Raw genomic sequence first — 230686 nt, forward strand, 5'->3', positions numbered from 1 at the left:
TTGGAGCGCCGTTGGCCTGCCCGGCGCGGGTAGCTGGAAGATGCGCACTTCTGCTGGCGGGTCATTTAGTGGAGCGGCGAAAAAGTATTCCCACCGCCGCCCCACTGAGCTGTAACAAATTTTATTCAGGCTCGCATTGATAAACTGCAATATGTAGATTTTCCCATAAAACTTCGTGCGAAACGGTGTTTCGCACTACGCCCTTACACGAAATCTAAGTCATTCTGCGCCTATCGGCTTGACTGACTAAAATTTCATAGTAAAAGAAGCCCACTTTCGAGTCAGCGGACTTCTTTTGTTATTAGGGATGGTTATTTTGTTAGCTTTCCATGACTGCTTCCAGTTCCTCAAGGGTTTTCTGCTTGCTTTCCTTACCCAAGAGGATGACTACGGCAGAGATGATCACGAATACCGAGGCGAACATCAGAAAGATGGTGTTCATGCCGAGGGCACTGCCCAGCATCACGCCCACCAGCATGGGGGCGAGCATGCCGCCGATGCGGCCGAAGCCAGCGGCCCAACCGCTGCCCAGGGCACGGATGGTTGTGGGATATTGTTCCGGCGTGTAGGTATAGATGACACCCCAGGCGCCGAGATTGAAGAAGCTCATGGCAGAACCCCAGGCCAGCAGAGTGTTGGCCGTGGCGGCATTGCCGAAGAAGAAGGCGCAGACACCGGACATGAGCAGGAACAGGGACAGGGTGTATTTGCGGCCGATGACGTCAACCAGCCAGGCGGCGGCATAGTAGCCAGGCAGCTGGGCGAGCGTCATGATCAGTACGTATTCGAAGGTCTTGACCACGGCAAAGCCCTGCGCGTAGACGATGGAGGGCAGCCACATGAAGATGCCGTAGTAGCTGAAGACGATGCCGAACCAGGCCAGCCAGAGCATGGCGGTGCGGGTGCGGAAGGGCTTTGCCCAGAGAGCCGTGAATCTTGGCTGGGCGGCCTGTTCCTGACGTTGCATATCGGACAGATCGATCTTGTCCGGGAAAGCTTCGCTCTTGACACCCAGCTTGGCTTCCAATTGCAGGATGACGTCCTTGGCATCCTCAATGCGGTTTTTCGCCAGCAGATAGCGGATGGATTCCGGCATATGCAAGCGAATCAGGAAGACGTAGAGGGCGGGCAGGGTACCGATGACGAAGGCAATCTGCCAGCCGAAGGCGGGAATCAGCAGGTAAGAGATGCAGGCAGCTACCAGCCAGCCCACGCCCCAGAAGCTTTCCAGCAGCACGATGAAGCGGCCGCGCAGGTGGGCAGGTGCATATTCACTCATGAGCGTGGCGGCAACTGGCAGCTCACCGCCGAGGCCGAAGCCAACGAGAAAGCGGAAGAACAGCAGGGATTCGTAGCTCCAGGACAGGGCACACATGCCAGTGGACAGGCTGTAGAGCAGCACTGTCAGCGAAAATACCTGCTTGCGGCCGATGCGGTCAGCCAGAGTACCGGCAAGTACCGCTCCTAGGGCCATGCCAATCAGTCCGATGGAACCAATCCAGCCGACCTGAGCCGGAGTAAGGGCCCATTCTTTGGCCAATACCGGCAGGACGAAGGCGATAAGGCCCGTGTCCATGGAGTCAAAGAGCCAGCCCAGACCAGTCAGCAGCAGCAGTTTGTAATGGAAGCTGCCTACAGGCAGGGCTTCCAGACGCTGTAAAATCATGATAAAACCTCTTTTCAGTATAAGACATTTGTCATGTCAATAAAATTACATAGTGATTATACAATGTCTTGACACCTGTCGCAAGAGGGTGCTGGGAAACAATTTTAGAAAACGTTTACAAAAAGATGTTGACATTTGGGCGATACAAGAGTAAACTAAGAGACAACAAGAGAAAATGTGGCAGAGAACGAGAGGGCATCAGCCGCTGGTTGGCCTACATTTTTTACACAATATGGAAAACGTTTACAAAATAATTCAGCGGGATATTATCAGGAGGTAACAGTATGGAACAGGAAATCTTAACGAAGATGCAGGGTGAGTTTGCCGCCAAGTTTGGGGAACAGGAAACGAGAGCTTATTTCTCCCCAGGGCGTGTGAACCTGATCGGTGAGCATACGGATTACAATGGTGGTCATGTGTTCCCCTGTGCGATTTCGCTGGGAACTTATGCACTGGTTGCTGACCGTCAGGACAGCAAGACGCGGATCTATTCCATGAATCTGGCCGATAAGGGTGTCATCGAATTTGATATGGCAGGCCTTGCCTATGATAAGGCCAAGGATTGGGCAAATTACCCCATGGGTGTGGTCAAGGTATTCGAGGATGCGGGGCACAAAGCCAGCCATGGTTTTGACATCCTGGTCTATGGAACGCTGCCCAATGGTTCCGGCCTTTCGTCTTCGGCTTCCATTGAAGTGCTGACGGCCCTGATTCTCAATGATGCCTTTGGTTACGGCCTGGATATGGTAGAAATGGTGAAGCTTTCTCAGAAAGCTGAAAATACTTTCGTGGGTGTCAACTGTGGCATCATGGATCAGTTTGCCGTAGGTATGGGCAAAAAGGATTGCGCTATCCTGCTGGACTGCAACACACTGGAATATCGTTACAGCAAGATTGCGCTGGAAGGGGCCAGCATCGTGATCACCAATACCAACAAGCCGCACAGCCTGGCTTCCAGCGCTTACAATGTGCGCCGTGCCCAGTGTGAACATGCCCTGAATGAATTGAAGGAAGTGAAACCGGAGCTGGAGGCTCTTGGTGAGCTTTCCAATGAGGCTTTCAATCAGCTGGCAGGTGCTATCTCTGAACCGCTGGAACGTCAGCGTGCCCGCCATGCCGTCTTGGAAAACAATCGTACGCTGGAAGCTGTTGAGGCTCTGGAACAGAATGATGTAGAAAAATTCGGCAAGCTGATGAATGAATCCCATTATTCCCTGCGGGATGATTATGATGTGACTGGCAGGGAACTGGACACTCTGGCTGAACTGGCCTGGCAGGTGGAAGGCGTCATCGGTTCCCGCATGACGGGGGCTGGCTTCGGCGGCTGTACGGTAAGCCTGGTCAAGGATGAAGCCATTGAGAGCTTCAAGGAAAAGGTGGGCAAGGCCTATACGGAAAAGATCGGTTATGCACCGAGCTTCTATGTGGCCAACATTGCCGATGGTACGCATCGTATCAAATGAGTTTTCCCAGAGGGAACGATGGCGATAGAAAATGGCAATAGAAAACGTGTAGTAAACCGATAGAAAACGTGTTACAATAGAAAGCGATTTCTGTTTGATATTATGAAAAGGAGCACATGACTATGTCGATTCTTGTTTGCGGTGGTGCCGGTTATATCGGTTCCCATGCGGTGCATCAGCTGGTGGAAAAAGGCGAAGATGTCGTTATTGTGGATAACCTCCAGACGGGGCATCGTGATGCCCTGAACCCAAAGGCTAAATTCTATGAAGGGGATATCCGTGAAGCGGCGGTCCTCGATAAGATCTTCACGGAAAACGATATTGATGCGGTGATCCACTTCGCAGCTAACTCCCTAGTGGGAGAGAGCATGGAAAAGCCTCTGAAATATTTCAATAACAATGTCTATGGCATGCAGGTACTGCTCGAAGCTATGGTGCGCCATAACGTGGACAAGATTGTCTTTTCCTCCACGGCGGCTGTATACGGCGAGCCCAAGAAGATTCCAATCATGGAAGATGATGAGACCTGCCCCACGAATACTTATGGGGAAAGCAAGCTCACTATGGAAAAGATGATGAAGTGGGTGAGCAGAGCTAATGGTATCCGCTATGTATCCCTGCGTTATTTCAATGCAGCTGGTGCTTTGGACGATGGTTCCATCGGTGAAGACCATCATCCGGAGACCCATCTGATTCCGTTGATCCTGCAGGTTCCTCTGGGCAAGCGGGACCATATCACGGTGTTTGGTGATGATTATGCTACACCGGATGGCACCTGCCTCCGGGATTACATCCATGTCATCGATCTGGCTGATGCTCATGTACTGGCACTGGAATACCTGCGCAAGGGCGGTGACAGCAACATCTTCAATCTGGGCAATGGTCAGGGCTTCTCGGTAAAAGAAATGATTGAAGCAGCCAAAGAAGCTACGGGCAGGGATATCAAGGTAGAGATGGGAGCCCGCCGTGCCGGTGATCCGGCCCAGCTGATTGCTTCCAGCGAAAAGGCCCGCAAGATCCTGGGCTGGAATCCCCGTTATACCGATGTAAAGCAGGTTATCGGGACGGCCTGGAACTGGCATCAGAAACATCCGGACGGATACGAGAAGTAACTATGATATGACAGCCCCTTCCACCATTGCATGCTAAGTCTTCCCAAGAAGGTGAGGCTTAGCATGGGGCCTGTCCCTTTGGGGAAGGTGGCAGCCCGCGGGCTGCCGGAAGGGGCTTAAAGGCAGGATATTATACTATGATCAATACAGAAATCAACCGCCTGCTCAACTTCGCGAAGCAGCGCGGCCTTATCAGCGAAGATGATTATTACTACAGTGCAAATCTGCTTATTGATGTATTGCATGTAAGCGAATTTGCACCGGAAGAAATAGATGAAACCTTGGAAACAGCTGCACCGGTTCTCAGCAGGATGCTGGACTATGCAGTAGCAGAAGGACTTATCGAAGATACGGCAAATGAGCGGGATCTCTTCGATACCCGCATCATGAACTGTGTGATGCCCCGGCCATCGGAAGTAGTACGGAAGTTCCAGAGCGATTATGCCCGTGCTCCGAAAGCAGCCACGGACAATTTTTACAAGCTGAGCATTGCTTCCAACTATATCCGTAAAGATCGTATTGCCAGGAATCTGGTCTGGAAGACGCCGACGGAATACGGTGATCTGGACGTGACCATCAATCTGTCCAAGCCGGAGAAAGATCCCCGGGACATCGCCAAGGCAAAGCTTATAAAATCCAGTTCTTATCCGCAGTGCCTTCTTTGCCGGGAAAATGAAGGTTTTGCCGGTCATGCAGGACACCCGGCGCGGCAGACTCACCGCTTGATTCCCTTGCGGTTGGCCTCCCATCGCTGGTTTATGCAATATTCCCCTTACACCTACTACAATGAACACTGCATAGTCCTGAATCGCAAACATATTCCCATGAAGGTAAACCGCAAGAGTTTTGAGAACCTGCTGGATTTTGTGACCATCTTCCCGCATTATTTTCTGGGCTCCAATGCGGATTTACCTATCGTGGGCGGTTCAATCCTTTCCCATGATCATTATCAGGGAGGGCGTTACGATTTTGCCATGACCAAAGCGCCGGTGGAAAAAGCCTATAGCGTGGCTGGTTTCCCACATGTGCAGGTGGGACGGGTGAAATGGCCTATGTCCACGATCCGCCTGACGGGCGAAGACCGGGAGGAATTGGCGGATCTGGCAGAAAAGATCCTCAATAAATGGCGTGGCTATAGTGATGAAAGTGTCGGGGTACTGGCAGAAAGCGATGGCGAACCCCATAATACGATTACGCCCATTGCCCGCCGCCGGGGCAGCTTATATGAGCTGGATCTGGTGCTGCGCAATAACCGCCGCAGTGAGGAACATCCTCTGGGCATCTTCCATCCCCATGCGGAAGTCCATCATATCAAGAAGGAAAATATCGGCCTGATTGAAGTGATGGGGCTGGCGGTATTGCCCGCCCGCCTGAAGAAGGAAATGCACCTTTTGGGGCAGGAACTGGTCAAGGGGACGGCAGATATTTCCACAATGAAAGAAATTGCCTGCCATGCTGACTGGTACAAGATGCTGCGGGAAAAATATCCGGCGGTGACGGCTGAACAGGTGGACGGTATCCTGCAGGCTGAGATTGGTGAAGTCTTCAAGACGGTGCTGGTCCATGCTGGTGTCTATAAGCGCGATGCAGCAGGTATGGCTGCTTTCGATAAGTTTATGCAAGCTGTTTCTCAGGCTGACTGAGAAAGCAGGTTTTTATGGAAGAAAAGAGACAGGCGACCATAGTGGACGTGGCCAGGGCTGCCGGCGTTTCGGTGGCCACTGTATCCCGGGTGGTGAATGGCAACTATCCGGTGAAAACGGAAACAAAGGAAAAGGTCAAGGCGGCCATTAGCAGCCTCAATTATGTACCCAATGTGCAGGCACGGGAACTCAACACCCGCAAGTCTTCCACCATCGGCGTGGTGGTACCGGGGCTTTACAATATGTTCTTTGCCGAGGTTATCGATGGCATTGAGGAAAGCGTGCGCAAGGAAAATTTTTCCTTTCTGCTGAATTGTGCACAGAATGATCCTGTGCAGGAGATGAACTGCATCAATGCCCTGGTGGCCCGCAATGTATCGGGGATTATTGTCATCAGTCCCAATACGAAGAACATCAGCGAGCGCTTCTATGAAGAGTTGGTGGAACGGGTGCCGATGGTGTTCATCAATGGTTATCATCCAATCAAGGGCGTATCTTATGTTGGTAATGATGAGAGCCAGGGGTCCCGGCAGGCTTTGGAGTACCTGGAGGGATTGGGGCATAAGAAGATCCTTTTTGTCCGGGGGGCAAGTTCAGACTCCTATGACATCAAGGAAGAAACCTATCGCTGCTTTATGGAAGAACGTGGTTTGCTCAATGAGGACTATGTGTTGAATATCGGCGAGGGCAACAGTGTGGAGACCGTGGATCTGACGCTCTCTGCTCTGCGGCTGAAATTGCCCTATCTGAAACCGACGGCGGTATTCTGCTGTAATGACCTGATGGCTGTGGGAGCACTCAATGCCTGTAAGCGGCTGGGACTTTCTGTTCCCCAGAATGTCTCGATCGTTGGCTACGATAATATCTCCTTGTCCCGCCTAGTGGAGCCAAAGATTACGACCATGGATCAGAACATGTTCCAATTGGGAAAGAGCGCTGCTCAATTGTTGCTGGAACAGATTCGCGGCGGCAGGAATAAACGCATCCTTTTGGATAATACGCTGGTGGTGCGGGAAACCACAGGGATCAATCAAGAAGTACATCATGATTGAATAGACTTCGGGTCATCTCTTTTGGAGAAGGGCCCGAAGTTTTATTTTTCGGTAGATGATTTTTTCCTTTGATAATGATATAATAGGGGCGTTGTTTAAAATTAGCGTAAGAAATGGAGTTTTACGGTTGTTGAAAAGGAAAAAAAATCTCCTGCAGGTGGGGGCAATGCTTCTGGTGGCAGGTTTTATGATAAGTATGGGCAGTGTGCAGGCAGCACCCAAGGATAATAGCGATAATGTGCGGATCGATTTCAGCAAGACGGCCGCACCTGTGGAGCAAAAGGCAGTGACGCGGCCGGAACCGCAGAAGGAACAGGTTATGACCAAGATTGAGAATGTGCAGCTGATGTGGCAGGAAGTTCCCAGCGCCGTACGCTATCAGGTGGTTATTCTGAAATCGGAAGAAGATACCCAGAGCAATATCGCCCTGACCTATGATCAGGTATATACAAATGGACTGACGGTGGATTTAAGCGGCTTTGGCAGTGAAGCGGCGAATTTTTACTGGAAGATCTGCCCCTTGGACTATAATGGGCGGCCTGTGGGGAAACTTCATTTCACGAAACCCCGTCCCATTACGGATGGCGGCAGGATCAATGCGAAGGCTCCGCGTCCGACCACGCAGTTTGAACGCATGGATTATATGCCTATGTATCCGGTATTTTCCTGGATTCCTTATGGCGGAGCAAAACAGCATGAGGTACAGGTGTATCAGGTTACGGATGCAGGAGACAGGCTCATCCGTACATTGCAGGCCGGGGAATATGATGTTTATGAAGATGGCGGTTATTCCCAGCCGGGTAAATATTATTGGCGGGTTCGTTCTCTGAGCGGGGATGGGACGCCTATCAGTGACTGGTCCGAGAAAAGTTATTTTCAAGTGGAAAGTGAGAATCCTCCCTTCGCGGCATTAGGTGACAGCATCACGCATGGGGGAGGCGCTATGTCCGTATCACCGGGGTATCTGCTTTATGATTGGGAGTCTTATAGCCAGGTGCCCGTGAAGAATCTGGGGTTCAGCGGCAATACAACAGAGGCAATGCTGGAGCGTTTTGAGCGTGATGTGCTGCCGGTTTCTCCCCGTGTACTGGTGGTTATGGGGGGCGTCAATGATTACCGCCTGGGAACCTTTGGTTCAAGGACGGTAGCTAATTTGCAGGCAATCAAGGAGAAATGCGATGCCTATGGCATCATTGTGGTGTTCCTGACGGTCACGCCGATAAATCCTCCTTATATGGTGAGCCGCGCACATATCGATCATCCTCCCTATGATTGGCAGGTCCATCAGCAGTATATCAATGCCTGGGTGATGAAACAGAAGTACCATGTGGACGTAGCCACTGGCCTTACGGATAGCATGGGGAACCTGCGCACGACCTACACCACGGATGGTCTGCATCCTGATTATTATGGAAAAAAATATATCGGGGAACAGGTGGGACGTTATCTGCAGATGAATTTTTCATGGCTGACCAACAAGCTGACAAAAAAGCCTATTCCTACCTATAACGATTGATGATTCAGGCTCCTGTAGAGGAGCCTGAATTTTTTAGCACCTGCCTATGATATTTATCTGTAAATGCTTGATTTTTTCAGAGAAATAAGGCAAAATATTTTTATGTGAATTAGTTTTAGAAGGACTAGTGTGTATGCAAATTTCCCAATTGAGACAAACCACTGTGCTGGTGGTTGACGGCAGTGAAGCGGATTGTCAAAAATTGCACCAAATCCTAGATCCCCGGGTGCAATTGGAAGAGGCTAAGTCCGGTAGTGAAGCTCTGTCAATCGTTAATCGCAGCTTTGTGGATTTGATCCTGCTGTCGTCCAAGCTTCCTGATATGAACGGTTTTGAACTGTTGCGCAAATTGCGTCATGACACCCGTTTTCGGGATCTGCCAGTCATAGTCATGACACATGAGCAAACGCAGAAGGCTGAGGCCGCAGTAGTGATGGCGGGTGGTTTTGATATCATTCGCAAACCTTTTGTCCCCATTATCGTGGTGAAAAAGGTGGAGCAGGTATTGGAACTTGAATACCTGCATCGTAATTTGAAGAAAGAAGTACATAGGCAGACAAGGCTGGCTGAAGATCGCCTGGCTTCCAGTGAACGGTTGTTCGAGGAGACAGTCATGGCATTAGCCAAGACCATCGATGCCAAGGACGCCTATACTCGTGGCCATTCACAGCGCGTGGCACGTTATGCCCGTCATATCGCTTTTAAACTTGGTTGGCTTGAGGAGGAGCAACGCAAGATTTACTTTATGGGGATCCTGCATGATATCGGGAAGATTGGCGTCCCGGAATCCATTATCAATAAAACTGCCCGTCTTACGGACGAGGAGTATAACAAGATCAAGCAGCATACGGTAATTGGTTCAGAGATTTTAGAACTGGTGGCAGAATTTCCGGAACTGTCCATTGGTGCCCGTTCTCATCATGAACGCTATGATGGAAAGGGGTATCCGGATGGTTTTGCCGGCAGCCAGATTCCAGTCTATGCCCGAGTCATTGCCGTGGCCGATGCCTATGATGCCATGACATCCAAGCGCAGCTATCGTGGGGTGCTGCCGCAGGATGTAGTGCGTGGCGAAATAGCCAAGGGCCGGGGAACGCAGTTCGATCCCCAGTTTGCTGATGTGATGCTGCAGATCATCGACGAGGATGAGGAATACATCCTGCATGAGCGCTGAGCCTGTCAGATCAAGGCCTCTGGCCGTACCTGTCTATCCTACAGGTTACGGTCAGGGGCCTTTTTGTGCTTCAAAAACACAGAATTTTCCTTGAACCTGTATGAACTACAGTAGACGAATTATTCAGAAGATATTAACATATGTAGCAAGTGAAAGGAAATTTATGAGGAAAGGATTGTGATAACCCATGAAGTCTCAAGGAAAGAAAGGGGCTTTGACCATGAAGATAGGCATAGCACTGATGGCAGGTTTTTTCAGTACCTCATCACTGGTGCTGGCTGCGGATTTGCCAGTGCTGGCAGATGGCGGCGCTGCGGCTAACGTGGCCATTCAGGAAGCCGAAAAGCGCATGGACATTGCCAGCACGGCGGCACATAATGTGTTGAGATGGCAGGATTTTTCCATTGGCGAGAAGCATACGGTGGCCTTTGACAACAAGGATTATCTGAATCTGGTCACTGGCGGTGTGCAGTCCGAGATATTAGGGACGCTAACTGGTGGCGGTAATATCTACCTGATCAATCCCAATGGCATTCTCTTTGGCACGGATGCGCAGGTCAATGCCGGAGCTTTTTATGCCTCGACCCGGGCACTGCCCACGGAGGATGTGCTGAACAGTTTTGTGCAAAGCGGTGCCAATCCGTTGGCCAGCACCGTAAGTGAAGTGGGCGGCGATATCATCAACCGGGGTACGATTGCAGCAGACACCATCGTACTCGAAGCCGGCCGCATCTCCATCCGCAACTATGCCGATATCAAGAATAAGGCAGGGGAAGTGCTGAGCGATGAGAATGTTCAGCTAAAGGTTAAAGAAGCCGGAGATATCCATGTAGGTTATAACTTTATCGAGAATGACCTGCAGAGGGGAGAAAATCCGAATTATAGCTATGCACAGGACGACAACGGAGAATATGTGGCTACGGAAGCAAAGGAACAGACGCAGTATTACTGGGGGACGAGTAATGCTCCTGCCTTTGGTTATCGTGCGACCCTGCTGGATGGTACGGAAACGGCGGTCACGCCCTATATGCTGATCCATAACCAGTATGAGCTGCAAAATATCAACAATGTGGCATGGGGAGGCAGGAATTTCATGCTGTACCAGGATGTAGATCTCGGCGGTATGGCATTCTCCTCTCTAGAGGGACTCAATAATGGCGGGCGGTTTGAAGGCATGAGCTATACCATCCGAAATTTGACTGCTGGCAATGGAGGCTTGTTTGGCAGCATCAGCGGCACCACGATTGAAAATCTGAACATTGACAAGGCAGCAATTACCGCAAGCCTTACCGACAACCATTGGGCAGGGACACTGGCTGCTGGTGTCAATGGCTCTCAGGGAGGTGCCGTGATCCGCAACGTTCATGTGACAGATTCCACGGTGACTGGCGGCTATGTGACCGGCGGCCTGGTGGGTGTTGCCGGTGATTCTGTCATCACGGATTCTTCTTTCAGCGGTACGGTCAGCGGCATCGGCGAAATCGGCGGCCTGGTAGGCAGCGGTACTGGCATTACCATCAAAAACTCCCATAACGACGGCAATGTGCAGTATATAAGCGGCGGTAATGATAATAGCGTTGAGATTGGCGGCCTGATGGGCAACAGCACAGGGGCATTCCATATCGAGAATTCCTATAACCAGGGCACAATCATGGTGTCGACGCAGGAAGGTGACGCGGTCAATGGGAGTATCTCTGCTGGTGGTCTCATCGGTGCCATTGACCATAATGGCAATGTGGATGGTGAAAAGATCCTCGTCAATTCCTATAACACCAATACGGGAACGGTCAGCATAATGGCAGATCAGGGATTGGAATCCATTGCTGCCGGCGGCTTGATTGGTAAGCTGGATAGCGTGGCCAATCATGAGCATTCCTTTACGTTCAATACGGTTTATAACGAAGGCATGGTGACAGCTGCAGGCAAGGCAAGCCGTAATGTAGTCGCTGGCGGCTTGATTGGCTATGAAAAGAATAATGAAGCACTCGAATTATCGGTTGCCTATAATGGCGGTTACTATGGTACCGAACAACGAGGTCAGGTGGAGGCATCGAATCTCAGCACAGGGGCAAACAGCTATGCCGGTGGTTTGGTAGGATATGTTGAGCTGACGTCAAGTGGCAGTATCAATTTCATCGATACCTATAATACCGGTATCGTCTCCACTCCTGAAGGCAGCAGCGGAGGCTTTATAGGTGCTTATGCAGGGGCTGATGATGGTTCTTTTGCGATGAATAACGGCTACTATCTTGGCAGCGGGCTGATTGGGAAGACCATTGACAACTATGGCGTCACCCCGGCCACTATCACGGCTTACGAGATTTATAAGCGGCGTTTGGATGTACCAACGGAGGCAGAATTCCCAGATGCAGATGAACTCAGAACAGCTAAGGAGAACTATGAAGCGCAGTTCCAAAGCAGCAGCTACAACTGGGGCGGAAAACTTAATTCCAGTCTGGTCAACGATACGCAGAATACCTGGCTGATCTACGATGGCCATACGCTGCCGATGCTGACCGCCTTTATGACCAGAGGAAAACTGGTGGTGGACAAGGTTTATAACGGCTCGGCGCAGCATTTAACCTTTGACGATATCAGTGCCAAGTATGACAAATACTATGTGGATAGCAATCCCAGCAAGCCAGAGACCTTGGCAACTGCTACCGATGCAGGTCAGTATGAAGTGGGGGTCAATTTTGGCAATGATGCCTGGAGCTGGTCTTATCAGGATGGCTACGATATTACAGGCTATACCTTTGCGATTACGCCTGCACCTGTGACGGCTTCTTTCAGCAAGACCTATGATGGGCAGACCACGATAAATCCTGCCAGTGTCAAATTTGCTGGTCTAGTGGGTGATGACACGGTGACGGTCAGTGGCACGGCGCACAATTGGACACAGGGTGATCCCTATCTGACGGCTACGAAGAACGCCGGTTCCAGCTATGCGGTGGATGTAGCGGGGCTTACGCTCTCAAGTGGTAATTATCGTCTGATTTCGGCTACAGGAGAGATTACAAAGAAGGAACTGACACCTGGATTTACGGCCATCAGCAAGACTTATGATGGCACTACGGATGCTACGGCAGGCGAGGTGACATTAGATGGTGTAGTTGCCGGTGATGAAGTCACGGCAACGGCGGCCTCTGCTGCTTATGAGGATAAGAATGCGGGCAGGAAGAACGTTACCTACAGCGGTTTGAGCCTGTCCGGTGCAGATGCAGGTAATTACAGCGTGGCAGAAAGTGCCTCGGGCATTGGCACCATTAAAAAAGCAACCGCAACCCTGACCGCAGAGGCGGTGGAAATCACGGAAGGCGATGAAATCCCTGCTTTGAAGGGAACGGTGACTGGGCTGGTGGCAGGTGACAGCGATAAGTCCACATGGAGTACAAAGGCTACTTCGGAAAGCAAGGCTGGCAGTTATGCCATCAATGGCACGTTTGCGGATGATAACTATGAAGTGAAGCAGGCTGAGACTAATGCTACGGCACTGACTATTAAAGTTGCAGAGAAAAAGGCTGAAGAACCGGGTACCACCACAGATCCTGTGAATCCGCCAACTGAAGAACCGGGTACTACCACAGATCCTGTGAACCCGCCAACTGAAGAACCGGGTACTACTACAGATCCTGTGAACCCGCCAACTGAGGAACCGGGTACTACTACAGATCCTGTGAACCCGCCAACTGAGGAACCGGGTACTACCACAGATCCTGTGAACCCGCCAACTGAAGAACCGGGTACTACTACAGATCCTGTGAACCCATCGACTGAGGAACCGGTAAGTTCTGGTAGTGAATCTGTTATCAATCCAACAACACCGCAGGAAGTAGCGGAGGCTCTGGTTCAGCAGGATAGTCGCAGTACGGTGGTGCAAGCGCAGAATGCTGCTACAGCCGCTACGCAGGAAAACGTAGCCAAAAGTGGTAGTGAGGCCGTTAGTCCAGAAGCCGCTGTTACGGGAGTCAGTGTTGAGGCAGAGCAGACTTCACCAGTATCTGTAGAGTCGGAGAATAATAGTGATAATGGTAGTGCTGACAGCAGCGATAACAACCAGCAGGAGAAAGACCAGAAAGAGTAACAATCATTTTAGTAAATTTACAAAGGAGATTTGGATCATGAAGCAAAATAAGAAGCTTGTCCTCGCAGTATTTTCCGCCTTTTTAGCAAGCGTTCCCTGGGGCGTTGAAGCCGTCCCGGCGGTTCCTAATCCGCAGATACGAATTCCTCAGGCAAAGGGGGCACCTGAGCTTTCAACTCCCTCTGCCAGTGTCGAGAAAAAGTCATCGGCCAGTTTTTACCTGCATAAGGTGGTCGTTGAAACTGGTAATCTTAAATTGGACAAGGCGGCTATGGAAGAGATTGCCAAGCCCTATGGCAAGCAGGTTACCGATATGGGCAAACTCAGCGCTCTGACGGAAGAACTGACGCGCTATGTGCGCAGTCATGGTTATCCGTCAGCATTGGTTTATCTGCCAGCACAGGAGGTGGAGAGAGCCACACTGAAGGTAGCTGTTTTGCCGGGGCAGATTGGCAAGGTCAATATCAACAATCAGTCCTCGCTGAGTGATAAGACAGTACAGCGCCTACTTAAAGGCATCCGGAGCGGTGATATTATCACCAGCAGAAGCATCGAAAAAGCCCTGTTCAATGTCAATGACCTGGCAGGCGTGAAAGCCGCTGGCGTGTTATCTCCAGGGCAGCAGTCAGGCACCAGCGACCTGACCGTCACGGTAACGAATACGAAGAAAAGTCAGACACTGCTTTATGCGGAAAACTATGGCAATAAAAATACAGGTCGCTATCGCTACGGCCTGCAGGAAACGCTGAATAATCTGAGCGGTCAGGGGGATATGCTGCGTATAGGCGCGCTTATTTCCAATAAGGATTTGCGCAATTACTATGTTACTTATGAAGTGCCCACGGGGCGCAGTGGCACCATAGCGGGGCTGGGGTTCAGCCATATGAACTATGAGACAAATATCTTAGGGATGGAAGGCAAGGCCGATACGCTGAGTGTTTATGGCAGAACGCCTCTGATCCACACATCCAAACATTATCTGGCAGCTACCTATGGTTATGATTATCGGAAACTCAAGGATGAAATTGCCAATTTTAATCTGAACCCGGATCGTCATACCCATGGCGTGCATGTGGGGCTTATGGGTTCAGAAAGACGGCCGGGAAGTTTCCTCGGTTATGACGTCACGCTGACCAGAGGTACGGCCAGCCTTGATTCGGCAGATGCCCGGGCAATCTATGGCAACGCCCGCACGGAAGGCAGTTTCACGAAAACTAATTTGCGGCTGAGTGCTGTCCATGATCTGCGCCATAATTTCGATATTTTGGTGAAGGCGCAGGGGCAGTGGACAAACAGGAATCTGGACAGTTCCGAAAAGATTTATCTGGGTGGTGCGCAAGGCGTCAGAGCCTATCCGCAGGGCGAAGGTTCCGGGGACGAAGGGATACTGGCCACAGCAGAACTGCGCTACCATACGAAAGTTCCTGGGCTCATGCTCAGCTGCTATCTTGATGGTGGCAATGTGCATCACATCAAGAATATGGTTGGCTCCACCCATTTGCTTGGCTGGGGATTGGGGGTTACTTACAGCCGTCCACAGAATTTCTTTGCCCGCTTCGACTATGCCCGGAGAATAGGGACTCCGGATAATGTGGGCAATGAATCGCTGGCTAAACAGAGAATGTGGTTTATTTTAGGGAAGATATTCTAATAAAAAAAGAGGTTCGCAGGTAAATCATACCTTTGAACCTCTTTTTTATTCTCTTACGTCTATGGGCAGGCTGAGCAGAAGTTTCAATTCTGCCCGATGAGTGGTGCCAGTTTTTTTGAGCAGGTTAGCGATATGATAGCGTACGGTGCGCTCCTTGATGCCTAATTCCGCTGCAATTTCCGCAGCGGTTTTTTCTGTCAGCACTTCTTTGAGCACCTCCATTTCCCGGGGCGTGAAGGCAAATTTTTCCTGCCATTCGGTTAATGGTGGTGCTGTGTTGGCTGCTTTGGCGACCGCTGGGACATCAGTCGTGCTGGTGGAGGTTACTGGCATGGCCTGACAATTGGGAACAGGCGGCGAGCTTATCGGGATTTCCAGCCATTCGCGGAAATTGCCATGATAGAAGAAGAGATTCAGTGCGGCCAGAATCAATATATAAGCAGTCACAAACCCACCGGAAAAATTATCCACATAGTAGAAGAAATTGGCGGATAAGGCCGATATCGGCAGGGCCAGGGTGCGTCCCATGCCTGCCCAGAGTGCCGGATGGGCAGTTTTGCCGGCCAGATCCAGAAAATACAGGGTGTAGCACATGATGCAGAAAGATGAGATGAAATATTCCATACTCTGGGAGAAGATGAAGCCGGCGGAGCTACTCAGGGCAAACAGACTGACAATGCGTAATAGCAGGCCGATGGCTGTTACGCTCAAAAGATAATGCCGCTCCCGGTAATCGGCTACGTAGCCTGCGGCCAGCATACCCAGTGGCAGGAACAGGCGGATGCTGTCATGGAAGATGGATTCATCCACATTGGCATAGAAGGCCAGGGCCAAAGAATCCCCGCAGCCATGCAGGGCTGCCAAGAGGGAAATCAGCAGAAAGAGCATCGCCACATATTGGGGCGAGGGCGGAGGAACGCGCTCATCATCGTTTTTCAATGACTGCAGGGCTATGCGGTCACGCAAGGTGTAGCAGGACAAGGCTCCGGTAACAGCAAACACCGCCGCCATCAGGGGCGGTGCCACCCCTTTGCCATCGGTGAACAGGCCATACTGTATCAGAACCGTGATTGTGATAGCCAGGCCAAGAAAGCGTCCACGCCATTTGGCAGGCACTTGCATGGTCAGCACATAATGAGCGCCGGAGGTGAGATAACCAACCGGCAATAGCAGAGCCATCAGCGCCAGAGCCCAGGCCATGCCTGTGGCATCCGTGATGACAAAGGAGGCTGCTGCGCCCAAAGCCATGCCCGCTAGCGGCAGGATTTTTTTCAAGGCTGGCGGACAGAATTTTTCCCCTGCCGCAAAGGTCAGAAAGCCTGCGGCCACTAAGGTGTTGGTGCACAACCAGAGTCGCAGGGATTTTTCCACTGGCTCAGCGCCAAAGAAGGCTGACAGGTTAGGAGCCATGCTTTGCGTCATGGCGTAGGTCATATAGATCGAGAGCATCGCTGCACTGTAATACAACAATGGCCCGCAAAGTTGTTTCATAAATAATCACCACTTATCATGAGATTGCTGAATTTATGTTACGAACAAATTATAACAGAAAGCGCAGAAATAATAAAGGAATCTGTCTGTGCAGGGAATGAGGTAAAATTGGGGCGTTGTTTCATGATTCTGTGCTTTACATTGAAACAGAGTTGTGCTACAATTGCATATAGTTTAGTAGTGTTCGATATTATTTTTGGATGGTGACATTGAGTTGGCCAAACCTTCAAGACAGACAGAGAATGTTTTGGAGGGGATTCGTATGTTAGATTTGAGGAAGACAAGACAACCTTGACGATTGCGCATTGTCAGGGTGTTTTGTCTTTTTATTTTGCCCGTGGGGGAATCAGGGTGTGTATGGGGGAATGACTGGTGCAGATAAAAAAGATTTTGAACAATAACGTAATCGTGACTGAGGATGAGGCGGGGCTCGAAGTCGTGGCCATGGGCCGTGGTATTGCCTTTGGCAAGAAGTGCGGCGAGGATGTGCCTGACGAGAAGATCGACAAGGTCTATAAGCTCAGCGACCATGATATGCTGGAAAAGTTCAAGGAACTGCTATCCAGCCTGCGGGTGGACTATCTCGATGCCAGTACGGCCATCATCGAGATGGCAGAAAAGGAACTGGGCGTCAAGCTCAATGAGACCGTGTATATTTCCCTGACCGACCATATCCATATGGCTATCCATCGCCTGCGGGAGGGCATCAATATCCGCAATATGATGCTCTGGGAGACGCGGCGTTTCTATCCCAAAGAGTTTGCCATTGCGGAAAAGGCCGTGCTGATGCTCGAAGCCCAGTTTGATATCGATATTCCCGAGGATGAGGCCGGCTTCATTGCCATGCACATCATCGATGGTCAGTTGGATATGAAGCAGCCCATGGCCGATAAGATTTTGCAGCTGATTGAGGAAATCACTAATATCGTGCGCCGATTCTGCGGCATTGAATTCGACCAGGAATCCCTGGCTTACTATAGATTCGTAACTCATCTGAAATTCTTCGCCCAGCGCATGTTCAGCGGCGCCAAGCAGAACGGCGATGAAATCGATGAAGAGATGGAAGCCATGGTACAGAAGAAGTACAAGCAGGCTCACGAATGTGTGGATCGCATTGTGGCTTATCTCGCGAAAAAATATCATTATGCCGTCAGTGGTGAGGAACAATTTTATTTGATGATCCATGTGGCAAAGGTGATCCGCAAGTGTCAGGAACAGGCATAAGCCTTTCCCTATAGATTAGGATGGTGACATTAAGTTGGCCAAACCTTCAAGAATTTACATTTATAAGTTTTTGGAGGTATGAACATGAGAAGTTGGATGAATGCAGGCAAGATTGGCGCAGCGACAGTGATGACGGCCGCTGTGATGAGCTATGGAGCCAGCGCGGAAGCAGCCAATGGCTTTCTGGCCGAAGTGCCAGCAGGGGACTGGTCTTACGGCGCGGTAAATGAACTGATTGCCGCCAAGGCCGTGCCGGATTATACGGTAAGGATTCCCGAAGGCCGCGTGCTGAGCCGTCTGGAAATGGCGATGATCGTGGATTCTGCTATGAAGAATCAGGCCAATATGACAGCTGCCCAGCAGGAAAGCTTGAACAAGCTGAATCGTGAGTATTATTACGATATCAAGAAACTCACTCTGTTGAACCGGCTGGACAATCTGGACAATACCCAGATGGACAAGCTGAACAATTCGCAGGAAGGCGAAACATTCACCCAGGAAGAAAAGGCAGGGCTCAAGAAAGCCGCTGCTTTGGCCGACAAACTTTCCATTGGTGGCTATGCCCGTATCCGTAATGACCACTATCTGAAGGATAACAAGAATGGACAGGCAAAGACACGCACGACTCGTGCCAATATGGTGCATATTGCCGTCAACAGCGCTTATAAAATCAACGATAATTGGCAGGCACATGCAGACATCGGCTACCGCAATTCGTTCAGTGGTTTTGATGAGCTGCGTAAATCCGACGGCAGGATAGGAAATAGCGGATCTCCCAGTGAAAACCAGTCTGGTCTTACTTATGATGGTTATGTAACAGGTAAATTCCCCAAACTGGGGCTGGATGCAAAAGTCGGTAAATGGAATGAGTGGAACATCTACGGCTGGGGTATGGACATCGACTGCGATTTCAGTGGTATCCAGCTGGTGCAGGGCAAGAAGAAATTCAAGACCTTCTTTACCGCTGGCCAGATGGATCTCTGGGATGATGCTATGGGCGGAACACGTAACAAGGAAAAGGTCACTAGCCTGCGTTTCTTCTATCCCTTTGACAGCAAGAACGATATCAACTTCGGTACGTCCTGGAGCTCGGCGATGGCCAGTCGTTATCAGGACCCGGATCAGGGCCGTGTCTTCTACTACTATGCGCATGCCCATCATAAGTTTGATCATAACTGGGGGGTACGTGCCGGTATCATCAACAGCAATGCCAAACGCGATCCCAATAACGCTGTGGCAAGCACAAAGACCAAACATCCGGGCCGCTGGCTGCAGATTGACTACAAGGGGGCTAAACTCGACAAGCCCAATACCTATGGCGTTACCCTTACCTATCGTTATGAGCCGGCGCTCTCCTGGCCTACGGTTACGGACTGGTGCGGCCTGAATGAGAAATTCCTGCGCTTAGGCGTAAGCTATGTTCCCTACAAGAACATCCTGCTGGATACCTTCTACACCTGGGGCCGTGAAATCGACACCGGCGCCCGCAGCGACCTCTATCGTTTCCAGGCACAATTCTTCTTCTAAGGGGGCATGAATCATGAAAAAACAAGCATTAGCTTTAGCAATCGGACTGACTTTGATGGGCACTCAGGTACAGGCGGCTGATTTTACGGAAAAAGCAACGGCAGATGGTTATACGCTGGTGGAGCAGCAGGGCGCGGAATTGGCTTATTCGCCCGAATCCGGTGTGAAACTCCTGCAAGTCGACGGCAAGGTCTTCAAGGACATGAACCGCAATGGCAAGCTGGACGCTTATGAGGATTGGCGTCTCAGCCCCCAGAAGCGGGCGGAGGATTTGGCCCGTCAGCTCAGTACAGAGGACATTGCCGGTCTGATGCTCTACAGCATGCACCAGCGCAATCTACAGCCGCAGCTCAATGATGAGCAGAAGAAGATGCTTTCAGCTGACCATGTGCGCACGGTGCTCAACGCTGACAGCACGGCCAGCAACGAAGTGACAGCGAAGTGGAACAATGCCCTGCAGGCCTATGCCGAAAGCTTGCCCTTTGCGATTCCGGCCAACACCAGCTCTGATCCACGCAGTGATGCCCGGGGCAATGGCGTATACCTCAAGGATGTGACGGGTGGTGTGTCCCGCTGGCCCAGCAATTTAGGCATTGCCGCCACCTTCAATCCGGCTATTGCCAAAGCGTTTGGCGAGATTTCTTCCAAGGAATACCGGCTGCTGGGGATTGGCACGGGCCTTTCCCCGCAGATTGACCTGGCCACAGACCCGCGCTGGACAAGGTACTATGGCACTTTCGGTGAAGATCCGGCCCTGGCCCGTGATATGGCCAAAGCCATGATGGATGGCGTGCAGTCTAACATCGAGAAGGGCAAGGATATGGGCTGGGGCAAGTACAGCGTCAATGCCATGATGAAACATTGGCCCGGTGACGGTGTGGGCGAAGGTGGTCGTGAAGCTCATTCTAAATACGGCAAATACGCCGTCTATCCCGGCGGGCAGTTCAATACTCAGCTGATTCCCTTTGTGGATGGCGGTTTGAAACTGGACGGCAAAACGAAGATGCCCAGCGCGGTCATGTCCTCCTATTCCATCGCCTGGAGTGATGATGGCTCTTTGGGGGAAAAGGTGGGCTCGGCTTTCAGCCGCTATAAGATTGGCCTGCTTCGTGACAAATACCATTATGATGGCGTCATCTGCACGGACTGGTGTGTTACGCATGATGTGCCCAAGGAAGTGGGCAAGGGAATTTCTACCGCCTGGGGCGTGGAGAAGGATACAGAGGTCATCCGCCACTATAAAGCCTTGATGGCCGGCGTGGATCAGTTCGGCGGCAACAATGACATCAAGCCGGTGCTGGCGGCCTATGAAATGGGCGTCAAGGAACATGGCAAGGAATATATGGACAAGCGTTTCCAGCAGTCTGCCGTGCGCCTGCTGCGCAATATCTTCCAGATTGGCCTGTTTGAAAATCCTTATCTGGATGTAGCAAAGACCGTGCAGGAAGTGGGCAATCCCCATGATAAGGCAGAGGGTTACAAAGCCCAGGTGGCATCGATTGTCATGCTGAAGAACAAGGGAAATGTGATTCATCAGGCCGAAGCGCAGAGCACGAAGCCGGTGGTTTATATCCCGATGATTTTCCGTCCTGCGCAGGAAAACAAGACTTTCCATACTTATAGCCCCGCCCATTGGTCCCTGCCTGTTGACCTCAAGACGGCCAGCGAATACTTCACGGTGGTTACCGATAAGGTCAGGGAACTGACGGCTAAAGACCGCGACGGCAAGCCCATGGCAGCCGTGACGGATATCGAACGTCTGGCTCCGTCTGAAGTGGCCAAGGCTGATATGTTGCTGGCCGTCATCGACAATCCCACCAATGCCGGCAATCAGTTTGATGGCTTAGGCTGTGATGAACAGGGCAACTTTATCCCCCTGTCCTTGCAGTATAAGCCCTATACAGCTGACTCTGCTGCTGTGCGTAAGGCATCCATTGCCCATGATGAAGGGGAGAATCGCAGCTACTTTGGCCGCAGTGCCCGTATCATCAATGCTACGGACTTGGATGGCGTGGCCTATGGCCGTGAATGCGCAGCCAAATCCGGCAAGGATATGCCCGTGGTCACCATGGTACATGCCCTGAAGCCCATGATTTTCAGTGAGGTTGAGCCGCTGTCGGATGCCATCCTTGTAGGCTACGGTGTCAGCGATGCTGCTTATTTCGATATCCTCACGGGCAAGTTCGAGCCGCAAGGTCTCCTGCCCATGCAGCAGCCCAAGGATATGGAAACGGTGGAGCGTCAGTTCGAGGATACCCCGCGTGATATGGAATGCTATACCGACAGCGAAGGCCATACCTATGACTTTGCTTATGGCCTGGACTGGAAAGGACAGATAAAGGACGCTCGCACGGCTAAATACGCTGTACCTGCGCTGAAAAAATAAGGAGTGATTACTTTGATCAGTAAAAAGTTGAAAAAAGCAGTTCAGTTAGGTCTTTGCGGTGTGATGCTGGCAGGTGTACTGACGGCAGGCGATATTGCTTCCGCTGCCGTTCCTGCGCAGCAGCCGTCCTATAAGACCGTGACGGAAACCTTTGACTGGGGGCCGTCCGTGTCCAAGGTCATCGTGAATCTGGGCAGTATGGTAAAGGCCGGTGAGGTGAATACCGGAACCTTCAAGGTGCATGTGCGCCGGGAACTGGCGGAAGGGGCTATTACGCCCGCTGAAGCCATGCGGGAAAAGCAGGGTGCTACGATTTCTCTGGGAGCAGAATCCACATCTGACAAAGATCTGGAAGGTGACCGCCAGGTGACCAAGGCATATGTCTCCGATGCCAACGGCAATCCCGTGGACAGTGGTGAATATGTGACGTTGGAAATGGCTGTGAGCCCTACGGACACCTTGGGAGCCGCTTTGAACTTCGACCTGCATACCATGCTGAATAACTGGGTGACGCCGCACTACACGATCACGGACGGTCAAAAACTCGTGGTGGATAACAATCAGGGAAATATCCGCCCGCAGGGGGATAAGTTCAAATTCAACCATAAGATCCTGGGCCGGGAATCCTTCCCTTACGCCAGCTATGAACCGGAACTCAAGAACAAGGATGAGAAGAAACCGCTGATTATCTGGCTCCATGGTATGGGGGAGGGCGGCAACAGCCCCTCGTTGCCGATTATGGGCAACAAGGCCACCCAATTTGCCGATGAATCCGTGCAGAAATACTTTGGTGGTGCCTATGTGCTGGCACCGCAGGCCAGAACCTATTGGATGCATGGCTATAAAGGCTTTGCTGATGGCACGTCCATCTACTCCGATGGCTTGATGGAATTCATCAAGGCCTATGTGGCGGAGCATCCCAATGTGGATGAGAACCGCATCTATGTGGGCGGCGACTCCAACGGCGGCTATATGACCATGCTGCTCGTGCGGGACAATCCCGGCTACTTTGCGGCCGCTTTCCCAACCTGTGAGGGCCTCAAGGACAGCATGATTACGAAAAAGGATTTGGCTAATATCGCCAAGACGCCTATCTGGTTCACGGCGGCCAAGACCGATACGGTACTGCCTCCCAAGGATTATGCTGTTCCCACGGTGGAACGCCTCAAAAAAGCTGGTGCGAATGTGCATTTCAGCTTCTTTGACAAGGTGGTGGATACCACGGGCAAGTACAAGAAGGCCGATGGCACGCCTTATGAATACATGGGGCATTGGTCCTGGATCTATGTCTACAATGACGAATGCGAAGATACCATTGATGGCAAGACCGTAAAACTTTTCCAGTGGATGGCAGAGCAGAAGCGGAAATAAAGACAACAACGGGCTGACCGGTCAAAAATCTGACCGGTCAGCCCGTTGCGTTAAAGGGATTTTGCATCAGGCAGCCAAACGGTTGTCTGATGCGGGGATTTTACTTTGTTTGCTGTGATGCCAGTGATTGCCTGCCTGCATATCGGCCAGCAGCATCTTATATTTCTTCAGGCGCATGTCCTGTGTGAAGGTGTAGGTAGCGAGGCAGACTACCAAAACAATCAGGGCGATGTTCAGGATGACTTCATAGTGAATGATAGCGTTCATGATATTACCTCCATAAATCAGATGCGTATATTTTTGAAGAATTGACTGTCGCTGGCCTCGCTGGGGCGGATATCGTAGCCGAGTTTGGCCATTTCCTGTATCTTGACCAAAGCCAGATTGATATTGCAGTTCATTTTTTGGGCCAGCGTGAATTCATCGCAGCCCTCTTTGATCTCGGCGTAAACGGCATCCGTGTCCATCAAAAGGTGGGCGGCGAAGGCATTGGCTTCGTACTCGGTGCGGCTGTTCAGGCGGAAAAGCTCGAATTCCTGCAATTGCGTCTGTTTGGCCAGTTCCCTGTGCAGCTGGTCGTGGCCAATCTCGTGGGCCAGCACCATGTTCTGCCAGATATCATCAAGATTGGCATTGAGGAAGATAAAGCGGTTGCGCCATTGGTAGAAGTACATGCCCAATAGTTTCGTAAAGTTTTCATTGTAGAGAACCTTGATATTCAGTTCCTGGGCCACCCGTTTCATATCCCGGCGGCCTACCTGCCGGATGATTTCCCGGGCGCGCTTATGGCACTGTTCTGAATCCATGGACGTCACTCCTTAGGTTTTTTGCGGTATTTCCGGTTTTCCTTTTTGGCGAGCCAGTATGCTTCCTGCAGGGACTGCATTACAGCATCACGGTCTTCCTCGCTGAGCTCGCCGCCGGCAAAGAGCCCGGATAGTTCGCTGACCAACGCATTGGCCTGCTGCATGCCACGGCTGCCGTATTTGGCGCCGGCCTGACTGACGAAGGCTTCATTTTCGGTGAAGAGATAGTTGGTATCCACGTCAAAGATTTCAGCCAGCTTGGCATAGCGTTCGCGGGTTTTGGGATAGCGTCCGTCCAGCTCGTAGGAAATGTAAGTACGGCGGGTGACGCCGATGGCTTTGGCGACGGCTTCCTGACTCAATCCTTTCTGATGGCGCAGCTGCCGCAATTTTTCTGCGAAGTTCATAGTGCTCAAACCCCTTCGTAAATCTGTGTAACTGAATTACTCAAAGTGTAACACAGTACCGTTGATAACGCAAGGGGAAATTTGCGGGATTTCTGCTTGACAATTTCGTATTGATTTGTTATCATTTATCTTGTACGAAGCGGGATGGTTACGCGTAAGCGGCCAAACCTTGAGGGCTTTTTCTGTTCTCACGGTTGATCCACGCTTTTTTTGTATGTTTAGGATGGTTACATTAGGTTGGCCAAACCTTCAAAGTTATTTAATTTTGGAGGGATTTATGATGAAGAAGTATGAAGAGCTGGCAAAGGACATTGTCCGGCATGTGGGCGGCGAGGCAAACGTCAGCTGCCTGTCCCATTGCATCACGCGGCTGCGGTTCAAGCTCAAGGATGAGAGCAAGGCAGATACGGAGTATCTGAAAGCCCGCGAAGGTGTTGTGACCGTTATCCAGAGCGGCGGTCAGTATCAGGTGGTCATCGGCAATGAAGTGGCCGATGTCTACGATACGGTGCTCGAAGTCAGCAATATTGCGGGCAGTGCCGCAAAGGTTGGGGACGAGGAAGACAATAAGGATCTCAGCCCTTTGGACCGGTTCATTGATTTGATTTCCGGCGTGTTCCAGCCTGTACTGAGCGTGCTGGTGGCAACCGGCATGATCAAGGGCTTCACGGCGCTCTTTATGGCGACAGGACTGGTGGAGCAGGGCAGTGGCATGGCCCAGATGCTCAACATCTTAGGGGATATGTTCTTCTATTTCCTGCCGATTTTCCTGGGCCTTACGGCAGCCCGGAAGTTCCGGATGAACGAATTCACGGGGATGGCTATCGGCGCAGCTTTGGTTTATCCCACGGTTTCTGCCATCATGAAGGGCGAGACTTTGTACACGCTCTTTGATGGCACGATTTTCCAGTCTGCCATTCATATGGAACTGCTGGGCCTGCCCGTTATCCTGATGAATTACGCTTCCAGCGTTATTCCCATCATCGTGGCCGTATGGTTTGGTGCCAAGGTGGAGCGGGCGGTGGCCAAGGCCATGCCCACCATGCTCAAGAGCTTTTTGACGCCGTTCTTCACGATCCTGATTGTGGTGCCGCTGACGTTCATGGCTATCGGTCCGGTGGCAACCTGGGCTGGCCAGATTGTGGGGGCAGCTGCCATGGCCATCTATAATGTGAGCCCCGTGGTGGCCGGCCTGTTTATCGGCGCTTTCTGGCAGGTATTCGTAATGTTCGGCCTGCACTGGGGTCTGGTGCCTATCATGATCAACAACATTTCCGTATATGGCTTCGACCCGCTGGTTGTTACCTACTTCGGCTGCTCCTTTGCCCAGATCGGTGTTGTGCTCGGCATTTTCCTGCGCACGAAGGATGCAAAGCTCAAGAGCATTTCCCTGCCGGCGTTCATCTCCGGTATCTTCGGTGTTACGGAACCCTGCATTTACGGTATTACCCTGCCCCGCAAGAAATATTTCATCATTTCCTGCATCGGCGGTGCTATTGGCGGTGCGCTGATGGCTCTGCTGTCCGTCAATCTCTACATGTTCGGCGGCCTGGGCATCTTCGGTTATCCTACCTTCATTGACCCGAAAACCGGCGACCTGGCTGGTATGTATGGCGGCATGATTGCTTCTGCCGTATCCTTTGTCTTTGGTTTGGTCGTAACGGCTGTGATGTATCGCGATGCAGCGCCGGCGGAAAAATTGACGGTAGTCAAGGAATCGGTTGATGGCAAGGCGGAAAGAGAAATCATCAAGGCTCCGCTGGCTGGCAAGATCGTTCCGCTGGAAGACGTTCCCGATGAAGCATTCGCCATGGGCCTGCTGGGCAAAGGCATTGCCATTGAACCCAGTGATGGCAAGGTGGTGGCTCCGGCTGACTGCACGGTGATGACCATGTTCCCCACGGGCCATGCCATTGGTCTGGTGACGGACAAAGGCGCCGAAATCCTCATCCATATCGGCATGGATACGGTGAAGCTGGAAGGCAAATATTTCACGACCATGGTGAAACAGGGCGACCATGTCAAAGCCGGTGATACTCTGATTGAATTTGACAAGGAAAAAATCGTGGCGGAAGGTTTCAATACCATTACCCCGGTGATTGTCACAAACCATGATCAGTATATGGATGTGGTGTTGACGGATGAAAAAGATGTAGAAGAAGAAGCAAACTTATTGACTGTAATCGCGTAAGGAGTCTTAGAAATGGCATTTCCCAAGGAATTTTTATGGGGCGGCGCTGTTGCCGCCAATCAGTGTGAAGGCGCATACAATGAAGATGGCAAGGGGCTGGATATCCAGGATATCATGCCCCGGGGCATAAAAGGTGCACCGACAGCTGAACCAACTGAAGACAATATGAAACTGGTGGGCATCGATTTCTATCACCGCTATAAGGAAGACGTCAAGCTCTTTGCCGAAATGGGCTTCAAGGTGTTCCGCACCTCCATCGCCTGGAGCCGGATCTTCCCCAACGGGGATGATGCAGAACCCAATGAAAAAGGCTTGCAGTTCTATGATGACCTGTTCGCTGAGTGCCATAAGTATGGCATTGAACCGCTGGTGACCATTTCCCACTATGAAACGCCGTTGAATCTGGCCAAGAAGTACAATGGCTGGGTCAACCATGACCTGATTGGCTTCTATGAAAAGTATGTGCGGGTGATCTTTAACCGCTATAAGGGCAAGGTCAAATACTGGCTGACCTTCAACGAGATCAACTCCGTGCTCCATGCACCCCTGATGAGCGGCGGTATCATGACACCGCTGACTGAGCTCAGCAAGTCTGACCTCTATCAGGCTTGCCATCATGAACTGGTGGCGTCTGCCCTGGCAACGAAAATCGGCCATGAGATCGATCCGGAAGCCAAGATTGGCTGCATGGTATTGTCCATGCCCACTTATCCCTTGACGCCGAATCCTGATGATGTGATTGCCACCATGCAGGCCAACAATCTCAATGATTTCTTTGGCGATATGCATGTGCGGGGCGAGTATCCCGGCTATATGAAGCGCTATTTCCGGGAAAACGGCATTGAGATCAAGACCACGCCGGAGGAACTGGCGCTCTTGAAAGCGCATACTGTGGACTTTGTTTCCTTCAGCTATTATGTCAGCATCTGCGAAACGGCAGATAAGAGCAAGACGCAGGGGGCTGGCAACATCATCGGCGGGGCCAAGAATCCCTACCTCAAAGAATCGGAGTGGGGCTGGCAGATTGATCCGCAGGGCCTGCGCTATGTGCTCAACCGTTTCTACAACCGCTGGCAGAAGCCGCTGTTTATTGTAGAAAACGGCCTGGGGGCCAAGGATGAGCTGGTGGATGATGGTCAGGGCGGCAAGACGGTCAATGACGATTACCGCATTGCCTATCTCAATGACCACCTCGTGCAGGTGGAAGAGGCCATCGAGGATGGCGTGCCGGTCATGGGCTATACCACCTGGGGATGCATCGATCTTGTGAGTGCTTCCACGGCAGAACTGGCCAAGCGTTATGGCTTCATCTATGTAGACCGTCATGATGATGGTACAGGGACACTCAATCGTTATAAAAAGAAGTCTTTCTATTGGTACAAAGACATCATTGAAAGCAACGGTGAAAAACTGAAAAAATAATTTTCAGGGGGCGCGGGAAAATTGCATTTTCCTACTTGCGCCCCTTTTTTACTTATGATATAATTTTTCGCGGTGTAAGAAAAAAGCATGGGTTTTCGATATCTGCCCTGTGCCTCTTGGTATGGAGGTGGTGCAGAAGATGAGGAGCCCAGAAGAAAAAAACAGGAGGTGCACCAACATGGCAGTTATTTCCATGAAACAGTTACTTGAAGCAGGTGTTCATTTCGGACACCAGACCCGCCGTTGGAACCCGAAGATGGCTAAATACATCTTTACGGAGCGTAACGGTATCTACATCATCGACCTGCAGAAGACCGTTAAGAAGGTTGATGAAGCATACGCATTCCTGCGTGACGTTGCCGCTGAAGGCAAGAGCATCCTCTTCGTTGGTACGAAGAAGCAGGCTCAGGAAGCTATCAAAGAAGAAGCTCTCCGCGCTAACATGTTCTATGTGAATGAACGTTGGCTGGGCGGCATGATGACCAACTTCCAGACGATCCAGAAGCGCGTTAACCGCCTGAAGGAACTCGAAGCTATGGAAGCTGATGGCACGTTCGAAGTCCTGACGAAGAAAGAAGTCCAGGGCCTCCGTCATGAAATGGAAAAGCTCGAGAAGTATCTCGGCGGTATCAAAGAAATGAACAAGCTCCCTGGTGCTCTGTTCGTTGTTGACCCGCGCAAAGAGCGTATTGCTGTTGCTGAAGCTCGCAAGCTCAACATTCCTATCGTTGCCATCGTTGACACGAACTGCGATCCGGATGAAGTTGACTACGTAATCCCGGGTAACGATGACGCTATCCGCGCTGTGAAACTGCTGACGGGCCGCATGGCTGACGCTGTGATGGAAGGTCGTCAGGGTGAAGGCGGCGACGCTGCAGAGGCTGCCGCTGAGTAATTCATACTCGCTAAAGGTAAAACTTGTGGGGTAAGGGAGATTATCCCTTACCCTTTATTATTATCTGACACTTAGGAGGAAATATAAATGGCAATTACGGCTGCAATGGTTAAAGAACTGCGCGAAAAGACAGGCGCAGGCATGATGGACTGCAAGAAGGCTCTGACGGCTACCGACGGTGACGCTGCCAAGGCTGTTGACTGGCTCCGTGAAAAAGGCATTGCCAAAGCTGAAAAGAAGGCTGGCCGCGTAGCTGCTGAAGGTGCTGTAGGCGCTTTCGTTGCTGCTGATGGCAAGACGGGCTGCGTAGTTGAAATCAACTGCGAAACCGACTTCGCTGCTGGCAACGAACAGTTCAAAGAGCTGCTCGCAAAGGTTGCTGAGCACATCGTGGCTACGAAACCGGCTGACCTCGACGCTCTGAACAACAGCGAAATCGAAGGCAAGACGGTTTCCACGCTGATCACGGAAGCTACGGCTACCATCGGCGAAAAGATTTCCCTGCGCCGCTTTGCTTGCTACGAAACCGAAGGTCGTCTCGCCAGCTACATCCACATGGGCGGCAAGATCGGCGTTCTCGTAAACCTGACCGGTGGCGACGAGCAGCTGGGCAAGGACGTAGCTATGCAGATCGCTGCAGCTGCTCCGATGGCTGTTGACCGCGATGGCGTTGACGCTTCTGCTCTGGAACACGAGAAGGAAGTTCTCCGCAAGCAGGCTGAAGAAGAAGGCAAACCGGCTAACATCATCGAACGCATGGTGGAAGGCCGCATCAACAAGTTCTACAAGGAAGTCTGCCTCAACGAGCAGATCTTCGTCAAGGATTCCGAAAAGACCATCAAAGATGTACTCGGCGATGTCAAGGTTACGGAATTCACCCGCTTCCAGCTGGGCGAAGGCATTGAGAAGAAGCAGGACGACTTCGCTGCAGAAGTTGCTGCACAGCTCAAGTAATTTCATACGGATAAAGATGAGCACAAGCTATCAGGCGGTTCAAAGATTGCCTGATAGCTTGTGCTCTTATTTTTTCTTCTGCCAGGCAGGTCATGCCGATGGCGCATCTTCCCCAATGAGAAGGTAAAAGTCAGCAGGATTTAATAGGGAATGTATAGAATATACACTAAATTACAAGGGAAGGAGTGTTATGCACTATGGATAGGGGAAAAAACAAATACCAACTGATTGTTGCTGTCACTTTGGCTTGCCTGGGGGTGCCATCTTTGGCAGGAGCTTACACTTTGGACTATGTTTACCATGATGGGAAGAAATTTGCGGAATTTATTATTCTGAATCAAGGGGAAACGTTTATTAAGATAGAAAATGATAGCGTTGCAGGCCCTGCGAAATATACATTAAGCCCGCTGATGAAAGGGGCGGTGAAATCCGGCACGGCTTACTGGGCAGACCTCTTGGGCCCTTATGTGAAAACTGACCAGCCTGTTCAGATTGTGCTTACCACGGATGCTGAACCAAATGCAGCGGCAATACCGATTTCGCTGTCGCATAAAAAGGGAACGGAATCCGATGTTGCTGTGGAAAATTATGTGGTGCAGGGGCTTCAGGGGAAGATAATCAGGGCAGATGTCAAAGAGTTCGACAAAAAGCTCTATAATGCTGACGATGGCCTGTATGTATTCAGCAGGGTGACAGTTGGCCAGCATGCGGGAGCCAATCGCGATGGTGCCAATGCCGGGTGGTGGGTGGATACGGATACGGTGCTGCCGACCAATGAGCAGGCCGCGGATTTGGTGGGGACTATCCGCCATGAATTAGGACATGCCTTGGGAATCATGGGCAAGTTTCAGAAATTCGATAGTAAGACAAAGACATGGGGCGTCAATGTTAATAACCCCATGTATTTAACCGATTTTGAATTCATATCCCGCTTTGATGACCGTGTAAAAGACCGCAACGAATGGAATATGCACCTGATTGACCAGAATGGCAAAACGGCTAAGCCAGGGATGGTGATTTCCACAACTGTCAGCATCAATGAGACACTGGCGGCCATTCCGGGATTGACGAAAAACGATTTATTTATCGTTGACAATGGTGCCAGCAACCCCAATCTCAGCGGCAAAAAAGGTTATGCTTTTTTTGTGGGCGATCATGTCACGGAAGTGCTGGATGGGGCCACATTCAATGGTGTGTCTGGTCTGCCGGTGAATGCCTGGGAATCTTTTTTGTTTTATGGCTTTGAGGGCTCCCACTTGCAGACCACGGGCATGATGAGTCATCGCGCCTATAGCAACTACACTTCTTTTATGGAAGCTGAGCTGGCAGTTATGCAGGATTTGGGTTATGATTTGGACCGCAAGGCTTACTTCGGCTATTCCGTTTATGGCAATGGCGGTGTTATCAACAACACCAATGGCTATTCGGCGCGCAATGCAGCGGGGACGGCCTATATGGGCGGTTACAGCAACGTGCCTTTGGGGATTGGCTTGCATATTTATGGCTCGAAGAATACCGTCACGCAAAGTGCCAATATTTTGACTCGTGGTACTGGAGCCACAGGCATCCGTGTGGACGGTATCGAAAATACTTTGATTATTCCCAATAGCACGGAGGTTCATGCCGATGGCCTGCGGGGTAATGGTGTGCTCATTGCCTATGGCCGGGGGCAGAAGGTGAAGCAGAGTGGCACGGTTACTGCCAAGGGACAGGGCGGTACTGGCATCCGCTTTGACTTTGGTTCCAGCACTAATGGTGCCGGGGACGAGTATCGCGGCTCTTATATCCGCTATAAGCGTGGGGTAGATGCTCCTACAGGCAAGATTTCCAGTGCAGAAAATCTGCCCCTCACGGAGATGAATAAATTCCAATATAATTCCACGGCAGATGAACTGCAGGGGGCCATGGTGGATAGTTATGACCTGTCCAGCACCTTGCAGGGCGGGGAGAATGCCATCTATATCGGCAAAAATGCCCTGGTGAAAAATATCAATCTGCAGGATGGAGCCAAAATCAAGGGCAATATCACTTCGGACTGGAAGCACTTTGATACGAACGGCAGTTATGATGCGGTTGCTGTCGTTGAAGAAGAAGCAAAAGGAGAAGCGTTGCAATTGCAATATAAGGGGAAGAAATATGACTATAATAAATATATCCCCGACCTGGTAACGAATCTGAACTTTAATCTGCAGGATGGAGCCATGCTCTATCAGGGCAATATCAGCGGCAACGACAATATGAAGCTGAAGGTGAATAGCGGCGATTTGGTTTATACGGGAACGGCAGATGTGGTCAATGTCCATGTTTCAAAGGAAGCCGGACTTTACGGCGGGACGTACACCGTAAACGATATGACCGCCCGTATGGCCGAGGGATTCGCCGATAATACCACAGGCAAATTCATCAATCACGGCACCATTGGTGCGGCCAGCCCGGATTCTGTGCTGACGGTCAACGGAAATCTGGATTCAGATGGTGTCCTGCAGGCTTATGGTGGCGGCGCTCAAGGCAATATTTCCGTCAGCGGGACAGCAAATGTAGAAGGTTCGACCGTGACTGCTGTGAATGCATTGCCTGATGAGACATTGGTCGTACTGAATGCCGGCGCTATAAACGGCAATGTGGCAAATCTGGACGGAAAGTCCCACGCTATCACGGGGCTGCTTTCGACAACGGGCTCAAATGATGGCAAAACCTTGAAGGTTACGACACATACGGCCAACAATTTCGGCGAAATGACGGCTGAGCAGGCAGAGGCTTATGATGCTATGGAAGGCATGCAGAAAAATCTTGTGGGGGATACGCGTAGAGAAGAAATGCGCACCCTCTATAACTTGAATTCCTCCGGAGTCCAAAATGCGCTTACGGAAATCGGTGCGTCCTCCGGTCCGCAGGCGGTTGCACTTACGCAGCAGAGCACCTTTGCCAGCCGTGTTATTTCCGACCGGTTGAGCACGGCATTTTCCTTGCAGCCGGTGAACGTGAATGTTCCGGTAAGCCGTTTGGCCGATGGGGAAGAAGGGGAAGGGCTCAAACTGAGCACGAAACTTCCCGTGGCTCAGGATAACAATGCCTGGGTGAAGTTTACCAAGAACTGGGGTGACCTCAAAGGCGGAGCGAACTATCATGGCAGCGCTGTATCGGGCGGCTATGACCGCAAGCTGAGTGAAAACTGGCGGGGCGGCCTGTTCCTGAGCTATCAGACCACAGGCTTTGGTGCCCCATCCGGCAATGGCAATATTTATGATACGCGCTTTGGCGTTTATGCAGGTTATCATAAAAATGCGACAGACGCCTATCTCTATGCGGATTATGGGTGGATAAAGAACAAGCTGCGCCGCAGTATCGGGACATTGGGGCTTGGCGCAGAAGCGAAATATAATTCTCATTTGATGGAAATTGGCGGCGAGTACAAGTACGACCTCCATGCTGCTGATGGCAAGACCTGGCATGTCAGCCCATATGCTGGCTTCCAGCTTTCCTGGCTGAATCAGGGGGCTTACAAGGAAAATGGCGCGGGCATCTTCAATCAGCAGGTAGATGGGAAACACAATACCTACTTTGCGGGACAGATTGGCATGGAAATCAAACGTTATCTGGGGCAGGGCAGCTATGGCATGCGCTGGGGCGTAAAGCACGCTTTTGCCGGAGCCGCCCCGGAACTTTCTTTCCGCTATGAGGGATATGGCGGCAAGTCTTATACACTGCGGAACAATCAGGACAAGACGCATTTCATCTTCTCGCTGTCGGGCGAAACTGAATTTGCCAAGGGTTGGTTCCTGAGTGGTGAAACCCTGTTGCAGAAGGGCGCCCATGATAAGGATATTTCCGCCTCCGTGCAGTTCAAGCGGGTGTGGTAAATTATGTCATCGTAGGTGGTATTGGGATTCTGATTACAATCCAGTGCCAGCAAGATTCTACAACGTTGTTTAATGGTGTTTGAACTTTTGGTTGAACGTAAAGCCTCCTTGATACGGTTGCGCTCCGCAGTAGTTAAAGCAATAGGATATTTTCTCTTACGTCCAGCCATTGTAATGCACCTCCATAATCAAAGTTATATCTACGTACATCATATCATATAATTATGAAAACTATATATATGGATGAGGTTCTACACTAGCTAATGAATATTTATGTATTAGTCAAAGAACCAACTAAGAAAGCTTTTGACACCATTTACGATGCTGCGTCCTACGTTCTTGACCGTGTTCCATACCTTTTGGACGTCAGGTTTGGCGATTTCGGCTACCTTGCGGGCAGCTTTACCGATGGCCTGACCGATTTTGCTACCTGCAAGCCGTCCAATCATACCGCCGACAAAGCCACCAACCGTTACAGCCACAGGAGCCAGGAAGGGGACGAAAGTGCCAACGGCCAGACCGATTTTTGTGCCAATAGAACGGCCTAATTTCTCACCGGCAATAGATAAGCCTTGGGAAACTTGTACGGTGACAATCTGTTCTGTGCGGTCTAAGACCTGCTGGCCACTGAGTTCGCCATCGGCATAGGCTAGCATGAGTTTGGCAGATTCCACGCCGCCACAAGCCAGCGCTGTAATCGCGCCCACTGGCGTAGACTTGGGCAGGGGGACAATGCCCTTCTGTACACCGGTCACCAACGCTGCGGAAGCGGCTTTCTTGACCTCACCATCGTCGCCGGAGCGCAGGGCTGCGGCGATATTTTTCAGTTCACTGATTTTCTCCCCCAAAGGTGTTTTCTCTGCCATAGCAAAGCCCGCATTGACCACCTGTCCTGCTAATGCACCTATTTTGATTTCTTGGTTTAATTGACGGGTCAAGGCCTTGTTTTCCTCTGCTGACCAGTCATATTCTTCCATGGGGCCTTCTTCAAAAGTGGCTGGTACAGGTGTGCCGTCAATCGTGGCCATAGTCTGTTCGTTTTCGAGATGCAAGGCTTTGGCTGTCTGGAAGAGGGTATTGCCATATTCCAGTTCTGTGAGTTCCGGTAGATTCTGACGCAGAGTTTCCGCCAGCCATTCTTCCTTGGTATCTCCAGCGGCTATGGCACCCTGCAAAGAAGTTAGGTTGGCATCGAATGTATTGATGCCAGCTTCGATTTCATGGATAATCTGTTGGCGATTTTCCGTACTTTCTTCCGGCAGGGATTTTTCCAGCCTGTCTGCTAGCCAGTTTTCCTCACCCTTATCACAGCTGGCCATAAAGTCTTCCATGATTGGTTGGAGTTTTTTGGCATTTTCGGCTGTGAAAACTTCTTTTTCCATTTCGTGCATAGCATATCTCCTAAGCTTTGCTGGCTTTTATCTTGTTCTGTCCATAGTCAATGCGGTAGCGTTTTCCACAATGGGGGCAGGTGCCGCGGGTCGTGTGCATGGAACTGCTGGACACTTCATAAGGCCCTAGTTTCCGGGCATGGCAGTTGGGACAGTTCGCATATTTCGCAGCCATAGCAAAAACCTCCTTGCATAACATGAAAGAATAAGCCTTCCCTTGAGGGGAATGTGTCAGCCTATGACTGACAGATGAGGTATTTTCACACGGAAGCATTCTTGAAATGTCTATCCTTATACTCTTTGGACATCTTCTCAATCTGCTCCTTCATGATCACAGACAACGAAGCCGTATTGTGGATCGCGTGCAAGATCGTGTCCGTGGTGACAGATGGCAAATCCTGTGTGAATGCTGATTCGATGGCATCCTTCACCACGCCTTCGATATCGGCACCGCTGTAACCTTCCGTAGCCTTGGCGAGTTTTGCGATGTCAATGGCAGGCAGATCCTTGGGACGGCGGCGGCCTATATGGATTTGGAAAATTTTGGCTCGTTCCGCGGGGCTGGGCAGCCCTACATAGAAAATCTCGTCAAAACGCCCCTTGCGCAGAAGTTCTGGTGGCAGGTGCGTGATGTTGTTGGCGGTGGCGACCACAAATGCCAGCCCGTCCTTTTCCTGCATCCAGGTCAGAAAGGTGCCAAAGAGGCGTGTAGTGACTTCATTGCCACCACCTCCGCCGCCGATTCCGGCAAAGGCCTTTTCCAGTTCATCAATCCAGAGAACGCAGGGGGAGATGGCCTCAGCCAGCGCAATGGCATGGCGCATATTAGCTTCGGATTCGCCGACATACTTACCCATGAGGCGTCCCATATCCATGCGCAGCAGGGGCACATCAAAGAGAGCGGCTGCCGCTTTGGCGTTCAGGGATTTACCACAGCCGGGGAGTCCTGCAATCAGCACGCCTTTTGGCAAGTCCACGCCGTATTCCTGAGCTTTGTCGATGTTCTTCAAAACCTTTGCCTTGGCTTGGAGCCAGTTCTTGAGGTTCTCCAACCCGCCGATGTCGGAGAGTTTTTCCTTGACCGTCACCATTTCCATGATGCCGGACTTCTGGACCAGCTGTTTCTTCTGGTCATGGATAAGTTTCAGATCCGCACGACCGATTTCGCCGTTATCCGCCAGAGCCAGAGCGAGGATATTGACGATTTCAAACTCCGGCAGTCCTTTGAACGCTAACGACAGTTCCCTTAGGAAATCATCCAGCGGTTGGGAAATGTCCTGTTTCTCACAAAAATCCAGAATGATTTGCCGAATCTCTGCCGTACTCAGATAATCCACCGTCAGCATGGTGACATAATGCTCCAAGGCTTTCGGAACATTCGCTCGGGGAGCAACGATGACGATGTTGGCGTCGGGAAGTTCCCCGGAAATAATCTGTTCTGAGAGAAATTTCAACTGGGCCGTGATTTCCGGAACATCTAATAGTTCCTGCGCGTCTTTTATCAGCAGTACCCGACGTTGCAAAGAAAAGCGCCGGGCAAACTTCTCATTGTCCATAGCCGCAGGATTGGCGAAATTGTTGAGTGCTTCCAGCAGTGAGATGCCTTCCCGCTTCTCATCTGACTTGCTGTAAAACAGCCCCCGCACATTCCATTCCAGAATCTCTCGATTGCTCGAAGCCCTGACGATAGCCCGCTCCGCCTTGTCTTCCTCAAACGTTTCAATATAGATAATAGGAAATCCCGCGTCCATATAAAGCGTCATGCGCTCAGAAAGTGATTTCATATGGATTCCTCCTCAGGTTATCTGCGGAATATATTTCACGTACTTTATATTTTTTCCTAACAAAACATTTTAATTGTCGCTGGTTATAGATGCGGCTCCTTTTAAGAATTCACAGATTTCATTGCCTAAAGATCGGACAATAGGATACCCACACCAATCTAAATTATATTTGTCGTTATAAGTGGTAATATCCATTTTCCCGGAATAATTTTCAAAATCTGTTTCTTCAATATCTGCATATTTGATCATTATTTTTTCCAGATTTCCTCCGCCGACGCAAAAACTATCCTTTGTAAGCATCCATCCATAGGAGCCTGTGCTATTCATGTGAGCATGTATGATTTCACTGTCAGTATACTTATTGTTGCAAATAATCTTTAGGCACAATTTTTTCTGCAATTCAGTGATATCACTCTTTGTGTTTATGTATAAGTCTCTGCTGCTGCAAGCCGTGTTCGTATCATTTACAAACATCCATCTATCAAGTGGATATTCGTTTCCACCGTATTTGATTGTGCCTAAAACATTGTGATATAACTCTGTTAGCATTTCGAACTTTTCATCGATGATTTGATTTTCCTGAAGAACAGATTCTTGGTGGATTGATGGGGAAGTTTTCTTTGATGGTACTGCATGACTCGGTGTTGGAGATATGTTTTTGGTTAAATTTAGATAATTGGCGAATATATCAGCAAGATACCAAATATATATTGTGTTAGAATCCTTAGTAGGGGTAATGACTTCTATATTGTTTTTTAGAACGATTTTTAAGTTATTAATCTCAATATCCCCTGCTAAAGCTAACTTAATGGAGTCTTTTTTTATATCATCAGGAGTAATTGGAGTTGCACTAGTCATGGTTATCTCATTATAGGGGATTATATATGAAGTATCGTTATGAGCGTTATGTATAGTTAATGATTTTTTGTCATATAAACATACCGAATCGGCTGTGAATATACATCCGGAGGAAAAATCTTCTGCAAGAAAAGCTTTTACGATATCGTCTTCCTTATATTTGTTTCTGCACATAGACATAAGAGCTAGGCTCTTTTGTTGATTAGAGATGCTTTTGACTTTGCGACTGAAATTTCCCCATCTATCTATAAATTCCCAAACAGGTATAGAATTATTATTGTATCGGCTTATGGCAACAGATTTATATAACGCAAAGAGCTGGTCTACCGAGCAAGTCGCGACCTCATTAGAACATGTGCTATCAGGAGTCTCTGTGGTTAGTGGCTTAGTTTTCGTATCAGTCTGAGTCTTTTTCCAAGGCAATAAGACATTCTCAAAAATGATATCTTTGGCTTTTAGATCCGCATCGGATGTGGCTCTGATTTCAATTTTAGGAGTTCCGAGAAGGCCAATATATTTCTTATGCTCCACACGGATGGGAATATTGAACTTCTCTCCACAGAGATAAATCACAGGTGATTCCAAATCCAGCAGGTCAGCTAGGTCTTCCTGATTCAAGGCCGTAATCATAGCATTGTCGATAATGGTGCTGTCACTGGTCTTCTGACGCAGGAAGGTCTTTTTCTCGTTGAGCCGTTCCACGGCTTCAAGGTCAAGCGCGTCATATTTTGACGCGTCAACGCCGATAATGGCACAGAGCTGGGCGTTGAGATTGGGGGCATCCTTGTCCAGTTCCTCAATCTTAGCTGCTTCATCATCGTAATAGCGGTCTTCCAGCCACTCCAGCAGCTTGCCGGAGTGATAGTAGCGGGCAATGCTTTCCATGTCAAAATGCTCTCGCAGTTCCTCCAGATTGCTGCGCACCTTCGTGCCGTCAGCCATTTCTAAAGCGAATTTTACCTTTCTAGCCATATTTGATTCCTCCTGAAAATGAATAAATATTTGGACATCATGTATGACACCATGTTATAATTGATATACCGATTCCTACGCATGAACCTATTACGCGTATCTATATCATATTGATCAAGGAAGCGATTGAAAGGATTGATGAAGATGAAGCCGGAAAAGACGCTTGAATATTATCTTTCGCTGCCCTATAGGCTGGAAATCATTCCTGATACAGAAGAGGGCGGATATGGTGCCCGTTATCCGGAGCTTCCCGGTTGTATTACCTGCGGGGAAACGATGGAAGATATTATCCGCAATGCTGAGGATGCCAAGCGGGAATGGCTGTTGTCGGCGCTGGAAGATGGTATTGAAATCTTCGAGCCAGTGGACGAAGCTGTGAATCCGTATTCTGGGCAGTTCAAACTGCGGATTCCCAAGATACTTCATAAAATTCTTGCTGAACATGCTAAAAAGGAAGGCATCAGTATGAATCAGTATTGCTTGTATCTTCTTTCGCGTAACGATGCATTTCATACCGCATGATATTGACGAAAGAAAAACAAAACAATCTTAGGGCATTCTTATCCAAATTCATAATGATGAGAAAATTTTTATAGGACTGAATGCTGGCCAAGTTGACCCATCGTTTTTGATAAGTCAACTTGGCAATTTTTATATGGCGGATAGTTTTGCAATAGTTTTTAGATAGTTGTTCAATTCATGCATGTCATCATGTAAGACATCTAATCCTTCGTGTTCTACAGAGCTAGCTAATGTGAATGTGCCATTTTTAGTGTTTATAACATAGGTAAAAATTTCATCAAAGGAGAAAGTTCCCTTAAACTCTTTACGAACTTCAATGGGTTCGGAACTTCCATTTTGACATAATTCGTTATATCGGATAAGAATATTGCCAAAGTTTCCGCCAAAGCATACACTGTCCTTAGTAAGAGCGTATCCAGCAGATAAATCATCAATAACTTTTATGTGGACTAACTCTTTTTCTGTATAGGCATTTTTACATATTAGCCGTAAGGCAATTTTTTTCTTTCCAGGTGTCAATTTTTCATTACTAGCAGTACCGAAGAGATTGGTAACTTCCCAAATAGTATCATTTTTAGGTTTCCAGCTTGTGAATGTTGAATTGAAAACTTCTATGAATTCATCAATTAAATCATCAGTATCATCTGTGACTGCTTCATCAACTGCAGAAGAACTCAATGAAGGTTGAGATTGTGATTCTAGAGTGTTTGTTGGAATTACAGGTGAAACTTCTATTTGTTTTGGCGTCCAGGGGAGTATAACGTTTTCAAATGATATATCTTTATCTTCTAGCTCTTCGGGATTTTTGGCTTGAATTTTGATGACGGGGGTTCCAAGGATACCAATATATTTTTTATTTGTCATTCTAATGGGAATGTTGAATTTTTCTCCGACAAGATAGATGATAGATTCATTGGCATCAAGCAAATCTGCAAGATCTTCTTGTGATAATGCTGTGATAGCGGCATTATCAATAATTTGTTTATCACTAGTTTTTTGCCTTAGAATAGATTTCTTCTCATTCAAGCGTTCTAATGATTCTATATCTGTGTTGTCAGAGTTAACATGTTCAACCCCGAGAATGGCACAGAGCCGATTATGAAGTTCGGGAGAATCTTTGCTGAGTTCAGACACCTGGCTGGCTTCGTCCTCGTAATAGCGGTCGTCAAGCCATTCTTGCAGTTTTCCAGATAAGAAATGACTGACGATAGTATCTATATCAAAATGCTCACGCAATTCTTCCAGACTGTTGCGTACTTTATAGCCGTCAGCCATTTCTAAAGCAAATTTTATTTTTCTGGCCATTTTGTCACCTGCTTTATCGAAGTTTAATTATTTTTGTGAAAGAAGTGTTTTCAAATTGGAAACCATAGATTCTAAGTAACTATCTAGCGCTTTACCGCCGCTGCTTTTATCAAGTTTGACATAGACCTTGTGGCAGTAATCGCTGACTACTTTAGCTAAATCTGTTGGGTTCTGTAAAAAATAGTCAGAAACGCCGAATATACCGGAGAATCCGTCGCTTTCCATTTCCATATAACGAGCCTTTTTTACCAGTTCATTGCCTAGATCCATTGGCTTGTCGTATTTGATTTTTTCAGCAGATAATGGGAGTTGATAATTGACTTCGCTAAGTGGGGGGATGATATTCATATAGGTAATACCACCCGTGAATAGTGAATCGTATGTTTCCTGAACTTCGCGCAGTTTATCCAGCATACGGTCTACGTTATCGGCGATTTCTGTTGGCAAGTCTTGCTCGGATTCTTTGGCTCCAGATTTCAGACTGCTTTCAATTTCGCGCTTGCTAGAGGCGGTTTGTATATCACATATGAACCAGACGAGATTTCCTTCACCCCATTGACGGAAATTCTTGTCTGATATTTTGACTAGGAGTTTTTTTGCTTTATCCAGTGTGACTGGGCTGATAGGGGATTTGACCATAGGCTGGTTTGTAGCAGGTGATGACATTTCTGACCAAGGGAGAATTGTATTTTGCAGGATGATATTTTTTTCTTGCAGTTCATTTTCAGAAGTTGCCTTTATTTTTATCCTGGGGGTTCCTAAGAGACCGATGTATGTTTTGTCAGTCATGCGAATGGGGATAGTGAATACTTCACCGCAAAGATATATCGTGCTTTCTCCCATATCCAGCAAGTCAGCTAAATCTTCCTGAGTAAAGGCGGTTTGTGGGGCCTTGCTGATAATAGACTCGTCAGTGGTTCGCTGGAGCAAAAGTGCTTTCTTTTCATTTAAACGTTTTAATTGTGCATCATCCAAGATACCGTGTTGAATAGCAGAAACACCTAGAATGGCACAGAGCTTTTGGGGCAGGTTAGGGTCATCTTTGGAAAGTTCGCTGATTTGTTCGGCTTCTTCGTCATAGTAACGGTCTTCTAGCCATGTTTGCAGTTCGCCGGAATGGAAGTATTTTATAATGAGTTGGGGCTCGTAGTGACTACGTAATTCATCAATATCATTTCGTACATATGTTTTGTTTGAAAGCAATAAAGAAAATTTTTCTCTTTTCATTTCATATCAACTTCCTTTGATAAGTATTAATATTAGTTTTTAGCTTTTTATCGGAACCAACTTAATATATACATAACGAACCATATTCCAACTATAATTGCCATGGGATAGACAAGAATTGGAACTAAAATAGGGAGCAAACAACATAGTATAAGTAGAAAAAAAAATATACAACCTAATTTATCCATTGCAATCACCTCGTTAATATTATCATAATTTTTTTATATGATTATGGACTAAATTATCTATTAATTGATTACCTTTTGTTAGGAATATTGTATAATCTACATGTTGCTTTAGAAATTTTCTGAATGAATGATTTTCTTCTTTTATAGAGTAGGTTTTTTAAAATTGTTCTGTAAACTCAGCGTGAGATTTTATACACTGTATATCTATTTTATTATTCAATTGTTCTAGCATTTTATTTATGAAGTTTAATTGTTTTTGATTGTTATATGAAAACCCTTTTGGTAATTTCTTATTTTTAAATAAATTCATTGCCCAATCAGAATCTGTAACAATTATATACTTATATGGCTTATAAAGATAATAATATTCTAAAAAATGTTTTTTGTGTGCTTCTTAATGTTTTTGATGGCGATTTTTATAGCTTGCAGTTCAGCTGGTTATTGTTATTGAAACGCTTGTCTTTGATTTTTGGTTTCTTGGATTTTATATCTAATGTATCATCATGGTATATAAATCGATAAAAGCCATAGGAAGATTTTTTTTAGGTGATATAAATGATGCATCTGTAAAATATACAATGTTTTTCATGTACGTAATCCTCCTGTTTCTTTTTACAAAATATCAGCCATCATACCCTTCTGGATATTCTACGAACAATCCATATCGCTTCCTGCCAATCTTTCGCCCCATAATATACGCCCGGATTTCCATGGCGTAGTCGTGCAGGGATTGGAGTTCTTCAATTGTCTGTCGGTCATTATCTGTCTTGTTGTTCTTTTCTGACTTTTTGAGTTGTGCTTCGATGGCCTGTATATATTTGTGGAGTTGTTCCATCAGGTAGTATTTGTCATCGGTGCTTTCAATGGCTTCGGCTTCTATGCGGATCAGGTCGAGGTCTTTTTGGGTGATGGTTTTATTTCCCATATGATTTCCTCCTAACTGTTGGGCAATAGTTCTTCCACGGAACAGTCGAGAATTTTTGCCAGTTGGCGCAGTTTATCCGTTCTGGGGCAGTTGGTTTCAGTTTCCCACTTAGCAATAGTTGACCGGTCAACGCCAATTTTGACGGCTAGTTCCTGCTGGCTGAGGTTTTGGGCTTTGCGCAGTTCGCGGATGCGGTTCATGGCGCGTCCTCCTGTGAAATTTAAATCACATTGTATATTATGAATTATACGACAATTAAACGGGTGGGTCAATGAAAATGTGCGTGAAACTCACATCTTGTGCCAAACTTCATTTCCTGTACAATTATATGGTAGGGAGTGATTTTATGAGTGTCACGGGTCAGCGGCTGCGCTTGCTGCGTGAGGAAAGAAAGTGGTCGCAGGAAGCGGTGGCTCAGAAGCTGGGCATTTCGCGGACAGCGTACAATAAATATGAGAGCGGTGTGATTCAGCCGGTCAGGAAAATCAAGGAGCTGGCGGCTATCTTTGGCGTGAGTGCAGATTATATTCTGGGCAGTGCCTCAGATAATGTAGAAGCCGATGCCGTGCCTAAGGTTCACCGGCAGGTGCGCAAGTATATGGATCTCAGCGATAATGGCCGGGAGATTGTGGACATCACGCTGGATGCCGTCTATGAACGGGAAGAACGGCGTAATAATTCGTCCCATAATGAAAATTGAAGTGAATATATTTCATTATACAGAAGTCCCTGCAGCTTTTTGTTAGCTGTGGGGACAATTTTTATTAAGGCTGGTATAAAAGATTGAAATAGTAGCGGCTGTTGTGGATCTCCTGAGGGGAATCGCTGGTGAGTTCGATGTGCAGTTCGCCTTCAGCCTGCGTGCTTATATCCGGGATGATGAGCGGATACTGGCTTAGAGGGATGGGGATATCCGTGGTTTCGCCGGGAGCCAGGGGGCCTATGGGAATGGTCTGGCTGTCTTGTTTGTCCTGGCAGCTGTAATGGAGGGTCAGATAGGCATTGCTCCAAGTTTGACTGCTGTGATTGATGATGCGGAGCGTAGCATTGTCATCTGCACTCAATTGGGCTTTACCGGAGTCCTTGATCTGTTTCGCATAGAATTTTGGGTTGATGGCTATGGTCGTGCCGGCGTTGTTGATGGGGATCGAGGAATTTTCTGTCCAGCCGTCCAGACGGCGGCCGTTTCGGAAATATTGGGTGCGGATATAGTTTTTGTCAGTCTCCGGCTGCGGTTTCGTGTCAGCTGTTGGCGGGGGAATGGTGTTTGCGGCCTGGACTGGCGGCACTGGCTGTGGTGGTTGAGGGGATGGCGCTGTTGGAGGTGTGGGGGCTTGGCCCGGAGCTGCTTCCTGTGCGGCAGGGGATTGAGTGGGGGCAGAGGATTTTTTTTCTGGCAGAGAGGGGCTTTCCGCAGGGGACTGTTCATTGGTTGTGGTGGCTGTGGGGGCGTAGGAAAATTTTTCCTGAGTCAGGCAGAAGAACATGAGCAGGGCGCAGAGCAATAGCACAGGTATAATGAAAAGCAGGCGGCGGGGAGTTCTTTGCAGAGCGGCGGATAGTTCGTGCGTGTTTTGATAGCGGTCAGCCGGGTCAAGGCGCTGGCAGCGTTGGAGGATGGGGAGAAGTCTGCCGTTGTAATCGGGGGGAAGCAATTCCTGGATGGTCTTGCCGAGTGCGTAGATGTCACTGCGCGGGTCAGTCTGTTGGAAGCCGAATTGTTCCGGGGGCGCGTAGGTTTTTGTGCCTAAGAGCGCAGTGTCTTCGGTTTGTCCATCTTTGAAGCTGCGGCAGGCATCGAAGTCAATGAGCCGGGGCGTGTTGTCTTTTTCTACTATAATATGTTCGGGTTTGATATCTCGGTGGATAATGCCGAGTGCATGAAGCTGGGCAAGGCCGTGGCAGATTGACAGCAGGAGCTGGCTGGCTTCTTGTTCGGTGAGATAGTTCTTGGTTTGCAGACGGTCGGCCAGGCTTTGGCCGTGGATGTATTCTTCGATGGTGATGGTTTCTTCGTCGTGGCTGATGAGGTAGTAGATTTTGGGGAGCAGGGGAATTGCTGCAGTTTTCAGTTCTTGCAGGGGAAGGCGGTGGGGCTGGCTGTGTTTGAGGATGGCCAGAGTTCCTTGCTTATCGGTCACGAGCCAGACTTCGCTGCGGGCAGATTTTTTCAGCAGACGGATTTTTTCATAGGTGCTGGCGAGGAAATGGTCGGCTTGCATGGAATCACCTTGCTTTCTGAAGCGGCTTCAGCTATGATGAAGGGCATGGAGGGATATGTATGGAAAAGAAGGATACGGAAACTTTGGAGCATGGTCTGTCGGAAGCGCGGGACGTGCAGGACTTTTGGCGGGACAATGAGCTGAATCTGCGGGAGATGACCTTGGCAGAGTTCCTGACCGGGCTGCTCGCGGAGAAAGGTCTGAAGAAGGCCGATGTGGTACGGGACAGCGGTTTGGATACCGGTTATGCTTATCATTTATTCGGCGGCCAGAAGCAGAATCCTGCCCGGGACAAGGTGCTGATCCTGGCGTTGACCATGAAGCTGACAACAAAGGAAACGCAGCATTTGCTGCATTATGCCGGAGCGGGAGCGCTTTATGTCCGCGATCATTTCGACAGCGTGATTTGGTATGCGTTGGAACATAAGCTCGGTGTGGTCAAAACGAATCTGCTGCTGACGGATTTAGGATTGCGGGAATTAGCGTATTGATTTTTGCGGGAAAAAATTCAGCCGATAGCACAAAACTTTTGTGTTCTCGGCTGTTTTCATGTATAATGTAAGTTAGTGTGAGTAAGAAACAAGTACAGAGATGCTTGATATGGAGGGTATTGTTTTGGAAACAGCGAAATATAAACGTGTTGTCCTGAAATTGTCCGGTGAATCCTTGGCGGGTGAACAGGGATTTGGCATCAATCCGCCAATCGTGGAAGATATCGCCAAACAGATCAAGGCTATCCGGGAACGTGGTGTAGATGTGGCTGTAGTCGTTGGCGGCGGTAATATCTGGCGTGGTCTGGCTGGTTCTGCCAAGGGCATGGATCGTGCTCAGGCTGACTACATGGGCATGATGGCCACCGTGATGAACGCTTTGGCGCTGCAGGATGCATTGGAAAAGATGGATGTGGATACCCGGGTACAGACGGCTATCGAAATGCGTCAGGTCGCTGAACTCTATATTCGCCGCAAGGCAATCCGCCATATGGAAAAAGGCCGTGTGGTCATCTTCGGTGCCGGTACGGGTAATCCGTATTTCTCCACGGATACGACGGCAGCTCTGCGCGCCGCAGAAATCGAAGCGGATGTAATCCTGATGGCCAAGAAGGGCACGGACGGCATCTACGATTCCGATCCCAACAAGAACCCCAATGCCAAGAAGTTTGATGAACTGACTTATCTGGAAATCATCAGCAAGGGCTTGCAGGTCATGGATACCACCGCTACGAGCCTTTGCATGGACAACAAGATTCCTCTCGTTGTCTTCAATATCGACGATCATGAGAACATCGTGCGGGCAGCTCTCGGTGAAGAGATTGGCACCACGGTAGGAGGTAATAAATAATGGTAAAAGATATTCTTAGCTCCCATGAAGAGCGTATGCAGAAATCCATTGACGCCCTGAAACGTGAATTCGGCTCTCTGCGGGCTGGCCGTGCTACGCCGTCCCTGCTGGACAAGGTGATGGTTGACTACTATGGCACGCCGACGCCGGTGAACCAGATTGCGAAGGTTGCTGTTCCGGAACCGCGCATGATCATGATCCAGCCCTATGAGAAATCCATGCTCCATGAGGTGGAAGTGGCTATCATGAAGTCGGATCTGGGCCTGTCTCCGAACTCCGATGGTACGGCTATCCGTCTGGCTATTCCGGCTCTGACGCAGGAACGCCGCCAGGAACTGGTGAAGACCGTCAACAAGAAGGCTGAGGAAGCCAAGGTTGCTATCCGCAATATCCGCCGTGACGGCAATGATGCTATCAAGAAGCTGGAAAAAGGCAAGGAAATCACGGAGGATGAGTCCAAGAAGGCTCAGGAATCCATGCAGAAGCTGGCTGACAAATATGTCAAAGTGGTAGACACTGCCCGTGCCGGCAAGGAAAAGGAAGTAATGGAAGTCTGATGGATTTAGATGTTATGGCCCTTCCCTGGGAAGCTGCAGAGAAGCAGCTCAGGGAGGCAAATATCTCCTATCGAACAGAGATATCCCGTCCAACCCGGGATTTTTTCCCGGTGGATGAGCATAGACTTTATGTTGTGCGCCAGTGTCAGGAGTCAGACGGCAAGCTGCTTTTGACATTGGCGGCGAAACAACTGCCTGTAAAGGAGGTGTAATACATGGCTTACAAAATTGGTGAGGATTGCATTTCTTGCGGTTCCTGCGCTGCTACTTGCCCGGTAGAGGCAATCAGCGAGGGGGCAGAACGTTATGAAATCGACCCGGATAAGTGCGTAGAGTGCGGCGCTTGCGCTGCTGGCTGCCCGGTATCTGCTATCGAGGCTCCCTGACGCGACTTTGCAAGCCCCTCTGGTGCTTTTGGCGGAGGGGCTTGTTTTATATTTTGAGATTATTTCCTAGTGAGGGATTATCATGATAAAGAAAATAATTGGCAAAGCGGTTACGACTTTTGCCGGCCGTGAGGATTTTGAGATTCCGCAGCATGACTCGCCGTTGTTTGCGGGAATCGATTGGGAAAGACTGCCCCGTCATGTGGCAGTTATCATGGATGGCAACGGCCGCTGGGGCAAGGAGCAGGGCGTGATGCGCACTGCTGGACACAGTGCCGGGGTCAAGACCCTGAAAAACATCCTGAAGACGGCCATCGGCTTGAATCTGGATGCCTTGACGGTCTACGCTTTTTCCACGGAAAACTGGAAGCGTCCGGAGACGGAAGTCAACTTTCTGATGAATCTCTTTTATGATAGTTTGAAGAGAGAATTGCAGGAGTTGCATGAAGATAATGTGCAGATCCGCTTTGTGGGCCGTCTGGATAAATTGCCCGCATCCCTGCAAGCACAGATGCGGGATGCTGAAGAACTCATGAAGAATAACACCGGTGTCAAGTTCAATGTTGCCATCAATTATGGCGGGCAGGATGAACTGGTGCGGGTTATGCAGAAGATTGCTGCTGATGTGCAGGCGGGGAAAGTTGCACCGGAAGCCATCGATGAAGCGATGATAGAACAGCAGCTGGATACCGTGGGCAATCTGCCAGTGGATCTGGTTATCCGCACAAGCGGCGATATGCGTCTGTCCAACTTCCTGCTGTGGCAGTCCGCTTATGCGGAACTCTACTTCACGGATGTGAACTGGCCGGAATTTTCGCCGGAATGTTTTGTGGAAGCTATGAAGGACTTTGCCAGCCGTGACCGCCGCTTCGGGGGCCTGAACGACAATAAGAAATAAATAGGAGCGTTGCTTTTTGTTACTGAGAATTATAACTGGAATAGTGGGCATTGCTGCTGCCGCTTTTGTGATACAGACCGGCGGCGCGGTCTTTGCCGGTTTTACTTTGCTGCTGATGTTTTTGGCCTGGTTTGAATATGCCCGGGCTTTTTCCGAGCGCGGCATGGGGCTGTCTCTCGTTACGGGCTTTGTTGCTTTGGGGCTGATGTGGTATGCGGCCTGGCAGAAGCCGGAGTTTTTGGCGCTGGCCTGTCCGCTGATCATCATGGTGACCTTGCTGGAAAGCGTGCTGCTGCGCGCATCCACGAGCATCATGGATGCGCTGGCTTCCGGGGCGGGGCTTATCTATATCGGCTTCCCGTTTGCCTGCCTGCTGCTTTTGCGCAACTTCCTGCCGGATACGGTTTTCACGACGGAAATCGGCACATTCACTTTTGGCAATGCCTTTGTCTGGATCATGTTCATCGGTACCTGGGCCAGCGATACGTTTGCTTATTTTACGGGTACGGCTATCGGTAGACATAAGCTCTGTCCGTCCATCAGCCCCAACAAGACCATTGAGGGCTTTATGGGCTCGTTGATCGGTACCACGGCAGTGGTGGCGGGGCTGGGATATTTCCTGAACCTGCCCTTGCAGGCTATGGCGGTGTTAGGTTTGCTGATTGCCATTCTGGCTACGCTGGGAGATCTGGTGGAATCTGTGGCCAAACGTTATGTGGGCATCAAGGATTCCGGCAACATCATCCCGGGCCATGGCGGTGTTTGGGACCGATTCGACAGCGTGCTCTTTACGGCACCGCTGGTTTACTATTTTGTCCAGTTTGTGAATCTTTTGGGCAAATAAGGAGATGGGAAGATGAAGAATATTGCAGTATTGGGCTCCACGGGTTCCATTGGTACGCAGACCTTGGAAGTCGTACGCCGCAATCCGGAGCTTTTCCATATCAGTGTGCTGGCGGCAAATTCCCGTGATGAACTCTTCGAACAGCAGATTCGCGAGTTCGAGCCGGAACTGGCGGTATTGGCTGATGAAGATGCCTATAACCGTCTGAAGAGCCGTTACAGCGGCAAAACGAAGCTGGCCGGTGGCCGTCAGGCTTTCATCGATGCAGCCGCCTTTGACGGTGTCGATACCGTGGTCACATCCATGATGGGCTTTGCTGGCCTCGAACCCACGATGAAGGCTTTGGATGCGAAGAAGAATATCGCACTGGCCAACAAGGAAACCCTCGTGGTGGCAGGTGAGATCGTCACCCGCCGCGCCAAGGAGCAGGGCGTAAAGATCCTGCCCGTGGACAGCGAGCATTGTGCGTTCTTCCAGTGCCTGCAGGGCGAGAAGATGGAAGCCATCGAAAAGCTGCTGCTGACCTGTTCCGGCGGCCCTTTCCGCGGCAAGAAGCGGGAAGATCTCTTAGATGCCACGAAGGCACAGGTATTGGCGCATCCAACCTGGAATATGGGCCAGAAGATCACCGTAGATTCTGCCAGTCTTGTGAATAAGGGCCTTGAGGTCATTGAAGCGAAATGGCTCTATGGCGTGAGCTATGACCAGATCCAGGTCGTGGTACATCCGCAGAGCATCGTGCATTCCATGGTACAGTTCCGCGATGGTGCTGTGATTGCCCAGCTGGGGTCCACGGATATGAAGCTGCCGATTCAGTATGCTTTGACTTATCCTGACCGTGTGAAATCAGAGTTTGACCGTCTGGACTTCTGGCAGATGCAGGATCTGACCTTTGCTAAGCCCGATACGGATACCTTCAAGGGGCTGAGATTTGCCTATGAGGCCGGGGCTATGGGCGGTTCCATGCCTTGCATCTTCAACGCCGCCAATGAAGTGGCGGTAGGGGCATTCCTCAGGGATGAGATCAAGTTCCTCGATATCTATGATATCATCGAAGAGACGATGCTCAAGCGTGCGTGCATCATGGAACCGACGCTGGAGGAACTCTTTGAGGAAGACCGCTGGGCAAGGGAATTTGCCACGGAAGTTTTACGCAAGAAATAAAAGGATGGTGACACTATGGTATTAACCATTGCAGCGGCTATCTTTGTTTTTGGTTTATTGGTACTGGTGCATGAGCTGGGCCATTTCATCACCGCCAAGCTTACGGGCATGCGGGTGGATGAATTTGCCATCGGCTTTGGGCCGAAGCTTTTGAGCTTCACCAGAGGAGAGACGGTTTACAGCCTGCGGGCTATCCCGTTGGGCGGTTTCAACGATATTGCGGGCATGGACCCGGCCAATAATGAAGCGGGCAGCCGGGGATACTGTGAAAAGCCGGTACTGTCCCGCATGATTGTCATTTTGGCCGGCTCCATCATGAATTTCATCCTGCCGTTGGTGATCTTCTTTGGCATCTTTTTCTTTGTGGGTGTCAGCACGCCCAATCCGGAACCGGTGTTTGGTACGGTGATTGCAGGCAAGGCGGCAGACCAGGCAGGCCTGCAGGATGGTGACCGGATCATCAGCCTCGATGGCAAGGCAATTGCCAACTGGACTGAGTTTGTCGATAACGTCAAGGACAACGAGGGCACGCCCATAAAGGTGGTAGCGCAGCGTGGAGATGAAACCATCGAGACTACCATGACGCCGGTCTATGATGCTCAGGCAAAGAAAGCCATGGTGGGTGTCATGAGTTCTGTGGATACCCATCATCCGGGTCTGGTGGAAGCGGCAGGGCTTGCTGTCCAGAAGACCTACATGATTGTCGCTATGATGCTGGATGCCCTGCTGCAGATCGTACTGAAACTATCCGGTTCGGAACTGGCCGGCCCCATTGGTGTAGCTCAGATGGCAGGGGAAGTGGCGCAGATGGGCTTTGTGCCGCTGTTGAATTTTGCGGCATTCCTGAGTCTCAACCTCGGTATCGTGAACTTGTTCCCGATTCCGGCGCTGGATGGCGGTCATTTCGTGACGCTCTGCGTGGAGGCTGTACGGGGCAAGCCCATGAGTCCGAAGGCTTTGGAGTACACGCAGAAGGTGGGCATCGTGCTGCTCATCCTGCTGATGGTGCTCGCCACGAAGAATGACATTGTACGCGTCTTTACGGGAGGCTAAGATAGATGTTTGAACGCAAGAAGACCCGACAGATCCATATCGGCAAGGTCGCTATCGGCGGTGGTGCGCCGATTTCTGTACAGTCCATGTGCAATACGAAGACCACGGATACGAAGGCCACGGTTTCGCAGATCAAGGCCCTGCAGAATGCGGGCTGTGATATCGTGCGGGTGGCTGTGCCGGACATGGAAGCTGCGCAGAATCTCGGCAATATCATCCGGGAAATCGATATTCCTCTGGTGGCTGATATCCATTTTGACTATAAGCTGGCTCTCGAGGCCATCCGGCAGGGAATTTCTGCCCTGCGGCTGAACCCCGGCAATATCGGCGGGGAGGAAAAGGTGCGGGCAGTGGTCAAGGCGGCCAAGGAAGCCCATATCCCCATCCGCATCGGCGTGAATGCCGGTTCGCTGGATAAGAAGATCCTTGCCAAGTATGGGGCAGTCACGCCGGAGGCTTTGGTGGAATCGGCCATGCAGCATGTGAAGATCCTGGAGGACCTGGATTTCCATGACCTCAAGATTTCCCTGAAGGCCCATGATGTGCCTTTGACTTTGGCGGCTTACCGCTTGATGAGCAAGACCGTGGATTATCCCCTGCATCTGGGCATTACCGAAGCAGGTACGGTGAACACGGGCATCATCAAGTCTGCTGTGGGCATCGGGGCACTGCTATCCGAGGGCATTGGCGATACCTTCCGCATTTCCCTGACCGGTGACCCGGTGGTGGAGGTCAAGGTGGCCAATGAAATCCTGAAATCCCTGGGACTCAAGGAGTACGGGCCGACGCTCGTTGCCTGCCCGACCTGTGGCCGCACCAGCATCGACCTGCCTGCAATCGCTGCGCAGGTGGAAAAGAAGTTGGAAGGCATCAAAGACCCCATCGACGTAGCCGTGATGGGCTGCGTGGTCAATGGCCCCGGCGAAGCCCGCGGCGCTGATGTAGGCATTGCCGGCGGTAATGGCGAAGGCCTGATTTTCCGCAAGGGCGAAATCATCCGCAAAGTGCCGGAAGAAAATCTAGTAGAAGAACTGTTCAAAGAAATCGATGCGATATTGGAGGAACGTAAGAACAATGCGAGCAAGTAACTTATATGCACCTACGCTGCGCAATACGCCGGCAGAAGCCGAGATTGCCAGCCATCAGCTCATGTACCGTGCCGGCATGATCCGCAAGGTGGCCGGCGGTATGTACACCTATCTGCCTCTGGGCTGGCGTGTCATCCGCAAGATTGAGGAAATCATCCGCGAGGAAATGGACGCTGCGGGCGGCCAGGAAATCGGCATGCCGATTCTCCAGCCCTCTGAGCTTTGGGAAGAGAGCGGCCGCTGGGCCGCTTATGGCGATGAGATGATGCGCATCAAGGACCGCCATGGCCGTAACTTCTGCCTTGGCCCGACGCATGAGGAAATGATTACGGATCTGGTGCGGGATGAAGTCAGCTCCTATAAGCAGCTGCCGCTGATGCTCTATCAGATCCAGGACAAGTTCCGCGATGAGCGTCGCCCGCGCTTCGGCCTGATGCGCAGCCGCGAGTTCATCATGAAAGACCTCTACTCCTTCGATAAGGACATTGAGGGCATGAATGAATCCTATCAGAAGATGTACGATGCCTACACCAATATCTACACCCGCATGGGCTTGGAATTCCGTCCGGTAGAAGCCGACAACGGTGCCATCGGCGGCGGCCATTCCCATGAATTCACGGTGCTGGCAGAAGCTGGCGAATCCAATATCGCTTACTGCACGAAATGCGATTATGCGGCCAGCGATGAAAAGGCTGCGCTGGCGCCTATCGAAGCTCCGGCAGAAGAAGAACTGCCGCTTGAAAAGGTGGCTACGCCGGGCGCTAATACGATTGAAGCTTTGGCGCAGTTCCTGAACATTCCCGTGGAAAAGACCATCAAGGCTGTGGCTTATCAGTCCGATAATGGCAAGCTCGTGCTGGCTTTTGTCCGTGGTGACCATGATGTCAACGAAGTCAAGGTCATCAATCAGGTGGAAGGTGCGCTGGAACTCACGATGGCGGAAGATGAAGCCATCCAGAATGCTGGCGGCTGCCCGGGCTTTATGAGCGCCATCGGCATCAAGCCTAGCGAAGATGTTATCGTGCTGGTTGACCCTACGGTCATGAACATGCACAATGCCGTAGCTGGCGCGAATGAAGTGGATGCTCACTACAAGAACGTGAACCCGAAGCGGGACTTCACGGCGGAAGGCATCGTTGTTACTGACCTGCGCATGGTCAAAGAAGGGGATGCCTGCCCGCACTGCGGCGCAGAGATGAAGATGACGCGCGGCATCGAAGCCGGCCAGGTCTTCACGCTGGGCACGAAGTACAGCCAGGCTATGGGGGCGATGTTCCTCGATGAACAGGGTAAGCAGCAGCCCCTCTACATGGGCTGCTACGGTATCGGCGTAGGCCGTACCATGGCTGCTGCCATCGAGCAGAACAACGATGAGAACGGCATCATCTGGCCGCGTGCTATCGCACCGTTTGAAGTGGTGGTTGTGGCCGTCAATGCCAAGAAGGAAGACCAGCTGGCTTATTCCGAGGAAATCTACAGGGAATGCAAGGCCGCAGGTTTTGATACCCTGCTCGATGACCGTAAAGAACGTGCTGGTGTCAAGTTCAAGGACTGCGACCTCATCGGCTACCCCCTGCGTGTAGTCGTGGGCCCCAAGGCCGTGGAAGAGAACCAGATTGAAATCAAAGTGCGTAAGACCGGTGAGATGTTCACGGTCAGCCGTGAGGAATATCTGGAAAAAGTCAAAGAAATATTGGCCACCTTATAACCAGACAATACATAAGCCTTCCCTGTGGGGAAGGCTTTTTGATTAAGTATACATGTACACATAAGCTTAAACCGTAGACACTCTTTACATAAATCCATATAATGAACTTAGATGGATTCGTATTTATTATTTATTGTAAAGGGAGTGATATCATGAATCTTTCCATCAAAATCTTTATCGCTTTGGTTCTCTCGGTTGTTGTGGGACTTATTGCCGGGGAACCTGCCCTGCCTTTTATCAACTGGTGGATTGCACCGATTGGTACCATCTTCATCAATCTCATCAAGATGATGATCGTGCCCGTGGTGTTCTTCTCCCTGGTGGTGGGCATGACCAGCCTGGGGGATACCAAAAAGCTGGGGCGTATTGGTGCCAAGACAGTGGTGCTTTATTTGCTGACCACGGCTGTGGCGATTTTGATTGGTTTTGGCATAGCAGGGATTGTCAGCCCGGGGACGGGGCTTTCTCTGGCCAGTGATGCTACCTACAAGGTAAAGGAAGCACCGGGAATCATGCAGGTGCTGGTGGCCATGGTACCGGCTAATCCCATCGACGCGATGGCAAAGGCACAGATCCTGCCCGTTATCGTGTTCTCACTGTTCGTGGGGATCGGTATCGTCCATGTGGGCGGCGAACGGGCACAGTTGCTGATGAAGTTCTTTGATGCCGCTGCCGAAGTTTCCTACAAGATCATCGGCATCGTGATGCAGTTTGCACCGATTGGTGTATTTGCTCTCTTGCTGCCGGTGGTGGCTAAGAATGGTCCGGCTGTCCTGCTGCCGCTGATGTCTGTCATCGCTTGTGTGGCAATCGGCTGTGTGATCCATGCCGTGGTGGTTTATTCTTCTCTGGCCCGTGTCTGGGGCGGTCATACGCCTATGGAATTCTTTCGGGGCATGAGCGAAGCCATGATGATTGCCTTCACGACTTGTTCCAGTGCGGCAGCACTGCCTGTCAACATGAAGAACTGCCAGGAAAAACTAGGGGTTTCCCGTGAGGTTTCTTCCTTCGTCCTGCCGTTGGGAGCTACGATCAACATGGATGGCACGGCACTCTATATGGGTGTCTGCTCGCTGTTCATTGCCAATGTATTCGGCGTTGACCTGACCATGGGCCAGATCTTGATGATCGTACTGACGGGGACGCTGGCTTCTATTGGTACAGCAGGTGTTCCGGGGGCTGGGCTTATCATGTTGGCCATGGTGCTGCAGACAGCTGGCCTGCCTTTGGAAGGTCTGGCACTCGTAGCTGGTATTGACCGTGTGCTGGATATGTTCCGTACCTGCCTCAATATCACGGGGGATGCAGCTGTGACCATCGTGATGGATCAGGAAGAAAAGAAATATGACAGCAATGTAGCTGGTGCCCAGGCATGATTCTGGCACAATAAATAATGGAATAAAGAGGACTGAGGGCGAGTATGGACCATACTCGCTCTCAGTCCTCTTTTGCGTCAATCAGTGCTTGTGCTTCAGATTTTCTACGGGAAATTCAAAATAGGTATCGGGATAAGGCTCATCTTTCAAGGTGAAGTGCCACCATTCTTCATCCAACGGTTTGAAGCCGTGACGCAGCATAGCTTCCCGCAGGATCTGTCGGTTTTTCAACTGCGTTTCGGTCAGATCTCCTTTGTAGTCCGGATGGGACAGTTCACCGAAATAGTCAAAGGTACCCCCCATATCCAATTCCTTGCCGGTGGACATATCAAAGAGGGTCAGGTCGACCGTGCTGCCCCGACTGTGGCCGGATTTAGCAGCGATATAGCCCTCGGCGAAGAGGCGGTTCTTTTCTACCTGAGGATAGAAATAAGCTTTCATACGCTTGTCATTCAGGTCTTCCGCCCATCTTACAAAGTGGCTTACGGCCATCTGGGGACGGTAGGCATCGTAAATCTTCAACCGGTATCCCTGGGCTTTCACATCATCTGATACTGCCTTTAGTGCCTGGGCTGCCTCTTTGGTCATCAGCGCGCAGGGCTCTTTATATCCGTCAATCCGGTCACCGACAAAATTATAGGTGGAGTAATAACGGATTTCCTGAATGACATCAGGGACAACATCTGAGAGTACCACAAAGCCGGAAGAATCCTGGGGATCTGCCTTGGCGGCAGAACCCGTTCCCTGCAGACAGCCCAATAGCAGGCTTAATGCTAGTAACGGGATAAAAAACAGTGGGATCAGTTTTCGTTTTTGGGGAATCATGTCAAAACCTCCTCAATATAAGTAAACGGCATATTAGAAAATCTTATCCTAAGAAAAATTCGACAAAATAGAAATCAATCCTGCAAGAAAGTTATTTTTTAGAAGGAGCCTGTTGTAGCTGCCATAGAGGAAATGGGATGAATGGCGGCGAAGTAAAAAAATATGGGGGGTGGCGATGTGGAACTGGCTGGTTTTTTTACGCTGTATGAAGAGGCTTTTGCTCGATATCGGAGCGGGCAGTATGCTGAGGCTTGGGATCTGCTGCTGGCTTTTCAGAGAAAAAAGGGCATAAGGATTCTCTTGTGCGAGTTATTGAAAGCTTATATCCTGCGGGCACAAAAAAAGTATGTGTCAGAAATAGCTTGTCTGAAGGCTTTGGTGCATGATTTTGCAGATTGTGATGATAAGAAGCATCTGGCAGATGCTTATAGTTTGCTGGGGGAAGCTCAGCGGATGCTCGGAGAAAGCAGGGAAGCAGTAGCATCTTTTACCGCATCAGCCCGGATAGAACCTGATGCGGTAAAGAAATTGACAGAAGTCAGCAATGCTATTTTTTCGGCGAATGCCATAGCCGATTGGGAAGCCGGGCAGATGCAGGAGCTGTACAGCCTTTATCGTCATTACTTAGGGGCGTTGTCCATCGTTCCCTATCCACGGGTTGATTGGCAGCATAAGAAAATACGGCTGGGATATTTGTCAGCCGATTTACGGAATCATGCTGTGGGGCAGTTTGTGAAGCCATTCTTCTTTGCCTTTGCTCAGGAATCATTTGAGGTTTACGTGTATCAGCTCAATAAGGATGAGGACTTGGTGACAAGGGAACTGCAGCGTGCGCCCGTTGTCTGGAGGAATTTGACAGGAAAAAACTGGGCCGGTATTGCAGCTGCTGTTCACGCGGATGAAATCGATATCCTGCTGGAGCTGGGGGGACATACCGCTTGCAACGCTTTGCCGGTTCTGGCATATCATCCGGCATATATACAAATATCCGGCATTGGCTATTTCAATAGCATTGGTTTAGAGGATTGCGATGGTTTTTTGTCCGATGTGTATTGTTCGCCAGAACCGGCTTCACCGTATTTCACGGAGGAACTGTTGATCCTGCCGCATACGCACTTTTGTTATCAGCCGTATAAGGTTTTCCCCGAAGTTTCTCCGCCACCTGTTGCCAAAAATGATTATATAACTTTTGGCTCTTTCAATAATTTTGCCAAAGTCAATGATGAGATGTTGCTTATATGGCGGGAAATCCTGTTGCGGGTACCCGGGTCTCGTCTGTTGTTGAAACATCAGTTGCTGGGGACAGCAGAGGGCAGGGAGTATACGTTGCGCAGGTTGTCAAAACTCGGTCTGCCGGCTGGGCATATCGACTTACGAAGTTATTCAGCGAATTATCTGCAGGAGTATGGGGCGGTGGATATTGCCCTCGATACGGAACCTTATACTGGTGGACTGACCACTTGTGAGGCACTCTACATGGGAGTGCCGGTGGTGACGCTTGCCGGCAACCGGCATGGTGCGCGCTTTGGTTTAAGCTTCCTGTCTAATGTGGGCTTGGGAGAGCTGGCAGCTAAAAGCCGGGAAGAATACGTAGATATCGCGGTTGCATTGGCAGAGGACAGGGAGCTGCTGGCAGCTTTGCGGCAAAATCTCCGGCAGATGCTGCAGTCTTCGCCGTTGATGAACCCTGAAACCTACATGGAAGATTTGGAGAATTTATATTGCCATCTGTTGAACAAATATTGCAGGAATAGAAATGTCAGTGTCGAATAAGCAAAAGAAAGAAGAGTCTCAATAATCGGATAGAGATATTGAAGATGGTTTGGAGGGATATGTCATGTCACTGAAGGGTCGATTTGTGTTGATGGCTGTAGGCATAGCAGTGCTGACAACCATCTGCGTCAGCGCGGCGTTTATCGTAAGCCTGCAAGCGGAGTCCGAGCGGCAGGTTATGGCGGTACGGCAGACCTTGACACAGGATGTGGAACGTGAACTGAAGGTGGAGACCGAGACGGCGATTTCTTTGATCAAGACGGTATATGATCGCCAGCAAAAGGGTGAACTCACCGAGGAGCAGGCACGAAAAGAAGCGGCTGATATGGTGAGGAATTTGCGTTATGATGATGGCAAGGGGTACTTCTGGGTCGATACATATGATGGTGTCAATGTGGTGCTCCTGGGACGCGATACCGAAGGAAAATCCCGCATTGACCTCACGGACCCGTCGGGTAAGCATTTCATCAAGGAAATGATTGAGAATGGCCGTAAGGATGGTGGCGGCTATACGGATCTGATGTTTGCAAAACCCAATGAAACGACTCCCTTACCCAAGAGGAATTATACGGCTTCCTTTGCACCTTATCAGTGGGTACTGGGTACTGGTGTCTGGATCGACTATATTGATAACCGCGTGGCTGAGGAGCAGGCCGCAGCTGATGAGGCTTTCAAATCTACTTTGATCAATACGCTGCTCATCAATATTGTTCTGCTGGCCATATTTTCCGGCGTGGGCTTGCTGGCGGCAAAATCCATTGTGGGGCCGCTGCACATCGTTACCACTCGTTTGGGAATCATGGCAGAAGGAGATTTACGGGAGGATCATTCGCTGGAAGAAGTGTTCCATCGCAGTGATGAAATCGGTGAGATGAGCCGGGCCCTGCATACCTTGCAGACGCATGTCAGCGAAATGATGCGCCAGATCATCGAATCAAGCCAGCAGGTAGCAGCTTCCAGCCAGCAGCTGACCAATAGTTCGGAGCAGTCGGCAGAGGTCAGCGGGACAGTTGCAGACAGTATCGTCAATGTGGCTGGTTCCTGCAGTGAGCAGTTTACGGAAGTCGAGAATGCCAGCACCAATATTGAAAGCCTGTCTGACAGCATGGAGCGGTTCAAGAAGACCATCGAGCATGCCGGCAAAGTGGTAGCGGAGGCCAAAGGCCAGGCTGACAGTGGCGAGCAGGCTGTTACGGGCGCTGTACGGCAGATGGAACTCATCGAGCAATCCGTGAGCCAGTCGGCACAGGTTATTGAAGAATTGGGCAAGGAATCGGATAAGATTGGCACGATTGTCGATGCGATTTCTGAGATCGCCGAGCAGACGAACCTGTTGGCACTCAATGCGGCGATTGAAGCGGCCCGGGCTGGTGAGCATGGCCGCGGCTTCGCTGTCGTAGCTGATGAAGTCCGGAAGCTGGCTGAGCAATCCAGTTCGTCGGCAGGTGAGATCTCCAACCTGATCGGTTCTATCCAGGATAAGGCACGTAATGCTGTGTCGGTGATGCAGGATGGTGTGTCGCAGGTGCAGAATGGCGTAGGGGCTGTAAACGGTGCAGGCAACAGTTTCAAGGATATTGCCAGCATGGTGGAGCAGGTCGTGGATGAAACGGCGGAAATGGAGCGCACGGTGATCAGTCTGGCCAATAATACCAGCACCATCTATGCTGCTGTCAATAAGATCAGTGAGATGAGCCGGAACGTGGCGGGAGAAGCTGAATCTGTATCAGCAGCTACCGAGGAACAGACGGCAACCATGAATGAGATTGCCAGTGCCAGCCGCCGGCTTACGGAAATGGCCAACGGCATGGAGAGTGCCGTGGAGAAATTCAAGATTTGAGTGTCAATTGCTTGCATTTTTCGTTTCAGGGCGTATAATGAAGTTGTAACTTCATAGCAAGGGGAGCTTGCGGCGTGAGCACAGCAGGCTGAGAGGAGGCTCAAGGTCTCGACCCATAACCTGATTTGGATAATGCCAACGTAGGGAGGTGCAAGTGAACTGTATTTTAGGGACTGTCCAAGAAGGGCAGTCCCTTTTTGGTGCGGAAAAGGAGGCGAAGATATGATACGGATAAATGGCAGGCAGGAGAAGGCCGCAGGCAAAAGCCTTGCGGACTGGCTCTGTCAGGCGGGATACAGCGGGCGGATGATTGCCGTGGAATATAATGGGGAGATCATTTCCGCGGAGCAGTATCCGCAGGTCAGCCTGCATGATGGCGATGTGGTGGAAATCGTCTGCTTTATGGGCGGCGGTTGATGTTGATGGGAGGTTGATAGGATGGAAAAAATGATGGATGATTGTCTGGAACTGGGCGGTCAGAGGTTTCATTCCCGGTTCATCTTAGGTTCTGGCAAGTATTCCTTGCAGCTGATTGAAGCGGCTGTGCAGGATGCCGGGGCGGAGATCGTGACCTTGGCGGTGCGCCGTGCCAATACACAGGACAAGGAAAATATCCTGGATTATATCCCCAAGGGAGTGACGCTCCTGCCGAATACTTCCGGGGCACGCAATGCGGAGGAAGCAGTGCGCATTGCCAGACTGGCCCGGGCGATGGGCTGCGGGGATTTTGTCAAGATTGAGATCATGCGGGACAGCAAATACCTGCTGCCGGATAATGGGGAAACCGTTAAAGCCACGGAAATGCTGGCCAAGGAAGGTTTTATCGTGCTTCCCTATATGTATCCGGACCTGAATGTGGCGCGGGAGCTGGTCAGTGCCGGAGCAGCTGCGGTAATGCCGCTGGCAGCCCCTATCGGTTCCAACAAGGGGCTGGCCACGAAGGAATTCATCCAGATCCTCATTGATGAGATTGACCTGCCCGTTATCGTGGATGCAGGGATTGGTGCGCCCTCGCAGGCCTGTGAGGCCATGGAGATGGGGGCGGCAGCAATCATGGCGAATACAGCCCTGGCGACGGCAGGGAATCTGCCGCTGATGGCGGCAGCCTTCAAGGAAGCTATTGTCGCCGGACGCAAGGCGTATCTGGCAGGCTTGGGCCGTGTGCTCACCCGCGGGGCAGAAGCTTCCGATCCCTTGACTGGTTTTCTGCATGATTGAGGGGGGCTGAACATGGCAGAAAATAATTTTTTGGTGGATTCGGCGCGTTTGGGGGAAAGGGCTTTGCAGCGCAAGCATGAATTGGAGAACAATCCCGCCAGCCGCAGAAGCCCGCTGGCGTATTTTCCGGGGATGGAACAGCTGGATTCTCCTGTGGAAGAGGCCGTGCTTCAGGAGATGGAGGACTACGATTGCAGCCGCTATACTGCCGTGGATGTGCGGCGGGCTTTGGCGCATCAAAATTGTTCCCGGGAGGATTTCAAGGCTTTGCTGTCGCCAGCGGCAGCGCCTTTCCTTGAAGAGATGGCACAGCGTGCCCAACGGGAGACCAGTCGCCATTTCGGCAATACGGTGTATCTGTTCACACCGCTCTATATTGCCAATTACTGCGAGAATTACTGCGTCTACTGCGGTTTCAACTGTTACAACGATATCCGGCGCCTGCAGCTGGATGAAGCGCAGATTGAGCATGAGATGCAGGTCATTGCCGCAAGCGGCATGGAAGAGATCCTGCTGTTGACGGGAGAGAGCCAGCAGAAGAGCAATCTGGAATACATCGGCAAGGCCTGCAAGCTGGCCCGGAAGTATTTCCGCAATGTGGGGCTGGAAATCTATCCGGTCAATACGGAGGACTATCGTTACCTGCATGCGTGTGGTGCCGATTATGTGACGGTCTTTCAGGAGACTTACAATCTGGAGCAGTACGAGAAACTGCATCTCTTAGGCCATAAGCGGGTGTTCCCCTATCGCTTTGCGGCGCAGGAGCGGGCCTTGCGTGGCGGTATGCGGGGGGTGGGTTTTTCGGCGCTTTTGGGATTGTCCGACTTCCGCAAGGACGCGTTAGCCACGGCGCTCCATGTCTGGTATCTGCAGCGCCGCTATCCCTGGGCAGAATTTTCCCTGTCCTGCCCGAGGCTGCGACCTATCGTCAACAACGATAAGATCACGCCGCAGGGCATAGGGGAGCGGGAACTCTGTCAGGTGCTTTGCGCCTACCGGATCTTCCTGCCCTTTGCCGGGATTACGGTTTCTTCCCGGGAGACGGCCTCTTTCCGCAATGGCATTGCCAGGATCTGTGCCACGAAGATTTCTGCGGGGGTGTCCACAGGCATTGGCGATCATGAGGAAAAATATGATGGTCATCAGGAAGGCAAGGCTGGTGATGAACAGTTTGCCATCGCTGACAGCCGCAGCATTACGGCCATGTATGCGGACATGAGCGGCGAGGGACTGCAGCCGGTGCTCAATGATTATGTCTATGTGTGAAAGAATGGATTGGAAAGATATTTTGGCGGTGACGAACCGAACGCTTTGTGCAGGGGATTTTTTGCCGCAGCTGGACAGGGTGGCCCGTGGCCAGCCCAAGGCTGTTATCCTGCGGGAGAAGGATCTGCCTGCGGAGGCTTATCGGGATTTGGCAGGTGAAGCGCAAGAGATCTGTCGCCAGTATGCGGTGCCTTTGTATCTGCACAGTTTTTCGCAGGTGGCTGACGCGGTGTCTGCTGATGGCCTGCATATGCCGCTGCCGAAGTTGCGGCAGCTAGCGGCAGACAGGCGGCAGGATTGGAAAGTCCTGGGGACTTCCTGTCATAGCGTGGAAGATGTGCAGGAAGCCGTGGCGTCAGGCTGCACCTATATTGTCGCCGGGCATATCTATGAAACGGACTGCAAGCAAGGTCTGCCGGGCAGGGGACTGGCTTTTTTGCAGGCGGCTTGTCAGGCAGCAGGTGATGTGCCGGTCTATGCCATTGGCGGCATCACGCCGGAGCGCCTGCCCGAGGTACTGGCAGCCGGGGCCGCAGGAGCTTGTGTGATGAGTGGCATGATGAAGGTTTCATCATGGTGGAGGTAAACTTATGGTTTTGGATCAGGAAGAACAGGAACGCTATGCGCGGCAGATCATGCTGCCGGATTTTGGCGAGGCAGGGCAGAAAAAGCTGCAAGATGCCCGGGTGCTGGTAATCGGCGCAGGGGGGCTGGGGTCTCCCGCTGCTTTTTATCTGGCTGCTGCCGGAATCGGCACGGTGGGGCTGGCGGATTTTGATCGGGTGGATCTGTCGAATCTGCAGCGGCAGCTGCTGCATACTACGGCGGATTTGGGGCGGCGCAAGATTGACAGCGGCAGGGAGAGCCTGCAGGCGTTGAATCCATCCCTGCAGGTGCCGTTGTATGATGAGCCTGTCACGCGGGCATCGCTGCTGTCTGTCCTGCAGAGCGAGTCTTATGATATGGTGGTGGATGCAGTAGATGATCCGCTGACGAAATTTGCCATCAATGATGCCTGTGTGGAAATGCAGGTGCCATATGTTCATGGAGGAATCCTGAAATATCAAGGGCAACTTATGACCTATGTACCCGGAAGCCCCTGCCTGCGCTGCCTGTTTCCGGAAGCTCCGGCGGGCCGTGGCGGGAAGAATGGCGTATTGGGGGCTGTGCCGGGGGTAATCGGCAGCCTGCAGGCCACGGAGGTCATAAAGTATCTGCTGGGGATAGGAGAACTTTTGACCGGACGATTGCTGACCTATGACTCCCTGAGCATGGCATTCCGCATGGTCAATATTCCCCAGCGCCCTCATTGTGCCTGCGGTAATCTGTCTTGACAGGAAAAATCTTCAATGCTAACATAAGCATAGGTATAGCCTTCCCAAAAGGAGAAGGCTTTTCGTGTATGTTACATGGGTGAGGGGAACTTTATGCAAGATATTATCGGTCAGGATATCAAAGACATTACGCAGGACATATTAGCAGATTATGACAAGAATCGCCATATTGATAAGCTGGATGTATTCAATCAGCCGGATACCAAGGTAATCTACGAGCTGATTCAGGAATTGACGCGGGTGGCTTATCCTGGCTATGTTAAGGACAAACATTATCGCATTTACGATATCCGCAACAACCTGTCCATGGTCATTGAGGATATTGCCTTCCGTCTGAACAAGCAGATTGCCATTGCCCTGCGTTATGGGAAGAAGCCGGATGATGAAACGCTGATGGCTACGCGGGAAGAAGCACAGCGGATAACCTTGGAGTTCTTGCGGCAGATTCCCAGAATCCGTGAATATCTGGCCACGGATGTGGAAGCGCTCTTTGACGGCGATCCGGCAGCAGAAAGTGCCGATGAGATCATCTTTGCCTATCCCGGCCTTTATGCGGTGACGGTATTCCGCTTTGCCCATGCACTCTACAAGCTCAATGTACCGGTGATTCCTCGCATCATGACAGAACTGGCCCATAGCAAGACGGGGATCGATATCAACCCGGGGGCGACGATTGGCAAATATTTCATGATTGACCATGGTACAGGCATCGTCATTGGTGAAACCACGGAAATCGGCGAGCATGTGAAGGTCTATCAGGGCGTGACCCTGGGGGCGCTTTCGACTTCGGGCGGCCGCAAGCTTTTCAACAAGAAACGCCATCCGACCATCGAAGATAATGTGACCATCTATTCCGGGGCGTCTATCCTGGGGGGCGATACGGTGATTGGCAAGGGCTCAGTCATTGGCGGCAATGTGTTCCTGACGCATTCGGTGCCGCCGGAAACCCGTGTGAGTGTCAAAAATCAGGAACTGCGCTATAATATGGGCAGCTGCGATATATGAACTTTGGTTGATATATAAGGTTATATGGATGCTTATTCCCGTTGAACGGTTATTTGACCTGTCAATGGGAATTTTTTATTGCGCACAATTAAATTCATCACTTTTAGGAAAAACTCATCACTTTTTGGGAATCTATTGATTTTGGGGGAGGGGAATGGTAGATTGAGCACAGAGAGGTTCATATGTGGAAGGAGATCTTAGTGATGGGCATATCTGGGTCTGGAACGTGGATAATGGCGGCTTTTTGCGCGTCTATAACGGTACTTCCTCCCACATACGATAGTCAATCTGAATGGATAAACCGCAGCCGACTGTGCTATTAGGGCATGGCCTGATGGCTGCGGTTTTTTTGCGTGCAGAATTAGAGAGGAGGAGTACCATGAAAGGACTTGGTGGAAAAAGGCGTCTGCGGCAGCTTACAGTGGCAATCGGTGTGGGGCTGATGGCCGGGGAGTTCAGTATACTGCCAACGGCGGAGGCGCGGGCTGGTATAGAATTACCCGTGCTGGCCCGTAACGCCAGACCCGGTCGAGCCGGACAATCCGACGCCGGACCAGCCGCAAGCAGAGGATTCGTCACGGAAGCAATGGTGGGGAATCGACGCGGGGCATGTGCGGGAGGAGAAATCCGCGGTGAACAGCATCACGCTGAAAGGCTGGGGCATAGGTGTGAATTATGCACATTCCGGGGATTATTTCCTGCGGCTTGACTATGCACGGAGAATCGGCTGGGATGATAATCTGTTGCGGGAGGGCGAAAGCCGTCAGCGCATTTGGTTCCTGGCGGGCAAGGTGTTCTAAGCTTCGCATCAGTTCTATCGATTAAGAGGCCCGGTAGCAGAGACTTTCCTGCGCTGAGACTGTTCAGAGCGCAGAGGAACGCATGATCTGCTATCGGGGTTATTGTGGGCAGGTTTCGTACATTTTCTTCCCATATTTCTGTCAATTCACACTTGCGCTTTGTACTCAGCGTGTTATAATGGTTAGGTGTGTATTATGAACTCATTGTTTCCCCATCAATGAGTTTTTTAATTTTTATTCTAATTACTTATGCAAGGAGTATGTGTGTTATGTCGAGAATTAAAGACGCCTTTGATGCCGTAGCTGAAGCGATTATCGCGCAGAAAGATTATTTATCGGATATTGACGCCAAGGCCGGCGATGGCGACCATGGCCTGAATATGGCCCGCGGTTTCCGGGCTGCCAAGGAAGCACTGGACGAGATGGATGATACGACGCAGATTGCCCCTGTGCTCAAGAAGATCGGCAAGAGCCTGATCCAGAATGTGGGCGGCGCTGCTGGCCCGCTCTATGGTGCGGCATTTGTCAAGGCCAGCGAGGCTTGCGACGGGGAAACCCGTATGAATATCCAGAGTTTCGAAAAGCTGTTGGCTGCTGCTATTACGGCTATTCAGGAACGGGGCCGTGCTGAGCAGGGGGATAAGACCATCCTGGATGCCCTGATTCCCATCCACGACTGCTTCCTGCCGGAAAATGTCGAGGACAAGAATCTCTTTGAAGTGCTGCAGGAAGCTTCCAAGGCTGCTGGTGATGGTGTGAACTACACCAAGGAAATCCCGGCAAAGAAAGGCCGTGCCAGCCTCGTAGGCGAGCGTAGCATTGGCGTGGAAGATCCGGGCGCTGTCAGCACCATGCTGATGTACCGTGCTCTGTATCAGTTCCTGAAGCGTTAAGCTTTGTTATATGGTTATTTTTAGGAGGAAGTTTCATTGAGTCAGAAGGTTCGTACCCGTTTCGCACCCAGCCCGACGGGATATATGCATATTGGCAATCTGCGCACGGCGCTCTATGGTTATCTCTACGCCAAAGCGCAGAAGGGTGATTTCATCCTGCGTATCGAGGATACCGACCGCACCCGTTATGTGGCGGACGCCGTGGATTTCATCAACCGCACTTTGGAAATGGCCCATATCGTGCCGGACGAAGGCCCGGATATCGGTGGTGACTGCGGCCCCTATGTGCAGAGTGAGCGCATGGATATCTACAAGAAGTATGCCGAAGAACTCGTGAAGACCGGCCATGCTTACTATTGCTTCTGTGATCCGGACGAAGATCATTCTGCTGGCGAATTCGGCGGCTATGACCGTACCTGCCGCGATCTCGATGCCGCTGTGATTGAAGAACATCTGAAGAATGGCGATCCCTATGTCATCCGTCAGAAGATGCCGCTGGATGGTTCCACGACGTTCTTTGATGTGCTCCATGGCAATATCACGATTCCGAATTCCGAATTGGAAGACCAGGTGCTGCTGAAGCGCGATGGCATGCCGACCTACAACTTCGCCAATGTCATCGATGACCATCTCATGAGCATCAGCCACATCATGCGTGGTGCAGAGTTCATCACCTCCACGCCGAAGTACATCCTGCTCTATGAAGCATATGGCTGGGAAGTGCCGACGTTTATCCATCTGGCACCGGTTATGGGCAAGAACGAAGACGGTTCCGTGTCCAAGCTGTCCAAGCGTCATGGTGCCACGAGCTTCGATGACCTCGTAAAACTCGGTTACCTGCCGGAAGCCATCACCAACTATGTGGCACTTCTGGGCTGGAACCCCAAGACTACCAATCAGGAAATCTTCTCCATGGAAGAACTGATTGCTCACTTCGGCCTCGATGGACTGTCCAAGTCCCCGGCTGTGTTCGACTATGACAAACTGGGCTGGATCAACGGCGAATACTTCAAGGCAATGACGGATGAAGAATTTGCTAAGCGCGCCCATGAGTTCGTGGCAGATCTGCCGGATTATCTCGAAACGAACTGGCAGACGGTGGCTGCCCTGCTGAAAACCCGCGTACAGCGTTTCAGCGATGTCAAGGATGAGATTGACTTCCTCGTGGAGATGCCGGAATTCGATGCGAACCTCTACAATAACAAGCGCAACAAGGTCAACCCGGAGAAGGCTGCAGAGTTGATGCCGAAGCTCGTAGAGTTGCTGGAAAATGTCAGCGAAGCGGATTGGCATAATGACAGCCTCTATGCGAAACTCGAAGAATATATTGCTGCCCAGGAACTCAAGAAGGGCCTTGTGATGTGGGTACTGCGCATTGGTGTAGCCGGCAAGTCCGTAACGCCGGGCGGCGCTACGGAAATCCTTTCCGTACTGGGAAAAGAAAATTCTTTGGCCCGCCTCAAAAAAAGCCTTGCCAACCTGACGGCATAGTGCTATAATAATTTGAGTCAGCAACAGTGAGTTGCAAATGGCGCCTTCGTCAAGCGGTTAAGACACTGGCCTCTCACGCCAGGTTCACGGGTTCGAATCCCGTAGGCGTCACCATTGGCACCTTCGTCAAGCGGTTAAGACACCGGCCTCTCACGCCGGGTTCACGGGTTCGAATCCCGTAGGTGTCACCAATAGGAAATTACAGGGACTGTGTAGGTCATACGTACTTACACAGTCCTTTTTTGCGACTGTGTAAAGATTATTCATATATATTGCAGTTTATCAATGCGAGTCTGAATAAAATTTGTTACAGCTCAGTGGGGCGGCGGTGGGAATACTTTTTCGCCGCTCCACTAAATGACCCGCCAGCAGAAGTACGAATCTTCCAGCTACCCGCGCCGGGCAGGCCAACGGCGCTCCAATCAACGAAGCTTCCAGCAAATGCTGTTTGCGGGCCAGCCTTCACTTCGTTCAGGCAGTCGTTCCGTCGGCGAAAAAGCATCCCCACCGCCACCCAAAGGTACGCATGTAAAGACAACTACGCCTTTGCTGTAAGGTGCAAACACATCGATGTTCTTGTCACAGGAGAACCGAGTTCGTGCCAATTGCCGGAATCGTGCCTTAGGGCGAACGGGGGAGTGCTTTTTCTGTGGGAGCGATCGTCTGAGCGCAGCGAAGACCGGCCCGACGCAGACAGCAGCTAAAGAGCACGCTGAAAAACGCGCCGCTGGCCTGCCCGGCGCAATCCAGCTAAACAGCTCTAACCTTACAGGGAGGGTCGTTTAGCGGAAACAGAAAAAGCACTCCCCCGTGAACCCCGACAGCGTATGAACGAGATACCTTCAGCACGAACTCGTCAACAAACTGCAATTTGTAAAACGGGGACAGTCTTTGAATTCTTTGCCTTAGGCAGGAAATCTCCCTTTGTTGATGGAATTGTATTTAGGAAGGGGAGGTGGCAGTGTGCCGGAGAAAATCAAACCGGAGTTATTGCAGTTTTTACAGCCTGGAGACTTGCCTTTGCAGATTCTCGTGGTGGAAAGTCTGGGCTATCTGCCGCAGCTTAGGGAAATGTTTCCTTATGCCCGGCTCTTTGCGGTGACGGCGGACCGGGATGCTATGCTGGATTATCAGGATCTGGGCGTGGTGTTTGCAGAGCTCAATTATCTGGATGTGCCGTTACCGTATGAGCGGGAGTCTTTTGATTACATCATTTCGGATCTGACGCTGGAGCAGGCCGGCCATCCGCAGGATATTGCCGCAGGTTTTTCGCGCTTCCTCAAGGAAACGGGCAGTTTCCTGACCAGTTTCCGCAATATCCGCCATTGGAGCCAGCTGGAAGATTTGCTGGCAGGCCATTATTACAATGTGGTGGCGCGTCTTTTTGCGCGGCAGGAATTTGAACGGCTGCTCTATGCCTCCTATTATAAGATGGTATTTATGGAGCCGCAGAAGCGGCCCGCTGAGGAAAAAGTCCTGCAGAAACTGCTGCAGGCGGGCTTTGACAATGAGGGGGATGACCTCAATACGGAGTTCTATCTGGTGCGGGCTGATCGTTCCATGCCGGAGATGGCCCTGCTGAAATCCATGTACAGCAAGGCAGAGAGGCGGCAGCTATCCATCTATCTCCATCGGATCGAGTATAGTGTTCAGACGGCAGAATCATGTCAGCTTTTTTGGGCTCTTTATGAGCAGACAGGTTTCTTTGCCGATTACATGGCGGCGTTCATCAAACAGGCGGTATTCCATCCACAAAGATTCTATCGGCAGCTGCTGGCGTATTCGCCGGATAGAGGGGATGAGATCGGCCGGATGCTGCAAGCAGCTTGGAATAATGTCACTTCGGCGGAGGAAGAGAAGATGTTGCAGGATCTGTGGCAGGAATGGCAGAAAGGAAATGGGCATGGATGAGTCTAAGATCGCTTTTATCACCTGTACCAACAGTGACGATTGGTACAATGAATGCCGCCTGTATCTGGAAAGCCTGACGATTCCGGCAGGCATGACCGCTGAATTCATTCCTGTAAGGGGGGCGGCTTCCATGTGTGCCGGCTACAATCAGGGGATGGCGGCAACGGATGCGAAATACAAGGTCTATCTCCATCAGGACACCCTGGTGGTCAACAAGGATTTAGTACAAGATCTATTGCATATATTTGCAGACCCGTCAATTGGTGCTGTCGGCGTAATCGGCTGCCGCAGCCTGCCTTATAGCGGGGTATGGTGGGATGGCCTGCGTACTTATGGGCGGGTGCTTCATGCCTGTGAGCCGGAAAGCGTGGTGGATTCCCACTGCCGGGAGCCGGAAGGCGCCTATCAGGAAGTGGAAGCGGTGGACGGGCTCTTTATCGCCACGCAATATGATATACGCTGGCGGGAGGATATCTTCACGGGCTGGCATCTTTACGATACCTCGATGTGCAAGGAAATGCAGCGGGCGGGTTATAAGGTTGTGGTGCCTAATCAGGAACAGGATTTCTGGTGCATCCACTGTCCCAAGGAAAAGCCGCTGGCCTATGAGTATAAAGGCTATCAGAAGGCCTTTATCCGGGAGTATGGGCGGGAACTGAATCCGGAGGTGTGATATGAGCAGGCAGGCAGAATTCACCTGTATAGAGCCTTCGTATCTGGAAAAGTTCACCTGCGATGGCAGCAAGTGCGGTTCTCTTTGCTGCTATGGCTGGCAGCAGATATTGGATGAGAAGGCGCTTTCCCGTTATCGTTCCCTGCCGGGGGACGAGGGGGAAAGGCTGCGGGCGGGGCTCGTTTATCTTGAGGAAGCTCAGGGATTTGGCTTCCGTCATGAGGATGACCACTGCGTTTTTTTGCGGACAGACGGACTCTGCGGTTTGCAGAAGAAATATGGGGCGGGAATGCTCACCGATGTCTGCGCTGAATATCCCCGCAAGACGCGGCTTTTTCCGCAGCAGGTGGTGGAGCGGGCTCTGTGCGTGACCTGTCCTGTGGCGGCGGAATTGATACTGTCATCTCCGGAACCGCTGGCTTTGGTACAGCGGCAGTTGATCTCTGACCGGCAGGATTATTTCCTGCCTGCAGGGGATGCAGAGGCCTTGAGGCAGCTGGCTTTTTTCGACTGGCAGCTGAAGGGCATGGAGATATTGCAGAAGCGGCAGCTTTCTCTGCCGGAGCGGCTGCAGGAGCTATTGCGGCTGCTGGCTCAGGCTGATACAGACCTGCCCTGGGGGCGGGATACAGAGGAAGCGGTTTGGCAGCCGTGGCCGCTGGCGCAGACGTGTCGGTTCTTTCAGGACTTTGTGGCCGGGATCGAGGATGATACCAGGCAGACAGCAGTTTATCTGCTGCAGGCAGAAAAGTTGTCCGCACAGCATCTGGCACAGGGGGCGGTGGACGAATTGCTGCAGCAGAAGATTTTACAACCTTATGGCTATATGCTGGAGAATTATCTGGTCAATGAGTGGTTCAAGGAACTGTATCCTTGTGCGGTTTTGGGCACTTTTGCTTATAATGGCTTGTATTTTGTGGTACAATGGGAAATATGGCAGTTCCTGCTGTTGTTGGAACTGGAACATGACGGGGAGCAGGAAACGGTGCCGCGCCTGATTCAGAAAACGGCGCAATGGCTGGCTTCCCGGTTGAATCATTATACGGCTGCCCGGGAGGTACTGATGGAACTCCTGCGGCCGTAACAAAAAAGGCGGGGACAACTGCCTTATCTGCCCCAGCAGGGGAACAGTAGAATTTTGGGGAATATAGATCTTTTGGGAGTTAGTCTGTTTATGGAGCATGATACGTTAAATTGGCTGAATTTAGCCGACAAGTTTGCCAGTGATGGCGACCTGAAGGGGATGCGGGCTTGTGCACGGGAACTTTGGGAAATCGATGCCGATAGCATGGATGGAGCGGCGGTGATGGCAGAAGCCGCACTTTATACGGGGGACAATGAAGAAGCCCGTGCTCTGCTGGATGAAATCCTGCGCAAGAAACCGCATCATCTGCGGGGGCGGCTGGTGGCGGCAGGACTGGCGGCGGCGGAATTCCGTCTGGATGAGCAGATTCCGGAACTGGCCCGCTTGATTCAGGAGCTCGAACGCAAGCTTTGGGCGCTGACTCCCGATGAGCCGTATTATAAGATCGTGGCGTATCTGCTGCAAAAGGCGCGGGCCTGGCTGGCCGATGGCTATTATCTGGGAGCGCAGCCGGACAAGGCGGCGGAAATGATGCTGGCGTATAGCAAGCATGCGGAAAGCGATGAAGAAAAAGCATCTGCTTACAGCAAGTTCCTCTTCATGCGCAACTATCGGGAACTGGGTTCTTTGGAAGGCCGGGATCTAGCGGCTAAATATGAACCACTGCTGAATGTCACGCCCTATCTGCATGAACATGTCAGGAAGCTGCCGGACAAGAAGCTGCGTATCGGTTATATCTCACCGGATTTCCGGCAGCATGCCGTGGCGAATTTCGTCGCACCGCTCCTGAAGAATTTTGATAGCAGCCACTTTTCTGTTTATGTCTATTCGCTGGGGCAGAGAGACGAAGTGACCAAGCGGCTCATGGCATCACCGGTGGTTTGGCGGGATTTGCGGGGACGCAGCCCGCGGACGGCGGCGCGGCTTATCGCTGAAGATCAGATTGATATCCTCGTGGACCTTTCCGGACACAGCCAGAACAATGCCATGCCCATCATGGCCCTGCGGCCGGCACCCGTACAGGTAGCGGGGATTGGCTATATGAATACCACGGGGCTTTCGACGGTAGATTATTTCCTGTCGGATGAGGTCTGCCTGCCTGTGGGAGATACAGCAGAACAGGGATTTACGGAAAAAATCCTGCGCCTGCCGCATTCCCATCTCTGCTATGTGCCGGGAGCTGTGCGGGAGATTCCCGCTGCCGGAACGGAAGCGCCCTGTCTCAAGAATGGCTATGTGACCTTTGGCTCCTTCAATAATCTGGCGAAAGTCACCGATGAGACTTTGCTCCTATGGCGGGGGATTCTCGACCAGGTACGCAGCTCCAAGCTGGTGCTCAAGGGAAAATTGTGCAGCATTGATTCAGGCCGTGCCATTTTGCGCGATCGTCTCAAGCGCTTGAGCTTTGATTTGTCCAAGGTTGAGATGCGCCCTTATAGCCCCGATTATATGGAGCAGTACCGGGATATCGACATCGCCCTCGACACCATGCCCTACAATGGCGGGTTGACCACCTGTGAGGCACTCTTCATGGGGGTTCCTGTGGTGAGTATCCGCGGGCGGCGGCACGGTTCCCGCTTCGGCGCATCCATTCTCGTGAATGCTGGTGTCAGGGAACTGGTGGTGGAGAACGACATCAACTATGTGCGCCGGGCGGTGCAGCTAGGCAACAGTCCGGAACTTATCGGTGCCTATCATTCGGGGCTGCGCGCCAATATGCTCAAATCGCCGATTATGGATGTGAAAGGGTATATGGCTGAATTGGAACGTGGATATTGTGGGATATGGCAAAATTTTTGCACAATATAAAAAACACTTGCTTTTTCGTCTAAAACAATATATAATAATATGCATGGACGTTCTTTTTCTTGGCGTAATCTACAAAACTAGGGGACTCAGGGATACAGGGACATCTAAATATTATTTTTCTTTTTTTAGGTAAGGGGATTATCGTATGGCTTTTGAAGACAAGACTTTGGTATGCAAAGAGTGTGGGAAGGAATTCACGTTCACTGCTGGCGAACAGGAATTCTACGCTGAGAAGGGCTTTGAGAACGAGCCGGCACGTTGCCGCGACTGCCGTGACAAGCGCCGTCGCAGCCGTGATGGTGGCGAAGCACGCCAGATGTTCAAGGTGACTTGCGCTGAATGCGGCAAGGAAACGGAAGTTCCGTTTGAACCGAAGAACGACCGTCCGGTTTACTGCCGTGACTGCTTTAACAAAAAAAGAGGCGAAGCAATGTAATTTTTATACCTTGCGTAAATTTAGCAACGTGGTATAATTACATTGTGCGTGACGAGTGGAGTTTGAGCGAAACGCTCAAACTCCATTTTTGTATCGTTGTAAATTTTATTTGAGAGTGGGGTTATTCTTATGAAGATGAAAAAAGTTTTATCCCTCCTGGCAGCAGGTGCTTTTGCCGTGTTTGCCATGGCTGGCTGTGGCAGCGACAATGGTGCAGCTCCTGCCGGAGATAAGCAGGCGAAAGTCTTGAAGGTCGGTTCTTCTATCGACTTCCCGCCCTTTGAATTCCAGGATGAAGGTCAGAAGGAATATCAGGGCTTTGATATGGACCTGATCCGCGCTATCGGCAAGGAAATGGGCCGCGAGGTGGAAATCCAGAATCTTGGCTTTGATGGCTTGATTCCGGCTCTGCAGGGCAAGAGTGTGGATGTAGTCATTTCCGGTATGACCATCAATGACGATCGCAAGCAGAACGTGCTGTTCTCTGAGCCGTATTATCAGTCTGGCCTGACCATGGTCGTGCGTGAAGATGAACAGGCCATCAAGACGTTCGCTGACCTCAAGGGCAAGAAAGTGGCTGTGCAGATTGGCACCACCAGTGCTGCAGAGGTCAAGAAGCTCGACGGTGTAGAGGTCAAGGAACTCAACACGCCGGCTGACTGCTTCATGGAACTCAAGGCCAAAGGCGTTGATGCAGTAGTAAACGACCGTCCGGTCAATGACTACTTCATCACGAAGAATGCTGCTCAGGGCGTGAAGACGCTGGAAGAGAAACTGACGGCTGAGGATTACGGCATTGCCATCAACAAGGATAATGCTGAGCTGCAGAAGGAAGTCAATGCCGCACTCAAGAAACTCAAGGAAAATGGCGAATACGACAAGATCTTCGCAAAATGGTTCGGCGAAAAGAAATAAATAAAAATGATCAGGGACTGTGAGATAACCCTGAAAGCCAAAAGTCCGCTGATGGAAGTTTCAGCGGGCTTTTATTATAGATTGTAGTTTGTTGGTGCGAGCTGGAACGCAATTTGTTACAGAGCAGTGGGGCGGCGGTGGGAATACTTTTTCGCCGCTCCACTAAATGACCCGCCAGCAGAAGTACGAATCTTCCAGCTACCTGCGCCGGGCAGGCCAACGGCGCTCCAATCAACGAAGCTTCCAGCAAATGCTGTTTGCGGGCCAGCCTTCACTTCGTTCAGGCAGTCGTTCCGTCGGTGAAAAAGCACTCCCCCGTGAACCCCTGTTGCGTATGAACGGGATAGTTTCAGCACGAACTAAACGACAAACTGCAATTTATTTTACAGGTTGACACTTTTAATGGATTATTCTATAATTATACATGTTTGATGAATAAATATAAGCAGGGTGAGAGATATGGATTTTAATTTTGACTTGGTTGTGCAGTCGTTCCCCTTGCTCCTGTTGGGGGCAGGGATTACCATCAAGATCACGGCATTGTCCGTGGCTGTGGGTATCATCATTGGTCTGTTCATGGGCATTGCTCGGATTGGCCGCATCCGGATTTTCCGCTGGATTGCCGCAGTGTATGTGGATTTCTTCCGCGGGACACCGCTTTTGATTCAGATTTTCCTCGTCTACTTTGCCCTGCCGCTTCTGACCGGCCAGCGCAGCGATCCCTATGTGGCGGCTATCAGTGCCTGCGGTTTGAACTCTGGTGCCTATGTGGCGGAAATCTTCCGTTCCGGCATCCAGTCCATCGACAAGGGGCAGATGGAGGCGGGACGTTCGCTGGGCATGACCTGGGTACAGACCATGCGCTATATCGTGGTACCGCAGGCCTTCAAGCGGGTCATTCCTCAGCTGGGCAATGAGTTCATCGCTTTGCTCAAGGATTCTTCGCTGGTATCCGTTATCGGCTTTGAGGAACTCACCCGCCGGGGGCAGCTGATTATCGCCAAGACCTATGCGTCGGTGGAAATCTGGACCTGCGTGGCCATTATCTATCTCATTATGACTTTGACCATTTCCCGCTTTGTGGCATTCTTGGAGTGGAGGTTTGCAAAAGATGATCGTCATTGAAAATTTACATAAATCCTTTGGGAAGGTGGAAGTCCTCAAAGGTGTCAATCTCCATATCAAACCGCAGGAAGTCGTGGCATTGATTGGCCCGTCCGGTTCCGGCAAGAGCACGCTGCTGCGGTGCATGAACTATCTGGAGGAACCCACCAGCGGCAAGGTCACGGTGGCGGGTACGCCACTGGATGGCGAGGCCAATATCAACAAGGTGCGTGAAGAAGTAGGCATGGTGTTCCAGCGCTTCAACCTGTTCCCGCACATGACGGTTCTCGAAAACATCATGTTGGCCCCGCTGAAGGTCAAGAAAGCTGACAAGGAAGCGGCCAAGAAGAAAGCGGAGGAGCTTTTGGCAAGGGTTGGCCTGGCGGATAAGGCCGGCAGCTATCCCAGCCAGTTGTCCGGCGGCCAGCAGCAGCGTGTGGCTATCGCCCGGGCCCTGGCTATGGAACCGAAGGTCATGCTGTTTGACGAACCGACTTCAGCACTGGACCCGGAGATGGTCGGCGAAGTCCTCGATGTCATGCGTTCGCTGGCGAAAGAGGGCATGACCATGGCGATTGTCACCCACGAGATGGGCTTTGCCCGCGAAGTCGCTGACCGGGTGCTCTTCATTGATGGTGGCGGCATCCTGGAACAGGGAACGCCGGAGGAACTCTTCGAGCATCCCCAGCAGGAGCGCACCAGGAATTTCCTCTCGAAGGTCCTGTAAAGCCTCCCCTTCGGGGGAGGTGATGCGCAGCTTCGGAAGGGGCAGATGCAGCAGGAGCGATTGTGTACATTTGTATACATGTATAAGAAAACATTGACAATTCAATAAGTAACAATTATAATTGTTAATAGGCCGCGAGGAAATTTTACGCGGCATGTTTTTAGCAACAGGAGGAATCTCAATGGTCGGTAAAGTTAAATGGTTCAGCGCTGAAAAAGGTTATGGCTTCATTGCCCGCGAGGATGGGGACGATGTATTCGTACATTTTTCCGCAATCAATGACGAAGGTTTCAAGACCCTGAACGAAGGTCAGGAAGTTGAATTCGAAATCGTGGAAGGTGCCCGCGGCCCGCAGGCTTCCAACGTAGTGAAAACGGCATAATTTTTATTATCGTGCATATAGCCTCCCTTATAGGGAGGCTTTTTTTATAAAAAAAAGAAGGGTTTTTGTGTTGGGCGGCGAATACTAAAAATATAAACAACCTAAGTTGCTATTTTTTACCACAGCAAAATAAGTCTGTGGCAGCATAAGAAAGGGGATGTGTCATATGGCAACATTCACTGTAAGAGGCAAGAACATCGAGATCACTCCTTCCCTGCGTGAGTACGTGGAGAAGCGCGTGGGCAAGGTCACCAAGTATTTTGAAAAGGTTGGTGAGATTACTGTCCTTCTTACCGTGTCCAAAGGACGTCACATCGTGGAGGTTACGGTTCCCGTGCAGAATGGCATTCTGCTGCGCGGTGAAGAGGCCACGATGGATATGTACACGTCGATTGACTTAGTGGTAGAGAAACTGGAACGCCAGATCCATAAACAGAAAACGAAACTGGCCCGTCGTTTCCGCGGTGGCGGTTTCAAGGCTGAGGCACTGAAGACTCCTGCGGTGGAAGGCCCTGCCGATGATGAGGAATATCAGGTAGTCAAGACCAAGAAATTCGTGGTCAAGCCCATGGATGTGCAGGAAGCTATCATGCAGATGAACCTCCTGAATCACAACTTCTTCGTCTTCCGCAATTCGGAGACTGAGGATGTGCAGGTTGTATATAAACGTACCGATGGGAATTACGGGTTGATTGAGTCCGGTAATTGAATAAGCAAAGGGGCTGTTGCATGAGTGCGTTAGCACTTATGCACAGTCCACTTTTTCGTTTACAGTTCTTCAAATACATTAAAACCAAAAATTGGGTCAAAAAAAGAGCACAAGATACCAGACGGTCTAAAAATCGTCATTTCTTGTGCTCTTTAATTTTGCTCAGGCAACGTTATCCACAGGGAAAAGATGCTGGTCAAATCTGCCTGACTGAATTTTGCAGTGCAGCTTTTGCATATTGTAAGCTATTGCCAGAAGCATTGTCTCAACCAGTACATTTCCTGTGCCACGGCTAAGAAACCTGCGGAAGGTCATGTCGGCCTTCATCATTGCAAAGGCTCCTTCTGCCTGGATGCTCCGGTTTACCCGCAGCTGGATTCCCTCTTTTGAGCTTATGCGTTCAAGATCTTCTTGACGTTGGCGCAGGAACCTTTTGGAAACCTCGAAGTGTTTGGTTCTCTCTTCCAGCGGCGTTTTGCAATGGTTTTCATGGATTTTCAATGGGCAGCTGCTGCAATCCTCGCAGCTGTACCGGGTCACCCTGCTTTGGAAGCCTGTCCTGCTTTTGCGGATGAATTCATTTGTAGCAGTCAGTTTCCTTCCCTGGGCACAGAGGTACACATCCTCGTCTGCCAGATAGGCCATGTTCTCTTTGCGGCCGATGTCTTTCTGCCATTTTCTGGTCTTGCACTTCTCATAGTTGTTGGGCTTGATGAAGGAACGCTGCCCATTCGTTTCAAGGTAAAGGTAATTCTCTTCGCTCTCATATCCGGCATCGGCAACCACGTTGAGGTAAAGGCGGTGGATATGCTCTTCCATGTCCTGCAGGAAAGGAATGAGCGTGGTGGTGTCTGTCGGCTGTGGTCCGACTGTTGCCCATGTTATGAATTCAGAATCTGTGCCGCACTGGATGTTGTAGGCCGGCTTGAGCTGACCGTTTTTCATGGCATCTTCCTTCATGCGCATGAAAGTGGCATCAGTATCTGTCTTGGCGTCGCCAGATTACGATCTATTCGTTGATAGGTCTTCTCCAGTGATGTTATATCCATACCTCCAATACAGTAGCGAAGCAGGCGGACGGGGTCATCTTTGCCAATCTGAAATTCAAGATTAAAAGGAAGGGATACTTGATAACTCCCTCCGAAAGACGTATAATCTTTCTGTGAATTTAGTTTGTGCATACCTAAATTCTACACTTAATCCCGAGGCATTCAAGCCCCGGGATTGTTTTTTTGCATGCGAAAAGGAGCTGCTGCACGTTGATTACGTGCAACAGCCCCTTTTTTAGTTATGAAATTAGGGCGTGTTGATGGTAAGTTCGTTGCCAGAGGGGGGATTTTTTCGGGGATGTCAGGCAGGAGGGAAAGGCTGTCCTGTAGGCAGGAAAAAGCCCCCCCTTTGGTGAATTATTCGAAGTAAGAAGGTACGCATATAGACGGAGGATAATTCTTTATGGCAAAAAGCACCTTGGAAAAGATGGGGCCTGCCGCTTCTGCGGCTTTGGCGGCCCAGGAAAGATTCAACGATACAGCCAGCAGCTTTCCCTTTGTGCCCGTGTCTCTGCAGATCCACCGCCAGGCGGAAGCGCATCCTGACCAGGTGGCGGTTATTGCGGCGGGGCGCAGGCTGACCTATGGGGAGCTGGACCGCAGGTCAAATATTCTGGCCAATTTCCTGCTGGAAAGGCTGGGCCGGGGCGGGGCTAAGGCCTGCCGGGACATGATCGTGGGGGTGGCTTTGGAGCGCACGGAGCTGGCCTATGTGGCAGAGCAGGGCATCCTGAAGGCGGGGGCGGCTTTCCTGCCTTTCGTGACCTCCTATCCTGATGAGCGCATCAAATATTGCCTGCAGGATGCAGGGGCCTCCCTGCTGCTTACTTCCCGGGCCCTCAAGGATGCCCGGCCGGGACTGGCGGGGGATTATGAAATCCTGGCGGTGGAGGAGCTGCTGGCAGCTGGCGACGACAGCTATCCCGGGCAGGTGGAGATAGGCCGGGAGGACCTGGCCTATGTCATCTATACCTCCGGCTCCACCGGCAAGCCCAAGGGTGTCATGATTGAGCAGGGGAACCTGGCCAATTATGTGCAGCGGGATGAAAAATCCATCGAAATCATGCACTATGCCCGGCCCGGGCGCATTGCCCTGGCCATGGCGGCTTTTTCCTTTGACGTTTCCGTGGTGGAGGAATTCGTGCCCCTGAGCAATGGCTGTACCGTCTGCCTGGCCACTGAGGCGGAGATACAGGACCCCTTCCTGCTGTCTGCCGCCATGCAGGAGCATCAGGTCAATGGCCTCACCTGCACTCCCACTTTCCTGCTCAGCGTGCTGAATATTCCCGAATGCAGGGAAGCCTTGCAAGGGGTGGATTTCTATGATATCGGGGCCGAGGCTTTTCCTGCCGGGCTCTTTGGCAAGCTGCGGGAGCTGCGGCCCGACAGCGTGATCCTGAACGTCTACGGCCCCACGGAATGCACCATGGGCTGCGCCGCGTCCCTGATGGAGTCGGAAGGGGAAATCGTGGTAGGCGGCCCCATCGTGAATACGAAGTTCTATGTCATGAGCCCCCAGGGAGACTTCCTGCCCATCGGTGAAAAGGGAGAGCTGATTATCTGCGGGGACTGCGTGGGGCGGGGCTATATCAACCTGCCGGACAAGACAGCCAAGGCCTTTTTCACTTTGGAGGGGCTCCGGGCCTATCACAGCGGGGACCTGGCTTCCTGGACGGAGGCGGGCACCATCCGCATTCATGGCCGCATTGACAATCAGGTGAAACTGCGTGGCTTCCGCATCGAGCTGGACGAGATCGAGAAGGTGATGGCGGAATATCCCCAGGTGGATACCTGCGCCGTGAAGGTACTGCAGAGGGCGGGCATGTCCGATTACCTGGCGGGGTACTATACTTCAACGGAAGAAATCAGCCAGGAGGCTCTGCTGGCCTTCATGAAGGAACGGCTGCCGGAGTACATGCTGCCTGCCGCCCTGCTGCGGCTGGAGCAGATGCCCCAGACCGTCAATGGCAAGATTGACAGGAAAGAGCTGCCTTCCGTGGAGCCGGTGCAGGCCAGGACGGCCTATGTGGCTCCCCGCAATGACAACGAAAGATATATCAGTGCCGCCTTTGCCCAGGTGCTGCGCCTGGAGGAGGGCTCTGTGGGCTGTGAGGATGATTTCTTCCAACTGGGGGGAGATTCCCTTTCGGCCATGCTGCTGGTTTCCCGGCTCAGCCAGAAGGGCATCTCCAGCGCAGACGTGTTTTCCCTGCGTACTGTGGAGCGGCTGGCGGCCCTGCTGGAGGAGCGGGGGGAGGCAGAGTCTCTGGAGGAAATCGATGACCGGGAGAGACTCAGGCCTCACCGGCTGTCCCCCATGCAGGTGGAAATGCTGGACAACCAGTTTGCCAAGGTCAAGTCCACCATGTTCAACAATATGTCCTACCTCTTCCGCTTTCCCAAGGAAACTGACCCCGAAAGACTGCGCCAGGCGGTGAATGAGGCCATAGGCAATCATCCGGCCCTAGCCATGACCATCGGCTTCAACGATGACAATGAGCTGGTGCAGACCTATACTCCTGACATCCTTTCCGAAGTGCAGTACGAATACATGAGCGATTTGGAAATCATCAGGCTGGCCCGGGGGCTGGTGCAACCCTTTGAGCTCTTCAATGCGCCCCTGCTGCGGTTGCGCCTCTTCCGCTCCCCCAAGTACACCTATATGTTCTTTGACGTGCACCATCTGGCCATGGACGGCTCTTCCCTGGGGCTGGTGCTGGCGGATATCACCAGGGCCTATCGGGGAGAGAGCCTGCCCCGTGACTACTACTGTGCCTATCTGGCCGCCGAGGAAAAGCTCTGCAACTCCCCCCAGTATGAGGAGGACAAGGAATATTTCCTCAAGGCCTACGGAGGCTTTGACTGGTGCAGCATTCCGGAGCCTGACCAGAGGGAGTCCCTGAAGCTGGAGGCACGGCAGCGCCGGGTGCAGCTGCCCTTTGATGAGGAGGATCTGGTGGAGGCCGAGGAGCGCTGGCATGCCTCCCGCAGCGTCATGGCCATCGGCGCCGCCCTGCAGGCCCTACATGAGTTCACCGGCCGCAGGTACATTATGTCCAACTGGATTTTCAACAACCGTCTGGGCAGCTATGCCGCCAATTCCGTGGGTATGCTGATTAAGAACCTGCCCGTGGGGGTGGATATGGAGAAGGCAAAGGATACCGGGGAACTGCTGGCGGAGGTGAAGCGCCAGGTCACCGAGGGCATTGCCCATTCCAGCTACGACTACTTCGTAGCCAAGGACAGGCCCTTTTTGGATGACCCCATGGAGGTGAACTACCAGTTGAATATCAATGCCGATGATCTGGCAGAGCTAAAACCCTTCTACCTGCCTCTGGACAATCAGTACTGTGCCCCCGGGGCCAGGCTGGAGCTGGAGTTTTTGGAGAACGACAACAACTCCGGCTGCTTTGAGTCAGAGTTTGAGTGGGCGGGCAATATCTTCACTACGGAAAAAATCGTGGCCTTCCACAACCTGTATATGGAAAAGTTCATCGAGATTGTGCATGGCTGAGGAGTATTTATGGAAATCAAGCTATCTGACCATTTCACCTGCAAGAGGCTTCTGCTGTTCGCCGCCCCTACCATCGGCACAGTGGTTATCGCCATCACCTATGATGTGATTGACGGTTATTTCGTGTCCAATTTTATAGGCAAGACGGCTTTTGCCGCCGTCAATGTCATCTATCCCTTTCAGCTGATGCTGTCGGTGGTGGGCTATATGTTTGGCACCGGGGGCAGCGCCCTCATCGCCGCCCAGCAGGGCAAGGGGGATGAGGAGGGGGCCAACCGCTTCTTCACCATGATAGTCAAGTTCGCCCTGATGACAGGGGCGGTCATGGCCCTGCTGGGCTGTCTCTTCCTGCCGGAAATAGGCGCTCTGATAGGAGCCACGCCGGAAATCATGGAGTACGGCCTGCCCTATGGCCGCACCCTCTTCCTCTTCCTGCCGGTGATGATTGTGGGCTATGCCTTCCAGAGCCTGCTGATTACCGCCGAAAGACCCCAGTTTGGCCTCTACCTTTCCGTGGCCAATATGCTCAGCAACATCATCTTTGACTACCTCTTCATCGTGGTGCTGGAGGGAGGCATGGTGGGGGCGGCCATCGCCACCGGCATCGGCGCCTGCCTGAACGGCCTGGTGCCCATGTGCTACTTTGCCCGGCCCAACAGCAGCTCCCTGCGCTTCGTTAGCTGCGGCATGGAAATCAAGCCCCTGCTGGGAGCCTGTTACAATGGCCTGTCGGAAATGGTGGAAGATATGTCCACCTCCCTGATTTTCGTCTTCTACAATTACCAGCTCCTGAGGCTGGCGGGGGAAAACGGGGTGGCGGCCTTCGGGGTGGTCATCTTTGTGGAGGGCTTCTTCACCGCGGTCTTCTGCGGCCTGGCCTTGCAGGCCAATTCCATCGTGGGCTACCATTTCGGCGCGGCCAACTTCACGGAGCTGAAAAGCCTGCTGAAAAAGGGCATTATGCTGAATTTGGGTTTCGGCTTGCTGATGTTTGTCCTGGCACGGTTTTCCGCGTCTGTCATTGCCGGCCTCTATGTGGGCTATGATGCGGAGGTTTGCGCCATGGCAGAGGAGGCCCTGCAGATTTATGCCCTGGCCTTTATCCTGCAGGGGTTCAATATCTACGCTTCCGCCTATTTCACCGGCCTGAACAACGGCAAGATTTCGGCCCTCATCGCCTTTGCCCGCACCTTCCTGGTGCAGACCGCCGCCATTTTCCTGCTGCCCATGCTCCTGGGCACCGCCGGCCTATGGCTGGCCCAGGCCACCGCCGAACTGGTGTCAGCCCTGCTGGCCGCTGCGCTGCTCTACGCCTGCCGCAGGGAGTATTGCGGGGAGGGGTGAGAAAAAGGAGCTGCTGCACGTTGATTACGTGCAACAGCCCCTTTTTTATGTCCGGGCAGGATCATATCCGTTGCAAATGGATTGATGGGGAAAGGTTTTGTCTGCTTCAATAGTATTGCGAAGGAATCAATCGCGTCTATTGTATGAATAAATCGTTTTTAGAAAATTTTCATCTTTTAAAGGATTTGCTGTTTTGATGTAGAAGTAACAACACACGGAGATTTATGGATTTAAGGAAATGTAAAATACTAAAGAGAGGATGGTAGGTATGGGGATCAGGCAGAAGTTTTCCGTCCTGGCCGGTATGGTTGGTTTGCTGATGGCAGTGGTATCCATTATCGGTTTTTACACGGCGGATAAGAATCTGGAACAGGCCGTGGAGCAGGAGCTTACTGCAACTATGGGTGATGCAGCATCCCAGATGGACGGCTGGCTGCAGGCTAAGGGGGCGTCCGCGCAGCATGCAGCTGATCTGATGACGGAGTTCAATGGTGATGAAACCCGGCTCAAAAGCATTGCCTCTCTGGCTATTGGTGCTTCGGATGGGGAAATCCTGGATCTGAATGTCGGCATGGAAGATGGTTATTTCGCTTCTTATCGTACGCAGAACAAGAGCACAGGAACTTTAGACCCCCGTACGCGCCCCTGGTATAATGATGCCAAGAAGGCTGGCAAGATGAGCTTCACGGATCCTTATGTGGACAAGAATACGGGCAAGATGGTCGTGTCAGCAGTGGCACCGTTCAAGAAGGATGGTCAATTCTATGGTGCCATCTGTACGGATATTGACATGGCCGTTGTGGATGCACAGGTGGATAAGCTGAAATACCATGGTGAAGCAGGTATGGCTGCTGTAGCCGATAAGAATGGCGTGGTCCTGGGGATTGGAACAGATGAACAGATTGGTTCCAAATTTCAGGATCTGCCTGGTGTAGGCAGTCATTTCGATGAAATGCAGCAAAAGGGCAAGGGCGTATTCGTCTTTGATAGTCCACGTGATGGCAAGATGATCTGCGGTTATACGATCGTTCCCAGCACTGGCTGGATTTTCGCTATGAGTGTGCCTTATGATTATGTATTCTCGTCTGTGACGACTTTGAAGATCGGATATGGTATCCTGACGGTAGTCGGTCTGATCCTGGTGTTGGGCGTATGTTTCAAAGTGGCTGCGGACATTACCAATCCGATTGTGGCATTGGAAGGTAATGCCCGGGAGATGGCCAAGGGGAATCTGCGTCAGGAGAAACTGCCCGTTACGTCCCGGGATGAGATCGGCTCTCTTACGCAGGCTTTCAATACCATGAGTGAGAACCTGAGCAACCTGATCCGCCAGATGGCTACGACCTCGGAACAGGTGGCAGCATCTTCGGAAGAACTTACTGCCAATACCCAGCAGTCGGCAGAGGCAGCTGTGCATGTGGCGGAAACTGTGGGCGAAGTCAGCGGCAATGTGGCTCAGCAGTTGGGCGATATCGAACATGCCAAGAGCAGCGTGGGCGGTGTCTATAATGATATTGCCAATGTGGCAACCAAAGCCCGGCATATCACCACGGCTTCCCAACAGACGGCGGAAGCGGCAAAGAAGGGCGCCGGGCTGATGGAAGAGGCCATCAGCAAGATGGGAGCCATCGAGCAGAGCGTGCTTTCGTCTTCGGAAGTCGTGAAGACCTTAGGGGAGAGTTCCCAGCAGATTGGGCAGATCGTGGAGGCGATTTCCTCCATTGCCCAGCAGACCAACCTGCTGTCCCTCAATGCCGCCATCGAGGCAGCCCGTGCCGGTGAACAGGGCCGGGGGTTTGCGGTAGTAGCAGAGGAAGTCCGTAAATTGGCGGCTGAATCCCAGGAATCGGCAGAGCAGATCAAGGAGCGCATTGCCTCCATCCAGAATGAGACTGCCCGGGCGGTGGATTCCATGCAGAGCGGCACGCAGGAAGTTACCCTGGGAACCAAGGCTATCCGGGATGTAGGGGAACAATTTGAAGATATCATGAGCAAGGTGGACGATATCAATACCCAGATTGGGGAAATCAGCAATGCTGTTTCTCAGGTTTCTACAGGTGCTGAACAGATTGTGACGGCAGTGGAGGCTATCGACAGCATAACGCAGAAAACTGCGGACAGCATGCAGACCATTTCTTCGGCAACGGAAGAACAGTCCGCTTCCAATGAAGAAATCGCCGCCGCTTCACAGGCCTTGGCCAATATGGCTGGGAAGATGCAGGAAGCCGTGTCCAGATTCAGCGTATAAACAAGTCCTGTTCCGCGAATCGAATCATATCGGCAGGGATGCATAATAAAGTTGGAAGGAGAGAAGATCATGGGATTCATCAGAAACATCAGTGTTGCCCAAAAACTGGCATGTATCGGCGTGCTGGCTTTCATTGCCACGCTGATTGTGGGCTGGGTTGGTTATACTTCAATCAGGGCAGCCCGAGCGGATATGGAAGAGCTTTACAATGAAGATACCATGAGCATCTACTATTGTTCTCAGGTACGCTACAACACCCGTTATTCGCAGATTCAGGCCAGTCTCCAGCCGTATACCAATAAGCCGGAATACCGTCAGGAGCGGGTGACGAAATTCAATGCGGCCATTGCCGAAGCGGAAGATTTCATGCAGAAGTATGAAGCGCTGCATGCCAAACATCCGAAAAGGGCAGAGATGGCGGCCAAGGTGCGCAAGGACTTTGATGCTTACAAGGCTAATGCCGCTCAGCTTTTGCAGATGAATGCCTATGAAAGCGAAGATGATTTAGCCCCAATGATGTTCTATCAGGAAAAGGTCATGCCGCTGGCCGTGGCCATGTCTGGTGACCTGGAAGCTGTCCAGGGCAGAAGTCTCGAAGATGCCAAAAAAGGACTGGATAAGGGCGAAGAAGATATGAACAGTGCGGTTTTCCGCATGGTGGTTACCTGTGCCGTCATCATCGTGGTGCTGACACTGGCTATTGCCTTTGTGACCAAGCAGATCACAGGACCGCTGCAGCTGGTTATCCGGGTCTGCGAGAAACTTTCCAAGGGCGATTTCCGTACTGGCGGAATGATTGGCACTGTGGAACGTGGGGATGAATTCGGCCGCATGGAAGCTGCGGTCCGCGATATGCGCATCACGGTCAACAATCTGATCAAGAAGGTCATCACCTCCACCGAACAGCTGGCGGCGTCTTCGCAGGAGCTTACGGCCACGGCACATCAGTCGGCACTGGCTTCTGAGCAGGTGGCCCAGCGTGTGACGAGCTCTGCCGGTGCTGTCATCGAACAGCAGAAGGATGTGGAGGAGGCCATGGAGTCCATCGATAACACCATGAACTCCATCAGCAACCTTAATCAGACCGCTGGTGAAGTCACGGCCAATGTCACGGAATCCCATAAACAGGCACAGGATGGCAGCAGTGCCATTGGCAGTGCTGTGGATAAGATTGTCAGTGTCGAGTCGATCGTCAACAGTTCTACTGCTACGGTGGATAAGCTGGGGCAGCGTTCGCAGGAAATCGGCCAGATTGTGGAGACCATTTCCGGTATCGCTGACCAGACGAATCTGCTGGCTCTCAACGCCGCTATCGAAGCAGCCCGTGCCGGCGAGCATGGCCGCGGCTTTGCTGTTGTAGCTGATGAAGTGCGGAAGCTGGCCGAAGAGTCCCAGAATGCGGCTAAGCGCATTACAGACTTGATTGGAGCAATTCAGAATGATACCACGGATGCGGTCAACTCCATGCAGAGGGGCAATGCCGCCGTCAAGGAAGGTACCGAATCCGTCAGCCAGCTCAAGGCGGCCTTTGATAAGATCCTGGAGGCTTCTGATGCTGTGGCGGATAAGGCTCATGGTATGAGCGGCGATTTGAAAGTGGTATCGGACGATACAGAAAATGTCCGCAATCGTTCCAGCAAGATTTCCGAGAACAGCCGCCGGGTGGCTGCCGATATGGAAAGCGTATCCGCCGCCGCCGAAGAACAGTCCGCTGCGGCCGAAGAAATCGCCTCGGCAAGTGAGGCGTTGGCCCAGCTGGCGCATGGCCTGCAAACGGCTGTGGGCGAGTTCAAGGTGTGATTTTCAGGGACTTTGATAAGTCAATAGGTGGATAAGGTGAATGCAGGGCGGGCGGTTGAAAAGTCAGCCGCCTGCTTTATTTTGAAAAGCAGATTGATATGTGGGAGAAGGCAGCGGAAAAAGGGATAATGCTGCTGAAATCAGGAAGGGAAGTGCTGTCTTATGCAATGGATGGATAATCTGAAGGTGCCAGTAAAATTGGGATTGATGGTGGCCGTAGGAATCATCGGCATGCTGTTGATTGGCTGGTCGGCCTATAGTGCGCTGAGCAAGGCACAGCGTGATATGACTTTTATGTATGCCACATCATTGACTGGTATGGAGCGTGCCCAGGAGGCCCGTTTCCAGATTCGCCGTGCCCATGCGCTGGCGGTAGAAATGATGACCTCGGATGAGATGGATTTCCTGAAGAAAACCAAGGGAACCTATGACGAAGCGGTCAAGAATGCTGATAAGGCTGTAGCCGATTATGCGGCCATCAAGGAGGACAACCCCAAGATCATTGAAATGACCAAGGCCATTCAGACGGATTGGGAAAGTTTGAAGAAAGAGAATGCCGTGGTTGTTCAGTATACGTTAGAGCTCAAGAATGCCGAAGCTTTCCAGCATACGCAGACTAAGTCCGTGCCGGTTATGCTGCGCCTGACCAAGACGCTGGATGAGCTCAATGAAGTAGAACATCAGCGGGCAGAAACACTGGACAAGCAGAATGATGCTGATACAGCCGCCGCTATCCGCGATATGCTGCTGGAATGTGTGATTGTGCTGGTGGTTTTGGTGGTGGTCAGCTATATTGTGATGAAGGGGGTTATGGCGCCGATTGAGATGATGATTGCGGGCTGCCGGAAAATGAAGGACGGCGACTTCCGCATTACGGCCAATCCGGTACAGCGCGGGGATGAGTTCGGCATTGTGGCAGATGCCTTCTTCCAGATGCGCAAGACTATCGGTGAACTCATGCAGACCACCAATGAAAGCGCCCAGCAACTGGCGGCTTCGTCAGAAGAACTCACGGCCAGCGCCCATCAGGCAGCGCAGGCGGCAGGTTCGGTGGCGCAATCGGTGGGGCAGGCTTCCCATGCCGTGACGGAACAGGGCAATTTTGTCAGTGAGGCCGGCGAGGCCATCAAAGAGCAGAACAGTTCGCTGGAAACCCTGAACAAGACGGCGGATGATGTGGTCAGCTATGCGGGCCATGCCAACAGCAGGGCTACGGAGGGCGGACGCAATGTCAATGCCGCTGTGGAGCAGATCATCAGCGTGGAAAAGATTGTCAATGGTTCTGCTGTGACGGTGGACAAGCTGGGCCAGAGTTCCCAGGAAATCGGTCAGATTGTGGAAACCATCTCCGGTATTGCCAATCAGACAAATCTGTTGGCCCTCAATGCCGCCATCGAGGCTGCACGGGCTGGCGAACATGGCCGCGGTTTTGCCGTGGTGGCTGACGAGGTGCGCAAGCTGGCGGAGGAATCCCAGAATGCCGCCCAGCGAATCACGACTCTGATTAGCGGCATCCAGAAGGATACAGCCGAAGCGGTGTCCTCGATGAAATCCGGCAGTGAGGCCGTGCAGGCCGGTTCTCGGGCGGTTTCCGAATTGCGGGATACCTTTGCCCAGATCGAAGAAGCAACCAACGGTGTAGCGGAGCGGGCGCGGCTTATGCTGGAAGAACTGCGGGTAGTGGCGGCGGAAGCCAATAGCATCGATGCGAAGACGAAGAGCATTGCCGACAATGGCAAGCTGATTTCCAGCGAGATGGCCAGTGTGTCAGCAGCTTCGGAGGAGCAGTCCGCTTCGGCAGAAGAGATTGCTTCGGCCAGCGAATCCCTGGCACAGTTGGCACAGGAACTGCAAAACTCCCTGGAGCGTTTCGAATATTAAGGTGTGAATGAATAAAAAAAGCTGGAGGCTGATTGTATACAGCCTCCAGCTTTTCTCTGTTCATATCATATTGGCGGTTTCCTGTTCCATATGGATGGGGACGATGGATTGCTTGGCCAGTGGCAGGGTCAGTGCAATCATGATTTCTGTCCCCTCTTTCGGTTCCGAGACGATGTTGAGGGAACCCTGGAAGAGTTCAATCAGATGTTTGGTGATGGCCAGACCGCGTTCCGGACTCTGGCTCTGGAACAATTGCTCCCAATCGCTGTCGTGCAGGAGCTTTTCACGGATCTCCGGAGGCATGGCGGCATCGGAATTGTGGATTCGCAGTTCATAGTCGGCATAGAGCTGGAAGTGTTGGTAGCTGTCCTCTGCCGTTTCCTTATGGTAGGCGAAGCCCTTCTGGGCCAGCGTGACAGCGATGCTGCCGCCCACAGGCGTGAATATGTACGCAAGGCTGATGAGGTTCAGCAGGATGCGCTGCAAGCGGTTCTTATCGCAGTATACATAAGGATTTTCCAGTTCTTCGGTATAGACCATGAAGCTGATATTCTTGTCCTGCATCTGTTCGGTGAAGATATCCTTGACCTGTTTCAGGTTGTAGCGGATATCTGTAGGTACGGGATAAAGCTTCAGCTTATTGCTCTGGATGCGGTCTACGTTTTCCATTTCCCGGACCAGATGAAGGAAGTAGTGACTGATGGAATCCGTATGCAAGATTCCCTGATAGAGACCGTTCAGGGCATCATGGGGACAGCGGCCGGCTTTGTCCTTGTAGTCTTCGCCGTTTTCCCGGGCAAGTTTCACATAGCTCATGATAGCATCCATGGTCAAGCCGATGTCGTGTGTCATATTCGAAAGATATGCACCACGGGTGCGGCTGGCCAGCTGCTGGGCGGCAACGACTTTATTCATCGCGTGTTCCCGTTTGCGCATGGTGGTGAATATATCAGCCATGAAGAGCAGGATCAGCATGATGAGTACGATCTGGATGGTGCTGTTATGGTTGAGGATCTCATGGATGGGGGCATAGCCGCCCATATGGGCAAGGGGAATCTTGGTGATGATGACCTGCCGCAGCCAGAGAGCCGTGGAGAAGAAGTTCAGGAACAGAAGGATGGTGCATAGCGAGAAGGACTTGCCGAAGCGTTCCTGCTTGTCGTGTTTGAAGACATACCAGTAATAGATCAGCCCCAGGATGCTCCAGACGGCCAGCAGCAGATAGGATTCGGTTTCCAGTGTGCTGCCTAAGAGCAGGTCGGGGACGATAGGGCAGAAGAAAAAGAACAGGGAGAGCAAAAGGCCTGCAATACCCATGAACATGCCGGCGGAATCGTTCTCTGACCGGGCAGTCCGATAGCGGCAAAGTGATACATAAGCATAGGCAATGGAACCGCTGATGGTGATGGCATCCACCAGCCAGACAATGGCGGTGCGACCTAAGAAAGGAATGGGCAGGGATACCAGAAGTATCAGGAATACTGCCTTGCGGGGAGTGCCGTCCTCTGCCTGGGTGGCAAAGACAGCGGGCAGGAGGTCATCTTTGGCCATGGACTGAAGCAGAAAGGAGCAGCCACGGTAGAGTCCATTGATACCGGTGAAGATGCCTGCTAAAACGGTTGCGGCTAATAGTGCCATGCCGCCGGGGCCTAAAAGGGCATCGACACCGTGGAAGACTGGCAGGGCATCGAAGCCCTGCAGATGGCTCAGGGAGGTGATGTATTCATGCCAGGTAGCAAATTCTGCGGGGCTGCCCATGACCGCAATGGCAATGGGCAGACTGTAAGCCAGGAAGGTGGCGATGACAGCAATGATGATGATGGGGAAGGTGTGCTGGATGGGGAACCGGAATTCCTCACCGCCGTGAGTGACGGATTCAAAGCCAAAGAACATCCAGGGGGCCACCATCAGCATGCTGAAAATCTGTAAAAAAGGCGTGCCGCCGATATCCGGGTCAAAAGCCGGATAGAAGCTGGCATGACGGGGGCTCATGGCCAGTACGCCGCTGAAGAGCAGCAGGATGCCGAAGAAGAGCAGCAGGGCCAGCATGGTGTTGACAGGCCGTTTGGCCTTGCCTGCAAAGGCAGAGAACAGGCCAAAGGCAATGAGCAACAGCCAGGTGGTGAGGATTTCTCCGGCGTAGACATCGAAGCCGGCTAGTTTATAGTGGAACCCCCATTGAAGTACCCCGCCAAAGTAGAAGCGTACGAGCACAACCACGGCGGTGGCGTTGGCCCAGATGATGGAAAGGTAAGTGACGATGAGCGCCCAGGCTGCTAAGAATGCATGGTCATGACCCATTACTTCCCGCACATAGGCGAAGAACCCGCCGTTGTCCCGATATTTCTGCGCCAGCTTGCAGAAGTTGGCACCGATGACCAGCATGGCAATGCTGCCCAAAGCGATGGCAAGGATGCTGCCCACGGGACCTGCATGGGGCAGAAAGAGATTGCCTGGCATCATGAATGCCCCCCAGCCCACGGCACAGCCGAAGGACAGGCCCCAGACATTCAGGGGGGAGAGCAGGCGGACATTGGCCTTTTCGGCAGTTTCTGTATCTTTGCTCGTATTCATATGGATTCTCCTTTATCCCTCGGTCAAAGGTTCGGCACTGGCCGTTTCCAGACCTGTGTCTGCCAGCGGCAGTGACAAGGTCACCACGATGTCCTTGCCGATGTCCTGTCCGGTGCTGCTGACCTTGATGGTTCCTTTGAGCAGGCTGACCAGTCCCTTGGCGATGCATAACCCGCCCAGACCGGTGCTGTCAATCTCGAAGGGTTCTTGTATATGAGTGATGATATCCGGCGGGATATTGGCGCCTGAGTCATTGATGTGGAGCTCATACACGGCACCGGGAACTTCTTGTCCCTGATAGGTGACGGTGGCAGGGCTGGTTTCCAGCAGTGTCACCATGACGCCGCCGCCATAGGGGGTGAATTCGCAGGCGTTGCTGACCAGATTGATGAGGATGCGCTCCAGGCGCTGTTCGTCACAAATGACAGTGGGGTGGGGCAGTTCGATGGGATAGACTTCGAAAAAGATATTCTTGGCCTGCATTTCCAGTGCGAAGATATCCTTGATATGCTGCAGGGTGTGCCGCCAGTCCATCGGGGCAAAGTCCAGGGGAATCCTGTCTTTGCTCGTGCCTATGCTCATATTGCGCTGATCCAGCATGCTGCCAATCAGGTGCATGAGATACTGGCTGTGGCTGTCCAGCTGCCCAAGACAGTTGGATAAGCGGTCGGGAATGCGATGGGGGCAGCTGTCCACATCACAGGCAGAGCAGATGGTGCAGTTTTCCAGCGAATGATGGACAGAGAGCTGCGCTGCTTCCATGGGAATGCGGATGTCATGTGCCAGATTGCGCAGGTAGGTGTTCTGTGCATGGTTGATTTCATGCTGCCTTTGCAAGGTCTGTGTCATTTTCCGTTCCCGCCGTTTCAGTGTGATGAAGATATTGGTCATCAGCAGCAGGATGATCATGAGCATCACCATCTGCACCACGCTGTCTGCAGCCAGCACATTGTAACTGGACGCAGAATTGCTGGACACGGATTCACGCAGGCGCTGTTCCATGACTTGCCGTAACCAGAGACTGGTGGAGAAGAAGTTCAGGAAGAGGATCATGATGCACATGGATGTGCTGTGACCAAAGCGGTCATGGTTGTCGTATTTGAAAACATACCAATAATAGATGAAGCCCAGGATGCTCCAGACTGACAGCATCAGATAGGATTCTGTGTCCAGTGACCCGCCTAAGAGCAGGTCAGGGATCAGGGGGCAGAAAAAGAACAGGCAGGAGATGAAGATGCCGATGATGCCTAAGTACCTGTCCAGTGGGCGGCCTTCTTTTTGCGCCAGCTTATAGGCACAATAGGAGGCGTAGCCATAGGCGACAGAACCTACGACCGTGATGATGTCGCAGAGCCAGACGATGGAAACCCGCCCCAGGAAGGGAATCAGCAGGGAAATGAACATCACAAAGATGATGGCATGACGGGGCGTTTCGTCAGCGGCACGCTGCTTGAACCAGACAGGCAGGACCTCGCATCTGGCCATGAAATGCAGCAGACGTCCGCAGGTGCGGTAAAGTCCCATGAGGCTGGTGATGATGGCGCAGTCGATGGATACGCAGAGAAAGAGCAGTCCTTCTCTGCCGAAAACGGCATGCACGCTATGGAATACCGGCAGTCCGGCAAGTCCCTCAAGATGGGGGCGCTGGGCGATATAGGTAGTCCAGGAGGCGTATTCCGGCGGGATGGACATGATGGCCATGGCCGCCAGCAGGATATAGATAAGTCCACCGCTGAGCACGGCTGCGATGACAATGGGAAAGAGTCTTTTGCTGGAAAAATCAAAATCATCGCAGGCATGGGTGACGGCCTCAAAGCCGAAGAACATCCAGGGAGCCAGCATCACCATGCTGAAGACCTGCATGGCAGGATTGGTATAGGATTGGAAGGCTGGCGTGAATACACTGGTACCTACTTGACGGAACATGGCTATGAACAGGATGAGGACGGACAGGAAAAAAACGACAGCACAAAGCGTATTCAGGTATCTGGCGACCTTGCCGCTATAGCAGGCGAACAGGCCGAAGATGATGATGACCAGCCAGGTGGCCAGCACCTCGCCAAAGTAAATGTCAAAACCGGCAATGGTGTAGAGGTAGCCCCAGGAGAGCCAATCTCCGTGCAGGAAACGGAATAGGAGCACATTGGCGGTAGCATTGGCCCAGAGGATGGAAAGATAGGCAATCAGCAGGATCCAGGCAGCCAGGAAGGCGTGATCATGGCCGATGATATTGCGGACATAGGCGACGATACCGCCATCGTCAGGGTATTTTTCTGCCAGCCGGCAGAAATTGGCGCCGATGATAAGCAGCAGTGCCGTACTGATCCCCATGGCGAGTATGGTGCCCAAAGGGCCTGCCGTAGGAATGAAGAGATTGGCTGGCACCATGAAAGCACCCCAGCCCACAGCGCAACCCAGGGAAAGGGCCCAGATGTGGAGTGGGGAGAACAGGTTCATCCGTGTGTTGTTATCCATATATAACGCTCCTTCCAGTTGTTTGAGCTGACAGGCAAATAGTATTTGTTGGATAATTTCGCCTTTTGCGATAAGAATTCCTTCTATAGGGGAAATAAAAAAGCCTCCCCTGAGGGGGAGGAATAATGGTTTATCGTACTATCTTATATATGGCATGGGGAATGCTCAAGAGCGGCAGCTGCTGCTGTACGGCACCCAGTTCGAAGGCGGCTTTGGGCATGCCATAGACGGTGCTGCTGGCGGCATCCTGTCCGATGGTGGGGGAACCGAGATTGCGCATCTTCAGGAGGCCTGCGGCGCCGTCCTTGCCGATGCCTGTAAGGATGATGCCCATCGCGTGATTGCCGGCCACATCGGCTACGCTGTCAAAGAGCACATCAACAGACGGGCACACGCTGTGGACAGGCGGCCCGGGCTTGCATTCGAGCATATAGCGGGTGCCCATACGGCTGAGCGTCATATGCTTGGCACCCGGCGCGATATAGACATGGTTGGGCAGCACGATATCACCGCTGACGGCTTCCTTGACCGTCAGGCTGCTCTCGGTATTCAGGCGTTCAGAGAAGAGACGGCTGAACATCGGCGGGATGTGTTGGACAATGACGATGCCCGGCAGCGGCGGTTCCAGACGGGTGATGATGGCGGACAATGCCTCGGTGCCACCCGTGGAAGCTCCTATGGCAATGAGGTCGATATGGGCCGCGTTAGGCGGAACATTGATCATCGGTTCGATGGGAGACAGGGCCGGTTTGGGCGGCGGTGGTGGCTGCACTGGTTTGGAAGCCCGCCAGATTTCCTTGGTCACCACGGCGCCGCCGCCGATGTCACCATGAGACCAGGCCGTAGTGGGAGCAGAGTCCTTGGTCTGGGAAACCAGCAGAGTGCGCATGAGATTGTCCAGGAATGGCTCCATAGGCTGCCCGACAGATGGTTTTTTCAAATAGTGGGACGCACCGAGAATCTTGGCTGCCTTTTCCCCGCTTTCCAGAATGCCATAGGTGATGATTGGCACTTCTGAGTATTTCTTGGCAAGCAGGGGCAGGAACTTTTCCTGATTGACCAGCAGAGAGCCCAAAGCGAAGTTCAGCACGATGATGTTGGGCTTGAATACCGCCATCTTGTTCAAGGCCTCAACGGGTTGGGCGGCGTGTTCCACAAGACTGCCCGCTGGGAGCCTTGTGTTAAGTTCCTGCACCAGGGTGTTTTGAAACGTTATGGAGTTGTCAATCGCAAACACCCGTAAGTTCCGCATATCTTCCTCCGCCCATAAAGATGGTAATTACTCTTATCTGTCCCTTATTCCACCATTGTATCATAAAATCCTGCTTGCAGGTAGCCAATTTTGCGTATCATTGACTTATGCAGGCTTCTTTGTTAATATTGATAAGTGAGTTTAAATTTAATGTTAGGAGTGATTTTGTTTGCTGGGATTTCTCAAAAGATTCTTAGGCGACAATAACGATAAAGAGATTGCCCGTTATCGCGAGGTTGTCGAAAAAATCAATGCCTTAGAGCCGCAGATGGCAAATTTGACCGACGACAAACTGGTGGGGTATACGGGAAAATTCAAAGAGCGTCTGGCTGCTGGTGAAACGCTGGATGACCTGCTGCCGGAGGCTTTTGCCGTTGTGCGCGAGGCTTCCCGCCGCACGTTGGGCATGCGTCACTTCGATGTGCAGATGATTGGTGGCATGTGCCTGCACGAAGGCCGCATTGCCGAGATGCGCACTGGTGAAGGTAAGACCCTTGTCGCCACGCTGCCGGTATATCTGAATGCCTTGACCGGTAAGGGTGTCCATGTCATCACGGTCAATGACTATCTGGCCCGCCGTGACAGTGAGGAAATGGGGCGTCTGTACCGCTTCCTGGGGCTGACTGTCGGTCTGGTCATCCATGATATGGATTTCCCGGAACGCAAATACGCTTATAGCTGTGACGTGACTTTTGGTACCAACAACGAGTTTGGTTTTGACTACCTGCGTGACAACATGGTCATCTATCCTGACCAGATGGTACAGCGGGAACTGAACTTTGCCATCGTCGATGAGGTGGACTCCATCCTGATTGATGAAGCCCGTACACCGCTCATCATCTCCGGTCCGGGAGCCAAGTCCACGGATATGTATGCAACCATGGCCCGTGCAGTAGCCACCCTCAAAGAGGGCGTGGACTACACGGTGGACGAAAAGCAGAAGACTGTGGCTCCGGCGGATGAGGTGGTTCCCAAGATTGAAAAGATGCTGGGTATCACGAATCTCTATGCTCCGGAAAACATCGAACTGTCCCACTGCTTCACGGCTGCGTTGCGTGCCAAGGCACTCATGAAGCGTGACCGAGATTATGTTGTACGTGATGATGAAGTCATCATCGTCGATGAATTCACAGGCCGCCTCATGGAAGGCCGCCGTTATTCCGATGGCCTGCATCAGGCTATTGAGGCCAAGGAAGGCGTGAAGATCCAGCGCGAATCACAGACGCTGGCTACGATCACGTTCCAGAACTACTTCCGCATGTACAATAAGCTGGCTGGTATGACCGGTACGGCCAAGACGGAAGAAGACGAGTTCCTGAAGATCTACAACCTGCCGGTCATCGTGGTGCCGACCAACAAGCCGGTGCAGCGCGTGGACTATCCGGACCTCATCTACAAGAACAAGGCGGCCAAGTATCGTGCCGTAGGCAAGTTCGTCAAAGAACTGCATGAGAAGGGGCAGCCGGTGCTGATTGGTACCACGTCCATCACGCAGTCGGAAGAACTCAGCAATGTGCTGAAGAAGAACGGTATTCCTCATAGCGTGCTGAATGCCAAGTTCCATGAGAAAGAAGCTGAGATCATCGCCGATGCCGGCCAGAAGGGCGCTGTGACCATCGCCACCAATATGGCAGGCCGTGGTACGGATATCAAGCTGGGTGAGGGTGTGCCGGAATTGGGCGGCCTGTTCATCGTGGGCACGGAGCGCCATGAATCCCGCCGCATCGACAACCAGCTGCGCGGCCGTTCCGGCCGTCAGGGTGACCCGGGGGCATCCCGCTTCTTCCTGTCCCTCGAAGATGACCTGCTGCGTCTCTTCGCTTCTGACCGCATTGCGGGCATGATGGACAAGCTGGGCATGGAAGAGGATGAGCCGATTGAGCATCGCATCATCACCAATTCCATCGAGCACGCGCAGAAGAAGGTCGAGGCCCGTAACTTCGATATCCGCAAGCACGTGCTGGAATATGATGATGTCATGAATCAGCAGCGCGAAGTCATGTACGGCGAGCGCCGCAAGATCCTCCTGGGTGAGAACCTGCGCGAGAACATCATGGGCATGGTGAACCATATCATCAAGGATGAGATGAACCAGTATGCCAATGAACAGCTTTATCCGGAAGAATGGCAGCTTGATGGCCTGATTGAAGATGCTGAGAAAATCTATGCCCCGGCAGGCCTCCTGAAGAAGGAAGAACTCGTGGAACTCAGCCGTGACGAGCTCAAGGAGAAACTGGAAAAGACAGCCGAAGATGGCTATCATCAGCGCGAACTGCTCTTCGGGGAAGAGAATATGCGTGAACTCGAAAAGGTCGTTATGCTCCGCGTGGTGGACAGCAAGTGGATGGAACATCTCGACCACATGGATATGCTCCGCGACGGCATCAACCTGCGTGCTTATGGCCAGCGCAATCCGCTGGTGGAATATAAGATTGAAGCCCTCGACATGTTCGAGGAGATGGAAGGCGCCATCATGGACCAGATTGCTTCCCTGATGTATCACGTGAGCATCGTGACGCCGGAACAGCAGGCGGCAGAAGAAGCCGGCGAACCGGTAGAAGCCAGCGTGACCCAGAAGCAGAAGCTGGAAGAGACCATCAAGCAGCAGCGCTCCCAGCTCTCTGACCATCTGAATACGGCCCAGGCCAGCCACGGTGATGAAGTCAGCACGGCTACGGCCAAGAAAGCTCCTGCGGCAGACAAGGTTGGCCGCAACGATCCCTGCCCTTGCGGCAGCGGCAAGAAGTACAAGAACTGCTGCGGACGGAACAAATAAGAAAGGTGTAAAGAATGCTTGAAGATTTAAAACCCCGGTTGGGCGAACTGAAGGAAAAGCTTGACCATATGGGCGAAGCTTTGGAAATTCCCCGCAAGGAAGAAAAGATCGCCGAGCTGGAATACAAGATGGGCGAACCCACGTTCTGGGATGATGCAGAGGCTGCTCAGAAACTCAATCAGGAACTGGCAGACCTGAAATCTGGTGTGGATAAGTACAAAGCCCTTGTGACAAAGCATGAAGATGCAGAAACCCTGCTGGAAATGGGGCTTGAAGAAGATGATCCCAGCATGGAGGATGATGTCAAGGCTGAGCTGGACGAGGTTGCTGAAGGCCTTGAAGCCCTGCAGCTTGAAGTGCTGCTCTCCGGGCCTTATGATGCCAACAACGCCATCCTGACGCTGCATGCCGGTGCGGGCGGAACGGAAGCCCAGGACTGGACGCAGATGCTCCTGCGCATGTATGGCCGCTGGGCTGAGCGCCACGGCTTCACCGTGGAGACAGCAGACCTGCTGCCCGGTGATGAAGCAGGCGTCAAATCCGCTACCCTCTTCATCAAGGGTCATAATGCCTATGGCTTCCTGAAATCGGAAAAGGGCGTGCATCGTCTGGTGCGCATCTCGCCCTTCGATGCCAATGCCCGCCGTCATACGTCTTTCTCGGCCTGCGATATCATGCCGGAAATCGATGACGCAGTGGAAGTGGATATCAACATGGCCGATGTGCGTGTGGATACCTATCGTGCTTCCGGTGCTGGTGGTCAGCACATCAACAAGACTTCTTCGGCAGTGCGCATGACACATGAACCGACCGGTATCGTGGTACAGTGCCAGAACGAGCGCTCTCAGCTTCAGAACCGTGAGCAGTGCATGAAGATGCTCCGCGCCAAGCTCTTTGAGCTGGAAATGGAGAAAAAGGAAGCCGAATTGGCCAAGCTCGAAGGTGATCAGCAGAATATCGAATGGGGCAGCCAGATCCGCTCCTATGTATTCCAGCCCTATACCATGGTCAAGGATCATCGTACGAGCCAGGAAACCGGCAACGTGCAGGCTGTGATGGATGGCGATATCGATCCCTTCATCCGGGCATTTTTGGCGGCTAAGGCAAATCATGAAATCTAAGCAGTGAAGATATGTCATTGAGAGAGCCTTCCCCAATGGGGAAGGCTTTTTTCACAGTATGGGGAGGCACTGATTTTGCGAAAAGGCTTGACTATTGCAGGTGCTTTATTCATAATAATAATCGTGTTTAGTGAGACGGTGCTGCCGTGGCTGGCGCGGGAGACTTTGCAGACTCGTCTGAGCGAACGCCTGGCCACCCATGATGCGCAGGTATCCGTGGACAGCCATCCGGGAATCCTGCTGGGGCTGGGTGTGGTGCAGCATGTTCATGGCGTGGCCCATCAGGCCAAGGTGGGACAGGTCTATTTTCGGGAAATCAGCCTGGCCGGGGAAAATGTACGCCTCAATGTGACTGATTTGCTGACTGCTGGCAAGGTAGCGATGAAATCTGCCGACAAACTTACCCTGACCGGTTATCTCGATGAGGAGAATCTGCGGGAAGTCATTGCCCGTAAGCTGGACAAGGTGGAAAATGTGCAAGTGGCCATTGCGGCAGCAGGTATCACAGTGACGGCGAATACTAAGCTTTTTGGCCGGACTGTGGACATCGAAATGGAAGGAAATGTGGTGGAAGAAGGTGGTTCCCTGTATTTCCAGATGACGCATCTAGCCATGAAGAACAGCCGTTTTGGCACAGCAAAGCTTAATGAGATGTTCGGCAATATTCAGCTGGCAGCACCGGGTCGGCTCCCGATGGGGATGCAGTTTCAGGAAGTCCGGCAGACACAAGGTGCGATTATCATTACAGCTGGCTTAGATAATGTGGAATAAGGTGGAAGAAGAATAATGAAGGTTTTTAGCTACAACCGGGGATTGGTGCTGGTAATCATTATTGGCTTAGTGGCCGCGCTGACCATCGGTTTTGCCCGTCATGGGGTGGAACAAAACAATCGTCAGGTGGATATGGCGATTGACTATGAAGGTCTGCTGGAACTGGCAGAACGAGAAGGCCTGCCTGCTGATGAGGTGCTGGCCAAGGCTAAGGAAACTGGCATCACTTCGCTGGCGGTATACGATACCACCTTCAAGAAACTCAATGCCAATGGCAAGGCTACGGCCATTGCCGGTAGTGAGATACTGGCCAATTACCATAGCGGTGCACTGTCTGATCCCATGTGGCGGCAGCTGGTGGCTGAGGGCAAAATCCTTGGCAACGAGGTCTATATTGTCGGACATGATGCCCGCACCTGGAAAGAACTCAAGGAAGATGTACCTCGCCGCTTGGGCAGTGAGCGGGTGCAGCTCCTGCAGGTAGGCACGGAAGAAGTGATGGCAGTAAAAGCCCATTACGAATCCTTCCTCAAGATGAATATCGGCATGCCCACGGATGAGATGGAAGCTGTCAACAAAGCTGGCTTCTATGTACTGGCACGTCCCAGCAATTATGAGAACTGCCAGAATGATGATGTAGAGGCTGTTTTCCAGCGGTTGAAAGATTATAAGGTTTCGGAAATCGTCTTCTCCGGTTCGCAGACGCTGGGGGCTAACAAGGCTTTGCAGGCTACGATTGATGAGATGAAGAAGCGGGACATGACCCTGGGCCTGATTGAAGGTGTAACGCAGCTGCAGTTCTACAAGCAGGATGGCATGGAAGAGATTGCCAAAGGACTGGGGTATGATAAGATTGCCCGTGTATATTCCATTCCCAAGGACGAACAGCCGAAACTGAAGATTGCTACGGCAGTGGAACGCTGGTCCAATACGGACGAGGAACGCAATATCCGCGTGAACCTGTTGCGGATTTATGATAAATCTTCACCGAATATGAGTCTTTTGGAAACGAATCTGAAATATTTCCAGGATACCCATGATATCCTGGTGTCTCATGGCTATACCATCGGCCCTGCTGGCACATTTGCTTCCTTCTATCCCAGCAAAGTCCTGCGGGCATTGGTCATGGCAGGCGTAGCCGCTGCTGCTGTTCTCTATCTGAGCCTTGTGATTCCGGCGCTGAATGTTTCCGTGAAGAAACAGTGGCTGTTGTTTGCCGTTCTGGCATTGTGTGCGGCGGTGCCGGTGCTGATGGGGAATGGCGGTAAGATCCGGGTGCTGGCAGCGCTGGCCAGTGCCAACCTGTTCCCCGCGATTGCGGTCATCTTCCAGCTGGACAGGATCCGCTATCTGCGGGATAAGATGACATTGGGCTTTGGCAAGATGCTGGTTACAGGCGTGCTGGCCCTCTTTGTCACGGGTGCCCTTTCCTATATCGGTGCCGCTTATCTGTCCGCGTCTTTGGCCGATACGGAATATCTGTTGGAATTCCAGATCTTCCGGGGCATCAAGCTGACCTTCGTGCTGCCGTTGATTCTGGTAGGCATTGCCTTCCTGCAGCGCTTTGATGTATTCGATGGCCGCATGGATGACACGGAAGGCGTCATGAACCAGATGAAGAAGATTCTGGACATGCCGGTGAAGATCAAGACTTTGTTTGTGATGTTTTTGGTGCTTGTTGCCGGCGTAGTCTTTGTGGCCCGCAGCGGTCATACTTCCGGCATGCCGGTATCGGCAACGGAACTCAAGTTCCGCGCTTTCCTGGAGCAGGCTTTCTATGCCCGTCCCCGCACCAAGGAACTCATGATTGGCCATCCGGCCTTCATGCTGGCGGTTATGGCTTTCTGGCGGAAATGGCCGACGATGATTTTCTTTGGACTGGTGCTGATAGCTACCATTGGTCAGGGTTCTATGGTTGAGACTTTCGCCCATATGCGCACGCCGGTCTATATGTCCTTCATGCGTGGCATTGGCGGAATCGTTTTGGGTGCAGGCATTGGTGCTATTGCCATGATGCTGGTACAGCTGTGGCAGACTGTTATTTCACGAGCAAAGGAGCGTAAGGCAGCGTAATGAGCAGAATCGTCGTATCGGGATACTATGGCTCGAAAAATGCCGGGGATGAGGCTATGCTGGCCGCTATGTTGGAAGTCCTCGGTGATCTCGACCCCAAATTACATATTACGGTGATTTCTGCCGACCCGGAGGATACGAAAAAACGTCATGGGGTGGATGCTATTTCCTGGCTGGGATTTCCAGCCATCATCAAGGAGCTTCGTCAGGCTGACCTCCTGATCAGTGGCGGTGGTAGCCTTCTGCAAAATGTCACCAGCCGCCGCAGTCTCTATTATTATATGGTCATCATCATGTTGGCTCACTTTTTGGGTACGAAAGTCATGCTTTATGCGCAGGGAATAGGGCCTATTATTGGGCGCCTGGCTCGATGGGCCATGGGGTACCTGGGCAATCATGTCGATCTGATCACAGTCCGTGATGAAGGGTCGCTGAGAGAACTGGCCCGTCTGGGCATCCATAAAACCATCATTGAATGCACAGCAGATCCGGTGCTGGCAATTCATCCTGTAGGCCGGGAGGCCGGCCGCGCTATCTTCAAGGCCTATCATGCAGATGGGGCAAAGCCGGTGCTGGGCATATCTGTACGAGAATGGCAGGGCTGGCGTCATTATAAAGAAGTGCTGGCTCAGGTTTCAGATATGGTAGTGCGGGAGCTGGGGGCAAGGGTTGTCTTCATCCCCATGCAGTTCCCGGATGATGTCAAGGCGGCACAGGCTATTGCTGCTTTGACCAAAGAAGAATGTACGGTCCTCAAAGATGAGTACACCACTAGTGAGTTCCTGTCATTGGTCGGAAATATGGACCTCATGCTGGGGATTCGCCTGCATGCGTTGATTTTTGCCGGTGTTATGGGAGTCCCCATGTTGGGAATATCTTACGATCCCAAGATCGATCGGTTCCTGGCATCCATCGGTGAGGAGCCGGTGGGGAATCTTAGAGATGTATCTGCTGAAGAACTTATGGCGGAAATCCGCCGCAAGTGGAATGACAAGCAGACCTTCCGCCAGAAGAATGGTGAATTGTTGGCGGAACTTCGGGATTTAGCCGCCCATAATGCGGAATTGGCCGTGAATCTGGCCCATAAATAATTTCTTCATATTAATGAAATATTGCGGTAAAGTCCGCCTGAGCAAGCCTTAGGCGCAGCAAAGACCGCCTTCCTGAGAAAAGGAAGGCGGTTTCTTTTATGTTGTAAAAAAATACAAATAAATGTCGTTTTCGGGTAGGTTTTTATAGTGCAAAAGTCCTAAATATGTGATATGGTAAGGAAGCGTTTGGGAAAACGAAAGATGTAAGTAAGAATCGAGCGGCCGTCGGGAAACGGCCAACGTAGAAAGGCAAGTGAGGAAATGAGATTGAAGGACATTCGGATTGGGGCTAAGATTTTGTTGTTGGTGATAATTGGCCTGTTGGGCATGGCTATCATCAGCTTTTCGGGATATGATGCAATGAGTGATGCTGGTGACGATATGGACAATATGTTCAATCGCAAGCTCAAAGCTATGCGTATGTTGGGAAATGAAATCAATTACATGCGCATGATTCAGGTGCGTATTGTCAAACATATCCTTGATCCTAAAGATGCTCAGATCAAGGCTTCTATCCAGGAAGCCATAAACAGTTATGAAGAAACCTGGCCTAAGTACAAGGAGTTGGGAATGCGGGCGGATAACGCTGCGGCAGAAATCCCCAATACAGAAAAGCTTTGGGCCGATTACAAGCTGGGCATTTTGGAAGCGCAGAGCCTGGCAGATGCCGGTAAAACGCAGGAAGCCTGGGCCTATTATAAAGGCGTGGAAGCTGGTGTCACCCAGGACCTGCTCAGGAGTCTGATTGCGTTGGAAAAGGTTGCCAACGACAATGCGGAGCAGTTGAATGAAGATGTGATGAATGAGAATGCGCATGAGATGTATATGATGATCGTGACGACTCTGGTGTGTTTCTTGTTGTTGGGAGGAATTGCCTACTTCATCATCCGGGATATCATGACGACTCTGGAGGGGATGGTGCAGGAATGCAATCGCATGAAAGATGGGGACTTCAGACTTAATTATAACTATGAACCCCGTGGTGATGAACTGGGGCAGATGGAAGCAGCATTGCAGGGGATGCGTAAGGAACTCAATGATCTGATGCGCAAGGTCAGTGAATCCTCTGAACAGCTGGCGGCTTCTTCGGAAGAACTTACTGCCAGTGCTGGTCAGGCTGCTCAGGCCGCTACTCAGGTAGCACAGTCCGCATCTGAAGTGGTGGAATCTGTGGAACATCAGCAGCAGGCTGTGATGAACAGCAATGAGGCTGTGCAGAGCGCAGAAGCCTCTATTGAGGAAATCCGCCAGAAATCGGCTCAGGTTGAAGAAAATTCCTCTATGGTCGCTAAGCGTGCAGAGGACGGGAATCAGTCCATTGATGCATCTGTCCGCCAGATCAAGGATGTAGAGGAAACCGTTACGGCTTCGGCCAAGATGGTAGACCGCTTAGGCGAACGTTCCAAACAAATTGGTGAGATTGTTGATACCATGACGGGAATTGCTGAACAGACCAACCTGTTGGCCCTTAACGCGGCAATTGAAGCTGCCCGTGCCGGTGAGCATGGCCGCGGCTTTACGGTAGTGGCTGAGGAAGTAGGGAAACTGGCGCAGGAGTCTAAGGAATCTGCTGAAAAGATTGCTGGCCTGATAAAGGAAATTCAGGCAGACACGGAAAATGCGGTATCTGCTATGCGCTCCGGCAAAGCTGCTGTGGTGGAAGGTGCTCATAGCGTAGAGTCCCTGCGTACTATGTTTGAAGAGATCAATCAGCTGGTGATCGGGGTATCCGGTGAAATCAGCCATGTGACGGATGCTATCCATGCAACGGCTGATGCCACCAATGATATCGCTGCTGATATGAATGAAATCAACAGCTACAGTGGTAAGGTAGCCAGTGAAATGCAAGCCGTATCTGCTGCCACTGAAGAACAGTCTGCTTCTGCAGAAGAGATCGCTTCTGCCAGTGATGCGCTGGCTTCGTTGGCACAGAGCCAGCAGGCAGCCCTGTCGCATTTCAGATTCTAAATAAGATAACAAACGGGTCACTTTCCGTGAAGGGAAGGTGACCCGTTCTTTTTATGGTGTGCCCACTGGATAGATATGGATTCCCTGGGCATGCAGCTGGGTTATGATATCGTTGCTGGCCAGATCATCTGTGTAGAGCGCACTGACCTTGTCGAAGGGCAGTAATTTCACAGTACCGTGGGTTTTGAATTTGCTGGATTCCGTCAGCACGATGGTCTGCTCAGCACGTTCTGCCATCGAGCGTGCTGCTTCAGCACGCATCAAATCATTAGACATGAAGCCTAATTCGTTCAAGCCATCTGTGCCGACGAAGAACTTGCTTACGTAAAAATCCCGTACACAGCTGCGGATCATAGGGCCTACCATAACCTGGGACTCTTTTTGATATTCGCCTCCAAGCAGGATTACCCGAACCTGATTGTATTTGCGGATATAATCTGCAATGAAAGCTGAGTTGGTAATGATGGTCACATCCCGGCGGTTAGCGGCTATTTCTTCAGCCAGCAGGGCACAGCAGCTGCCGGACTCAATCATGATGGTCTCCCCATTGTGCACACTCTCCGCAGCCCGGCGGGCAATGCGCAGCTTTGCCTCATAATTGAAGGACAGATGATTGCCCACATCATCACTGGTGGTCAGTCGGGCATAGCCATGCTCACGGCGCAGCAGGCCCTTTTTCTCCAATATATTCAGATCCTTGCGGATGGTCACCTCGGAAACATCCAAAGCCCTGGCCAGCTCCGTCACCGCAATGCGGTTATGCTGATTGACCAGGCTCAGAAGCTTGCTATGGCGAATATGCATAAAATCATCCCCTGTCGTGTTCTTTAAGGTAAGTATATCATAATCGGCAGGTATTTCAAATGAAAGAAGAAAGGCAACAAAAAAACCGCCCTTGCGGACGGCTTTTTTCTATCTCATCTGAGAAAATTACTTAGCGAGTGCGTTCACTTTGCGAGCCAGACGGGACTTTTTGCGAGCTGCACAGTTCTTGTGGAACACGTGGTTAGCTGCAGCCATGTCGATAGTCTTGCAAGCAGCCGTGAGGAGGGATTTAGCTTCTTCAGCATTTCCAGCCTCAACAGCGTCGAGAACACGACGGGAAGCAGTGCGTACACGGGACTTCTCAGCAGCGTTCTTCGCACGGCGCTTAGCGTCAGATTTTACACTAAGAATAGATGCTTTAATATTCGGCAAGTAGTTCACCCCCCTCAAATGATTCGTTACCTAGCTATTTTAGCACGCCCTTATCTAAAAAGCAATAGTTTTTTGCTCTGTGCCGACTATATTTCTTGCAGGGGAGGGGGAAAATGCGTTATAATGGCTAGTATATGGAAAGAAGTGCGAAAGGAAAATGACCATGCAGAACAAGAATATCCGCAATTTCTCGATCATTGCCCATATCGACCATGGCAAATCCACCATTGCGGACCGCTTGATAGAATATACCGGTACGCTGACGCAGCGCGAAATGGAAGCGCAGGTTCTCGATAATATGGACCTGGAGCGGGAACGCGGCATCACCATCAAGGCTCAGACCGTGCGCCTTGATTACAAGGGCAAGGATGGGGAGATGTATCAGCTCAACCTCATCGACACCCCGGGCCATGTGGACTTCACCTATGAGGTTTCCCGCAGTCTGGCGGCCTGTGAAGGGGCGCTCCTTGTCGTGGATGCGGCGCAGGGCGTAGAGGCCCAGACTTTGGCCAATGTCTATATGGCCCTTGAAAATGATCTGGAAATCGTGCCGGTCATCAATAAGATCGATCTGCCCAGCGCAGATCCCGACCGCGTGAAGGAAGAGATCGAGAACTCCATCGGCCTTGATGCCACGGATGCGGTTTTGGCTTCAGCTAAGACAGGCATTGGTATCGAAGAGATTCTCGATGCCATCGTCGAACGGATTCCGGCACCGGAAGGAGACGAGAATGCCCCCCTGCAGGCATTGATCTTTGACTCCTTCTTTGATTCCTACAAAGGCGTTATCGCCCATGTGCGCGTCAAGCAGGGGAAAATCAAGAAGGGCATGCGCCTCAAGATGATGGCAACAGGCAAGACCTTTGAAGTCACGGATGTGGGCTGCTTCAAGCCCCAGCCCGTGGATGTGGGTGAGCTCAATATGGGCGAAGTTGGCTTTGTGGCAGGCTCCCTGAAAGATGTCCGCGATGTGCGGGTGGGTGATACCATCACGTTTGCTGATAAGCCGGCGGCAGAGCCGCTGCCCGGTTACCGTGGCGTGACGCCGATGGTTTACTGTGGTCTTTACCCGGTGGAAAGTTCTGATTATGACAACCTCAAGGACGCGCTGGAAAAGATGCAGATCAATGATGCAGCGCTGGTCTTCGAGCCGGAAACCTCTGTGGCTTTGGGCTTTGGTTTCCGTTGCGGCTTCCTGGGGCTCCTGCATATGGATGTCATCCAGGAGCGTCTGGAACGCGAATACCATCTGAAGCTCATCACCACGGCACCTTCGGTTATCTACCATGTGTTCAAGACGGATGGTTCGGTGCTCAATGTCAGCAATCCGGCGGAACTGCCGCCGCAGACGGAAATCGAGCATATCGAAGAACCTTTCGTGAAAGCGACGGTAATCGTGCCCAATGATTTCGTGGGTGCCGTCATGGAGATTTCGCAGGACAAGCGCGGTGTGTTCAAGAACATGGATTATCTCGACACCAACCGTGTCATGATCACGTATCATATCCCGCTCAATGAGATCATCTTTGACTATTTTGACCGTTTGAAATCTGCGACCAAGGGTTATGCTTCGCTGGATTATGAGCTGGCCGATTATCAGGAGTCCAAGCTCGTGAAGGTGGATATCCTGCTGAACGGCGATCCCGTGGATGCGCTCTCGACCATCGTGCATAAGGACAGAGCCCAGAGCCGTGGCCGTCAGCTGGCGTCCAAGCTCAAGGAAATCATCCCGCAGCAGATGTTTGAGATTCCCATCCAGGCAGCCATCGGCTCCAAGGTCATCGCCCGTGAGAACGTCCGGGCACGGCGCAAGGACGTTCTCGCCAAGTGCTACGGTGGCGATATCTCCCGTAAGCGCAAGCTGCTGGAGAAGCAGAAGGAAGGCAAGAAGCGCATGAAGGCAGTTGGCTCGGTGGAAGTGCCGCAGGAAGCCTTTATGGCCATCTTGAAGATTGACTGATTATATAAGGAAGTAATAAGATGCAATGGGGAGTTTATATCCATATTCCCTTTTGCCGGCAAAAATGTTTCTATTGTGACTTTCCCTCCTATGCTGGGAAGGAAAGCCTGATGGAAGCTTATGTGGAAGCCCTGTGTCAACAGATTGAGATACAGGGCTTTTCTTATCGGCAAAAGTGGGGCACGCCTGCGACAATCTATATTGGCGGAGGCACGCCAACCGCACTGCCACAGGAAGGTATGGCAAAGGTTTTGCAGGCTGTGGCGGAATATATTGGCAAAGATATAGATGAATTCACGGTGGAATGCAATCCCGGCACGGTGGACGAAGGATATCTGCAGCTGCTGAAGAAACAGGGGGTGAATCGGCTGAGCTTTGGTGTGCAGAGTTTCAGCGATAAGCTGCTGAAAAAAATCGGTCGGATTCATACCGGAGAAGAAGCCTGCACGGTGGTGCGCATGGCACAGAAGGCGGGGTTTGCCAATATCAGCGTGGATCTGATGTATGGCCTGCCTGGGCAAAGCTTGTCTGATTTGCAGGAAAGTGTAGGGCAGGCTGATGAATTGGCCGTACGGCATCTTTCCATATATGGCTTGCAACTGGAGGAAGGCACGGCTTTTGCCCGTATGGCAGAGATGGGCAAACTGAATTTGCCGTCAGAGGATGAGGCTGAGGCCATGTATGATTATATGACCCATAGATTGCCGGAACTGGGGTATCAACGTTATGAGGTATCCAATTTTGCGCCCAAGGGGTTCGAGAGCCGCCATAATCTGAGCTATTGGCATGATGTTCCCTATCTGGGGCTGGGAGCAGCAGCGCACTCTTATCTGGATGGGAAGCGCTATGCTGCGGTGACGGATTTGGCGGCCTATATTGCCGGCATAAGGCAGAACCATGAAATCTGGCAGATGGAGGAAGAAGCTACCAGAGAACATGCCATGGAAGAGTTTGCTTTTTTGGCCTTGCGGACAGCAGAGGGGCTTTCCGGCAGGGCATTTGCAGATAAATTCAAGACTTCCCTGCATGCTGTATATGGGAAAAGCATGGCGAAAATGTCAGAGCAGGGGTTGCTGTCTGTTGATGAAAATGGATGCCGTCTGACGGAAAAAGGTTTTAAATACGGCAATGTGGTTTTTGAAGCATTTATTTTCGATTGATTAACGGTGGCAAAATTGGAATTTTGGGGTTATAATGGTTAGGTATTAGGGAAGAAAGAATTTTTATTGGGGGCGCTGAAGGGTGAATAAAGAAGGCTTGACTAAAATCGTGGGGGTCTTGTTGGGGGCAGTGGTATTAGGTTCGGCGGCAGGTATTGCCTGGCAGTCGAAGGTGAAGGCGTTAGATCAGCCGGCGGCAGTAACGGAAACCGCTGGCAGCACGGCAGGGGAAGAGCCGGGCGTAGAATCGGATGCCTATACGCTGGCAAAAGGGGATTACAGCAATCTTACTTATGATAATATTAGCCTGGACAAGCCTGTTTATGACCGTTATACGTTAAAGCAACGTCAGGAAAAGGGCTTGCCGACCATGCTGCCGGCTTTACCGCGTTATACGGCAGAGAAGGTGGCTTATCTGACTTTTGATGACGGGCCTGATGCCAAAAATACGCCGGCTATCCTGGATGTGTTGAAGGCATATGGGATTCATGGCACCTTCTATGTATTGGGAAGCATGGCAGAGGAAAATCCGGATGTGCTCAAACGGATTTTTGCGGAAGGACATGCGATTGGCAATCATAGTTATGACCATGATTATCGCCGGCTCTATGCCAATAAGGAAAATTTCATTGCGGAAATGGAACAGACGGATGATGTGATCATGAATATCCTGGGGGTACGTCCTTTTATCATCCGTGCTCCCGGCGGTACGGTGGGAATGTTTTCCGGGGATTATTATGATGCATTGAACCTTTTGGGGTATGTGGAGCATGACTGGAATGTGCTCACCGAAGATGCGACTCCCAAGCATCCTAATGCTGCCCAGCAGATTGGCTATGTGGATAGGCGGACGCAGGGACATCTCAAGGATAATATGGCATTGGTACTCATGCACTGCAACGGTGGCAAGGAGGAAACGGTGCGGGCTCTGCCGGGGATCATCGAGAATCTTAAGGCAAAGGGATACCGCTTTGGCGTGGTAACGCCCATAACTCCCCAGCCCTGGTGATGTTTTAGGTAACTGATAATGAAAAGGAAGGTTCGGGACTCCGTGACGTTCAAGCGGATATTTACATTTTTCTGTGTGGTAGTTGTTCTCGAGGTTGGTGGCATTGTATCTGCGGCTTTGTGGATGCAGCATGACGAGGGGGGCCTGGCTGCACAGGCAGCTGCTACCCCGCAGAAGAAAAATTTCATACGTGTTGATCGGGCGGCTGATGAAGCAGACTTGCAGGCGAATACTGCCCGTATCATTGGTGACAGTGTGAATCAGATGTCTGTTTATTTCTTGCGTCCGGATCGGGAAATGGAACCTTTTCTTTACAACCAGCGGCAATTGTCACCGGCCAGTATCATCAAGCTTTTTGTCATGGCGAAAACCATGCAGGATGTTCATGATGGCAAACTGAACCTGACGGATAAGATCACAATCCGGAAAAAGGATGTGGTAGGTGGTGCCGGTGTCCTTACCTGGTATGATGCCGGCCAGCAGCGCACGGTATTGCAGCTGCTGACGGTGATGATAACCGATAGTGACAATACGGCGACGAACCTCCTGATTGACCGGCTGGGGGGCATGAAGAGCATCAATCAATATCTGGCGCAGTACGGCTATACGGATACCGTGCTCGCCCATAAGATGATGATCGGCAATGGCGGGCGGAAGAATCTTTCTTCCGTGCGGGATCTGGGCCATTTGCTGACGAGGCTTTATTATCATCAGCTGGTGGGGCCTGAGGAAGACGAAATCATGCTGGATATCCTGAAACAGCAGCATGATAAGGAGTGCTTGGGGTCTGCTCTGCCAGAGTATGTGATTGCGCATAAGACTGGTGAAGTTACCGGCGTTTATGCCGATGGCGGCGTTTTCTTCGGTCAGAATGAGGATTTCATTCTGGTTATCCTGAACAATGGGACAGAAGGCCGGGTGGATACTATCGACAAAATGCAGAAACTGGCGAAGTATTATGCAAGTACGATCGAGAACTGAAATTTGACATAACAAATCTTCTGTGATAAAATGTTTCTTGTTTTTGCGGATGTGGCGGAACTGGCAGACGCGCTGGATTTAGGATCCAGTGCCGCAAGGCGTATGGGTTCGACCCCCTTCATCCGCACCACTTGATATTTTGGCGGCAGCTGGTTGGCTGCCGCTTTTTAGTGCGTGGCTGGCGAAGCGTGGAGTACTCCTGCCGCTGCGCTGAGACATTAAGCTAAAATAGTTTTTGCCCTTTGATTAAGCGGAAAATGCCTAAACTCACTGCGTTCAAACAGTAGGCCTTTTCCGCTTAGTTTATAGGTGGAGCAAAAACTATTTCTTAACGCTTAATGTCAAACGCTCCACTTGCAGAAGTACTCCGCCATTCGTCAGAAGCTAAACTTTCATAACCAAGTAAGTATCATTGACATGCCCCCCCTGAGTGATAGAATGTACGTGTGTACGGGAATGTGAGGTCGGAGAGGAGAATCGAAATGCAAAAGAAATGGCTATGGAGCGTTATGGTATGCGTTCTTTGTGTGGCATGTCTGTTTGGGAACTGCGGGGCGGCAGAAAAAAATGAGAATTGGGTAAAAATGACTTGGACTCCGAAGCTTGAATTTTTTTTAGATGCATCTGCAATTAAAGCCACGGAATATAATGGGCGTAAATATTTGGATATAAAAACAAAGGCAGTAGTTTTTAAGAATAATAAAACGATAGCTGAATGGCACGTGCTAATAGATATAGCACAGGGAAAAGTTGCAACATTGAAATTTAAGAAACGTCACGAGGAGGCAAATTCTTGTGATGTTTCAACAGCAATGAGTAATCTTAGAGACATTGATTATATAGATGAACGTATATTGGAGAGGATAACAAGTGTATGTCCTGCAGTGGTTGATGACATTATGGCTTATAATCACGATAGCAGTTTGCGTTCGCCTATCGGTAATGCTGTATTCTTCATTACTAGAAATACAAGCGGTGTAGGTGGGGCTTATCAGATGTTGTCGGAAGATGGGCTTATGGGGATAACTTTTGATTATAAGCCAGAGTCAAATTTGCTCGTATTGTATGATTTGAATGAGGCAACTCCTTATTCTAGCCAGCGCTATTATGATACTCCTAAGTTCTTTGTACCATGGGACCATATGAAACGTAATAGTGCAGATATGCATGATGCCTGGAATGGCGAATATGAAAGAAATTGGGGTACAGATGTATTTGAAAAGGTGGATAATCAAGGTACTTCTATTTTCAAATGGGAAACTGATGCCTTGTTGACTTTTCTGCGTACCAGAGCGTGGAAGCATCTGTAATAAGTTGGAATGGTTGTAAACGTCTCAGATGAACAGAGCACCGAGAAGCTGTGTGCTTCTCGGTGCTCCTTATGTATAACGGGGGAGAAAATATTGACTTATTGTCTCCTATCGGTTACAATAAACAGGTGCTTTGTTAAGAAAAGCACATAGTAAGAAGAAATCCAGAAAAGAATAGTCCTGTTGTTCTGGTGTATGAAAAGGACGTAAGTTCTAGCGCAAGTTCCTCAAGGCGGAGCGTATGCTTTGAGGAAGACGAGGAGAAGGTTGTCGAAACGTCAGCGGATGCCTTCCGGTTAGCTCAGCCGATAGAACCTGATGAAAGACCCATTGTGAGGTGGGGGACAAGTCAGGGGAGAGCGCAGCAGGATAGTACAACAATTTCATAGGAGGTACTATTATGTGTGGTATCGTAGGTTATGTCGGTGACAAAGAGGCAGCAGGCTTCCTGCTCGAAGGTCTGGCCAAATTGGAGTATCGTGGTTATGACTCCGCTGGTATTGCTGTCTTTGACGGAGCGAAGATCGGCGTGGAGAAGAGCGTAGGCAGACTCGCAGCTCTGCGCGACAAGCTCAAAGGTCATGAGCTCAAGGGCACGATGGGTATCGGTCATACCCGTTGGGCAACCCATGGCCGTCCGTCTGACAAGAACTCCCATCCCCATACGGATTGCTCCGGGGATTTCGTGGTAGTTCACAACGGCATCATCGAAAACTACCTGTCTCTGAAGGAAGACCTGATCGAGAAAGGTCATAACTTCAAGTCCGAGACGGATACGGAAGTAGTGGCTCATCTGCTCGAAGAAGTCTACAACGGTGATTTCGTGGCTTCTGTCCGCGAAGTGCTGCGCCGGATTGAAGGCTCTTACTCGCTGGTGTTTATGAGCAGCAAGCATCCGGGCACGTTGATTGCGACCAAGCAGGACAACCCGTTGGTCATCGGTGTGGGCGAAGGTGAGAACTTCATCGCTTCCGATATCCCCGCGATCATCCAGCGCACCCGCCGCACTTACATCCTGAACGATGGCGAACTGGCTGTACTCACGAAGGACAGCATCAAGATTTCCAACCGTCAGGGCGAGCCTGTGACCAAGAAGATCTTCGAGGTCAACTGGAATGCGGAAGCTGCCGAAAAGGGTGGCTATGAGCACTTCATGCTCAAGGAAATCCATGAACAGCCGAAGGCTGTGCGTGACACCATGAGCCAGCGCATCTCCAAGGATGGCAAGTCCATCGTGATGGACGAGCTCAAATGGGATGCGGACTATCTGAACTCCTTCAACAAGATTTATATCGTGGCCTGCGGCACGGCTTATCATGCTGGCATGGTGGGCAAGTACTATATCGAGAAACTGGCTCGCACGGTGGTGGAAGTGGACGTTGCTTCCGAATTCCGTTATCGTGAACCCATCGTGGATGAGAACACGCTGTTCATCGCAGTTTCCCAGTCCGGCGAAACCAGTGATACGCTGGCAGCCATGAAAGAATCCAAGCGTCTCGGTGCCAAGACTCTGGCCATCACTAATGTGGTTGGTTCTTCCATCGCCCGCGAAGCGGATCAGGTGCTCTACACCTGGGCTGGCCCGGAAATCGCTGTGGCTTCCACGAAGGCTTACACGACGCAGATCGTGCTGTTCTTCATGTTGGCCCTCTACATGGCTGAAATCAAGAAGACGGTTGCGGCTGAACGCGTGGCAGAGCTTATCGCACAGCTCCAGAAGATTCCGGCGCAGATCAGCGAAACGCTGTCTGATGTGGAACCGCTGAAGACCTTTGCGAAACGTTATGGCTTCAATGATGATGTGTTCTACATTGGCCGTGGCCTTGACTATCATGTGGCACTGGAAGGTTCTTTGAAACTCAAGGAAATCTCCTATATCCATGCCGAGGCTTATGCTGCCGGTGAACTCAAGCATGGTACGCTGGCTCTGATCGTGGAAGGCGTGCCGGTCATCGCTCTGGCTACCCAGAAGAGTGTCTATGAAAAGACTCTTTCCAACATCAAGGAAGTCAAGGCGCGTGATGCCGTGGTTATCGGTATCGCTACCGAAGGTGACGAGGAACTGGAAAAATATGTTGACCATGTGATGAAGGTTCCCGAGACGGATGAGCTGGTTATCCCCATCCTCACCGTTGTTCCGTTGCAGCTGCTGGCATATTATGCCGCCATTACCCGTGGCTGCGATGTGGATAAACCCCGTAACCTTGCAAAATCTGTTACAGTTGAATAATTTGTTTGTCAGAATTGGCCAATCAGGTGAAAGCCTGATTGGCCAATTCTTTATTTTTGTCCATTTTTGTCCGGGACAGGATTGAATGTCTTTGACTTGTGTAAAATTGGAATAAACCTTATAATAAAACCATCGAAACAAGAGGAAAGGTAAATCGGTTTCGATGCGCTTCTGAGTGATCATAGGAGGCAAAGTGAAGATGAATCTGCGTGAGCGAACGACAGCAATACTTAAAATGCTGACCGAAGGGAAATCCGGTGGGCAGAGTGCGGCAGAACTGGCAGAGAAGCTGGGGGTCAGCACGAAGACGGTTTCCCGGGAACTGCCAGCCGTGGCAGAAGCACTGAAATCATACGGCCTGAACCTGAACAAAAAGAAGGGGACAGGTTATCATATTGACGGCGGTGCCGAGGCCAAGGCTTCGCTCAAGGAATTTTTGGGGCAGGTGAATGACAGGACTTTTTCTCCGGAGGAGCGGCGCTCGATTATCGTGAGCCAGCTGCTTCCCAATCAAGAGCCGGTAAAGCTCTTTGCTCTCGCCTCACTCTTAGGCGTGACCGATGGCACCATCAGCAACGACTTGGACAAATTGGAAGGCTGGTTTAAGGGACATGGGCTGAAACTTGTCCGCAAGCCGGGGCTGGGTGTCTATATCGAGGGCCGGGAACAGGATATCCGGCAGGCAATCGTAACGTATATTTATGAACATGTAGGTGAGGCACAGCTCTTGCAGCTGGTGCAGGCGAATCTCACAGAAGATGAGCAGGCAGCAGACAAGGCTTCCTCATACCTACTGGAACTGGTAGATAAAGAAATCATCCAGCGTTTGGAACGCTTGATCCGCCAGACCGAAAAGGGTCTGAAGGAAAAACTTTCCGACCAGGCATTTGTGGGGCTGTTGGTGCATCTGGCACTGGCAGTACAGCGTATCCGCCGTCATGAGCCCATCAACCTGGCGCTGGAAGTGCTGCAGGAATTGCAGCAAAAACGGGAATTTGCATTGGCAAGGGAGCTGGGGAAGCGAATAGCGCAGGAATTTGCCATTGAAATCAATACGGCAGAAACAGGCTATATCGCCATGCATATCCTGGGAGCCCGCAGCCGTTACCAGCCGCAGGGCATGCCCGCATCACTGGACAATTTCCATTTGGTGCGCATGGCCAAGGCGATCATGGGCGCGGCAGAGCGGCTCAGTGGTCAGAAATTATATCGCAATTCTGCTTTGCTGACGGGGCTGGTCAATCATTTGGGCCCGTCCATCAGCAGGCTGAAAATGGGGATGCCGATTCGCAATCCCCTGCTGGGAGAGATGAATCAGGAGTATCCGGAACTGATGCAGCTGGCGGCTGGTTCGGTGAAGGAAATTGAGCAGGAATTGGAAGTCGTTTTCCCGGAAGAGGAAATCGCTTACATCGCCATGCATCTCGGGGCGGCGCTCAATGATACCCAGACGCTCAAAAAGCTGGAGCGGCGGGTCATCGTGGCCTGTCCTACGGGCATGGGGACGAGCCGCCTGCTGGCCAGCCGTCTGCGGCAGATGTATGATAACCTTATCGTCCATGATATGGTATCGACATTGCAGCTCACGCCAGAATACTTCGCCAGCCACGAGGCTGATTTCATCATTGCCACCGTGCCGGTCCGGCATATGCCGCTGCCGGTGGTGGTGGTAAGCGCGCTGCTGAGTCCTGACGATCAGGAAAAGATTGATGCCCTGCTGGATGCGAGTGGGGAAAAAGTGGTGGAGAGTCAGCCGCAGGCGGTCCGGAAGCTTCCCTTTGTGGAGGCCCTGCGCATCATGACTGCTTATGAGCAGAGCATCCTTACCCTGCTGGATGGTTTCTTCTTCGTGGAAGATGCAGAGTCCATGACGGTGCAGGGGGTTGCCCGGTTGGCGGGCAGGCAGATCAGCGGCGACAAGGCCGTGGCGGCGTCTATCACCCGGGACTTGCTGGCCCGGGAAGACAAGGGGAGCACGGCAGTCAGCGGCAATCATATGATACTCCTGCACTGCCGCAGCCAGCAGGTAAAGAGCATTCACTTTGGCATTGTGCATATGGGAGAATTCTTCTTCTATCCCGCTGAACCGACGGAGCGGATCCGCACGGCGGCGGTGATGGTGGCACCGAAGGAATGCAGTGCGTATGAATTAGAGACAATTGGTTATATATCCGCCATCCTTTTGGAGCGGTGGGGCTTTATCGAAGTGTTGCATGAAGGGAACAAGCGGCTGATTCACGAGGAATTGGTCCGCATATTCCAGGAATTTCATGCCAAGAAATACAAGGAATTGATGGAGGGGTAATCCATGAGTACAGCGACAGCTTCTGCCAAGGGCTTCAACTTTCAGGAAGCCATGCAGAAATTTGGCCGGTTCTTGTCCGGCATGGTTCTGCCGAATATCGGGGCGTTCATCGCCTGGGGCCTGTTAACGGCACTCTTTATACCCACGGGCTGGCTGCCCAATGAATACCTGGCACAGGTCGGCGGCCCCATGAGCAAATGGCTGATTCCCTTGCTCCTGGGCTATAGCGGCGGTGCAGCCATCTACAGCCATCGCGGCGGCGTATTGGGGGCTATCGCGACTTCCGGCGTTATCGCCGGTGCCGATATTCCCATGTTCCTGGGCGCCATGATTATGGGCCCGCTGGCCGGCTACCTGATCAAGAAGTTTGACAAGGCCATTGAAAATGCCATTCCGACGGGCTTTGAGATGCTGATCAACAACTTCTCGGCAGGCATCATGGGCGGTATCCTCGCCGTGCTGGCCTATGTGGGCGTAGGCCCCGTGGTACTCGCCGCCAACGGCGTGCTGCGGGCTGGTGTGGAAGGCATTGTGGCCGTAGGGCTGTTGCCACTGGCTTCCATCATCATCGAACCGGCGAAGATCTTGTTCCTGAACAATGCCATCAATCATGGTGTGCTCTCGCCGCTGGGAATCCAGCAGGCAGAGGAATTTGGCAAATCCATGTTCTTCCTGCTTGAAGCAAATCCGGGCCCCGGTCTTGGCGTGCTGCTGGCTTACTGGTTCTTCGGCAAGGGGATGGCAAAAGATTCCACACCTGGTGCCATGATTATCCATCTCTTAGGCGGTATCCATGAAATCTATTTCCCCTATGTACTCATGAAGCCGGTACTCCTGATTGCCGTGATTGCTGGCGGCATGGCAGGTGTAGCCACGCTGCAGCTGTTTGACGGCGGCCTGATTGCCCCGTCTTCTCCGGGGTCCATCCTCGCTGTGCTGGCCATGACGCCGAAAGGTGCCTTTATCGCCAATATGGCTGACTTCCTCGTAGCCACGGTGGTTTCCTGTGCGGTAGCTTCTGTATTCGTGAAGGTTTCCGCCAGTGAAGAGAGCGGTGAATCCCTGGCTGAGGCCAAGGAAGCTATGCAGCAGCGCAAGCAGCGCGGTCAGCTGGCCGTAAGTGCCGTACATATCAGCGGCAGTGAACTCAGGAATATCGTTTATGCCTGCGATGCGGGCATGGGCTCCAGTGCTTTGGGCGCCGCCAGCCTGCGCAAGAAACTGCGGGCGGCAGGTTACACGGAAATCTCCGTCACCAATGCAGCCATCGGCAATATCCCAAAAGAGGCACAGATTGTGGTCACTCATGAGAAGCTGGCACAGAGAGCCATTGAAGACTCTCCGCAAGCTGAACATATCCTCGTGCGCAACTTCACCCAGAATGATGTCTATGAACAGATCATCGAGCGCCTGTCCGCCAATAAAATGGATGGCGTGATGGCCGCTGGGCAGACCGGTTCCCGGGAAAAGCATGTGCTCGACCTTAGCAATATCCAGCTGGGGCTCAAGAGCGTCAGCAAGGAAGATGCCATCACCGCCGCTGGCAGGGCGCTGGTTCAGGCAGGTTTCGTGGAGGAAAGCTATATCGACGGTATGCTCAAGCGCGAAGCCGATATCAGCACCTATGTGGGCAAGGGCATTGCCATTCCCCATGGTGAAGCCGCCGTCAAGGATTCCATCCGCCAGTCCGGTATCGTGGTGCTCCAGTATCCGGAAGGCATCAAGTTTGGCAAGGAAACGGCCCATATCCTCGTGGGTATTGCGGGCAAGGATAACGACCATCTCTCCATTCTGGCCAATATTGCAGCCACCATGGATGAATGCAGTGATGAGGAGCTGGAACAGCTCTACAAGACAAAAGACGCAAATGTTCTCTACGAGCGCTTTGCGTTGGCAAACTGACAGATAAATAAACATGTCCCTTTTCCTGGCAGGAGTCTATCCTGCGGAAAAGGGACAATTTTTTTGACGGATTTTGGAGGTAAATATCATGAAAAAGGCAATTCATTTTGGTGCAGGTAATATCGGCAGAGGTTTTATCGGGGAACTTTTAGTCCGTTCTGGTTATGAGGTAACCTTCGTTGACGTGAATAAGGAACTGGTGGATCTCATCAATGAGCGCCGCGCTTACGATATCAAGATTGTGGGCGACCAACCGGAAATCATCCATGTGGAACATGTGCGGGCCATCAATAGCGCCGAGCATCCGGAAGAACTCATCAAGGCCATTGGCGAAGCCGATATCATCACCACGGCCATCGGCCCTAATATCCTGAAATTCATTGCCCCGAACCTGGCCGCAGGCCTGGCAGAAAGGGTTAAGCATAACCGGCAGCCCCTCAATGTCATCGCCTGCGAGAACATGGTGGGCGGCTCCACGGTGCTCAAAGGTTTTGTGGAGGAAAATCTGCCCGAGGAAGCCAAAGAGGCTGTGGCCCATTATATCGGCTTCCCCGATGCGGCTGTAGACCGGATCGTGCCCCTGCAGAAAAACGATGATCCCCTGCTCGTACAGGTGGAACCCTACGCTGAATGGGATGCCAATGTGACGCAGGCCAAGGGCGAACCGCCGCAGATTGAAGGCCTCACCTGGGTGGAGAACCTCGAAGCTTATATCGAGCGCAAACTCTTCACCGTCAATACGGGCCATGCGTCCATTGCCTATCTGGCCTATCGCAAGGGCATCAAGGATATCTACAGCGCTATGCAGGACAAGAGCATCGTGGATATGGCAAGAAAGGTTTGGCAGGAAACCGGTGACCTGCTCGTGCGCAAATTTGGTTTTGATCCGCAGAAGCATGAGGAATACATCAAGACCACCGAGAATCGCTTCCGCAATCCGCATCTGAGCGACGAAGTAACGCGCGTGGCCCGTGGCCCCAAGCGCAAATTAGGCGCGAAGGACAGACTCGTAAGCCCGGCATCCCAGCTGCTGGCCCAGGGACAGAAACCTGCGGCCCTCGCCACCGTCATCGGTGCCGCTTTCCATTTCGACTACGCCGGTGACAAAGAAGCGCAGGAAGTGCAGGATACCATCCAGGAAAAAGGCCTGCATAAGACCATCCTGAACTACACTCAGATTCCCGAAGAATCCGAACTCTTCCGCATGGTGGAGAATAAGACAGCGGGATTCTGAACGCATACAACAGGCCGGGACGGGCTTAGTGAAATCTGGAAGAAATCCCCCTCTATGCTGAACTGATGGCAGAGGGGGATTTCTATGCAAATTGCATGGATAAAGTTCTCCGCTTTCGTGCATCTTGTGCTGGGCGGGGACTTTTTGTATAATTAGGTCTGTCAATGTGAGCTTTTTATGGAGGTAGATGGGTTATGTACGATTATCTGATCGTAGGCAGTGGCTTGTTTGGTGCAGTATTCGCTCATGAGGCCAGGAAGGCAGGCAAGTCTGTGCTGGTGATTGAACGCCGGAACCATGTTGGTGGCAATATCTATTGCGAAGAGAAGGATGGGATCAATATCCATAAGTATGGTGCCCATATTTTTCATACATCCTATAAAGATGTGTGGGAGTATGTGAACCAGTTTGTGGAGTTCAATAATTATGTGAATTCTCCTGTTGCGAATTATAAGGGAGAGCTTTACAATCTGCCGTTCAATATGAATACTTTTGCCAAGCTCTGGGGGATTGTAACGCCGGCAGAGGCTGCGGCGAAGATTGCAGAACAGCGCACGGCCATCAAGGGTGAGCCGCAGAATCTGGAGGAGCAGGCAATCTCTTTGGTTGGTACGGATATTTATACGAAGTTGATCAAGGGCTATACAGAAAAGCAGTGGGGGCGCAGCTGCACGGAACTGCCTGCCTTCATCATCAAGCGTCTGCCGGTACGCTATACCTTTGATAACAACTATTTCAATGATCGTTATCAGGGCATTCCTGTTGGTGGCTACAATAAGCTCATTGATGCCCTCTTGGATGGTATCGAGGTGCGGACAGGTGTGGATTATAATGAAGTTCGTGCAGAGTATGAAGGTATCGCTCATAAAGTAGTCTACACCGGCCCTGTGGATGCTTACTTTGATTACAAGCTGGGACAGTTGGAGTACCGCGGCCTGCGCTTTGAGACGGAGCGTCTGGAAGAAGTGAACCATCAGGGCGTGGCGGTTATGAATTATACGGAACGGGAAGTTCCTTATACCCGCGTGATCGAACATAAGCATTTTGAATTCGGCACCCAGCCGGTTACCTATGTGACGAAGGAATATCCTGCTGACTGGCAGCCGGGAGAAGAAGCTTACTATCCGGTCAATAATGAACGCAATCAGGCGCTCTATCAGCAGTATGCAGCGTTGGCCGCAAAGGAAGAGAATATCATCTTTGGCGGGCGGCTGGCTGAATATAAATATTATGATATGGATGATGTCATCAAGAGTGCTTTGACCTGTGCGGCACAGGAGCTGCAATAAGGCGGAGGACGGCGTATCTGAGGATTAGCACCTGATTTGACAGGAACCTCCTAAATGTGTTATAATCACTTCCGTTGAAGTAAGTTGTCAAGACAATCGCGGCTGGCGCTTGACGCCAGATGAGGAAAGTCCGGGCTCCATAGGGCAGTGTGCTGGATAACGTCCAGCGAGGGTGACCTTAGGGATAGTGCCATAGAGATTTAGACCGCCAGATTTTCTGGTAAGGGTGGAAAGGTGCGGTAAGAGCGCACCAGCGGTCAGGTGACTGGCCGGCTTGGGTAAACCCCACACGGAGCAAGACCAAATAGGGAAGGGATGATGCGGCCCGCGGAACCTTCCGGGTTGAGTCGCTTGAGCCGGCAGGCAACTGCCGTGCCTAGATAAATGATTGTCGCCATCACATCTGTGATTGGAACAAAACTCGGCTTATTGATTGCTTATTCAACTTAAATGGAAATAGGTTGGCTGTCGTAATGACAGCCACTTTTCATGTCAGCATGAATTCTGAAAAGAAACTGAAAATTATTTAGAGTTATACAGAATTTCGTGTTGTTAAAAAATATTTGCAGGATTGCGGCATTTTATGTCGTATATCTATAAATGGGTGTAAAAAAGAACATAGGATTAAGCTGAATCCAGCCCAGGAGCGGGGGAACCAGGTTTTTGGGGCGAACGTCAGATTGTGCTGATCTTGCAGTACAAGTAATGAAGCGGGTGGTCTTCTCTACCCGAGCCCGGCAGCTAACCTCGTAAGCGAACAGAGAGAGGAGTTGGCTTTTTGTTTAAAAAAGCAACAAAGCGTGTATTTGCGCTGTCCATGATCCTTATGTCCATGTTTTCTGTGTGTAATGCATCTGCATTCCGCGTAGGAGATCAGGGCACAGAGGTGGCTGAGATCCAGGGACAATTGGTCCGTCTTGGCTACGATGTATCGGCAGATGGGGACTTCGGTCCGGCCACGGCTGAGGCAGTCAAGGTATTCCAGTCTTCCCATGGGATGGCTGCAGATGGACAGGTAGGGCCGTCCACTTATACGGCACTTCTCGGCAAATCCATGCCGGTGGTTTCCCATGGCGGCAACTACATTAACCGTACGATCATTTCCGAATCCATGCAGTATCTTGGTGTGCCGTATGTATTCGGTGGTACCAGTCCCAGCGGTTTTGACTGCTCTGGCTACGTACAGTACGTGTTTGCTCATGCTGGTGTTCATCTGCCGCGCACGGCCGATGTGCAGTATGAGGTAGGTTCGCCGGTTGGTGAAATGATGCCAGGGGATTTAGTATTCTTTTCGACGTATTGCCCGGGTGTGTCTCATGTAGGCATCTATCTTGGCGATCGTCAGTTTATTCATGCGTCCTCCAGTCAGGGAGTCAGCGTAGCATCTTTGGACAGCTCTTATTGGAGCAATTGCTATGTTGGTGCCCGCCGGGTGATGTGATGACGTTTTGTGGAGAGGCGGAGCCTCTCCTATTTTTCTTGCTATGATTTCATAGCAGCTCAAGGGGGATCAATTATGGGGGACTTATTTTTGGCTGTGCTTGTTTTCCTGGTTTGTGCCTATGCTGGCTGGGAAGAAATGTTTAGCGATTGACGATTAAAATTTATTATAATAGCAGGAAATTGTCGTGGTTTAGCGAAATACACAAGAAAGACCCTGTAATCAGTCTACAGGCAAAGCTGGATTATATGTGATAGGAGTTGACCACAATGGCAAAAGTGAGAATTCTCAACATGATGTTCTACGGTTTCCATGGCGTTTATGAATATGAACGCGAGCAGGGGCAGAAATTCTACATTGATGTGGAAATCGAAACCAAAGACGATAAGCTCGTAGAGACGGATGAGCTGAAAGATGGTGTTGATACGGCGGCTGTCTATGATATCGTCCGGGATATCACAGAGAATAAACGCTATACTATGCTGGGTACTTTGTCTGCTGCTATCGGCGATAAGCTGCTGGCGAAATATCCGCATTTCAAGACGGCGATGGCTCGCATCCGCAAACCATCGGTGCCGATTTCCGGCCCGATGGATTATGTCGAGGTAGAAGTGGTTCGTCATCAGAAATAATCACATACGCGAAGACAGGGCTGTTGCATATTATTATGCAACAGCCCTTTTCAAATTATTGTCGGATTTAGAGGTTTTTTTATTTTTTTGACGAATATTTTTCATAATCGGGTAGTCATATGAAGCCTTATGGAATACAGATCCTCTGAGAAGTGTGCATAGTGAGGGGGAATCTTGTTGAGAAAGATACTCATATTGGTGGGACTGGTCTTTGCCGCAGCAATCACAGGCATCTTTCTGAGCAAAGACAGTTGGACGGAGACGGACGTTACTGCTAAAACCACAAAGGTGGGCCTGCTCCTGAGCGGGAATCATGATGACAGGAGCTATTGTCAGTCTCATTATGAAGCCATAAAATCCTTGCAGGATGACCTGAACCTGAACATCATCTGCCGGGAGAATGTCCCTAACGCATGTTATGCAACGATTGTCGAATTGGTTCAACGGGAAGGCTGCGAAATCATCGTGGGGGCTTCTTTTGATTATGGCAGTGATATGAAGAAAGCGGCAAACGCCTTTCAGAATGTCTATTTCCTGCATGCGGGCGGCTTGGACAGGAAGGGAAATCTATCCACTTATTTTGGCCGGATGTATCAGGCACGGTATCTGTCCGGCATTGTCGCAGGGATGGAGTCCAAAACAGGCAGGATCGGTTATGTGGCAGCCTTTCCCATTGTCCAGGTCATTCGGGGAATCAATGCTTTCACCTTAGGGGCGCGCAGTGTTCGCCCTGATGCGCAGGTGTATGTGCGTTATTGCGGTTCCTGGACGGAAGATCTGCCGGCTGAGCGTGAAAGTCAGGCTCTGCTGGATAATCATCCCATTGATGTGCTGGCCATGCACACCAATTCTCTGGCACCGAATTGGGTGGCGGAGAGAAGAGGCATATATTCCATTGGCTATAACTGGGACAATCGGGATATGTTTTCGGATAAATACCTGACGGCCAGCGCATGGGATTGGAGCGGATATTACCGCCAGCAGATATTGGCGTGTCTGACGGGAAAATTCTATGGAAGCAACCAATGGATTGCCATGGAAGATGGTGTCATAAAATTGGCCGATTATTCCCCGCAGGTCAGTGAGCAGACAAAAGAAGTGGTCAGAGCCGCACAGGAACGGCTTCGGAGCCGGGAGTTTGACGTGTTTTATGGACCAATCCGGGATAACCAGGGCAGGCTCCGCGTGGAAGCGGGGGAAGCGATGTCAGATGGAGCGATGCTGAATGCATTGGACTGGTATGTGGAGGGCGTTTCTGTTGAACAGTAGAGCATGGAAACAGAGTAGGATTCCCCTGCTGCTGGTGGCGTTCATGGTCATGGCTATCATTGGCGTGATCCAGAGCTTCCGGCTGCCCAGTGAGGAGCGTCAGGTTACTGTCGGCGTGATCCTGGCCAGTTCGCTGGCCGATAGAGGCTGGAATGAAGGCCATTACAGCAGTCTGCTGCATGCCTGTCAGGGGCACGGCTGCAGGCTTATCCTGCGTGAATTTGTGCCGGAAAAGCAAAGTGAGCTGCATACGGCGGTGGAAGAGTTGATCCAAGACGGAGCACAGGCCATCTTCCTGACCAGTTTTGGTTATGGCAATTATGTGAGCGGGCTGGCCGATCGATACCCCGGCGTTGCGTTCTTCAGCATTTCTGGCAAGGGGAATGCCAAAAACAGCACGTATTATTTTTCTCGTTTGTATCAGGCGCGCTACCTGGCGGGAATCGTGGCCGGGGCTGCCAGCCGGACGGGCGTATTAGGTTTTGTGGCAGGGATGCCGAATCCTCAGACCAATCGTAACATCAATGCCTATGCCAAAGGGATACGCCGGGCAAATCCGGAGGCGAAGCTGATCGTTCATTTTATCGGCAGCTGGGATGATGAGCAGAAAGAACGGAAAAGTGTGGCCAGCATGGCCGCCGAAGGGGCAGATGTCATCACCTATCATACGGATAAGCCTTATGCCATAAGGGAGGCAGAGGCGCGGAACCTTTTTTCCACAGGTTATGATGCCCAATATGAGCAGTATTCCGAACGCTTCCTGACAGCTGCCCTGTATGATTGGGATGTGGTTTATGAAAAAGTGCTGGGGGATTATTTGAGCGGCAGGGTGAATATGTCGCAGGGGTACTGGCTGGATATGGAAGAGAAGGGGGTACGGCTCAGTGAGCTGTCACCATTGGTGTCGGAGCAGACGAAGGCTTTGGTCGATGCAGAATATCAGCGCATCCGCAGGGAAGGTGTTTTCACCGGCGTCATTTATGATAATAAAGGCCGGCTTCGCTGCGATGAGGGAGAACGCATCAGTGACCGTCAGCTGTTCAATGGAATGGAATGGTTTGTCGAGGGGGTAGCGGTTCATGATTAGTCTTGCTGCCCTGAAGGGGAAACGGATTGCTGCCCTGATGATGGCTATTTTCGGTCTGGTGTTGCTGCTGGTTGGTTTCATGTTCAGGGATCGGATGAGTGACCTCCTTATCATGTATACCGAAAAGCAGACCAGGCGCCAGGCGGAGGCTTTGGCTGGCCAGGCGGCGGAGAATCTGGAGTCGGAATTGAAGAACCTGGGCTACATCGCCTCGAAGATTGAGGCTGCTCCCGAGGAAATGGACAGGCTGGTGCCATTTATTTTCAATGAGAAGGGCGTCCGGCATGGTCTGCTTGCTCTCGATGGGCAGGCCATATATGGGGAAAAGCTTCCTTTTGGCCAATATGATGGCATACAGACTTCCTTTCGCGGGTTTAAGGCCATCACTTTTGTACAGGGCTCAGGACTGTTGTTTACCTGTCCAATCTTTCATGGAGAGAATATCAAATACGTCTTATATCGTTTCTTCCCTCAGGAAACCCTGATGGATAATTTCTCGTTGCACTGCTATGAGGACATCGGCAGGGCTATGGTGGTCAGCCGTGAGGAGGATATCATCATTCCTTTTGCCCAGAGTGATGACGAAGATATCGCGTTCATGCAACGCGAGGAAACCAAGGCATTCTATCGTTCCATGCATCGGGAGATGGAAGTCTCTGTGGCCGCTGCCCGTACGTATCATTCTCCCCATGGTGATCTGATCATGTTTGAGGCGGAAATCCCGGGGACGGATTATCTGCTGGCTGGTTTTGTACCTCAGGCCAAAGCTTCGGAGGGGATTGAGCGCATCACGCTGCTGGTGGTTTATGTGTTCGGTTTGTTGATGATACTGGTCATCATTGGTGCCTTGTATCTGATGCAGGCCCAGCTGAAGATCCGGGAAAGTGATGCGCTCAAAGAAGCGAAAGCCCAGGCTGAAGAGGCATCCAAGGCCAAGAGCGATTTCCTGGCCAATATGTCTCATGAAATCCGCACCCCCATCAATACCATCATCGGTATGAATGAAATGATCTTGCGGGAGTGTCGGGAGAAAAATATCCGGGAGTATGCCGGGAATGTGAAAAACGCTGGCCGGACACTTCTGGGACTGGTCAATCAGATCCTTGATTTCTCCAAGATTGAGGCTGGCAAGATTGAAATCATCCCGACTGAGTATGATCTGACATCCGTTATCAACGATCTGGTGAATATGCTCCAGCCACGTGTACAGGAAAAGGGGCTTCAACTGGAACTGGACTTCGACAAGACTCTGCCGGCAGTCCTTTATGGCGATGAGATGCGCATCAGGCAGATCATCACCAACATCCTGACCAATGCGGTGAAATACACGGAAAAAGGAAAGATTTCCTTCTCTATGGGGTATGAACGGATCCCGGAGGATCCGGATAGCGTATTTTTGCGGGTGACGGTTCAGGATACCGGCATTGGCATCCAGGAAAAGGATATGACGAAGCTGTTCGTAGAGTTTGAACGCATAGAAGCAAAGCGTAATCGTCATATCGAGGGAACTGGCCTGGGCATGGCGATTACCATGAATCTGTTGAAGCTGATGGGAAGCACCCTGCAGGTGGACAGCATCTATGGGCATGGTTCTGTTTTCTCCTTCGTGCTGAAACAGAAAGTGATAAACTGGGAGCCCTTAGGCGACTATGTAGCTTCTTATCATGAAAGTCTGGACAGTCAGGAAAATTATCAGGAAAAATTCACGGCTCCTGATGCCCGCGTGCTGGTGGTGGATGATAACCATATGAATCTGGTGGTATTCCAGAATCTGTTGAAGCGGACGAAGATACAGATCGATACAGCGGAGAGTGGCGATGCCTGTCTGGAAATTTGCCAAGGGCAAAAATACGACGCTATTTTTCTTGACCATATGATGCCGCATAAGGATGGGATCGAGACGCTATGCGAACTGCGGGAACAAGCGGATAATCCCAATCTGCTGACCCCGACGATCTGTCTTACGGCTAATGCTTTGGCCAATGCGCGGGAACAGTATATAAAGGCGGGGTTTGATGATTATCTGACCAAGCCCATCGATTCAAATAAATTAGAGAACATGCTGTTGAAATATCTGCCGCAGGAAAAGATCTTAGCAGCAGATGATGAGAAAACACAAGACGAGGAAATGATGCAGGTACCGGATAAGCTGAAGCCTTTGGAAGGGGAGGATTGGCTGGACCTTTCTCTGGGCATCAAGAATAGCGGTTCGTCCGAAGCGTATCTGCCGCTGCTCAAAATCTTCTACGAGTCCTTGGAAGAAAAAGCTGCGGAGATAGAAGATTTTTATGACAGGCAGGACTGGAAGAACTATACCATCAAGGTGCACGCCCTGAAGAGTTCGGCGCGCATCATCGGGGCAACTGCCTGTGGCGAAGAGGCACAGCTGTTGGAAAATGCAGGCAAGAGCGGGGACATGGAATATATCCTCGCACATCATGATGATTTCCTGGCAATGTGCAGAAGTTTCAAGGCCCCATTGGCAGAAGTATTTGCCGCAGATGCCGCAGAACTGGCGGAGAAGCCAGAGGCGGATGATACCTTGTTGGAAAGTGTTTTTGAGGAAATGCGGACGGCTGCTGAAAGCATGGATTGTGACTGTTTGGAGGCAATAATCGGGGAGATGGAGGAGTATCGTATCCCCGGGAAAGAGGCAGAGCGTTGGGAGAAGTTGAAAGATGCGGCAGCGCGTTTTGATTACGATGCCATCGTGAAGCTTTTGCAGCAGTGAAGAGGTCTGACCGTTAGCTTATAGATTGCATGGGGTGAAAAATATGAGTGATAGCAAAGAAATCAAAGAAGTCAAAGAAGTCCAGGACAGCATACAGAGCGCAGCAGGCAAAGAAAAACAAGAGAATAAAGATGATCCAGTGATTCAGGAGAATCAGGAGTCCCAGGAAAAAGATGGAAAGAACGTTGTGATTGTCATGTGCAAATACAGCGTGGTGGTGAAAGGAATTGAGCGGAAGCTGAAGGAACTTGGCTGCAATGTTTCCATTGTTACGCAGGAACAGGGAACGATTCCCAAAATGAATGATAAAGGAAAACAACTGTTTATCCTCTACCTGCCCAATAAGATCACGGAAGACGTGCTCAAACTCAACTGGCTGGAGCATATTTATGCGGTGATCCAGGAAATGAATGGGGATGTCATTGTCATTGGGGACAAATGCGATCGCGATGATCTGGCGGGACGGGTTTTTGATATGCTTCATGTAGGCTGGCTGGACCGGCCGTTGAAGATGGAAGATCTGGAACTGGCCGTGACGGAAGGGATATTGCCAGGAGCTCGTGATAAGAGGAGAAAGCATATCCTGATTGTGGATGATGATCCATCCTATGCGAGAATGGTGCGGGAGTGGCTGAAGGATGTCTATCAGGTCAGCATCGTTACAGCGGGCATACAGGCAATCACTTTTTTGGCTAAGAATACAGTGGCGCTGATCCTATTGGATTACGAAATGCCGGTGGTAGACGGGCCACAGGTATTCCAAATGCTCCGGCAGGATCCGTCTACGCAGGGGATTCCGGTGGTGTTCCTGACCGGTGTTGGCACCAAGGAGCAGGTGGAGCGTGTGCTGCAGCTGAAGCCGAATGGCTATGTCCTCAAATCAACCACGAGAGAGAAGCTGCTGAGCTATCTGCAATCAAAACTCTGACCAAAATAAAATGGGGAAAATGCCAGCCAGATTTGGCATTTGAGAGAGGACAGGGGGCTCTATGGAAACGATTATGCAAATCAACGGGGTGGTCAACAACTTTGTTTGGGGCCCTCCCGGCCTTACCTTGCTGGTGGGGACAGGCATTTATCTGACATTTCTGTTGGGGATGCCTCAAATCCGCTATTTTTTTCCGGCCATAGCTGAAGTCTTCAGCTTTCGGGAAAAAAGTGAGGAGGATAAATCCATATCTTCTTTCGCGGCGATGGTTACGGCGATGGCTGCGACGGTGGGAACCGGCAATGTGGCGGGAGTGGCCACGGCCCTTCATCTGGCTGGCCCCGGGGCACTTGTCTGGATGCTGATTTCGGCTTTTTTTGGCATGTGTACCAAGTTCGCAGAGGTAACACTGGCTGTCTATTACAGGAAAAGGGATTCTCAGGGCGATTGGCGTGGCGGTCCCATGTATATCCTGGAGTATGGTCTGGGCGAATGGGGCGGTCTATGGAAGCACATCGGGAAGCTGCTGGCAATGTTGTTCGCGCTCCTCACGTTCCTGGCTTCTTTTGGCATTGGTGCGGCAGTTCAGGCGAACTCAGCTGCTGAAGCGTTGTTCATGGGTTGGAATCTGGATCATTTATACAGCGGCGTTACGCTGGCTGTCTTGGTTGGTTTGGTCATCATCGGCGGATTCGCCAATCTTTCCCGGGTGACAATGCTTGTCGTTCCCTTCATGATCGTTTTTTACATGGTGAGTGTCGGTATCATTTTCTTGAGCTGCTCAGCCCAGATTCCGGCGATTATCGCTGAAGCGTTCCGCATGGCCTTCTGCGGCCCGGATTCATCGGTCATCGCTGGCGGCGTGGCTGGTTGGGCCGTGATGGAAGCCGTTCAGAGAGGAATCGCCCGTGGCGTGTTCTCCAATGAGGCCGGAATGGGATCTGCCCCTATGGCTCATGCTACAGCCGATAACGCCAATCCTGTTCAGCAGGGACTTTATGGCATCTTTGAGGTGTTTCTGGATACTTTTGTCATCTGTACCATAACGGGCATTGTCATCCTGGTGACCGGTACGATGGCATACGCACCTGATCTGACAGGGGCGCAGCTGGCACTACTGGCCTTTGAACTTGCCTTGGGAACGGAAGGCAAGTACATCCTGGCTCTTTGTCTGATGCTTTTTGCTTTCACGACAATCCTGGGCTGGTATTGGTACGCAGAAACGGCGATGACGTATCTGTTTGGTGTGCGGTTCAAGGCCATCCTGAAATTGCTCTTGCTGGCGATGATTTTCATCGGCGCCTCCGGTGCGCAGTTGTTCGATGCTTCCGGCAATGAGTTCATGAATAATATATGGAATATCTCAGATACCTTGAACGGGCTCATAGCTGTGCCGAATCTGATTGGCCTGTTGCTTCTTTCCTTTACGCTCAGAAGACTCGTGAAGGATTATGATGCGCAGCGGGAAGCGTGTACAGTGGAAAACGTACCGGCTGCAGCGGAGAAAAAGCCCATGTCCGGGGAGCTGCGGCAGTTGCTGATCGTGTCTGTTTGTGCGGCCTTGCTGCCGATAGCCATAGTCACCTTTGGCAGCGGCCCGCAGGACACTGTCCGTCAGCAGGATGTTTCCCTGCAAAGGGTTCTGGATAAGGGCAGTCTTATCTTTGGCTTTGATGTTGACTTTCCGCCTATGAGTTTTATCGATGAAAACAGGGAGTTTGTCGGATTTGACGTCGATCTGGGGCGGGAAATCTGTTCCAGACTTGGGGTTGGTTTCGTAGCGCGGCCTATTGTTTGGGGAAACAAGGAAAAGGAATTGGATGAGGAAATGATCGATTGTATTGGTGGTATGTCTGTGATAACCGAACCTGGCATAGAACTGAGTATGTCAGAACCGTATATAAAAGAGAATCTGGTTTTCGTCATCCGTGGTGACAGCAGCGTGGTATGGATGAGTGACCTCAAGGGCAAGAAAGTTGGCATGCAGGCTGGTTCGACAACGCAGGATGCATTGTACAGCTCAGATATCCGCAAGGATATCACGGTGGTGCCCCTGGATGATAACATGGCGGTCCTCCGGCAAGTGCAGGCTGGAAAACTGGATGCCGGTCTGGTGGATTCACTGACGGCTTGTTATTTTATCGGTTCAAGCAGCGAACGGTATTTTGTCCTTTCCGACAGCCTTAGGGAAGAGGATTTGGCTATAGGCTTCAGGAAAGAGGACAGGGGACTGCGGGACAAGGTACAGAAAATCATCCGCGACATGAAAGCGGATGGAACCTTGGGCAGGATTTCCAAAAAGTGGTTCGGCAGTGATGTTACGATAGTCCGGTAATCTCTGTCAGGAGGAAGAAATATGGATGTGAAAAAGGAAAATAAAGCCGGCTCCGTCCTGAAGAAAGTAGATATGACCACAATCATCATCCTGTTTTTCCTGGCCGTGGTCATGGCTTATTACTCCATGCTTCAGTCTGAGATGAGAGAGAAGATTATCGTCAACAGAGAGCTGGTGGCGACCAAGTCAGCGGAGCAGATAAACAATTATCTCTCCACAGGCGTTGACATCATAAGAGTGGCGTCCCATAGCCTTGACAATATGATACGTGAAGGCAGGGCACATTCGGAAATGCGCGATATGCTCGTAAGCCAGTCTGCTGCAGTAGTACAGATCACCTCTGGCAATTCGACGGGGATATACGCTCTGGTGGAGGATGATTGGCTCGATGGAATTGGTTGGGTCCCCGATGCCGATTATGCTCCCAAGGAACGCCCCTGGTACAGTGGCGCGATGGCGAATATCGGGAAAGTGACTATTGTCGGTCCATATGTTGACGCAGAAACGCATACCATGATGATCACGTTAGCTAAGTCGCTCTGCGACGTAAAGAGCGTAGCAGCGATAGACCTATCGCTGGAAAATCTGCAGACGATGACGGAGGAACTGAGTAAACGCACCGAGTCGGATATCGAGATCGTCATTGACCGGAATTATCAGGTTATCGCGCATTCCGATAGGGAAGAGGTTGGCAAAAGTTATATCAAGGAGGAGGGAACCTTTGGCAGGGCGCTTATCGATAAGCTGCGTTCGGCGGATAAAAATTACTTTTCGTTCCATTTCAATGATGCGGAGTACATTGTTTACATGGTGCCGGTGGGAAACAGCTGGTTATGTTTGTCTGTGTTCGATGCAACATCTGCCTTTGCTCAGCTCAGGCGCTTGTTTATCCTGACCATCATCATATCGGTGCTGGTCATTTCCATAATCCTTGTCTTCATGGCGCGTTATGAAAAGAAAAATCTTCTGGCGCAGGAGTACAACCGAAAAGCGGAGAGCGCTGCTGCCGCCAGCCAGGCGAAGTCTGCTTTCTTGTCGAACATGTCACATGAGATACGGACACCGATCAATGCGGTGCTGGGCATGAACGAGATGATCCTGCGTGAGAGCAGCGAGCAAAACGTGATCGAGTATGCCGAGAATATCCACACAGCGGGCAATACGCTGCTCGGAATCATCAACGATATCCTGGACTTCTCCAAAATAGAGGCAGGGAAGCTGGAAATCATCCCTGTGGATTATGACCTTTCCTCCATGCTTAACGATTTGGTGAATATGATCCGCATCCGGGCTGATGTCAAAGGGCTGGCTCTTGAGGTAGAATTCGACCAGGAGACCCCCAAGCTGCTCTTTGGTGATGAGGTTCGTGTCAAGCAGGTCATCACCAATATCCTGACCAATGCGGTGAAATATACGGAAAAAGGTACAGTAACCTTTTCGGTGAGTTTCGAGCGGATCCCGGAGGAGCCGGACAATGTGCTGCTCTATGTGGAGATCAAGGATACCGGTATCGGCATCAAGCCGGAGGATATGGAGAAATTGTTTTCCAAGTTTGAGCGCATCGAAGAAAAGCGTAACCGCAATGTGGAAGGCACTGGACTGGGTATGGCCATCACGTTGAACCTGCTGGAAAAGATGGGTTCCTCCTTGCAGGTGGAAAGTGTCTATGGCGTTGGTTCCACGTTCTTCTTCAAGCTGCGGCAGCGTGTGGTCAAATGGGAGCCGTTGGGGGATTACAAGGCGTCCTATCAGGCTCTGCTGAAAGGGCATAAGAAGTATCGTGAGAAATTCACGGCTCCGGAGGCATTGGCTCTGGTGGTGGATGATAATCCGATGAACCTGACGGTGTTCAAGGGATTGATCAAGAAGACGCAGATTCAGATCGATACGGCGAATGATGGCGATGAAGGGCTTTTGCTGGCCAGGGAGAAAAAATACGATATCATCTTCCTCGACCATATGATGCCGCGCAAGGACGGTATTGAGACCTTGCACGAGCTGCAGGCGCAGGAAGACGGGCCGAATATGGATACGCCGGTGATCAGCCTGACTGCCAATGCCATCTCCGGCGCACGGGAGCAGTACATGGCGGCTGGTTTCCACGACTATCTGACCAAGCCCATAGATGCCGATAAATTGGAGGATATGTTACTGGATTATCTGCCGAAGGAAAAAATCCAGAAAGCAGGAGCAGAGGTGGCAGCGGCACAGGAAACCCTGGAGGTTCCGGACAGTCTGGCACCGCTTAAAGGAGCAGGCTGGCTGGATCTGGCCCAGGGCATAAAGAACAGCGGTTCAGTCGAGGCCTATCTGCCTTTGTTGCAGATATTCTATGAATCCGTTGATGAGATGGCAGAGACAATCGAGGGCTTTTATGAGAATCGGAATCTCAAAGATTATACGATCAAGGTTCATGCGTTGAAGAGTTCAGCAAGGATCATCGGTGCAAAGGACTTCGGTGAGGAAGCGCAGATGCTGGAAAATGCTGGCAAAGCTGGAAATATGGACTATATCCGTATGCATCATGAAAGTTTTCTGGAGACATATCGGAGTTTCAAGGTTCAGTTGGCAGAGGTCTTTGCGGCAGGGGAGACGGCAGTAGAAGATGAGAAGCCGGAAGCAGACAGGGATTTGATGGAAGGTGTCTATGAAGAAGTGCGCGCGGCTGCGGAGGATATGGACTGCGATCGCCTGGAAGATATTTTTGCTGAGATGGAGGAGTATCGTATCCCGGCGCAGGATGCCGAACTCTATAAAAAACTCAAGCAGGCTGCCGAGCATTTTGACTACGAGAGCATCCTGTCATTGCTCGACAATGGCTGAAGTGGGGAGAATAGGAGCAGATAAATATGGGGTACTGGATTGTTGTTGTTGATGATGAAACACTGACGCTGACGCATATAAAGCGTATCCTGCGGGAGCAGGATATGCGTGTCAGCTGCCTGCGTTCCGGGCGGGAGCTCTTGAAATTCATGACGAAAAATATACCCGATCTGATTTTGTTGGATATACAAATGACAGAAATGGACGGATTTGAAACCTATCAGGAACTGCGCCGGATGGAAGAACATGCGGCGCGGAAACCCACACCAATCATATTCCTGAGCGGCATAGAGACAAGTGAGGCAGAGCGGCGCAGCCTGGAACAGGGAGCTTCCGATTTTATCCGTAAACCTGTCCATAAGGATATCCTCATCAAACGAATCATGAATGCCGTCAAGCATACTAAGGACATCGAAAATCTGAAAGAGGAAGCGGCTCTCGACAAGCTGACTGGTTTTTTGAATAAAACAGCAGGCACCAGCAAGCTGACAAAACTCTGTGCGGAGCGGTCCGGTATGCTGATGATTCTGGATCTTGACAACTTCAAGCTGGTCAACGATCTCTATGGCCATAGCATGGGCGACAAGTTCTTGGTGGCGTTTGCTGACGTAATCAGACGGAACATCCGGGCACAGGATGTCATGGTAAGGGTCGGCGGGGACGAGTTCATGGGTTTTTTCGGTTATATGAACGATGAAACTGCGCTGTCCAGCCTTCATCACAGACTGAATGGTGAACTGCACAAAGAAGCGGTCAGATTGGCAGGGGCTGGTTTTGATATTCCGCTGAACATTTCCATCGGTGCAGCTTTGGTACCGGAATACGGCCGGGACTACGAGATCCTGTTTTCCCTGGCAGACAGTGCCCTTTACAAGGTGAAACAAAACGGCAAGAACGGCAGCAGGATATATGGACAGGAAGGAGAGCATGACCTATCCGGAGATGATGATATCAAAAAGGAGTTTGCCCGCATCACGCAGATTGTCGAGGGACGGCATGGCAGAGGGGGCGCACTTTTGCTGAACCTCGAGCAGTTTTCTCTTATCTATCGTTTCATCCGTCAGTTCTACAAGCGATACGGCGGCATGATCGTCAAGCTGATGTTCATTCTGTCAGCAGAAGGTTCTGATGGGGAACGTCCGTACAGACTGAAGGATGTTGCGGAAAAATTCGGCCTCTGCCTGCAGGATTCATTGCGGAAAAGCGATATGATACTTCGGCACAAGTCAAATCAGTTCTTTGTGCTCTTGCAGAATCTTTCCGAGGAAGATTTTCCCACTGTGTTTCGCCGTATTATGAATGCGTGGGAGGCAGAAGAACATCATACCGGTATCCATATCGAATATCTTATGGAATATGTGATCTATGAAAAAGAAAGCTATGACAAGTAAAGCTCCCTCAAACGGAAAGGGGCTGCTGCACGCAATGATGTGATATCATGCATGCAGCAGCCCCTTTGAGGCGTTTATATTCTGTTAGCTTAGCCAACCAGGGTCTGGCCAAAGTAGACGATAAGACCCATGATGATGATGAAAGGCGCATATACCTTAGCCGCGAAGGCCAAGAGCTTGCCGTCTGCGCCCTGTACCTGAATGGCTGCCACGGCAATGGCGATGCTCTGGATGGAGATCATCTTGCCGGCGCAGGCACCAGTAGCGTTGGCTGCGGCAATCCAGGCCTGTGCAGCAGGCGTAGCGCCGATAGCCATAGCAGCTTCAGTCTGCAATTTACCGAACAGCACGCAGCTGGACGTAGCAGAACCCGTGATGAAGGTACCGATGGAGCCGATGAAAGCGGCAATGCAGGGATATGCCGTGCCCGTTGCGGCAACAGCGGCTTCAGCGATTTCGTGCGTCATGCCGGCATAGCCCATGACCTTTGCCGTAGCGATGACGGAGATGATGGTAACAATGGTGAAGCGCAGATTGACGACTGTGGTCTTCAATACATTGAGCATCTCACCAAAGCTGGCACCCTGTTTGGAGCCGCCGATGAAAGCGGCCAGGAAGATCAGCACGCCCGGCGTAGCCACCCAGGTAAAGGTATAGGGTGTGCCGCCTTCGCCGTCATAAATCAGTACGGAGGATTTGATGAGGTTCAGCGGGTCATGGATAGCCGGAATCAGCTTGGACGTAGCCAGCAGGAAGACGAAGATCAGGATGAACGGGAGCCATGCTTTGATGGCATCGCCCGTAGTCAGCGGAGCTTCATCTTCATGAGCCGGCATCGCATAAGCCGGGTCGTTGACCGGGAACATCTTAGCGCAGGCTACGATGGCAGCCATAGAACCAATGGAACCGGCTACAACGGCCAGTTCCGGACCCATGGTCAGAGCTACGGCCAGTTCCGGAATCAGGAAGCCCAGAGCAGCGCCCAGGCAGATGGTGGTCATGCCCTTCAAGGCTTTGAAGGAACCGCCGGCTACCAGTGTCATGATGAAGGGGCAGAGGAAGGAGAGCGGTGCCAGCTGCAGGCAGGTATAGGTAGCCAGCGTCGTGGCATCCGTGCCGGTGACATTGCCCAGCGTAACCAGAGGGATACCGATGGAGCCATAGGCTGTCGGTACGGAGTTGGCAACCAGGCAGACGCTGGCAGCCAGGATCGGGTTCACTCCGATACCGACCAGCATGCTGGCGGGAATGGCAATAGCCGTACCGAAACCGGCCATGCCTTCCATGAAGCCGCCGAAGCCCCAGCCAATCAGGAGAATCAGCACGCGGCGGTCATTGCTGACGGAGGTCAGCATCTTCTTGATGCCCTCCATGCCCTTCGTGTATTCCGATAAGTTGTAGGTGAAGATAGCGGCGATGATTACGAGCAGGATGGGCCAGCAAGCCAGAGCCACACCCTCTAAGAAAGCCTGAAATGCATGAATCGTCGTCATGTCATAGAGGCCGATGCCCACGACTGCGGAAAGCAGCAGAGCCAGCAGGCAGGCTTTATGAGGCTGCATATGCAGGACGCACAAAGCTACCGCCAACCACAGGATTGGGGAAAGCGCAATCAGAAACAAGATACCAAGTCCTTTCCAATTAAAATAGAAATATGAAAAATATATGAATAAGATAAAACTCATTATATAAGCAGGTACTAAAAGTTGTCAATCTATATAATTGCCTTTTTTCGCTAATTAGAGGAGATTTCCTGCCAAAAATAAAAAAAATTGTATGATGAATTTACGGGATGGTAAAAAGTGTCCCTCAGACAGAGGAAATGGTGTCCAAGGGATTTTTCAGCTGCTATATATTGCACTGGTGGCGGGCAATGATCTGTCTGGCCACATAGACGCCGCTGGCACCGGCCTGGGACAGGCCGCGGGTTACACCGGCACCATCACCGATGGCAAAGACGTTCGTAAGTTCCGTTTCCAGCTCGTTCGTGAGTTTTACCCGGGAGCTGTAGAATTTGACTTCGACACCATAGAGCAGGGTATCGTCATTGGTCATGCCAGGGGCGATATTGTCGAGTGCCTGGATCATCTCGATGAGGTTGTCGACATGGCGTTTGGGCAGGACCAGGGAAAGATCGCCCGGAGTTGCCTGCAGCGTCGGGCGGGTGAAGCTCTTGCTCATGCGGTGGGCATTGGAGCGGCGGCCCTTCATGAGGTCACCGAAGCGCTGGACGATGATGCCGCCGCCAAGCAGGTTGGAGAAGGAAGCAATGCGCTTGCCGTACTGATGCGGGGAATGGAAAGGCTCGGTGAAGCGGTTGCTCACGAGCAGGGCGAAGTTGGTGTTCCGGCTCTGGAGTTTCGGGTCACTGTAAGAGTGGCCGTTTACCGTGATGATGCCGTCGGTGTTTTCCATGACCACATGGCCATGCGGGTTCATGCAGAAGGTACGCACCTGATCGCCATAGCGTTTCGTACGGTAGACCAGCTTGGCTTCATAGACCTGGCTCGTGATGGGGTCCCAGATCTCGTCGGGAACTTCCACGCGTACACCAACGTCCACGCGGTTGTTTTCCTGCTTGAGGCCCAAAGCATCGCATTCGGTGGAGAACCATTCAGCACCGGCACGGCCCGGAGCGACAATCAGATATTCGGCGGCAATCTTTTCCCCGTCGTAGAGCTCGACTTCGTTTTCGCCCTGTCCATCGGAATGGATGTGGGCAACGGGACATTCAAAGCGGAACTCCACTTTGTCTTTCAGATATTCATAGGTTGCCTTGAGCATTTCCAGATTGTTTTCGGTACCCAGATGACGCACGCTGGCGGAGAGCAGGTGCAGGTCGTGCTGCAGGGCGCGGTAGCCGATATCGGAATTCTCGGTGCTGAAGACCTGCGCCGGGGCACCGTGTTTCATGTTGATCTTATCTACATAGTAGATGAGGTCCATGACTTCTTCATCGGAGAGATACTCGTTGAGCCAGCCGCCAAACTGAGTCGTGAAGTTGTATTTGCCGTCGGAGAAAGCACCGGCACCGCCGAAGCCGCGCATGATGCTGCAGGGCTTGCAGCCGATGCAGCTCTTTACTTTGCCTGCGGAAATGGGGCAGACGCGGGTATAGATATCCTTGCCGCTTTCCAAAAGCAAAACCTTCAGTTCCGGTGCCTTTTCTGCCAGCTCATATGCGGCAAACACACCAGCCGGGCCGCCGCCCACAATCACAACATCATACTTTTTCATAGGTACTTCCTCCTAAAATAACATGCACATAAATCTGCACACACGAAAAGAGCGCAGAGCGACCTTATAGATATGGATAAACTAAGGCCTATCTGCGTTTGAATCGGACGTTTCCGAAAAAACCTTAGCTATTATACGAGAAGTTTTTCGATAATGCAAGTTTTTTTTCCTGCAAAAGGGAAAAAATCACGAAAAAATTAGATGTGTACCTGTCAACTATGACGATAATATTATAGCTCCTATAAAAATAAAGTTGCCAAAAGGGGGCGAAACAAAGTATAATTTAACCTGCTAGTGTAAACTTGCAAATGCATGGAAATGAGGAGGAACTTTTTTGACAAATCAATTAGCGATTATCAACACGTTTATTCTGTATATCGGTCTGATGATGGCCATCGGTGTGTATTATTACCGCCGTACCCGCAATATGAGCGATTATTTTTTGGGCAATCGTAAGCTTGGGGCCTGGGTGACTTCCATGAGTGCCGAGGCTTCGGATATGAGCGGCTGGATGCTGATGGGCGTGCCGGGCTTTGCCTATCTGGCAGGTCTCAATGCGGGCTGGATTGCCGTGGGCATTGCCCTGGGCACCTGGGCCAACTGGCACTTTGTGGCAGCCCGTCTGCGCAAGTATACGGAACTGGCTAAGAATTCTTTGACGGTGCCGCAGTTCCTGGAGAATCGTTTTGAGGATAACAGCGGGTTATTGCGGACAATTCCCGCGGTGTTCATCCTGATTTTCTTTACCATCTATACATCTTCAGGCTTTGTGTCCTCGGGACGTCTCTTTGAAACGGTCTTTGGCCTGCCTTATCAGTATGCCATCTTCATCGGCGCTGGTTCCGTGGTGTTCTATACGCTGGTGGGCGGCTTCCTGGCCGTGTCCCGTACGGATTTCATTCAGGGCGTCATGATGTTCTTCGCCATCCTGGTGGTGCCCATCACGGCAGCCATGGAGATGGGCGGCTATACGGCGACGGTCACGGCCATCTCCGATGTGAGCCATTCCATGCTGGAGCCCTTTACCAAGCCGGATGGTTCCACGCTGGGGACTATTGAGCTGATTTCCCTGCTGGCCTGGGGCATCGGTTATTTTGGCCAGCCGCATATCCTCGTGCGCTTCATGGCGATTTCCAGCTCAAAGGAAATAAAGCAGGCTACGCGCATTGCGATGACGTGGGTGGTCCTGTCCCTGGCGGCAGCTGTAGCCGTGGGCATGGTGGGCCGTGTATTCCTTTCCCATGAGCTGACGGGGACAGAGTCGGAAACGGTATTCCTCGTGATGACCAATGAACTCTTCCCGCCGATTGTGGCAGGATTGATTCTCTCGGCTGTGCTGGCCGCTATCATGAGTACGGCTTCGGCGCAGCTGCTCGTGGCAGCTTCAGCCTTTGCGCAGGATTTCTATCGCACGCTTTTGCGCAAGGAAGCGGAGACAACGGAGCTTATCTGGATCAGCCGGGCTTCCGTTCTGATCATCGCCTCGCTGGCCATCTTTATCGGGCTGAATCCGTCGAGCTTTATCCTTGACATGGTAGCCTATGCCTGGGCTGGCTTTGGCGCGGCCTTTGGCCCGGCGCTGCTCTGTGCTTTGTTCTGGCGGCGCACCACCCGCAATGGCGTGCTGGCCGGCATCATCGTGGGTGGCATCACGGTGCTGGTCTGGAAGCAGATTGACTGGCTCGGTCTTTACGAGATTGTGCCGGGCTTCCTGTTCTCTTTGCTGGCGGTTTATCTGGTGAGCAAAATGGACAAGGAACCCTCGGCGTCAATTGTGGAAACATTTGATGCGGTTGGCAGAAGCGAAATCTAAAATTATTTTTTTGACAGGCAGGGATTTTCTCACAGCATAGCGAAAATCTAATTTATGAAAATTGTACAGGTATTACATGATATTATGAGTAGGCAAGTGTAAGGAATGTAGAGAAGCAGGTGAGCATTTGTGGAGAAAGTCAAAGTAATGATCGTCGATGATTCGAAGGTCAGCCGTGCGATGATTGAAGGAAATCTATCCAAGACGAACTTCGAGGTATGTGCACAAGCCAAAAATGCTGCTGAAGCAGTGGAGCTCTATGAACAGTACAAGCCGGCTGTGGTCACCATGGATATGAATCTTCCGGATGCTGATGGTCTTGAATGCACCCGCCGGATTCGCGCAGTGGATCCTGACGCCAAGATTGTCATGATCAGCGCGATGAAGGATGCCAGTTTGGTAGCCAGAGGCCGGGAGGCTGGTATCAGTGCCTTTTTGCAGAAGCCCGTCAGCATCAATGAGCTCATTGATACCCTGATGATTCTTTGCCAGAGCAAGGTGGGCAAGGTAGCAGTCCTGCGTGAGTCCTATGCCAAACCTTTCGTGAAAGCTTTGCAGCAGGGGATTTTCAGCATGACCGGTGTCCATAGTGAAGTGGAATTGGAAGAAGAGGGGCGCAGTTTCCTGGATATCAGCGGTATTGCCGTCATCGTAGGCCTTACGGGCATACCAAATGGGCGCGCTATTGTCTATATGGATGATAAGACCATGAAGGATTTTGCTACCGTGATGCTCGATGCCGAGGAAGAGGATGAGATTACGGAGGATGAAGCCAGTGAATCGGTAGAAGAAGCGGTAAACATCATCGTGGGACGAGGGGTGTCCAATATCAATGATGTGTTCAAGGACAAGGAAATGCGCATCACGCCGCCCGGCACTATCGTGGGCAGTAAGATTCGCATTGCCAGTCCGAAGCTTACGACCTTCCGTATAAGCGCCAGAACAAGACTGGGCGATATCAATATGAGTGTGGGATTTGCGGAAGGAGAATGATAAGATGGATGCCAAATTAGTTAATCCGTTCGTCGATGCATTCACGACCGTAATGCCGCAGATGGGCTTTCCGGAGCCCAAGCGGCTGAAGATGGGAGTAAAGACCAAGAATGCGGTGAGCCTGGGAGTATCGGTTATCGTAGGTTTCACCAAACAGATTCGGGGCAATGTGGTCTATAATATGTCGGAAGACACGGCTAAATTCATTGCATCGACCATGATGATGGGCATGCCGGTGGCGGAATTTGATGCCATGGCGCAGAGTGCCATTTCGGAAATGAGTAACATGCTGACCGCCAATGCGGCTACCAATCTTACAGGCATGGGGCTGGAGGTAGATATTTCCACGCCGTCCCTCTCTATTGGAGAGAACTTTCAGGTGAAGATCAGCGATGAGAATTATCTGACCGTGGAAATGGATCTGGCTGGCCATGTAGTCGAACTAGATATTGCAGTTGAACAGCAGTGAGATTATACCGCTGAAATGAAATTAGCATTGTATGCATGATGAAGTGTGTGCAATGCTATTTTCGTAAGGAATTTTTTATGGGATTTATAAACAAGGAGGAGAAAATGAAATTTAACAGTTTGCGGTTTAAATTTCTGGCAGGGTTTATCCCCCTGTTTGTGGGCAGCTTCTTGGTGTTCTTTGCTATCAGCTACTATATGTCTAGTTCGGCATTGACGCGCAATACGGATTTATTGGCTCAGGAAATCGGCAAGAGTACAGCAGAACAGCTGGAAAAGCTCTATCAGCAGCGGGAACTGACAGTGGAGTCTTTAGCCAGTAACCCACTTATCCGGCATGGTACCCGGGAAGAACGGGTGCAGGTATTGGCAGAGGCGTTGGCCAAGCGCAAGAACTTCACCATGCTGGCTTATTCGGATGTAGAAGGCCATGCTATCAGCGACAAGGATAAGGATATGGACCGCACCAGCCGGGACTACATCAAGAAGGTGCGGGAAACCAAACAGCCGGTTATGACGGGGCCATCCGTATCGGGGACCAGCGGCAAGCTCATCACCATCCTGGCCTATCCGGTGTTGGAAAATGGTGAGCTTACGGGCATTGTCTATGGTACGGTTGAGCTGGATGACCTGACCGAATTGGTGGGAAAAATCAAATACATGGAACATGGCCGCGTCTATCTGGCTGACCAGGATGGCCTTTGCATTGCCTATGCCCAGTTGCCGGAAGAAGTAGGCAAGATGGACCTGACCAAGGAGGTTTCCAGCAAGAAGATTGACATCGCGCTTGTAAATGGTTTTACCAGCGCGGTACAGCAGGACAAGCAGATCTCTACAGAATATACGACATCACAGGGCGTAGCTTCCCAGGCGGTATTCACCCCTGTGCATCTGGGGTATCGCACCTGGATTGCCGTATCGGTAGCCCCCATTACCGAAGTGCGCGCCGAGGCCTATTCGCTGGTGCGGATCATGGGGCTGGTAGCTGTCATCATGGTGTTGATCATCAGTGCCATCATCTGGTATATGGGCAACAAGATGTGCAGTCCGGTAGAGGCTCTGCGGGATGAATGCAAGGTCATCAATACGGGGGACCTGCGTGCCCGTCCTTTGGCTGTAGACAGCAATGATGAGCTGGGAGAGCTGGCCCGGGGCTTCAAGGAAATGCGCAGCACCATCCGGGAACTGATTGGCCATATCCAGAAGAATGCGGAGCGGGTATCGGCTTCGGCAGAAGAACTTTCGGCTGCTTCCCACCAGTCGGCCAACGCTGCCAGCCAGTCGGCCCAGCAGATCTCAGATATTGCGGCAGGTATCAACAATCAGTCGGAATCGGCAGCCCATGCCGATGAAACCGCTGTGGATATGGCGAAACGTACCACGAAGGTAGCAGATAACGCCAAAGAGATTGCGGAAGTCACGGAAAAGACTGTGTCTAGTGTCAGTACAGGGCGCGATTCCATCCATAATGTAGTGGAATCCATGAATACGATCAGCGACAGTACGGATACGGTGAAGTCTTCCATCAAGGAGCTGGCCAAGAGTTCCGATGAAATCGGCAGAATTGTAGAGATGATTTCCGGTATTGCCGAGCAGACGAACCTGCTGGCCTTGAACGCAGCAATCGAGGCCGCACGTGCTGGTGAATATGGCCGGGGGTTTGCGGTGGTTGCCGATGAAGTCCGGAAGCTGGCCGAAGAGTCCGCCAGTTCCACGCAGCAGATTGCCAATCTGGTGGCCAAGATTCAGACGGATATGAAACAGGCGGTAGCAGCCAGTGAAGAAAGTGCCGAAAGCGTGGCCAGCAGCATTGATTCGGTCAAGGAGGCAGATAGTATCTTCAAGTCCATCAAGATGGATATTGATGCGCTGGCGGAAGGTATCCGGGAAGTATCCCGGAGCATCCAGTCCGTATCGGACGGCACGGATTCCATGCAGCAGGCCGTCAAGGATATTGCCGAAATCAGCCATGCCAACGCGCATCGGGCAGAGTCCGTTTCCTCCACTACCGAGGAACAGTCGGCATCGGCCGAAGAGATTGCCGCAGCCACCCGCGGCCTCGCGGAGCAGGCAGAACAATTGGCCCATGAGGTTGAGAAGTTCAGAATTTAAGCGCGTTGTTTACATCGTGGTTTGGTTGTTACGGTGTGCTGGTGGCGCGGCAACGATGCTTTGCCAGTCTTCGCTCAGACCGTGAACTAAAACAAATTTTGACCTTTTATTTAGCGTGAACAGCCATAAACTCACTGCGTTCAGACAAATGGCCGTTCACGCTAATTTTATGGTGGGTCAAAATTTGTTTCTTAACGTTCACGGTCAGACGCTTCGCTTTGGCAAATCATCGTCGCCGCGCCGCCCTCGGGACGGCATTGACCTTTGATTCTTATGGATTAGCTTGGGTATTGAATGTTAAGTATCTTGCCGGCAGCAGGTCCTGACAATCAAAAATAAGATGTTAACCATAACCAACGAAAAATATAAAAAAACTGTTGGCAAGGCCGTTAGATTAGTTTATAATGTTTTACAGTATGTTTTAAAGAGGTGGCTATATGACGGAGACAATGACTGTCTCGGTAGCTGTGGAAGGCGTGCAGGTAGATACGGCCGGAGAACGGACGGTGCTGAAATCTGCGGCACGCGGCAAATACACGGCCCGGGCGGGCAAACATTATGTGCGTTATGAGGATGCCTCTCTCCACGATAAGGCGGTGCCCACGGTCTTGAAATTCCATGACCGGGGATTGACGCTGATACGCCGTGGAGCTGTGGATATGCAGCTGGATTTTCGGCTGGGGGAAAAGACCCGTAGTGTGTATCGAACGCCCTACGGTAATTTTGATTTGCTGGTGGAATGCAAGAAGCTGGATATCTGCTTTGCTGAGGGGCAGGGCACAGTGCAGGCTGAGTACGACATGCATCTGAATGATGTACTGCAAAGCCACAATACCTTGAATGTAGTGATTAACGCTATAAGCGAATAAATTAGGAGGATTTTGGATTGGATATTAAAGATACACTGACAGAAGCCATTGTCGCGGCTGCAAAAAGTGCTATTGCTGATGGTGTGTTCCCGGAAGGGGAACTTCCGGCAGTCGTTTTGGAAGTACCCCCGCAGAAGGAATTCGGCGATTTTGCCACGAACTTTGCCATGCAGTCGGCACGGGTGTTCCGCAAGGCTCCCCGCCAGATTGCCGAGGAACTGGTAAAACGCATCGAGGGTGACTGGCTCGACCATGCCCAGATTGCCGGCCCGGGCTTTTTGAATTTCTATCTGAAGGGCAATGTGCTCTATGATTCCTTCCAGAAAATCCTCGAAGCAGGCGAAAACTACGGCCAGTTGCCGCAGAAAGACGCACCGAAGATTCAGGTGGAATACGTCAGTGCCAACCCCACGGGCCTGCTCCATGTCGGTCATGGTCGTGGTGCGGCAGCCGGCTCTGCCCTCGTGAACCTGCTGCGGGCGGCTGGTTATCCGGTGGAAAGCGAGTACTACATCAATGATGCCGGCAATCAGATGAACAATCTGGCCCGTTCCGTCAATGCCCGCTATCTCGAACTTCTGGGACAGGACGTCGAGTTCCCGGAAGACGGCTATCATGGCCAGGACATCATTGACACGGCTCAGCGCATCATCGACAAGGAAGGCGACAAATACCTCTCCATGAGTGATGAAGAGCGCATGGATATCTTCAAGGATCTGGCCTATGTGGAAAAACTGGCTACCCTCAAAGAAGATCTGGCCTCTTTCAATGTGACCTTTGATAAATGGTTCAGCGAGCGCACCCTGCATCCGGAAGCTGTCAATGCTGCTGTGAAGATCCTGCAGGACAACGGCAATATCTATGAAAAGGATGGCGCCCTCTGGCTCAAGTCCACGGCTTACGGCGATGACAAGGATCGCGTGGTTATCCGTGACAATGGTGTGCCCACTTATCTGGCTGCGGATATCGCTTACCATCATAATAAATATGAGCGTGGCTTTGACCGTCTCATCAATATCTGGGGCGCTGACCATCATGGCTATGTATGCCGCGTGAAGGCTGCCATGGATGCACTGGGCCATGATTCCGAAAAACTCACGGTGTTGCTGCTGCAGATGGTGGCTCTCTACCGTGGCGGCGAGCTCGTGAAGATGAGCAAGCGTACCGGCCAGAGTGTAACCCTCAACGAACTCATGGAAGAAGTCGGCACCGATGCTGCCCGCTATTTCTTCCTGATGCGTTCCTTGGACAGCCAGCTCGACTTCGATCTGGATCTGGCCAAGAAAAAATCCAATGATAACCCGGTGTACTACATCCAGTATGCCCATGCCCGCATTTGCAGCATCTTCCGCCAGTGCAAGGAAACGGGGCTGTCCTTGAGCGACAAGCCGGAACTTTCTCTGCTCACGGATGAGTCGGAAATCGACCTCATCAAGAAGATTGAGGAATATCCGGAAGAAATCGAGCGTGCTGCCCGTGACTATGCACCGCAGCGCATTGCCCGCTACAGCTATGATTTGGCCAGTGCCTTCCATAGCTTCTATAATAAATGCCGCATTGTCGGCGTAGAGCCGAAACTGGCAGAAGCTCGTTTGGCTCTGGTGACGGTAACGGCCCATGTGATCCGTCATTCTTTGGGAATTCTGGGTGTATCCGCACCGGAACAGATGTAAGGTAAATTTAAGAGTTGGAAGGAGACCCTTTGATTATGGATTTTATCAATAGCTCGGAAGTAGATATCGCTTATCACGTGCTGACGGAAAAAGGTCAGACCATGTACTACAAGGATTTGATCCTCGAGGTAATCGAAAAGAAGCATAAGCCGGTACAGTCCCTGTCCGCAGCTATCTCGGAAGTATATACCCTCATCAATATGGACAGCCGTTTCCAGCATGAAGGCGACCAGCAGTGGGGCCTCACGGAATGGAACCCGCCTGAAGTGAAGCGTCATGCTGCCCGCGGTACGGCATCCCGCTCCAAGGCTGCCAACAAGGCCATCAACAGCCGTCAGAAGAAGCTGGAAAGCATTCAGGAATAAGGAGGTAAATCATGGCAAAGTATATCTTCGTTACCGGTGGTGTAGTTTCGTCTTTGGGCAAGGGCATTACGGCCGCTTCCCTGGGCCGTCTTTTGAAAAGCCGTGGCCTCAAGGTGACCATTCAGAAATTCGACCCGTATATCAATATTGATCCGGGTACCATGAGCCCTTACCAGCATGGTGAAGTGTTCGTGACCGATGATGGTGCAGAAACTGACCTCGACCTCGGCCACTATGAGCGTTTCATCGACATCAACCTGTCCAAGAACAGCAACATTACCACGGGTAAGGTGTACTGGTCTGTACTCCACAAGGAACGCCGCGGCGAATACCTGGGTTCCACGGTGCAGGTTATCCCTCATATCACCAACGAAATCAAGCAGCGTGTCTATGATGTAGCCAAGGCTGATGGCGCTGACGTGGTCATCACGGAAATCGGCGGTACTGTAGGCGATATCGAAAGCCAGCCGTTCCTCGAAGCCATCCGTCAGGTCAAGAAGGAAGTCGGCCCGAAGGATACCCTCTACATTCATGTAACGCTTCTGCCGTATATCTCCGCAGCTGGCGAGCTCAAGACGAAGCCGACGCAGCACAGCGTAAAAGAACTGCGTGCCATTGGTATCCAGCCGGATATCCTCGTGTGCCGCACGGAAAAGACCATTTCCAAGGACATGAAGGAAAAGATTGCCATGTTCTGCGATGTGCAGCCGGAAGCTGTCATTGAAAACCGCACGGCGTCCACAATCTACGAAGTGCCTCTGATGATGCAGAACGAGGGGCTGGATAAAATTGCCCTGCAGAAGCTCAATATGGACTACGGCCCGGCCGATATGTCCGATTGGGCAAAGATGGTCTACAAGATCAATAACCCGTCCAAGAAGGTCAAGGTGGCCGTGGTCGGCAAGTATGTGGAACTGCCGGATGCTTACATTTCCGTGACGGAAGCCCTGCATCATGGCGGCATCTACAACGATGCATCCGTGAAGATCCAGTGGGTCAATGCGGAAGCCATCGAAGATCCGGATACGGATCTGTCGGAAGTATTCGTGGGCTGCAAGGGCATTCTCGTGCCCGGCGGCTTCGGCGATCGCGGCGTGGAAGGCAAGATCAAGGCTATCCAGTATGCCCGTGAGAACAATATCCCGTTCCTGGGCCTGTGCCTGGGCATGCAGTGCGCCGTCATCGAATTTGCCCGTCACGTCTGCGGCATGACGGACGCGCACAGCTCTGAGTTCAATGAGGAAACGAAGCATCCAGTCATCGACCTGATGGAATCCCAGCAGGGCATCGAAGACAAGGGCGGCACGATGCGTCTTGGTTCCTATCCCTGCACTCTGCGTGAAGGTACGCATTCTCTGGCCGCTTATGGCACGGCAAACATTGCCGAACGCCATCGTCATCGCTATGAGTTCAACAACAAGTATCGTCAGGAACTCACGGAGCGCGGCTTAGTGATTGCTGGTACCCTGCCGGATGACAGCCTGGTGGAAATGGTCGAAGTAAAAGACCATCCCTGGTTCGTGGCAACGCAGGCTCATCCCGAGCTCAAGTCCCGCCCGAACAACCCGCATCCGCTGTTCCGCGATTTTGTCAAAGCAGCTTTGCAGGTTAAATAAATTTAGTTAGTTAGTACCAGCCTGGCGGCTTAGGGAGCTTTGACTCGCTCCGCTGAGCCGTCAGGCTAAAACTATTTTTTGCCCTTTATATCAGCGTGAAAAGTCAAAACTCGCTGCGCTCAGACAGCAGACTTTTCCCGCTGATTTTTTGTGGTGGGCAAAAAATAGTTTCTTAACGCCTGCCGGCATACGCTCCGCTCTGCCAAAGCTCCCTAAGCCGCTAGAAGGAACTGGTCTGCACATATTGTGACTATCGCTGCAATAGTCACGAATTAAAACCTGTCAGCAAGCAGGCAGTAAGGCTGGGGCGAGGGGATTATTCTAAGCGGAGCGTTAGGTGATGGGCGTTAAGAACTTATTTTTTTCTCCAGGGAAGTGCGCAAAGGTTTTGTTTGAGCGTAGCGAGTTTAACCTTTGCCCACTTCCTTGATTGAGAGAAAAAAATAAGTTTAGCCCATCACCGTAGCGCAGTCTGAATAATCCCCTCGCCCTAGCCGTCTTGGGGGAAAAAAACTTTCAATCAAGCAGGATAAGCAAGCAAACTCGTAGAAATAGACAGTATAAAAGATGAGAGAGTCAAATGTAAGGAAATTTTGGCTTGGGACTGGGATTTTTACGGAGAGAGGAGGATTTTCAATGCTTATCGATACGGCCTGTTCTTTGGCGTTCTACTGCCAGCGCTGCGGCCGAATCCAACTGCGGGATGTACCACTCTTTAGCGGGCAGATGCAATTCGTTATGGAGTGTGAGAACTGTGGGCACGAGATGGGCAAAATTACCTTGCGGCCGCGCAAAGGACTGGAACTGAACACGGAATGCGGAATATGCAAAGGCGAGAACCGCCAAGTCTTTACCTGGCGGCAGCTGCGAAAACTCAGGTTTGCCAGACTTTACTGTCAGCACGATAATTTTGAACTCGGCTACATTGGCCGGTGGCAGGATATTGCCGAATTCCTGGACTTCAACACCGCAGAATACGATGCTTTGCATCCCACTGACGGCGATTGTTACATCGAACATCAGCAGACCTTGCTGGAAGCGCTCAATCGCATTCACGATCTGGCGGCCAGCGGCGAGCTGGAATGTACCTGTGGCAGTGCAGACATTACAGCGGCGGTGGAACGGGATTCGGTACGGCTGGATTGCCGTTATTGTGGCAACTATTGCATACTTCCCGCCAGGACTGCGGCGGATCTGCAGGCTCTGAAGCCTGGCCAGGGGACAAAATTTGTCTGGAAAATGCGCCCGTGGCTTGACGTGAAAGAAAAATAGGATTATCATAAACCATATTGACATACGAGCAAGGGACTATCGGTGTTGGCCGACAGTCCCATTTTCGCGTAATATATGCAAGGAAGAATATTGAGGTGTGAAGATGAATTCTTTATTTGCTGCACTCAGCAGCAATGCCGGGGTCAAGAAACTGCAGGCCTGTATGCAGGCCGCGCCCCAGGAAACATTGGTATATGGCCTATCAAACTCCCAAAAACATGCAATTCTGGCTTCGGCTTATGAACGGGCACCCCAACCATTGGTGATTATCGTTCATAGTACAGAGGCCTTGCAGGATTGGCGGGAGGATTTGTTGTCTCTGTTGCCGGGAACCGAAATCCTCGAATTGCCGGAACTCGATATGATGACCGTGCAGGCCCAGGCCCGCAGTATGGAGCGTTCCGCCCGCCGCATGGACGTGATGGTGCGGCTCTCACGCAAAGACCCGGTCATTGTGTTGGCCAAGGCAACGGCTGCGGTGCAGAAGGGCATCAGCCGGCAGGATTTTGCCCGGCTCAGTGTCAGCATCAGCATCGGTGAGGAAATCGCCTTAGAGAAGATATTGCAGCGCTTGGTGCAGCTTGGCTATGAACATGCCGATGAAGTCGAGCGCATCGGCCAGTTCAGCGCCCGGGGCGGCATCGTGGATGTCTATCCCATCAATGGCGAGAACCCCGTGCGCATCGAATTCTTTGGGGATGAGATCGACTCCCTGCGGGAATTCGATTTAGACAGCAAGCGTTCCCTGAAGAACATCAACAGTGCGACCATCATGCCACTGGCGCAGACGGACAGTTCCGGGCAGGCCGAAGTCTTCCTGTCCTTTCTCGAGGGCAAGGGCACGGTGCTCTTTGATGAGCCCACGCGCCTGCGGGAACAGATGCGCACCATGGTGCGGGAAAATCCTGATATCAAAGGCAAGGTCTTTTCCTGGGAAAACCTGCAGGCTTCAGCCCGGGAAAACCGTGTGCTCTATACGGCCATGCTGCTGCAGCAGGTGCATGGCGCAGACGCTGCGCAGACCATCAGCTTTACGGCACCCAATGTGGCCAGCTTCCAGCGGCAGATGGACTTGCTCATGGACGAGATCAGCCGCTGGCTGGCGCAGAAACAGCACATCCTGATCTTGCTGTCTGAGAAGAGCAAGGCCGATTCCCTGCGTGAACTTTTGGCTCGTCATCGTTACCCTTCCCTCGTGATTGAGGAAGGGGCAGAACTTCGGTCAGACTGCGTCAATATCCAGGTTGGTCGCCTGATCAACGGTTTTGAGATGGCCGCTGCCAGCCTGGTGGTCGTGACGGAGAAGGATATCTTCGGGCATGCGAAAAGGCGGGCCATCCGCAAGGAAAGCAAGGGCGAGAAGCTCTCCCATTTCCGGGATATCAAGCCCGGGGATTATGTCGTGCATGCCGGTCACGGTATCGGCAAGTACATCGGTGTGGAAACCCTCGAAGTTGGCGGCATCCATAAGGATTACCTGCATATCAAATACGGCGGGGATGACAAGCTCTATGTGCCGACTGAGCAGGTCAATCTCCTGCAGAAATATATCGGTGCCGAAGGGGAAGTGCCCCGTTTGCACCGCATGGGTGGTACGGAATGGGTCAAGGCCAAGGCCCGGGCCAAGAAGTCCGTCGAGGATATTGCCAAACAGCTGATTGAGATCTATGCCAAGCGGCGTCAGGCGAAGGGCTTTGCCTTTGCACCGGATGACAGCAGCCAGCATGATTTTGAAGATGCTTTCCCCTATCAGGAAACGGATGATCAGCTCAAGGCCATTGCGGAAATCAAGGAAGATATGGAGAAGGAAAAGCCCATGGACCGCCTGCTCTGCGGGGATGTGGGCTTTGGCAAGACGGAAGTAGCCATCCGGGCTGCCTATAAGGCCGCCATGGACGGCAAGCAGGTAGCGGTGCTGGTGCCGACGACAGTCCTGGCCCAGCAGCATTTCCAGACCTTCAATGCCCGTTTTATGGAATTTGCGCCCAAGGTAGATGTCATCTGCCGTTTCCGTACCCTGAAGGAACAGAAGCAGACCATTGAGAAAGTCAGGCTGGGGCAGGTGGATATCCTGATCGGCACCCATGCCATCCTCAATCAGAACAAGGTGCAGTTCAAGAATCTGGGGCTGTTGATTGTGGACGAGGAACAGCGTTTTGGCGTCAAGCAGAAGGATAAGATCCGCAAGCTGGCCGCAGGCATTGACGTACTGACGCTCTCGGCTACGCCGATTCCCCGCACCCTGCATATGTCCCTGGTGGGAGCGCGGGATATGAGCATCATTGAGACGCCGCCAGCGGACCGTTTCCCGGTGCAGACCTATGTGGTAGAGGACAATGATGCGATTATCGCCGGTGCTATCAAGCGTGAGCTGAAGCGCGGTGGTCAGGTCTACTTTGTCTATAACCGCGTCGATACCATTGACCGCATGCGGGAAAAACTGGAATCGCTCGTGCCCGATGCCCGTATCCAGACTGCGCATGGCCAGATGCCGGAGTCTTTGCTGGAGCGTGTGATGATGGATTTCTACGAAGGGGAATACGATATCCTCTTAGCTACCAGTATTGTAGAGAACGGCCTCGATGTGGCCAATGCCAATACCATCATTGTCTATAATGCCGATCATTTCGGCCTGTCCCAGCTCTATCAGATGCGGGGCCGCGTAGGCCGTTCCCATCATATGGCCTTTGCCTACTTCGTCTATCAGGCGGATAAAATCCTGACGGAGACGGCAGAGAAGCGTCTGCAGGCCATGAAGGAATTTGCCGAACTTGGAGCTGGCTTCAAGATAGCCATGCGGGATCTGGAAATCCGCGGCGCAGGCAATCTCTTAGGCTCCCAGCAGCATGGGCATATCGCCAGCGTCGGTTTCGAGATGTACTGCAAGCTGCTTGAAGAGGCTGTGGACAGGTTGCAGCATGGCGAAAAAGAAGTGGTGGAGGTTCAGCCAGACCCGATCATCGATTTGCAGGTGGAAGCTTATATTGATGGGGACTATGTCAGCGATGCCATGCATAAGATTGAGATATATCAGCGCATTGCCGCTATCCGCAGCAATGAGGAAATCCGCGCTTTGCTCGATGAGCTCATTGACCGCTTCGGTGAACCCAGCCAGTCGGTCATGAACCTTTTGGAGGTAGCCCGCATCAAGAACTATGCCCGCGAGCTGAAGATCCGCACCATTGCAGAACTGCCCAAGGCACTGGATATCTATATCCTGCCCGGCCATCGCCTGCCCGCCAAGGGGCTGATTGCTGTCGATAAAGTATTGGGCCGCAGCATGCGTTCCCTGCCCGGAAAAAACGGTTATCGCTTTGCCTTGCAGGACAGCCAGAAAAAGAATATCACCAATTTCGTGCTGCGGCTTTTGCTGCTGGCCAGAGGTGAAGAAGAGGCGGCAATGCAGACGAGTGAACCGGTGACGAAAAAAATAACGAAAGCGAAAGTGAAGAAATAATATGGCAAAGATTACAGTAGTTGGCTTAGGCCCCGGCCATGCCGGCCTGATTACCCGGGAAAGCTGGGCACTGATGGAGCAGGCAGAGCATCTGATCCTGCGCACGAAAATCCACCCCACGGTAGCGGCACTGGACGAAGCTGGCATCCAATATACAACGTATGATGGCTTCTATGAAGAAGCGGCAGATTTTGAGACACTCTATCGCAGCATCGCCGCTGACCTGCTGAAGAAGGCAGAGGCCTGGGGCGAACTGGTCTATGTGGTGCCGGGCAGTCCTCTGGTGGCTGAGCGTACCGTGGTATTGCTGCGGGATATGGCTAAGGGGACAGATGTGGCGGTGGATATCCGTCCGGGCATGAGTTTTGTTGAGGTCATGTATACCCGTCTGGGCATCGACCCGGTAGAAGGCCTGACCATCCTCGATGCCTTGGATATCGAAACATTGAACGAGACGCCGGCACAGTCGCTGATCATCACGCAGGTCTACAGCCAGCCCATCGCTTCCGATGCGAAACTCATGCTGATGGAACTCTATCCGGATGAATATGAGATCACCTACATCCATGATCTGGCGATGGAGGATGAGTCCATCCGGCAGATCCCGCTATACGAGCTCGATCGGCAGCCGGATCTTGACCATCTGACCAGCCTTTATATCCGGCCCGTTCAGGCAAATAAAGCGGAATAAATTTTTTTGAAAGCAGGTATTTCAACATTTTTGTTGAATTTATACTATATGTGATTTGCAAAGGGGGTGTAAATGATGGCAGATTGTATTTTTTGCAAGATAGCAAATAAGGAAATCCCTTCCACGGTGGTTTACGAGGATGAGCAGGTTGTGGCCTTCAAGGATTTGGAACCGCAGGCGCCGGTGCATGTGCTGGTGATTCCCAAGAAGCATGTGGCAAGCGTAGCGGAACTCAAACAGGAAGACAAGGAACTGGCCGCTCATATCCTGGTGGATGTGATTCCGCAGCTGGCCCGTGAACTTGGCGTAGCTGAAAAGGGCTTCCGCGTTGTCGCCAATACCGGCGATGAAGGCGGCCAGACGGTCAAGCATCTGCATTTCCATCTCTTAGGCGGTCGCTCCATGCAATGGCCTCCCGGCTAAGTCCAGAGCATTGATTTGTGCGAAGTTTGTGTTGACATGGGCGTTATTGTTATTGTATAATAGCGTGGTGTAGTTTTGAAAACACAAACTCCCAAGTTAAGTGGAGGGGGGGAAAAATAGATGGCAAACGAAATCAAAGTTGGTAAAAATGAATCAATCGATAGTGCTCTCCGCCGCTTCAAGCGCATGTCCCAGAAAGCTGGTACGCTGGCTGAAGTGAGAAAACGTGAACATTACGAGAAACCGAGCGTTCGCCGCAAGAAGAAATCTGAGGCAGCTCGTAAGCGCAAGTTCAGATAATTTGCGCGGGACACCTGCAGATCGCAAGATTTTCAGGTGTCTTTTTGCTATGCGCATATAGGAAAGGAAGATGGATATGTCATTGAAAGAACAGCTTACCGCTGATATGAAAGAAGCCATGAAGAACAAGGAAAAGGAGCGCCTGGCCGTAATCCGCATGGTACGTGGTGCTATCCGCCAGCAGGAAATCGACGGTCAGAAGGAACTCGGTGAAGAAGACGTCATTGCCGTAATCAGCAAGGAAGTCAAGATGCGCCGCGATTCCATCGAGGAATTCCAGAAGGGCGGCCGTGAGGACCTCGTGGCAAAAACGCAGGCTGAGATCGATGTGCTCATGCCGTATCTGCCGGCCCAGCTTTCCGAAGACGAAGTGCGCGAACTGGTCAAGGCTGCTGTGGAGCAGACCGGTGCTGCCAGCCCGAAAGATATGGGCAAGGTTATGGGGGTACTCATGCCTAAGGTCAAAGGCCGTGCTGATGGCAAGATGGTCAACAATATCGTTAAGAGCTTTTTGCAGAACTGATATATGATAGGTGCCCGAGGGGGCTGGTAATATTTTTCCTTCGCTTGGACAAGCTTGCCAAACGCTACGGAAAACATCACCAGCCCCCTTGGGCTTAATGCGTTGTTATTGCTGATGCAGGGCAGGATTTTTATGGTTGATTGTGGAAATAAATAGCCAAGGGGGTGAGTTTATGGATGCGGTGATTGATATGCCGGTATTGCAGATGCTTTTGCTGGTCATCATGTTTCTGGCCATCATGGTGGAGATAAAGACTGGCGGCATGGGTGCGGGCATTTTGTTAGGGCTGGTGGCTGCCGGTGTATTTTGGGGCAGCCAGTACGTGAAGGGATTGGTGTCGCTTTATCAGATTGCCATATTTATGGGCGGTCTCATCTGTATTATCGTGGAAATGCTCTTGCCGACCGTGGGCCTTTTGGCCGGCCTGGGCGTGGCGGCCATGCTCTATAGCGTGGTACTGGCCATGGGCGGCGATATCCATGCCCTCTATGCCATGCTGATGTCCTTCGTTGCGGCAATCGTGATCTTCGCCTTGATTGTGAAGCGGCTGCCGTCGAGCAAGCTTTGGAATAAGGTGGTGCTCAAGGATGAAAGCCGTTCCGAAAGAGGTTTTGTCAGTGCAATGCCACGGCCGGAGCTCCTGGGAGCGACTGGAGAAGTGCTGACAGAGTTGCGGCCTTCGGGGAGTGTAAGGCTTAATGGCAAGCCAGTGGATGTGGTTTCCGAGGGGGCGTTCGTGCCCAAAGGCTCGCAAGTTCAGGTCGTTGATGTACAAGGTAATAGAGTTGTGGTTCGGCAAGTATGATTAGTGTACTTTTCTTTGGCGCAAAGAAAAGTACCAAAAGAAAACTCGGCCTGAAATCCCATCACGGGATTTACGGCCGACAACGCTCATCCTTGAGCGCTGGGCAACGATATACCTTTATGGATTCGATGCGGGACGAAAAGCCTTCCCTTGAGAGGACGGCGAAGCGGCGGGAGTCCAGTGGACTCCCCGGGAGTGGGCGCGAAGCGCTCGGATGAGGTGTTTAAGGAGGTTTTGCATTTATGAGTGGTTTGATTGGAACAGGTTTTTTGTTAGTCCTTATCATTGCTTTTATCATGGTATTCCTGCATTTCGTGCCGATTGGTTTGTGGATTTCAGCGCTGGCGGCCAATGTCAGAGTCGGTATCATGACTTTGGTTGGTATGCGGATGCGGCGGGTGCCGCCTAATAAGATCATCCTGCCTTTGATCAAGGCGAATAAGGCTGGTCTTGATGTGGCGGTCAATCAGCTGGAGGCTCATTATCTGGCGGGCGGCAATGTGGATAAGGTCGTGGATGCCCTTATCGCAGCACATCGGGCACAGATCCCTCTGCCCTTCGAGCGGTCGGCAGCCATTGACCTGGCTGGGCGTGATGTGCTCGAAGCCGTGCAGATGAGCGTCAATCCGAAGGTCATCGAGACGCCGGTAGTTTCGGCGGTGGCCAAGAATGGTATCGAGCTCAAGATCAAGGCGCGTGTTACGGTGCGGGCCAATATCGACCGTCTGGTCGGTGGTGCCGGCGAACCCACGATCATCGCCCGTGTCGGTGAAGGTATCGTCACGACGGTTGGTTCCTCGGAAAGTCATAATGATGTGCTGGCTAACCCCGATGACATCTCCAAGACGGTGCTGGGCAAGGGGCTTGATGCCGGAACAGCTTTTGAGATCCTTTCCATTGATATCGCCGATGTGGACGTGGGCCGCAATATCGGTGCGGAACTGCAGACCGACCAGGCCGAAGCCGATAAGCGCATCGCCCAGGCCAAAGCCGAGGAGCGCCGTGCCATGGCTGTGGCCAAGGAACAGGAAATGAAGGCCTATACGCAGGAAATGGAAGCCAAGGTGGTAGAAGCACAGGCTGAAGTTCCTCATGCTATGGCTCAGGCCCTGCGCGAAGGCAAGCTTGGGGTTATGGATTACTACAACCTCAACAATGTGCAGGCTGATACGGATATGCGCAACGCCATCAGTACGAGCAGTGGAGCCGGCAAATTGCAGGCTCCGCAGGCGCCCGTAAAATAAGGGGGGGATTCCCATGGATTCCTTTTGGGTGATCGTTCTCTTTATCCTCTTTGCGATTTTTTCGGATAAGAAGGGCCAGAAAAAGCCTGTGCCCAGGCGACGTGTCCCGGATCTGCCGCAGCGGCCCTTGCCGGATATTGTGCAGCCACGCCGGGAAAAGCTGGAGATTCCGGAACTGCGCGGTGCGCCGCCTCAGCCGAATGTGTTGACTGTGCCGCAGGTGCAGGCGCGCGATGCCATCCTGGCTGAGCAGCAGCGCTATCAGGAGATGATGCGCCGTAAGAAGCGGCAGGAACAGGCTGCTGTGTCGCAGTCAAAGACACCTGCAGCAGTGCCGCCTGCTATAGGACCTGATACCCTGCAGCAGGCTGTCATCTGGTCTGAAATCCTGGGTAAACCCCGCGCTTATCGAAAAAAATAGGGCCAAAACAGGCTCCGGCCTTTGTTTTTTCCCGAAAACCCTTGATTTTTCGCGGGTTTTCTGTTAAATTCTCTTATAGCGGGGTGCAACCCCCAAAGGCCCGCGGCTAGCCGCGGGAGTGCAATAATTTTCTTTAAGGAGGCTACGCTCATGAATAAAACTGAATTGGTAGCTAATATCGCAGAAAAATCCGGTCTGACGAAAAAAGACGCTGAAAAGGCACTGGGTGCTTTCTTTGAAAGCGTGCAGCAGGCACTGATCGAAGGCGACCGTGTACAGCTGATCGGCTTTGGCACTTTCGAAGTGAAAGAACGCGCTGCTCGTAAGGGCCGCAACCCGCAGACGGGCAAGGAAATCGAAATCCCGGCAGCAAAGAATCCGGTGTTCAAGGCTGGCAAGGCTTTGAAGGACGCTGTGAACTGATTGAGCTGATATAGGAGCTGTGAAAATTTTTTCACGGCTCTTTTTTCATATGAAGGAGAAATTCATGCAGGACAAAAGAATCTTGATTTCCGGCGGCACCTCCGGCATTGGACTGGCAACGGCTAAGCTGTTTGTGGCCGCAGGGGCAAAGGTAGCCCTGATGGGCAGGTCGGCTGATCGGGGACGGCAGGCGTTGGTGGAACTGGCTGCCGGTGAACAGGCTGTATTCGTGCCGGGCGATGTGAGCAGCTGGCAGGATTGCCAGCAGGTTGTGCAGCAGGTGTTGGATAGCTGGGGCGGCCTTGATGTGCTGGTCAATTCGGCGGGCATTTATGTAGAAGGTGCCTTGGAGGACATGACGGAAGCGCAGGTGGATCAGGTGCTGGACATCAATGTGAAGGGCACCTATTATCTGAGCCAGGCAGCCGTGCCTTATCTCAAGGAGTCCCGGGGCAATATCGTCAATGTGGCCTCGGATGCCGGGGTGCATGGCAATTACTATTGCAGCCTGTATTGTGCCAGCAAGGGGGCAGTCGTGATGTTTACCCGGGCGCTGGCTTTGGAACTGGCGGGTTTTGGCGTGCGTGTCAATGCCATTGCGCCGGGGGATATCATGACACCGCTGACGGAAGCACAGCTGCAGGAGGCGCAGGACCCCGGACAGGCCTTGCGGGAGATGGTTTCGGTCTATCCTTTGGGGCGCATCGGTACGCCTGAAGAAGCGGCAGCGGCCATCAGATTTTTGGCATCTTCAGCAGCCGGTTTCATCACGGGGACAATTTTGCATGTTGATGGTGGTTTGACAGCTTGAATTGTGTTACAATGAGCAGGTGTGAATTTCGTAGTGCAGGAGGTGTGGCTGATGGCCGGGAAAAAAATCATGATATTGACGGCATCCATCGGCTCAGGACATATCAAGGCGGCAGAAGCGGTGGCAGAGGAACTGCAGCGGCAGCAGCCGGAGGCACGGATTGTCATGGTGGATTTCATGGCCCGTTCCACTTCCTTCTGGCATTGGCTCACGAAGAAGATCTATCTGGAGATGCTGAACTTCGTGCCCAATCTCTATGATGTGTTCTATAAGCTTTCTAGTTGCGAGATGGGCGCCAGCTGTGGCAAGAATATGTTTGCGTATTTCATGCTGCCGGTGTTCCGCCGCCTGCAGAGGGAACATCAGCCGGATTATGTCATCTGTACCCATCCTTTTCCGGCAGAGACGGTTTCCCTATGGAAAGAACGGGAACATAGTGATTTGTCCCTGTCCGTGGTGATGACGGATTATTCCCTGCATCAGATGTGGCTATGCCGCGGCGTGGATCATTATTTCATGGCCACGGAGGCCATGGAACAGGGCATGCTGCAGCAGGATTTTGCCCGGGAAACGCTGCATGCCACTGGCATCCCCATCAGCCGTGCCCTGCGATTCCTGCCGGATAAGGGGGCATTGCGGCAGCAGCTGGGTATTGCGCCAGAGCGCAGGGTCATCATGCTGATGGGCGGCGGCTTGGGCCTGGGAGGTATCGAGAAGAACCTGCAGGAGCTGGAAAAGATCGCCCAGCCGTTGACGCTCCTGGTTATCGCTGGCCGCAATGAGCAGCTTTTGCAAAAGGTGCGGAATTTTGCTGCCAGTTCCCGGCATGACATGAAGGTTTGGGGCTATACAGATGAAGTGAGGAAGCTGATGGGGGCAGCGGACCTTTTGATCACCAAGCCGGGGGCGCTGACCATCAGTGAGGCATTTGCCCTGGGAACTCCCATGCTGCTCCATGATCCCATTCCGGGACCGGAAACGGAAAATGCCGTCTATGCTACGAAGCATGGGGCTGCCATCTGGCTTCATCCGGGGGAACGGCTTTCGCCGGCAGTGGAGGAGATCTTTGCGGGGGAGGCATTGTCCGGGATGCGGAAGCGGGCATTGGCCTGTGCCAGACCAATGGCCAGTGAAGAAATCGTGAAAATAATTTTGCAGTCGGCAGGTTTTTGACAAGTGAATAGGGAATATTATAGTTGCGGGTTTCACAAGAGTGGACAATTGATGGAAGAGATTGGTGATAACATGGCTGTATTTCAATTGCAGAAGAACGGCAATCAGGATTTCATATGTCCCAAATGTGGCCGGCCGTTGCATTTCGTGGATGGTACGGCAGTACAGATTGTCGGTGGCCGGGCAGATATGTCTTCTATCCTGCCTAAATATGAATGCCATCACTGCGGTGTCTATTTTCAGGAACTGTTGGGCTCGGGCTTCTATGATGAACATGATCTGCCCAAGGTAAGTGGTCCCGGGAACAGGGCGAACTGGATTCCCACCGGGAACCTGAAGCCGATGGAACTGAAGCGGGATGCAGAGAATAAATGCAAATGCCCCCGCTGCGGGAGCATGATGGATTATGTGGAAGGTCAGGCGGTGCGTTTGGTCAATGGCCGCCCGGACATGGAGAATGTGAAGGATCACTTTCATTGCAGCAACTGTGAGTCCTATTTTCGCCGTATTGCCACCACAAATTATTTCCAATGGTCAGAAAAGTAGATTTGTCTTGCCATGAGAAAAATTTGCGGTTATTATAGAGTAGATTGAGTTTTTGGCAAGGAGGGAGAAGGATGAAAGCAAGACGGGAAAGACGGGGAATAAACTGGTTTGCCCTGATAATGTTGGCAATCATTGTTTATTTTTCCTCCATCCTCATCTCTCAGCAGGTCTACCTGAGCCAGGCAGCTGATGATTATGCGGCAGCCAAGGCCAGGCTGGAGGCTGCCCAGAAGGAAAATGCGGCGCTGAAAGAAGAAACTCAGCAGCTTAATGAACTCGGGTATATCGAGAAGATCGCCCGGGAAGAACTGGGGATGACCAGAGCCGGGGAGCTTCCCTACAGCACCGGTCATAAATAAGCTTGTATATCTTGACACCCGCAAGTTGTCAAGGGTATAATATTTTTTGTATTTCTAAATACTCTAAGGAGGAAGAATTAATTTGTCCATTGAAGTTGGCAGCGTGCTGGATGGTGTCGTATCGGGCATCACGAATTTTGGCGCATTCATTGAATTGCCAGAGGGGAAAACGGGACTTGTACATATTTCGGAAGTAGCAGATGAGTATGTAAAAGATGTCCATGATTTCCTGGCAGAGAAAGACAAGGTTAAAGTAAAGGTAGTAGCCATTGATGAAAAAGGCAAGATTGGCCTCTCCATCAAGCAGCTGCAGGAGAAAAAGGCCGAGGTGACTGTCGAAGCCCCAGCTCGTGAGCGTTCTTCCTTCCGTGCCCCCAGAGGCAACTTTGGCGGCCGTGACTTTAGAAAACCGAATCGTTACAGTGCTACTTCGGCTTCCTTTGAGGATAAGCTTTCCAAGTTCCTCAAAGACAGCGATGAGCGCCTGACGGACTTGCGGCGCAAGACCGATTCCAAGCGTGGCGGGCGTGGCTCCCGTCGTGACTGAGCATAAATTGGAAGCACTCTGTAAGGGGTGCTTTTGTTCTTTATGCTCTAGGTGATAGGATTGAGGAGTGTTATGCGGGAAAAGGTAGAGGAGCTATGCCAGAAGCTGCTTCCGCAGGGGGCCAGGATTCTGGTGGCTTGTTCTGGCGGGGCAGACTCACTGGCACTGTTGGAGATCTTGTGGCATCTATCTTCCCGCTATAGCTGGCAATTGGCTGTGGGGCATTATGAACATGGAATCCGGGGAGACGATTCTCTAGCTGATGCGGCCTTTGTGGCAGATTTCTGTCATCAGCGCCATATTCCCTGCTTTGTGGAGCATGGCAAAGCCATGGAGACCGCGAAAAGCAGGGCACAGAGCTTGGAACAGGTGGCCAGAGATCTGCGTTATGATTTTTTGGAACGAACTTGTCAGGCGCAGGGCTTTGGCTATATTGCCACGGCCCATCATGCAGATGATCAGGCGGAAACCGTATTGATGCGGATCCTGCGGGGAACAGGCATCAAAGGCTTAGGTGCGATGCGTCCTCAAAGCGGCGGCCGTTATCCGATTGTGCGTCCGCTATTGGGAATCAGCAAGGCAGAAATATTGGTTTATTGCCAGCAGCAAGGCTTGGATTTTCGGGAGGATGCCACGAATTTTGTGGCAGATTGCACCCGTAACCGTTTGCGTCTGGATCTGTTGCCTCAATTGCGGCGGGAATACAATCCGGAAATCAGCCGCAGCCTGTGCCAGCTTGCAGAAATGGCGGCTGAGACCGCGGATTTCCTGCAAGGGGAAGTGGATCGCTGCTGGCAGGAGGACGCTTATGTGCGGCAGGCAGATCATGCGCTGAACCAGAGGGCTGTGGCAGACCTTCATCCTGCTTTGCAGCGCGGTTTGATCCGTAAATTGTGGGAGCAGGTCACGGGCTCGGTACTGGACCTCAATTACCAGCAGACGGGGTTGGTACGCCGTTTGCTTTTAGAAGGCACGACTGGCAGCCAGCAGGAGTTGTCTCACCACTATATGGCCCGGCTGGCTTATGGTTATCTGACCATTGGATCATCAAACAGCCGGACCAATCAGGCAGAAGTGGTTCAACCCGCAGCTGATGTGCAGGTTCCGGGGATAACGTTATGGGGGCCGTGGAAGCTTACCGCAGAATGGCAAAGTGAGGTAAGAGGGGAGACTTCGCCTCGCGAACTTTATCTGTATCCGGAAAATTTTGCAGGCGGGCTGGTTTTGCGTACCCGCAAACCGGGAGACTATATGCGGCTTCCCGGGGGATGCAAGAAGCTGAAGAAGCTGATGATTGACGATAAGGTTCCGCAGGCTGAGCGGGATATGCTGCCATTGCTGGCAAATGGCAGTGAGATAATATGGATGATTGGCCGCAGGCGCAGTGCAAATTGTTTGCATGGTTCTGAGGATTATCATAGAATTTTGTATCTCAAGTTAGAGGAGAGAGGTATTTAATCATGTTACACGAAGATATCGAAAAAGTTGTTTTCACAGAAGAACAGATTCAGGCACGTATTGCTGAATTGGCAAAAGAAATCACGGAAGACTATAAGGATGTTCAGGAAGAAATCTATTGCGTGGGCATTCTGAAAGGGGCTGTGATGTTCTACACGGATCTGGTACGCAAGCTGGAGCTGCCGGTGCGCTTTGACTTCATGATCGCTTCGAGCTACGGCAATGGCACGTCCACCACAGGTTCTGTGAAAATCCTCAAAGATTTGGATTACGATATTGAAGGAAAACACCTGATTGTTATCGAAGATATAATAGACTCCGGTACGACGATGAATTATCTGTCCAAGTACTTCAAAGAGCGCAAGCCGAAATCTGTGAAACTCTGCTCGCTGCTTTCTAAGCCGTCCCGCCGCATGGTAGAAGTACCTATTGACTATTGTGGTTTTGAAGTACCGGATGAATTCCTGGTGGGCTACGGCCTTGACTATGCGGAAATCTATCGCAACCTGCCGTACATCGGCGTGTTGAAGCCGGAGATTTACACCGAAGAATAAAATCCTGGGAGGCATTGGCTTCTCGGAAGGAGGGCAATGGATTGAATAAGTTTCTACGCAATGTAGGGTTCTATTTGTTGATAATACTCGTAGCCATCTCCATCATTGACTACTTTTCGACAAGGAACACAACCAAGCAGGAAGTGGGTTATACGCAGTTCCTGCAGCAGGTGGATGAAGGCAAAGTAGCAAAGGTTGTCCTCATTCAGAATACCATTCGTGGTACGTTGACTGATGGTACGGAGTTTACCACCATTACCCCGGATAATCCTAACCGGGACCCGAAACTCTTTGACAAACTCTCCGCCAAGGGCGTGGAGATCAATGCGGAAAATCCGCCGGAGCCACCCTGGTGGTCCACCATGTTCTCGTCCCTGTTGCCGATCCTGCTTCTCGTGGGGGTATGGTTCTTCATCATGCAGCAGACCCAGGGGGGCGGTGGCCGGGTGATGTCCTTTGGCAAGAGCCGTGCCCGTATGAGCGGTTCGGACAAGATCAAGGTCAACTTCAAGGACGTGGCCGGTGCTGATGAAGCCAAACAGGAACTGGAAGAAGTAGTCGAGTTCCTCAAGCATCCCAAGAAGTACAACGATTTGGGTGCACGCATCCCGAAAGGCGTTCTGCTCTTTGGCCCTCCGGGTACTGGTAAGACCCTGCTGGCCCGTGCCGTAGCCGGTGAGGCTGGCGTGCCATTCTTCTCCATTTCCGGTTCGGATTTCGTGGAGATGTTCGTGGGTGTCGGTGCATCGCGAGTCCGTGACCTCTTCGATCAGGCCAAGAAGAATGCGCCTTGCATCGTCTTCATCGACGAGATCGATGCTGTGGGCCGTCAGCGTGGTGCTGGTGTCGGCGGCGGTCATGATGAACGCGAACAGACCCTGAACCAGTTGCTGGTCGAGATGGATGGTTTTGCTGCCAACGAAGGCATCATCATCATTGCGGCTACCAACCGTCCGGATATCCTTGATCCGGCGCTTCTGCGCCCCGGCCGTTTCGACCGCCAGATCGTGGTGGACAAGCCGGATGTGCGCGGCCGTCTGGCCATTCTCAAGGTGCATACTTCCGGCAAACCGGTGGATGAAGGCGTGGATCTCGATATCCTGGCCCGCCGTACGCCGGGGTTCACGGGTGCTGATCTCAGCAACCTCGTGAATGAGGCAGCACTTCTGGCTGCCCGCCGCGACAAGAAGAAGATCTACATGCAGGAACTGGAAGAAGCCATCGAACGCGTCATGGCCGGTCCTGAGCGCAAGTCTCATATCATGAATGATGAAGAAAAGCGTCTGACGGCTTATCATGAAGGTGGTCACACTCTCGTGGGCATGATGCTCAAGCATGCTGATCCTGTGCATAAGGTTACGATCATTCCCCGTGGCCGTGCCGGCGGTTACACGCTGATGCTGCCCAAGGAAGACCGCAACTATGCCACCAAGTCCGAGCTCCTCGACAAGCTCAAAGTGGCTATGGGCGGCCGTGTGGCCGAGGAAATCGTGCTGCAGGAAATCAGCACGGGCGCTTCGCAGGATATCCAGCAGGCTACCCGCATGGTGCGCGGCATGGTCATGCAGTATGGCATGAGCGATGTCCTGGGTCCTGTGGCTTATGGCGAGAGCCAGAACCATCAGGTGTTCTTAGGCCGTGACTTCCATCAGGAGCGCAACTACTCCGAAGAAGTGGCCAGCGAAATCGACAAGGAAGTCCGCAAGTATCTGGAAGATGCCTATGAGGCCTGCCGCCAGATCATCACGGAAAACCGCGACAAACTGGAACTCATCGCCCAGGCGTTGATGGAACGCGAAACCCTTACGGCCAAGCAGCTGGAAGAACTGCTGGAAAAAGGTTTCATCACCGAGGATGAGCCGAAGCAGGAGCCGCCCAAGGACAACAATGATGGTCCTAAGGATGGCGATCCGGCCCAGATCCCGCCGACGACCTTGGTACAGCAGATCCACAATGAAGCCATGGGCATCGAGACGCCCAAGGAAGCAGTGCCTGCTGAAGGCGTAACGGAAAACTCCCGGGAACCGAAATTCAATGTGACCCATTACGATAAGTAAATGACAGGAAACCTTCTCCTTAGGAGAAGGTTTCTTTTTTTGTAAACTTTACAGAATGAAAAAAATGATGTCCATCATAACGGTACTTAAATATTATTCATGCTGATTGTCACGTAAAATAAAATAATATATAATTATGGTGTCATAAATATTTTACAGTGAGCAGGAGGTATTATTATGTTACTCGCTGGTGGTCTTATCGTTATCCTGACCTTTGCGTTGATTATCAAGAAGATTGAAGCGCGCCTGGTACTCTTTTTGGCCGGTGTCATCATGTGCCTGATCGGCGGCTTGCCGGAGGATATCATGAAAGCCTTTATGAAGGCCATGACCAATAATTCCCTGGTGCCGACAATCTGTACGGTGATGGGTTTTTCCTATGTCATGAAACTCACCGAATGTGACCAGCATCTGGTGCAGTCCATTTCCGGTGTCCTAAAAAAAGGCCGTATGGTCTTGGTGCCGCTGTCCTTTTTCCTGACCTGGTGGATCAGTCTGGCCATTCCTTCGGCAGCTGGCTGCTCAGCGGCCGTGGGCAGTATCCTGATTCCGACACTGATTGCTGCTGGTGTCCATCCGGCTATGGCAGCTGCTACAGTACTGGCTGGTACCTGGGGCAGTGCCATCAGCCCGGGCAACGCCCATAATCCCTTTGTGGCTGACCTGGCTGGTACGGATATGATGACGGTCATCATCAATGAAACGCCGGCTTCCGTGATTGCTTCCTTTGCCTGCATTGCCGTGATGACGGTCTATGCCGTGGTCATGAAGGAAGGGGCGACAGATGAACGCCGGGAAGCCTATCTGGCTACACTGGAAGAAGAACAGCATCATGACTTGCATGATTTCAAGGTAAATCCCCTGCGGGCCATCGTGCCGCTGGTACCGCTGGTGCTCTTGATTCTCGGTTCCAAGCAGGTGGGCATCCTGCCGGAGATGAGCGTAGCCCTGTCCATGATCATCGGTGTGGTCTTGGGGTTGCTCGCGACCTGGTCCAATGCGCAGGAAGTCTGCAAGAACTTCTTTGACGGTATGGGTAGTGCCTATGCCAATGTCATCGGCCTGATTGTCTGCGCCAGCGTCTTTACCACCGGTATGGCCGCTGTGGGTCTGACCGGTGCGCTGACGGATGTCATGAAGGGCTCTCAGTCTGCCGCTGCTGCCGCTGGTACGTTCGGCCCCTTCTTGATTGCCGTGATTTCCGGTTCCGGTGATGCGGCTGCCTTTGCTTTCAATGGTGCGGTAACGCCCTTTGCCGAACAGTTCGGCATGAGCATCATGGATTTGGGTTCGCTGGCACAGATTGCCGGTGCCATGGGGCGTTCCATGTCCCCGGTGGCCGGCGCAGCTATCATCTGTGCAGGTCTGGCCAAGGTCAACCCCATGGAGATTTCCAAGCGCAACGCCCTGCCTTGTCTGGCGGCTGCTTTGGTACTGATGCTGTTCCTGTAATTTTGTGGATGAAACGGAAGAAGGTATACTCATGATCAATGAACAGCGCGTGCTGGATGAATTCCTGGAGCTGGTGCAGATCCGCTGCTCCACCCATGATGAAAGGGAGGTCGCAGACCTCCTGACCAATCGTCTGAAGGAGTTGGGCGGTACGGTCAGGGAAGACAAAGCCGGGGAGAAAATCGGCGGCAATACGGGTAATCTGGTGGCGGATTTTCCCGGTACCGTTGCTGCTCCTACGGTAATGCTGACTGCCCATATGGACTGCGTGGAGCCCTGCGGCGGTGTGAAGCCTGTGGTCAAAGACGGCATCATCCGTTCGGATGGCACCACGATCCTGGGGGGCGATGACAAGGCCGGCGTGACGGCCATTCTCGAAACCCTGCGCCAGCTCAGGGAGCAGGAGATTCCTCATGGTCCGCTGCAGGTCGTGTTCACGGTGGCTGAAGAAAATGGTGTTCATGGCTCCCAGAATCTCGATACGAGTCTGCTGCATGCCGATTTCGGCTTTACGTTGGACACGCATAATCATCCTGGCAATATGACTTTCATGGCACCGGGAAAGAACCAGATCCGGATCCATATCGAAGGCAAGGCCAGCCATGCAGGTGTCAATCCTGAGGCGGGCATCAATGCCATCTGTGCGGCAGGCCTGCTTATCGCGGATGCTCCGCAGGGTCGCATCGATGAGGAAACCACCTGCAATCTGGGGCGGATCGTGGGCGGTTCAGCGACCAATGTGGTGGCGGAATGCTGTGATGTGTTCTATGAAAGCCGCAGCCGCAATAAGGCAAAGCTGGATAAAATCACACAGGAAATCTGCGATCATTTCGTAAACGGTGCAGCGAAGACCAATTGCCGGATTACGGCAGAAGTCAGCCCAGACTATGGCCCGTACCTGCTGGAGAAGGATTCGCCAGCTATCCGGACGGCCATCAAAGCTGCGGAAAAGCTTGGCCTGCCGGTAAATCTCGAAGAATCCGGCGGCGGCTCTGATGCCAACCATTTCAATACCTACGGCGTGCCTACTGTGGTGCTGTCCGTGGGCATGGAAAACGCTCATACCAAGGATGAGTATATCGAAGTGAAGGATTTGTATGATTCTGCCAGATGGGCGCTGGAAATCGTCAAGACCGTAGCGGCAAGTGAATAAATCGTTTGGGAAGGTGCGCTGACGCGTCAGATTGACAGGTCGGCGCACCTTTTATACAATAGTCTTATCATCATATAAAGGGGGACAAATGCATGGAATTCTGTATATTTGGTGCTGGTGGTACCGGCGGTGTTTTGGCGGCTTATCTGGCGATGGCCGGACATGATGTGACGCTGATTGCTCGTGGAGCACACTTAGCGGCGATTCAGGAGTCAGGACTGACCTTGCATACCAACCACCGGGGGACAGAGTCCATTCGGAACCTGAGGGCATGCACGGCGGCAGAGTATGAGGATGTACCGGACGTTTGCTTTGTGTGCATAAAGTATTATGATTTGGAGGATGCAATTGCTTTTGTCCGGCAGAAGATGGGAAAGGGCACGCTGATCATTCCGGTGCTGAATGTGTTTGGGACTGGCGGAGTCATGCAGGAGCAGCTGCCGGAACTTACCTGTCTGGATGGTTGTATCTATGTGATGGGCGAGATTGAAGCTCCTGGTGTGATCTATCAGTCCGATAAGATGCTCCGGGTAATCTATGGTTATCGCCCGCATCAGGCGCAGAACCTTTTGGCAACGGCGCAGGAATTGGAACATGTTTTGCAGGCAGCAGAGATTCGCGGTCATTTCAGTGACCATATCGTCCGGGATGCCCTGCAGAAATTTGCCTATGTATCACCTGCAGGGGCGGCGGGGGCGTATTTCAACGTCACCAGTGAAAAGCTGCAGCAGGCTGGTCCGGAGCGGGAGATGTTTGCCGGACTGATCAAGGAAGTCGTTGCTCTGGGCAAGGCTATGGGCATTGAATTTGAAAACAATCTGGTAGAGACCGGGCTCAAAATCATGGATGCCCTGAAAGCAGGTTCCACTACCTCTATGCAGCGGGATATCCTGCGGGGAAGGCAGTCGGAATTTGCTGGGCTCGTCACCCGCGTAGTGGAACTCGGTGAGAGGTATCATGTACCAGTCCCGCTCTATCAGAAAATCAATGAATGGGGAAAGGAAAATCTGCAGTTACATGGATAGTCTGACCTGGGTGATTTTTGACATTATGGGCACCATTGCTTTTGCGGTATCGGGAGCAATGGTGGCCATCCAGCGCCGCATGGACATCTTTGGTATCATTGTGTTGGCGGCGCTTACAGCCGTGGGAGGTGGTATGGTAAGGGATGTATTGGTGGGGATCAATCCACCGGTGGCTTTGTGCAATATTACGGATTTCATGCTTTCGATCATTATCGCTATCATTGCAGCTTTGGCTTATAGCTTTTGGCCATTTTCCCCGCCGAATAAAGCATTCATGCTCTGGCTCTATAATATGTTTGATACGGTGGGCCTGGCTTCCTTTACCATTACAGGGATGTTGACCGGACTTTCCCGGGAAGCCGGTAATCCCTATGTGCTGCCTGTGCTGTTGGGCGTGATTACGGCAGTAGGGGGGGGCATCCTGCGGGATTTGATGGCACATCGGATGCCGGCGGTCCTGTATAAGGATGTCTATGCTACGGCAGCGCTTCTGGGGGCGATGGTATCTTGTTCTCTGCAGACGGTGACCGATACCATCACCATGGCATGGGTTTGTTTTGTGCTGGTGATTGGCCTGCGTTTCAGTGCTTTGCATTTCGGCTGGCACTTATTTCATCCCCGGTCTGACTGGAAAAAGCGAAAGTAGTGGAAATAATTATCAGATGGTGTTATAATAACGTGTCTGTAGGTCGGATTTTGACTAAGTTTTTTTGGCAAATTTCATGTTTTTTACAGGATTCTGCTTATTATTTAGCGAATAAATTCGATAAATAAGTAAGGACTTTAGGTTATTTGCGACGGGCGGGTTTTGGAAGGTCAGCCCAGCGGATACCTATGGTTATTTAGAGAAGGTTTTGGTTGTTTTTTTAGGGAGTGTGAAGAATTATGAGAAATATTGCAAAACATGTTTCCCAGATGGTAGCACTGCTGGCAGTTTTGATTTTCTCCACGGTTAGCGCTTTTGCTACGCCGTTTGCAGAAACGAACTGGCAGGATAATGTGATTACGGTTACGGGAACAGGTGTAGCACCTGCGCATGCCCGCACACCGGTGCAGGGCCGCATGCTGGCTCGCAGAGCAGCTGTGGTTGATGCATATCGCTATTTGGCTGAATATGTTCAGGGTGTTCAGGTTGAAGCTGAATCTAAGGTACAGGACTTGGCTGCTGCTAGTGATTTGATTAACACAAAGGTAAAGGCTGTAGTTCAGGGTGCTCGTATTGTCAGCGAGAAAGAGATCCCTGGTGGCGGCTATGAAGTGACGATGTCCATGCCGCTGTTCGGTGCAGGCTCTCTGGCAACGGCTGTTATGCCGACCACTAGCCCGCAGGAAGTATTCCCGGAACCGGTGCAGTCTGTAGCTCCTTCCATGCCGGCTTATGATGCCAGCGCATCTGTCAGCGTACGCGTAGAAGTAACGGCTAATGCAACGGCGGCAGCTCCGGCACCTGCTGCGAACTCCAATGCCATTGGCAATTACACGGGTATTATCGTTGACTGCCGTGGCCTCGGCTTGAATCCGGTAATGAGCCCGGTTATCATGAATCAGAATGGCGAAAAGATCTATGGACATAGAAATCTGAACCCGGACTTTGTGATCAGCAATGGTATGGCCAGCTACACGACTGACCTCAACAGCGGCTGTACACGTGCAGGCAACAACCCGCTGGTTGTAAAGGCAGTATCCCTGCAGAGCCATAACAGCTATCCGGTTCTGTCCGTAGCTGATGCTAACCGCGTCCTGATTGAAAACAAGGCTTCTGGATTCTTAGAGAAAACCAACGTGGTGTTTATTCGTTAATTAATTTCATGTAAGAATGATTTTCCCTGTTGGTTGCCCGTTCACAGGCCAACCGGCAGGGAAAATATTATGGGCTGACCTTCCAAGACCCGCGTGGCGCATGACAAGATGAATGAAAGTCAGAGCAAGTGGTTGAACATGGATGAAAGTGGATGGAGGTTGGTAAGCATGAAGAACAGGAAAAGAACGTTTTTTTTAGCTGCAGCTGTCCTTACAGCCATATCGGGAACGGCTCTTGCCGATGCCGTGATTCCCGCTGATGCCCATCGTTATAATGGGCATTTCTATTATGTGTTTGACGGCGTGGCCAATACTTGGGAAGAAGCGGAACGGTACTGCGAATCACGTGGAGGGTATCTGGCGATCATCAATGATGCGGCAGAGAATCAGAGTCTTTATGATTATATCAAACGCATGGGGAAGAAAGATGTTTACTTCGGGCTTACGGAAGCTGGACATCCAAATGTTTGGCGCTGGGTGGATGGTGCACCGCTGACTTATCAGAATTGGAATACCGGAGAACCCAATCATGGGCCTGGGGAACATTATGGTATGTATTATACTGCTCATCAGGCCTATACCTGGAATGACGGTGACTTTGGCCTGCAGGGCAGTACCGGAAGCAGCAAGGCTTTTCTTTGTGAATGGGACAGCCTGCGGGGCAGCAATCCCCATCATAAACCAGGTGCCCATAAACCGCCGGGGCATAGGCCGCCGGTACGGCCAGGGCATCATGGACCAGGCTATCCGCCAGCACAGCCAACGCCGCCTGTTGCGGTGAACCATGTTCCTGTGTCGCCTCCAGCAGCAAAGCCTGTTCCTGTGCCGCCTCAAGCCGCACCCATGAATCTGCAGGGCGGAAAGCTGGTCTGCTATCTGCGTTTCAATGATTCGGCCATCAAGGATGATGCGGGAAATTCCTGGGGTGGATACAGCAATCCACAACTGGATACTTTTGGCGCCAAGGCAGGCAAGGCGCTTAACCTCAAGGATAAGGCATATATCCAGCTGAATAAGGCTGTAACCTTCGGTGGACAGGACTTTACGGTCGATTTTTGGTTGAATATGTCTTCATACAGTGGCAGTTATGCCAGGGCCTTTGTATTCTACAATACACAGAATAGCAATACGAATGCACTGTTATTCTATCGGGTAGGCAGCTCTGGTACATTCGCCACGATGTGGAATAACGCATCAGTGAATAATTCCGCGGTGAAATTAGATCATCTCCAACATATTGCTTTGGTTTATCGCCATGATCTGGGCGTGTTGACTACTTATGTGGATGGGAAAAAGAGCAGTGAATTGAAGTGTACGATTCCCAGGACACAATTCAACCAGGGCTTGCTGGGCAAGAGTAATTATACCAGTGATGGCCTTATGGTGGGGACTATGGATGAATTCCGTGTGATTGATGGTGCAGCGCTTTGGAAGGCGGATTTTGTTCCGCCGACAGCGTATTGAGGGGGGGAATCCAGCCTCTATAGGCGAAACTAATTCACGGAGTGTATATGCAAAGAAATCTTTTAGGGCGAATCAGGAAAGGGCAGCCCTTTTCCTGGGGAGAGTTGTTGCTGCTGACCTGGCAGCTTAGTGTTCCGGCAATCATGGCGAAAATCACCACGGTGATGATGCAATACATCGATGCTTCCATGGTCGGCATGATCGGTTCTGCGGCTGCTGCTGCCATTGGACTGGTCAATTCAACCACCTGGCTGATTGGTGGTGTCTGTTTTGCCATGTCCATGGGTTATACCATCCAGCTGGCACATGCTATTGGGGCAGGCGAAGATGTCAAGGCACGGAGCCTGGTGCGTCATGGCTTGTGGGCAGTGTTTGCCTTCAGTCTGGCCATGGGAGCAGGCAGTGCCCTGTTCAGCGACGACCTGCCTTATTTTCTTGGCGGGACGGCAGAAATTGCCGGGGATGCGGCGACTTACTTGTGCATCTATGCATTGGGGCTGCCGTTCCTGGCCGTGAACTTTGCTGCTGGTTCCATGTTGCAGGCTAGTGGCAATATGAAAGTGCCCAGCCTGCTCAGCGTACTGATGTGTTTGCTGGATGTGCTGTTCAATGCCTTGTTGATATTTCCCTGCCGTACGGTGGAAATCGAGGGCTGGGCTTTATGGATTCCCGGTGGGGATATGGGCGTAGCCGGTGTGGCTTTAGGTTCCGTTTTGGCGGAGATCTGCTGTATGGCAGCGATGCTCTATGTACTGCTGAAAAAATCACGGCAGCTGCATTACCGTCAGGAAGAACTGCTATCCTGGACGAGCGAATTGCGGGAGGCGGTCATCCTGGGGATTCCCATGGTGCTGGAACAGGTGGTCATGGGCGGTGCCTATGTGGCCTTTACCCGTATCGTTTCGCCTTTGGGCACAGTGGCACTGGCGGCCAATTCCTTTGCTATCACGGCAGAAAGCCTTTGTTATATGCCGGGCATTGGCGTGTCCACAGCTGCCCAGACTTTGGTGGGGCAGAGTGTGGGAGCGAAACGCAGCCAGCTGGCCCAGCGGTTTGGTTATGCCAGTGCCGGGCTGGGGATGGTGGTCATGCTCATCATGGGCATCATCATGTATGCCTGTGCGCCGCTGATGATGGCGATGCTGTCTGCTGATGCGGCAGTTATCGCCGCTGGCACAGAAATCCTGCGCATTGAAGCCTGGGCAGAACCGCTCTTTGCGGCGGGGATCATCGTGACCAGCATCTTCCGGGGAGCAGGAGAGACCAGGATGCCGACCATCCTGAATCTCGTAGCCATGTGGGGGATCCGCATTCCTCTGGCTATTTATCTGGCTGTTGATTACGGACTGCCCGGAGTCTGGACGGCCATGTGCGTGGAGCTATGCGCACGTGGCTTGTTATCCTTGGGCGTCCTGTTTTATCGGGGCGAAAGCCTGTATCAGAAAAAAGCATGAAAAGGCCCGCTATGGGCCTTTTTTCATGCTTATCTATATTGCCTGAAAATTCCATTTATGGTACAATAAAGTATAAGGTGTAAGGAAATTAAGGCAGAAGGGAGGCGTTTCTCATGGCAGCGATTGGTGAGACATTGGGCATCATGAGTCAGGTTGTTGACTTTTCCGTGAAGATGCCGCGGTTGTCGGATAAGTTCGATCCACATCCCAATATGCATCCAGCCACTCCTGTCCGTGAGCAGCAGGACATCAATCGGACGGCATATAATGCCCTGCAGAATGGAATCAATACGGAAAAATCCTTGCAGGAGAAGACGGATACTTCAGTCAAGGACTACAAGGCAGGGAAGAAGTCTTTCCAGGAGATGCTCAAGAAAGTCACGGAAAATTCCGCAGAGGAAAGCAAGACGGTAGCGGCATATCTGAAGAAGAACAGCAATAGCAGTGAGAACACTTACATGGCGAATTCGACGGCTAAATCCACTGGTACTAATGGCAGGATTGTCGATTTACAGTCATAACTTATGATGTGTAAACTTGTAACATTCATCTATATAAGGTAAAATGGATACAGTGCGGAAGCTGTATCCATTTTTATTGAGGAGGAATCATCATGCAAGTCATTCATACCGATAAAGCTCCGGCCGCTGTGGGATCCTACAGTCAGGCTATCAAGGCAGGCAATACCCTTTATCTTTCCGGGCAGATTGCCATCAATCCGGCAGAGGGCAAGATCGTGGCCGCTGACATTGCCGGGCAGGCAGAGCAATGCTGCCAGAACATTGAAGCTGTGCTGGCAGAAGCTGGCACCGATATGGGCAAAGTGGTCAAGACCACTTGTTTCTTGGCTGAGATTGCCGATTTCAAAGCCTTCAACGAAGTCTATGCGAAGCATTTCATCAGCAAACCCGCCAGAAGCTGTGTGGCCGTCAAGGATCTGCCGGCAGGCGCCTTGTGCGAGATAGAAGCTATCGTAGTGCTGGATTGAGGAAAAGAGGACTGTGCGCTCACAGTCCTCTTTTCTTTAGGATGATCTTTACGATATAGGGATAACAAAGCATGATGAACAGCAGCCGTGTCAACTGGTAGGCCGTCATGGTGGAGCTGTCAGCACCCACAACGAGTGCTGTGATACCCATTTCCGCCAGGCCGCCAGGGGCCGTGGACAGGAATGTGGTGGCAATATCAGCAGGCGTCAGGCAGGAAAGGGCGATGCCCATAAGCATGGACACGGCCAGCACCAGCAGTACGCTGCCAATCAATACCGGCCCCATGCCCTGATAGTCCCGGATCTTCCGCAGATCTATGCTGGTGCCGATATAGCTGCCCACGCAGATCTGGGCCATATTCAGGTAGTGTACCGGAATGACAGGGGCAGTGTGGCCGGAACAGACGATATAGAGGGCTGTGGCCAGCAGCGGGCCTAAAAGAGTGGCAGTAGGCAGATGGACGGCCTTGCCGATGACTGCACCTGCTATAGCAACCAGGGCAAAGACCAACAGGCTGCCGGTATGCTCTACAGCCAGCAGATGTGCCGACTGCCCTGCAGAGGGCAGCACATGGATGGCCAAAAAGGGAATCACGAAGACAACGGACAACATGCGCATAGTCTGCATGATGGTGACGGCGGTCAGATCCGCTTCCTTCATCTCGGCGGCCAGGATTACCATCTGCGACAAACCGCCGGGAACGCACCCCAAGAGACAGCTGGTCAGATTGATCTTGGTGCGGCGGAACATCAGCCAGGCGGAGAGGATCCCCGCACAGATGGTCACAAAAGTGGCCAGCAGCATAAAGGGCAGCTGGCTTATGATAGCCTGCCCGGTTTCCAGCGTAAAGGGACGTCCCATGGAATAACCCAAAGGAATCAGGGCCGCATTGCGGACAAAGAGCGGCCAGCGCAGTCGTCGACCGCTGACCAAAGCGGTAAGAGAAACGGCCAGGATAGGTCCTAAAGTCCAAGGAAGGGGAGCATTTACCTGCTCCAGCAGAAAACCGCCACAGGTGGCGATGATGATGGTGAGAATGAAATCTGTCAAAATAGCCCCGTTCTTTCTTTGTGTTGTATGAAATTCATTTTAACATTAGCATTGTCGATATGCAAGGATAGTCATGCGATAATGGGCAGATAAATAAGCGCGGGGCAGATTGGCCTGAGGGGCAATCTGCTCCACGCTTGTTGGGGTGGATCATTTGCTGTTCCGTTTATCAGAACTTCCACAACAGAGTTGCATTGGCGGCAAGGCCACGCTGTTTTCCTGTCCAGCCTTGCAGGGAAATATCCATGGTCAGAGGATCTTTTTCGCTGGGGACGAATTTGACGCCCAGTTCGGCCATGCCGCTGGAGCCTTTCATGGAGGTGGCAGGGGTGGAAAGTCCCCGGTAGCTGGCCCGGCCTTTGGCTGAGAACTCATAGTCCCAGGCAAGGCCTCCATATATTTCCGTATCGGTCGAGGTCTTATGTGTATAACGTATCCCCAGTCGTGTCCTACTGGAATTGATGGCCTTGAAGTTGTATTTTTCGCCGGTGGACAAGGTCACATCATCCCCGGCCTGATGGGTGTAGAAGTATTTGCCATAGAGGGAAACACAGTCCTTTTTCCCCACCTGCCAACGGTTGCCTGCACCGACATGGAGCCCGTAATAATTACTGCGGCTGTCGTAATTGGCAGCCATGGCCCCTTCCCCGTGATAGTCGCTCGTGAGGCGCCCAAAACGCAGGGAACCGTCATAGAAGAAGCCGTTCTTCAGCTCGTTCTGCAGGAACCAGCCGCCACCGAAGAAGTGAGTATTGCCCTTGGCATGGGTGCCATCATCCAGATAGCTGTTGTAGGTGCTCCCTCCGTATTCGGCAAAAGGTCCGGTCAGAAGCGTATGCCGGGCGCCTTTGATTTCCTTGGCCAGCCCCAGTGCCAGCCCGAACCCGTCACTGTCCACATGAGAGCCGGTCTTGTAACGCATATTGGATCCCCCTGCGGCAAAGAAGGGGTTGAAGCCGGCTGACGTCCCTGCTGCCACTTGAGCTGCGGCAAGTCCCTTGGAAGTCACAAAGTCTGCACTGGAGTTCAGTGCCGCCATGCCAGCCGCTGCAGTTTCCACCAGCGACTTGGTCTGCTCTTTGAGCTGAACGGTTGTATTTTCATTGCCTCCAGCTCCGTCCAGATCAGAATCAAAGGTGCCGCCAATGGTGGCCACAAGGCTCGTATCCCCATTCTCCAGCTGAATTCCGATAGGATAATCGATGGATACGCCTTCCGTCAGCGTGGCCTCTCCCACATTGCCATCCCACCAGATGCGTCTGGGATTGGTCAGAAGGTTGACCTTGTCCCCGTACCCAAGACTGGTACCTCCGGGAACATAGACGGAAACCTTGCCACTGCCCAAATCCGTGGACATGGTGGAGTTGACCGTGATGATCGTATCTCCGTTTCTCACATTGGTGGGCAGATAGTAATTGAGATTGGAAAAATATTTCACGTCCTTTACCGTGATGTCCTTGGTATAGACATTCAGGGTGGAATTAATGCTGGACACATCAGAATACCGCCATTTCGTGCCATAGAGGGTTGCCTTGCTCAGATCCAGCGCCGACTTGGCGTAGATATCGATGGAATTGTTCCGCTCCGTGCCGCTGTACTCCGCATCACCGGCATAGATGCTGCCGGCCACCGTGCCGCCATTCAGCACCACCTTATTATTTTCCGCCGTACCATTATTGGCAAACCCCCCGGTAATGATGGAGGCTGTGGAATTCATGGTGCCGCCGTTGATGATTACCTGATTGCCCCGGGCTGCATTGGTGCCGCCGCTGGCATAACCGCCATAGATCTGGAAGCCGCCCAGTTCGCCAGCATTGACTTCCACGACATTATTGCTGGCTGTAGCGGTGCCTTCACTGCTGAGCGTGGCATAGCCGCCATAGATGCGTTCCTGATGGGTGCCGCCATTTATCTGCACGCTGTTGCTGTCCGCTATAGACGCCGTTCCGGAGCTGCCTGAGGTACTGCCGCCTTCAACGCTTCCTTTGTAGGTTCCGCTGCCCAATATCACCTGGTTCTTGCTGGCAAGAGCCGTATCCTTGTTGGTGGTGGCCGTTCCCCCGATAACTTGTGTCATCGTACCGGAAAAGCCACTGACCTTGATGACGTTTCCTGTGGCTTCCGAATTCGTTGCAGTGCCGGATGAATAGCTGCAGTAACCGCCCCACAAGATGCCACTGTTACCGCTGAAATTGCCGCCCGTCACGGTAACGGTATTGTTATTGGCCAACCCTTGGCCGTTGCCACCATAGATTGACATATTGCTGATGGTACCGCCGCTGATTGTGACCGTATTGTTGATTGCGCCACCAGTGCCGCCATAACCACTGTAACCGCCGTAGATCTGACCATTGACCGTGCCGCCGCTGATGGTGACGGAATTATTGGACACCGTGCTGCTGCCCTTCTGCAGTCCGCCATAAACATTGTATACTGTGCCGTCGGTCATCACGACCTTGTTGTTGCTGATGGTGCCGGCCATGATATCGATGTATTTCCCGCCACCGCTATACACATTCACTGTATGGCCGCTGCCACCGCTTTCCGGACAGGCTGCCAACGTAAAAAAGTAATACGAGCCCATATCTCCAAGGCGCACGTTCAGTACGTTGTTCGTGCCCTTCACATAGTAGACGTCATCCTTGTAAACCATGTAATTCTTGATATCGGCGCCGCTCTTGATGGTTACCGTGGCTGCCTTGCCTGTTCCTGCGGTAAACACGAGCGATGTTCCCAATGCCAAACCAATCCACGCGGCTAAAACCCGTTTTCTTTGTCTAAACATGAGAGTTCCTCCCTGAATAACCCTTATTACCTAAACATTCCAAACATTTCTGTTATTCTTCGACAAATGCGTCTGCTTTTCCTGCTTGGGGGCGCTGGCGTTTTGGGGGGGCAGGATAATGGCTGTAGTAAAAATGTGAATTTGACTTTTTGTCATTTCTGTCGTATACTAAGCATTGTGAGTTAGCACTCATGCACATGGAGTGCTAAAGAACGTGACATTTCATTATTAGGATAAAGAGAGGCGCAAGATTAATGGCAAAAGAAACCCATGAATTTCAAGCGGAAACCAAGCAACTGTTAGACCTCATGATTCATTCCATCTATACGAATCACGAAATCTTCCTGCGGGAGCTTATCTCCAACGCGTCAGACGCTATTGATAAGGTGCATTTTGCAAGCCTGACCAACCGGGACATTCTGGAAGGGGACGACAGCTACGAAATTTTCCTCGAACCGGACAAGGAAAACCATACCCTGACCATTACCGATAACGGTATCGGCATGAGCCGTCAGGAAGTGATCGAAAACATCGGCACCATCGCTAAATCCGGCACCAAGGCTTTTATGGAACAGCTCAAGAAGGCCAAGGAAGCCAGCGAGGGCGGCGAAGGCAATACGGATAAGGAACTGATTGGCCAATTCGGTGTAGGCTTCTATTCTGCCTTTATGGTGGCAGAAAAAGTTGTGATCGAGACCCGCAAGGCAGGGGAAACGGAAGGCACTCGTTGGGAATCCACTGGCGACGGTTCTTACAGCATTGAAGAATGCAGCCGTGACAAGCGCGGTACTAGCATCACCATCACCCTGGGCAAGGAATTCTTCGGCGACGAAGCGGAATCCGACTTCACGGAAAACTACACGCTGGAACGTCTGGTCAAGAAATACAGCGATTATGTGCGTTACCCCATCAAGATGAACTTCGAGCATGAGGAAACGCCGAAGGATGATGAGGGCAAGGAAATCGAAGGCGCTGAGAAGATCAAGACCATCGAATGCCGCACGTTGAATTCCATGCAGCCTCTCTGGACGAAGAACAAGTCCGATATCAAAGAGGAAGAATATGATGAGTTCTTCAAGAATCAGTTCCATGAATGGGAAAAGCCAATGGAAGTGTTCCATACCAAGGCCGAAGGTTCCGTGGAATATACGGCTCTGCTGGCTATCCCGTCCCGTGCACCGTTCAACCTCTACCATACGGATTATGAACCGGGCGTGCAGCTCTATTCCCGCCATGTGTTCATCATGGACAAGTGCAAGGACCTGCTGCCGGATTATCTGCGTTTCATGAAGGGCCTTGTGGATTCTCCGGACCTTTCCCTGAATATCTCCCGTGAACTCCTGCAGCAGAGCCGCGAACTCAAGGTTATCGGCAAGGCGCTCGAAAAGAACATCTTGAAATCGCTGGCCCGCAAGCTCAAGAACAAGCGCGAGGATTATGAGAAGTTCTGGAATGAATTCGGCAAATCCCTCAAGATTGGCGTTTACAACAGCATGTATGCCGGCAGCGATACCATCGACAAGCTCAAGGACCTGCTGCTCTTCATGAGCTCCAAAGAAGGCAAGCTGGTAACGCTGAAGGAATATGTGGAACGCATGCCGGAAAGCCAGAAGAAGATCTACTACGCTACGGCTAAGGACAAGGAAACCATCGAGCATCTGCCCCAGATGGAAACCCTGCGTGACAAGGGCCTTGAAGTGCTGTATCTCCTCGATCCGGTAGATGAATTCTGCATTGAAACCCTGCGTGAATACGAGGGCAAGAGCTTCCATTCCATCAGCCGCGGCGACCTCGACCTCGACGATGCTGAAAGCCAGGAAGTCAAGAAGGAAACCGAAGACATCCAGAAGAAGAATGATGACCTCCTGAAGGACATCAAGGATGCTCTGGGCGAAAAGGTAGCAGATGTCAAAGTCTCTGCTCGTCTGAAATCCAGCGCCGTCTGCCTCGTAGCTGACGAAGCCGGTCCGTCCCTGTCCATGGAACAGACCTTCGCTGAGATGAACAACCCCATGTTCAAGGCAAAACGCATCCTCGAAATCAACCCGCATCATGAACTCTTCACGAGACTTCAGGGTCTCCACGAAGCCGGCAAGGACAGCGCTGACTTCAAGGATTACTGCGACCTGCTCTATACGCAGGCACTCCTTATCGAAGGCATCCTGCCGGAAAATCCGGTGGACTTTGCCAATAAGGTGGCCAAGTTGATGGCCAAATAAGGCAAACGTCAAAAAACCTCCCCATCGGGGAGGTTTTTTATTTGTTTGGTTCGTTTTTTTTGGCCAGCCAGCGGGAGGCTTTTTCCTGTTGGCGGATTTGGACTCTGTCTGTATAGATATCCTCAATCACCAGCTTGCAGATGACGATGAAGGGGACAGCCAGGAACATGCCGGGGGCGCTCAGCAGTTCTCCGCCCAGCACGATGCCAAGGATGATGGCGATGGGGTGGAGGTTCAGGGATTTGCCGATGAGGGTGGGATAGACGAAGTTGTGGTTGATCTGCGTGAGCAAAAGATAGAAACCTGCGGTCTGCAGGGCCACGATGGGATTTACAGTAGCAGTCAGCAAGGAACCGAAGGCGGAAGCAACGGTGGGCCCCAGCACCGGAATGAATTCGCAGATGCCGGATACAACGGCGAATACGGAAGCATAGGGCAGATCCCGGATGGTGAAGTAGAGAAAGACAATCACTGCAGTGATGCAGCAGATGACCAGCTGGCTGCAGATGTAAATCCGCAGAGACAGCAGGATACGGTTGAAGAGCAGGAGTACCCGGCTGTAATCCCGGGTGGGGAAGAGACTGGCCAGGTATTTTTTGATGGGTTCGCCATCTTTTAAGAGATAGAAGGTCACGAAAAGGATGATGACCAGGTCGATGGCTTTGCTGAAGAGAGAGAGCAGCATGGTCAGGGATGATTTCAGTACCTCTGTGCTGGCGTTCTTCATCTCGCCCCAGATATCATCCAGCTGTCCCTGCAGGAATTCAGAATCATGGAGCCAGGGGATATTCTGGATCTGTTCCGTAAGCTGGGGGAAGTCCATGACGAAGCGACTGAATGTCGGGATGAAGCTTTTGGATACCAGTGCCAGCAACAGCAAGCCGAGGCCGATGAAGCAGAGCAGTACCAGACCCGCCGCCAGAGAGCGGGGGATTTTTTTTGCCGCGAGTCTGTCTACCACAGGCAGGAGCAGCAGCTGCAACAGCAGGGAAATGAAGATGATGAAAGCCAGCTGCGGCATGAACCAGAAAGTGGACAGCAGTACCGTAAAGCTTATGGCTAAAAGAATCGAAGTTCGGTATTTTTTGATGGGCAAGGGAGGTTCTCCTTATGTTCATTTGATCTTATTCAGGCGTTCGGCAAGGACCGAGGCGCTTTCGTCACCGCTGGTGCAGGTGATGATGGGCTGCTGGCCCAGCATCACGGTATTGCCTTCGGTGTAAGCAGCGCGGGTGTTATGGCCGTTATGATAGGCAGCGGCCAGATTGCCCATGACGAAGTAAGCGCGTTCCTGGGCACTCATGCCGCCCGCGGCAGCAGGGGTGCAGAAGACTTTGGTATTGACCTTGATGACGCCGTCTTTGTTGGTGACATGGCCATTGCTGTATTGGTTGAGCCTTTTGGCATAGGCATCCCGGCGGTCATCATTGGCGGGGTGGTCAGACAGGAATTTCTGGAAAGAGGAAGGCTGACCCTTGGAGCGGTCCATGACACGCTGCCAGACGGCCGCGCAAGCACCGGGATTATAGCCGGTGTGAGAGATGTAGTCAAAGGCCAGTGCATCGGCTTCCCGTTCCATGGGTTTTGTGATATGGCGGTTGTTCACTACGGCGGCCATGAGCTGGCCTGCCTGAGAACCGGTGGCGGCACCGACGATCTCTACATTCAGGGCCCGGCGGGCACCTTTGACCGGATGGTCTTTCTGGCCATGGCCTAGTTCGTGGGCCAGTACGACGGCAATCTCATCTTCATTTTGCAGGACCGAGTAAAGTCCGGTATTGACGCTGAGGTTATGGCCTAATGTGCAAAAGGCGTTGAAGGTTTTTTCATTGTTGATGAAATAATTATAGGGCTTCTTGTAAACACTGGGATCGACAGCGGCGATACCAGTGGTAAGGTTATGCATGATGCGATCCAGCTGGTTGTTGAGATAGGGATCATGGTTGACGCCGTATTGTTTTTTTAGATGTTGCAGCATTTCCTGACGGCCCTGTTCGGTGTCATTGTATTTGTGCAGTTCGTTGTTCAGCTGGCTGTGAGCGGCGGCACCGCCAATCAGCGCACCAGCGATATTGCTGAGGTCAAAGCCTGCTTCTGCCCTAGGGGCGGGAGCACCAAGTGTAAGAGGGATAGTCAGGCAGAGTGCAGTGAGGCCTGTGGTGATTCTGGTTTTGAGTTTCTTATTCATGAGCAACCTCCTGAAGCAGATTTTGCTGATTGATTATCAAATAAATACGATTATATTATAGCGGAAAAAGGCATCGTTGTGTTGATATCTTCAGATTTTTAATGGAATTTTAAGACGGTGATGTTTCTCACAATTATTTCTTACTGGTGACTGTTGCAACATCATTTTTTTGCTGGAATTAGTATAATATAAATCAATAATGGGCATTAGCAAACACTATGAAATGGGAGAGAGTCATGGAAAGACGAAATTTTCTGAAGCTCCTGGCTGCTGGAGGGATTATGGGACTCTTCCTGCAGGGGGCTAAAGGGGAGACAGCCAAGCTTCTGCGGCCGCCAGGAGCCGGGGATGAAATGAGTTTCCTGGCGGCCTGCGCCCGGTGCGGCAAGTGTGCAGAAGTCTGCCCGCTGGGCTGCATCGAGATTGCGCATGGAGAAGCTGGGCTTTCGATGGGAACGCCGTATATGACGCCACTGGAACATCCTTGTGATCTCTGTATGAAATGCACCGAGGTTTGTTCGACAGGGGCACTGCGGAAGATTCCCAAGGAGGAAGTCCGCATGGGGGTGGCGGTGATTGACAATGATCTCTGCATTGCCCGCCGGGATGATGACTGCCAGACCTGTTACCGCACTTGCCCGCAGTATGGCAAGGCCATCAAGCTGGAAAGGTACAAATATCCGGTCATCGATCCGGACTACTGTACCGGCTGTGGCATGTGCGAGCACGTGTGCCTGGGAAATCCCAAGGCCGTGCATGTCAAGGTGCGGGAATAGGAGGCGCGGCTATGAAGATCACGATGAAGAGCCGGCGGCGGGTATTGCAATTATTTTTTCTGGCCCTGATGTTTCCGCCGTTGTATTTCACCGGTGTCCTATGGTTTGGCACCTATATATCCGGTGACTTGGGCGGGCTGGCTTTGACAGATCCGTTGACAACCTTGGAGATCACGCTGGCAGGCAAGGATTTTTATCCGGCTTTGTGGCTGTCGGCTTTGCCGTTGCTGTTGGCAGCAGTTTTATTGGGACGGGTATTTTGCAGTTATGTCTGTCCATTGAATCTGTTGTTGGAGCTGCTGCCGGGAAAATTGGAAAACTATAAGTCGAAAAATTGCCAATTGCCAATCTATATTTTGGCGCTGGTGCTGCTTTTGTCCCTGTTGGTCAGCCTGCCGGTGCATAATATCCTTTCGCCGGTGTATGGGCTGATGCATGTCCTGCTTTTTGGCTTGGGGGTGGAAATCCTTCTGGTGGCCATCGTTTTGGTGATGGCGCTGGTCATGGGGCGGAAAAGCTGGTGCCGGTATCTTTGCCCGCTGGGGGCTATGTATGGCCTTCTGGGCGTCAAAAGACGGCTGTTCCTGCAGGTGGATGCCAGTAGGTGCGTGCATTGCGGGCGGTGCCTGAAGGCTTGCTCCATGGGGACGGTGCCCGGCAGCGATAAGCTTGCGGAATCTTATCTGTGTACGAATTGTGGTGACTGTGTGGATGTCTGTGACAAGCAGGCATTGCATTTTGGCATAACGGGTTCGAAGGATAGTGGAATCATTAAGGAGGGGAAATGAGATGAGTTTATTGGACAAGAAGTTCAAGCTCAAGCACATTGCGCTGGCGGGTTTTGCCTGCATTGCGCTGCTGGGTGTGACCGTGGCTATGATTGAAGCCACGAACCAGAGCAGTTTCTGTGGCACGACCTGTCATGAAATGGATCCCATGTATCAGACCTGGCTCCATTCGGGGCATAAGAATGTCGGCTGCGCTGAATGTCATGAAAAGCCTGGCATTGAGGGCACGATTGCTTCCAAATGGCAGGGCACGCAGGAACTCTTCCTGCATGTGACGGGACAGGTGCCGGACCCCATCAAGATGGAAAATCCGCAGGACAAGGTGAACTGCTATACCTGTCATCAGGGCAATATCATGAATGAAGAGATTGCGGCCAAGGACAAGAATCCGCATACGGCCAAGCATTTTGCCAATGGCATGAACTGCCTGACCTGTCATAGCGGTGTGGTGCATAAGGATGGGGCAAACGTTGATTTGCCGAGCCGTGACCGCTGCTACACCTGCCATCTCGATGCCATGGGTAAATTATAAGGAGGCGCTATCATGAGTTTGTCATTTTCCCGCAGGGATTTTTTGAAGGGCATGGCAGTGGCCTGTGCCATGGTAACAGCGGGCTGTGCGCCCAAACGTGATACGCAGCAGGGGCCTGTGGGCACTGGTGAAGCCGATAAATGGGTCAAAGGTGTTTGCCGTTATTGCGGTACCGGCTGCGGCGTGCTGGCCGGTGTCAAGGACGGTAAGATCGTGGCGGTCAAGGGCGATCCGGATTGTGCGGTCAATAAAGGACGTTTATGCGTCAAGGGCATCTTATTGCCGAAGATTATTCCGACCAAGGACCGCGTACTTCATCCGCTGATCAAAAAGGATGGTAAATTCGTAGAGGCAACCTGGGATGAAGCCCTTGATCTGATGGTCAGCAAGATGAAGGAAGTGCTGGCTTCTGACGGGCCGGATGCGCTGGGCTTCTATGGTTCCGGTCAGACCTTTGCCGAGGAAACCTATGTAGCCCAGAAGATGATGCGGGCGGGGCTGGGAACCAACAATATCGACGGTAATCCGCGTACCTGCATGGCCAGTGCCGTGGCGGGGTTCATCACTACCTTCGGTGAGGACGAGCCTTCCGGTACCTATGCCGATATCGAGGAAGCGGATACCTTCTTCCTGATTGGTTCCAATCTGGCGGAAGCCCATCCGGTGCTGTTCTCCCGTCTGGTTGACCGCAAGAACAGCAATCCCGATGTGAAGATCATCGTCTGCGATCCGCGCAAGACGCGTACATGCGATATTGCGGACCATTTCATTCAGTTCACGCCAAGCCGTGACCTGGCTTTGATGAATGCCATGGCACAGGTGATCATTGCCGATGGCCTGACCAATGAAGGGTTTATCGAGCGCCATACGGAATTCATGAAGGGTGCGACGGATAAACTGACCTATGATGAGTACAAGACTTTCCTGCAGGATTATACGCCGGAAAAGGTGGAAGCTGCGGTAGGCGTGCCTGCGGCCAAGATCCGCGAGATTGCGCATCTCTTTGCCAATCCGAAGCGTAAGACCATGTCCATGTGGTGCATGGGGCTCAATCAGCGTACCCGCGGTGTATGGGTGAATAATCTGGTACATAATCTGCATCTGCTGACGGGCAAGATCTGCTCGCCGGGCAATTCTTCTTTCTCACTGACCGGCCAGCCCAGTGCCTGCGGCAGTGTGCGTGAAACGGGCGGCCTTTCGCATCTGCTGCCTGCTCACCGCATGGCGGCCAATGCCAAGCACCGGGAAGAACTGGCCAAGATTTGGGGCATCGATCCTGCCAGGATGCCCAGCAAGCCGGGCTATCACACGCTGGCCATGTTCAAGGCGGCGGTGGAAGGCAAGCTGAAATTCCTCTGGGTGATGTGCACCAATCCGGGGCACAGCCTGCCCAATCTGGAATACTATCGTCCCGGCATGGAAAAGGTGTTTATGGTCGTGTCGGAAACCTATCATCCTACCCGTACCAGTGAGCTGGCGGATATCGTCCTGCCGGCAGCTCTCTGGATGGAGAAGGAAGGCGTCTATGGCAATGGCGAGCGTCGTACCAACCATATCGCCAAGGCCGTTGACCCACCGGGCGAGGCAAGGCCTGACCTCGAGGTGCTGATTGAAGTCACGAAGCGTCTGGGTTATGAGGAGCTGGTGCCCTTCAAGACGCCGGAAGATGTCTGGAAGGAATACCAGCAGTGTCAGGAAGGCACGGCCATGAAACTGGCTTCCTACGACAGATTGCGCAAGGGACATGGCTTTACCTGGCCGGTACCCGATGATGATTCACCGGAGACCTATATCCGCTATGCGCGTCCCTGGGATACGCATGTCAAGGAAGATGCACCCGATGGCATCGAGTTCTATGGCCGTCCTAATGGGCGGGCAGTCATCTGGGCAAGGCCGCAGGTCGATGCGCAGGAAATGCCGGACAGCGAATATCCGTTCTTCTTGACTACAGGCCGTATCCTGGAACATTGGCATACGGGCACCATGACGTTCAATGTGCCGGAGCTCAAGAATGCCGTGCCGGAAATGTATGTGGAGATCCATCCCGAAGATGCCGCCAGATTCGGCATTGCCGATGGGGATCTGGTGGATGTCATCTCCCGCCGCTCGACCTGCTATCTCAAAGCCAAGATCAACGGCCGCGGGCAGCCACAGAAAGGGCTGGTCTACGTGCCGTTCCATGATCCGGTGCATGAGCGCCTGATCAATCGCGTGCTCTTGGATGCCTTCGATGCCGGTTCCAAGCAGCCGGAGTATAAAGTCTGTGCGGTCAATATCCAAAAGCATCAAGGATAAAAAAACAAAGGATGCAATAAAAAACAGTTCGCTGACACTTCGCCAGTGGACTGTTTTTAAATTGCAGTTTGTTGATAAGTTCGTGCTAAAGGTAGCTCGTTCATACGCCGTCAGGGGTTCACGGGGGAGTACTTTTTCTGTTTCCGCTAAACGACCCTCCCTGCAAGGTTAGAGTTACTTAGCTGGATGCGCCGGGCAGGCCAGCGGCGCGTCTTTCAGCGTGCTCTTTAGCTATTGCCTGCGTCGGGCCGGTCTTCGCTATCGCTCAGACAGTCGCTCCCACAGAAAAAGCACTCCCCCGTTCGCCCTAGGCACGATTCTGGCAATTGGCACGAACCGTTTCTCCCGTAACAAGCACATCGCTGTGCTTGCACCTTACAGCAAAGGCGTAGTGGTCTTTACATGCGTACCTTTGGGTGGCGGTGGGGATGCTTTTTCGCCGACGGAACGACTGCCTGAACGAAGTGAAGGCTGGCCCGCAAACAGCATTGGCTGGAAGCTTCGTTGATTGGAGCGCCGTTGGCCTGCCCGGCGCAGGTAGCTGGAAGATTCGTACTTCTGCTGGCGGGTCATTTAGTGGAGCGGCGAAAAAGTATTCCCACCGCCGCCCCACTGAGCTGTAACAAATTTTATTCAGGCTCGCATTGATAAACTGCAATTTTCATTCTGCTTCGCCTACGTAACAAGGATAGACTCCGAGGGTGCCAGGAATTTTTTCCAGTTCACTGCAGGTTTTATGCAGGCTTTGATAGTCATTTTCTTCCACATAGAGAATCAGATCACCGGAAGGTGCCTGTTCTTCAATGCTGACTTGACTGAACTTTTGCAGGGCCTGACGGATGTTATCTTCTTCTTCCGATTTGAATTTCAGGATGACGCTGGCGGCGGTGATGGGCATAGTGTTTCCTCCTTTTTGTAATCGTTTTGTCTTTATCATAGTATAGATTGAGCGGAAGTGTCAAATGGATAGAACTTAACTTTTGCTCAAAACAGACGATAATACTAATGGAGATTGTCATAATGGAGAATATTGCTGGCAGCAAGAAAACGAGACGCAGGTTGCAGCGTCAGGTATCTCGTAAATACCAGATGAACAAGAAAGGAGATCGTTACTGCAAAACAGGCAACCTTATAAAAAGTGAAAAGCGACTTTTACGAATCAATCACAGGCTTACGAATATCAGAGCCAATCATGTACATCAGGCCACGGCGGCAATCATAAAACGAAAACCAAGTTTTATCTGCCTCGAAGACTTGAATGTGCAGGGCATGATGAAGAACAAGCATCTGTCCGAAAAAGTTCAGGAACAGAATCTTTATGAATTCCGCAGGCAGATTGAATACAAAGCTAATTGGGCAAAGATAACTGTTGTCATAGCTGATAGGTGGTATCCAAGCTCAAAGACCTGCATCAAGTGCGGTTATATGAAGAAAGACCTGAATCTATCAGATAGGACTTATGTATGCCCGTATTGTGGCAATGTGATAGACCGTGACTTCCAAGCGGCAATGAATCTAAAACGTTATGGAGAAGCGGAACTATTCCAATCTGCAAGCTGACACCAACAAGTCAATGCAGATATGTACTCGTTCGTTAGCGGGGGATTCAAGCCTCTGGAGCATTACATCAAACGCAAGTAGTCTGCCTCTCGGGACGGCAAAAGCGGATGTGAAAAACCTCTTTTGAGGAAAGAATGAGGAATGGAACGTAAAAGTTAGCTTTTCTTTTGAAATGTATAGCTTTTTATAAGTTTTCAGTAACGGTAGCAGGATGCGTGAAAAAGAATGGCGTACTTGCCGGCTCATGATCAATGGGCTGGCGCATAAGGTGCAATATAATCAGGCAACGATAGATAATTTATTTCTGCCATTTCTGCGGCGTATGGGCAAGATGCAGCAGAAATTAGGACGGCGCATGATTATTCTTCTGGCAGCTCCGCCGGGCGTGGGGAAGTCAACGCTGGCGCTGTTTCTGGAACGATTGTCCAACACGGATGAGGAGCTTGTTCCCGTCCAGGCTCTGGGGCTGGATGGGTTTCATTATCCGAACAAATATCTGACCTCGCATAGTATTGAACGGGGAGGCCAGCTTATCCCTTTGAGCGCAATCAAGGGCAGTCCGGAGACTTTCGCGGTGGACAAGCTGATTGGCAAGCTCACGGATGTGCGCAAGAACAATGTGCGCTGGCCGGTATATGATCGCAATATCCATGATGTGCTGGAGGAAATGATTACGGTAAAAAGGCCGATTGTCATTTTGGAGGGGAATTGGCTGCTGCTGGGAGAGGATCGCTGGCTGAATGTGCGCTCCTTTGCGGATTACAGCCTATTCATCAGTGCCGAGCCACAGGATCTGAAGGAACGGCTGATCCGCCGTAAGATGGCGGGTGGCAGCACGATGGAAGCGGCGAAGAAGTTCTATCAGAAAAGCGACAAGCTCAATGTGGAGCGCTGTCTCAAAAGATCCTGGCCTGCAGATGAAACCTGGCAAATGCTGACGGACGGCGATTATCAGCTGAAGGGGAAAGTCATGCCTACCCGCATGGTGGACAGGGATGCGCTTTGGAAGAAGCCCGATGTGCAGTTGAATAATTCTCTGCTGGGGGGACTGAATAATCGCCATGCCGGACAAGGGGGGAAGACGCCTCTTTATGATGAAGGGTATGTGCAGGGCATGGAAGCAGCCCGGAAAGCCATTCTCAGGAAGCTTTATAAAAACGGCACAATGAGCAGCAAGGCACTGCTGGATACTTTCCAGATCACGGCAGAAGAGTTTAAGGACATTATAGAATAAGCTGCGTTCGCGCAAAAACGCCCGGCATCCGGGGATGCCTTTCCACCACAATTGACAGGCTTGTCTAAGTGATGGAGAAGTATCCCGGATTGCCGGGCGTTATGGTCTTACGGTACGATCATTTTACCTTGCTGGAGAACAAATAAACGAGAATTGTCAGCACGATGCCGCCGATACCCCATTCTACGCCTTTTTCCATGAAAGCGTAAATGGTGGCACCAAGGCAGAAGAGCACAGCCAGAAGCGTCTGTTTGGCGTTTTCCTTGCGGTAAGCGAAAGTCTTGTAGTCCACACCGGTGAGCTTCTGGAAGCATTCCGGGCAGATGATGCGCTGCTCGCCAGCTTCATTCTTATTCACGAGCGCTTCTTTTTCCGGCAGATCCCGGCCGCACTCAGAACATTTCAACATATGATTACCCCCAAAAAATCCTCAAAGACAAATACCTTTCTATTTTACTTCATTTCTGTCGATTTGACTATAGATTTCTTGACACTTATGGGGAAAAACATTAAAATAGTAGGGTATAGTTAATGAACTATCAAAACAAATAAATAATGCATGAACGCAAATAAGTAAGAAGGGGGTGAGTATTATCGTTATCGAAGTAGTAGCGGTAATAATCGCAGCAATCATCGGTGCCGGAGCTGGTTATACGGCGCGTAAGCGTACCGCCGAAGCCCAGATCGGTTCCGCTGAAGAAGAAGCAAAACGCATTGTAGCGGATGCAGAAGAAAAAGGCGAGACGAGGAAGAAGGAAGCTCTGCTCGAGGCGAAGGAGGAAATCCATCGTCAGCGTCAGGAGCTCGATCGTGAGACGAAAGAACGTCGCAGCGAACTTCAGCGTCAGGAACGCCGCGTAGTACAGAAAGAAGAAAATCTTGACCGCAAGCTGGATTCCTTGGAGAAGAGGGAAGAGGGCCTGAACCGCAAGGAAGCCCGCATTGACAAGACCCAGCAGGCGATTGATGAGATGCACGAACAGCAGAAGACGGAATTGGAACGTATTTCCAGCCTGACTGCTGAAGAAGCAAGGGTAATGCTCATGGCTGAGGCGGAAGAAGAGCTGAAGCATGAAAAGGCTATGAAAATCAAGGAGTATGAGCAGCAGATCAAGGATGAGTCCGACAAGAAGGCACGGGATATCCTGAGCCAGGCCATCCAGCGCTGCGCTGCTGATCATGTGGCAGAAACCACGGTATCCGTGGTGGCCCTGCCCAATGACGAGATGAAGGGCCGCATCATCGGCCGTGAGGGCCGCAATATCCGGACGCTGGAAACGCTGACGGGCATTGACCTCATCATCGATGATACGCCGGAAGCTGTTATCCTGTCGGGCTTCGATCCGGTACGCCGGGAAACGGCCCGCATTGCACTGGAAAAACTCATTCAGGATGGCCGTATCCATCCAGCTCGCATCGAAGAGATGGTGGAAAAAGCCAAGCGGGAAGTCGATATGCGCATCAAGGAAGCCGGTGAACAGGCAACCTTTGATACTGGTGTTCACGGTATCCATCCAGAGCTGATAAAGCTGCTGGGACGTCTGCGTTATCGCACGAGTTATGGTCAGAACGTACTGAACCATTCCATTGAGGTTTCGCATCTGGCCGGTGTCATGGCTTCTGAATTGGGCTGTGATGTTACACTGGCTAAGCGTGGCGGTCTGCTGCATGATATCGGCAAGGCCATCGACCACGAAGTGGAAGGCAGTCACACCACGATTGGTGCTGACATTGCCCGGAAGTTCCGGGAATCCAAGGATGTAATCAACTGCATCGCCGCTCATCATGGCGATGTAGAAGCCACCAGCGTAGAGGCTGTGCTGGTAGCCGCTGCTGATGCAGTATCGGCAGCTCGTCCGGGTGCTCGTCGTGAGAGCCTGGAATCCTATCTGAAACGCTTGAAGAGCTTGGAAGAAATCGCTGAATCCTATGAAGGCGTTGAGCGTTGCTTTGCCATTCAGGCTGGCCGTGAGATCCGCGTCATGGTAAAACCGGATAAGGTAGATGACACGGAAGCTGTAGCGCTGGCGCATAACATCGTGAAAAAAATCGAGGAAGAACTGGAATATCCTGGCCAGATCAAGGCCACGATCATCCGGGAAACCCGCGTTGTGGATTATGCAAAATAAGGCGTGCGTATGAGCACATAAGTGAGGAGGGTGCAGGCTATGAGCCTTGCGCCCTTTCTTACACTTTAGCGGGAGGATGCAATTATGTTTGGATTTAACCTGAACGGCAAGAATAACGGCCGTAAGGAAATGAGCACCGGAGTGCAGTTGTTGGCATCGATGCTGGTGTGTTATCCGGAACTCTATGCAGTCACCTATGAACCCAAAGAAACGGAAATCACGTTGGACTTTGTGGTGGAGGCAAAGGTGAAACGGGATGAGATGGAAGTTTTTGCTGATTTAGTGGATAAGAGTGTGCAGACGTATCATGAACTTCATGGTGGTGATCCTGTATGGCTGGCAATCGATGCAGATGTGAACGGCAAGATCATGACCGTTCATGTGCGGCGCCAGTTAGGGACCATGCTGCGGGGCGAATTGGATTTGTTGACGGAATTGTTCCATGATAAGTTCGGCAATGCCCTGCAGATCGATGCACATACGTTGGATGCATTGGAGCCGGAGTTTTCCACGATGCAGAGCAATCTTCTGGATCAGATGTTTGAAATGGCTCAGACCAGCCGGATCAAGGAGCGCATGATTGGCATGCGGGATAAAGATAAGGTTGTAGTCTACAACCGCTGAAAGGAGTAAGTTATGCGTGTAATGCTGGTTGGTGATGTGGTGGGCAAGCCGGGACGCAAGGCGTTCCAAAAATATACCCCACAGCTCAAAGCCGAAAAAAATATTGATGTGGTGATCGTCAACGGAGAAAACTCTGCTGGTGGCAAGGGCTATACCCGCAAGTCGCTGGATGGCCTTTATCATGGTGGCGCCGATATCATCACTTCCGGAAACCATGTCTGGGATAAGAAGGATGTGCTGGAATTCATCGATCAGGAACCCTTCCTGATCCGGCCGGCTAATTATCCGGAAGGTGCGCCGGGCAAAGGTTATTGTGTCTATCCCTTCAAGGCGAAGAATATCGGCGTGGTCAATCTCTCTGGCCGGGCCTTTATGCCGGACATGGACTGCCCGTTCCAGAAAATCGAAGAGATCCTGCGGGAGCTTCAGCGGGAATGTGATATCATTTTCCTGGATTTCCATGCGGAAACCACGTCGGAGAAGATGGCCATGGGCTGGTATCTGGATGGAAGAGTCAATGCGGTGGTGGGTACCCATACCCATATCCAGACCGCGGATGACCGCATCCTGCCGGAAGGGACGGCCTACATCACGGATTTGGGGATGGTCGGCCCCTGGAATTCCATCTTAGGTGTGAAGACGGAGATCATCCTCCAGAAGTTCACCACCTGCCTGCCCTGCCGGTTTGATCTGGAAGAGAGCGGGCCTATGGTGTATTCGGCACTGATCGTGGACATTGATGATGCCACAAACAAGACAACTGGTGTCGAACGGATCTTAATCAAAGAATAACAAGCAGATGGCTGAAAGATTTTCAGAAGAATTTTTCCTGAGGCAGGATTTTTTCTGCCCATGCAGAATAATAAGTTAGTATCAGTTAGATATGTCATAGGAAAAATCTAGAACATTGTTGCAGTTTTGTTGAAAGAGAGGACGTGTGCTAATCATGGAAATCTTGAAGGTATCTGCGAAATCTAACCCGAATTCAGTGGCAGGAGCGCTGGCTGGTGTGCTGCGTGAGCATTCCAGTGCGGAGATGCAGGCTATTGGTGCCGGTGCCCTTAATCAGGCAGTCAAGGCAGTAGCCATCGCCCGCGGGTTTGTGGCGCCGCATGGTATTGATCTGATCTGCATTCCTGCTTTTACCGATATCAATATTGAAGGTGAAGAGCGCACTGCTATCAAACTCATCGTTGAACCGCGCTGAGATGTGCTGATTCGGCATAGGAGTGACAATAATGGCAAGTGATTTGCACATGCACACAACCTTCTCTGATGGGAAACTCACTCCGGAGGAGCTTGTGGCAGCGGCAAAAGCTGCCGGTCTCAGATATATGGCTATAACCGACCATGATACAGTGGATGGTGTCAGCCATCTTTATGAGAGCGGGATTTTCCCTGCCAAGGGAATCAAGATAATTCCTGGGATTGAGTTCAGCGCTCATCATCCGATGCGCGAGATCCATATTCTGGGTTTCAATGTGGATATTTATTATCCTGACCTGATTGACAAATTGAACGATGTGACGGAAGCACGTTGGACTCGTTTCAGTGATATGGTGGCTAAACTGCAGGATTTGGGATACCCCATTTCCGAAGGAGAGGTATTGACGCTGGCTGGCGCCAGCCGCTCCATCAGCCGTTCCCATATCGCGCGGGTCCTGGTGAAGAAAGGCTGTTTTACTTCGGTGCGTGAATGCTTCAGTGCAGTCCTGCAGAAGGGAAAGCCTGCTTATGTGCCCCACTACCATTTGGAAGTGGAAGAAATCATTGGCCTCATTAAAGGCGCTGGTGGTACGCCGGTACTGGCTCATCCCAAATTGATCGGTGATGATGAGCTGGTGCGAGACCTTTGTCAGCGGGGAATTGAGGGGTTGGAGGTTTTCTATCCCCAGCATGATGCTGAGGATACGGCGCGTTATTACATGATGGCGCAGGAGTTTGGCCTGCTGCCATCGGGAGGTTCGGATTTTCATGGTTATCCCACCAGATATCCTTCTGAAGTGGGGGTTTTTACCATTGAGGATAAATGGGCAGAGCCATTTTATCGTCCCTCGGAAAAATTCAGTTGAAGTTTGATTCGTTGGTCAGGAGAGTAGTATATGGATGTGATTGCTTTAGTCGGGCCAAGTGGCACCGGTAAAAGTCACCACGCGCTGATTGTGGCGCATAAGCACAATGCAGACGCCATTATCGATGATGGAATCCTGATTAAGGACGGCAAGATAGTGGGAGGGCATTCTGCCAAAAAGGAGCAGAGCAAGATCATGGCGGTACGGCGAGCAATCTTTGTATTGCCAGGTCATGCAGAAGAGGTGCAGGCGGCCATCAAGGAGGCCAAACCACACCGGATCCTGATTTTGGGAACCTCGGAAAATATGGTGTTCAAGATTGCTAAGGCGCTGCATCTGCCGCAGATTGCCAAAATCATCAATATTGAAGATGTGGCGACCAAACAGGAAATGGCGGCCGCCCAATATCATCGTCTGAAAGAAGGCAAGCATATCATTCCGGTTCCCACAATCGAGTTGAAACCGCATTTCTCTGGGTATCTGGTAGATCCATTGCAGACACTGTTCAAGCGGTCATCGACCAAGCGCCGTCGTCTGGGTGAGAAATCCATAGTGCGGCCAGTGTTCAGTTATTATGGTAAGCTCAGCATAGATGATTCGGCGGTCAAGTCAATCGTGCAGGTGGTGCTGAAGAAGGTTGAAGCCATCACCAAGGTGGATGGACTGCAGGTCAAACATTTGCTGCAGGGAGATGAGGACCTGGGACTGAAGATCGTCTGTGGGGTGGTGCTTACTTATGGCAATCATATCCCTACGTTGCTGGCACAGGCACAGAAGGATGTGCGGGATGCGGTCGAGTATATGACGGGTATGGTTGTGCATGAAGTCAATATCCAGGTAAAAACATTATATGTGAAAGCATAGAGTTGCATCGTGGTGATAAGACGCCCGGTGTCCGGCAATTACTTTCCTTCGCTTTGACAAAAAGCGCCAAACGCTGCGGAAAGCAATCGCCGGATACCGGGCTTTTGCATACTATAGTTTTACCGCAAGGAGTTTATGGTCACCAGCAGCAGGGTCAGAGCCTGTCCTGCCAGTGCGCCCCAGGCGGGGAGAAAGGGGATGCCGAAGGGATAGAGAGCGCCCGCGGAAAGGGGCAGCATCACGGCGAAGGCGATGAGGGCAATCATCTTGTTCAGTTTGATGCGGTTCAGGGTGGATCTGCCAATTTCCTGCAGGACAGCAAAGTCCCAGAGCAGGCCGCTCTGCAGGAAGATGGCCTGCGGATTTTCCTGCGTGGCTGGCGGCAGGCCAGTTTCTTTGTCCAGCGGATGTCTGGCGGGGGCAAGCTCGATGACGGCATCCACTGCCTGACAAAGTTCATCGGGAATCTTACCGCGTTCCACGATGGCTACACCTGTGCCCCGGGCTTTCAGGAGCTGGATTTCCCGCAGCTTCCCCTCTAATGTCAGTTGACCATGGACAGAGTCAAGGCCGGCCTGTTTGCCGATGGTTTCTACCGTGCGCTTGTTTTCCCGTGTGAGCATCACAACGTGAAGATGCTGGCGTTGGAGCTTGCGGATAGCGGTCAGGGTATCCTGGTCGAGTGCATCGTCGATGGCGATGATGCCCCGGCAGTACTTGCCATTGGCGACAAAGACGGTGCTATGGCCTCTCTGGGCCAGCTGATCATTTTTGGTGATCAGGTCAGCGCTGATATCAATCCCTTCTTTTTTCAGCCAGAATATACTGCCCACGCGCAGGGAATTGCGCCCGACAATGGCTTCCACGCCGCAGCCGGGAACTTCTGTGAAGGTGCTGGCTTCCAGGAGTTGCAGTCCGCGCTGGCTGGCGGTTTCGTAAATGGCCTGGCCCAGGGGATGTGTGGCATCTTTTTCGGCAGAGGCGGCCAGGGAAAGCAGGACATTCTGGCTGACTCCTGCCGGATAGAGACTGGCTACATAGGGATGTCCTTCCGTTATGATCCCATGACGTCCCAGGATCAGAGTATCGATATTCCCGATGTCCTCCAGCTGACTGCTGTCGTTTAGTTTGATGTCGCTTTTTTGTGCCTGCCGTGCTCCTTTGGCAAAAGGCAGGATCTTTCCCAATATATAGGGAAAAGGCAGTGCGGCAATAAGAGTGGCGGCAGCGGCATTGAATACTGTGAACATAGCAAGGCCTTGGCTGTACCAATAGAAACCGATGCCTGCAGACAGGATAAGGGCGGATAAGAATAAATAAAAATTTGCTATATTTTTTTTCATGATAATCCCTCACTTCTCTATCAATATTCGGCATGAAGTGGAGGATTCCCTTTTGCAGGGAATTAGACTGTGGAAAAATTTTATGGATTAAAGCAGGCTTTTTTTCGTGTTTTCGCGAATATAATGAGGAGTAGAAGCGGTTGCTGATGTATGGAAAAGTCAAGGGGGGAGAACATGTATGTATTATTGTCTGATTGATTTATTGGCTTTGCTGGTATTGCTGATAACCAATCATGATGTGTTCTTTACCCGGCGTGAGATGGAGAATGATAGAGCGCAGCGGCATTATCGTTATTTTTTGTATGCGGTTATTCTTTATTACGTTACAGATTTGCTTTGGGGCTGGCTGTATGAGATTTCCAATCTGGATTGGATCTATCTGGATACGGAAGTGTATTTTATTGTCATGGCGGCTGGCGTTCTGCTTTGGCTGTATTATGTTGTGATCTATTTGGGAATCAAAGGGGTGTTCCGGCATTTCCTGACCTATACAGCCTTGATATTGCTTTCTACCGTGATCATTGGCACACTGCTGAATCGCTGGTGGCCTGTGATGTTCTATTTTGATGCGGCAGGTGTTTATCATGCGGGGATCGCACGCAATCTGATCTTTGTCTATCAGGTCGTCATGCTGCTGATGCTTTCCATGTATACGCTGGTTTTTGCCAACAAGGATACGGAGATAGAGCGCAAGCGGCATCTGGCCATCGGTTTGTCGGGGTTGATCATGATGCTGTTCATTGCGATACAGGTATCGCTTCCGCATTATCCGCTTTATGCCATCAGTTATATGCTGGGTTGTTGCTTGCTGCGGACCTTCGTCATCGAAAATGAACGGGAGGAGTATCGCAAAGATTTGGAAATCGCTCTGGAACGAGAAAAGGAGCAGTTCCTGGAGCTGAAGACAGCCTGGAAACTTGCTTATACAGATCCGCTTACCGGCGTCAAGAGCAAGCTGGCATATGCGGAGCAGATGGAACTTATTGATAAAAGGATAGAGCGCGGAGACATGAAAGAATTGGCCGTGGCTGTATTTGATGTCAACAATCTGAAATGGGTAAACGATAATCTGGGACATGATGTTGGCGATGAATTCATCAAACAGTCCTGTCATTTGATCTGCAGTATTTTCAAGAAAAGTCCGGTATATCGTGTGGGGGGGGACGAGTTTGTAGCCATCCTGGAACGGGAGGACTATATGGACCGGGATTTGCTGCTGCAGGAATTCAATCAGGAAATTGAACGGAACCGGCAGAATGATGGCCTGGTTATCGCAGCGGGCTTGACGGAGTATATTCCCAATCAGGACAACAGCTTCAAACGGATCTTTGAACGGGCGGATTCCCGGATGTATGAGCGGAAGCACGAATTGAAATCCTGATATTGTGGGTGTTTCGTGATGCATGATCATATAAGGTCTTTGGTTATTTTTGACCGGTCAGATTTTGCTTTGACCGGTCATTTTATGGTAAAATAAAGGTTAGTTTATTTTACAGGAGGAAAATTCCTAATGATACAGATGCGGGAGGTCAGCAAGACCTATGATACGGGCGTGGTGGCCCTGAACCACGTCAGTGTGGATATCAAGAAGGGCGAATTTGTCTTCGTGGTGGGGCCAAGTGGCGCGGGCAAGTCCACCTTCATCAAGATGCTGTTTCGGGAAGAGCTGCCGACCGAAGGAAAATTATTAGTGAACGGTCATGATGTGGTGGCTATGGGGCGTTCTGAAGTTCCTTATCTGCGCCGTGAGCTGGGTGTGATCTTTCAGGATTATCGCTTGCTCCCCGATAAGACAGTATTTGAGAATGTGGCCTTTGCCATGCAGGTCATTGAGGCACCGCGCCGTACCATGCAGCGCAGTGTTAATTCTGTGCTGGATGTGGTAGGGCTGCGTGATAAGTATCGCAGTTTTCCGTCGCAGCTTTCGGGCGGCGAGCAGCAGCGTGTGGCCATCGCCCGGGCTATCGTCAACAATCCTTCCATTGTGATCGCAGACGAACCGACGGGAAATCTTGACCCGGAAACCAGCTGGGATATCATGGACATTTTCCGGCGCATCAACAAGGCGGGGACGACTATCGTCATGGCTACTCATGACCGCAATATCGTGGACACCATGAAGAAGCGGGTTATTGCCATTGAAGATGGCCGCATTGTGCGTGACCAGCAGCGGGGAGGTTATGGTTATGAAGGTTAGGACTGGCGAATATTTTATACAGGAAGTCTTTCGCTCCTTGCGCCGCAACAATTGGATGTCCTTTGCGTCCATCGGCACGGTGGCCGTGTCCCTGTTTGTATTGGGGGTATTCCTGATTCTCGTGCTTAACATGAATCGTATGGCCTCCACCCTGGAATCTCAGGTACAGATCAGCGTCTATCTGCAGGATGATCTGAAGAAGTCGGAACGCGTTGACCTGCAAAGCGATATTGAGAAGATGCAGGGCATTGATACGGTGAAATATGTGGATAAAGATGAAGCCAAGGAACGCCTCTCTGAGCGTCTGGGCGACCAGAAGTATCTGCTGGATGCACTGGGAGACAAGAATCCACTGCCTGATGCGTTTGAGGTCACCGTCAAGACGCCGGAAATGGTGGAAACCGCCGCTAAGGCCATCGAGCGTATGGATGGCGTGGAGTCGGCAAAGTATGGGCAGGATGTGGTGGAACATCTCTTTGATATCACCCGGCTCATGCGCATCTTTGGTCTGGTGCTGATGCTGTTATTGGCGGGGGCGACCATCTTCATCATTTCCAATACCATCCGGCTGACGGTTTTTGCGCGGCGCAAGGAAATCGCCATCATGAAATATGTGGGGGCAACCGATTGGTTCATCCGCTGGCCGTTCCTGATGGAAGGCATCGTGCTGGGCTGCATTGGCGGTATTTTGTCGGCTATCGCCCTGCGCAGCTTCTATGCGGCCATGGCGGCGAAAATATACAGTACCCTGGCTTTTTTCCCGCTGATGCCCCAGTATCCTTTCATGAATTATGTGACCGTGGCGATTGTCCTTTCCGGCATGGTGATCGGTGCAATCGGCTCGGCTTTCTCGCTGAAGCGTTTCCTTGAGGTTTAAGGTTATGAGACATTGGCAGAAGATAACGGCGGCTACGCTCTCCGTGGTGCTGACGGCTTCCACGGCGTATGCTTCGCTGGAAGATGATAAGGCCGGCTATGACAAGAAGGCCGAGGAACTCAAGGGCAGGAGTGCGGCATTGCAGTCCAAGATTGAATCCCTGTCTGAGGAAAAGCGGCTGATTGATGAGGAAGCCGATGCGGCCATCGCTGAACACAAGGAATTGAAGGCGGCGCTGGATGAAACACTGGACCGCATGGAAAAGAATGAAAACCGCCTCCAGGAAGTGGAGGCGGACTACGATAAGAAAAGTGCGAAGCTCGGCAAGCGGGTGCGGGATATCTATGTGAATGGCCAGATTTCCTATCTGGATGTGCTCTTTGGGGCCAAGGATTTTTCCGATCTGATGACGCGTATGGACCTCCTGAAGAAGGTAATCAAGCAGGATTATGACCTCGTGCATCTGGTGCTGGACGAGAAGGCCGAAATCGAAGCGACACAGAAAAGCCTGGAAAAAGACCGCAAGGCCCGGGCGGAGCAGGAACTCAAGGCCCGTCAGGCCAGAGAAGTCATGGAAGAGAAGGTCAGGAAGCGCAAGGCCATCATCGACCAGATGAAGAGCGATAAGGCCACGGTTGACCGTCAATATGATGAAATGATGGCCGCTTCCAAACAGATTGAGGATATGCTGCGCCGCAGTAGCATGGCCAATCTGCCGGCACCTGCTGGTGGCGGTGGGGGCAATGGTTCCATGATCTGGCCCGTTGGCGGTACGGTGACTTCGGATTTTGGCTGGCGTACGCATCCGATTACGGGAACCCAAAAGTTCCATAGTGGTATTGATATTGGGGCAGATTATGGCGTGCCGATTGCGGCAGCTGCCTCGGGAACGGTGGAATATGCAGGGTGGATTTCTGGTTATGGCAATACTGTGATCATCAATCATGGCGGTGGCATAACCACTCTGTATGGGCACAATCAATCCCTGGCGGCATCTGTAGGCCAGAGCGTCAGTCAGGGAGAAACCATAGCGTATTGTGGTTCTACGGGTAATTCCACTGGCCCTCACTGCCATTTCGAAGTGCGGCAGAATGGTTCACCCGTCAGCCCGTATGGTTATCTTTGAGCGTTACGATAGAAGGTGAAAGTTTTTGAGTAAGAAGAAAATAGCGCTGATTGTTCTGGTAACGGCTGTGATATCCAGTTTCCTGACCGTTATGGGCCTGATGAAGCTCTTTGGGCTGAGCGGGGATAAGACGACGGATCTGCTGCGGTTCTTCGGCGTCAAGCGCATGATTGAAACCCGTTATGTCACTGATGTGGACAGCAGCAAGCTGATGGACGGGGCCATAGATGGCATGGTGAAGTCCTTGGGGGACCCGCATTCTATCTATATGAAGACTTCTTTATATAAATCCCTCAAGGAACATACGGCGGGCGCTTTTGGCGGCATCGGTGTGACCATGGGCTTCAAGGATGACAAGGTCACGATCATGTCTGTATTGGAAGGTACACCCGGGGAAAAGGTAGGCCTCAAGGTCGGGGATGAGATCATGTCGGTAGATGGGACGCCTGTCACGGAATTCCAGCCCGAGGAAGTGGCCATGCACATCCGCGGCGAAGCCGGCACGGAAGTCAAGCTGATGATTCATCGTGCCGACGAAGAAGATAGGGAATATGCCATCGAGCGGGATATGATAAAAGTCCGTTCGACCAAGGGCAAGATGCTGGATGAGAGCAATATGGGCTATATCCGCATTGCTTCCTTTGGGGAAAATACGGCAGAAGAGTTCAAGGAAGAATATGAAAAGCTGGAAGAAGCGGGGATGCAGGGCTTGATTATCGACCTGCGGCAGAATCCCGGCGGCCTTATCACAAGCTGCGTCGATGTAGCGAAGATGCTGGTTCCCAAGGGAAATATCGTTTCCGTCGTGCAGAAGGATGGCAGCAGGGAAGAATATGATTCCGATCTGGAAGCGGTCAAATATCCCCTGGTTGTCCTGATTGATGGCAACAGTGCCAGCGCTTCGGAAATCCTGGCTGGTGCCTTGCAGGATACAGAGGCGGCGACCATTGTCGGCATGAAATCCTATGGCAAAGGGTCGGTGCAGGTAGTTGTGCCTTTGTTCCATGATGATGGATTGAAACTGACCATTGCCAAATATTATACGCCCAGCGGCAAATGTATCGATGGCATTGGCATTGAGCCGGATGTGACGGTAAATCTCAGTGAAGAGGATACGGAAGACAAGCAGCTCAATATGGCCAAAGAGATCTTGCAGCAAAAATTATAAGGGCGATAAACACAAAAAAACGCTTGCGCAGCAGCAAGCGTTTTTTGTGTTTTGGCTCAAGCTTTTTTATTCTTCTCGGCCTCTTTGGTGGCATTATAGAAATCTTTGAGATTCTCGATTTTATTCATTTTCCAGGTGCCATCTTCCAGCTGGATCATACGGATTTTCAATTCATAATCGGCATTGAGGGATTCATCATGAAGCCCCATAGCAACTACTGTGCCGGTACCATCTTTTTCCGTGGATTTCACGCCGGTGAATTTCAGTTTATCGGCATTGGTTTCCTTTAACAGATTTTCTGCCGGATTCTCTTTTTGGCGTTTGGATTTTTTTCCGCCATCCTTTTTATCATCGAGATCTTTGAATTCGCCGGTTTCCACATATTCTTTGACGGAGGATTCAATCAGGCTCGTCAGCGTCGGCTTCAGCAGCTTGGCAAAGTTGGCGGCCAAGGCTTTGGTCTGGGCGTCCATGGTCGTATCTTCCTCCAGGGATATTTCAATGATATCGTCAAAGGCTGAGTCGGCCAGACTCTTGGTATCCACATGACGGCTGAACTTTTCCCAGTTGTGTTCTTTGACGGAATCCTGAATCAATTGCAGGGAGTAAGCCGGGGTGCGTTTGTAGTACATATAGCCGCCAATTCCGCAGGCAATCAAGACAATCACTGCGATTAAAGCGATTATTTTTTTGTTCCAGGATTTACCGTTTTCTTGTTTGTCCATTTCTTCCATGTCATCATCATCTCCTCATTTTTTTTCCGAAAATATCATACCATTTTTAACGCATGATTACAATTAAAGGAATATTAGAATTGCAATCGAATAAAAGTGAAATCAATGACTTTTGAAAAAAGACATTTGACAAGCAGATAAGTATACCATATGATAAAAAAGAATAATGCGAAAAGTGGTGGATGATTTTGTTGAGTGGTAAAACGACAAAAGCGCTGGCGATTTTTACGGCAGTGGCAACAACAGCAGTATTTACTTCCTGTGGTGTAGAGGATGAGGAGGTCCCGACTGCGCAGGATAACGCAAATGTATTGACGGATAGTGATGGGAATGAGTATACTTTGACCCAGAATGATGATGGTTCGGAAACCGCTACCTATGATGATGGCCGGACGGTTACGTTCAAGCGGGATGATGATGGCAACCTGAGTTTCCTGGCAGGCTCAGCTTCTCTGCTGGCTGGGCTGGCGGCAGGTTATTATCTGTTCCATGGGCTGAGCAATGGCCGTGGCGGCTATTATAATGCCAAAACCCATCGCTATACCACCTTTGACCCGGTGCAGCCGGTCAAGGACAAGGAGGACAAGGGTTCAGGTTCCAGTTCCGGCGGCAGCCGCAGCAGTTCCTCAAGCAGTAAGACCAATAAAAGCAGCGATGTATCCACCAGCAAGAGCAGTACGAAAAGTACGGCTAAGAGCGCGGTAAGTTCCAGTTCTAAGAGCGGTTTTGGTTCTGCCGGAGCGAGAAGTTCCGCATCGTGAGAAAGGAAGTGATTGCAGGTGATTGCGGATTGGCGGGATTTATTGAACCGGGAAATATTCCCTTTTGTGGAGTACGAAGGGTATGAGGATAAATATCCGACGAAGGATATCAGGATGCTGGATAAGGAAAGGGCTGAGGAACTGCGTTACGTCAGTGGTGTCCTGTTCGGCGCCTTTCAGCGGGCTGTGGAGGTCTGCCAGCAATGCGGGGAAAGTTTTCTGGCGGATTTGGAGATCCCGCCGCAGCTGATTCCTTATCTGCAGAAAGAAAATCCCCTGCGGCTGGCCTCATGGCTGTCGCGTTTTGATTATGTGCTGGACAAGCAGGGGAATCTCCATATGGTGGAAATCAATGCCGACACGCCCTGTGCGGTAGTGGAGGCCTATTATGGCAACATGGTGGCCTGCAATCACTTTGAGGTGGAAGATCCGAATCATGGGGAGTATGACAAGCTCTGCAATTGGCTCAATGAGATCTTTTTGGCCTCGGAACCGGGAGTCAGCATCAGTACGGGCAGGTTCCATCGCCGGCATCCCTTTCTGTTTTCCTGCTTTGATGATTATCCGGAAGACCTTGCTACGACTAAGTTCCTGATGCAGGCCATGAAGAAGAATACCATGGCGGTGGAGGCAGATGATGCCATAACCTTCGTCTCATTCTATGATCTGGCGGTACGGAATGATGGCAGCATCCTGTTGCCGGATGGACGCACGGCAAATGCCATCTATCGCCTGCATCCGTTGGAAATCCTGATCGAGGAGACGACGCCGGAAGGCGAGTCCTTGGGAAAGGACTTTATGGATGGCTATTTGCAGGGGCGTTATATGATGTTCAATCCGCCTGAGTCCATCATCATGCAATCCAAGGCCTTTCAGGCATTGGTCTGGGCATTGGACAACCAGCCGGTGGGGATGTCTTCCGCATTTACAGAGGAGGAATCCGCCATTATCAGCCGCTATATGCTGCCCTCGTACTTTGCCCGGGATTTTTCGCCGGAGAAGATAGCCGCAAATGCAGCCTGGATACGGAAGCCCATCTGGGGACGGGAAGGTGCCGGCATCGAAGTGTTGGACAGACAGGGCGTGAAGCTTGTCAAGGATGTGGATGCAGACAATATCGTGCGCCGGGATAGCAAGGATGATATGTATCAGCTCTTTGTGGATCAGCAGGAATGTGAGGCTGACACGGACAGCGGGCGGCTGACGGGCTATCAGACGTTGAGCTGCTTTATGTTGGGCAAGACTCCCAGTGCCCTCTATGCCCGCTTCTCGCCAGAGCAGATTGCGGGCACGGAAGCATATTGGCTTCCGTTGGGATTGCAATAATATTCAAAATAATTATTTTCTATTACTTAGGGATAGATTTTTCCGAAGTAATATGATAATATAGGTTTCAGACAATAATAGCAAACAATACCTTACCTTTTCCCCAAGATGTAAGGAAAAACTTATGGGAGTGTGAAAGAACTATGTTTTTGGAAGAACGCCAGGAAATCATTCTGAACATGTTAGCCCGTGATGGCAAGGTTCGCGTACGTGAGCTCAGCGAGAAGTTCAAGGTTACCGAAGACTGCATCCGCAAGGATTTGGGCGCTCTGGAAAAGAAGGGCAAGCTCAAGCGTACTTATGGTGGTGCTGTGCGCATCCGCGAGAACAGCCATATGCTGGAAGTCAGCAAGCATCGCAACACCGATGTGGAAGCTAAGCAGCGCATTGCTCAGGCGGCTGTGAAACTCATCCATGAACGCGACATGGTGTTTCTGGATATCTCTACGAGTAATCTGGCCATTGCGGAACTGCTGGTCAAGATGGACCAGGATATCACGGTCGTGACGAACATGATTGACATTCTCGTGGTCCTCGCCCGCAATCCGAAAATCCGCGTGGTCTTCGCTGGCGGCAAGATCAACAAGAGCCGCGATGGTTTCTGGGGCGGCATGACGCTGGACTTCATCTCTCGTCTGAAACCGGATATCGCTTTCGTTGGTGCAGTAGGCGTTGATGTCAAGGAAAACAGCGTTTCCACCTATGATATCGATGACGGCATCAACAAGGCGGCCATCATCCGTCACAGCAAGAAGGCTTATGTCGTAGCCGAAGCACGCAAGCTCAGCACGGATGGCAACTACAACTACACGACGCTCGATACTCTGTCCGGCCTGATCACCGATACGCTGCCGGCACAGGACATCCAGGAAGCGGCTGATTCTTACGGGGTGGAAATCATTCTGCCATGAGTATGAATTTCCCTTCACGTTTGAGCTGGGAAAATTTTCATAAGATAATTGTGGAAGGACTGAAGGTATATGCTTTTTACCTGGCAGTCCTTTCCCTTTTCCGGCTCTTTTTTATCCTGTGGCTCCATGATTATTGGGGACCAAACACCGGCAGCAGCGATGTACTGCTGGCGCTATGGCGGGGCAGCCGCCTGAGCATGCAGACGGCAGGGGCGCTGACGCTCCTCAGCTTTGTGCCGGCTTTGGCCGCGCATTATCTTTGGCCGAAAGTGGAACGATGCCTTTGGTTGGGCATGAATGGCTTGCTTCTGGGTGCGCTATCCGTGCTATATATGGCCAGCTTTCCCTATTATCGTATCTACCGCATGAATTTCAATCAGATGATTTTCACGGGGATGAATGAGGATTGGGCAGCTTTGTTCTGGACCATGGTGGACCAGTATGCCCTGCCGGCAAGGTTTGCGGGAGCGATGGTGCTGGCTTTGGTGCTTTGGCAGCTCCTGCGCAGGCTGCTTGGCTGGGAAATACCGTTGCTTCCCATCCGTCACTGGCCGTTCTGGAAGAAACTGGTGGTGCGGGCGGCGTTCCTCTATGGTGTTTATCTGGCCGTGCTGTTGGGCATCTTCGGTGGCAGCTTGGGCTGGCAGACGGCGGTGGACTGGGAAAATGCCGGCGTGACCAAGGATGAGTTCCTGAATGAGGCCATCCTGGATAATCCGCAGGCCATCTACCGCGCTTATAACCTCAACAGCCGCATGCTGGCCTGCAACGGGCTGGATTTTACCATGGAAGATATCCGCCAGCTGGCGGCTGAGCTGAGCGGCAAGCCCGCGGATACCGATAATCTCGACGTCTATCTAAAGAAGACGGTGGTGCAGGGGACGGCTGAGCCGCCCCGTCATGTCTTTGTGATTCTCTCGGAGAGTCTGGCCAACTGGCCGCTGTTGGAGCGGTATAAAGATATTCCCATTGCCGATGATCTGCGTGCTTTGATCGCAGAGCAGGATACGGATTATTGCCCGACCTTCCTGCCAAATGGTGCCAGCACCGTGTCGGCCGTGACGGGCATGGTCACGGGCTGGGCGGATGCCAACCTTTACCTGACCACCATGCCGGAATCCTTTGCGGCGCCTTATCCCACGGCTTCGGCACCTCAGCTGGCAAAGCTCGGCTATGATACGAACTTTTTCTATGCCGGGCCGGCTACTTGGGAGCGGATTGGCGCGTTCACGCAGGCGCAGGGGTTCGCTCATTTTTACAGCCGGGGCGATTTCGGTGATGTGCCGGGCAGTGTCTGGGGCTGTGAGGATGAATGCCTCTATGCCAATGTGCTGGAACGGCTGACGGATGCCCCGAGTTTCAATGTGATCCTCAATGCTTCCAACCACAGCCCGTATGATGTGGATGTAGAAGCCAAGGGCTATGACAAAGAAAAAGTGCGGGCAGCACTGCCCGCGGAGTATCAACAGGATGAGGAACTCCTGCGGGAGCTGGGCCATTACTGGTATGCCCAGCGGGAACTGGCGAAGTTCGTCAAGGATATCAAGGCGAGATATCCTGACAGTCTCGTGCTTATCGTGGGCGACCACGGTGACCGCTACAATATTGAAAAACAACCCGATATGTATGCTCGTTATGGCATCCCGTTCATTTTGACTGGTCAGGATGTCCATAAGGGGACATTGCTTTCTGACAGTGCCGGCAGCCAGATTGATATATTCCCCACGCTGATGGAACTCGTGGCCCCCAAGGGCGCGGATTACATGGCCTTGGGCCAGAGCCTTACGACCACCAGCAATAAGGGCGTCAACTATGGCTTTTGGATCACGCGCACGGCCATCGGCAAGGCTGATACCGTGCCTTTGGCACCAGAGGCTGTGGATGGCAATGAAGCGCCGACCATCGACGATCAGGTCATGCAGGATTATATCAATGCCGTGCGGGCGATATCGTGGTGGCGGCCCAAATATGGACCGATCTTAGACCAAAAGATCTTGGATGAAAAAGGAAGATGATGGATGTTTTCATTTCATGACAAGTGGAATGAAGCCTTGGTTGCCAGCTGAATATTATTGTGGCTTATGACCTCAGTCCGCACCTTGTTCGGATTTTTTACAAGTGTTGCGGACTGAATCTTTATTTTAAATAATCTAAAAATTGACGCAAATATAAATATAATATATAATTGTAATAATAGCAGGAATAGGCGCATTTTTAAAGAATAGTTTAAAAAAATGATCAGGGATAGCACCCTTATAGATGGATCGGGAAAGAGGGGGACTTTGTCATGAGCATGTACAGGCGATTGATGAAACGGCGCAGTGCCATACTGTCAATGGCACTTTTCGGTATGCTGGCGCTGCCGAACGTTGGACAGGCTTCGGATATTACCAAGGCCGATGCAGCTAAGAGCGGCACGATCACGACAGAAGGGAATGTCTATAATGTATTGGCGGACAAGATGCTGGATGATAAGACCGCATTCAATCATTTCAAGACATTCAATCTGAGTCAGGGAAATATTGCCAATCTTTTTTTCGGTACAAGCAAGGAGAGTGCAGCTGCAGCCCGTCTGCTTAATTTTGTAGATGGCAAAGTCGATATTGCTGGCATTGTCAATGCCGTGCGGAACAATAAGATCGGCGGTGACCTGCGCTTTATCAGTCCTAGTGGGATTGCTGTGGACAAAACCGGTGTCATCAATGCCGGCCAGGTGGGGATGGTGGTACCGACTCAGAAGTACTATGACCAATTGCTGGGGAATGAAGCTTCGCTGAAGGCGGATAATTTCCTCAGTGCGGCAAGCATACAAAATGGTGAGGTGCCGCTCAATCTTGCTGGTTCGATTACGGTTGCCGGTCATATCAATACCGTAGGGGGCATGACGCTGGCGGCAGCTGATATCAGCCTGGGTGAAGGTGCGCTCCTGAACACCAAAAATACCATCAATTATGCAGACCTGGTGAATGTGAAGGATGCCAATGGCAATGTTACGGTGAACGCTGGCTTGGGCAGTGATCTGCAGCTTACGCAGAATGAATCCGGGGATATTGTCCTGGCGGCTGTGGCGGACAGCAAGAATACGGCGGAAGAGAGCGGCTTGCTGGGGAAGTTGAATAATAAGCTGGACGGAACCGGTGTCAATATTTTCCGCATTACCAACTGGGACATCAGCAAACCTATTGGCGCTAGCATAAAAATGGCCAAGGGTGCGAAGATTGATGCGGCTGGCAATGTCATTATGGCAGCCAAGGCACTTTCCAATAATGTGAAACCGGAAAAGCCCAAGAACCAGACGGAACAGGATGAGAACGCCAAGGCAGAACTGGAAAAGAAAACCAAGGAGGCCATCCAGAATACCAAGACCCTTTTGGGATTGAAGGCGGGTATTGAGCTGGCCGGGGAAATCACGGGCAAGACGGTCAATGTAGCCGCAACGACCAAAGATGATTATCAGTTTGATAAGGATATGGCCAAAGAGATCAAAGCAACGAATCTGTTGCAGGACTATATCAAAATCTCTGGTGCATTCATGATGCATAAAGATACGGCTAATGTGGCGATTGGCAAAGATGCCCAAATAAAAGCTACTGGTGATGATATTGCAGGGAAGGCCGGTGCTGACGGTAAGACTCCCGCTCCCACGCCATCACTTTCGGTATCGGCATCCAGTGAACTCAATGCGAAACTGGCTTCGGAAGGGAAAGTCGAAGGTAAAAAGAATCAGTTGGCAGCGGCAACTTTTTCGTATTATAAGAATAATGCCAATATTACGGTGGATGGTTCCTTGAAAGCGGATAACGGTTCTGTGTTTGCTGTTTCGAATGCCAAGACCAATATATCGGCCACCAGTTCCAATCTGGCCAGCAAAGAAGATACCAGTCATCTGAATTTTGCGGGCAATGTCGTAATTGGCTCGACCGACAGCCAGAACCAGCTGAATGCAGGAGCTTCTCTGGAAGCTGCCAAGAATGTTTCCGTGGCGGCAACCCTTGATAATTCCCTGGCAGTCAAGGCCGAAAACAGCATCAAGGAAACGGGCCTGGGCGGTTCGGCGTTGAACTTCGTCAACACCTCGGAAAACGCACAGCTGGCGGATAGTGCGGGAATCAAAGCGGGCGGCAATATTGATGTGAAAGCTGCCGAAACCAATACCCAGCGGCAGATTACGGCCAATAATGGTACGGAAAAAGCGGAAGCGGAAAAAGAGTCGGATAAGGACAAGGATAAAGATTCGGATAAGGAAAAGGATACGACTAAGGCTAAGGACGAAGAGGATGACCTCGGTTTGGCTGATCTGTTCGGTGATGCAACCGAGGCGACGCAGGAAGCGGAAAAGGAAAAAGAGGAAAAGGAAAATAAAGAAGATAAAGACGCTGAAAAGAGCCAGACCAAGACCTCGGCTTTGGAAAATGCGGCCAAATACGTTACGGTTGGTTCCAGCGTGAATGTAGTCCTGGGGGACAGCAAGGCTGGTGTGGTCATCAACAAGAATGCCAGCATGAGTGGTGGAGATGAAGGTGCTTTATCCATAACTGCTGTACAATCCAATCCGGATATACAGATCGGCTCCATTGCGACTTCTGCTGCCGGCAGTGATGGCAAGGCCAAGTCTGCGCTTATCAATGCTGCCGTATCGGTAACGGATATCACGAATGATGCCAGTGTGGTCATCGCTGGCAGCGATGGCGATAAGCCGGTTTCGTTTGCCGGAGGCGACATCACGCTCAAAGCAGAGACCAATAGCGGTCATGGCCGTCTGGATAAAATGGTGGCGGATATCAAGAACATACAGAATGTAAAGGATAAGCTGCTTTCTTTCTTTACGGCCGATAAGTGGAAGGAACCCAAACAGCATGTGACGGATTTCTTTGCTGCGTTGGAAAATCTGACGAACATTGCTCAGGACCCGACCGCTTTCCAGACTTTGGTCAGCCGGGGGAATACTCTCTATGAGGATTTGAAGAACAATGCTACGGAATTGGAAAAAGCAGGCATTGATATTTCGAAGACGCTGGAGGCCATTGGCAATCTGACAAATCCGGCCAAGGTAGCGAATTATTATGTAGACAGTGCCACCAGTTCCAATATGGTGAAGAACCGGGAAAAGAATACTTCCGCAGGCGGCAGTGCGGCTTCGGTATCGTTGGCCGGGGCAGTGAATGTGGTTTCACTGGATGACCATGCCCGCGTGTTGGTGGGGCGGCAGGCTCAGTTTGAAGCAGAGGGTGATCTGGCAATCAGCAGCAGCGTGAACAAGAGCGATATCGCCATGAATGGTCACTTGAAACCCTCTGGGGCAGCAGCAACGTCTGTCGGTGCTGTGGTCAATGTATTCAACAATCGCTCAGACAGCGTACTGGCCGTAGCGGATAAAGCACAGCTTACGGGCAGTGATGTATTCCTGACGAGCAAGAACAATATCAACCATTACCTCCTGAATGGTGGTTCTGGTTCTGCAGCCAATAATTCCAATAAGACCGGTGAAAATGATACCGTTGCAGATACTACGGCCTTGCAGGGGACTGTCAGCTATGTCGGCGGCGAAAGCCTGGCTATCGTATCGGTAGATACCGGGGCTGTGATAACGGCAACCGGCGAGACGACCAAGGCCGACAACCAAAAAGCGATTGATGAGGCGTGGAATAAGCTTTCAGCAGAAGAACAGAAAAAGCAGAAAAAAGAGACTGCCAAGGAATCAGGTGTGGCGGAAATCAAGGCTCAGAATGATACCAGAGTCCTCAATCTCGCCGGCGGCCTGGCTTATGGCAATGGCTCCAAGGGCATTGGTGCGTCCGTGGCGGTAACGAACTTTGATGTGAAGACCCTTTCTGCCGTGAGTGATAATAATACCAGCAGCAAAGATGAGATTGGTTCGCTGGCACGCACGCTATCTATGCGTGGCGATGCGAATCTGAAGGCTGCGGATTATTTTGGCTCTGCCGGGACTAAGGCAGGCGCTATTGATGTGCATAGCCTGGCTATGAACGCTACCGCGGATGGTTATATCCACAGCGTAAGTGTAGCCGGTGGTGTCATTGAACAGACGGACAACGGCAAGTCCGGCGGCTCCCTGGCCAATTTCGTTTCCAATACCAGCGGCAAGTTCAGCAGCTTCAAGGATGGCTATCAGAACTACTTCAAGCCCGATGAAAAACAGGATAAGGGTTCGGTATTCAGCCGTACCATGGAAAGGTTTAACAATAGCCAGAAGGATAAGGACAAACAGGAAACCGGTGTGGCCAACATGACGGGCGGGCAGACCATGCCCAGCTTCACGCTGGCCGGGGCTGGCAGCGTTTCGGTGAACCTGTCGGCAAATCAGACGAAATCTGTCTTGCAGGATGCCAATGTCACGCTGCGCTCGAATGGTGAAGATGCGGCAGCTTTGGCCAACAAGGCTTCCGATTCGTTATTCCTTGGTGCCTGGAGCGGCGGCGCAGCTTTAAGCTTCCAGAATATCAAGCTGAAGAAGAATACATCGGATTCAGCTACCACCGTAGGCATTGCCGGAGCTGTGGCGGTGAACAGTGTCACGAGTGATGTGCTGGCTCAGGTTAAGAACAGCAAGATCCAGGAAAAGAATAATGAACAACAAGGCAGTTTCGAGAACACCGCGGAGAAGAAAGGCGCTTTGTTTGCTGGCGGTGTAGGGCTGGCTGTGTCGCAGGCCAGAAAGAACAGCTATAACTTCACAGGGGCGGCATCCACTTCGGTGAATATCGGCAGCAGCAATGTCGATGCGCAGGTAGTGGGCTCTAATGCAAACACGAAAAACATCACCAATAAAGCCATGGATACCGATACGCAGGTTACGGGCGGCGTGAATCTATCGGTAGCGGCTGGCGGCAATGGTGCTACTGCAGCTGGTGGTACGGTGGCGTTTGCCCATCTGAAAAACAATGTAAATGCGTTGTTGGATGGCGGCACTTATCTTGTCCTGGGGAATCTGCGCAATGAAGCAATCGCTTCGCTTACTCAGGTAGGTGGAGCCGTAGGCGTATCGGTAGCGGCACCTAAAGATGGCAGCAGCTATGGCTTCCAAGGCGTAGCTGCCTATAATCGGTTGGAAAATAATACCAAGGCATTGATCAAAGGTTCTGCGACGATTAGTGCAGATGCTGTGCAGAATCTTGCGCAGGATCAGGCAGCGGATAACACCAGCGATTACAAGAAGTACAATGCAGCCCTGCAGCAGGCGGATGTTGATGTCGAAGGGGACAGCTACACAGATCAGCTCGAGCAGAAGAACAACGAAGATACCAAGGCCATCAATGAGGATTTGGCGAAAAAGGGCCGCTATGGCAACAAAATCATCACCGCAGCCGTCGGTCTGGCTTCCTCGAAAAATGGTTCGGGTCTTGCTGCTATGGCAATCAGCGATGTGGATAATAATTTCTCTGCCCAAATTGAAAGTGGCTCCCTTACGCTGTATAATGTTGCCCAGGATGCGCTGAAGGTCCGTGCCTATTCCAATACGTTGGATGTGAATACGGCCGCTGGTGCAGCTGTGTCCAAGAGTGGCTTTGGCGCAGCGGGTTCATTGAGCTTGCAACTGACGGATAATGATGTTATTGCCGGCGTAGAGAATGTCAAGAACTTATCGGCCAAGGGCGTTTCGATAGAGGCCGGTACGGGCGCATCGGAAATCAATGTGGCTGGACAGGTGAGTGTTACGGGCGGTGCTGCCTTTGGCATGGCCATGGCTTATAATCTCCTGAATAATGATACCAATGCTTACCTGAAGGACAGCGCGATAAATCCTGACCTCAAGGCTTTTGACCCTGGCAGTACTATGCTTGCCGTCCAGGCAGACAGCAAGGCTTCCGTTTATGCTGTGGGAGCAGGTGTAGGCATTTCCAAAGGGTTGGGGCTGAATGGTGCCTCGGCAATCAACCGTGGCCATAATTCAACGACTGCCCTGGTGGAAAACACCAAAGCCAATGCGATAAAGAAGGTAGATGTAACCGCTGCGGATACCTCGAAGAAACTGGCCGTAGTGGGTAATGTGCAGGGCAGCGGCACGGCTGCTATAGGCGGTGCGTTTGTCTATAACGATATCGGCAGCAGCTCCGAGCATCAGAAAACCAGCGCTGCGCTCAAGAATAGTTCGTTGACGGGCGTCAATGGTGGAAATGGTGATTTGACGGTAACGGCCAAGGATGACAGCAAGCTGACCACCGTTGGTGTAGGTGTAGGCCTCAGCACCGGTGTAGCTGCTGTACAAGGTGTGGCTGCTCTGACCAGCATCCAGAAAGATGTGGAAGCTTCGATTGAAGGCTCCAATATCGGTAGTGGGAACAGCCGGTTTGCGGTAACCGCAGCCGCAGATACCCAAGATAATCTGCGTGCCGTAGCAGCGGTACTGTCGGCTTCCAAGAATGCTGCTATTGGTGCAGGCTTAGTCATGAACACCGACAAGGCGGTGACCAGTGCACAGATTTCCGGCGGCAATCTCTTTACCACCGGACTCACGATCGATGCAAAAGGTCTTTCGACCATCCATAACATTGCAGCTGGTGGCGGCATCGCAGCCCAGGGTGCCGGGATTGTCGGTTCTGTGGCCATCAATGATATCCAGACGAAAAACCGTGCTGTCCTCAGCGGCAATGCAGTCGTAGATGCTTCTGGTGACAGTGTGCTCATTACCGCTCGCGGTGATGAAAACATCAAGAATATCGTGGGTGTTCTGGCTGCTGCTGGACAAGGGGCTGGTGTTGGTGCTGCTGTGGCGAAAAATACCATAGCAAGTGAGAACTATGCTGCTGTTGAAGGTGAGAATACTGCGGTTACAACGTCGAATACGAAAGACAGGAAGGTAAAGGATAAGCTGGATAATGCCGATCAGGCGATTGTGGGTCAACTGGCTTCGGCAGCAAAGGACAAAGATAATAAGTCCAGTGCCGCTGATGGTGAAAAGATCCTGGACTCTGCCGCAAACCTGGCTGACCTGCGGGGCGAATCCACCTATAAGGGGATTGCTGTGTCTGCTTCCGGCACGCATACCATCAAGTCCATGCTGGTCAATGCAGGGGTTGCCGGACAGGGGGCTGCGATAAACGGTACCTTCAATGTCAATGAAATTGGCGGTTCAACCAAGGCCGTGACCGATAAAGCAGCTCAGCTGTCCACAGATGCGGATGTCAATATTGCAGCGCGCGATTATACCAATTCCTATGGCCTTGTCGGCACGGTCAGCGCGGCTGGTCAGGGCGTTGGTGCCGGTTTGGGCAGTGACAGCCAGACAATCACGCGGGAGACCACGGCACTGCTTGTGGGGAGAAATACGGATGGAGTCAACGACGTAATCGCGCGCAATCTGAATGTCGAAGCAACTGGCTGGCAGGGGATTGCTTCTCATGCTGCTGGTATTGGCTTTGCCGGCATGGGGGCAGGTCTTATCAACGGGACAGGTGTCTATGACTTGCGTTCACAGACGAATGCCAGCGTCAAGAATGTCAATGCACTTCTGGAGGGCAATCTGGATGTGCTGGCTGACCATCATGGCAAAATCTATAGTGACATCTATTCCTTGGGCGTTGCCGGGGCAGGTGTTGGTGTTGGCACTGGCGTAGCTGTGGTCAAAGAAGACAGCCGTGTGAAAGCGGAAATGGAATCTGTGGATGCAGGTTTCCAGGTCAGGGGAACGGGCAATAAGAATCAGGCAGCCGTAAAGGCACTGAATGACACCCGTCTTACCTATGAACTTTACAATATTGGCGGCGGTGGTATCGGCGGACTGGCCGGTTCCATCGGTGTGGCGAATGTCACAGGCGATGTGACGGCGCGTATGGTCAATAGTTCCATGAAGGCTGCTTCAGGGAACTGGGCTGGCTATTCCAATGTTGACCCGGCCAAGATAGAAGTGCTGGCGCAGAATAAACTGAGCTTCCATAATACTGCCTTTACGGGTGCATTAGGCCTGGGCGCTGGTGTGGGCGTAGGTGTGGTCATCAATACCTTAGACGGCAGAGTGGCGGCCATTCTGGATAACGCTGACCTCAAAGCCGGGGAAATCGGCATTCAGGCAAAAGACGAGCGCAATATCGAGCAGAGTGCATACAATGCCTCTGCCGGCTCCGTGGGCGCTTCTGCCAACGTGATGATCATAAATATCGGACAGAAGCTGGCTGATCGCTATGAATCGGCTGCGAATAAGGGCAAGGAAGCAGATGGCTCGCAGGTGAATACCAGTGACTTGTTGAATCGGGCCAATCAGGCGACTAAGGGCAACCAGCTCAACAGCTCCACTACGGACGGCCGGACTGGCAGCAGCACGGCAGCCGTGGCTGATGGCGGTGGCAAGAGCGGTTCTGGTGTAAGCCTCACGATAAGCGGCTCCAAACTGATTTCGAACACGGGCAATGTCCTTTTGGATAGTGGTGTCCTCAATAATGTATTGCAGGAAAATAAATCCGTTGCCATCGGCGGTGCAGCCCTCAATGGTGCTGTAGGCATTTTGAACAACGCCAGCAAGGCTACGGTTGATCTGACCAATACGAATGTACAATCTGCTCAGGATATAAAATTGAAGAACCAATTGTCCGGGACGAATGAACTGAAGATTCGTCAGGGCGCCGCAGCACTTTCTGGTGCTGCAGGTATCGCTTATGCAGGCATGAACAGCAATGCAGAGACTGTCTCGGCGATTCATGGCGGCAGTTTGGAGGCAAAAGGAAGCCTGTCGCTATATAATACGGACAATATTTCTGCCAAGCTGAATGCGATTGGCGTGACTCTCAGTGCTGGCAAGGCCGGCAGCGCATTGCTGGCGGAAAACAGCGGTACGGGCAGGAATGCGGTTACTATTGACCAGCAGGCAAAACTGGTCAGTGGCAGTGATTTGGATATTCATGCGCAGAGTGCACCGCAGATAGAACTTTCGGCTATTGCCGCCAGCGGCAGCCTGGCTTTTTCGGGAACTGGTCTGGCTGCCCGGGCAGGTTATACCAGCTCGGCAACTGTGGACATCGGTAAGAAAAGCACACTGTCTGCACCTACGCTGTATATTTCTGCTGAAAACGACCCGCAGGCAAGCACCAAGGTCGGTTCATCGGCAGCAGGCATGATTGCCGCCATGTCCGCTACGGATGTTGACAATACGCTGGGGACAAAGGATAATTATGCCAAAACTGCACTGAACATTGGCGATGAAACGACGCTGAATGCAAAAGACATAACGCTTCTCAGCAGATGGAATCCTCAGCAGAAGCTGGAGTTGTTATCGCTGAATGCCGGCAGTGCGACGATTGGTGTGACCATGGGGAACTTGTCTTCCTATGGTACAAGTGATGTTTATGTAGGCAGGGCATCGTATCAAAAAGATGCTTCCCTGTGGGCTTTTGGTCAGGGAAATATTGAGCAGACTGGTCTGGTGGGGGGCATGACGGCAGGCGGCCTGGCCTCCGGCAGCAATTTCCTCAATGCCGATCGCGATGTCAGGACTAATGTTCGGTTGGACGGTTATCAGAGCAACAGTGCAAATCTGAACTATGTCGTGGCATCTGCTTCGAATTTCCTCAATCAGGATTTCAAGGCTGTGGGCTACGGGGCAGGTTTTGCTACGATTTCTCCCTGGACTGCGGTAATCAACGACAACGAAAGCCGTGAAGCTGTGACAACCCTTGGTGGTACCTGGAATCTTTCGGGACCGATGACGGCTCTGGCACAGAACGTGGATAACAAGGCGGATCTTACCGTAGATGGCAAGAATGCAGCTGCCGTAGGACTCAGCGCTGTGTCCCTTACCCGCAAGACGGATACTGCCGCTAAGGTGGTTCTGAATCCGGGGATAAACGTCACAAGCACAGATGCACAGATGTATTACGCTAGTAATGAAATCGCAGTCAATGAGACTGTGGATGCTGCAGGTTATGGCGGTGTGAACGGTTCTGGCAGCAAGCTGGACAACAATGCGTCTTATCGGGCTTCGATTGAAACGGGCAATACGGGAAGTGGTAACGCTAACTTCACGGTAAATGGTACCTATGCCGGCATCACGATGAATGCTGATACTACGGGCAGCATCAAGGCCAGGAATCAATTGGAAGCTGGCGGCGCCGCTTCGCTGATCAAAGCGCAAAGCAGCCATAATCTGGCTTATGATAATGCGGTAAAGCTGAAAAATTCTAACCTTAAAGCTCCGGGCAGCACGTCGGATATTAATCTGGCAGCGTCTGATAATACGACGCTTGACCTTATTGCCGTGGCCAATATCCAGGGTGGCTTGGGTGGCAAGGCGACGACGGTCAATGACAGCGTGCTCAGGCGCAGCAATAATGTTTCACTGGAAGGCAGTTCCATATTCAGCGGACGGGATGTGAATCTGTTCGCTGGTGCCACTAGCGAAGGTGAAATGGGACAACTGAACATGCAGCTTCTCGCGGATGTGTATAATCGTACGGCGATTCCGGTAAAGACGAAGCCTTATTATACGAATTCCATGTCTCAGGCCAATCAGGTGAATATCGGCCGCGGCAGTAAAATTGAAAGCGTGAGGAATATCGACCTGAAGGCCGATAGCGGCAGGGAAGCCATTGCAGAATCGGCTTATGTTTATACAACCTATACATCTAACCTCAAAAGTAATCTTATTACGGTATTGCCCCAAGACAAGAACAGTCGCGAACAGCAGGCAAATTTCATCACGGTTGATGGCAGTTTGCTGGCTGGGTTGTACAATGCATTGGAACTGGAAATTATCGGCAAAGCTGAAGATGGCAGCATAAAAGGCAATGTAATCAAAGGCCGGGAATGGTTCAATCCGCAAAGTATTTCCTTTGGCAGTCAGCAGACCGTAGCGAATCCGTATCTGAAGGAATATAATGAACTCCTGCAGGCAGAAAAGCAGATGGCTGCAAATGATAAGACTAATATAAAGCAGACTTATAGTGCAGAGCTTGCCAATCTGTTAGCATTGATGGAGAAAAAAGGTTTTGCCATCAAGAAGGGCAATTCCTATGAAGTCCTGAAAGAAGCTAAGGTATCGGCTGTTACCCTGCCGGGGATCACCGTATCCGGCGGCAATATCACGTTCTCGACCCAAAGCATAAAGGGAAGCGGCTCCATCAAGGCACAAGTTGCGGATAGTATTGTGATTCGCGACAAATCCAATGGACGTCTGGTGGTAAATGACCTCACACTGGCTACGGCCGGTGGCCAGGTGCTCCTGAATGGCGCCGATTACACGGCAGCGAATGTACAGTCGGCCAAGAACAGCCAATCTCCAGTCATCCGCATTCAGAAAACTGGCGGCAACGGAGTTGGCGCAGATGTGCATCTTCAGGGAAGTATTATCAATAATACGGGCAAGGTGCAGATTGCGAACCAGGTAGGTGATATTCTGACGACAGGGCAGGTTTCTTCGGCCTATGCGACGGAAATCAGTGCTCCGAATGGCAGCTATCGTCAGGCAACTGCTGGTTCCTATCAGGTAGTGGGTGTTGATCCTCTGGCACCGTATACCTTTGGCAGTGAACTGTTTGCTCAGGAGCTATATCGCTACTATGCAGAAAAAGTTGTAGGAGAGCTTAATAGAGCCGCATCATTGTGGCTTGTGTACGGTATGGAAGATTCCTATTACCAAGGGTATCTTACCAATACGGTACAGGAAGTGTTCAACCGCATGAAGAAAACGGAGGCCGGCCGGGCAGAAGTACAAAGGATATTGGGGAGTTATTATGACAAAAATGCTTCGAAATTGAGTGCACAGGCCATAGAATACCTTAAGACGAAGTATAGTTCGCCCTCACCGGAAGCCAGTATTGTAGCTGGTGGTGATGTATCTATTTCGGCTCAGAATATCATTGTGAATGGCCTGATTCAAAGTGGCTACAATACCTATCGTACGGATATTGATGCCGCAAAAGTTACAGCTCTGGAACAACAGGTCGATAAGAACAAGAAGCTTACCGACAGTGATGTATTGGGCAACCAGGCATTCCTGGTCAACAAGACGGGAGCAGCACAACTTTGGAATTCGGGACAAAAGGTATTTGAAGGTGTAATCAATACCTATTATAACCCGTATACAGGACATCTTTTGACGGCGGATACCTATGTCAAGGGCGGCAATATCTATCTGCAGGGGAATGTATTTTCCTCGATTGCCGGAACAGGGCGCATCCTGGCGGCAAAAGGAGCGGCTGATATCACCGTGGATGCTGCGAATTTGAACAAAGACCTCTACGTTGGTGCTATCACCAATAACTATCGCAACGGCAATATCTTTATTAACGGCAAGCAGCAGACCGGGAATTCCTATCAGTTGAATAGTACAGAACCAACCTGGGATCGTTATGTTTTGCGGTGGACATTGTCGGCAGAGCCTATCGCCAATACCCAAAATTTCAAATACAAGGTTGAAAAGCATGTTCATAATGAGACACTCAAGGATAATAGCAAAGCGAAGGCCTTGGAACGTTTTGAGGAAGGCGTGATGGATCCAGAAAGGTCCATTTTTAAGGACAAATTAATAGTAGAGCAATACACTACGCTTAATAATGTTAACCAAGTAAAATCCATAGTTTCCAGTTATTTGATCAATAAGGAGCATATGGATAAGCCGACGGGATGGGCTTCACAGTTCCATGTGGTGTATGCGGAGAATTATCCGCCATCCTGGTTAAATCCAAGAAATCCATCGGCGACTGAAAAAAATACGTTTAACCCATTTGGCACAGATTGGCGTATCTATGAATATCAACGCAACTATCAGTTATCGCCGACCGTTATGGGGCAAATCAATTTTGACAAGCCCATCACGACGGGGGTGTTAAATCCGGTAGCTGGCAATATCACGCTGAAGGGCGGCGGCAATGTAATCCTGACCGGTGATATCAAGGCTGCAGTCAAGGATGGCAAGAATTTGGGCGCCATGGATATCTCTTCGGCCTTCGGAGCTATTGAGAACAACAATGTTCGGGTGACAACGGATAATCTCACGGTGACGGCGCCTAAGGGAGTAGACTTGAATGTTGCCGGTAATACCTTCATTTCTGGCTATTCGAAGAATGGCGATATCACCATCAATTCTGCTGACACCTTGCAGCTTGGCAGCTTTAACCTCAGTAAGGATGACGGAACGTTGAGCCTGTCGGCACGAGGCAATATTACCATGAAGGACAACGAACGGCTTAGGTCAAATAATATCAAGCTCGTGAGTAAGGAGGGGGGCATTGGTTCCCAGGAGAACTTTGTGACAACCTTTAATAGTGATACGACTAATATTGATGCAGAAGCCAAGGGCAATATCTACATTCGGGAAATAAATGGTAATATAGGTGTAGGTACGATCAAGAGCACCGGTGGTGATGTGACCCTGTCAGCTGACAAGCGCAGTATTGTGGATGCCAAGGGTTCGGGGATAAAACTCTCTGACAGTCAGAAGAAGATAAATAACTGGCTGGAATTGGGGTTGATTAGTGCCAAGGATTCGGATGACAGTCTGTCGGCTGCGGCTGCGGCAGAAAAAGCAGAACGCCTGGCAGGCCTTGAAGGCCGGTTGCAGACGTTGGGTGCCGCAAGTGGCAAAATGCTGTCAAGTTACGTCAGCATTGCCAGAGACTTTGCCAAGGATCCCACGGTGCTGGCACGTAAAGCTGCCTTTGAAAAACAGGCGCAGGACATTGATGATGAAGCCGCATACACCCGGCTGTTCAACAGCTATCGGGCAGAACTGCTCCACTGGTTTGACCGGTCCGGCTATTATGGCCTTAGTGAAGCCGAGCGGGCGGCAGTCATGGATTATGGCCTGTTAGAAGCCAGCAACGACTATGGTTTTTCCAAGAATCAGCTGCTTTATGCAATCCAAAGTGATATCGTCAACAGTGTGCCGGGACAGATGGTCGTGATTTCCAGCCCCAATATCCATGCGAAAAATGTCACGTTCATAACGGGGAATGGCAGCGGTGTCGGTTATAAGGAGCGCAAGATTACCATCAAGGCCGAGGATATCAACAAATTGGAGAACCTGAAGATTTTGGGTTCGGCTAAGGCCGGTGATCTTACCTGGAATGAAGATGGCAGTGTAGATGTGCGGCGGCGCATCCCGTTGAGCCTAGATTTGCGCGAGGGCGGTACCATAACGCTGAGCAAGAAGACGAGAAATATCTTCCTGGTAGGTACGGAAAATACGACCTTTAACTTTACCAGTGGTTTTGGTCGTGAGGATTCGGATATTGTGCTCATGACGGGCAATGGTATTTATCTGCCCAAGAATGAAGCCGACCGAATCTATGCGAAAGACCTGACTGTTTATGCTGGCCGTGGCGATATTGGCAGACTGGATAATTATCTGCGCACGAATATAACAGGTACCTTGGAGGCCAATGCAGGTGGTTCCGCTTTCATTGACAACCTGGGGGATTTGACCATTGTTTCTGCCGTCGCAGGGGCAGACCGCCGTCCAGTATTGGTGGGGACAAACAAGATTCAACCGACTGCTGCAGAGGAAACGAGTGGGCTGTTCCTTAGTACGAATGGCATTATGCGCATGAGTACAGAGCGTGGCAAGGATATGGGTTACCTGATGGGCAACTCGATAAATCTCAGAGCGTCTCAAATGGGAACCCAGGATAATCCGTTGCGCATCTACGCTAATGGTGCAGTCCTGAATCTGGAATATGGTGAAGCCTGGCTGAAGGCAGTCGGAACAGGGAGCCCGCTTCGGATCAACCGCTACAATCTCAGGAGTCTTTCCTTGGACAATCCGAATCGTTTTATTTGGATGCTCGATCGTGGGGATGTCCGCAATAAGGATATTTATGGATTCTATGGGGTTGGCTGGATGGAATATCTGTTTGATTTCGATGAATATTATCAGTGGCTGATGTCTTTGCAAGATGCATATATTCCTGATTTGAACAATAAAGACCTGAATATGGGGACGAACAGGATTGATGTGGAGAAAAGACGCCAGCAGGGTCTTGTGATCATCAAAGGTGATGGAGGCGGAATGGAAATCACCGCAGATCAGCAATAATGCTGCCTGAATATTAGCAAGAATAGCAGAAAAGGTTACCATCAGATAACGGCATGGAGCTGTCACAGGAGCCTTTCTTCGTGTGACAGCTCACTTGCTGTGAGAGAGGGATGAAAAAATTGCGTAGAAGAAACTTTAAGGGTAAATGTATGTCTGGGGTGGCGTTGGCTGTTTTGTTCCTTCCAGCCATTGGTTTTACAGCACCGCCGACACCGGATAATGCGGGCTTGCAGCTGAACCGTGATCGGGAAAATCTGGAAAGGGAACGTCTGCGTCAGCAGATCATCGAAGACCAGGAGCGGGGGAAGGAAGATAATGTAACCGATAAGCAGGACAAGCAGGGCAAACTGACGCAGAATGAGAATCTTCGTTTTCTGTTGGAAAAGATTACCACAGATGATTCGGAGATTCTGACTGCCGAAAGATTCAATGCATTGGCCGCACCATATATAGGGAAAGAAGTGGCTATTGATGATTTGATGGCCTTGGTGGATCAAATCAATGAATTCTATTCCCGTGAAGGCTATATTACTTGCCGGGCGTATCTGAAGCCGCAGACGATCAAGAGTGGTACGGTCCATATCAGTCTCAGCGAGGGGCGGACGGGGACGGTGACATTGACGGGCAACAAGAGTACGCACGCTGGTTATGTCTATTCCCGACTGCACCTTAAGCCGGGAGTCGTGCAAAACATCAATGAACTCAATAAAGATCTGGCTTTCTTTAATGGTACTCATGATGCACAGTTGAAGATTACGCTGCAGGCAGGTGCAGAACCGGGGACTACGGATTATGCTGTGGTGCTGAAAGAACCACAGCGTACGGATATGACACTGTATGTCAATAATGACGGACAGGAAAGTACTGGCAGATGGCAGACGGGAGCCTTTTTCCGCTATCGCAGCTTAACCAGGAATCAGGATGATTTTACGATTGGCGGCATGCATTCGACGGGGCTGAATTCACTGACTCTGCGCTATGATATTCCGACTACAGCCCGAGGGCCAAAAATCTCGTTTGATTATAGTACCAATGGTACCAAAACGGTGAAGGGGCCTTGGAGAGATCGGTTGAAAGGTCATGCATCAAGTTTCGGCATGACGTTCACGCAGCCGATTTCGGTCAGTTATACCAATCGCTCGGAAGCAAGTCTGGGGTATCGTCATCAGACGTCCACGAATACATTTGCAAAAATTTTTCATCTCGTGGATTATCGTGTGGATGGCGTTACGGCTGCTTTTACTCAGACTAATTACAGCCGCAGCTCGGTATACTATCAGCGATATGCCTATACCGTTGATCATTGGAAAAATGATGTGAATGGTGAAAGACGTGACGTCAGCCTGGGCCGGGCCAATGCGTTTTATCATCACCGCTTTAAAGGTGGGCAGACCTTTTTTAGCAGCTTTTTCTTCCAATGGGCGCCGTCCAAAGAGCTCCCTTCGTCGGAGAAATTCAATATCGGAGGAGCAGGGAATATTCGTGGTTATGAAGAAAATCTCCTCAGCGGTACAGGTGGTTTCGTCCTTTCCACAGAGTATGGTGTCCCTTTGGAAAAGAGTGGCATGTGGCAGATGTTTGGCTTTTTAGACGGTGGCAAGGTTTACGAGGCTGATGATTATATAAAAGAGGCTGCGCTCATCAGTACGGGATTGGGGATACGGTATCAGTGGCGGAAAAATATTTCTGCATCTTTGACTGTAGGCTTCCCTTTGAGGCGGGAAATCAATGAAACAACGTGCTCGCGGAGCAGGATTCACTTCACTTGTGTGGGCCGGTTCTGATGATTATTGCAGATGTTGAACAATGAGACAGGTTGGGGTATAATTTTAATGAAATGTAAGAATTTCGTTTTTGATTGTAATGATCATGAGTAAGCCGTTTAGGCAAAAAAAGGAAGATAACGCAAAAGATGCTTAGTATTACAAAATGTAATCTCTGCCCGCGCCGCTGTGGTGTTAACCGTACCCAGCGGGCGGGCTTTTGCGGTGCAGGGGATAAGGTGCGGATTGCCCTGGTATCCCTGCACCAGTGGGAAGAACCCTGTCTCGTGGGCGAAAAAGGTGCCGGAACGGTATTCTTCTCTTACTGTAACCTGCGTTGTGTTTACTGTCAGAACCATGAAATCAGCCATGGGGGCAAGGGAGAGGAAGTCACCGTGGCGCGGCTGGCGGAGATTTTTCTCGAACAGCAGGTGCGGGGGGCGGCTACTTTGGATTTAGTCACGCCAACCCATTATGTGCCGCAGATCATTGCGGCATTGGATATGGCGAAGGAAAAAGGCTTTGCCCTGCCTGTGGTCTACAATAGCAGCGGCTATGAGACGGTCGAGACGATTGAAGCCCTGCGTGGCTATGTGGATATTTTCCTGCCGGATCTGAAGTACCGGGAAGAAGCCAGCGGCAGTGCGTATTCGGCGGCGGCGGATTACTTTGCCTGCGCCAGCGCTGCCATCCGGAAGATGGTGGAAATCGCCGGGCCGGTGCAGTTCGCTGCAGATGGCCAGCTGCAGAAGGGCGTGCTGGTGCGCCATATGATCCTGCCCGGGCACCGTCATGAGAGCATGGCCATCGTGAAATGGCTTTGGGAAACCTTTGGAAAAACGATTCAGGTAAGCCTGATGAGCCAGTACACCCCCATGTATAAAGCCAGTGAGCATAAGAAAATCAACCGCCGCCTGACCACTTTTGAGTATGAGTCGGTGGTCGATTATGCCCTGAGTCTGGGGCTGGAAAATGCCTATGTGCAGGAACGTCGCAGCGCTTCGGAAGAATTTGTGCCGGATTTCAACGGTGCCGGTGTGCAGGGGGGCGAATAATCTTGGGCTTTTCCGGTACCGACTATATAATGCAGCCAATACAGCGAGAATGAGGAGCGTCCCATGCAGATTCAAGTGGCAGAAGTAGCCATCGAAGTTCAGAAGAAGAAAATCAAGAATATGCACCTTTATGTCAAACCACCCTGCGGCAGGGTGGTTATTTCTGCTCCTGTGCGTGTGCCTGACAAGATGATTGAATCATTTGCCCGCCAGAATCTTCCCTGGGTGCGGCGGCAGATACAGAGATTCCGCCAGCTGCCCCGAGCCGCCAGACGTCAGTATGTATCGGGAGAGACGATTTATCTCTGGGGCGTGGCGTATGGTATCGTGGTTATCGAGTCGGCCAAGCCGGACTATAAAATCATGGGCGATAAGATTTTGCTTTATCTGCCGAAAAAAGCCAGCGTGGACTGGCGGGAAAGATTCATGCGGGAGGTCTACCGGGCAGAACTCATCAAGAAGGTGGAAGTGCTTATGCCCAAGTGGGAGAAGATTACCGGCCTGAAAGCAAACGAATGGCGTACCAAATACATGAAGACTCGCTGGGGAACCTGCAATATCATAGCCAAACGAATCTGGCTCAACGTCCAGCTGGCAAAAAAGCCGCCTGTCTGTCTGGAATATGTGATACTCCATGAACTGGCCCATCTGGTCGAAAAATACCATAACGAGCGCTTTTATGCTTTCGTGGCAAAATTTATGCCGGATTGGCAGGAAATCAGATCCAGATTGAATAAATAAAGGGACAGAGCTATGCTGCCGTTGAGGCCATGGTGATATCTGCCCTTGTTTTTTTCAGGTGTTCATCATATAATGTAGGAATTGCTATAGGAAAAAGGAGTGATAGGTATGCAGTGGGCGGAAGTCAGTATTCAGACTACCCATGAGGCCACGGATGTGGTGGCGGAGATTTATCATGATTTGGGGGCTTCTGGTGTGGTCATTGAAGACCCGGAGCTTTTGAACAATTATATAGATGCCGGCCAGTGGGATTTTTCCGGCCTGGAGCGGGCGGAAGATACCAGCATTGTGACGGTGAAGGCATATTTGCCTGTGGATGAGGATCTGGATGACAAATTGCGTACCTTTGAACTGCGCATTCAGGAATTCAAGAATCAGGCGGATGATGATATGGAAAAAGGCCCCTGCATTATCTCCTGGAATACTGTCCGGGATGAGGACTGGGCCGATAACTGGAAAGCGTATTTCCACCCGGAAAAGGTTGGCGGCATGATTGTCATCAAACCAACCTGGGAGGATTACGAGCCCAGCCCTGATGATATCGTGATTGAGCTGGATCCGGGGTCTGCCTTTGGCACGGGCACCCATCCGACTACAGCTATGTGCATCCGGGAACTGGAAACGCTGGTCAGGGGCGGTATGCGTGTCTTTGACGTGGGGACGGGCTCCGGTGTGCTGTCTGTGGCGGCGGCCAAGCTGGGGGCTGCAGATGTCACGGCCATGGACTACGACAAGGTGGCCGTGGAAGTGGCTGCTGAAAATATCCGCCAGAATGGCGTGGAAGATATCGTCAAGACGGGGGTCAGCGATATCCTGAAATCTTTTGATGGCAAGGCGGATCTGATAGTGGCCAATATTATCGCCGATATCATCATCATGCTGTTTGATGAATTGGACGAACATCTGGCCGAGGGCGGTCATCTGCTGGCTTCGGGCATCATCTCCGAACGTCTGGCCGATGTGACCGAGGCTTGCCTGGCGCATGGTTTTGTCGTAGATAAGGTTACGGAAGAGAGAGGCTGGGTGGCGATGACCATCAGCCGTGGAGAAGGCAAATGAGACGGCTGTTTTATAAGGGGCTGCTGGCAGATACCATCGAGATTACCGGCAGTGATGCCCATCACCTGATGCATGTCATGCGGGCCAAGGCCGGGCAGGAAGTCATTGTGGTGGACGATTCCGGTCAGGTGGGCCGCATGGAAATGACGGCCTTCCGGGAAGATGCGGTGACCATGCAGTTGAAGGAACGGCTGGCGGCGGATACGGAATCTCCGCTGGAGCTGGTATTGGCGCAGTGTCTTTTGAAGGCCGACAAGATGGATTATGTGGTACAGAAGGCCGTGGAGCTGGGGGTAACGGAAATCGTTCCCGTGAAAAGCCATAACTGTGTCGTGCGCTATGATGCGAAAAAGGCAGCCGCCCGCCAGCAGCGCTGGCAGAAGATTGCCGAAGAAGCCGCCAAGCAGTGCGGCCGCACTGCTTTGACGGAGGTAACATCCATCGTTGATCTGTCAGCGCTGCTCAAGGATTTTAGCGGCGAAGATACGGAAGTTGTCTTCTGTTACGAAAATGAAGCGGATTATACGGTAAAATCCTGCCTGCAGGGTGCAAAGGGCAAGCGGCTGGTGCTGCTTATCGGCCCGGAGGGCGGCTTTACTCTGGATGAGGCCGCAGCTGTGCAGGAAGCAGGTGGCAGGGCCGTGACATTGGGCCCCAGGATACTGCGGGCGGAGACGGCGGCGGTAGCGGCCATTACCGTAGCGCAGTATGAGAACGGCGATTTAGGCGCGTAAGGATAGAAAGGAAGTATTATTTTGCCAAAGGTGGCACTCACGACCTTGGGCTGCAAGGTCAATCAGTTTGAAACGGAAACCATGGAAGGCCTGTTCAAGAAAAGCGGCTACGATATCGTGCCCTTTGAGGAAAAGGCGGACTTCTATGTCATCAATACCTGCTCGGTAACGAGCCTGGGCGACCGGAAATCCCGGCA

179 protein-coding genes, 3 tRNA genes, 1 other RNA gene, 1 pseudogene and 2 riboswitches (1 of these 186 running past the window's edge) are annotated in these 230686 nt (G+C 51.5%); of the genes and pseudogenes, 151 read left to right on the forward strand and 33 right to left on the reverse strand.

Translation table 11 applies throughout. The features are described from left to right. Positions 1-319: 319 nt before the first annotated feature. Positions 320-1666 carry an MFS transporter gene (locus BUB68_RS00045; RefSeq protein ID WP_073087804.1) on the reverse strand — a complete coding sequence of 449 codons (1347 nt, stop codon included), beginning with the start codon at positions 1664-1666 and terminating at the stop codon, positions 320-322. A 284-nt stretch (positions 1667-1950) separates the two neighbouring features. On the opposite strand from BUB68_RS00045, the gene BUB68_RS00050 reads away from it, so the two are divergent. The 8 genes from BUB68_RS00050 to BUB68_RS00085 all read left to right on the forward strand — a co-directional run bounded on the left by BUB68_RS00050 (position 1951) and on the right by BUB68_RS00085 (position 15361). Further along, the gene (locus tag BUB68_RS00050; protein ID WP_073087805.1) at positions 1951-3129 is read left to right on the forward strand and encodes a galactokinase; all 1179 of its coding nucleotides are present in this window, start codon (positions 1951-1953) and stop codon (positions 3127-3129) included. Between the two features lie 122 nt (positions 3130-3251). Then, the gene (gene galE / locus BUB68_RS00055) at positions 3252-4241 is read left to right on the forward strand and encodes a UDP-glucose 4-epimerase GalE (RefSeq protein WP_073087806.1); all 990 of its coding nucleotides are present in this window, start codon (positions 3252-3254) and stop codon (positions 4239-4241) included. Between the two features lie 137 nt (positions 4242-4378). Next, positions 4379-5884 carry a UDP-glucose--hexose-1-phosphate uridylyltransferase gene (gene galT / locus BUB68_RS00060; protein WP_073087807.1) on the forward strand — a complete coding sequence of 502 codons (1506 nt, stop codon included), beginning with the start codon at positions 4379-4381 and terminating at the stop codon, positions 5882-5884. Between the two features lie 14 nt (positions 5885-5898). Continuing rightward, a complete protein-coding gene (locus BUB68_RS00065) occupies positions 5899-6936 on the forward strand; it encodes a LacI family DNA-binding transcriptional regulator (protein ID WP_073087808.1) in 1038 nt (345 codons plus the stop codon). A gap of 130 nt (positions 6937-7066) precedes the next feature. Further along, on the forward strand, positions 7067-8452 hold the full coding sequence (locus BUB68_RS00070) for an SGNH/GDSL hydrolase family protein (RefSeq protein WP_256625437.1): 1386 nt from the start codon (positions 7067-7069) through the stop codon (positions 8450-8452). 133 nt (positions 8453-8585) lie between these two features. Next, complete coding sequence (locus BUB68_RS00075) at positions 8586-9626, forward strand: HD-GYP domain-containing protein (RefSeq protein ID WP_073087809.1); 1041 nt, start codon at positions 8586-8588, stop codon at positions 9624-9626. Between the two features lie 220 nt (positions 9627-9846). Next, positions 9847-13710, forward strand: coding sequence for a YDG domain-containing protein (locus tag BUB68_RS00080; protein WP_073087810.1), 3864 nt, complete (start codon positions 9847-9849; stop codon positions 13708-13710). Positions 13711-13747: 37 nt separating this feature from the next. Next, positions 13748-15361, forward strand: coding sequence for a ShlB/FhaC/HecB family hemolysin secretion/activation protein (locus tag BUB68_RS00085; protein WP_073087811.1), 1614 nt, complete (start codon positions 13748-13750; stop codon positions 15359-15361). 45 nt (positions 15362-15406) lie between these two features. On the opposite strand, the gene BUB68_RS15370 is transcribed toward BUB68_RS00085, so the two are convergent. After that, positions 15407-16852 (reverse strand): helix-turn-helix domain-containing protein, encoded by a 1446-nt coding sequence (locus tag BUB68_RS15370; protein ID WP_218587661.1) that lies wholly within the window; start codon positions 16850-16852, stop codon positions 15407-15409. Positions 16853-17224: 372 nt separating this feature from the next. Here BUB68_RS15370 and licT point away from each other — a divergent pair, with 372 nt between their 5' ends. The 4 genes from licT to BUB68_RS00110 all read left to right on the forward strand — a co-directional run bounded on the left by licT (position 17225) and on the right by BUB68_RS00110 (position 23360). Beyond that, entirely contained in the window at positions 17225-18076 is an 852-nt protein-coding gene (gene licT, locus BUB68_RS00095) for a BglG family transcription antiterminator LicT (RefSeq protein WP_073087812.1), read from the forward strand. Between the two features lie 84 nt (positions 18077-18160). Beyond that, the gene (locus tag BUB68_RS00100) at positions 18161-19603 is read left to right on the forward strand and encodes a hypothetical protein (protein WP_081371784.1); all 1443 of its coding nucleotides are present in this window, start codon (positions 18161-18163) and stop codon (positions 19601-19603) included. A gap of 13 nt (positions 19604-19616) precedes the next feature. Then, on the forward strand, positions 19617-21989 hold the full coding sequence (locus BUB68_RS00105) for a glycoside hydrolase family 3 protein (RefSeq protein WP_073087813.1): 2373 nt from the start codon (positions 19617-19619) through the stop codon (positions 21987-21989). 3 nt (positions 21990-21992) lie between these two features. Then, positions 21993-23360 carry a prolyl oligopeptidase family serine peptidase gene (locus BUB68_RS00110; RefSeq protein WP_256625438.1) on the forward strand — a complete coding sequence of 456 codons (1368 nt, stop codon included), beginning with the start codon at positions 21993-21995 and terminating at the stop codon, positions 23358-23360. Between the two features lie 66 nt (positions 23361-23426). On the opposite strand, the gene BUB68_RS00115 is transcribed toward BUB68_RS00110, so the two are convergent. From BUB68_RS00115 to BUB68_RS00125, 3 genes are read right to left on the reverse strand one after another with little or no spacing between them, the layout of a single operon-like run. Next, positions 23427-23627: a hypothetical protein gene (locus tag BUB68_RS00115; RefSeq protein ID WP_073087814.1), complete on the reverse strand. Its 201-nt coding sequence runs from the start codon at positions 23625-23627 to the stop codon at positions 23427-23429. 17 nt (positions 23628-23644) lie between these two features. Next, positions 23645-24166: an ImmA/IrrE family metallo-endopeptidase gene (locus tag BUB68_RS00120; RefSeq protein ID WP_073087815.1), complete on the reverse strand. Its 522-nt coding sequence runs from the start codon at positions 24164-24166 to the stop codon at positions 23645-23647. A 5-nt stretch (positions 24167-24171) separates the two neighbouring features. Next, a complete protein-coding gene (locus BUB68_RS00125; RefSeq protein ID WP_073087816.1) occupies positions 24172-24573 on the reverse strand; it encodes a helix-turn-helix transcriptional regulator in 402 nt (133 codons plus the stop codon). Positions 24574-24850: 277 nt separating this feature from the next. On the opposite strand from BUB68_RS00125, the gene BUB68_RS00130 reads away from it, so the two are divergent. The 5 genes from BUB68_RS00130 (at position 24851) to BUB68_RS00150 (ending at position 33895) form a co-directional block, all read left to right on the forward strand. Beyond that, complete coding sequence (locus BUB68_RS00130) at positions 24851-26764, forward strand: beta-glucoside-specific PTS transporter subunit IIABC (RefSeq protein ID WP_081371785.1); 1914 nt, start codon at positions 24851-24853, stop codon at positions 26762-26764. A 12-nt stretch (positions 26765-26776) separates the two neighbouring features. Continuing rightward, positions 26777-28186, forward strand: a complete 1410-nt coding sequence (locus BUB68_RS00135; RefSeq protein ID WP_073087818.1) for a glycoside hydrolase family 1 protein — start codon at positions 26777-26779, stop codon at positions 28184-28186. A gap of 178 nt (positions 28187-28364) precedes the next feature. Beyond that, positions 28365-29081, forward strand: coding sequence for a 30S ribosomal protein S2 (gene rpsB, locus BUB68_RS00140; protein ID WP_073087819.1), 717 nt, complete (start codon positions 28365-28367; stop codon positions 29079-29081). A gap of 87 nt (positions 29082-29168) precedes the next feature. Continuing rightward, complete coding sequence (gene tsf, locus BUB68_RS00145) at positions 29169-30035, forward strand: translation elongation factor Ts (RefSeq protein ID WP_073087820.1); 867 nt, start codon at positions 29169-29171, stop codon at positions 30033-30035. 197 nt (positions 30036-30232) lie between these two features. Then, positions 30233-33895: an autotransporter outer membrane beta-barrel domain-containing protein gene (locus BUB68_RS00150; RefSeq protein ID WP_073087821.1), complete on the forward strand. Its 3663-nt coding sequence runs from the start codon at positions 30233-30235 to the stop codon at positions 33893-33895. Positions 33896-34173: 278 nt separating this feature from the next. Here the strand turns inward: BUB68_RS00150 and BUB68_RS00155 are convergent, their stop codons facing one another. The 4 genes from BUB68_RS00155 to BUB68_RS00165 form a co-directional block, all read right to left on the reverse strand. Then, on the reverse strand, positions 34174-35286 hold the full coding sequence (locus BUB68_RS00155) for a hypothetical protein (protein WP_073087822.1): 1113 nt from the start codon (positions 35284-35286) through the stop codon (positions 34174-34176). Positions 35287-35296: 10 nt separating this feature from the next. Beyond that, positions 35297-35461, reverse strand: a complete 165-nt coding sequence (locus tag BUB68_RS15150) for a hypothetical protein (RefSeq protein WP_178139431.1) — start codon at positions 35459-35461, stop codon at positions 35297-35299. Between the two features lie 85 nt (positions 35462-35546). Beyond that, positions 35547-37070, reverse strand: a complete 1524-nt coding sequence (locus tag BUB68_RS00160) for an AAA family ATPase (RefSeq protein WP_073087823.1) — start codon at positions 37068-37070, stop codon at positions 35547-35549. 69 nt (positions 37071-37139) lie between these two features. Next, a complete protein-coding gene (locus BUB68_RS00165; protein ID WP_073087824.1) occupies positions 37140-38900 on the reverse strand; it encodes a hypothetical protein in 1761 nt (586 codons plus the stop codon). Between the two features lie 138 nt (positions 38901-39038). Here BUB68_RS00165 and BUB68_RS00170 point away from each other — a divergent pair, with 138 nt between their 5' ends. Then, positions 39039-39422: a toxin-antitoxin system HicB family antitoxin gene (locus BUB68_RS00170; protein WP_256625450.1), complete on the forward strand. Its 384-nt coding sequence runs from the start codon at positions 39039-39041 to the stop codon at positions 39420-39422. A gap of 129 nt (positions 39423-39551) precedes the next feature. On the opposite strand, the gene BUB68_RS00175 is transcribed toward BUB68_RS00170, so the two are convergent. The 4 genes from BUB68_RS00175 to BUB68_RS00190 form a co-directional block, all read right to left on the reverse strand. Next, on the reverse strand, positions 39552-40727 hold the full coding sequence (locus BUB68_RS00175; RefSeq protein WP_073087825.1) for a hypothetical protein: 1176 nt from the start codon (positions 40725-40727) through the stop codon (positions 39552-39554). Between the two features lie 27 nt (positions 40728-40754). Further along, entirely contained in the window at positions 40755-41954 is a 1200-nt protein-coding gene (locus tag BUB68_RS00180) for a hypothetical protein (protein ID WP_073087826.1), read from the reverse strand. Positions 41955-42764: 810 nt separating this feature from the next. Next, positions 42765-43067, reverse strand: coding sequence for a hypothetical protein (locus BUB68_RS00185; RefSeq protein ID WP_073087827.1), 303 nt, complete (start codon positions 43065-43067; stop codon positions 42765-42767). An 11-nt stretch (positions 43068-43078) separates the two neighbouring features. Next, positions 43079-43267: a helix-turn-helix transcriptional regulator gene (locus BUB68_RS00190; protein WP_073087828.1), complete on the reverse strand. Its 189-nt coding sequence runs from the start codon at positions 43265-43267 to the stop codon at positions 43079-43081. A gap of 146 nt (positions 43268-43413) precedes the next feature. Here BUB68_RS00190 and BUB68_RS00195 point away from each other — a divergent pair, with 146 nt between their 5' ends. Next, the gene (locus BUB68_RS00195) at positions 43414-43767 is read left to right on the forward strand and encodes a helix-turn-helix domain-containing protein (RefSeq protein ID WP_073087829.1); all 354 of its coding nucleotides are present in this window, start codon (positions 43414-43416) and stop codon (positions 43765-43767) included. A gap of 64 nt (positions 43768-43831) precedes the next feature. Here the strand turns inward: BUB68_RS00195 and BUB68_RS00200 are convergent, their stop codons facing one another. Continuing rightward, positions 43832-45289 (reverse strand): serine/threonine protein kinase, encoded by a 1458-nt coding sequence (locus BUB68_RS00200; protein ID WP_073087830.1) that lies wholly within the window; start codon positions 45287-45289, stop codon positions 43832-43834. Positions 45290-45348: 59 nt separating this feature from the next. On the opposite strand from BUB68_RS00200, the gene BUB68_RS00205 reads away from it, so the two are divergent. The 12 genes from BUB68_RS00205 to BUB68_RS00260 all read left to right on the forward strand — a co-directional run bounded on the left by BUB68_RS00205 (position 45349) and on the right by BUB68_RS00260 (position 55704). Next, the gene (locus BUB68_RS00205) at positions 45349-45780 is read left to right on the forward strand and encodes a hypothetical protein (protein WP_073087831.1); all 432 of its coding nucleotides are present in this window, start codon (positions 45349-45351) and stop codon (positions 45778-45780) included. Positions 45781-45889: 109 nt separating this feature from the next. After that, entirely contained in the window at positions 45890-46630 is a 741-nt protein-coding gene (pyrH, locus tag BUB68_RS00210; protein WP_073087964.1) for a UMP kinase, read from the forward strand. Further along, positions 46630-47187: a ribosome recycling factor gene (gene frr, locus BUB68_RS00215; protein WP_014423749.1), complete on the forward strand. Its 558-nt coding sequence runs from the start codon at positions 46630-46632 to the stop codon at positions 47185-47187. The genes pyrH and frr overlap by 1 nt, the downstream gene beginning before the upstream one ends. Next, positions 47187-47399, forward strand: coding sequence for an aliphatic sulfonate ABC transporter (locus BUB68_RS00220; RefSeq protein ID WP_073087832.1), 213 nt, complete (start codon positions 47187-47189; stop codon positions 47397-47399). The genes frr and BUB68_RS00220 overlap by 1 nt, the downstream gene beginning before the upstream one ends. Positions 47400-47402: 3 nt before the next feature. After that, positions 47403-47573 carry a DUF362 domain-containing protein gene (locus BUB68_RS00225; protein WP_014423751.1) on the forward strand — a complete coding sequence of 57 codons (171 nt, stop codon included), beginning with the start codon at positions 47403-47405 and terminating at the stop codon, positions 47571-47573. Between the two features lie 82 nt (positions 47574-47655). Further along, complete coding sequence (locus BUB68_RS00230; RefSeq protein ID WP_073087833.1) at positions 47656-48471, forward strand: isoprenyl transferase; 816 nt, start codon at positions 47656-47658, stop codon at positions 48469-48471. 16 nt (positions 48472-48487) lie between these two features. After that, on the forward strand, positions 48488-49315 hold the full coding sequence (locus BUB68_RS00235; RefSeq protein WP_073087834.1) for a phosphatidate cytidylyltransferase: 828 nt from the start codon (positions 48488-48490) through the stop codon (positions 49313-49315). 12 nt (positions 49316-49327) lie between these two features. Further along, complete coding sequence (locus BUB68_RS00240; RefSeq protein WP_073087835.1) at positions 49328-50479, forward strand: 1-deoxy-D-xylulose-5-phosphate reductoisomerase; 1152 nt, start codon at positions 49328-49330, stop codon at positions 50477-50479. Between the two features lie 15 nt (positions 50480-50494). Next, positions 50495-51532, forward strand: coding sequence for an RIP metalloprotease RseP (gene rseP / locus BUB68_RS00245; protein ID WP_073087836.1), 1038 nt, complete (start codon positions 50495-50497; stop codon positions 51530-51532). A gap of 5 nt (positions 51533-51537) precedes the next feature. Beyond that, positions 51538-52620, forward strand: a complete 1083-nt coding sequence (gene ispG / locus BUB68_RS00250) for a flavodoxin-dependent (E)-4-hydroxy-3-methylbut-2-enyl-diphosphate synthase (protein WP_073087837.1) — start codon at positions 51538-51540, stop codon at positions 52618-52620. Beyond that, positions 52607-54328: a proline--tRNA ligase gene (locus BUB68_RS00255; protein ID WP_073087838.1), complete on the forward strand. Its 1722-nt coding sequence runs from the start codon at positions 52607-52609 to the stop codon at positions 54326-54328. The genes ispG and BUB68_RS00255 overlap by 14 nt, the downstream gene beginning before the upstream one ends. A gap of 152 nt (positions 54329-54480) precedes the next feature. Then, entirely contained in the window at positions 54481-55704 is a 1224-nt protein-coding gene (locus tag BUB68_RS00260) for a dicarboxylate/amino acid:cation symporter (protein WP_073087839.1), read from the forward strand. A gap of 81 nt (positions 55705-55785) precedes the next feature. Here BUB68_RS00260 and BUB68_RS00265 read toward each other — a convergent pair whose 3' ends face one another. Then, a complete protein-coding gene (locus BUB68_RS00265) occupies positions 55786-56529 on the reverse strand; it encodes a M15 family metallopeptidase (protein WP_081371786.1) in 744 nt (247 codons plus the stop codon). Between the two features lie 162 nt (positions 56530-56691). Between BUB68_RS00265 and BUB68_RS00270 the strand changes: the two genes are divergently transcribed. The 13 genes from BUB68_RS00270 to BUB68_RS00325 all read left to right on the forward strand — a co-directional run bounded on the left by BUB68_RS00270 (position 56692) and on the right by BUB68_RS00325 (position 68340). Then, the gene (locus BUB68_RS00270) at positions 56692-58302 is read left to right on the forward strand and encodes an O-linked N-acetylglucosamine transferase, SPINDLY family protein (RefSeq protein ID WP_073087840.1); all 1611 of its coding nucleotides are present in this window, start codon (positions 56692-56694) and stop codon (positions 58300-58302) included. A gap of 64 nt (positions 58303-58366) precedes the next feature. Then, entirely contained in the window at positions 58367-60142 is a 1776-nt protein-coding gene (locus tag BUB68_RS00275) for a methyl-accepting chemotaxis protein (RefSeq protein WP_073087841.1), read from the forward strand. 49 nt (positions 60143-60191) lie between these two features. After that, positions 60192-60308: riboswitch (TPP riboswitch) on the forward strand. A 56-nt stretch (positions 60309-60364) separates the two neighbouring features. Continuing rightward, entirely contained in the window at positions 60365-60559 is a 195-nt protein-coding gene (thiS, locus tag BUB68_RS00280) for a sulfur carrier protein ThiS (RefSeq protein ID WP_073087842.1), read from the forward strand. A 33-nt stretch (positions 60560-60592) separates the two neighbouring features. Continuing rightward, a complete protein-coding gene (locus BUB68_RS00285; RefSeq protein ID WP_443216112.1) occupies positions 60593-61360 on the forward strand; it encodes a thiazole synthase in 768 nt (255 codons plus the stop codon). Between the two features lie 12 nt (positions 61361-61372). After that, positions 61373-62626 (forward strand): 2-iminoacetate synthase ThiH, encoded by a 1254-nt coding sequence (gene thiH / locus BUB68_RS00290; protein WP_073087843.1) that lies wholly within the window; start codon positions 61373-61375, stop codon positions 62624-62626. 4 nt (positions 62627-62630) lie between these two features. Then, positions 62631-63212 (forward strand): thiamine phosphate synthase, encoded by a 582-nt coding sequence (locus tag BUB68_RS00295; protein WP_256625439.1) that lies wholly within the window; start codon positions 62631-62633, stop codon positions 63210-63212. A gap of 4 nt (positions 63213-63216) precedes the next feature. After that, complete coding sequence (locus BUB68_RS00300) at positions 63217-63960, forward strand: HesA/MoeB/ThiF family protein (RefSeq protein WP_073087845.1); 744 nt, start codon at positions 63217-63219, stop codon at positions 63958-63960. A 93-nt stretch (positions 63961-64053) separates the two neighbouring features. Then, on the forward strand, positions 64054-64965 hold the full coding sequence (locus BUB68_RS00305) for a serine O-acetyltransferase (RefSeq protein ID WP_073087967.1): 912 nt from the start codon (positions 64054-64056) through the stop codon (positions 64963-64965). Between the two features lie 632 nt (positions 64966-65597). Further along, on the forward strand, positions 65598-65765 hold the full coding sequence (locus tag BUB68_RS15155) for a hypothetical protein (protein WP_178139432.1): 168 nt from the start codon (positions 65598-65600) through the stop codon (positions 65763-65765). 269 nt (positions 65766-66034) lie between these two features. Beyond that, a complete protein-coding gene (gene dhaL / locus BUB68_RS00310; RefSeq protein WP_081371787.1) occupies positions 66035-66658 on the forward strand; it encodes a dihydroxyacetone kinase subunit DhaL in 624 nt (207 codons plus the stop codon). A gap of 36 nt (positions 66659-66694) precedes the next feature. Continuing rightward, the gene (gltX, locus tag BUB68_RS00315; RefSeq protein WP_073087847.1) at positions 66695-68149 is read left to right on the forward strand and encodes a glutamate--tRNA ligase; all 1455 of its coding nucleotides are present in this window, start codon (positions 66695-66697) and stop codon (positions 68147-68149) included. Positions 68150-68188: 39 nt separating this feature from the next. Then, positions 68189-68263 (forward strand) — tRNA-Glu (locus BUB68_RS00320). Between the two features lie 2 nt (positions 68264-68265). Next, positions 68266-68340: transfer RNA gene (locus BUB68_RS00325), tRNA-Glu, on the forward strand. Positions 68341-68456: 116 nt separating this feature from the next. Here BUB68_RS00325 and BUB68_RS15375 read toward each other — a convergent pair. Beyond that, positions 68457-68651: a hypothetical protein gene (locus BUB68_RS15375; protein WP_073087848.1), complete on the reverse strand. Its 195-nt coding sequence runs from the start codon at positions 68649-68651 to the stop codon at positions 68457-68459. A 461-nt stretch (positions 68652-69112) separates the two neighbouring features. On the opposite strand from BUB68_RS15375, the gene BUB68_RS00335 reads away from it, so the two are divergent. The 6 genes from BUB68_RS00335 to BUB68_RS00360 all read left to right on the forward strand — a co-directional run bounded on the left by BUB68_RS00335 (position 69113) and on the right by BUB68_RS00360 (position 74977). Further along, positions 69113-70060 carry a class I SAM-dependent methyltransferase gene (locus BUB68_RS00335; protein WP_073087849.1) on the forward strand — a complete coding sequence of 316 codons (948 nt, stop codon included), beginning with the start codon at positions 69113-69115 and terminating at the stop codon, positions 70058-70060. Beyond that, positions 70047-70733: a glycosyltransferase family protein gene (locus BUB68_RS00340; protein ID WP_073087850.1), complete on the forward strand. Its 687-nt coding sequence runs from the start codon at positions 70047-70049 to the stop codon at positions 70731-70733. The genes BUB68_RS00335 and BUB68_RS00340 overlap by 14 nt, the downstream gene beginning before the upstream one ends. Position 70734: 1 nt before the next feature. Beyond that, positions 70735-71817: a flagellin lysine-N-methylase gene (gene fliB, locus BUB68_RS00345; protein WP_073087851.1), complete on the forward strand. Its 1083-nt coding sequence runs from the start codon at positions 70735-70737 to the stop codon at positions 71815-71817. A gap of 90 nt (positions 71818-71907) precedes the next feature. After that, a complete protein-coding gene (locus tag BUB68_RS00350) occupies positions 71908-73626 on the forward strand; it encodes an O-linked N-acetylglucosamine transferase, SPINDLY family protein (RefSeq protein ID WP_073087852.1) in 1719 nt (572 codons plus the stop codon). A 145-nt stretch (positions 73627-73771) separates the two neighbouring features. Continuing rightward, the gene (locus tag BUB68_RS00355) at positions 73772-74062 is read left to right on the forward strand and encodes a zinc-ribbon domain containing protein (protein WP_014425369.1); all 291 of its coding nucleotides are present in this window, start codon (positions 73772-73774) and stop codon (positions 74060-74062) included. 129 nt (positions 74063-74191) lie between these two features. Then, on the forward strand, positions 74192-74977 hold the full coding sequence (locus BUB68_RS00360; protein ID WP_073087853.1) for a basic amino acid ABC transporter substrate-binding protein: 786 nt from the start codon (positions 74192-74194) through the stop codon (positions 74975-74977). A 116-nt stretch (positions 74978-75093) separates the two neighbouring features. On the opposite strand, the gene BUB68_RS15380 is transcribed toward BUB68_RS00360, so the two are convergent. Continuing rightward, entirely contained in the window at positions 75094-75288 is a 195-nt protein-coding gene (locus BUB68_RS15380) for a hypothetical protein (protein WP_218587666.1), read from the reverse strand. Between the two features lie 148 nt (positions 75289-75436). On the opposite strand from BUB68_RS15380, the gene BUB68_RS00365 reads away from it, so the two are divergent. The 4 genes from BUB68_RS00365 to hpf all read left to right on the forward strand — a co-directional run bounded on the left by BUB68_RS00365 (position 75437) and on the right by hpf (position 77899). Continuing rightward, positions 75437-76102: an amino acid ABC transporter permease gene (locus BUB68_RS00365; RefSeq protein ID WP_073087854.1), complete on the forward strand. Its 666-nt coding sequence runs from the start codon at positions 75437-75439 to the stop codon at positions 76100-76102. Then, positions 76089-76808 (forward strand): amino acid ABC transporter ATP-binding protein, encoded by a 720-nt coding sequence (locus BUB68_RS00370; protein WP_073087855.1) that lies wholly within the window; start codon positions 76089-76091, stop codon positions 76806-76808. Before BUB68_RS00365 ends, BUB68_RS00370 begins: the two co-directional genes overlap by 14 nt. Positions 76809-76989: 181 nt before the next feature. Then, on the forward strand, positions 76990-77190 hold the full coding sequence (locus tag BUB68_RS00375) for a cold shock domain-containing protein (RefSeq protein ID WP_014425364.1): 201 nt from the start codon (positions 76990-76992) through the stop codon (positions 77188-77190). Between the two features lie 166 nt (positions 77191-77356). Further along, positions 77357-77899 carry a ribosome hibernation-promoting factor, HPF/YfiA family gene (hpf, locus tag BUB68_RS00380; RefSeq protein ID WP_073087856.1) on the forward strand — a complete coding sequence of 181 codons (543 nt, stop codon included), beginning with the start codon at positions 77357-77359 and terminating at the stop codon, positions 77897-77899. A gap of 162 nt (positions 77900-78061) precedes the next feature. On the opposite strand, the pseudogene BUB68_RS00385 reads toward hpf, so the two are convergent. After that, positions 78062-78874 (reverse strand): annotated as a pseudogene (locus BUB68_RS00385) (transposase); the annotation flags it as partial. A gap of 477 nt (positions 78875-79351) precedes the next feature. Between BUB68_RS00385 and BUB68_RS00390 the strand changes: the two are divergent. The 5 genes from BUB68_RS00390 to BUB68_RS00410 all read left to right on the forward strand — a co-directional run bounded on the left by BUB68_RS00390 (position 79352) and on the right by BUB68_RS00410 (position 89735). Continuing rightward, a complete protein-coding gene (locus tag BUB68_RS00390; protein ID WP_073087858.1) occupies positions 79352-82462 on the forward strand; it encodes a non-ribosomal peptide synthetase in 3111 nt (1036 codons plus the stop codon). Between the two features lie 9 nt (positions 82463-82471). Beyond that, positions 82472-83806, forward strand: a complete 1335-nt coding sequence (locus BUB68_RS00395; protein ID WP_073087859.1) for an MATE family efflux transporter — start codon at positions 82472-82474, stop codon at positions 83804-83806. Between the two features lie 268 nt (positions 83807-84074). Then, a complete protein-coding gene (locus tag BUB68_RS00400) occupies positions 84075-86054 on the forward strand; it encodes a methyl-accepting chemotaxis protein (RefSeq protein ID WP_073087860.1) in 1980 nt (659 codons plus the stop codon). A 69-nt stretch (positions 86055-86123) separates the two neighbouring features. Next, the gene (locus BUB68_RS00405; protein WP_073087861.1) at positions 86124-87854 is read left to right on the forward strand and encodes a methyl-accepting chemotaxis protein; all 1731 of its coding nucleotides are present in this window, start codon (positions 86124-86126) and stop codon (positions 87852-87854) included. A gap of 162 nt (positions 87855-88016) precedes the next feature. Next, complete coding sequence (locus BUB68_RS00410; RefSeq protein WP_073087862.1) at positions 88017-89735, forward strand: methyl-accepting chemotaxis protein; 1719 nt, start codon at positions 88017-88019, stop codon at positions 89733-89735. Positions 89736-89795: 60 nt separating this feature from the next. Here the strand turns inward: BUB68_RS00410 and BUB68_RS00415 are convergent, their stop codons facing one another. From BUB68_RS00415 to BUB68_RS00425, 3 genes are all read right to left on the reverse strand, one after another. Continuing rightward, positions 89796-92309, reverse strand: coding sequence for an amino acid permease (locus BUB68_RS00415; RefSeq protein ID WP_073087863.1), 2514 nt, complete (start codon positions 92307-92309; stop codon positions 89796-89798). A 12-nt stretch (positions 92310-92321) separates the two neighbouring features. After that, a complete protein-coding gene (locus BUB68_RS00420; RefSeq protein ID WP_073087864.1) occupies positions 92322-94784 on the reverse strand; it encodes an amino acid permease in 2463 nt (820 codons plus the stop codon). A 130-nt stretch (positions 94785-94914) separates the two neighbouring features. Further along, positions 94915-96036, reverse strand: coding sequence for a chemotaxis protein CheB (locus tag BUB68_RS00425; RefSeq protein ID WP_073087865.1), 1122 nt, complete (start codon positions 96034-96036; stop codon positions 94915-94917). A gap of 169 nt (positions 96037-96205) precedes the next feature. On the opposite strand from BUB68_RS00425, the gene secA reads away from it, so the two are divergent. The 6 genes from secA to BUB68_RS00455 all read left to right on the forward strand — a co-directional run bounded on the left by secA (position 96206) and on the right by BUB68_RS00455 (position 105836). Next, the gene (gene secA, locus BUB68_RS00430) at positions 96206-98812 is read left to right on the forward strand and encodes a preprotein translocase subunit SecA (RefSeq protein WP_073087866.1); all 2607 of its coding nucleotides are present in this window, start codon (positions 96206-96208) and stop codon (positions 98810-98812) included. A 14-nt stretch (positions 98813-98826) separates the two neighbouring features. Beyond that, positions 98827-99933: a peptide chain release factor 2 gene (prfB, locus tag BUB68_RS00435; RefSeq protein WP_073087867.1), complete on the forward strand. Its 1107-nt coding sequence runs from the start codon at positions 98827-98829 to the stop codon at positions 99931-99933. A gap of 75 nt (positions 99934-100008) precedes the next feature. Continuing rightward, entirely contained in the window at positions 100009-100704 is a 696-nt protein-coding gene (locus BUB68_RS00440) for an LmeA family phospholipid-binding protein (protein ID WP_073087868.1), read from the forward strand. 15 nt (positions 100705-100719) lie between these two features. Further along, on the forward strand, positions 100720-102777 hold the full coding sequence (locus BUB68_RS00445) for a DUF5693 family protein (protein ID WP_073087869.1): 2058 nt from the start codon (positions 100720-100722) through the stop codon (positions 102775-102777). Beyond that, positions 102777-103868, forward strand: coding sequence for a polysaccharide pyruvyl transferase CsaB (gene csaB / locus BUB68_RS00450; RefSeq protein ID WP_073087870.1), 1092 nt, complete (start codon positions 102777-102779; stop codon positions 103866-103868). Before BUB68_RS00445 ends, csaB begins: the two co-directional genes overlap by 1 nt. 261 nt (positions 103869-104129) lie before the next feature. Continuing rightward, positions 104130-105836: a methyl-accepting chemotaxis protein gene (locus tag BUB68_RS00455; protein ID WP_073087871.1), complete on the forward strand. Its 1707-nt coding sequence runs from the start codon at positions 104130-104132 to the stop codon at positions 105834-105836. Between the two features lie 51 nt (positions 105837-105887). Here BUB68_RS00455 and BUB68_RS00460 read toward each other — a convergent pair whose 3' ends face one another. Beyond that, a complete protein-coding gene (locus BUB68_RS00460; protein WP_073087872.1) occupies positions 105888-106640 on the reverse strand; it encodes a DeoR/GlpR family DNA-binding transcription regulator in 753 nt (250 codons plus the stop codon). A gap of 126 nt (positions 106641-106766) precedes the next feature. Continuing rightward, on the reverse strand, positions 106767-107033 hold the full coding sequence (gene rpsT, locus BUB68_RS00465) for a 30S ribosomal protein S20 (RefSeq protein ID WP_014423776.1): 267 nt from the start codon (positions 107031-107033) through the stop codon (positions 106767-106769). A 163-nt stretch (positions 107034-107196) separates the two neighbouring features. Between rpsT and lepA the strand changes: the two genes are divergently transcribed. From lepA to BUB68_RS00570, 21 genes are all read left to right on the forward strand, one after another. Continuing rightward, positions 107197-108993: a translation elongation factor 4 gene (gene lepA / locus BUB68_RS00470; protein ID WP_041914535.1), complete on the forward strand. Its 1797-nt coding sequence runs from the start codon at positions 107197-107199 to the stop codon at positions 108991-108993. 20 nt (positions 108994-109013) lie between these two features. Beyond that, entirely contained in the window at positions 109014-110153 is a 1140-nt protein-coding gene (hemW, locus tag BUB68_RS00475; RefSeq protein ID WP_073087873.1) for a radical SAM family heme chaperone HemW, read from the forward strand. An 82-nt stretch (positions 110154-110235) separates the two neighbouring features. Further along, positions 110236-111162 carry a polysaccharide deacetylase family protein gene (locus BUB68_RS00480; RefSeq protein ID WP_073087874.1) on the forward strand — a complete coding sequence of 309 codons (927 nt, stop codon included), beginning with the start codon at positions 110236-110238 and terminating at the stop codon, positions 111160-111162. Positions 111163-111180: 18 nt separating this feature from the next. Continuing rightward, positions 111181-112143: a serine hydrolase gene (locus BUB68_RS00485; RefSeq protein WP_081371789.1), complete on the forward strand. Its 963-nt coding sequence runs from the start codon at positions 111181-111183 to the stop codon at positions 112141-112143. A 45-nt stretch (positions 112144-112188) separates the two neighbouring features. Further along, a tRNA-Leu gene (locus BUB68_RS00490) sits at positions 112189-112273 on the forward strand. Positions 112274-112625: 352 nt separating this feature from the next. Then, positions 112626-113453 carry a thioredoxin domain-containing protein gene (locus tag BUB68_RS00495; protein ID WP_073087876.1) on the forward strand — a complete coding sequence of 276 codons (828 nt, stop codon included), beginning with the start codon at positions 112626-112628 and terminating at the stop codon, positions 113451-113453. 400 nt (positions 113454-113853) lie between these two features. After that, a complete protein-coding gene (gene glmS / locus BUB68_RS00500) occupies positions 113854-115683 on the forward strand; it encodes a glutamine--fructose-6-phosphate transaminase (isomerizing) (protein ID WP_073087877.1) in 1830 nt (609 codons plus the stop codon). A 199-nt stretch (positions 115684-115882) separates the two neighbouring features. Continuing rightward, positions 115883-117988 carry a BglG family transcription antiterminator gene (locus BUB68_RS00505; protein ID WP_073087878.1) on the forward strand — a complete coding sequence of 702 codons (2106 nt, stop codon included), beginning with the start codon at positions 115883-115885 and terminating at the stop codon, positions 117986-117988. 3 nt (positions 117989-117991) lie between these two features. Further along, entirely contained in the window at positions 117992-119890 is a 1899-nt protein-coding gene (locus BUB68_RS00510; protein ID WP_073087879.1) for a PTS mannitol transporter subunit IICBA, read from the forward strand. Between the two features lie 88 nt (positions 119891-119978). Further along, positions 119979-121124 (forward strand): mannitol-1-phosphate 5-dehydrogenase, encoded by a 1146-nt coding sequence (locus BUB68_RS00515; protein ID WP_073087880.1) that lies wholly within the window; start codon positions 119979-119981, stop codon positions 121122-121124. Positions 121125-121318: 194 nt separating this feature from the next. Continuing rightward, on the forward strand, positions 121319-122413 hold the full coding sequence (glf, locus tag BUB68_RS00520; protein ID WP_073087881.1) for a UDP-galactopyranose mutase: 1095 nt from the start codon (positions 121319-121321) through the stop codon (positions 122411-122413). Between the two features lie 80 nt (positions 122414-122493). Continuing rightward, an RNA gene (gene rnpB / locus BUB68_RS00525) (RNase P RNA component class A) lies at positions 122494-122857 on the forward strand. 173 nt (positions 122858-123030) lie between these two features. Further along, positions 123031-123185: riboswitch (cyclic di-AMP (ydaO/yuaA leader) on the forward strand. Positions 123186-123230: 45 nt separating this feature from the next. Continuing rightward, complete coding sequence (locus BUB68_RS00530) at positions 123231-123854, forward strand: C40 family peptidase (RefSeq protein WP_073087968.1); 624 nt, start codon at positions 123231-123233, stop codon at positions 123852-123854. A gap of 269 nt (positions 123855-124123) precedes the next feature. Next, positions 124124-124486, forward strand: coding sequence for a dihydroneopterin aldolase (gene folB / locus BUB68_RS00535; protein WP_073087882.1), 363 nt, complete (start codon positions 124124-124126; stop codon positions 124484-124486). 177 nt (positions 124487-124663) lie between these two features. Further along, positions 124664-125755 (forward strand): BMP family ABC transporter substrate-binding protein, encoded by a 1092-nt coding sequence (locus tag BUB68_RS00540; protein ID WP_073087883.1) that lies wholly within the window; start codon positions 124664-124666, stop codon positions 125753-125755. Next, positions 125745-126842 (forward strand): BMP family ABC transporter substrate-binding protein, encoded by a 1098-nt coding sequence (locus BUB68_RS00545; RefSeq protein ID WP_073087884.1) that lies wholly within the window; start codon positions 125745-125747, stop codon positions 126840-126842. Before BUB68_RS00540 ends, BUB68_RS00545 begins: the two co-directional genes overlap by 11 nt. Next, positions 126835-129573 (forward strand): response regulator, encoded by a 2739-nt coding sequence (locus tag BUB68_RS00550; RefSeq protein WP_073087885.1) that lies wholly within the window; start codon positions 126835-126837, stop codon positions 129571-129573. Before BUB68_RS00545 ends, BUB68_RS00550 begins: the two co-directional genes overlap by 8 nt. A gap of 43 nt (positions 129574-129616) precedes the next feature. Further along, positions 129617-130501 (forward strand): response regulator, encoded by an 885-nt coding sequence (locus tag BUB68_RS00555; RefSeq protein ID WP_073087886.1) that lies wholly within the window; start codon positions 129617-129619, stop codon positions 130499-130501. 61 nt (positions 130502-130562) lie between these two features. Next, on the forward strand, positions 130563-132836 hold the full coding sequence (locus BUB68_RS00560; protein ID WP_073087887.1) for an amino acid carrier protein: 2274 nt from the start codon (positions 130563-130565) through the stop codon (positions 132834-132836). A gap of 21 nt (positions 132837-132857) precedes the next feature. Beyond that, the gene (locus BUB68_RS00565) at positions 132858-135659 is read left to right on the forward strand and encodes a hybrid sensor histidine kinase/response regulator (protein ID WP_073087888.1); all 2802 of its coding nucleotides are present in this window, start codon (positions 132858-132860) and stop codon (positions 135657-135659) included. Between the two features lie 26 nt (positions 135660-135685). Further along, entirely contained in the window at positions 135686-137050 is a 1365-nt protein-coding gene (locus BUB68_RS00570) for a GGDEF domain-containing response regulator (RefSeq protein WP_073087889.1), read from the forward strand. 89 nt (positions 137051-137139) lie between these two features. Here BUB68_RS00570 and BUB68_RS00575 read toward each other — a convergent pair whose 3' ends face one another. Beyond that, positions 137140-138672, reverse strand: coding sequence for an L-lactate permease (locus BUB68_RS00575; protein WP_218587663.1), 1533 nt, complete (start codon positions 138670-138672; stop codon positions 137140-137142). Between the two features lie 226 nt (positions 138673-138898). Further along, entirely contained in the window at positions 138899-140287 is a 1389-nt protein-coding gene (locus BUB68_RS00580; RefSeq protein ID WP_073087890.1) for an NAD(P)/FAD-dependent oxidoreductase, read from the reverse strand. Between the two features lie 334 nt (positions 140288-140621). Here BUB68_RS00580 and putP point away from each other — a divergent pair, with 334 nt between their 5' ends. From putP to BUB68_RS00755, 35 genes are all read left to right on the forward strand, one after another. Next, positions 140622-142100, forward strand: coding sequence for a sodium/proline symporter PutP (putP, locus tag BUB68_RS00585; protein WP_073087891.1), 1479 nt, complete (start codon positions 140622-140624; stop codon positions 142098-142100). A gap of 129 nt (positions 142101-142229) precedes the next feature. Next, on the forward strand, positions 142230-143093 hold the full coding sequence (locus BUB68_RS00590; protein WP_073087892.1) for a response regulator: 864 nt from the start codon (positions 142230-142232) through the stop codon (positions 143091-143093). A 4-nt stretch (positions 143094-143097) separates the two neighbouring features. Next, a complete protein-coding gene (locus BUB68_RS00595; RefSeq protein ID WP_073087893.1) occupies positions 143098-143562 on the forward strand; it encodes a chemotaxis protein CheX in 465 nt (154 codons plus the stop codon). 104 nt (positions 143563-143666) lie between these two features. Continuing rightward, positions 143667-145673 carry a methyl-accepting chemotaxis protein gene (locus BUB68_RS00600; protein WP_073087894.1) on the forward strand — a complete coding sequence of 669 codons (2007 nt, stop codon included), beginning with the start codon at positions 143667-143669 and terminating at the stop codon, positions 145671-145673. A 437-nt stretch (positions 145674-146110) separates the two neighbouring features. After that, positions 146111-146542: a YwiB family protein gene (locus BUB68_RS00605; protein WP_081371792.1), complete on the forward strand. Its 432-nt coding sequence runs from the start codon at positions 146111-146113 to the stop codon at positions 146540-146542. A 17-nt stretch (positions 146543-146559) separates the two neighbouring features. Continuing rightward, complete coding sequence (gene argS, locus BUB68_RS00610) at positions 146560-148215, forward strand: arginine--tRNA ligase (protein WP_073087895.1); 1656 nt, start codon at positions 146560-146562, stop codon at positions 148213-148215. A gap of 35 nt (positions 148216-148250) precedes the next feature. Beyond that, positions 148251-148580: a DNA-directed RNA polymerase subunit delta gene (gene rpoE, locus BUB68_RS00615; RefSeq protein WP_073087896.1), complete on the forward strand. Its 330-nt coding sequence runs from the start codon at positions 148251-148253 to the stop codon at positions 148578-148580. Positions 148581-148591: 11 nt separating this feature from the next. Then, the gene (locus BUB68_RS00620; protein WP_073087897.1) at positions 148592-150196 is read left to right on the forward strand and encodes a CTP synthase; all 1605 of its coding nucleotides are present in this window, start codon (positions 148592-148594) and stop codon (positions 150194-150196) included. Positions 150197-150832: 636 nt separating this feature from the next. Beyond that, positions 150833-151468 (forward strand): hypothetical protein, encoded by a 636-nt coding sequence (locus tag BUB68_RS00625; protein ID WP_073087898.1) that lies wholly within the window; start codon positions 150833-150835, stop codon positions 151466-151468. A 103-nt stretch (positions 151469-151571) separates the two neighbouring features. Further along, a complete protein-coding gene (gene mfd / locus BUB68_RS00630) occupies positions 151572-154925 on the forward strand; it encodes a transcription-repair coupling factor (protein WP_073087899.1) in 3354 nt (1117 codons plus the stop codon). Position 154926: 1 nt separating this feature from the next. Beyond that, entirely contained in the window at positions 154927-155616 is a 690-nt protein-coding gene (locus BUB68_RS00635) for an SAM-dependent methyltransferase (RefSeq protein WP_073087900.1), read from the forward strand. Between the two features lie 75 nt (positions 155617-155691). Further along, a complete protein-coding gene (locus BUB68_RS00640; protein ID WP_073087901.1) occupies positions 155692-156039 on the forward strand; it encodes a histidine triad nucleotide-binding protein in 348 nt (115 codons plus the stop codon). A gap of 120 nt (positions 156040-156159) precedes the next feature. Then, positions 156160-156339 (forward strand): 30S ribosomal protein S21, encoded by a 180-nt coding sequence (rpsU, locus tag BUB68_RS00645; protein WP_014425320.1) that lies wholly within the window; start codon positions 156160-156162, stop codon positions 156337-156339. A 76-nt stretch (positions 156340-156415) separates the two neighbouring features. Then, positions 156416-156862, forward strand: a complete 447-nt coding sequence (locus tag BUB68_RS00650) for a GatB/YqeY domain-containing protein (protein WP_073087902.1) — start codon at positions 156416-156418, stop codon at positions 156860-156862. Positions 156863-157034: 172 nt separating this feature from the next. Continuing rightward, positions 157035-157667 (forward strand): NfeD family protein, encoded by a 633-nt coding sequence (locus tag BUB68_RS00655; protein WP_073087903.1) that lies wholly within the window; start codon positions 157035-157037, stop codon positions 157665-157667. A gap of 242 nt (positions 157668-157909) precedes the next feature. Then, positions 157910-158911 carry a flotillin-like protein FloA gene (floA, locus tag BUB68_RS00660; protein ID WP_073087904.1) on the forward strand — a complete coding sequence of 334 codons (1002 nt, stop codon included), beginning with the start codon at positions 157910-157912 and terminating at the stop codon, positions 158909-158911. 13 nt (positions 158912-158924) lie between these two features. Continuing rightward, positions 158925-159332 carry a hypothetical protein gene (locus BUB68_RS00665; protein WP_073087905.1) on the forward strand — a complete coding sequence of 136 codons (408 nt, stop codon included), beginning with the start codon at positions 158925-158927 and terminating at the stop codon, positions 159330-159332. A 150-nt stretch (positions 159333-159482) separates the two neighbouring features. Beyond that, positions 159483-159755, forward strand: a complete 273-nt coding sequence (locus BUB68_RS00670) for an HU family DNA-binding protein (RefSeq protein ID WP_014425315.1) — start codon at positions 159483-159485, stop codon at positions 159753-159755. Positions 159756-159819: 64 nt separating this feature from the next. Beyond that, complete coding sequence (locus BUB68_RS00675) at positions 159820-160566, forward strand: SDR family NAD(P)-dependent oxidoreductase (RefSeq protein ID WP_081371801.1); 747 nt, start codon at positions 159820-159822, stop codon at positions 160564-160566. 51 nt (positions 160567-160617) lie between these two features. After that, positions 160618-161739 carry an MGDG synthase family glycosyltransferase gene (locus tag BUB68_RS00680; protein WP_073087907.1) on the forward strand — a complete coding sequence of 374 codons (1122 nt, stop codon included), beginning with the start codon at positions 160618-160620 and terminating at the stop codon, positions 161737-161739. Between the two features lie 51 nt (positions 161740-161790). Next, positions 161791-162285, forward strand: coding sequence for a hypothetical protein (locus BUB68_RS00685; protein ID WP_256625442.1), 495 nt, complete (start codon positions 161791-161793; stop codon positions 162283-162285). A gap of 71 nt (positions 162286-162356) precedes the next feature. Beyond that, the gene (locus BUB68_RS00690; RefSeq protein WP_073087908.1) at positions 162357-162644 is read left to right on the forward strand and encodes an FtsB family cell division protein; all 288 of its coding nucleotides are present in this window, start codon (positions 162357-162359) and stop codon (positions 162642-162644) included. An 82-nt stretch (positions 162645-162726) separates the two neighbouring features. Further along, positions 162727-163191, forward strand: a complete 465-nt coding sequence (locus BUB68_RS00695) for a S1 domain-containing RNA-binding protein (RefSeq protein ID WP_073087909.1) — start codon at positions 162727-162729, stop codon at positions 163189-163191. 72 nt (positions 163192-163263) lie between these two features. After that, positions 163264-164649 carry a tRNA lysidine(34) synthetase TilS gene (tilS, locus tag BUB68_RS00700; protein WP_073087910.1) on the forward strand — a complete coding sequence of 462 codons (1386 nt, stop codon included), beginning with the start codon at positions 163264-163266 and terminating at the stop codon, positions 164647-164649. A gap of 2 nt (positions 164650-164651) precedes the next feature. Next, on the forward strand, positions 164652-165203 hold the full coding sequence (hpt, locus tag BUB68_RS00705) for a hypoxanthine phosphoribosyltransferase (protein WP_073087911.1): 552 nt from the start codon (positions 164652-164654) through the stop codon (positions 165201-165203). Between the two features lie 41 nt (positions 165204-165244). After that, a complete protein-coding gene (gene ftsH / locus BUB68_RS00710; protein WP_073087912.1) occupies positions 165245-167260 on the forward strand; it encodes an ATP-dependent zinc metalloprotease FtsH in 2016 nt (671 codons plus the stop codon). A 177-nt stretch (positions 167261-167437) separates the two neighbouring features. After that, positions 167438-168712, forward strand: a complete 1275-nt coding sequence (gene dcuC, locus BUB68_RS00715; protein WP_073087913.1) for a C4-dicarboxylate transporter DcuC — start codon at positions 167438-167440, stop codon at positions 168710-168712. A gap of 31 nt (positions 168713-168743) precedes the next feature. Next, positions 168744-169865, forward strand: coding sequence for a M20/M25/M40 family metallo-hydrolase (locus tag BUB68_RS00720; RefSeq protein WP_073087914.1), 1122 nt, complete (start codon positions 168744-168746; stop codon positions 169863-169865). 92 nt (positions 169866-169957) lie between these two features. Continuing rightward, positions 169958-170890, forward strand: a complete 933-nt coding sequence (locus BUB68_RS00725) for a ketopantoate reductase family protein (RefSeq protein WP_073087915.1) — start codon at positions 169958-169960, stop codon at positions 170888-170890. Next, a complete protein-coding gene (locus tag BUB68_RS00730) occupies positions 170883-171536 on the forward strand; it encodes a trimeric intracellular cation channel family protein (protein WP_073087916.1) in 654 nt (217 codons plus the stop codon). Before BUB68_RS00725 ends, BUB68_RS00730 begins: the two co-directional genes overlap by 8 nt. Positions 171537-171775: 239 nt before the next feature. Then, positions 171776-172690 (forward strand): LPP20 family lipoprotein, encoded by a 915-nt coding sequence (locus BUB68_RS00735; protein ID WP_178139435.1) that lies wholly within the window; start codon positions 171776-171778, stop codon positions 172688-172690. Between the two features lie 168 nt (positions 172691-172858). Then, complete coding sequence (locus tag BUB68_RS00740) at positions 172859-174154, forward strand: LamG-like jellyroll fold domain-containing protein (RefSeq protein WP_073087917.1); 1296 nt, start codon at positions 172859-172861, stop codon at positions 174152-174154. A gap of 47 nt (positions 174155-174201) precedes the next feature. Then, positions 174202-175608, forward strand: coding sequence for an MATE family efflux transporter (locus BUB68_RS00745; RefSeq protein WP_073087973.1), 1407 nt, complete (start codon positions 174202-174204; stop codon positions 175606-175608). A 113-nt stretch (positions 175609-175721) separates the two neighbouring features. After that, positions 175722-176129, forward strand: coding sequence for a hypothetical protein (locus BUB68_RS00750; RefSeq protein ID WP_073087918.1), 408 nt, complete (start codon positions 175722-175724; stop codon positions 176127-176129). A gap of 92 nt (positions 176130-176221) precedes the next feature. Continuing rightward, complete coding sequence (locus BUB68_RS00755) at positions 176222-176596, forward strand: RidA family protein (protein WP_073087919.1); 375 nt, start codon at positions 176222-176224, stop codon at positions 176594-176596. A gap of 19 nt (positions 176597-176615) precedes the next feature. Here BUB68_RS00755 and BUB68_RS00760 read toward each other — a convergent pair whose 3' ends face one another. Both BUB68_RS00760 and BUB68_RS00765 read right to left on the reverse strand, forming a co-directional pair. Further along, complete coding sequence (locus BUB68_RS00760; RefSeq protein ID WP_073087920.1) at positions 176616-177647, reverse strand: AbrB family transcriptional regulator; 1032 nt, start codon at positions 177645-177647, stop codon at positions 176616-176618. 169 nt (positions 177648-177816) lie between these two features. Then, positions 177817-180432 carry an autotransporter outer membrane beta-barrel domain-containing protein gene (locus tag BUB68_RS00765; protein WP_143188038.1) on the reverse strand — a complete coding sequence of 872 codons (2616 nt, stop codon included), beginning with the start codon at positions 180430-180432 and terminating at the stop codon, positions 177817-177819. A 254-nt stretch (positions 180433-180686) separates the two neighbouring features. Here BUB68_RS00765 and htpG point away from each other — a divergent pair, with 254 nt between their 5' ends. Further along, complete coding sequence (gene htpG, locus BUB68_RS00770; protein WP_073087922.1) at positions 180687-182651, forward strand: molecular chaperone HtpG; 1965 nt, start codon at positions 180687-180689, stop codon at positions 182649-182651. 37 nt (positions 182652-182688) lie between these two features. On the opposite strand, the gene BUB68_RS00775 is transcribed toward htpG, so the two are convergent. Together BUB68_RS00775 and BUB68_RS00780 are read right to left on the reverse strand one after the other, a co-directional pair. Beyond that, a complete protein-coding gene (locus tag BUB68_RS00775) occupies positions 182689-183747 on the reverse strand; it encodes an AI-2E family transporter (protein ID WP_073087923.1) in 1059 nt (352 codons plus the stop codon). Positions 183748-183765: 18 nt separating this feature from the next. Next, entirely contained in the window at positions 183766-184839 is a 1074-nt protein-coding gene (locus BUB68_RS00780; protein WP_073087924.1) for a M48 family metallopeptidase, read from the reverse strand. A gap of 236 nt (positions 184840-185075) precedes the next feature. Here BUB68_RS00780 and BUB68_RS00785 point away from each other — a divergent pair, with 236 nt between their 5' ends. The 5 genes from BUB68_RS00785 (at position 185076) to BUB68_RS15385 (ending at position 189853) form a co-directional block, all read left to right on the forward strand. Beyond that, positions 185076-185615 carry a 4Fe-4S dicluster domain-containing protein gene (locus BUB68_RS00785; RefSeq protein WP_073087925.1) on the forward strand — a complete coding sequence of 180 codons (540 nt, stop codon included), beginning with the start codon at positions 185076-185078 and terminating at the stop codon, positions 185613-185615. Positions 185616-185626: 11 nt separating this feature from the next. Then, positions 185627-186403 (forward strand): 4Fe-4S binding protein, encoded by a 777-nt coding sequence (locus tag BUB68_RS00790; protein ID WP_256625443.1) that lies wholly within the window; start codon positions 185627-185629, stop codon positions 186401-186403. A gap of 1 nt (position 186404) precedes the next feature. Next, positions 186405-186935: a cytochrome c3 family protein gene (locus BUB68_RS00795; protein WP_073087926.1), complete on the forward strand. Its 531-nt coding sequence runs from the start codon at positions 186405-186407 to the stop codon at positions 186933-186935. Positions 186936-186947: 12 nt separating this feature from the next. Continuing rightward, complete coding sequence (locus tag BUB68_RS00800; protein ID WP_256625444.1) at positions 186948-189230, forward strand: molybdopterin-dependent oxidoreductase; 2283 nt, start codon at positions 186948-186950, stop codon at positions 189228-189230. A gap of 428 nt (positions 189231-189658) precedes the next feature. Then, positions 189659-189853, forward strand: coding sequence for a hypothetical protein (locus BUB68_RS15385; protein WP_218587667.1), 195 nt, complete (start codon positions 189659-189661; stop codon positions 189851-189853). 38 nt (positions 189854-189891) lie between these two features. Here the strand turns inward: BUB68_RS15385 and BUB68_RS00810 are convergent, their stop codons facing one another. After that, entirely contained in the window at positions 189892-190128 is a 237-nt protein-coding gene (locus tag BUB68_RS00810; protein ID WP_073087928.1) for a chaperone NapD, read from the reverse strand. A 122-nt stretch (positions 190129-190250) separates the two neighbouring features. On the opposite strand from BUB68_RS00810, the gene BUB68_RS00815 reads away from it, so the two are divergent. Both BUB68_RS00815 and BUB68_RS00820 read left to right on the forward strand, forming a co-directional pair. Continuing rightward, on the forward strand, positions 190251-190790 hold the full coding sequence (locus BUB68_RS00815) for an RNA-guided endonuclease InsQ/TnpB family protein (protein ID WP_256625445.1): 540 nt from the start codon (positions 190251-190253) through the stop codon (positions 190788-190790). A 211-nt stretch (positions 190791-191001) separates the two neighbouring features. Continuing rightward, on the forward strand, positions 191002-192024 hold the full coding sequence (locus tag BUB68_RS00820; protein WP_073087929.1) for a nucleoside/nucleotide kinase family protein: 1023 nt from the start codon (positions 191002-191004) through the stop codon (positions 192022-192024). A gap of 118 nt (positions 192025-192142) precedes the next feature. Here BUB68_RS00820 and BUB68_RS00825 read toward each other — a convergent pair whose 3' ends face one another. After that, positions 192143-192433, reverse strand: a complete 291-nt coding sequence (locus BUB68_RS00825; protein ID WP_073087930.1) for a hypothetical protein — start codon at positions 192431-192433, stop codon at positions 192143-192145. 175 nt (positions 192434-192608) lie between these two features. Here BUB68_RS00825 and rny point away from each other — a divergent pair, with 175 nt between their 5' ends. From rny to BUB68_RS00855, 6 genes are all read left to right on the forward strand, one after another. Continuing rightward, entirely contained in the window at positions 192609-194153 is a 1545-nt protein-coding gene (gene rny / locus BUB68_RS00830; RefSeq protein ID WP_073087931.1) for a ribonuclease Y, read from the forward strand. A gap of 84 nt (positions 194154-194237) precedes the next feature. Continuing rightward, on the forward strand, positions 194238-194777 hold the full coding sequence (locus BUB68_RS00835) for a hypothetical protein (protein ID WP_073087932.1): 540 nt from the start codon (positions 194238-194240) through the stop codon (positions 194775-194777). Positions 194778-194789: 12 nt separating this feature from the next. Beyond that, on the forward strand, positions 194790-195569 hold the full coding sequence (locus BUB68_RS00840; protein ID WP_178139436.1) for a TIGR00282 family metallophosphoesterase: 780 nt from the start codon (positions 194790-194792) through the stop codon (positions 195567-195569). 154 nt (positions 195570-195723) lie between these two features. Then, positions 195724-195984 carry a stage V sporulation protein S gene (locus BUB68_RS00845; RefSeq protein ID WP_014423788.1) on the forward strand — a complete coding sequence of 87 codons (261 nt, stop codon included), beginning with the start codon at positions 195724-195726 and terminating at the stop codon, positions 195982-195984. Positions 195985-196015: 31 nt separating this feature from the next. Then, positions 196016-196849: a PHP domain-containing protein gene (locus tag BUB68_RS00850; RefSeq protein ID WP_073087933.1), complete on the forward strand. Its 834-nt coding sequence runs from the start codon at positions 196016-196018 to the stop codon at positions 196847-196849. Between the two features lie 30 nt (positions 196850-196879). Then, positions 196880-197713: an Asp23/Gls24 family envelope stress response protein gene (locus BUB68_RS00855; protein WP_073087934.1), complete on the forward strand. Its 834-nt coding sequence runs from the start codon at positions 196880-196882 to the stop codon at positions 197711-197713. A 119-nt stretch (positions 197714-197832) separates the two neighbouring features. On the opposite strand, the gene BUB68_RS00860 is transcribed toward BUB68_RS00855, so the two are convergent. Then, positions 197833-199056 (reverse strand): HAD family hydrolase, encoded by a 1224-nt coding sequence (locus tag BUB68_RS00860; protein WP_073087935.1) that lies wholly within the window; start codon positions 199054-199056, stop codon positions 197833-197835. A 178-nt stretch (positions 199057-199234) separates the two neighbouring features. Here BUB68_RS00860 and BUB68_RS00865 point away from each other — a divergent pair, with 178 nt between their 5' ends. The 5 genes from BUB68_RS00865 to BUB68_RS00885 all read left to right on the forward strand — a co-directional run bounded on the left by BUB68_RS00865 (position 199235) and on the right by BUB68_RS00885 (position 204424). Further along, on the forward strand, positions 199235-200437 hold the full coding sequence (locus BUB68_RS00865; RefSeq protein WP_073087936.1) for a GGDEF domain-containing protein: 1203 nt from the start codon (positions 199235-199237) through the stop codon (positions 200435-200437). A gap of 129 nt (positions 200438-200566) precedes the next feature. Beyond that, a complete protein-coding gene (ftsE, locus tag BUB68_RS00870) occupies positions 200567-201253 on the forward strand; it encodes a cell division ATP-binding protein FtsE (RefSeq protein WP_073087937.1) in 687 nt (228 codons plus the stop codon). Continuing rightward, positions 201243-202130 carry a permease-like cell division protein FtsX gene (gene ftsX, locus BUB68_RS00875; protein ID WP_073087938.1) on the forward strand — a complete coding sequence of 296 codons (888 nt, stop codon included), beginning with the start codon at positions 201243-201245 and terminating at the stop codon, positions 202128-202130. The genes ftsE and ftsX overlap by 11 nt, the downstream gene beginning before the upstream one ends. Before the next feature lie 4 nt (positions 202131-202134). Continuing rightward, positions 202135-203256, forward strand: coding sequence for a murein hydrolase activator EnvC family protein (locus BUB68_RS00880; RefSeq protein WP_073087939.1), 1122 nt, complete (start codon positions 202135-202137; stop codon positions 203254-203256). Positions 203257-203281: 25 nt separating this feature from the next. Further along, a complete protein-coding gene (locus BUB68_RS00885) occupies positions 203282-204424 on the forward strand; it encodes a S41 family peptidase (RefSeq protein WP_073087940.1) in 1143 nt (380 codons plus the stop codon). Between the two features lie 56 nt (positions 204425-204480). On the opposite strand, the gene BUB68_RS00890 is transcribed toward BUB68_RS00885, so the two are convergent. Beyond that, a complete protein-coding gene (locus tag BUB68_RS00890) occupies positions 204481-205158 on the reverse strand; it encodes a hypothetical protein (RefSeq protein ID WP_073087941.1) in 678 nt (225 codons plus the stop codon). A gap of 188 nt (positions 205159-205346) precedes the next feature. Here BUB68_RS00890 and BUB68_RS00895 point away from each other — a divergent pair, with 188 nt between their 5' ends. The 11 genes from BUB68_RS00895 to mtaB form a co-directional block, all read left to right on the forward strand. After that, positions 205347-205919 (forward strand): hypothetical protein, encoded by a 573-nt coding sequence (locus BUB68_RS00895; protein WP_143188039.1) that lies wholly within the window; start codon positions 205347-205349, stop codon positions 205917-205919. Between the two features lie 18 nt (positions 205920-205937). Beyond that, positions 205938-207245: a glutathionylspermidine synthase family protein gene (locus tag BUB68_RS00900; RefSeq protein ID WP_218587664.1), complete on the forward strand. Its 1308-nt coding sequence runs from the start codon at positions 205938-205940 to the stop codon at positions 207243-207245. A gap of 143 nt (positions 207246-207388) precedes the next feature. Next, a complete protein-coding gene (locus BUB68_RS00905; protein WP_014423800.1) occupies positions 207389-208156 on the forward strand; it encodes a DeoR/GlpR family DNA-binding transcription regulator in 768 nt (255 codons plus the stop codon). After that, complete coding sequence (locus tag BUB68_RS00910; protein ID WP_081371796.1) at positions 208153-210171, forward strand: LTA synthase family protein; 2019 nt, start codon at positions 208153-208155, stop codon at positions 210169-210171. Before BUB68_RS00905 ends, BUB68_RS00910 begins: the two co-directional genes overlap by 4 nt. Before the next feature lie 272 nt (positions 210172-210443). Further along, positions 210444-225137 (forward strand): leukotoxin LktA family filamentous adhesin, encoded by a 14694-nt coding sequence (locus tag BUB68_RS00915; RefSeq protein WP_081371797.1) that lies wholly within the window; start codon positions 210444-210446, stop codon positions 225135-225137. A gap of 149 nt (positions 225138-225286) precedes the next feature. Beyond that, complete coding sequence (locus BUB68_RS00920) at positions 225287-226921, forward strand: ShlB/FhaC/HecB family hemolysin secretion/activation protein (RefSeq protein ID WP_073087945.1); 1635 nt, start codon at positions 225287-225289, stop codon at positions 226919-226921. A 128-nt stretch (positions 226922-227049) separates the two neighbouring features. Beyond that, entirely contained in the window at positions 227050-227955 is a 906-nt protein-coding gene (locus BUB68_RS00925) for a radical SAM protein (RefSeq protein ID WP_073087946.1), read from the forward strand. 63 nt (positions 227956-228018) lie between these two features. Then, entirely contained in the window at positions 228019-228696 is a 678-nt protein-coding gene (locus BUB68_RS00930; RefSeq protein WP_073087947.1) for a M48 family metallopeptidase, read from the forward strand. A 108-nt stretch (positions 228697-228804) separates the two neighbouring features. Continuing rightward, a complete protein-coding gene (gene prmA / locus BUB68_RS00935) occupies positions 228805-229755 on the forward strand; it encodes a 50S ribosomal protein L11 methyltransferase (RefSeq protein WP_073087948.1) in 951 nt (316 codons plus the stop codon). Then, positions 229752-230489 carry a 16S rRNA (uracil(1498)-N(3))-methyltransferase gene (locus BUB68_RS00940; protein ID WP_073087949.1) on the forward strand — a complete coding sequence of 246 codons (738 nt, stop codon included), beginning with the start codon at positions 229752-229754 and terminating at the stop codon, positions 230487-230489. Before prmA ends, BUB68_RS00940 begins: the two co-directional genes overlap by 4 nt. A gap of 21 nt (positions 230490-230510) precedes the next feature. Then, a protein-coding gene (gene mtaB / locus BUB68_RS00945; RefSeq protein WP_073087950.1) for a tRNA (N(6)-L-threonylcarbamoyladenosine(37)-C(2))-methylthiotransferase MtaB crosses the window boundary here: on the forward strand, positions 230511-230686 show its 5' portion. The gene runs 1117 nt beyond the window's last position; 176 of the gene's 1293 nt are visible here — the first part of the coding sequence; its start codon is at positions 230511-230513; its stop codon lies off the right edge, out of view.

It is taken from the genome of Pseudoselenomonas ruminantium (assembly GCF_900142515.1).
Taxonomy (GTDB): Bacteria; Bacillota; Negativicutes; order Selenomonadales; family Selenomonadaceae; genus Selenomonas_A; species Selenomonas_A ruminantium_D.

Bases quoted from the DNA above. Each gene is read 5' to 3' on its own strand.
- BUB68_RS00045 (WP_073087804.1), bottom strand. From the start codon at position 1,666: ATGATTTTACAGCGTCTGGAAGCCCTGCCTGTAGGCAGCTTCCATTAC.
- BUB68_RS00050 (WP_073087805.1), top strand. From the start codon at position 1,951: ATGGAACAGGAAATCTTAACGAAGATGCAGGGTGAGTTTGCCGCCAAG.
- galE (WP_073087806.1), top strand. From the start codon at position 3,252: ATGTCGATTCTTGTTTGCGGTGGTGCCGGTTATATCGGTTCCCATGCG.
- galT (WP_073087807.1), top strand. From the start codon at position 4,379: ATGATCAATACAGAAATCAACCGCCTGCTCAACTTCGCGAAGCAGCGC.
- BUB68_RS00065 (WP_073087808.1), top strand. From the start codon at position 5,899: ATGGAAGAAAAGAGACAGGCGACCATAGTGGACGTGGCCAGGGCTGCC.
- BUB68_RS00075 (WP_073087809.1), top strand. From the start codon at position 8,586: ATGCAAATTTCCCAATTGAGACAAACCACTGTGCTGGTGGTTGACGGC.
- BUB68_RS00080 (WP_073087810.1), top strand. From the start codon at position 9,847: ATGAAGATAGGCATAGCACTGATGGCAGGTTTTTTCAGTACCTCATCA.
- BUB68_RS00085 (WP_073087811.1), top strand. From the start codon at position 13,748: ATGAAGCAAAATAAGAAGCTTGTCCTCGCAGTATTTTCCGCCTTTTTA.
- BUB68_RS15370 (WP_218587661.1), bottom strand. From the start codon at position 16,852: ATGAAACAACTTTGCGGGCCATTGTTGTATTACAGTGCAGCGATGCTC.
- BUB68_RS00100 (WP_081371784.1), top strand. From the start codon at position 18,161: ATGAGAAGTTGGATGAATGCAGGCAAGATTGGCGCAGCGACAGTGATG.
- BUB68_RS00105 (WP_073087813.1), top strand. From the start codon at position 19,617: ATGAAAAAACAAGCATTAGCTTTAGCAATCGGACTGACTTTGATGGGC.
- BUB68_RS00115 (WP_073087814.1), bottom strand. From the start codon at position 23,627: ATGAACGCTATCATTCACTATGAAGTCATCCTGAACATCGCCCTGATT.
- BUB68_RS00120 (WP_073087815.1), bottom strand. From the start codon at position 24,166: ATGGATTCAGAACAGTGCCATAAGCGCGCCCGGGAAATCATCCGGCAG.
- BUB68_RS00125 (WP_073087816.1), bottom strand. From the start codon at position 24,573: ATGAACTTCGCAGAAAAATTGCGGCAGCTGCGCCATCAGAAAGGATTG.
- BUB68_RS00130 (WP_081371785.1), top strand. From the start codon at position 24,851: ATGATGAAGAAGTATGAAGAGCTGGCAAAGGACATTGTCCGGCATGTG.
- BUB68_RS00135 (WP_073087818.1), top strand. From the start codon at position 26,777: ATGGCATTTCCCAAGGAATTTTTATGGGGCGGCGCTGTTGCCGCCAAT.
- rpsB (WP_073087819.1), top strand. From the start codon at position 28,365: ATGGCAGTTATTTCCATGAAACAGTTACTTGAAGCAGGTGTTCATTTC.
- tsf (WP_073087820.1), top strand. From the start codon at position 29,169: ATGGCAATTACGGCTGCAATGGTTAAAGAACTGCGCGAAAAGACAGGC.
- BUB68_RS00150 (WP_073087821.1), top strand. From the start codon at position 30,233: ATGGATAGGGGAAAAAACAAATACCAACTGATTGTTGCTGTCACTTTG.
- BUB68_RS00155 (WP_073087822.1), bottom strand. From the start codon at position 35,286: ATGCACGAAATGGAAAAAGAAGTTTTCACAGCCGAAAATGCCAAAAAA.
- BUB68_RS15150 (WP_178139431.1), bottom strand. From the start codon at position 35,461: ATGGCTGCGAAATATGCGAACTGTCCCAACTGCCATGCCCGGAAACTA.
- BUB68_RS00160 (WP_073087823.1), bottom strand. From the start codon at position 37,070: ATGAAATCACTTTCTGAGCGCATGACGCTTTATATGGACGCGGGATTT.
- BUB68_RS00165 (WP_073087824.1), bottom strand. From the start codon at position 38,900: ATGGCTAGAAAGGTAAAATTCGCTTTAGAAATGGCTGACGGCACGAAG.
- BUB68_RS00170 (WP_256625450.1), top strand. From the start codon at position 39,039: ATGAAGATGAAGCCGGAAAAGACGCTTGAATATTATCTTTCGCTGCCC.
- BUB68_RS00175 (WP_073087825.1), bottom strand. From the start codon at position 40,727: ATGGCCAGAAAAATAAAATTTGCTTTAGAAATGGCTGACGGCTATAAA.
- BUB68_RS00180 (WP_073087826.1), bottom strand. From the start codon at position 41,954: ATGAAAAGAGAAAAATTTTCTTTATTGCTTTCAAACAAAACATATGTA.
- BUB68_RS00185 (WP_073087827.1), bottom strand. From the start codon at position 43,067: ATGGGAAATAAAACCATCACCCAAAAAGACCTCGACCTGATCCGCATA.
- BUB68_RS00190 (WP_073087828.1), bottom strand. From the start codon at position 43,267: ATGAACCGCATCCGCGAACTGCGCAAAGCCCAAAACCTCAGCCAGCAG.
- BUB68_RS00195 (WP_073087829.1), top strand. From the start codon at position 43,414: ATGAGTGTCACGGGTCAGCGGCTGCGCTTGCTGCGTGAGGAAAGAAAG.
- BUB68_RS00200 (WP_073087830.1), bottom strand. From the start codon at position 45,289: ATGCAAGCCGACCATTTCCTCGCCAGCACCTATGAAAAAATCCGTCTG.
- BUB68_RS00205 (WP_073087831.1), top strand. From the start codon at position 45,349: ATGGAAAAGAAGGATACGGAAACTTTGGAGCATGGTCTGTCGGAAGCG.
- pyrH (WP_073087964.1), top strand. From the start codon at position 45,890: ATGGAGGGTATTGTTTTGGAAACAGCGAAATATAAACGTGTTGTCCTG.
- frr (WP_014423749.1), top strand. From the start codon at position 46,630: ATGGTAAAAGATATTCTTAGCTCCCATGAAGAGCGTATGCAGAAATCC.
- BUB68_RS00220 (WP_073087832.1), top strand. From the start codon at position 47,187: ATGGATTTAGATGTTATGGCCCTTCCCTGGGAAGCTGCAGAGAAGCAG.
- BUB68_RS00225 (WP_014423751.1), top strand. From the start codon at position 47,403: ATGGCTTACAAAATTGGTGAGGATTGCATTTCTTGCGGTTCCTGCGCT.
- BUB68_RS00230 (WP_073087833.1), top strand. From the start codon at position 47,656: ATGATAAAGAAAATAATTGGCAAAGCGGTTACGACTTTTGCCGGCCGT.
- BUB68_RS00240 (WP_073087835.1), top strand. From the start codon at position 49,328: ATGAAGAATATTGCAGTATTGGGCTCCACGGGTTCCATTGGTACGCAG.
- rseP (WP_073087836.1), top strand. From the start codon at position 50,495: ATGGTATTAACCATTGCAGCGGCTATCTTTGTTTTTGGTTTATTGGTA.
- ispG (WP_073087837.1), top strand. From the start codon at position 51,538: ATGTTTGAACGCAAGAAGACCCGACAGATCCATATCGGCAAGGTCGCT.
- BUB68_RS00255 (WP_073087838.1), top strand. From the start codon at position 52,607: ATGCGAGCAAGTAACTTATATGCACCTACGCTGCGCAATACGCCGGCA.
- BUB68_RS00260 (WP_073087839.1), top strand. From the start codon at position 54,481: ATGAATCTTTCCATCAAAATCTTTATCGCTTTGGTTCTCTCGGTTGTT.
- BUB68_RS00265 (WP_081371786.1), bottom strand. From the start codon at position 56,529: ATGATTCCCCAAAAACGAAAACTGATCCCACTGTTTTTTATCCCGTTA.
- BUB68_RS00270 (WP_073087840.1), top strand. From the start codon at position 56,692: ATGGGGGGTGGCGATGTGGAACTGGCTGGTTTTTTTACGCTGTATGAA.
- BUB68_RS00275 (WP_073087841.1), top strand. From the start codon at position 58,367: ATGTCACTGAAGGGTCGATTTGTGTTGATGGCTGTAGGCATAGCAGTG.
- thiS (WP_073087842.1), top strand. From the start codon at position 60,365: ATGATACGGATAAATGGCAGGCAGGAGAAGGCCGCAGGCAAAAGCCTT.
- BUB68_RS00285 (WP_443216112.1), top strand. From the start codon at position 60,593: ATGGATGATTGTCTGGAACTGGGCGGTCAGAGGTTTCATTCCCGGTTC.
- thiH (WP_073087843.1), top strand. From the start codon at position 61,373: ATGGCAGAAAATAATTTTTTGGTGGATTCGGCGCGTTTGGGGGAAAGG.
- BUB68_RS00295 (WP_256625439.1), top strand. From the start codon at position 62,631: ATGGATTGGAAAGATATTTTGGCGGTGACGAACCGAACGCTTTGTGCA.
- BUB68_RS00300 (WP_073087845.1), top strand. From the start codon at position 63,217: ATGGTTTTGGATCAGGAAGAACAGGAACGCTATGCGCGGCAGATCATG.
- BUB68_RS00305 (WP_073087967.1), top strand. From the start codon at position 64,054: ATGCAAGATATTATCGGTCAGGATATCAAAGACATTACGCAGGACATA.
- dhaL (WP_081371787.1), top strand. From the start codon at position 66,035: ATGTCGAGAATTAAAGACGCCTTTGATGCCGTAGCTGAAGCGATTATC.
- BUB68_RS15375 (WP_073087848.1), bottom strand. From the start codon at position 68,651: ATGCTTTTTCGCCGACGGAACGACTGCCTGAACGAAGTGAAGGCTGGC.
- BUB68_RS00340 (WP_073087850.1), top strand. From the start codon at position 70,047: ATGGGCATGGATGAGTCTAAGATCGCTTTTATCACCTGTACCAACAGT.
- fliB (WP_073087851.1), top strand. From the start codon at position 70,735: ATGAGCAGGCAGGCAGAATTCACCTGTATAGAGCCTTCGTATCTGGAA.
- BUB68_RS00350 (WP_073087852.1), top strand. From the start codon at position 71,908: ATGGAGCATGATACGTTAAATTGGCTGAATTTAGCCGACAAGTTTGCC.
- BUB68_RS00355 (WP_014425369.1), top strand. From the start codon at position 73,772: ATGGCTTTTGAAGACAAGACTTTGGTATGCAAAGAGTGTGGGAAGGAA.
- BUB68_RS00360 (WP_073087853.1), top strand. From the start codon at position 74,192: ATGAAGATGAAAAAAGTTTTATCCCTCCTGGCAGCAGGTGCTTTTGCC.
- BUB68_RS00365 (WP_073087854.1), top strand. From the start codon at position 75,437: ATGGATTTTAATTTTGACTTGGTTGTGCAGTCGTTCCCCTTGCTCCTG.
- BUB68_RS00370 (WP_073087855.1), top strand. From the start codon at position 76,089: ATGATCGTCATTGAAAATTTACATAAATCCTTTGGGAAGGTGGAAGTC.
- BUB68_RS00375 (WP_014425364.1), top strand. From the start codon at position 76,990: ATGGTCGGTAAAGTTAAATGGTTCAGCGCTGAAAAAGGTTATGGCTTC.
- hpf (WP_073087856.1), top strand. From the start codon at position 77,357: ATGGCAACATTCACTGTAAGAGGCAAGAACATCGAGATCACTCCTTCC.
- BUB68_RS00390 (WP_073087858.1), top strand. From the start codon at position 79,352: ATGGCAAAAAGCACCTTGGAAAAGATGGGGCCTGCCGCTTCTGCGGCT.
- BUB68_RS00395 (WP_073087859.1), top strand. From the start codon at position 82,472: ATGGAAATCAAGCTATCTGACCATTTCACCTGCAAGAGGCTTCTGCTG.
- BUB68_RS00400 (WP_073087860.1), top strand. From the start codon at position 84,075: ATGGGGATCAGGCAGAAGTTTTCCGTCCTGGCCGGTATGGTTGGTTTG.
- BUB68_RS00405 (WP_073087861.1), top strand. From the start codon at position 86,124: ATGGGATTCATCAGAAACATCAGTGTTGCCCAAAAACTGGCATGTATC.
- BUB68_RS00410 (WP_073087862.1), top strand. From the start codon at position 88,017: ATGCAATGGATGGATAATCTGAAGGTGCCAGTAAAATTGGGATTGATG.
- BUB68_RS00415 (WP_073087863.1), bottom strand. From the start codon at position 92,309: ATGAATACGAGCAAAGATACAGAAACTGCCGAAAAGGCCAATGTCCGC.
- BUB68_RS00420 (WP_073087864.1), bottom strand. From the start codon at position 94,784: ATGGATAACAACACACGGATGAACCTGTTCTCCCCACTCCACATCTGG.
- BUB68_RS00425 (WP_073087865.1), bottom strand. From the start codon at position 96,036: ATGCGGAACTTACGGGTGTTTGCGATTGACAACTCCATAACGTTTCAA.
- prfB (WP_073087867.1), top strand. From the start codon at position 98,827: ATGCTTGAAGATTTAAAACCCCGGTTGGGCGAACTGAAGGAAAAGCTT.
- BUB68_RS00445 (WP_073087869.1), top strand. From the start codon at position 100,720: ATGAAGGTTTTTAGCTACAACCGGGGATTGGTGCTGGTAATCATTATT.
- csaB (WP_073087870.1), top strand. From the start codon at position 102,777: ATGAGCAGAATCGTCGTATCGGGATACTATGGCTCGAAAAATGCCGGG.
- BUB68_RS00455 (WP_073087871.1), top strand. From the start codon at position 104,130: ATGAGATTGAAGGACATTCGGATTGGGGCTAAGATTTTGTTGTTGGTG.
- BUB68_RS00460 (WP_073087872.1), bottom strand. From the start codon at position 106,640: ATGCATATTCGCCATAGCAAGCTTCTGAGCCTGGTCAATCAGCATAAC.
- lepA (WP_041914535.1), top strand. From the start codon at position 107,197: ATGCAGAACAAGAATATCCGCAATTTCTCGATCATTGCCCATATCGAC.
- hemW (WP_073087873.1), top strand. From the start codon at position 109,014: ATGCAATGGGGAGTTTATATCCATATTCCCTTTTGCCGGCAAAAATGT.
- BUB68_RS00485 (WP_081371789.1), top strand. From the start codon at position 111,181: ATGAAAAGGAAGGTTCGGGACTCCGTGACGTTCAAGCGGATATTTACA.
- BUB68_RS00495 (WP_073087876.1), top strand. From the start codon at position 112,626: ATGCAAAAGAAATGGCTATGGAGCGTTATGGTATGCGTTCTTTGTGTG.
- glmS (WP_073087877.1), top strand. From the start codon at position 113,854: ATGTGTGGTATCGTAGGTTATGTCGGTGACAAAGAGGCAGCAGGCTTC.
- BUB68_RS00505 (WP_073087878.1), top strand. From the start codon at position 115,883: ATGAATCTGCGTGAGCGAACGACAGCAATACTTAAAATGCTGACCGAA.
- BUB68_RS00510 (WP_073087879.1), top strand. From the start codon at position 117,992: ATGAGTACAGCGACAGCTTCTGCCAAGGGCTTCAACTTTCAGGAAGCC.
- BUB68_RS00515 (WP_073087880.1), top strand. From the start codon at position 119,979: ATGAAAAAGGCAATTCATTTTGGTGCAGGTAATATCGGCAGAGGTTTT.
- glf (WP_073087881.1), top strand. From the start codon at position 121,319: ATGTACGATTATCTGATCGTAGGCAGTGGCTTGTTTGGTGCAGTATTC.
- BUB68_RS00530 (WP_073087968.1), top strand. From the start codon at position 123,231: ATGATCCTTATGTCCATGTTTTCTGTGTGTAATGCATCTGCATTCCGC.
- folB (WP_073087882.1), top strand. From the start codon at position 124,124: ATGGCAAAAGTGAGAATTCTCAACATGATGTTCTACGGTTTCCATGGC.
- BUB68_RS00550 (WP_073087885.1), top strand. From the start codon at position 126,835: ATGATTAGTCTTGCTGCCCTGAAGGGGAAACGGATTGCTGCCCTGATG.
- BUB68_RS00555 (WP_073087886.1), top strand. From the start codon at position 129,617: ATGAGTGATAGCAAAGAAATCAAAGAAGTCAAAGAAGTCCAGGACAGC.
- BUB68_RS00560 (WP_073087887.1), top strand. From the start codon at position 130,563: ATGGAAACGATTATGCAAATCAACGGGGTGGTCAACAACTTTGTTTGG.
- BUB68_RS00565 (WP_073087888.1), top strand. From the start codon at position 132,858: ATGGATGTGAAAAAGGAAAATAAAGCCGGCTCCGTCCTGAAGAAAGTA.
- BUB68_RS00570 (WP_073087889.1), top strand. From the start codon at position 135,686: ATGGGGTACTGGATTGTTGTTGTTGATGATGAAACACTGACGCTGACG.
- BUB68_RS00580 (WP_073087890.1), bottom strand. From the start codon at position 140,287: ATGAAAAAGTATGATGTTGTGATTGTGGGCGGCGGCCCGGCTGGTGTG.
- BUB68_RS00595 (WP_073087893.1), top strand. From the start codon at position 143,098: ATGGATGCCAAATTAGTTAATCCGTTCGTCGATGCATTCACGACCGTA.
- BUB68_RS00600 (WP_073087894.1), top strand. From the start codon at position 143,667: ATGAAATTTAACAGTTTGCGGTTTAAATTTCTGGCAGGGTTTATCCCC.
- BUB68_RS00605 (WP_081371792.1), top strand. From the start codon at position 146,111: ATGACGGAGACAATGACTGTCTCGGTAGCTGTGGAAGGCGTGCAGGTA.
- rpoE (WP_073087896.1), top strand. From the start codon at position 148,251: ATGGATTTTATCAATAGCTCGGAAGTAGATATCGCTTATCACGTGCTG.
- BUB68_RS00620 (WP_073087897.1), top strand. From the start codon at position 148,592: ATGGCAAAGTATATCTTCGTTACCGGTGGTGTAGTTTCGTCTTTGGGC.
- BUB68_RS00625 (WP_073087898.1), top strand. From the start codon at position 150,833: ATGCTTATCGATACGGCCTGTTCTTTGGCGTTCTACTGCCAGCGCTGC.
- mfd (WP_073087899.1), top strand. From the start codon at position 151,572: ATGAATTCTTTATTTGCTGCACTCAGCAGCAATGCCGGGGTCAAGAAA.
- BUB68_RS00635 (WP_073087900.1), top strand. From the start codon at position 154,927: ATGGCAAAGATTACAGTAGTTGGCTTAGGCCCCGGCCATGCCGGCCTG.
- BUB68_RS00640 (WP_073087901.1), top strand. From the start codon at position 155,692: ATGGCAGATTGTATTTTTTGCAAGATAGCAAATAAGGAAATCCCTTCC.
- rpsU (WP_014425320.1), top strand. From the start codon at position 156,160: ATGGCAAACGAAATCAAAGTTGGTAAAAATGAATCAATCGATAGTGCT.
- BUB68_RS00650 (WP_073087902.1), top strand. From the start codon at position 156,416: ATGTCATTGAAAGAACAGCTTACCGCTGATATGAAAGAAGCCATGAAG.
- BUB68_RS00655 (WP_073087903.1), top strand. From the start codon at position 157,035: ATGGATGCGGTGATTGATATGCCGGTATTGCAGATGCTTTTGCTGGTC.
- floA (WP_073087904.1), top strand. From the start codon at position 157,910: ATGAGTGGTTTGATTGGAACAGGTTTTTTGTTAGTCCTTATCATTGCT.
- BUB68_RS00665 (WP_073087905.1), top strand. From the start codon at position 158,925: ATGGATTCCTTTTGGGTGATCGTTCTCTTTATCCTCTTTGCGATTTTT.
- BUB68_RS00670 (WP_014425315.1), top strand. From the start codon at position 159,483: ATGAATAAAACTGAATTGGTAGCTAATATCGCAGAAAAATCCGGTCTG.
- BUB68_RS00675 (WP_081371801.1), top strand. From the start codon at position 159,820: ATGCAGGACAAAAGAATCTTGATTTCCGGCGGCACCTCCGGCATTGGA.
- BUB68_RS00680 (WP_073087907.1), top strand. From the start codon at position 160,618: ATGGCCGGGAAAAAAATCATGATATTGACGGCATCCATCGGCTCAGGA.
- BUB68_RS00685 (WP_256625442.1), top strand. From the start codon at position 161,791: ATGGAAGAGATTGGTGATAACATGGCTGTATTTCAATTGCAGAAGAAC.
- BUB68_RS00690 (WP_073087908.1), top strand. From the start codon at position 162,357: ATGAAAGCAAGACGGGAAAGACGGGGAATAAACTGGTTTGCCCTGATA.
- tilS (WP_073087910.1), top strand. From the start codon at position 163,264: ATGCGGGAAAAGGTAGAGGAGCTATGCCAGAAGCTGCTTCCGCAGGGG.
- hpt (WP_073087911.1), top strand. From the start codon at position 164,652: ATGTTACACGAAGATATCGAAAAAGTTGTTTTCACAGAAGAACAGATT.
- dcuC (WP_073087913.1), top strand. From the start codon at position 167,438: ATGTTACTCGCTGGTGGTCTTATCGTTATCCTGACCTTTGCGTTGATT.
- BUB68_RS00720 (WP_073087914.1), top strand. From the start codon at position 168,744: ATGATCAATGAACAGCGCGTGCTGGATGAATTCCTGGAGCTGGTGCAG.
- BUB68_RS00725 (WP_073087915.1), top strand. From the start codon at position 169,958: ATGGAATTCTGTATATTTGGTGCTGGTGGTACCGGCGGTGTTTTGGCG.
- BUB68_RS00730 (WP_073087916.1), top strand. From the start codon at position 170,883: ATGGATAGTCTGACCTGGGTGATTTTTGACATTATGGGCACCATTGCT.
- BUB68_RS00735 (WP_178139435.1), top strand. From the start codon at position 171,776: ATGAGAAATATTGCAAAACATGTTTCCCAGATGGTAGCACTGCTGGCA.
- BUB68_RS00740 (WP_073087917.1), top strand. From the start codon at position 172,859: ATGAAGAACAGGAAAAGAACGTTTTTTTTAGCTGCAGCTGTCCTTACA.
- BUB68_RS00745 (WP_073087973.1), top strand. From the start codon at position 174,202: ATGCAAAGAAATCTTTTAGGGCGAATCAGGAAAGGGCAGCCCTTTTCC.
- BUB68_RS00750 (WP_073087918.1), top strand. From the start codon at position 175,722: ATGGCAGCGATTGGTGAGACATTGGGCATCATGAGTCAGGTTGTTGAC.
- BUB68_RS00755 (WP_073087919.1), top strand. From the start codon at position 176,222: ATGCAAGTCATTCATACCGATAAAGCTCCGGCCGCTGTGGGATCCTAC.
- BUB68_RS00765 (WP_143188038.1), bottom strand. From the start codon at position 180,432: ATGTTTAGACAAAGAAAACGGGTTTTAGCCGCGTGGATTGGTTTGGCA.
- htpG (WP_073087922.1), top strand. From the start codon at position 180,687: ATGGCAAAAGAAACCCATGAATTTCAAGCGGAAACCAAGCAACTGTTA.
- BUB68_RS00780 (WP_073087924.1), bottom strand. From the start codon at position 184,839: ATGAATAAGAAACTCAAAACCAGAATCACCACAGGCCTCACTGCACTC.
- BUB68_RS00785 (WP_073087925.1), top strand. From the start codon at position 185,076: ATGGAAAGACGAAATTTTCTGAAGCTCCTGGCTGCTGGAGGGATTATG.
- BUB68_RS00790 (WP_256625443.1), top strand. From the start codon at position 185,627: ATGAAGATCACGATGAAGAGCCGGCGGCGGGTATTGCAATTATTTTTT.
- BUB68_RS00795 (WP_073087926.1), top strand. From the start codon at position 186,405: ATGAGTTTATTGGACAAGAAGTTCAAGCTCAAGCACATTGCGCTGGCG.
- BUB68_RS00800 (WP_256625444.1), top strand. From the start codon at position 186,948: ATGAGTTTGTCATTTTCCCGCAGGGATTTTTTGAAGGGCATGGCAGTG.
- BUB68_RS15385 (WP_218587667.1), top strand. From the start codon at position 189,659: ATGCTTTTTCGCCGACGGAACGACTGCCTGAACGAAGTGAAGGCTGGC.
- BUB68_RS00810 (WP_073087928.1), bottom strand. From the start codon at position 190,128: ATGCCCATCACCGCCGCCAGCGTCATCCTGAAATTCAAATCGGAAGAA.
- BUB68_RS00815 (WP_256625445.1), top strand. From the start codon at position 190,251: ATGGAGAATATTGCTGGCAGCAAGAAAACGAGACGCAGGTTGCAGCGT.
- BUB68_RS00820 (WP_073087929.1), top strand. From the start codon at position 191,002: ATGCGTGAAAAAGAATGGCGTACTTGCCGGCTCATGATCAATGGGCTG.
- BUB68_RS00825 (WP_073087930.1), bottom strand. From the start codon at position 192,433: ATGTTGAAATGTTCTGAGTGCGGCCGGGATCTGCCGGAAAAAGAAGCG.
- BUB68_RS00835 (WP_073087932.1), top strand. From the start codon at position 194,238: ATGTTTGGATTTAACCTGAACGGCAAGAATAACGGCCGTAAGGAAATG.
- BUB68_RS00840 (WP_178139436.1), top strand. From the start codon at position 194,790: ATGCGTGTAATGCTGGTTGGTGATGTGGTGGGCAAGCCGGGACGCAAG.
- BUB68_RS00845 (WP_014423788.1), top strand. From the start codon at position 195,724: ATGGAAATCTTGAAGGTATCTGCGAAATCTAACCCGAATTCAGTGGCA.
- BUB68_RS00850 (WP_073087933.1), top strand. From the start codon at position 196,016: ATGGCAAGTGATTTGCACATGCACACAACCTTCTCTGATGGGAAACTC.
- BUB68_RS00855 (WP_073087934.1), top strand. From the start codon at position 196,880: ATGGATGTGATTGCTTTAGTCGGGCCAAGTGGCACCGGTAAAAGTCAC.
- BUB68_RS00860 (WP_073087935.1), bottom strand. From the start codon at position 199,056: ATGAAAAAAAATATAGCAAATTTTTATTTATTCTTATCCGCCCTTATC.
- BUB68_RS00865 (WP_073087936.1), top strand. From the start codon at position 199,235: ATGTATTATTGTCTGATTGATTTATTGGCTTTGCTGGTATTGCTGATA.
- ftsE (WP_073087937.1), top strand. From the start codon at position 200,567: ATGATACAGATGCGGGAGGTCAGCAAGACCTATGATACGGGCGTGGTG.
- ftsX (WP_073087938.1), top strand. From the start codon at position 201,243: ATGAAGGTTAGGACTGGCGAATATTTTATACAGGAAGTCTTTCGCTCC.
- BUB68_RS00880 (WP_073087939.1), top strand. From the start codon at position 202,135: ATGAGACATTGGCAGAAGATAACGGCGGCTACGCTCTCCGTGGTGCTG.
- BUB68_RS00890 (WP_073087941.1), bottom strand. From the start codon at position 205,158: ATGGAAGAAATGGACAAACAAGAAAACGGTAAATCCTGGAACAAAAAA.
- BUB68_RS00905 (WP_014423800.1), top strand. From the start codon at position 207,389: ATGTTTTTGGAAGAACGCCAGGAAATCATTCTGAACATGTTAGCCCGT.
- BUB68_RS00910 (WP_081371796.1), top strand. From the start codon at position 208,153: ATGAGTATGAATTTCCCTTCACGTTTGAGCTGGGAAAATTTTCATAAG.
- BUB68_RS00915 (WP_081371797.1), top strand. From the start codon at position 210,444: ATGAGCATGTACAGGCGATTGATGAAACGGCGCAGTGCCATACTGTCA.
- BUB68_RS00920 (WP_073087945.1), top strand. From the start codon at position 225,287: ATGTCTGGGGTGGCGTTGGCTGTTTTGTTCCTTCCAGCCATTGGTTTT.
- BUB68_RS00925 (WP_073087946.1), top strand. From the start codon at position 227,050: ATGCTTAGTATTACAAAATGTAATCTCTGCCCGCGCCGCTGTGGTGTT.
- BUB68_RS00930 (WP_073087947.1), top strand. From the start codon at position 228,019: ATGCAGATTCAAGTGGCAGAAGTAGCCATCGAAGTTCAGAAGAAGAAA.
- prmA (WP_073087948.1), top strand. From the start codon at position 228,805: ATGCAGTGGGCGGAAGTCAGTATTCAGACTACCCATGAGGCCACGGAT.
- BUB68_RS00940 (WP_073087949.1), top strand. From the start codon at position 229,752: ATGAGACGGCTGTTTTATAAGGGGCTGCTGGCAGATACCATCGAGATT.